Below are 184418 nucleotides of genomic sequence, written 5' to 3'. Positions count from 1 at the left end.
ATCGAGAACTCCGGCGGCTACGGCGTCGAGTACCAGCTCTACGACGGCCTGCTGCGCCCCCGGCAGAAGCAGACCGAGGGCCCGGACGGCACCCGCATGGTCGCCGACTCCTTCTACGACGGCACCGGCAAGATCGCCCGGACCAACACCACCTACAACGCGGCCGGTCCGCCCTCGGACGAGCTGCTGCTCGTGAACAACGGCGAGGTCGACGCCCAGACCCTCTACGAGTACGACGGGCTCGGCCGGATGACGGACGAGATCTTCGCCGTCGCGGGCGTCGAGCAGTGGCGCACCACCACCGAGTACGACGGCGACCGCGTCCACGTCGACCCGCCCGAGGGCGGCACCCCGGTGACGACCATCAGCGACGCCGCCGGGCAGACCACCGAACTGCGCTACTACCACGGCGCCTCACCCGTCACCGGCGGCCAGAGCGGCCCCGGCACCGGCTACGACGCCACGACCTTCGCCTACACCCCCGGCGGTGAGCTGGCGAAGGTCACCGACGCCGAGAACAACGTCTGGACGTACACCTACGACCAGATGGGGCGCAAGGTGAAGGCCGTCGACCCCGACTCGGGGACGACCACCTACGCCTACGACGCGGCGGACCGCCCGGTGTCCACCACCGACGCCCGGGGCGAGACGGTCTCCACGGTCTACGACGACCTCGGCCGCCCCACGTTCACCTGGGAGGGCGAGCCCGGCACCGGAACCAAGCTGACCGAGACCCGCTACGACAAGGCGGGCTGGCTCGGCAAGGCGTACGCCTCACTGCGCTACGTGAACGGCGGCAGCGCGTACTACGCCACCGTCACCCAGTCCATGGACGCCTTCTACCAGCCGCTGAAGACGGCCTACTCCGTTCCCGCGTCCGAGGGCGCCCTCGCGGGCGTGTACCAGTTCACGACGACGTACAACCGCGACGGCACCGTCCAGGGCCAGACCATGCCCGCCGCCGGCGGACTGGGCGCCGAGAGCCTCGTCTACGGCTACGACGAACTGCAACGGCCCACGACGATGACCGGTGACGACAGCTACGTCACCGACACCGTCTACTCCGACACCAGCCTGCTGCGGCAGCTCGAACTCTCCACGGGCAGCGGCCCGCGGATGTGGCAGACCTTCCACTACGAGAAGGGCACCGACCGGCTCACCCGCTCCGAGGTGGACCTGTCCAGCGAGCCGAGCGCGCTCAAGGCCGCCGACTACGCCTACGACCAGATCGGCAACGTCCTGTCCATCTCGGACACCGCACGGGCGGCAGCGGGCTCGGGCGCGGACGTGCAGTGCTTCGCCTACGACACCCGGGCCCGCCTCGCCGAGGCGTGGACCCCGGCGGCGACGGGACCGGAGGCGTCCGGCTCCGGCACCGAGGGCGGCAGGCTCGGCGGCGCGCTGCCGCAGGCGTGCGACGCGGCCCCCGGGAGCGCGGCGCTCGGCGGCCCGGCCCCGTACTGGAAGTCCTACACCGTCGACGCGATCGGCAACCGCACCAAGGAGGTCGTCCACGACATCGGGGGCGACGCGTCGAAGGACGTCGCCCGCACCTACACCTACGGCGAGGGGACGGCCGGGCCGCACGCGGTGACCAAGGTCGTGGAGGAGACCCCCACCGGCGACCGCATGTCCACCTACGCCTACGACGCGTCCGGCAACACCACGCGGCGCGTCATCGGCGGCGACACCCAGACCCTGGAGTGGAACGCCGAGGGCAGCCTGTCGGAGACCACCGAGGCCGACGGCAGGAAGGCGACCTACCTCTACGACACCGCGGGCAACCGCGTGGTGCGCCGCGACGCCACCGCCACGACGGTCTACCTGCCCGGCATGGAACTGCGCCTGGCCGAGGGCTCGACCGAGGTGGAGGCCACCCGGTACTACGCGTTCGCCGAGCAGGCGGTCGCCGTCCGCACCGGCGACGGTGAGCTGGCGTTCCTCGCCTCCGACCACCACGACACCGGTGAGCTGGCCGTCAACGCCACCACCGGCGCCGTCTCCCAGCGCCGCTTCGACCCGTTCGGGCTCGACCGCGGGGAGGCCAGCGGCCAGTGGCCGGGCGAGAAGGGCTTCGTCGGCGGGACGATCGACGCCCAGACGGGCCTCACCCATCTCGGCGCCCGTGAGTACGATCCGGCGCTCGGCCGGTTCATCTCCGTCGACCCGGTGATCGACTTCACCCAGCCCCAGCAGGTCAACGGCTACGCCTACGCCAACAACAGCCCGGTCACCCTCTCCGACCCGTCGGGGCTGTTCGTCTGGGACTGGATCAAGTCCATCGTCAAGTTCGTCAAGAAGGTCTTCGAGAAGGCCCGGAACTGGATCAAGAACACCTCCCAGGAGGTGCGGGAGGCACAGCGCGAGAAGAACCGCGCCGAGCGCCAGTACAACGCGGCCAAGCAGCGCACGAAGCAGGCCGCGGCCGAACTGGTGGAGATCGCCAAGGACGTCCTCGGCATCAACGCGGCGATGGACTGCTTCTCCAGCGGCGACCTGGGCGCGTGCGGCGAGACCGCGCTGAACATCGCCGGCTCCTTCGTCGGTGGCCTGGCGGGCAAGATCCTCGCCAAGTACGGCGCCCCCTGGAACTGGGCCAAGGGCGCCAAGCTCGCCAAGCGCGTCTGGGGGCTCCTGGACGACCTCGTCGGCGGCGCGCGGGACATGTGGAAGCACGCCAAGACCCTCGACAAGGCGGAGAAGAAACTCGCCGCGGCGAAGGAGAAGGCGACGAAGAAGGACAAGGGCGGCGGCGACGGGGAAGCGGAGACGTGCCCCACCCCGCACAGCTTCCTGCCGGGCACAACCGTCCTCCTGGCGGACGGCGGGAGCAGACCGATCGAGGAGGTCGAACTCGGCGACGAGGTCACGGTCACCGATCCCGAGACCGGCGAGACCACGACCCGCGAGGTCGTCGGCACCATCGTCACCGAGGACGACAAGCACTTCGTCGACCTGACGATCACCACCGAGGACGGCGCCAAGGCCCTCGTCTCGACCACCACCCACCCGTTCTGGGCCGAGTCGGAACGCGCCTGGACGGACGCGGGCGACCTCAGGCCCGGCATGCGGCTGCGCACCCCGTCCGGCGAGAGCGCCGAGGTCAGCGGCGTCCGCTACTTCGAGAAGCGCCAGCGCACCCACGACCTGACCATCCGGGGCATCCACACGTACTACGTGCACGCCCAGGACACCCCGCTGCTGGTGCACAACTGCAACGGGAAGGTGAAGTCGGCGGACTGGCACCACATCTTCAACCGGCACTCCGCGAGCAGCCGTCACCCCGGTAAGAGCACGTTCAACACGGACAACACCGGCCAGATCCGGAACCGGGTGGAAACGGCCCTCCAGCGCGGCGGCCGCAGTTCCAACGGTGAGAAGGGAGGACACCTGCACGAGCACGACTTCGGCCGTACGGTCGGTTACGATCGGAACGGAAAGCCGTTGACCGGCGTGCGCGTCGTGGTGCGGAACAAGAAGGTCATCACCGCGTTCCCCATCAAGATGCCCTGACCGCTCAACCCACCGCCGTAGACGTGTGCGTGGCGCCCCGGGAAGGCCGGGGTGCCACGCACACGTCATAGGGGAGCACGTGATCGAGCTGAGTTACACCCTGTCGGACCGGACCGTCGTCCTGCGGGAACAGCGCAGGCTCGACCTGGCGCGGGCCGATTTCGGAGACCTCTGCTACAAGTGCTTCGGGGGCGACCTCGTGTTCCGCGCCGACGGCGCCGATTTCAGCATCGTCACCGGCGGCGGCGTGCAGATCCTCGATTTCGCCGTGGAGTTCTTCGCCGCCGCCCGGAAAGCCGCCAAGGGAAAGACCGCGCGCGTGCTGTTCGCCGGAATGGCCGACGAAATCCATCTGCGACCGGCCCCCGAAGCGGTGGAGATCGCGCCGAACTACACCGACGAGACGGTGTTCGTTCCGGCGCGCGAACTGGTGTCCGCCGCGCGCGGTTTCCTCACCGATGTCGTCACCGGTCTGACGGCCGCTCATCCGGAACTGCGGCGGAACGACGAACTCACCCGGTACCGGGCCCGCGTCGGGCTCTGACCGGCGCGGGCCCCGCCGCGGGGGTCAGGGGGTGGCGGTCGCGGCCGCGGCGGCCTGTTCCTCGGCGCGGGCGCGGAGGCGGTCGGCCGCGTGGGCGGCCACGTCGCGGCCCGCGGCCCGCGCCGTGGTCTCCTCGGGCGTCACGTCCGTGCCGTCCAGGTACCCGGAGACGGTGAAGTAGGCGTAGCGGCCGAGCGCGTTGGCCGAGGCGCGGCACGCTGAGTACGTGCAGAAGTCCGGGGTGCCGCCGCCGGTGAGCGGCGTGACGTGCGGCTCCGCGGCGTCCTTCGCCCCGGCCGCCGCCGTCGGGGAGCCGAGGACCGCGACGCCGACGGTGACGGCGATCCCGTCGCGGGTGAACGTCGCGCGGTGCAGTTCCGTGCAGCCGCCCGCCGTCAGCACGGCCCCGAGCGCCTCCGTCGCGGCCGAGGCGCAGTCCGTGGTGGAGGCCGTGGCCGTGCGGGTCAGCGTGCCGCCGTCCGTCGTGACGGAATCCAGCGGGAACAGCGTCCCCGCGCTGCGCGGCGCGGTGTCCTTCGCCGGGTCGGAGATGAACTCGTGCGGGTTCGGCGGCGGCGGCGCCTCGGTGAAGTCCGGCTCCGCCCGCGACGGCCCCGAGGGCAGCTCCTCGGGGCTGGGCAGGGACGTCGGGTCCGCGGACGGGCTGCCGCCCTGCGAGGCGACCAGCACCGCGACGACGGCGGCCACCCCGACCGCCGACAACGCGCCGCCGATGATCAGCAGCCAGCGCCGCCGCCGCGCCCGGGAGGCCGCCGCGGCGTCCGCGAGCGCGTTCCAGTCCGGCGACGGCGAACCGCCCGGGCCCCAGCCGGGCCCCCCTTGCCCAAAGCTCATGGCCCCGCATCCTAGTGCCGGGGCACCGGGCGGGGACCGGCGCGGATATCCGTTTGGCCCTGGGCGCGGGGCGGGCCACAATCCGGACCCATGGGTCACGTCGAAGCCGCGCATCTGGAGTACTACCTGCCCGACGGGCGGCTGCTGCTCGCCGACGCCTCGTTCCGGGTGGGCGAGGGCGAGTCGGCGGCCCTGGTCGGCGCCAACGGCGCGGGCAAGACGACGCTGCTGCGCATCCTGTCCGGCGAGCTGGCACCGCACGGCGGCACCGTGCAGATCAGCGGCGGCCTCGGGGTGATGCCGCAGTTCGTCGGCTCGGTGCGGGACGAGCGCACCGTGCGCGACCTGCTCGTCTCCGTCGCCACCCCCCGCATCCGCCAGGCCGCGCTGGCCGTGGACGCCGCCGAGGAGGCGCTCGTCGAGCGGGACGACGAGAAGAGCCAGCTCGACTACGCGCAGGCCCTCAGCGACTGGGCCGAGGCCCGCGGCTACGAGGCCGAGACGCAGTGGGACGTGTGCACCACCGCGGCCCTCGGCCTCCCCTTCGAGACGGCGCAGTGGCGCCAGGTGCGCACCCTCTCCGGCGGCGAGCAGAAGCGGCTCGTCCTGGAGGCGCTGCTGCGCGGCCCCGAGCAGGTCCTGCTGCTGGACGAGCCGGACAACTACCTCGACGTCCCCGGCAAGCGCTGGCTGGAGGAGCGGCTGCTGGAGACGGCCAAGACGGTGCTGTTCGTCTCCCACGACCGGGAACTCCTGGCCCGCTCCGCGCGCAGGATCATCAGTGTGGAGCCCGGCCCGGCCGGCTCCGACGTGTGGGTGCACGGCGGCGGGTTCGCCACCTACCACGAGGCGCGCCGCGAGCGGTTCGCCCGCTTCGAGGAGCTGCGGCGCCGCTGGGACGAGAAGCACGCCCAGCTCAAGCAGCTCGTGAACACGCTGAAGAACAAGGCCGCCTTCAACGACGGCCTGGCCTCCCGCTACCAGGCGGCCCGGACCCGGCTGCGCAAGTTCGAGGAGGCCGGTCCGCCGCAGGAGCCGCCGCGGGAGCAGCGCATCACCATGCGGCTGCGCGGCGGCCGCACCGGCGTGCGTGCGGTGACCTGCGAGAACCTGGAGCTGACCGGGCTCATGGAGCCGTTCTCGCTGGAGGTCTTCTACGGGGAGCGGGTGGCCGTGCTCGGTTCCAACGGCTCCGGCAAGTCGCACTTCCTGCGGCTCCTGGCGGGTGACACCGAGCAGCCCGTCGCGCACACCGGCACCTGGAAGCTGGGCGCCCGCGTGGTGCCGGGGCACTTCGCCCAGACGCACGCGCACCCGGAGCTGGCCGGGCGCCCGCTGCGGGAGATCCTGGGGCGCGAGCACGCGCTGGACCGGGGCGCGGCCATGGCGGCCCTGCGCCGCTACGAGCTGGACCGCGCCGCCGAGCAGCCCTTCGACCGGCTGTCGGGCGGGCAGCAGGCACGGTTGCAGATCCTGCTGCTGGAGCTGGCCGGGGCGACGGCCCTGCTGCTGGACGAGCCCACGGACAACCTGGACCTGGAGAGCGCCGAGGCGCTCCAGGCGGGCCTGGAGGCGTACGAGGGGACGGTCCTGGCCGTCACCCACGACCGCTGGTTCGCCCGCGTCTTCGACCGCTACCTGCTCTTCGGCGCCGACGGCCGGGTCCGCGAGACCCCGGAGCCGGTCTGGTCCGAGTCCCGCGCCGGGTCCGCCGCGCGGCGGTGACCCGCGCTTTTGACCCTTTCGGGGGGTGGCCGGTATTCTGCGAGATCGTTGTGTATCGGCTTGCCTCATTCTCACGTGAGGGGGGCCTTACACCGGCCCACCGGTCGATGACCAGCATCTGCACGCGGCCCGCGTCACCGTCGTGCGGTCCAAGGCTGTCGTGATCTGTCTGGTGGCCCTGTCAGGACTCACCCAGAAGAAGCGAAGGCATACGACCGTGCGTACGTACAGCCCCAAGCCCGGCGACATCAAGCGCCAGTGGCACGTCATCGACGCGCAGGACGTTGTCCTGGGCCGTCTGGCCTCCCAGGCCGCAACCCTTCTCAGGGGCAAGCACAAGCCGGTGTACGCGCCGCACGTTGACACCGGTGACTTCGTCATCATCGTCAACGCGGAGAAGGTGCACCTCTCCGGCAACAAGCGGACCCAGAAGCTGGCCTACCGCCACTCCGGCTACCCGGGCGGTCTGCGCTCGGTGCGCTACGAGGAGCTGCTGGAGAAGAACCCGGAGAAGGCCGTCGAGAAGGCCATCAAGGGCATGCTCCCCAAGAACACGCTGGGCCGGCAGATGCTGTCGAAGCTGAAGGTCTACGCGGGCGCCCAGCACCCGCACGGCGCCCAGCAGCCCGTGCCGTTCGAGATCACCCAGATCAGCCAGTAAGTCCGGCCACTACCGGAACGAAAGAGAACCGAGGAGCATCGTGGCCGAGACCACCGCTGAGTCCCCCGTCACCGACGCCAACGACGTCCCCGAGGACGTCGAGCAGTACAGCACCGAGACGCCCGAGGGCGTCGAGGAGTACAGCACCGAGTCGATGGCCTCCCGCTTCGGCGACCCGCAGCCGGGCGCCGGGACGGGCCGCCGCAAGAACGCCATCGCCCGCGTCCGCATCGTGCCGGGCAGCGGCAAGTGGAAGATCAACGGTCGCACCCTTGAGGGCTACTTCCCCAACAAGGTGCACCAGCAGGAAGTCAACGAGCCGTTCAAGGTCCTGGAGCTGGACGACCGGTACGACGTCGTCGCCCGCATCAGCGGCGGCGGCATCTCCGGCCAGGCCGGTGCCCTGCGCCTGGGCGTGGCCCGTGCGCTGAACGAGGCGGACGTGGACAACAACCGCGGCCCGCTCAAGAAGGCCGGCTTCCTGACCCGTGACGCTCGCGCCGTCGAGCGCAAGAAGGCCGGTCTGAAGAAGGCCCGCAAGGGTACGCAGTACAGCAAGCGCTGACGCTCGCTGCCTGCATCTGGACGCCCCGGCGGCACTCCGTGTGCCGCCGGGGCGTTCCCCTTTCGCACCCGGACGCGGCGGCGGCCGCTCTGCTCGCGCCGCGTCCGTCCGGTCCCTCACGCACGATCCTGCCGGTGCGGCGGCAGGCAGGCATTCTCGAAAGGAACCACCGTGGGACGACTCTTCGGAACGGACGGCGTGCGCGGCGTCGCCAACGCTGACCTGACGGCCGAGCTGGCGATGGGCCTGTCCGTCGCGGCGGCGCACGTGCTCGGCGAGGCCGGCACGTTCGAGGGCCACCGTCCGGTGGCGGTGGTCGGACGCGATCCCCGCGCGTCCGGGGAGTTCCTGGAGGCCGCGGTGGTGGCCGGACTGGCCAGCGCCGGAGTGGACGTGCTGCGGGTCGGCGTGCTGCCGACGCCTGCGGTGGCGTACCTGACCGGCTCGCTCGGCGCGGACCTGGGCGTCATGCTCTCGGCCAGCCACAACCCCATGCCCGACAACGGGATCAAGTTCTTCGCCCGCGGCGGCCACAAGCTCCCCGACGAGCAGGAGGACCGCATCGAGGCCCTCTACCGCGAGCACTCCTCGGGCGAGCCGTGGCAGCGGCCGACGGGCGCGGGCGTGGGCCGCGTCCGCAGCTACGACGAGGGGTTCGACGGCTACGTGGCCCACCTGATCGGGGTGCTGCCCAACCGGCTGGACGGGCTCCGGGTCGTGGTCGACGGGGCGCACGGCGCCGCCGCCCGCGTCTCGCCCGAGGCGTTCGCCCGCGCGGGTGCCGACGTCGTCACGATCGGCGCCGAACCGGACGGGCTCAACATCAACGACGCCTGCGGCTCGACGCACCTGGACGGGCTGCGCGCCGCCGTCGTGGAGCACGGCGCGGACCTGGGCGTGGCCCACGACGGGGACGCCGACCGCTGCCTGGCCGTGGACGCGTCCGGGCGCGAGGTCGACGGCGACCAGATCCTCGCCGTGCTGGCCATCGCCATGAAGGAGTCCGGCACGCTGCGCGGTGACACCGTCGTGGCGACCGTCATGTCGAACCTCGGCTTCAAGCTGGCCATGGAGCGGGAGGGCATCTCGCTGCTCCGGGCCGCCGTCGGTGACCGCTACGTGCTGGAGGAGCTCAAGCGCGGCGGGTTCTCGCTCGGCGGCGAGCAGTCGGGCCACGTCATCGCGCTGGACCACGCCACGACCGGTGACGGCACGCTGACCGGTCTGCTGCTGGCCGCCCGGCTCGCCGCCACGGGCAAGTCCCTGGCGGAGCTGGCCGCCGTGATGGAGCGGCTGCCGCAGGTGCTCATCAACGTTCCGGACGTGGACAAGTCCCGGGTGGCGACCTCGGCCGAGCTGCGCGGCGCGGTCGCGGACGCCGAACGGGAGCTGGGCGAGACGGGCCGGGTCCTGCTGCGCCCCTCCGGCACCGAGCCGCTGGTGCGGGTCATGGTGGAGGCCGCCGACATCGAGCAGGCCCGCGCCGTGGCCGGGCGGCTGGCCGACGCCGTCAAGAGCGCCCTCGGCTGACGCCGGACGGGGGCGGGCGGCCGGGCGGCGCGCGGGCGGGCGGGCGGGCGGGCGGGCGGTCAGAGCTTGCGCAGGGACAGCCGCCGCACCGTGTGGTCCGCCCCCTTGCGCAGCACCAGGCTCGCCCGTCCCCGCGTCGGCACGATGTTCTCCCGCAGGTTCGGGCAGTTGATCGTGCGCCAGGTGGTGCGCGCGTAGTCCAGCGCCTCGTCCTCCGAGACCTGCGTGTACCTGCGGAAGTAGGAGAACGGGTTCTGGAAGGCGGTCTGCCGCAGTTTGCGGAAGCGGTCCAGGTACCAGCGCTCGATGTCCTCGGTGCGGGCGTCGACGTAGACGGAGAAGTCGAAGTAGTCCGCGACGGCCACCCGGGTGCGGCCGTCCTTGCCGGGCAGCGCGGGCTGGAGCACGTTCAGGCCCTCGACGATCAGGATGTCGGGGCGCCGCACGGTGAGCCGTTCACCGGGCACGATGTCGTAGATCAGGTGCGAGTAGACGGGCGCGGTGACCTCCTCGCGGCCCGCCTTCACGTCCGCGACGAAACGGGTGAGCGCCCGCCGGTCGTAGGACTCGGGGAAGCCCTTGCGCGTCATCAGGCCGCGCCGCTCCAGTTCGGCGTTGGGCAGCAGGAACCCGTCCGTCGTCACCAGCTCGACGCGCGGGTGCTCGGGCCAGCGGGCCAGCAGGGCCTTGAGCAGCCGCGCGGTGGTGGACTTGCCCACCGCGACGCTGCCCGCCACCCCGATGACGAACGGCGTGCCCGGCTGGGCGCCCTCGCCGAGGAACGTGTTGAGCGCGCCGCGCAGCCCGTGCGTCGCGCCCACGTGCAGGTTGAGCAGCCGGGACAGCGGCAGGTAGATGTCGCGGACCTCGTCCAGGTCGACGACGTCGCCGAGGCCGCGCAGCTCCTCCACCTCCCCGGCGGTCAGCGGCAGCGGCGTCCGCTCGCGCAGCGCGCTCCACTCGGCGCGGCTGAGGTCCACGTACGGGGTGCCGTCATGGCGGCTCCGCCCCGGCGGCGCGGGGGGCGACGGTGCGGCCGGTGACGGTGCGGGCGGGCCGGGGGAGGCAGTCACGCGCCCATTGTGCGCCCCGGGCGTGCGCCAGCTCCTCCCCGGCCGCGTGGGAGGGGGGAGGTCTGCGTCACACGGGACGGGAGCCGGGTCCCCGTGCGGCGGCGGGGCAGCGCGTAGGCTGCCGCCCATGTGCGGCATCGTGGGATACGTGGGAGGGCAGTCGGCCCTCGAAGTGGTCATCGCCGGGCTGCGGCGCCTGGAGTACCGGGGATACGACTCCGCCGGGGTCGCCGTCCTGGCCGACGGCGGCCTGGCCTCCGCACGCAGGGCCGGGAAACTGGCCAACCTCGCCAAACTGCTGGAGGAGCGGCCGCTGCCCAGCGGCGCCACCGGCATCGGGCACACCCGGTGGGCCACCCACGGCGGCCCCACGGACGCCAACGCCCACCCGCACCTGGACAACGCGGGCCGCGTCGCCGTCGTGCACAACGGCATCATCGAGAACTTCGCCGCCCTGCGCGCCGAACTCGCCGAGCGCGGCCACGAGCTGACCTCCGAGACGGACACCGAGGTCGTCGCGCACCTGCTGGCCGAGTCCTTCTCCTCCTGCGGCGACCTGGCCGACGCCATGCGGCAGGTGTGCCGCCGTCTGGAGGGCGCCTTCACGCTCGTCGCCGTGCACGCGGACGAACCGGACACCGTCGTCGGCGCCCGCCGCAACTCGCCGCTGGTCGTCGGCGTCGGCGACGACGAGGCGTTCCTCGCCTCCGACGTCGCCGCGTTCATCGAGCACACCCGCGAGGCGATCGAGCTGGGCCAGGACCAGGTCGTCGCCCTCACCCGGGACGGCGTCACCGTCACCGACTTCGACGGCGCCCCCGCCGAGGTGCGCCCCTACCACGTGGACTGGGACGCCTCGGCCGCCGAGAAGGGCGGCTACGACTACTTCATGCTCAAGGAGATCGCCGAGCAGCCCAAGGCCGTCGCCGACACCCTCCTGGGCCGCATCGACGGCTCGGGCACCCTGCACCTGGACGAGGTGCGCATCCCGGCGCACGTCCTGCGGGAGGTCGACAAGGTCGTCATCGTCGCCTGCGGCACGGCCTACCACGCCGGGATGATCGCCAAGTACGCGATCGAGCACTGGACCCGGGTGCCCTGCGAGACGGAGCTGGCCAGCGAGTTCCGCTACCGCGACCCGATCCTGGACCAGCGCACGCTCGTCGTCGCCATCTCGCAGTCCGGCGAGACGATGGACACCCTGATGGCGGTGCGGCACGCCCGCGAGCAGGGCGCGAAGGTGCTGGCCATCTGCAACACCAACGGCTCCACGATCCCGCGCGAGTCGGACGCCGTCCTCTACACCCACGCGGGCCCCGAGGTCGCCGTCGCCTCGACGAAGGCGTTCCTCACCCAGCTCGTCGCCTGCTACCTCGTCGCCCTCTACCTCGCCCAGGTGCGCGGCACCAAGTGGGGCGACGAGATCGACTCCGTCGTCCGCCAGCTCTCCCGCATCGGCGCCGAGGTCGAGCAGGTGCTCGGCACGATGGAGCCGGTGCGCGAGCTGGCCCGCTCGCTGGCGGAGCAGGACACCGTCCTCTTCCTCGGCCGGCACGTCGGCTTCCCCGTCGCGCTGGAGGGCGCGCTCAAGCTCAAGGAACTGGCGTACATGCACGCCGAGGGGTTCGCGGCCGGGGAGCTGAAGCACGGCCCGATCGCGCTCATCGAGGACGGCGTGCCCGTGGTCGTCGTCGTGCCCTCGCCGCGCGGCCGGTCGGTGCTGCACGACAAGATCGTCTCCAACATCCAGGAGATCCGCGCCCGGGGCGCCCGCACGATCGTCATCGCCGAGGAGGGGGACGAGGCGGTGGCGCCCTACGCCGACCACCTCATCCGGGTGCCCGCCACGCCGACGCTGCTGCAACCGCTCGTCACCACCGTCCCGTTGCAGGTGTTCGCCTGCGAGCTGGCCACCGCGCGCGGCAACGAGGTCGACCAGCCGCGCAACCTGGCGAAGTCCGTGACGGTGGAGTGATCCGGGGGTGAGAGCGTGATCGTGGGGGTGGGCATCGACGTCGCCGGGATCGACCGCTTCGCGCGGTCCCTGGAGCGCACCCCGGCCCTGGCCGACCGGCTGTTCCTGCCCGTCGAGCGGTACCTGCCCAGCGGCGAACAGCGCGGGGCGGCCTCGCTGGCCGCCCGGTTCGCGGCGAAGGAGGCGCTGGCGAAGGCGCTGGGCGCGCCGGGCGGGCTGCTCTGGACGGACGCGGAGGTGCGCACCGCCGGGAGCGGCCGGCCGTCGCTGGTGGTGCGCGGGACGGTCGCCGCCCGCGCGGAGGAACTGGGCGTGCGGCACTGGCACGTCTCGCTCAGCCACGACGCGGGCGTCGCCTCGGCCGTCGTCATCGCCGAGGGCTGACGCCGCGCCGCGCGGACGGGCGCCGCGCGGGGCCGGGCCGGGCGCGGAGCTTCGCTGGGCCGGGGCCGGGTGCGGGCGGGGGCCTACGCTGGGTCGCATGCGCACCGCTCACCGTGTGGAAACCGTACGCGCCGCCGAACACGCCCTGATGGCCCGGCTGCCCGAGGGCACCCTGATGCGGCGGGCCTCCGCCGGGCTCGCCGCGTCCGCCGCCACGCTGCTGGGCCGGGTCTACGGCACCCGCGTCGCGCTGCTCGCGGGCAGCGGCGGCAACGGCGGCGACGCCCTGTTCGCGGGGGCCCGGCTGGCCCGGCGCGGCGCCAAGGTCACCGCCGTCCTGCTGGACCCGGACCGGGCGCACCCCGGCGGGCTCGCCGCCCTCCGCGCGGCGCGCGCCGACGTGGTGAGCGCCGCCCAGGGCCCGGCCCGCGCCGCCCTGGCCCGTGCCGACCTGGTGCTCGACGGCGTCACCGGCATCGGCGGCAGGGGCGGCCTGCGCGCCGACGCCGCCCGGCTCGTGGCGGAGCTGTCCGCGCCCGTGCTCGCGGTGGACCTGCCCAGCGGGGTGGACGCCGACACCGGCGAGGTGCGCGGCGACGCCGTGCGGGCGCTGGCCACCGTCACCTTCGGCGCGCTCAAGCCCGGCCTGCTCGTGGCGCCCGCCCAGGTGTACGCGGGCGCGGTGCGGCTCGTGGACATCGGGCTGGGCCCGTACCTGCCCGGGGAACCCGACCTGGAGGCGCTCCAGCACGCGGACGCCGCCGCCCTGCTGCCGCGCCCCGGGGCGAGCAGCGACAAGTACCGGCGCGGCGTGCTCGGCATCGCCGCCGGATCGGCCCGCTACCCCGGGGCGGCCGTGCTCGCCGTCTCCGGCGCGCTGCGCGGCGGCGCCGGAGCCGTGCGGTACGCCGGGACGGCCGCCTCCGAGGTGATCGCACGGCACCCGGAGACCCTGGTGACCAGTGGTTCCCCCGCCGAGGCGGGCCGGGTGCAGGCGTGGGCCGTCGGACCCGGGCTCGGCGACGGCGCCGACGCGCGGCGGGCGGTCGGCGAGGCGCTGGACGCCGACGTCCCGGTGCTGGTCGACGCGGACGGACTGCGGCACGCCGACCCGGCGCGGGTCCGGGCCCGCCGGGCCGCCACGGTGCTCACCCCGCACGCCGGTGAGGCCGCGGCGCTGCTGGACACCCCGCGGGAGGCCGTCGAGGCCGCGCGGCTGGACTCCGTCCGCGCGCTGGCCCGCCGGTACGGGGCGACCGTCCTGCTCAAGGGCTCGGCCACCCTCGTCGCCGACGCGGAGGGGCCGGTGCGGGTCAACCCGACCGGCACCGGGCGGCTGGCGACCGCCGGTTCCGGGGACGTGCTGTCCGGGCTGATCGGCTCGCTGCTGGCCGCCGGGCTGTCCGGACGCGACGCGGCCGCCGTCGGCGCCTACCTGCACGGCGTCGCGGGCCGCCTCGCCCCCACCCCGCCCGCCGCCTCCGACGTCGCGGCGGCCCTGCCCGCCGCCTGGCGCGAACTGGACGCCGCCCCGCACGGACCGGTGTGACGCCGCCCCCGCGCGGACCGGTGCGCCGGCGCGAGCGCCCCCGGCGCGGGCGGCCGGGGCCGCGGGGCGCCTGAGACACTGGTGCGGTGAACACCGCACCAGCCGCAGCCCGTCCGCCCCGCGCCCGCGCCGAGATCGACCTCGCCGCCGTGCGCGACAACGTGCGGGCGCTGCGCGCGCGGGCGGCGGGCGCGGAGCTGATGGCCGTGGTCAAGTCCGACGGCTACGGGCACGGCGCGCTGCCCTGCGCCCGCGCGGCCCGGCAGGCGGGCGCAGCCTGGCTGGGCACCGCCACCCCCGAGGAGGCGCTCGCGCTGCGCGCGGCGGGTGACACCGGGCCCGTCCTGGCCTGGCTGTGGACGCCCGGCGGCCCCTGGGAGCGGGCGATCGCGGCCAACATCGACGTCTCGGCGAGCGCGCGGTGGGCGCTCACGGAGATCACCGCCGCCGCCCGCGCCACCGGCCGCACCGCGCGGGTGCACCTGAAGGCCGACACCGGGCTCGGCCGCAACGGCTGCCAGCCCGCCGACTGGCCGGACCTGCTGGCCGCCGCCCGCGCCGCCGAGGCCGAGGGCACCGTCCGGGTGACCGGGATCTGGTCGCACTTCGCCTGCGCCGACGAGCCGGGCCACCCCTCGATCGCCGCGCAGCTCGCCGCCTACCGGGAGGCCCTGGACGCCGCCGAACGGGCCGGGCTGCGCCCGGAGGTGCGGCACCTGGCGAACTCCCCGGCCACCCTCACGCTGCCGGAGTCCCACTACGACCTGGTGCGCACCGGCGTCTCCGTCTACGGCCTCTCGCCCTCGCCGGAACTGGGCACCCCCCAGGACTTCGGGCTGCGCCCGGCGATGACGCTCAGCGCCGACCTGGCCTCCGTCAAGCGGGTGCCGGGCGGCCACGGCGTGTCCTACGGCCACGCCTACACCACGCCCGGGGACACGACGCTCGCCCTCGTCCCCGTCGGCTACGCGGACGGCGTGCCCCGGCACGCCTCCGGCAGCGGCCCCGTGCTGGTGGCGGGCAAGTGGCGGACGATCGCGGGACGGGTGGCGATGGACCAGTTCGTCGTGGACCTCGGCGGCGACGCGGCACGGGCGGGCGACGAGGCCGTCCTGTTCGGCCCCGGCGACCGGGGCGAGCCGACGGCCGAGGACTGGGCCCGCGCCGTGGGCACCATCGGCTACGAGATCGTCACCCGCGTCGGCGCCCGGGTGCCCCGGGTCCACGTCGGCGAGGTGACCGACGGCGGGGGCCAGGGCGGCGGCGAGGGCGTGGGCGAGGCGGGCGCCGGGCGCGGCGCGCGTCCGGCGCAGGGCGGGCGGACGTGAGCGACACCGGATGGGCCCGCCGGGCCGGGCTCGCGGGCGCGGCGCTGGGCGCGCTCGCCGCGGGCGTGGCCGTGGAGCGGCTGACGGTGCACCGGGCGGTGCGGCGCCGGGCCCGGCTCTCCCTGGACGCCGCCGGCCCCTACGGCACCCTGCGCGGCACGCCGGGCACCGCCACCGCCGACGACGGCACGCGGCTGCACTACGAGACCGACGAGCCCGTCCGGGAGCCGGGCCCGCGGACGCCGCCGACCGTGGTGTTCAGCCACGGCTACTGCCTGAACCAGGACGCCTGGCACTTCCAGCGGGCCGCCCTGCGCGAGCTGGGCACGGTGCGCGCCGTCTACTGGGACCAGCGCGGACACGGCCGCTCCGCCCGGGGCCCCGGCGCTCCGGGAGGGCCCGGCGCCCCGCCCGCGACGGTGCCCGAGCGCTCCCGGCTCACCGTCGAACAGCTCGGCCGCGACCTGCGGGCCGTCCTGGACGCCGCCGTCCCCGAGGGCCCGGTGATCCTCGTCGGTCACTCCATGGGCGGAATGACGATGATGGCGCTGGCCGCCCAGTACCCCGATTGGGTGGAGAAGCGGGTCACCGGCGCTGCCTTCGTCGCCACGTCGGCGGGCGCCCTGAGCGAGGTGACGTACGGGCTCCCGGCCGCCGGGGTGCGGGCGCTGCGCCGCGTCGTCCCCGGGGTGCTCGGGGTGCTCACCGCGCACAGCACCCTCGTGGAACGGGGCCGGGCCGCGGGCGCCGACCTGCTGGCCGGGCTGGTGCGCCACTACTCCTTCGGCGCGCCCCGGAGCGTGGACCCGGCCGTGGCGCGGTTCGCCGAACGGCTGCTGGAGGGCACCCCCATCGACGTCGTCGCCGAGTTCTACCCGGCCTTCCACGCCCACGAGCAGACGGCCGCCCTGGCCGCCTTCGGCGCCGCCGCCACCGTCGTGCTCGCCGGGGAGCGGGACCTGCTCACCCCGCGCCACCACAGCGAGGCCATCGCCGCCGAGCTGCCGGGCGCCCGGCTGGACGTCCTGCCCGAGACCGGGCACCTGCTCATGCTGGAGCGGCCCGAAGCGCTCGACGCCCGCCTGCGGGAGCTGCTGGAGCCCTGACGGGGCACCGCCCGGAGACGCGGGGCAGGCGCGGTTAGGCTCGGCCGTATGCACGCCGTCACGACACACGACCCCATCACCGTCGGCACCCCGGAGGCGATGCGGGAGCTGGGCCGCCGGCTCGCCGCCCTGCTGCGCCCCGGCGACCTCGTCCTCCTCACCGGCGAGCTGGGCGCGGGCAAGACGACGCTGACCCGGGGGCTGGGCGAGGGGCTCGGGGTGCGCGGGGCGGTCACCTCGCCCACCTTCGTCATCGCCCGGGTGCACCCGTCGCTGGCGGACGGCCCGCCGCTGGTGCACGTGGACGCCTACCGGCTCGGCGGCGGTCTGGACGAGATGGAGGACCTCGACCTGGACGTCTCCCTGCCCGAGTCCGTGGTCGTCGTCGAGTGGGGCGAGGGAAAGGTCGAGGAACTGGCCGACGACCGGCTCCACGTGGTGATCGCCCGCGCCCTCGGCGCCCTGGGGGAGGCGGCGGAGGCCGGGGCGCCCGGGGCGCGGGACGCCGGGGAGGCCCACGACGTGCGGACGGTGACGCTGACCGGCGTGGGCACCCGCTGGCGCGGCGCGGACCTCGCGTCGCTCGCCGGTCCGGCCGCAGGGTAGCGGCGCCGCCCGCCCCGCACCGGGCGCCGCCGGTCGTCCCGACGGGCTGTCGGCAAAATCTTGCGCGGCGCGGGCGCGGCGTGGTCCCATGGACTTCCAGGACGGTTAGGCACGCCTAACCAGACGTTCTCAGGAGACGCCATGCCGGAGCAGAAGCGCGCACCGAGGTCCGTCCCCGACGCGTCCGGAGCGGGCGGCGCGCCGCCCGCCTTCGGGGAGCTGCTGGCGTCCTGCGCGGCGGCCGAGGCCATCTCCCGGCCCCCGGCGGAGGACGCCCGGGGCGCCGCCGCCTCCCGTGCCGCCGTACGCCCCGAAGCGGGGCTGGAGACCTCCGACGCCGCCTGACGCGCGGCACCCCCTGACCGCGCGGCCCGTCCTGACTCGTGCCGTCCGTCAGGCCGTCACACCGTCACGGGACGACGACGACCGCCGTGTCGAGCGTGGCGAACTCCCACAGCGCCGCGCCGTCCGCGCGGTCCTCGCGGATACCGCCCGTCTTCGCCCCCGGCTGGATCGTGGGCCTGCTCGTGTCGTCACTCGCCGCGCTGAAACCGATGACGGTGTCCTGGAACGTGGCGAACCGCACCACGTGCTGCACGGGCACCCCGTCCGTCCCCGTGATCTCGGGATCGCGCCCGGTCACCCGGTACGTGCCGGGCACCGGACTCACCGATCCCGGCTCCACCCGGTACGTGCGCGTCACCCGCCCCGCGTCGTCCACCAGCCACACCCGGCGGTCCGCCAGCGCGTACACCACCCGGCGGCCCTCGCCCGACCGCGGCGGGAGTGCCTCCGCGGCCTCCCGCGCGGCCTTCTCGCGCGCCGCCGCGTCCGGCGTGGCGGAGGCGACGGGCCGCCCGGCCCCGGAGGCGTCGGCGGCCTTCTCCTGCGCGCCCGACGCCTGGAACGCCAGGAAGCCCACCACGGCCAGCGCCACGACGGTCAGCCCGGTCACGAACGTCCCCGCACTGCTGCGTGCCACCGGTTCACCCCTTCGAGCTGCTGGCTGGTCGTCAGCCAGACGGTAGCAGGACGCCCGGCGCCGTCCGGGCCGGGCCGGGGAGGGCAGCGCGGGCCGGGGCAGTGCGGCGGGCGCCGTAGGCTTGCCCCGTGCTCTTGCTCGCTCTCGACACCGCGACCCCCGCCGTCACCGTCGCCCTGCACAACGGCGCGCGGGTGCTCGCCGCCCGCGACCAGGTCGACGCCCGCCGCCACGGCGAGCTGCTGCTGCCCGCCGTCGACGGGACGCTGGCCGACGCGGGCCGCACCCTGCACGACGTCACCCACCTCGTCGTCGGCGTCGGCCCGGGCCCCTACACCGGGCTGCGCGTCGGGCTGGCGACGGCCGCCGCCTTCTCGGCGGCGCTGGGCATCCCGGTGCACGGCCTGTGCACGCTGGACGGCATCGCGTACGCGGCGGGCCTCGCGGGCGTGAAGGGACCGTTCACCGCCGCCACGGACGCCCGGCGCAAGGAGGTCTACTGGGCCCGCTACGCCGACGCCCGCACCCGTACGGGAGAGCCCGCCGTGGACCGGCCCGCCGACATCGCCGCGCAGGTGGCCGGAGTGCCCGCCGTCGGCGCGGGCGCCGCCCTCTACGCCGACACCTTCACCGGCCTGCTGCCCGGCGCCCCTCAGCACGCCTCGGCGGCGGCGCTCGCGGCGCTGGCCGCCGCCCGGCTGGCGGACGGCGAGCCCTTCCTGCCGCCGCTGCCGCTCTACCTGCGCCGCCCCGACGCCAAGGTGCCCGCCGGGTACAAGGCCGTCACCCCGCCGCCGGAACCGCGGCCCGAGCCCCGGGCCGGCGGGCGGTGAGCACGGCACCGGGCACGGCCCTGCGCGCAATGCGCTGGTGGGACATCGAGCCGGTGCTCGCGCTCGAACAGGAGCTGTTCCCCGAGGACGCCTGGTCGGCGGGGATGTTCTGGTCGGAGCTGGCCCACGCACGCGGCCTGCGCGCCACCCGCCACTACACCGTCGCCACCGCGCCGGACGGTGGCGTCGCCGGGTACGCGGGGCTGGCCGCCGCCGCAGACGGCACCGGCGACGTGCAGACCATCGCCGTGGCCCCCGCCCACCAGGGCACCGGCCTCGGCGCGCGCCTCCTGCGCGACCTGCTCACCGCCGCCACCGCCTTCGAGTGCCACCAGGTGCTGCTGGAGGTGCGGGTGGACAACCCGCGCGCCCAGCGGCTCTACGAGCGGTACGGCTTCGCCCCGGTGGGCGTCCGGCGCGGCTACTACCAGCCCGGAGGCATCGACGCGCTGGTGATGCGCCGCGAGCACACCGGCACCCCGGCCGACCCCGCGGACGGCCCCTTCGGCCTCACGGGCACCCCCGCCGACCCCGCCGGAGCACCGGCACACCCCGCCCGCCCCGAACCCGGAAAGACCGCCCATGGCTGACGAGCCGCTTGTCCTCGGCATCGAGACCTCCTGCGACGAGACCGGCGTCGGTGTCGTGCGCGGCCACACCCTCCTCGCCGACGCCGTCGCCTCCAGCGTGGACGACCACGCCCGCTACGGCGGCGTCGTCCCGGAGATCGCCAGCCGGGCGCACCTGGAGGCGATGGTTCCCACGATCGAGCGGGCGCTGCGGGAGGCCGGTGTCGCCGCCACCGACCTCGACGGCATCGCGGTCACCGCGGGCCCCGGGCTGGCCGGTGCGCTGCTGGTGGGCGTCTCGGCGGCCAAGGCGTACGCGTACGCGCTCGGGAAGCCGCTCTACGGCGTCAACCACCTGGCGTCCCACATCTGCGTCGACCAGCTCGAACACGGCGCGCTGCCCGAGCCGACGATGGCCCTGCTGGTCAGCGGCGGCCACTCCTCGCTCCTGCTGGCGCCGGACATCACCACCGACGTCCGCCCGCTGGGCTCCACCATCGACGACGCGGCCGGGGAGGCGTTCGACAAGGTGGCCCGCGTCCTGGGCCTCGGCTTCCCCGGCGGCCCGGTCGTCGACCGCCGCGCCCGCGAGGGCGACCGTGACGCCATCGCCTTCCCGCGCGGCCTCACCGGGCCGCGCGACGCTCCCTACGACTTCTCCTTCTCCGGGCTGAAGACCGCCGTCGCCCGCTGGATCGAGGCCCGGCGGCGGGCGGGCGAGGAGGTGCCGGTCGACGACGTCGCGGCGTCCTTCCAGGAGGCCGTCGCCGACGTGCTCACCCGCAAGGCGGTGCGCGCCTGCCGGGACGAGGGCGTCGACCACCTGATGATCGGCGGCGGGGTGGCCGCCAACTCCCGGCTGCGCGCACTGGCCGCGGATCGCTGCGCGGCCGCGGGCATCACCCTGCGCGTGCCCCGCCCGAAGCTGTGCACCGACAACGGGGCGATGGTGGCGGCCCTCGGCGCCGAGATGGTCGCCCGCGGCCGTCCGGCCTCCGGCTGGGACCTGCCCGCCGACTCCTCCCTCCCGGTCACCGAGCCCCACATCCCCGGCGCCGCGCCGGAGCACGGTGAGGGCGAAGGCCACGGAGACGCGCACGGACCCGGCCACGGGCACCACCACGACCACGTGCACGAGCTGAGCCGGAAGAACCTCTACGACGCGTGAGGACCGCATGACGACCGCCCTGATGTGGGAGGCCCGCGCCGCCGAGGGGCGCGGACCCGAGCTGCTGGCCTGGGCCCGCGCCCAGCCCCTCACGCCGTCCCCCGCGCGCCGCGACACCTACACGGCGCCCGGTGACCGCGTCCTGGTGATCACGCACTGGGAGGCCGCCGACGGGGGAGCGCCGCCGCCGGAGCTGCCCGACCCGCCCCCCGGCCTGATCGCCCGCCCCGTGCACCGCTGGCACTTCACCCAGGTCCAGGGGCCGTAGGGGAGCCACGGCTGGTCCGGCCCCGTTCGCACGGGGCCGGTCCGTGCCCGTCCGGTGCTGGCCCGCCTCGGGCAGCTCGCGCAGGGGCAGCTTCAGGCACCGATGGGATGGTGCGGCAGGTCCGGGAACGTGGCCCAGGTGCACACACCGGTGGCGGAAAGTTGTGCGGCGGCGAAGGCTGGAGCGTTTCCCGGAGCGGGGCAGGCGCTCGTCTCCGCGACAGGGATCGTGCCCCAGCTCGACACGGTGCAGCTCGACTCCGCCCACGGGCCGGGATTCACTCATGCCCCAGCCCAGCTCGACAAGTACCGTGCGCAACTGGACTGGATGGAAGCGGCGTCCCTCAGCTCCGTCTCGTCCCGGGACTCCGTACACGCCCTCGCCAAGCCTGACGGGAGATGGCGGTAGCCGGACAGGAGCAGACCTACCTCACCGACACCCGGGAAGCCCTGCGCACACTCTTCGGGGACATCAAGGCGGGCAAGGCCGACCACCTGCTGCAGGGGCCCACCCCGCGCGCCGGGGCCGTGCGGCCCGGTTCGTCACTCCCGGTCCCAGGCGACGTGGAACAGGGAGCCCTCCGGGTCGCGCAGGTCGGCGATGCGCCCGGCCGGCGTCTCGTACGGCCCCGCGAGGACCGAGCCGCCCGCCGCCCGTGCGCGCTCCGCCGCGTCGTCCACCTCCCCGGCCGTCTGCACGCCGAAGTACACGTGCCACTGCGGCCGTACCAGCGGGTCGGGCGCCTCCTCGACGGCGCCGCCCTCCAGGTCGGCCACCCGCTGTCCGTCCACCCGGAGCACCACGTGGTCCGACTCGAACCGCACGTCCACGCGGTCGGGGTCGTGGGCGTCCCAGTCGAAGACGGAGCCGTAGAACATGGCGGCGGCGAACGCGTCGCCCGTGCGCAGCTCGATCCGGGCCGGGGCGCCCGACTGCTTCACGGCGCCCCAGCCCGGCGAGGCCCGGCCCTGCCAGACGCCGAACCGGGCGTCCTGCTGGTCGGCCGCCCACGCCACCCGGCCCGTGCCGAACTGCATGGGCCCCACCGCGACCGTCCCGCCGCGCTCCCGGATGCGGTCGGCCATCCGGTTGGCGTCCTCCACGCCGAAGTAGACGCTCCAGCTCGCGACGAAGCTCCTGGTCCCGGGGGTCATGCCGAGCCCGGCCACCGGCTCGCCGTCCGCCGTGGCGACGCAGTAGCCCTCCTCGGCCCGGAAACCCGGCCGGTACTCCCAGCCCAGCACCCGCGTGTAGAAGCGCTGGGCGGAGTCCAGGTCGTGCGTCATGAGGCTCACCCAGCACGGCGCCCCGTGGACGGCACCGGTCAGCTCGGGCACGCCGCTCACCTCGCTCTCGTCGGCGGTTGTCGCTCCTACCCTCCGGTGCCCGCCACACGGCCCGCCACACGGACGCGTACGGCTGAATATCCGCGTCCGGCTCAGACCGGGTGGCCCAGCAGCATCGTGGGGGCCCCGGCCACCCGGGTGAGGAAGACGGTCACGGCGTGCGGCCCGGACGGCTTCAGCTTGCGCCGCAGCTCCTCCGGCTCCACGGCCGAGCCGCGCTTCTTGACGGTCACCGTGCCCACCCCGCGTTCGCGCAGCAGGGCGCGCAGCCGCTTGACGTGGAAGGGCAGCACGTCGGTGATCTCGTAGGCGCGGGCGTACGGCGTCGGGCGGAGTTCCCCGGAGGTGACGTAGGCGATGGTGGGGTCGATAAGGTGCCCGTCCACCCGTTCGGCGACCTCGGCGACGAGGTGGGCGCGGATGACGGCGCCGTCCGGCTCGTACAGGTACCGGCGGACGGGGCCGGCCGGGGGATCGGGCAGCCCGGTGCCGGTCAGCGAGGCCCCGCCGGGCAGCAGCGTGGCCCGTACACCGGGCGGGCCGCCGAACCAGAACACCGCCTCCTTCACCTCCCCGGCCACCGAGATCCACTCCGCCTCCGCCTCGGGGGGCACGGTCTCGTGCGGCACCCCGGGGGCCAGCTTGAGCGCGGCGTGCGGGGCGCGGCGGGCGGCGTCCAGGGCCCAGGACAGCGGGGGCGAGAACGCCTCGGGGTCGAAGACCCGCCCGCGTCCGCCGCGCCGCGCCGGGTCGACGAAGACGGCGTCGCAGCCGCCGGTGTCCACCTCGGTGACGTCGGCGCAGCGCACCTCGATCCGGTCGGCCAGGCCCAGGGCGGCGGCGTTGGCGGTGATGACGGCGCAGGTCAGCGGGGAGCGGTCCACGGCGAGTACGTGCACCCCGGCGCGGGCCAGGGCGATGGCGTCGCCGCCGACGCCGCAGCACAGGTCGGCCAGCCGCCGTACCCCGCGCCCGGCCAGCCGTGCGGCCCGGTAGGCGGCGACGGCGGTCCGGGTGGCCTGCTCGACGCCGTCGGGCGTGAAGTACATGCGTGCCGCGTCCCGGGCGCCGAACTTGGCCACCGCCCGCTGCCGCAGCCGGGCCTGGCCCAGCGCAGCGGAGACCAGTGCGGGGTCGTGGCCGCGGCGCAGCCGGGTGGCGACGGCCAGTTCGTCGGCGGCGTCGTAGTCGCCCAGTCCGGCCAGCAGTCGCTGCCCCTCCTCGGTCAGGAGGGCGCGGAAGGCGGCGAGCCGGGTGTCGTCGGTCGGCGTGTCGGGTGATGCGGATGCGGCCACACGGCCCATTTTCCCCCGTGGCGCGCGATGCCGCGGACCTCCGGCCGGGTCCCGCTGGCACCATCCGCCACTATGACGATCAGCCGACAAGTCACACAAAACTACTGGAAGGACGGTCAGACCACGGCACCGGACGGGCGGGACGCGCCGGGGACGTCCCACCGGTCCTGGCACCACGTCCGGCGGGCCGTCGGCGCCTCCGCCGTCGTCCTGCTCGCCGTCTCCTGCGCCGCCACCGCCGGGCTGCCCGGCGGCACGGACGGCAGGGCGCGCCTGGACCAGCCGCTGGCCGCCGCCGGCGCCGCGGTACCGCTCGGCACCGCCCCGCACGCCGAGGCCGGAGCCGCCGCCGCCTCGCTGACCGGCTACGCCGAACGCCTGCGCCGCGCCGAACTGCGCCGCGTCGCCGCCGCGAAGCGCTGGGGCCTGGCCGAGGTGCCGCTGCGCCCGCCCGCCCCGCCCGACCGCAGACCGGAGCTGGCCAGCGACTCCGGGCACCTCACCGGCGACGGCCTGCCGCCCGTCATCACCCGGGTGCCGACGACGGACCGGGTCGTCTTCCTCACCGTCGACGACGGCTACGAGAAGGACCCGGCCTTCCCGCGCATGCTGCGCGAGCTGGACCTGCCCTACAGCGCTTTCATCGCCGACTACGTCGCCAGCGACGACTACGGCTACTTCCGCCGCATGCACCGCGACGGCGCGGCCGTCCACAACCACACCCTGAACCACAAGGAGCTGCCCCGGCTCTCCTACGAACACCAGCGCCGGGAGATCTGCGGCATGCAGGAGGTGCTGGAGCGCGAGATCGGGCAGGCCACGCCCCTGTTCCGGCCGCCCTACGGCGCCTACGACCGCGACACGCTGCGCGCGGCGGCCGCCTGCGGCATCCGCGCCGTGCCGCTGTGGGCCGAGGAGGCGTGGGCGCTGCGGTTCGACTGGGGCCGCGCGGACCGCAGGTTCCACCCCGGCGACATCATCCTGACCCACTTCCGGGGCCCGGAGGAGTGGGGCGGGACGATGACGGACATGCTGCGCCGGACCCTGCGCACGGTCACCGAGCAGGGCTTCGCCCTGGCCCGTCTGGAGGACTACCTCTGACCGGCGGCCGCCGCCTCCCGCACCCCGGCCGGGGCGCGCGGCCGGGCGGCGGACCCGCCCCGCGCGCCCCGGAGCGGCGCCGCGCCGCGCGTCGTTGGCACTCCGCTTGACCGAGTGCTAAGCGGGGCATAGGCTCAGCGCTGGCACTCTCCACCGGTGAGTGCCAAGGCGCGACGGGACGGTCCGGCACCCGCGACGACGGATCGACCAGGTCGCCACCTCAGACATAAGACCCCGTGAGATCTCCGAAGGGGGAGGTCGGATCGTGACGACCGCCAGCTCCAAGGTTGCCATCAAGCCGCTCGAGGACCGCATTGTGGTCCAGCCGCTCGACGCCGAACAGACCACGGCCTCGGGCCTGGTCATTCCGGACACCGCGAAGGAGAAGCCCCAGGAGGGCACCGTCCTCGCCGTGGGCCCGGGCCGCTTCGAGGACGGCAACCGCCTGCCGCTCGACGTCAAGGTCGGTGACGTCGTCCTGTACAGCAAGTACGGCGGCACCGAAGTGAAGTACAACAACGAGGAGTACCTCGTCCTCTCGGCCCGCGACGTGCTCGCGATCATCGAGAAGTAAGGCACAAGGCACACCCACGTGTTGTGATCCGCGCCCTGGTCCCCGTCACAGACAGCCGGGGCCGGGGCGCGGTTCGTTTTTGACAGCCCTGAGAGGACCTCTTACGCCATGGCGAAGATCCTGAAGTTCGACGAGGACGCCCGTCGCGCCCTGGAGCGCGGCGTCAACAAGCTGGCCGACACGGTCAAGGTGACGATCGGCCCCAAGGGCCGCAACGTCGTCATCGACAAGAAGTTCGGCGCACCGACCATCACCAACGACGGCGTGACCATCGCCCGCGAGGTCGAGGTCGAGGACCCGTACGAGAACCTCGGCGCCCAGCTCGTCAAGGAGGTGGCGACCAAGACCAACGACATCGCGGGTGACGGCACCACCACCGCGACCGTGCTGGCCCAGGCGCTCGTCCGCGAGGGCCTGCGCAACGTCGCCGCCGGCGCCTCCCCGGCCGCCCTGAAGAAGGGCATCGACGCCGCCGTCCGGGCCGTGTCGGACGACCTCATCGCGTCCGCCAGCCCCATCGACTCCAAGGCCGACATCGCCTCCGTCGCCGGGCTGTCCGCCCAGGACAAGCAGGTCGGCGAGCTGATCGCCGAGGCCATGGACAAGGTCGGCAAGGACGGCGTCATCACCGTCGAGGAGTCGCAGACCTTCGGTCTGGAGCTGGACTTCACCGAGGGCATGGCCTTCGACAAGGGCTACCTGTCGCCCTACATGGTCACCGACCAGGAGCGCATGGAGGCCGTCCTCGACGACCCCTACATCCTCATCACGCAGGGCAAGATCTCGGCCATCGCCGACCTGCTGCCGCTGCTGGAGAAGATCATGCAGGCCGGCGGCTCCCGCCCGCTGCTGATCATCGCCGAGGACGTCGAGGGCGAGGCCCTGTCCACGCTGGTCGTCAACAAGATCCGCGGCACCTTCAACGCCGTCGCCGTCAAGGCCCCCGGCTTCGGTGACCGCCGCAAGGCGATGCTCGGCGACATGGCCGCCCTCACCGGCGGCACCGTCGTCGCCGAGGAGGTCGGCCTCAAGCTCGACCAGGTCGGTCTGGACGTGCTGGGCAGCGCCCGCCGCGTCACCGTCACCAAGGACGACACCACCATCGTCGACGGTGGCGGCAAGGGCGAGGACGTGCAGGCCCGGGTCGGCCAGATCAAGGCCGAGATCGAGTCCACGGACTCGGACTGGGACCGCGAGAAGCTCCAGGAGCGCCTGGCCAAGCTGGCCGGCGGCGTGTGCGTCATCCGTGTCGGCGCGGCCACCGAGGTCGAGCTGAAGGAGAAGAAGCACCGTCTGGAGGACGCCATCTCCGCGACCCGCGCCGCGGTCGAGGAGGGCATCGTCTCCGGTGGCGGCTCCGCGCTCGTCCACTCCGCGAAGGTCCTGGCCGACAGCCTCGGCAAGACCGACGACGAGGCCACCGGTGTCGCCGTCGTGCGCCGCGCCGTCGTCGAGCCGCTGCGCTGGATCGCGGAGAACGCGGGCCTGGAGGGCTACGTCATCACCTCCAAGGTCGCCGAGCTGGAGAAGGGCCACGGCTTCAACGCCGCGACCGGCGAGTACGGCGACCTGGTGAAGGCCGGCGTCATCGACCCGGTCAAGGTCACCCGCTCCGCGCTGGAGAACGCCGCGTCCATCGCCTCGCTGCTCCTGACGACCGAGACCCTGGTCGTCGAGAAGCCCGCCGAGGAGGACGACTCCGCCGGCGGGCACAGCCACGGTCACTCGCACTGAGGCAGCCGGTCCGCCCGAGGCAGCCGGTCCGCGCGGCCGAGGCGGCCGAGGCGGCCGAGTCGAGGCCCGTCACCCCCCGGGGGTGGCGGGCCTCGCCCGTGCCCGGGCCGCCCGCCGCGACCGGTCAGCCCGGCCCGGCGCGGCGCGCCGGGTCACCGCGGGCCGTAGCGGCGCCCCGATCCGGAGGACACCCGGCCCATCACACCGCGCGGCACCAGCTTGCTGGCGCCCAGCAACGCCTTGTAGCGCGGGTCGGGAATCGACACCGTCCGGCCCCGGGCCAGGTCCTTGAGCGCGGCGTCCACCACCTTGTCGGCGTCCAGCCACATCCACCCGGGGATGCCGTCCACCGCCATGCCCGCCCGCTCGTGGAACTCGGTGCGGACGAACCCCGGGCACAGCGCCAGCAGCCGCACCCCCGACCCGGCGAGGTCCTGCGCGGCGCCCTGCGTGAACTGCACGACCCACGCCTTGGACGCCCCGTAGGTGCCGCGCGGCAGGAAGGCGGCCACCGACGCCACGTTCACCACGCCGCCGCGTCCCCGCTCGCGCATCCCGAGCACCGCCGCCGACGTCAGCCGCAGCACCGCTTCGCAGTGCACCCGCAGCATGCGCAGCTCGTCCTCCATCGGGACCTCCAGGTAGCGGCCCTTCAGGCCGAACCCGGCGTTGTTCACCAGCAGGTCGACGGGGTGGGTGCGGTCCGTGAGCCGCTCGCGGACCGCCGTCAGGCCCTCCTCGGTGGCGAGGTCGGCGGTGAGCACCGACGCCTCGATGCCGTGCCGGTCGTGCAGCTCGGTGGCGTGCTCGCTCAGCCGGTCGGCGTCGCGGGCCACCAGCACCAGATTGTGCCCGTCCCGGGCCAGCCGCCGGGCGAACGCGGCGCCGATCCCGGCCGTCGCCCCCGTGATGAGTGCAGTCGTCATAGCCGAACCGTAACGGGGCCGGGCCCGGCCACCCGGCGCGCCCCCGAAGCCGCACGCCCCCTCGTACGCCCTGTCCGCGCGGGCGGGGCGGAGGGCGCCGGAGGGGGCGTGCGGGCGCGTACGGGGACGGGCGTGTGGGGCCGGGCGTGCGGGGCCGGGCGTCAGGCCGGGTACCGGCTCGCGATCTCCCGTTCCTCGGGCGGCAGCACGTCGCCGGCCGCGAGCAGCCGGGGCAGCAGCTCCCGCTCCGTGGTCAGCGCGCGGAACATCAGCGACACGCTCACGTCGTGGGCCGGACGGCGGACGATCTCCACGGCGTCCCCGGCGCGGATCTCGCCCGGTTCGATCACCCGCAGGTACGCGCCGGGCCTCGCCTCCCGGGTGAACCGGCGCACCCAGCCCCGCTGCTCCAGATGCCCGGCGAACGTGCGGCACGGGACGCGCACCGTGCACACCTCCAGCACGACGGTGTCCCCGATCCGCCAGCGCTCGCCGATCAGCGCGTCGTTCACCGCCACCCCGGACGTCGTCAGGTTCTCCCCGAACGAGCCGTGCGGCAGCGGGCGGCCCAGCTCGCGCTCCCAGCCGTCCAGGTCCTCGCGGGCGAAGGCGTAGACGGCCTGGCTGTCGCCGCCGTGGTGCCGCATGTCGCCGATGGCGTCCCCGGCCAGGCCGCTGCCGCCCACCCCCTTGGGACCCGGCGCGGCGACGGCCACCGGCCCGTCGGCCGGCTGCTTGCCGATGCCCGTCATGCCGTGCGGGGCGCCGGTGTGCTCGGAGTGGCGGAGGGAGGCGACGTTCACGGAGATCACACGCATGTCGGCAGACTAGGCGGTGCACCGTCAAAGGTTCGAGTGGGTATTTCTCGCCGCGGCCAAGGGCGACTTATGGTTGGGGCATGCTCGAAGCCCGCCATCTGAGGGTGCTGCGCGCCGTCGCGGCGACGGGGTCCTACTCGGCCGCCGCCCGCGAACTGGGCTGCACCCAGCCCGCCGTCAGCCAGCAGATGCGCTCACTGGAACAGGCCGCGGGGACACCGCTGCTCGTCCGTACCGGGCGGGAGACGCGGCTGACCGAGGCGGGCGAGGTGCTGGCCCGCCACGGGGCCGCCGTCCTCGCCTCGCTGACCGCCGCGGAGGAGGAGGTGGCCGCCATCGCCGGACTGCGGGCGGGACGCGTGCGCCTCGTGTCGTTCCCCAGTGGCAGCTCCGCGCTGGTGCCCGCCGCCGTCGCCGCCCTGCGCGCCGACCACCCCGGCACCCGGGTCTCCCTGGTCGAGGCCGAGCCCCCGCGCTCGGTGGAGCTGCTGCGCGCCGGTGACTGCGACATCGCGCTGGCCTTCCGCTATCCGGCGGCCGGTGCCGCGGGTGCCTCCGAGTGGGACGACCTGGTGGTGCGGCCGCTGCTGACCGACCGGCTCGTCGGGCTGGTGCCCGAGGGCCACCGGTTCGCGTCCGTGCCCGAGGTCGGCATCGCGGAGCTGGCCGGGGAGCCGTGGATCGCGGGCTGTCCGCGCTGCCGCCGCCACCTGGAGGTGGTCTGCGAGGCGGCGGGCTTCACGCCCCGCATCGACTTCGCCACCGACGACTATCCGGCGGTCGTCGGCCTGGTCGGAGCGGGGCTCGGGGTGGCGGTGCTGCCGGAGCTGGCCGTCGCCTCGGTGCGTCCGCGGGGGGCCCGGACGGTGCGGGTGGCCCCGGCGGTGACCCGCGAGGTGGTGGCCCTGACGCTGCCGGACCTGGCCCGCGTCCCGGCCGTCGCCGGGACGCTCGACCGCCTGGCGTCCGCCGCGGCGGACGCGCCGGGGGCGGTCGCGGCCCCGGCCGGCGGCTGAGGCGCGGGCGCCGGGGCCCCGCACGCGGACGGCCGCGGTCCCACGGCGGTGCGGACGCTGGGCAGATACGTTTCTGCGGACTCCGGCGCGCCGCGTGCGTCAGCCCCGTGCCGCCGTGTCCCGCGTCGCCGTCTCCCCCGTCGCGGGGCCGTGCGCCGCCGGTCCGGGGCGGCGGGACGGCGACGCGCCGTTCGTCCTGGCGCTGTGCGCCGTCACCAGGCGGCTGCGGGCGCGTCCCATCAGCTCCTCGCGTTCGTCCTCGGTGAGCCCTCCCCACACGCCGTACGGCTCCCGCACGGACAGGGCGTGCGCCGCGCACTGGGCGCGCACCGGGCAGCGCATGCAGACCTCCTTCGCGGACGCCTCCCGCGCGCTGCGGGCCGCTCCCCGTTCGCCTTCCGGGTGGAAGAACAGCGAACTGTCGACACCACGGCAGGCTGCCAGGAGCTGCCAGTCCCACAGGTCGGCGTTGGGGCCCGGAAGGCGGGAGAAATCTGCCATTGCTCGTCCTCTCGGAGCGTTGCTGCGGCTGCTGGGACGGGTCGGTGACCGCGTGCGAGGAGGTGTTCGAGTACCCCGGCGGGGGCCGGGGATGCACCTCACCCCGCAGCCGCGCCGGATGCGGCGCCGCCGACCTCCGCCGTAGTGGTGTGAGTAGCTGTAAATATGACTCTTTGCGAATTTAGCCACGGAAGCCACAAAGAGGAAGCAAAAGCGCCCAAATAGGGCACAGTGGTACCGGACGCACCGCGCGGCGGGGTGCGTCCGTTCGGGCGCTCCTTCGCGTACCCGTCCCGTCACGCAGAGTGCCGAATGCGGGTGATGTCGCCCGTAACTCTTTTGGGTGACCGTCGTTGAGAGTGCGGAGGCGGTTGGCGAAGAACATCCGGAGCCCCGGTCGGGCGGCCCCGAGGCGATCAACCGCACAGGTGACGATTCGTAACAGCCTGGAGGCTCAAGGTGATGCGCATCAGCAGCGGAGGGCGGCCATGACTTCCGTCCTCGTTTGCGACGACTCCCCGCTCGCCCGGGAGGCGCTGCGCCGAGCGGTGGCGACCGTGCCCGGCGTCGAGCGGGTGACCACGGCGGCCAACGGCGAGGAAGTCCTCCGCCGCTGGGGCGCCGACCGGTCCGACCTCGTCCTGATGGACGTCAGGATGCCGGGCCTCGGCGGTGTGGAGACCGTGCGCCGACTGCTGTCGGCTGATCCCGGGGCCCGCATCATCATGCTCACCGTGGCGGAGGATCTCGACGGCGTGGCGCTCGCCGTCGCCGCCGGTGCCCGCGGCTACCTGCACAAGGACGCCTCCCGCGCCGAACTGCGGGCGACGGTCACCCAGGCGCTGGCGGACCCGACGTGGCGGCTCGCGCCCCGGCGGCTCCGGTCGGCCGAGATGGGCGCGGCGCCCACGCTCACCGCCCGGGAGATCCAGGTGCTCGAAGGCATGAGCCACGGCCGCTCCAACGCCGAGATCGGCCGCGAGCTGTTCCTCTCGGAGGACACCGTCAAGACCCACGCCAGGCGGCTGTTCAAGAAACTCGGCGCCTCGGACCGGGCGCACGCGGTGGCCCTCGGCTTCCGCTGGGGCCTGGTGCGCTGACCCACCGGGGGCGGGCCCGGCGCCGGAGGGCGCCGCTCCCGTCCCCGGCACCGGTGCGTCCGCACCCCGCGCGCAGCGCCCTGTGGCGCCGGGCCCGCAGGCCGTCGTGCCGCGCCCCGGTCCCGCGCCCGGGGCCGTGCCGCGCCGTGCCGTGCGGGCCTTCCGGCGCCCGCGCGGACCGGGGCTCCGCACAAATTCGTGCGATGCCGCATGCTTGGTGTGTGACTCCTTCCCGGCCGGCGCCGGGCACAGCCGGTCGGGCGCCGGGCTGGACGGTGTGAAGCAACCCGAGAGGGGGAGGGCAAGCGGGATGGCCACGAGCGCACTCCGACATAACGCTTCAGGACACAACCCGGCACGCGGTGCGGCGGATGCCACGGCCTCGGTGCACCATGGACCGATGCCCGAAGAGACCGCACCCGCCGGCAGTGTCGGTCCACCACACCCGGCGGGCCCCGGGAACACGGCCCCGGCCGCCTCCGCGATCGGCGCCGTCGTGCGACGGGCCGTGGAAGGGGACGAGCGCGCCACGCACGACCTCCTCGCCCACGTCCACCCGCTCGCCCTGCGCTACTGCCGCACCCGGCTCAGCAGGCTGCCGGGCGACGCCCGGCACTTCGTGGACGACCTGGCCCAGGAGGTGTGCCTGGCCGTCCTGTGCGCCCTGCCGCGCTACCGGGACACGGGCAAGCCCTTCGACGCCTTCGTCGTCGCCATCGCGCAGCACAAGGTGGCCGACCTCCAGCGCGCGGCGATGCGCCACCCCGGCTCCACCGCCGTCCCCTCGGACGAGATGCCCGAGCAGGCGGACGACTCCCTCGGGCCCGAGGAGCGCGCCCTGCTCAGCAGCGACACCGAGTGGGCGAAGAAGCTGCTGGCCAACCTGCCGGACCACCAGCGCGAGCTGATCCTGCTGCGCGTCGCGGTCGGGCTGTCGGCGGAGGAGACGGGACAGGTGCTCGGCATGTCGCCGGGCGCCGTGCGGGTGGCGCAGCACCGGGCCCTGTCCCGGCTGCGCGCGCTGGCCGGGCAGTAGGTTCTGCGGGCACGGGGTACTCCGTTTGGCCGTTAGCATGGGGAAACGTGCCGAGGCAAGACCATTGGGGAAGGTGTCATGACTGACCACGTCGACGGAGTGCCCGACAAATTCGCGCGGCTCGGGCTGACCTACGACGACGTCCTGCTGCTGCCCGGCGAGTCCGACATGGCGCCGCAGGACATCGACACCTCCTCCCTCGTCTCGCGCAACGTGCGGGTGAACATCCCGCTGCTCTCGGCCGCCATGGACAAGGTCACCGAGGCCCGCATGGCCATCGCCATGGCGCGGCAGGGCGGCGTGGGCGTCCTGCACCGCAACCTGTCCATCGAGGAGCAGGCCGCGCAGGTGGACCGGGTCAAGCGCTCCGAGTCCGGCATGGTCACCGACCCCATCACCATCCGCCCCGACGCCACCCTGCGCGAGGCCGACGAGCTGTGCGGCCGGTTCCGCATCAGCGGCGTGCCGGTGACGGACGCGGCGGGCAAGCTGCTGGGCATCGTCACCAACCGCGACATGGCCTTCGAGCTGGACCGCTCCCGGCAGGTCCGCGACGTCATGACGCCCATGCCGCTGGTCACCGGCACGGTGGGCATCGCGCGGGCGGACGCCATGGAGCTGCTGCGCCGCCACAAGATCGAGAAGCTGCCGCTCGTGGACGGCGACGGGCGCATCAAGGGGCTCATCACCGTCAAGGACTTCGTCAAGGCGGAGAAGTACCCGAACGCGGCCAAGGACGCCGACGGGCGGCTGCTCGTCGGCGCCGCCGTGGGCGTCGCGGGCGACGCCTACGAGCGGGCCCAGGCGCTCATCGAGGCCGGCGTGGACTTCGTGGTCGTGGACACCGCGCACGGCCACTCCCGCCTCGTCGGGGACATGACCGCCAAGATCAAGTCCAACCACGCCTCGGTGGACGTCATCGGCGGCAACGTCGCCACCCGCGAGGGGGCGCAGGCGCTGGTGGACGCGGGCGTGGACGGCATCAAGGTCGGGGTCGGCCCCGGCTCGATCTGCACCACCCGCGTCGTCGCCGGGATCGGCGTCCCGCAGGTCACCGCCATCTACGACGCCGCGCTGGCCGCCCGCGAGGCGGGCATCCCCGTCATCGGCGACGGCGGCCTCCAGTACAGCGGCGACATCGCCAAGGCCATCGTGGCGGGCGCCGACACCGTCATGCTGGGCAGCCTGCTGGCGGGCTGCGAGGAGTCGCCGGGCGAGCTGCTGTTCATCAACGGCAAGCAGTTCAAGTCCTACCGGGGCATGGGCTCGCTGGGCGCGATGCAGTCGCGCGGCGACCGCCGTTCCTTCTCCAAGGACCGCTACTTCCAGGAGGAGGTCAGCGGCGACGACAAGCTGATCCCCGAGGGCGTCGAGGGCCAGGTCCCCTACCGGGGCCCGCTGTCGGCCGTCGTGCACCAGCTCGTCGGCGGGCTGCGCCAGTCGATGTTCTACGTCGGCGGACGCACCGTGCCCGAGATGAAGGAGCGCGGCCGGTTCGTGCGCATCACCGCCGCCGGGCTCAAGGAGAGCCACCCGCACGACATCCAGCTGACCGTCGAGGCGCCGAACTACTCCTCCCGCCGCTGACCCCAGCCGTCCCCGGAGGGGTGCCGGGCCCGCGCACCCCTTCGGGGATACTGGTGTCCGCAACCGCATGGAAGGGCACGAGCCAAGTGACTGAGATCGAGATCGGCCGCGGCAAGCGCGGGCGCCGGGCGTACGCCTTCGACGACATCGCCGTGGTGCCGAGCCGACGCACGCGCGACCCGAAGGAGGTCTCGATCGCCTGGCAGATCGACGCCTACCGCTTCGAGTTGCCGTTCCTGACGGCGCCCATGGACTCCGTCGTCTCGCCGCGCACCGCCATCCGCATCGGCGAGATGGGCGGCCTCGGCGTGCTCAACCTCGAAGGGCTGTGGACCCGCCACGAGGACCCGGAGCCGCTGCTCGCCGAGATCACCGAGCTGGACGAGGCGGACGCGAACCGCCGTCTCCAGGAGATCTACGCGGAGCCGGTCAAGGAGGAGCTGATCGGCCGCCGCATCAAGGAGGTGCGCGACGCGGGCGTCGTCACCGCCGCCGCGCTCTCCCCGCAGCGCACCGTCGAGTTCTCCAAGGCCGTGGTGGACGCGGGCGTGGACATCTTCGTCATCCGCGGCACCACCGTCTCCGCCGAGCACGTCTCCTCGGCCGCCGAGCCGCTGAACCTCAAGCAGTTCATCTACGAGCTGGACGTGCCCGTCATCGTCGGCGGCTGCGCCACCTACACGGCCGCGCTGCACCTCATGCGCACCGGCGCGGCGGGCGTCCTCGTCGGCTTCGGCGGCGGCGCGGCCCACACCACCCGCAACGTGCTGGGCATCCAGGTCCCGATGGCCACCGCCGTCGCCGACGTGGCCGCGGCCCGCCGCGACTACCTGGACGAGTCCGGCGGCCGGTACGTGCACGTCATCGCGGACGGCGGCGTCGGCTGGTCCGGGGACCTGCCCAAGGCCGTCGCCTGCGGCGCGGACGCCGTCATGATGGGCTCCCCGCTGGCCCGCGCGAGCGACGCGCCCGGCCGCGGCCACCACTGGGGCATGGAGGCCGTCCACGAGGACGTGCCGCGCGGCAAGAAGGTGGACCTGGGCACCGTCGGCACCACCGAGGAGGTCCTCACCGGCCCCTCGCACCGCCCGGACGGCTCGATGAACTTCTTCGGCGCCCTGCGCCGCGCGATGGCCACCACCGGCTACTCCGACCTCAAGGAGTTCCAGCGCGTGGAGGTCACGGTCTCGCGCAGCCGCTGACCCCCGCGCCGCGCGCCGCACGGCGGTGGCGCGCACGGCGGTGGCGCAGGACGGCCGCGCATGACGGAGGGCCGGACCCCGGCGGGGTCCGGCCCTCCGTCGTTCCCGGAGCGGCCCGGGGGTCAGCCCGGGTCAGCCGAGGGCCAGCAGCGTCTGCCAGCTCTGCGAACCCACCAGGTAGCGGGTGCCGTGGCCGGTCGTGCGGCCCGGGTAGACGTACAGCTCGCCCGCCTGGGTGACGCCCCAGAAGTCGGGGACGCCGTCGCCCGTCACGTCCGGGGTGCCGCGCAGCATCGGCATGTTGGCGCGGGACCAGCCCTGCGCGCCGTACGTCTCGTCCCGCCCGGTGCCGGACGCGGCGCCCGTCGCCAGCGAGGCCAGGTCCACGCCTCCGTCGCCGCCCGGCTCGCCGTGCCGCAGCTTGAGCTGGCTGCCGTCGCGGAAGAGCAGGTCGGCGGTGCCGTCCCCGCTGACGTCGGCGAAGGTGACCAGGTCGCGGGAGGCCCACGCCGTCGTGGTGGCGAGCTTCTCGGCGGCGGTGAAGGCGCCGCCGGTGTAGCCGGAGAAGGCCCACAGCTCGTCGCCCGCGAGCGCGACGGCGTCGGGGTGCCCGTCGCCGGTGACGTCACCGGCCGTCAGGAGCTGCGTGAGCTCCGCCGGGTCCGGGGCGTCCGGGGGCAGCAGCACGGGGACGCGGCGGCCGACGTCGAAGCTGCCGTAGCCGTCGCCCGGGTGCAGGTAGAGCCGGCCGTCGGGCATGCGGGCGAGCAGGTCGGTGATGCCGTCGCCGGGGTACCAGTCGGTGGTGTGGCTGATCAGTGCCGGAACGCCCGCGTCGTCGGTCCAGTAGCCGTCGTCCAGCTCCCGCCCGCCGTCGTGCGCGCCCGGCGCGTGGACGTGGACGTCGCCGCCCTCGCCCGCCGGATAGCTGCGCAGGTGCCCGGCGGCGTCGATCGCCAGCAGGTCCAGGTAGCCGTCGCCGTTGACGTCGCCCGGGGCGTCGAGCCCGGTGCGCGGGGTGACGTAGAACAGGTACCGCGTCGCCCGGGAGATGTTGCCGACCGCGTCCCGCGAGCGCACGTACAGCCGGTTGGGCCCGGCGAACTCCGGCGAGAGCCGCACGGTCGCACTGTTGGCCGAGGCCGTCGCGGTGCGGTCGTAACTGTCCTCGTTGAGGCTGTACTCGTAGGCGGTGACGCTGCCGCTCTCCGTGCCGAAGGTGACGGAGCCGGACGAGCCGAAGCGCACCTCGGACCACACCGAGCCGTCCTCACCGGGCGGCGGGAAGTCCGGCGACTCCACGGTGGGCGACGGCGGCGCCACGTGGTCCACCGTGAACCGGCAGGGCTGGTTTCCGGTGGGCGCGTACGCGGAGTACGCCAGTTCGGTGTCCCGGGAGCGGACGTCCCAGGCGTAGGTCTGGCCGTGCGTGAACCTCTCCCAGGGCAGGGACATGTGCGCGTAGCCGTTGCTGTCGACCGTGCGGTGGTAGTCGTACAGCTTGTTCGCCGGGTCGGAGACGGCCCAGACGCGGAAGTGCAGGTACTGCAGGTTGTCGTCCGGGTCGCTGCCGCGCGCCCGGAACGTCAGGTCCGACTTGCCGACGGCGCCGTAAGGGGCGTTCACGTCGCAGTCCGGGCCGGGCGTCATCGTCTGCCGCGTCGGCTGGTTGGGCCTGCGGTTGAAGGTGATCTCGACGTAGGGGGAGTTCTCGCCGTTCGCCCGGAACTTCTTCCAGGAGTGCGTGTCGGACTCGTTCGCGGCGCGCAGGCCCAGCGACATGGTCGACCAGCCGTTCGTGGCGGCCTGCTGCGCGGTCGGCTTGATGTCCAGGGCGACCCAGCGGTCCGGGCAGGAACCGGACTTGTAGCCGTGCCCGTTCGTCGCGTCCTTGAGCACGCGGTGCCAGGACGGCTGGTTCTTCCAGGTGTGGCGGCTGGTGACCGGATCGGTCAGCCACAGGTTGTACCGGCGCGACGAACAGCCCCAGGAGTACGTCTGGAGCACGCGGAAGCGCGCGTCCTTGATGCTCGCGCCGCGCAGGTTGCCGTGCAGCCCGGATTCCAGGTCGAAGGTGAACACCGAGCGGGACAGGCCGCCGGTCTGCGCCTCGTAGCCGACGCGCGCCTCGTTGGTGCCGTCGTTGTAGTTCCGGCCGTTGAAGAAGCTGGAGGTGGGATACTTGTCGTACAGAAGCGTCCAGCCCTCCTTGCGGCCCTTGAACGACGGGTCGACGAAGACCGGGTAGACCGTGTCCTCACCGCCCAGCAGCTCCGCGTCCGGGGTGATGCCGAGGACGCCCTCCTCCAGCCGGGCCGTCAGCACCGCGTCGTGCGCCCCGGGCCTCGGACCGGCCAGGCCCGGCAGGTTCAGCGTCTCGCTCACCGTCTCGACGACGTCCGGCTCCTCGCCGATCGTCTGGCCGCGCGTGCCTGCCGAGTCCCAGGCGTACGCGGTCGGTGAGGCCGCCATCTCCTGCCCCTGCGCGTCGAGCGCCCGCACGGTGTGCGAGGCGGAGTCCAGGGCGAACGTCAGGCTGGGGGAGGTGAGCCGGTACCGCAGGTCGTCCAGCAGCGGGTCCTGTGCGGCCTGCGCGTCGTGGACGATCAGCACGTGCGAGTAACCGCTGTCGCGGGCGGTCAGCAGCAGGTCGATGCCGGGGCGGATGCCCTCGTACAGGGCGCGCGGTCCGCTGACCACCGGCTCGGGCAGCGGCCCCGGCCAGCTCACGGTCAGCTCGTGCCCGCCCGTCGTCAGACGGACGAGGCGGTTCCAGACCGTCGCGTCACCGTCGGCCGTCCGCAGTTGCGTGCTGGTCCCGGTGCCGCCGCTGAACAGCAGCGGATCGTTGACGGCCTTCGGCGCGTAACCGCCGTCCACCGCGCGCAGGTCGGTGTCGACCGGCCGCCAGCCGTCCGGCGTCTTCGCGCGGATCGTGTCGCTGTGGATGCGGGTGCGCAGGAGGCCGTCGGGCTGGGCCCACGTCGTCGCGCTGGCCGTCCGCTCGGCCTCCACCTCGACGTCCTCACCCGTCGCACGGGCCCGCTCCAGCGCCTCGGCCGCACTCAGCGGCTGCTCGGCGCGGGCCGCCCCCTCCGCGCGGGCCGGGCCGCCGGGACGCGCGCCGTCGCCGTCGCGGTCGCCGAGCTGCGTCACGCCGAGCGGCACGGCCACGGCCAGCACCAGCACCCCGGCCAGCCCCGCGAGCGCCCGCCGCGACCGGAACCGGGGGCGGAGCCGCGACCGGAGCCCGGGTCTGCCGACACGCTCGGGCGGCGGCCCGTCGCCGCGCCGGGGCGGCGGTCCGCCGCCGTCCGGACGCGCGGTCGTCCGCGGGCCTCCGGAGCCCTCCGCGTGGCCGGAATTCCCCGTGTGGCCGGAATTCTCCGGGCGTTCCGCGCTTTCCACGGCGGCCATGTGCTCCTACTCCCCCCGGGGCCGCCCCGTGCCGCGACTCGCCCTCGGTAATGCCGGTGACCGGAAATACCCCGCACGCCGTGTCCGCGCGCAGTGATTGCGAGCAGAGCATGACCCATCTCCACGTTTTCGTCACTCGCCCTTCGCCCGGCGGGAAAGCGGCCGACGCCGGGCGGTGCGGTCATGGACGAAGGCGCCGGACCCGCCCGTCCGGGCACCGGAGCACCCCGGGAACGGGACATAACGCCGCAGGTGAGGGCGTACGGACAGCGGAACCGGGGGCTTTGGTCCACTCCTGCGGCGGTTGGCGGCTTACCGCCTCCTCATCGCCATATCACGCCTCTTCCAGCGAAACGTGGGTGCAATTCGACGCACCGGGCCATTCGGCGGGGAAAGCGCTGTGGGCCATCTCACAACGTGCTGCGATATGTGGACTCCACGTGACGGTGCGCGCATAGTTCTCGCGGTTCTTTGTCTTTTCTGTGTGGGCTGCCTGGCTGTCTGCGCGGCTTTTTGTGGGGGGTCGGCTGTGTCCACGCACGCGACGCGGGATTGGTTCCGCCGTTCGGGGCGGCGGACGCGCCCCGCCACGCACCGGTACCGGAGCCGGCGGGGCCTGGGCACCGCGCTCGCCGCCCTGATGGTCGTCACCGCGCTGCCCGCCCAGGCCCTCGCCCTGCCACCCGGCGACGCCCGCAACGGCCCCGCCCTCACCGCCCTCCAGCAGGAGGCGGAAGCCGCGCTGGACGAGGCGAAGGCCGCCGAGTACGCCGAGTGGACCGGCGACCAGGCCCCGTCCGTCGAGTACCAGCCCAGCGCCGTCACCGTGCCCGAGGGCGGCACCGCCGCCGTCCCGCTGGACGCCGCGGGCGACGACCTCGTGCAGGCCGGCGACCTCCCCGTCAGCCTCGGCAAGGCGTCACCCACCGAGGACAACCCCGCGCCGCCGGAGCCGTCGGGCACCTGGAACGTCGAGGTGGAGGCCCGCGCGGCCGTCGAGGGCCTCGGCGTCGACGGCGCCCTCATCACCGTCACACCGCCGTCCACCACCGCCACCCCCGTCGACGTCGCCCTCGACTACTCCGCGTTCGAGGACCTGTACGGCACCGAGTGGGCCACCCGGCTGAAGCTCGAACAGCTCCCCGAGTGCTTCCTCACCACCCCCGAACTGCCCGAGTGCACCACCCCCGCCGAAGTGCCCTCCGCCAACGACGCGGGCTCCGACACCGTCCGCGCGACCGTCGACCCGGCCCGCGCGCAGGCGTCCGGCATGTCGACCCAGGCGGGCGGCGGCCCCATGGTGCTGGCCGCCACCGACGGCGGCGCGGGCGCGGGCGGCACGTACAAGGCCACCGACCTCTCCCCGACCGGCTCCTGGACAGCCGGAGGCTCCGGCGGCGGCTTCTCCTGGACCTACCCGCTGACCGTGCCCGCGCCCCCGGCCGGTCCCGCGCCCGAGATCGCCTTCTCCTACTCCTCGCAGGCCGTCGACGGCAAGACGTCCGTGGCCAACGGGCAGGCGTCCTGGATCGGCGACGGCTGGGACTGGAAGCCCGGCTTCATCGAACGCCGCTACCGCTCCTGCTCCGAGGACCTCGACGGCAGCCCCAACAACGACAACACCACCGACAAGAAGAAGTCGGACCTGTGCTGGTCCGGAAACCACGTGGTGATGTCGCTCGGCGGCGCCTCCACCGAACTCGTCCTGGACGACGGCCAGTGGGTGCCCGCCACCGACGACGGCACCAAGGTCGAGCTGAGGAAGGACACCGCCCTCGGCAACGGCGACAACGACGGCGAGCACTGGGTCGTCACCAGCCGCGACGGCACCCGGCACTGGTTCGGCAAGCACCGCGTCGGCGGCGGCCGGGCCGACACGAACTCGGTGTTCACCGCCCCCGTCTTCGGCAACCACGCGGGCGAACCCTGCCACGCGAGCACCTTCGCCGGCTCCTCCTGCACCCAGGCGTGGCGCTGGAACCTCGACTACGTCGAGGACGTCCACGGCAACGCCATGGTCGTCGACTGGGCGAAGGAGACCAACCGCTACGCCAAGAACGGCAAGTTCAAGGACCACGTCTCCTACGTGCGCGGCGGCTGGCCCAAGCGCGTCGACTACGGCCTGCGCGCCGGCGACCTGGACGGCGCGCCCGCCGGACGCGTCGTGTTCTCCGTCGCCGAGCGGTGCATCAAGGAAGGCGAGATCACCTGCTCCGACGCCTCCTTCGACTCCGACAACTACGGCGACAAACAGCCCTGGTGGGACACCCCCTCCACGCTCTACTGCCAGGCCGACGCGGAGAACTGCTACGTCTCCGCGCCCACCTTCTGGACCCGCAAGCGGCTCTCCGGCGTCACCACCTACGCCCAGCGCACCGAGGGGTCCACCGCGCTGTCCAAGGTGGACGTCTGGTCGCTGGAGCACTCGTTCCCCAAGCAGCGCACCGACACCCACCCGCCGCTGTGGCTGGAGTCCATCACCCGCACCGGCTACGGCCCCCGCGGCACGGCGACGACGCTGCCCCCGGTGACGTTCCTGGCGAACGTCGTCGACATGCCCAACCGCGTCGCCCGCTCCACCGCCGACCCCACCCCCGACTTCGACCGGCTGCGCGTGGAGACCATCCGCACCGAGACCGGCGGGGAGATCCAGGTCACCTACTCCAACCCCTGCCCCCTCGGCGCCTCCCCCGACCCGGACACCAACGGCACCCGCTGCTTCCCCGTGCACTGGTCCCCGGACCCGGAGCTGGAGGAGCCGGAAATCGAGTGGTTCAACAAGTACGTCGTCACCAAGGTCGTCGAACGCGACCGCGTCGCCCGGCAGCCCGACGTCCTCACCACCTACACCTACGAGGGCGACGCCGCCTGGGCCAAGGACCGCGACCCGTTCTCCAAGCCCGAGCTGCGCACCTACAGCCAGTGGCGCGGCTACGCGTCCGTCGTCACCCGCCAGGGACGCACCGAGAACACCGGCGACCACGACGCCACCGTCCAGACCCAGACCCGCACCCGGTACTTCCGCGGCATGTCGGGGGACGCCGGACGGGCGGCCGTCACCGTCAAGGACTCCACCGGCCAGACCCTCGCCGAGGACCTCTACCCCTACCAGGGCCGCACCGCCGAGACGCTTCTCTACGACGGCGCGGGCGGCGACGTCCTCGCCCGCGACGTCTCCTGGCCCTGGGCGGAGAAGACCGCGAGCCGGACCCTCGGCGACGGGCTGCCCGCCCTGGAAGCCTGGCGCAGCGGCGTCCGCCGCACCGACGCCGTCCAGAGCGTGACCGACGGCGAACGCACCGTCCGCACCGTCACCACCGTCGACGACACCTACGGGCTGCCCACGACCGTCCAGCGCGAGACGCTCACCCCCGACGGCAGCGGCGGCCACACCACCGGCGACCGCCAGTGCGTGACGCACTCCTACGTCCACAACCCGGCCAAGCACCTCATCGGCCTGCCCTCCCGGCAGCGCACGACGGTCGGCACCTGCGCCCAGGCGGCCACCGCGACCGGCGACGCCGTCGTCTCCGACACCCGCACCTCCTACGACGCGCTCGACGCCTTCGGCGTCGCACCGGCCCGCGGCCTGCCCCGCCAGGTCGACACCGTCGACGGCGACGGCTCCGGCTGGATCACCACCGCCCGCAGCACGTTCGACGCCCTCGGCCGCGTCACCTCCGCGACGGACGCGAAGGGCGCCAAGGTCACCACGACCTACGCCCCCACCGCCGGACCCGCCTTCTCCAGCACCACGACGAACCCGCTCGGGCACACCACCGTCACCGCCGTGGACCCCGGACGCGGCACCGCGCACAAGGTCACCGACCCCAACGGCCGCACGGTGACGTCCTCGTACGACGACCTCGGCCGGATCACCGCCGTGTGGACGGCCTCCCAGAACCCCGCCACCGACGACCCGGCCCACGCCTTCGCGTACCAGATCGCCGAGGACGCCCCGCCCACCGTCACCACCAGCACCCTGCGCGACAACGGCACCTACGCCGACACCGTCACCCTCTACGACGGCCTGCTGCGCACCCGCCAGACGCAGACGGAGGCCCTCGGCGGCGGCCGCGTCATCACCGACACCCGGTACAACTCCCAGGGCAAGCCCGCCGCCACCAACGACGGCTACCTGACGCGCGGCGAACCCGAGCGCTCCCTGTTCTTCCCCGAGACCGTCTTCCAGGTCCCGCAGTCCACCGAGACCGCCTACGACGGACTGGCCCGCCCGGTGCGGACCACCACGCTGTACGAGGGCGAGGCCGACCACTCCTCCGTCACCGCCTACGCGGGCGAGTGGACGCTCACCCGCACCGGCATGACCGGCGACGGCACCTCCACCCGCCGGGGCAGCGCCGCCGCCAGGACGTGGACCGACGTGCTCGGCCGCACCACACGCATCCAGCACTTCACCACCCCGAACCTCTCGGAGTGGACCGACACCCGCTACACCTACGACGCGCGCGGCCACCGCACGAAGGTCACCGACCCCGACGGCAACGAGTGGACGTACGCCTACGACGCCCGGGGCCGCCTCACCGAGTCCACGGACCCGGACATGGGCACGGCGTCCTTCACCTACGACGCGCGGGACCAGCAGGTCACCGCCACCGACGCCCAGGGCCGCACCCGGCACACCTCCTACGACGTGCTGGGCCGCAAGACCGCCCTGCGCGAGGACTCCGCCGACGGCACCCTCGTCGCCGCGTGGACCTACGACACCCTCCCCGGGGCCAAGGGCCTCCCCGTCGCCGCCACCCGCTACACCGACGGCGCGGCGTTCACGACGGAGACCACCGGCTACGACACCGAGTACCGGCCCACCGGCAGCCGCACCGTCATCCCCGACACCCCGCAGACGACCGGCCTCGCCGGCACCTACACCTACCGCCAGACCTACACCCCGACGGGCCTGCCCGAGACGACCGTCCTGCCCGCGACGCCGGGCGGCCTGTCCCAGGAGAAGGTGATCACCCGCTACAACGGCGAGGACGCACCCGTCTCCACCTCGGGCCACGACTGGTACACCGCCGAGACCACCTACAGCCCCTACGGCGAGGTGCTGCGCACCGTCTCCGGCGAAGCACCGCACCGCGTGTGGTCCACCGCCGAGTACGACCCGTACACCCGGCGCCTCGACCGCACCATCACCGACCGCGAGAAGGCCGCCCCGCACCGCGTCACGAACACGTACTACGGCTACGACATCGCCGGAAACGTCACCTGGATCACCGACGACGGACCCGGCACCGCCGACGACCGCCAGTGCTTCAGCTACGACACGCTCGGCCAGCTCCGCCACGCCTGGACCGCCTCCACCGGCGGCTGCCCCCGCCAGAGCACCGCCCGCGACTCCGGACCCGTCCCCTCGGACGTCACCGCGGGCCCGGACGGCGACGGCTACTGGCACACCTACGCGTACGACGCCATCGGCAACCGCACCCAGCTGACCGACCACGACCTGACCGACCCGGCGCTCGACGACACCTACACCTACAGCTACGGCACCACCGTCACCGGCAACGGCACCAGCGCCCCGGTCGACGTCCAGCCGCACACCCTCACCCGCGTCGACGCCGTCGAGAAGACGGCCACCGGCACGGTCGAGTCCCTCCAGACCTACGCCTACGACCTGGCCGGGAACACCACGGAGCGCATGATCGGAGGTGACACACAAAAGCTCACGTGGAACGCCGAGAACAAGCTCACCAGCGTCGACACCACCGGCGACGGCGTCGAGGACATCACCTACCTCTACGACGCCGACGGCAACCGCGTCGTGGAGCGCACCCCCACGGACGCGACCCTGTTCCTCGGTGACGCCCAGATCACCGTCAACGCGGCGGGGAACGCCACCGAGGCACGCCGCTACTACAGCCACGCCGGCGCCCCCACCACCGTCCGCTCCACCGGCGGCAGCGCGGACCGGGACGACCACACGCTGACCGTCCTGCTGGCCGACCACCACAACACGGCCAACACCGCCGTCACGCTCGACGCCGCCATGGCCGTCCAGCGCCGCAAGTTCGACCCGTTCGGCAACCCGCGCGGCGACGAACCCGCCGCCTGGCCCGGCCGCGACTCCTTCCTCGGCACCGGCATCGACGACCCCCTCACCGGCCTCACCCACATCGGCGCCCGCGAGTACGACGCCACCACGGGCCGCTTCATCTCGGTCGACCCGCTCATCGACATCACCGACCCCCAGCAGATGAACGGCTACGCCTACGCCAACAACAACCCGGTCACCCTCTCCGACCCCTCGGGCCTTGCCGTCCCGGAGTGCCTGCAAGGTCTCATCCAGTGCAGTGGCGGTGTACCCACAAGCTCCTCGGGAGGGAGCGGTGTCGGGTCCGCACTTGGCGGCGCTACTTCCGCGGGCGGAATGGGGGCAGTATCCGGCGGTAGGGCTTCATCCGGAGGCGCAAGCTATGCGGCTATTGGTACTCCGGTCACCCGGGGCACTGGCAGAGCCCGCATCAATCTTCAGGCCACTGTCAGGGTCAGCACATCCTGTCCCTGGGCAATGGGAACAAATACTTGCAATTCATCCGGAAATCCTGCTTATGAGAAGCAGTACGTTGGTGGCTCCTTCTATAACACCGATGTATCCAATAAGCCATGCTCGGGCTTCGCGATCTGCATCGCTGTTTATGCCTTGGCAGCGGTGGCTTCGGCTGTAATTTTTGCCCCTCCCTGCATTGCTGCCGCTCCGGCATGTGCCAGGATCGGTGAGGAAATAGTCGCGGAAGCTGTCGGCGAGGCCGTGCCCGGTATCGATATGCCTAGGCGCGGACAATCTGATCGTAAAGCACCTTCGGTCGACTGCAAGAACAGCTTCCCTGAGGGCGTTGGAGTCCTCATGTCTGACGGCTCTGTTAAAAGGATCGAGGACGTTGAACCGGGTGACGAAGTCATTGCCACCGATCCTGAGACGGGCCACACGGAAAGCAAAAAGGTCACTGCTTCCATATTCACATCGGAGGACAAGAGTTTCGTCGACCTGGCCGTACTGGTCGATGGCGAAAAGGAAGTAATCACCGCTACCACGCATCACCCATTCTGGTCTGAATCTGAGCGGTCGTGGAAGGACGCGGGTGACGTCGAGCCTGGGATGTCCCTCCGCACAGAGGCTGGGCACCCCGTAGAGGTCGTCTCTGCTCGGCAGTATGATGCCAACTACGAGACGTACAACCTGACGGTCCTGTACACGCACACGTACTATGTGCTGGCGGGCGAGACTCCGGTCCTCGTTCACAATGCAAATTGTCCATGGACCTCGGTGCGTAAGTACGACGGCGATGGCCACCCGGTGGACGGAACCCGCATACCGACGAACGATGCGCTCGATTCGGCAGAGAAGTGGCTTGGTTCTGGATACAAGGAGACTGTTCCGGGTAGCGGGCGGTACGTTTCGAGGGACGGTACACGTGTTGCAAGAATGGGTGAATCGGATATCACTGGACAGCATGGCGGTGGCCCGCACATGAACTTTGAGCGACTCGCCCCCAATCCGAAGAAGCCTGGAAAAATGATGGTCGTCGAGAATCGACACATCTATCTCGAGTAGGTCAATTCCAGTTGATTTGCTGCCCGAGGGAGTTAATACTCGCCTTCGGGCAGCAAAGTCGCTAGTCAGTAAGTTAGGAGCACTCGATGGAGCAAGTGATTGTCACCCCCGATTACCGGCCTGATGAAGGGCTGCGCTTCTCGTGGGATGAGGGATTTGAGATCATGGTCTCTGCGACTCGATCGGAAGTTCTCATTAAGGCCAACCGTGCGGGGCTCACTTCATTGGCGCGACACCTTCTTACGCTTGCGCAGGAAGGCGTAAGCAATGGGATGCATGTCCATCTTACTGCTGACCAAGAGATCGAATCCGAGATTGATCTGATCCTGGAGCGGATAGCAGACTGAGTCTCTTCGACTCACATCCTTTTCGACTGATCGCAGCCTGTGTTGATAGACGCACCGAAGGCCCCGAGAATTTGCATCTGCAGCCTCGGGGCCTTCGGTGTGTCTGATACGTCAACTTCCGCTCCGCCTTGACGGCAACGGTGACGGCAACGTCAGTGGACGGCCATTGGGGCAGACGGTTCGTCGGTGCATCTCTGTGGTGAGCTGAGCGCGTTGCCGAGGGCGTTGATGGCTTGGCGTTGGAGTCGGAGTCGGACGTGGGCGTAGACGCCGGCGGTGACGCCGATGTGGGCGTGCCCCAACAACTCCTTAATTACGACGAGGTCGACACCCTGCTCCAGGAGAAGGGTGGCGGTCGAGTGGCGGAGGTCGTGAAAGCGGATGCGCCGGAGCCCGGCCCGGTTGAGGAAGCTGCGGAAGCGGCGGGTGAGATTGGCAGGGTCGAGAGGCCGTCCTGTGGGCGTGGTGAAGACGAGGCTGTTGTCTCTCCAGTCCGGCCCTGCGGTCTCGCGCTCCTTGTCCTGCTGCTCCTGGTGCTTCTTGAGGGAGTGGATGCATTCGGTCGGGAGCGCGATACGGCGCTCGGACGCCCGGGTCTTGGTGGGCAGATGCGTGAGGCCGCCGGTGCGAGTGCGCTGGAGCGAGCGCCGGATGCTAGCCGTTCCGGTGGTGAGGTCGAGGTCTTCCCAGTGGAGGCCGAGGAGTTCGCCCTTGCGGAGTCCGGTGCGGAGGGCAAGTTCGTACAGCGCATGCAGCCGGTCGGCGCGGGCCGCGTCGAGGAACCGGCGGGCCTCGGCTGCGGTGAGTGGCCGGAAGCGCCTGGGCCGGGGTGCGGTGGTCTTGACGTTCCGGGCGACGTTGCGGGGCAGTTCGTCTTCGCGGACGGCGTGTTCTAGAGCGGACTTGAGGACCGAGTGCACGTACGTCACCGTCGAAGGGGACAACTGCTTCTGGCAGCAATCGCCGACCGCGCAGCATGCCTTCCGTTCGGCGTCCAGGCCCTGGGTGCAGCACTGGCAGGTGGTACGGAGCCGGTCGAGGAAGGTGCGGACCTCCTTGGCGGTGAGGCGCGCGACCTTCTTCGTACCGAGGCCGGGGATGAGGTGGAGGCGGACGCAGGCGGCGTAGCGGGTGTGGGTGTTCTCCCGAAGCCCGTGGATGGCGACGCTGCCCAGCCAGTAGGCCAGGTAGTCGCCGACGGTGCTGTCGGCGGTGGCGACAGGGAGACCGCGGTTGCTGTTGGCGATCTTCTCGACGAGTTTGTCGGCGGCTTCTCTCCGCGTGCTGCCGTAGACCCGGACGCGTTTGCGGCTGCCGTCGGCGGCGAGGACGTAGCCGGCGGCTTCCCAGCGGCCGTCCTTGCGCTGGTAGATGGTGCCTTCGCCGTTGGCGCGGGCCTTCTTGCGCTTGGGGGCGGTCATCGGGAGGCCTCTTCCAGGTGGCGCTGGACGTAGTCGTCCAGCGCGTGGGCGGGAATGCGGCGGGCGCGGCCGATGGTCAGTGAGGCCAGGCGGCGGGTGCGCAGCAGGTCGTACAGGGCGGAGCGGCCGATCTTGAGACGGGCCATCGCCTCGTGGACGGTGAGGAGTTCGTCATCACGCACTGGTTGTCACCTCCTGCTCGCGCGTCGGGCCGCCGCCGATGAGGGCGGCGAGGCGTTCGAGGTCGGGGGTGAGGCCGGTGCCGTCGTAGGCCCAGTGGGCGAGGACGAGGGTGGTCGGGGAGGGCGGAGGGGTGTGGCGGCGGTGCCAGGCGGCGCGGGCGGCCCGGAGGGCGCCGAGGGTGGTGGAGTAGGCGCGGGTCTTGGTGGAGAAGTGGCCGCGGAAGCCGAGCATGTGGGCCCACTTGCGCAGGTTCAGGTGCTTGAGGTCGTCGCGGTTGCCGAGGGCCCAGGCGGTGCGGATCATGCGGGCGGCGTGCTCGGGCACGGACTCGAACCAGAGGTCGGTGATCCTCTTCAGCCGGTGGTCGAGGGTGCCGGTCGCGGCTTCGGTGCCCTTGGTGGCGTACTTGGCGACGTATCCGGCTACCTTGCCCTCGGTGATCGTGGTCCCGCCCTGGAAGGCGGAGGACCGGATGATCCTGGTGTCGATCTGCTGGCCGAAGGTGAAGGAGTGGGCGCGGCCGTTGATCTCCGGTCCGTCGATGTGGGCGCGGGTGGCCGCGATCCGGATGGCGTCGGCGAGGAGTTCGGGCGTGGCCCAGGCGGGTGGCGGGGTGTAGCTGCCTGCGGGGCCGTCGAGGCGGATCACGGCGTGGAAGTGGATCAGTCCGCGCTGCTGGTACTCGGCGACCTTGGCGTACGAGACCCGGACGACCTTGGAGAGCAGGCGTTGCGGGACACCAGCTGCGGCGGCGATGGTGCGGCGCAGGTGGAGCATGAATCGGGCCCACAGGGCCGGGGCATGGGCGTTCCACAGCACCGCGCCGGTGTAGTCGTACCGCTCCGGGTCGAGCGCGGTGCCGAGGAGCGGGTCGCCCTTGGTGTGGGTGCGTCCGCAGCGGCAGCGGGCGGAGCCGCCCACGCGTCGCCCGTGGACGGGGCCGTATGAGGGTGCGGTGAGGGTGGCGAAGACGCGGGGGTGGGTGGCGACCTGTTCGGGGATGTTCTTGCCGCCGCGCAGGCCGGCGGCGATGAGGTGGTAGGTGTCCTGTCGGTAGAGCTCGGCGCAGGAGGGGCAGCGGGTGCTGCGGCGGTTGCCACAGCGCACCAGCAGGTGCCCGATGGGCAGTTCCTGGGACTTCAGTTCGCGCAGGATCTCGCCGGTGAAGGCGTCGATCTCGGTGCGCTGGCCTTCGAGCCGGATCGGTTGGGCGCAGCCGCCCAGGGAGGAGAGTTGCCGTACCAGGCCGAGCAGGTTCCGGTATCCGGTGAACGTGGGCAGCGCGGCCGCGGCCGGTTCGGGGCCGGGGATTGTGGTGGTCGGGGTGTGCGGTGGCATGCTGGCGGGACCTCTCTGCACTGCGGCACACGCGTGCGCCGTGGATGGATGGGAGGGAGGCCCCGGCAGGGGCGAGGGTTTGGCGACTACACGCCCTTGCCGGGGATCACTGCGAAGCGGGACCAGGAGACGGCGGTCACGCGGCCTTGTCCAGGTCGACGCGGTCGGGCAGCTCGCGGACCTTGAGCCCTTCGGCGCACATCAGGTCGTTGATCTGCCAGCAGGCTTCGGTGGGCAGGTAGACCGAGCGCAGCCGGACCGGGGTGCGCATGTCGCCGACGGAGGCGATGGACACGCCCTGGGGCATGGTGCGGTCGGCGGCGGTGATGTCCAGTTCCCGGCCGTCGGGGAAGAGGTGCAGGAAATCCTCGACGGTGTCGACGCGGTGGCAGATCCGGGCGGACAGATTGGTGCGTACGGCGGTGGTGAGCACGTCGGCGGAGGGCTTCTGGGCGAGCAGCCACAGCCGGACGCCGAACTTGGCGCCCTGGCTAGCGATGGCCAGCAGCTCGGCCTCGAAACGTTCGCGGGCCTTGCGGTCCGGGTGCCGGGTGTAGTTCGCCACCTCGTCGATCACCACGAGCAGCAGCGGCAGTTCGGGGCTGAACTCGGTGATGCGGTCGGTACGGCCGGACCAGAACAGCCGCTCCCGGCGCTGCATCTCCTCGCGGACCCAGCGCAGGATCTCGGTCGGCTCGTCGGGATGGACGGCGTCGGAGACCTTGTAGGCGGTACGCCACCAGGGCGCCACCGCCCCGAGGTTGGGGTCGATCACGATCAGACGCACATCCCGCATCAGCGAGGCGTAGGCGAGCAGGGTGTTGACGGTGATCGATTTGCCGGAGCGGGTGAGGCCGGCGACGAGGGCGTGGGCGGAGTAGGCGAGGTTGAGCACGATGGGGGTGCCGTCCTCGTCCCAGCCGAGCAGCACGTCATCGGTGGAGACAAACTGCCCCGGTCGGCAGACGGGGGATCCATCCGGGCCGAGGAGTGGTGAGCGGATCACCGCCTCCAGCGGCTCCCGCCGGAAGCCGCGCGCGACGATCACTCCGGGCTTGGGCTGACTGATCCGGATGCGCCGCATACCCCAGGCGTCGCACAGCCCCTCGCCGGCGTCCTGCCAGGCGCTCAGCCCCACTTGCGGCAGGGCATCGGCGGTGACGGTGACGCCGAAGGCGTCGGCACGGGTGTGCAGGCGTGGCACCAGCACGCGCGGCTTGGTCGGTTGTTCCTGCGGGCCGTACTGCTGGAGCACGGTCGGGGTGGCGTCCTTGACCGCCAGGCCCAGCATCGGCGCGAGCCGCTTCCAGCCCCACCGCAGCCGCCGCGCCTGCCTCAGACTGACCCGGGTCTCGGCATCGGCCCGGTACCAGCGGGTGAAGCAGTACCCGGCCCAGCCCAGCAGCCCGAGCACGCCGAGGCCGACCACGGCCAGGAGTACGAGCCCGAGGGGGTGGCCGGGCATCAGGCACCGGCCTTGGCAGTGACGGCGTCGGCGCGCAGGGAGATGCCGTGCCGGTCCTTGCCGTTGATCTCGTTCTCCCAGGCCGAGGCAACCAGGCCGGTGAAGGCGACGGGCAGGCCGACCTTCAGGCCCTTGCCGAGACCCGGCTCCGGGACCTTCACAGTGATCACTTCGGCGCGGCCGTTGAAGGCGAACATCACGTCCACCAGGTGCAGGTGAGCGCCGGTGACCCGGTCGATCGCGGGCTGCCGGCCTTCGCGATCCTTGAAGTGCGGCCGGGGCTCGGAGGCCAGGATCATCAGGGCCTGGGACTGGTCGATGGGCATGGTCTTCACGGCAAACCTCCAGGTAGAGGGGTGCGAGTCACCCGTATGGGTGATCGCGTGCCGCAACCATACATTCATTCCATCCATAGTCCATCCCTATTGAGTTCCATTCGTTTCTTGCGATGGTCCATCCATCAGGCGGCTACCCTGATCCCGTGAGGCCGCTGAGCTGGTGAAACACGACAGTCAGCAGGCGGCCCGCGGCGGGTGGAATCGGACCGGGACCAGGGATGGACATGGCTGCTGCTGACGAAGCGCGCTTGACGTTCGAACGCATCGCGGACGACCTGCGGCAGCAGATCCGGGACGGCGAACTGTGTCCGGGTCAGCTCCTGCCGACGCAGAGCCAGCTCATGCAGACCTACAAGGCATCGAGCCTGACCGTGCAGAAGGCGATCCGACTGCTCAGGAATGAAGGCTGGGTCATCGCCCGCCAGGGGCGCGGCACTTTCGTCACGCGCTCGGCCGACTTCGAGGACGCCTTCGAGAAGGTCGCCGGCGATCTCCAGCAGCAGATCTACTCCGGCGCTCTGGCGCCCGGCGCCAGGCTGCCCGCGCGCGAGGTCCTGGCGGAGCACTACGCGGTGCCGCTGAACGTGGTCACCAACGCCATTGCCCTGTTGGCGGGCAACTTCCTCCTGCGCTACCCCGGCGAACTGCCCGGCGACGAGGTCTACGTACGCGACTGGGACGACCACGGCTTCGCCACCCAGCTCATCCACGGCCGCCTGGTCCGCAAGATCAGAGACGGCTCACTGGCCAGGGGGGCCAGGGTCACCGTGGGCGAGGTGGTCGACGCGATCGGCGGCGACCCGGAATCCGCAGATCAGGCCCTGACCTTCCTCGCCCTGGAGGGCAGGATGAAGAAGGCCCACCAGCGCAACGGTTCGATGGCTTATATCGTCGTGGGGGGCGAGTTCGGCACAGAAGTGCCGGTCACGGTGCAGCCGGTGGATGAGCCGGGCGAACCGTCGACTGCCCCGCGGAACGAGTTCCCGGCGGTGGCCGGAGTGGCGGATCTGGCCTACAAGCTCGAACGCGCCCTGGAGCGGATCGAAAAACTCGAAGAACGCGTCGAACGCCTCGAAGGCCGCGACACGGACTGAGGCGGGCACGTGAACGGCGGCGTCCCCGAAGGCCGCACGCTGGATCTCGGGGACGCTTCTCGTTGTCCGGTCAGGGCTGGTACTCGTAGCCGATCGTGAACCGGGGAGGCAGGCACCACTCCCCGTACTCGATGATCCCTTCCGCGTCCGACCATCGGTGGGCGCCGGCCAGGATCGGGGAGCCGACCGGCAGCCCCAGTGCGCTCGCCTCACGGGCATCGGCGGGGCGGGCGTGCATGTCGTCGCGGGCGTGGGTGATCGTGCGCCCGGTGGCTTCCAGGACCCGGGCGGACAGTCCGTGATTGCGGCCCGGGGCGGTGTTCAGCAGGTCCGGTACGAGAGCGGCGAACGGGGCCGGGTACCAGGTCACCGCGAACACGGTCCGGGTCTTGCCCCGGCCCGCCAGCCACTCGCGCCGCACCATCTGGTCCCCGGCTTCCAGGTCGAAGATCTCCGCCACGTACAGCGGCGGGGTGATCAGCTCGGCAGCCGTCACCCGGCTCGTCTCACCCTCGGCCAGGAACGACTTCACCCGCTGGACCCGGGCCAGCCGGTCCCGCGCCGACAGCGTCCAGCGCGGGTCATCGGCGACGTAGGTGCCCCGGGGGGTAGTGCGGATGAAGTTCTCCACCTGGAGAGCCTGCAAGGCGCGGGAGACAGTGGCCGCTGCGGCCTGCCACTGCCCGGCGATCTCCCGGTTCGTCGGCAACTTGGCGCCCGGCTCAAGCTCTCCCGACAGGATGCGCTCCCTGAAGTGATCCGCGATCTTCGTGAACGTCTTGGAACTGGGCATAAGGCTTGCCCCTCCGTTGAGTTGACGTGATGTCAGTGAGAGCACACTAGTGCACTACGAACCGTAGCGGGAGTGCTTCGGCCACTCGAATACTGAACTAGAGCACCGACCTGTCAAGAGTTCGGCCATGTGACATTCGAGAGGTGGCGATGTGCAGTGACGGAGCCGACCAGGTACTCGACCCCGCCGGTCGAACTCCCCTTGCGCCTGGACCTGGACCCGACGCCCGTCGACGGCTGCGCGGGCTGTACCGAGCTGGCCAATGTGCGCGACCGGGCCCGCGAGGTCGGCGACATGACCACCGTCAGCGACTGCAACGTCTACATGCGGCGCCACCCGGAGGGCCACCAGTGAGCCCCCGCGCCGTCTACCGGCACATCGCACACACCATCCGCCACGAGCCCGAAGGCGGCATCACCTACGAGACGTTCTGTGTCACTGCCGGCTGCGGAGCTGAAGCCGGACCCCATGACGAGCAGGAAGCGGCGCAGGACTGGGCACTCCGTCACCCCGGACGCACCGGTCACGACCTCTTCAGACGCGTCTTCACCGACCACGCCAAGGTCACCCGAGCCGAGTAGAACCACCACCGTCAGCCGGAACAACACCCACACTCCACAGGCCATCGCACCAGACCAGCAGCCCAGTCGAGCGCTCAATCGACAGCCAGGGCGTACCGCCGAAGCGGGATGCGTCCAAACTTTCTCTACGTCTTCAAGGCGACCCGCTGACGCGGGTCGCGCGCGGCACGGCCGCCCACCCGGCCCGCTCTCGGCTCCGCCACCGCAGGCCGGCCAGCGACCAGGCCGCGCAGAAACGAGTAGCGGACCACTGGAAGCGCGAAGGAAGTCGGACGCGCCAGCACGGCGAACACCAGGCCGACGATGAGGCGACGGCGGGGAGTTGGCCGGGACGGCGGCCCGGCGGTGGGGCCGGTCGGTTCCGTGGGATTTACCCACCTCCCCGGGCCGGGGCCCGCGTCGGGCAAGGCCAGGGGGCCACTCGTTCAAATTCCGGGCAGGATCACGACCTGCCCGAGTTGCCGGGCCAGCGTACGACCCCCTGGCCATGCCCGACCCCAACCCGGGCAGGACACCGGCCAAAGCCCACTCCACCGCCCTCACGTGCGTAGCCGTCTGACGGCAACGCCGACGGCAACAGGAGTGCACAGCAAGGCACTTCCACGCACACCCACGGACTGACCGAATTCCGCTGACCTGCGAAAACGCAGATGACGGCGCCTCGGCCAGCACACGTACTATGTGCTGGCGGGGAGTACGCCAGTCCTCGTGCACAATTCCGAGCCCTGTGGAATCTCGGCGCGTAACGAGAAGGCTGGTGATATCGGTAATTACACCGATTCACAGAAGACCCGAGATCCAGCGTCGCAGTGGTATCACGAGGAACTGAGCAATAAGGAACTTCTGGACGGGATCAACAACCCTGGCGCAGGAGACGGAATTCTTGTCTCGCGTGATGGCAAGATTCTGGGAGGCCACCACCGCAAGGACGAACTCCTGGCGAGAATCAGGGACGGGCGCATCGACCCAGATACTCAAATCCGAATTGACGTCTACGACGGGGGGTAGTGCCTGATGTCACTGATCCATTCGACCGACCCTGACTTCCGCGTGTGTCAGATCAGCTTCGATACGCTACTCGCGATCCAGTTGGAGGCGGAAGAGCGAGGCTGGGCGACTCGGTGGTCCTCAGTTCACGCACTCCGCAGCCAGGTCAAGGAAGGAAGCGTCGTCCTTCAGTCGCTGATGCGTGAAGAGAGAGAGGGAGATGTGCGCGCCTACCGATGCCTTCTCCTGTTCTCGACCGTGGAGGACGGAGATGCTGGGGGAGTGGCCACGATCGATCTTGATCCGGCGAGATATGAATCGTTGGAGCGGCTTGATCGAGGCCCGGATGTCCGAAAGGCTCTGGCTCGAATGTTTTCCCTTGCAATAGGTGGCATTTCAATGGTCTCGAAGAAGTAGTGGCTCTCCTGGCCTGCGGGCAGATTCGCGGCAGCGGTGGTTGGAATGACGGCTTCTTGATGATTACTCAGGAGGCTGTCACTCGGAGAGTGAATTCGCGCTCTGCCGAGGTGTGCAGAATCGGGCTAGTTCACGCATCCACGAGATCAGCAATCGCAGAACAATGAACGAAGAAGGGTCTGCCGGAGATAGTTCCGGCAGACCCTTCTGGGTTGGTTGACGGCAACGCTGACGGCAACGTCAGCGGACGACCGCTGTCGAGGGCGGATCGTCGGGGTCGTCGTCGGTTGTGCTGAGAGCGTTGCCGAGGGCGTCGATGGCTTGGCGTTGGAGTCGGAGTCTCACGTGGGCGTAGACGCCGGCGGTGACGCCGATGTGGGCGTGGCCCAACAGCTCCTTGATCACGACGAGATCGACGCCCTGTTCCAGGAGGAGGGTGGTGGTCGAGTGGCGGAGGTCGTGGAAACGGATGCGTCGGAGTCCGGCCCGGTTGAGGAAGCTGCGGGTGAGGTTGGCGGGGTCGAGGGGCCTGCCGGTCGGCGTGGTGAAGACGAGGCGGCTGTTTCTCCAGTCCGGCCCTGCGGTCTCGCGCTCCGTGTCCTGCTGCTGTTTGTGCTCCTTGAGGACGTGGATGCATTCGGTCGGGAGGGCGATGCGGCGTTCGGACGCTCGGGTCTTGGTGGGCAAATGCGTGAGACCGCCGGTTCGGGTGCGCTGGAGCGAGCGCCGGATGCTGGCCGTTCCGGTGGTGAGGTCGAGGTCTTCCCAGTGGAGGCCGAGGAGTTCGCCCTTGCGGAGTCCGGTGCGGAGGGCGAGTTTGTACAGCGCGTGGAGCCGGTCGGCGCGGGCCGCGTCGAGGAACTGACGGGCCTCTACTGCGGTGAGCGGACGGAAGCGCCTGGGCTGGTATTTTCAGGGTGGGTCGATACGAGCTGAGTCGTTGCTTGCAGGCTTCGAGGTGGAACTAGAGTTTCGAATTGGAACTATGGTGAAACCAGTGGAGAGCTCAGGGTGCGTATACCGGGTGGAGGGAGGGCTGAAGGTGGCACGTGTTGGATTTTGGACTGACGATGAATACTGTCTGTATGTTAATGCCGTTGAGGGGTCAACGCTGTGGATGATCCTGGCCGATAGGTCAGATAGCGAGGATGAGGATGAATGGGTAGAATACGCCGCCATATTCTCTCCGCTTACCGCTAAATGGGCCAGGCTTGGCTATGTCAAGTTGATGCGTGGGGTCGATTGGCCGATAGATTTGCGAGGGGAGGTGGTTCCGGATGAGGAGATTGAAAGTGTTCTGGCTGATCCGTTGACTTGGAAGTATTCGGAGGATGGTCAAGAGCAGGTGTGCATAATTCTTGGCGATGTGAACATTGTAGATAGCCTGTGAATGAGTATGCGCCCTGCTTCGGTGCAGAGGATTTCGGCGTCTCCTCTGCCACAGCTGGGTGGAAGCCTGGGTCTCCTTGACGGCACGGCGGGAGGCCGTGGCGTTTGCCGGACGGTTGCGGCGGTGGGCTGGCGACTGCGATGAGACGGAGGGCGGTACGCGGTCGGCTGGAGCGCTGGACGCCTTCGTCGCGGTCGGGCCGCCGTCGTGCTGGCGTGAGTGTGTATCGATGTGCCCGTGTGCGGCCTTCTTCGGGCGCGGTGGCCGATCGGCTCAGGGGCAGGGGGTGCGGAAGGTTTTGCGGTAGGTGGTGGGGGATGTGCGCATCTGGCGGGTGAAGTGGTGGCGGTAGGTGGTGGGGGAGTCGAAGCCGACGGCGGAGGCGATCTCCTCGATCGTGGCCTCCGTGGTCTCCAGGAGGGGGAGGCTCGCGCGGACGCGGTGGGTGAGGAGCCAGCGGATCGGGGTGGTGCCGGTGGTGCGGGCGAAGGTGCGCAGGTAGGTGCGCTCCGACATGTGGGCCACTCCGGCGAGGGTGGCGACGGTGATGGGTTCGGCGAGGTGTTCCAGGGCCCAGTCCATGCTGCGGACCACGCCGCCGTCCTGCGGGGGTGTCAGGACGGCCGTCTCGATGTACTGGGCCTGGCCGCCGTCGCGGTGGGGCTGGGTGACGAGGCGGCGGGCGACGGTGTTGGCCAGTTCGGTGCCGTGGTCCTCGCGGAGCAGGTACAGGCACAGGTCCAGGCCGGCGGCGCTGCCCGCGCTGGTGAGGATGTCGCCCTCGTCGATGTAGAGCGGTGCCGGGTCCACCTGGACGTGGGGGAAGCGGGTCTGGAGGGCGTCGGCGTGCCGCCAGTGGGTCGTGGCGCGGCGGCCGTCGAGGAGGCCGGTGGCGGCGAGGGTGAAGGCGCCGGTGCAGGTGGAGACGAGCCGGGCGCCCCGGTGGTGTGCGCGGCGCAGGGCTTCGACGAGCCGGGGGGACGGCGGCCGGGCCGGGTCGGGGCAGCTCGGGACGATGACGGTCCCGGCGGAGGCCAGGGCGTCGAGGCCGTGCGGGGTCGTGAGCGCCGCGCCGCCGCCGAGGGGAAGGGGGCCGGGGGTCTCGACGCAGACGGTCAGCTCGTAGTGCGGTGCGATCAGGTCGTGCAGGTAGGTGCCGAATACCGCTCCGACGTTGCCGAGTTCGAAGGGAACGCTGCTGGGGGTGGCCAGGACGGAGACCGTGCGCCGGGGGGACATGGCGGAATCTTAGCGAAGGGTGGCATTAGCGCCACTGGTGTGCGGGTGCGGGGCCGCTGCATGCTCGGGGTGGCCGGTCGGCCGGGGCGGCCGGACGGGACGCGAGGAGGGGCTGTGCGGGCTTTGCTGCGGAGTGTGGCGCGGGTGCTGCGGGAGGTGGCGTACGGGATCGACGCCGCGAACGCCGTCCGGCACGGCGTGGAACCGTCGCGGCGCGGGGAGGACGCGTCGCAGCGGGAGGCCACGGCCCCGCCGGGCCGGGAGGCGCTGGGGGGAGAGGACGCGGTGCCGGAACGGGAGGCGCTGCGGGAACGGGACGCCCTGCGGGAGCTGGCCGAGTGGGTGGAGTCGGTGCACGGGGTTCGCACGGAGGACGAGGTCGCCTCGGCTCGGGCCCAGTGGGCCGCGCTGGCCGCCGGGCGGGAGCGGCGCCGGTGTGGGGCGGCGGAGACAGGCGGAACTCCGGACGCTGGCGGGGCGCCGGGCAGCGGGGTCCCGGGCGGCGGGACGGCGGATGGCGGCGGGATGCCGGACGCGGGCGGACCGGCGGCTCAGAGCCGGTAGGCCGTGCCCGTCGGGGTGGTGCCGCGGGTGTCGAGGAGGAGCTGCGCCTTGGCGGCGAGCCCCTGGAGGTCGTAGGTGCGGTGCGGCTGGAGGAGGACGGTGAGATCGGCCGCGGCGGCCGTGTCGTAGAGGCTGTCGGCGCGGGGGACGGGTCGTCCGGCGACGTGCCACTGCGGCACGTGCGGGTCGTGGTAGCTGAGCTGGGCGCCCAGTTCGAGGAGGCGGGTGGCGATCTCGCGGGCGGGGGACCCGGCCTCGTCGGCGAGGTCGGGTTTGTAGGTGACGCCGAGCAGCAGGACGCGGGCGCCGCGCGCTGACTTGCCGTGCTCGTTGAGCAGTGTCGTCGCGCGCTGGGTGACATAGCGGGGCATGCGGTCGTTGACCTCGCGCGCCAGTTCCACCAGGCGCAGCGGGTGGCCCTGGGTGCGGCTGCGGTAGGCCAGGTAGTTGGGGTCGATGGGGACGGCGTGGCCGCCGACGCCCGGCCCGGGGCGGAAGGGTTCGAAGCCGAACGGTTTGGTCTCGGCGCAGCGGATGACGTCCCACAGGTCGATGTCGAGGTCGTGGCAGAGGATGGCCATCTCGTTGGCCAGCGCGATGTTGACGTGCCGGTAGTTGGTCTCCAGCAGGTGCGTGGCCTCGGCCTCCCGCAGCCCGCGGGCGCGGACGACCTTGTCGGTGAGCCGGTTGTAGAACGCGGCGGCGGCCTCGGTGCAGGCGGGGGTGTGGCCGCCGATGACGCGCGGGACGGCGGCGAAGCGGAAGCCGCGGTTGCCGGGGTCGAGGCGGGCCGGGCAGCAGGCGAGGTGGAAGTCGCGGCCCGCGCGCAGGCCCGAGCCCTCTTCGAGGAGCGGCCGGACGCATTCCTCGGTGGTTCCCGGGTACACGGCCGACTCCACGATGACCGTCGTCCGGGGCCGCAGCCGTGTGGCGAGCGTGGTGGCGGCCTCCCGCACGGCGGTCAGGTCGAGTGCGCCGTCCTCGCCGAGCGGGGTGGGGGCGCAGATGAGGGCCGTGCGGACGCGGCCGAGCACGGCCGGGTCGCTGGCGGCCCGGAACCCGGCGGAGAGCATGCGGCGGATGTCGGCGGCGGCGAGCGTGCCGCCGCCCGGCTGGCGTCCGGCGGCGAGGTCGGCGACGGCGCGTGCGTCCGGGTCGTAGCCGATGGTCGAGATTCCGGCCGCCGTGGCGGCCTGTGCGGCGGGAAGGCCGAGGTGACCGAGACCGAGGACGGCGAGATCTGCGGGCATGCAGCGCACTTCCCTTCCCCACGTAAGACGATGGGTCGCCACGTCAGGTTAAGCGCATATATGACAGATATGGTGGATTGTGCGAGCTGTGGACAACGCGCGGGTCAGCGTCGGCACCTTGGGGGAGCATCGACGAGAAGGCCCCACGCGGGTGCGGCACCACGGGAGGCAGCGATGAGGACAGCGACACTGGGACCGGCCGAACGCACCGAGGCTCTCGCCCGGATGGCGGAACGGGAGCTGGACGTTCTCGTCGTGGGCGGCGGCGTCGTCGGCGCCGGGACGGTGCTGGACGCCGCGACGCGCGGCCTGAGCACCGGCATCGTCGAGGCACGGGACTGGTCGTCGGGCACCTCCAGCCGCTCCAGCAAGCTCATCCACGGCGGGCTGCGCTACCTGGAGATGCTCGACTTCGCCCTGGTGCGCGAGGCGCTGAAGGAACGCGGGCTGCTGCTGGGCCGTCTCGCACCGCACCTGGTCAAACCCGTGCCGTTCCTCTACCCGCTCCAGCACAGGGCGTGGGAGCGCTGGTACGCGGGCTCCGGCGTGGCGCTGTACGACGCGATGTCGGTCTCCTCCGGGCACGGGCGGGGACTGCCGCTGCACCGGCACCTGAGCCGCCGCAAGGCGCTGCGCGTCGCGCCGTGCCTGCGCAAGGACGCACTGGTGGGCGGCCTCCAGTACTACGACGCGCAGGTGGACGACGCCCGCTTCGTGACGGCGCTCGTGCGTACCGCCGCGTCCTACGGCGCCCACGCCGCCAACCGGGCCCGCGTCGTCGGCTTCCTGCGGGAGGGCGAACGGGTCGTGGGCGCGCGCGTCAGGGACGTGGAGGACGGCGGCGAGTACGAGGTGCGGGCCCGTCAGGTCATCAACGCCACCGGCGTGTGGACGGACGACACCCAGTCGCTCATCGCCGAACGCGGCCAGTTCCACGTCCGGGCGTCCAAGGGCATCCACCTCGTCGTCCCCCGGGACCGGGTGAACTCCTCGACGGGCCTGATCCTGCGCACGGAGAAGAGCGTGCTGTTCGTCATCCCCTGGGGGCGGCACTGGATCATCGGCACGACGGACACCGGCTGGAACCTGGACAAGGCCCACCCGGCCGCGTCCAGCGCCGACATCGACTACCTCCTGGAACACGTCAACACCGTGCTCTCCACGCCGCTCACCCGGGACGACGTCGAAGGGGTGTACGCGGGGCTGCGTCCGCTGCTGGCCGGGGAGTCGGACGCGACGAGCAAGCTCTCGCGGGAGCACACCGTGGCCCACCCGGTGCCGGGGCTCGTCGTCGTGGCGGGCGGCAAGTACACGACGTACCGGGTCATGGCCAAGGACGCCGTGGACGAGGCCGTGCGCGCGCTCGACCACCGTGTCGCGGAGTGCTGCACGGAGGAGGTGCCGCTCGCCGGGGCGGAGGGCTACCACGCGCTGTGGAACGCGCGGGCCCGCGTCGCCGCGCGCACCGGCCTGCACGTGGCCCGCGTCGAACACCTGCTGAACCGGCACGGAACGCTGACGGACGAGGTGCTGGACATCATCGCGGCCGACCCCCGGCTCGGTGAACCGCTGCCCGCCGCCGACGACTACCTCAAGGCCGAGATCGTCTACGCCTGTTCACACGAGGGCGCACGGCACCTGGACGACGTGCTGACCCGCAGGACGCGCATCGCCATCGAGACGTTCGACCGGGGCACGCGCAGCGCCCGCGAGTGCGCCGGACTGATGGCCGGGGTGCTCGGCTGGGACGCGGAGCAGACGGCGCGCGAGGTCGCGCACTACGAGAAGCGGGTCGAGGCCGAACGGGAGTCGCAGCTCCAGCCGGACGACCACACGGCGGACGCCGCGCGCCTGGGCGCACCCGAGATCGTCACAAGCTGACGCGTACCGCCTGCCGCCCCTCCGCGGATCGGGGCTGTGCCGCCCGGCCCCGGCCCATGGGTGACAATGGGGCGACTGCTGGGCGGGCTGATCGCGAGGGGAAGCATGGGCGAGAACGGCGACACGACGGCCAATGCCGATGCCGCCACCGACGGCGAGAAGGGTACGGGCAGGGATGACGCCGTGAGCCCCGGTCCGGCGCAGTCCGGCGGCGCGGCGGACGGCGCGGCCACCGGCCGCCCCACGCGGGGCGGTTCGGGGCGGCGCGGCCCGGCGGGGAGCGGTCCGGCGAAGGCCGGGTCCGCGAAGGGTGACGCGGCGGAGGGCGAGGGCGACGCGGGCGACGCGGCGAAGACCGCCTCCGCCGCTGGTGCTGACGCGGCGAAGGCTGACGCAGCGAAGGCTGACGCGGCGAAGGGCGACGTGAGCGACGGCGGGCGAGCGAAGGCCGACGGCCCTGACGCTGACGCCGCGAAGGGCGGCGAGCCCCGGGCCGAGGCGGCCCGGGCCGAGGCGCCCAAGGGCGACACCCCCAAGGCGGACACCCCCAAGAGCGGTGCGCCCCGGACCGCGTCCGGGAAGGGGCACGGCGAGGACGGCGCCGCCAGGGCCGGTGCCGCCGCGTCACCGGCCGCCGCCAAGGGGCGGGAGACGGGCCGGCTGCTCGCCGGGCGGTACCGGCTCGGCGCCATCCAGGGCCGTGGCGGCATGGGCACCGTGTGGCGGGCCCGTGACGAGATCCTGGGCCGCACGGTCGCGGTGAAGGAGCTGCGCTTCCCCTCGGACATCGACGAGGAGGAGAAGCGCCGCCTCATCACCCGCACCCTGCGCGAGGCCAAGGCGATCGCCCGCATCCGCAGCGGCAGCGCGGTCACCGTCTTCGACGTCGTGGAGGAGGACGACCGGCCCTGGATCGTGATGGAGCTGGTCGAGGGCCGCTCGCTCGCCGACGCCATCCGCGAGGACGGCCCCGTCTCGCCGCGCCGGGCCGCCGAGATCGGGCTCGCGATCCTCGGCGTGCTGCGGGCCGCGCACCGCGAGGGTATCGTCCACCGCGACGTCAAGCCGTCCAACGTGCTCATCGAGGAGGACACCGGCCGCGTCGTCCTCACCGACTTCGGGATCGCCAAGGTCGAGGGCGACCCGTCCGTCACCTCCACCGGCATGCTCGTCGGCGCACCCTCCTACATCTCGCCCGAACGCGCCCGCGGCCAGCTCCCCGGTCCGCCCGCCGACATGTGGTCGCTGGGCGGCCTGCTGTACGCGGCCGTCGAGGGCCACCCCCCGTACGACAAGGGGTCGGCGATCGCCACGCTGACCGCCGTCATGACCGATCCGCTGGAGCCGCCGCAGCGTGCGGGGGAGCTGGAGGAGGTCATCTACGGGCTGCTCGTGAAGGACCCGGTCAAGCGGCTGGACGACGCCGGCGCCCGGGTGCTCATGCAGGCCGTCCTCGACGCGCCGGACGAGAAGGACCTGGCACCGCGGGGGGCGGCGACGTTCGCCATGCCGCTCCCGGCGGGTGACGCGGAGAGGAAGCCGGGGGACGCCTCCTCCGTCCCGCCGCGGCAGACGTCGGCGACGGCGGCGGGCGCCGCCGGGGCCGCGTCCGGGCCGGGCCAGCGGCCCGCCGCGGCCTTCGGGTCCCTGTCCCTCGGCCGGCGCGGGGACGCGCGGGACGACGGCGGGGAGGGCGAGCCGCAGAACACCCGGCAGACGGGGTTCGTCATCGCCGCCGTGGTCGTGCTGCTCGTGGGCGTGCTCGGTGCCATCCTGGCGTTCGCGCTCAACGGCGACGACGTCTCGGGCGGCAGCGGCAAGGACGACAGCGCGTCCGCGTCCGGCGGCACCGGCGGGCAGCAGGACGGCGACGGCAAGGACGGGGACGGCAAGGACGGCGGCGCTCCGAACGGCGAGAGCGGCGACGGCGGTGCCGGAGCCGAGGGCACGGGCGGCGGTGACGCCGCGCAGGGCGGCGCCGGGGACGGGCAGGACGGCTCGGACGGCGCGGGCGGCGACGACGCGGGCGGCGACGGCGGCGGCGATGAGCAGCCGGACGGCGGCGTGCCCGCGGGCTACGAGACGGTCTCCGACGACCTCTTCCACTTCTCCGTCGCCCTCCCCGAGGGCTGGTCGCGCGTGGAGATACGCGGTCAGAAGTCCGGCGGCCTCTACGCGGCCGACCTCGGCTCGGTCCCGTCCGTGCAGGTGGACTATTCCGACAGTCCCAAGAGTGATGCCCTCCTCGCCTGGCAGAAGCTGGAGGACGCCGTCCGGGGCACCTTCACCGACTACCGGCAGCTCAGCATGAAGCCGGTGGAGTGGCGCGACTACCCCACCGTGGCCGACTGGCAGTTCGAGCACACCCGCGGCGGCGAGCGCATGCGCTCGCTCAACCGGGGCTTCCGGGTGGACGACGGGCGCGGTCACGCCATCGTCGTCACCTGCAAGGCCGCCGAGTGGGACGGTGAGGAGTGCACGACGCTGCGCGAGACGGTCTTCGAGACGTTCCAGCCCGTCGACTGACCGTCAGCCGCCGCTCCGCCCGCCGGTCCGTCGGCCCCTCCGCCGCCCCCTCCGTCGGCCGGGTGGCGGCCGCCCGGCGCCCCACCGGCGTGCGACCGGCGCACGGTGATGTGCGCGGGCGCACGCAAGGCGGGGTGCACCGAGGTACCCCACGGCGCCCTGTTGGCACGTATCGTGATAGGCCGCAGACCGTACGCATCCGCAATCCGGCCGGGGCAGAACGGTTCTGACGGTTCCGCACACTGTGGGGAGGGGTCGTGGACGAGTTCGCGGGACGGCTGCTGGCGGATCGGTACCGCCTGCCCCAGACGCCCTCCGAGGAGTACGAGCTGCGGGAGTCGGTCGCGTACGACACGGCGAGCGGCCAGGACGTCGTGGTGCGGCAGGTGCCGCTCCCGGAGGTCGTGGACGCCGAGGTGCTGGGCGGCTCCGGCCTCGCGGGCTGGGCGGCCGGCCGCGCCACCCGGGAGCCCGCCGATCCGGGCGTGCGCCGTGCGGTGGAGGCGGCGCTCGCCGCCGCGCGGATACCCGACCACCCGCGCCTGGACCAGGTCTTCGACGTCTTCGTGGAGGACGACGGGCTGTGGGTCGTCAGCGAACTGGTCGCCGGACGCCCGCTCGACGCCGTCCTGGCCGACCGGCCGCTCACGCCGCACCGGGCCGCCGAGATCGCCGCCGACCTGCTGGCCGCGCTCAGCGCCGTGCACACGTACGGCTGGACGCACCGCAACATCACCGCCCGGTCCGTGCTGATCTGCGACGACGGCCGCGCCCTGCTCACCGGTCTCGCCTCGGGCGCGGCCGAGGAGGCGCTGTGCGGTTACGACCCGCTGCCGGCCGACGGGCCGGTGGCGTCCGGCGAACCGATGGCGCCCGACGGCCCGGTGGCGCCCCCGGAAGCCGGTCCGGCGGAAGGCGGAGCCCCGGGCTCCGGGCCTTCCGCGGTGCCGCCCGGAGCCCTGGGCGCGGAGGAACGGCGCTCCCTGCCCGGGCCGCGCGCGGACGGCGCACCGGAGCACCGGGAGGCGCGTGCGGAGCGGGAACCGGCTCCCCGGCACGGCCCGTGGGGCGGCGACAAACCGGGCCCTGCGGCGCGGGCGCCGCAGCTCCCGCCGCCCCCGCCGGAATACGCCTACGCGGGCGGGCACCGCGCGGGCCCCGTCCACGAGCACGGCACCGATCCGGCCTACGCCCACCTGTTCCGCCCGGACCGGGACGACGCTCCCGGCTACGACGTGCACGAGCACGAGGCGCACGGGCACGACACCCCTGGCTACGACGCCCCCGGTTACGACGAGGGGGCCTACGGGTACGGCGCCGCGTCCCACGGGTACGATGACGAAGGCCAGCCCGGCGCCGTGCCCGACGTGTGGGGCGACCCGGAGCCGGTCCCGCCGCCGCACGCGGAAGCGGAAGCAGCAGTGGTATCGGAGCCGGAGCCGGAGTCGGGCGAACGCTACCGGGGCCCGGCCACGTCGCTGGCCGCGGAACGCGCGCGGCAGGCCCGGATGACGATCGTCGGCGCGGTCACGGAGCGCTGGGCGCCCGAACAGGCGGGGCCCGTCTACGAGAACTGGCGGCTCGCGCCGCCGGTGGGTCCGTCCGCCGACCTGTGGGCGATCGGGGCGCTGCTCTTCCGCGCGGTGCAGGGCCACGCCCCCTACCCGGAGGACAGCGCCGCCGAGCTGGTGCAGCTCGTGTGCGCGGAACCGCCCGCCTACGCGGAGGAGTGCGGGCCGCTGCGTCCCGTCATCGAGTCGCTGCTGCGGCAGGACCCGACCGAGCGCCCGGAGTTCGAGGAGCTGGCGGGCTGGCTGCGTTCGCTGATCCGCTCCGCGCCCGAGCCGGAGGCGGGCCGCCGGGTCGTCACCGCGGCGCCTCCGCTGACCGCCGGGCGTACCGATCCGCGACGGCTGCCCATCCTGCGGCGGCGCGGCGAGCTGGTGCGGCGCAGGCGGGCCGAGAAGCGTCCGGTTCCGGCCGACCGGACGCGCCACCGCAAGGCCCGGTCCAACCGCTCCGGCAGCCCGCGCCGGCTGGGCGCGATGCTGGTCGGGCTGGTGCTGGTGGGCCTGGTGACGGCCATCGTCGTGGCGGTGCTCGCCATGCCGCCCGCCGATCCGGCCGACCCCAACCGGCGGGGCTCCGTCGGGGAGGCGCCCGTCGACCCGGACCCGGCGGACTCGCGGGCCGACGGCGACGCCCCGACCGGCCAACCGGAGCAGGGGCAGGAACCGGACCAGGACCAGGAACCGGAGCAGGACGAGGAGCGGACCGGGAAGCCGGGCACCCAGACGCCGCAGTCGGGCGAGCCGGGCCCGGCGGCACCGGACGGCTACGAGACGCGCCGCGACCCGGCCGGTTTCCACATCGCGGTGCCCGAGGGCTGGGCGCGCGGTCAGGGCAGCGCCGGGCAGGTCCGCTTCAGCCAGGGCGGCCTCCAGCTGATCGTCGTCCCCGGGCGGGACGGGACCAGCCGGTACGGCGCCGACCCGCGCGAGTACCAGTTGGCCGGTGAGCCGGAGCTGGCCGACTACCGGGACGCCACCGGCTGGAAGACGGTCAGCGGGGTGCGCAGCATCACCGTCGGTGAGACAGCGATGGCGGAGGGCGAGTTCGTCTGGGAGTCCGGCGGTGAGCGGACGCTGATCCGCAACCGGGCGGTGCTGCTCGGGTCGAAGTACCACGTGGTGCTGGTCCGCGGTCCCGAGGACCGGCGCACGGAGATCGACGAGCACTTCTCGCAGGTCGTGGACACCTACCGCCCGACGGGCTGACCAGGCGAAGGAGCGGCGTCCGGAAGCGGAAGGGGAATTCGCGCCAGTGTCCGCTGGCACAATTATGTAAATATGGTTACCGGCGGGTACCGCAAGGCGGCGGTGCGGGCTTACGCTCCCCCCTATGACGGACTCCCAGCACAGGAACGCGGTCGCCGCCACGCCCGTCGGCGCCCGCCGCGCCGCCGACGTCGTCACCCCCGACCTGCTCGCCCGGCTGACCCGCGACGTGCCCGGCACCGGGCGCACGGCGTGCCACGCCCCGCTCACCGGGGAGCGGCTGGCCGAGCTGCCGGAGTCCGCGCCCGAGGACGTCACCGCCGCCTACGAGCGCGCCCGCGCCGCCCACCACGCGTGGGCCGCCCGCCCGGCACGGGAGCGGGCCGCCGTCCTGCTGCGGTTCCACGACCTCGTCCTGCGCCGCCAGGCCGAGGTCCTGGACCTCATCCAGCTGGAGACCGGCAAGGCACGCCTCCACGCGCACGAGGAGGTGCTCGCCGTCTGCCTCGCCGCCCGGCACTACGGCCGCAAGGCGCCCGGCTACCTCGCCCCCAAGCGCCGCCAGGGCGCCGTCCCCGGGCTCACCCGCACCCGCGAGCTGCGCCAGCCGCGCGGCGTCATCGGGATGATCTCGCCCTGGAACTACCCGTTCGAGCTGAGCGTGGGCGACGCGCTGCCCGCCTTCGCCGCGGGCAACGCCGTCCTGATGAAGCCCGACACCGAGACCGCGCTGACCGCCCTGTGGGCGCGTGACGTGCTCATCGAGGCAGGGCTGCCCGCCGACGTGTGGCAGATCGTCATCGGCGAGGGCCCGGTCATCGGCGCCTCCGTCGTCGACCACGGCGACTACCTCTCGTTCACCGGTTCCTCCGCCACCGGCCGCCAGGTCGCCCAGCGCGCCGCCGCCCGGCTGGTGGGCTGCTCGCTCGAACTCGGCGGCAAGAACCCGATGATCGTGCTCCCGGACGCCGACCTCGACAAGGCCGCCGCCGGAGCCGTCCGCGCCTGCTTCTCCTCCGCCGGGCAGCTGTGCATATCCATCGAGCGGCTGTACGTGCACGCCTCGGTGGCCGACGCCTTCCTGGAGCGCTTCGTCGCCCGCACGAGGGCCATGCGGCTGGGTGCCTCACTCGCCTACGGCGCCGACATGGGCTCGCTCGTCTCGGAGAACCAGCTCAGGATCGTCACGCGGCACGTGGAGGAGGCCGTCGCCAAGGGCGCCACCGTGCTCGCCGGCGGCCAGGCCCGCCCCGACATCGGGCCGCTGTTCTACGAACCGACCATCCTCGACGGCGTCGAGCCGCCCATGGCCGTCTGCACCGAGGAGACGTTCGGCCCCGTCGTCTCCGTCTACCGCTTCTTTGACCCGGACGAGGCGGTGACGATGGCCAACGCCACCCCGTACGGCCTCAACTCCAGCGTCTGGTCCGGCAGCGCCCGCACCGCGCGGGCCGTCGCCGCCCGCCTGCGCACCGGCACCGTCAACATCAACGAGGGGTACGCCTCCGCCTACGGGAGCGTGCAGGCGCCGATGGGCGGCATGGGGGAGTCCGGCATCGGACGGCGGCACGGCTCCGAGGGCATCCTCAAGTACACCGAGGCCCAGACGGTGGCCGAGCAGCGGCTGCTGCCCATGGCGCCGTCCTTCGGCATGAGCGACGAGCAGTACGCCGCCCTCATGTCCCGCTCCCTGAGGGCACTCAAGGCGTTCCGCTTCCGCTGACCGGCCGCCGAGGCGCTCCCCTTCCGCAACCGGAGGTCCCCGTGACACAGGACGAGTCCGTCCGCACCGCGCACGTTCCCGAGGGTTCGCCCGCCAACGACCACGCCTACGACTACGACGTCATCGTCGTCGGGTCCGGCTTCGGCGGGTCCGTCTCCGCGCTGCGGCTCACGGAGAAGGGCTACCGCGTCGGCGTGCTGGAGGCGGGCCGCCGCTTCACGCCCGACACGCTGCCGAAGACGTCCTGGGACGTGCGGAACTACCTGTGGGCGCCCGCGCTCGGCCTCTTCGGCATCCAGCGCATCCACCTGCTCAACAACGTCATGATCCTGGCAGGCGCCGGGGTGGGCGGCGGATCGCTCAACTACGCCAACACCCTCTACGTCCCGCCGCCCGCCTTCTTCCAGGACCGCCAGTGGGGGCACATCACCGACTGGCAGGACGAACTGAAGCCCTACTACGAGCAGGCCCGGCGCATGCTCGGCGTGCGGCTCAACCCGACGATGACGCCCTCCGACGTCCACCTCAAGGCCGCGGCCGAGAAGATGGGCGTCGGGGACACGTTCCACTTCGCCCCCGTCGGCGTCTTCTTCGGCGACGGCGAGGACGCCGACGGCCGCACCAAGGCGGCGCCCGGCGAGACCGTCCCCGACCCCTACTTCGGCGGGGCGGGCCCCGACCGCAAGGCGTGCACCGAATGCGGCTCGTGCATGACCGGCTGCCGCCACGGCGCGAAGAACACCCTCAACGAGAACTACCTCTACCTCGCGGAGAAGGCCGGGGCGACGGTCCACCCGCTGACGTCCGTGACCGCCGTGACGGAGGACGGCCGCGGCGGCTTCGAGGTCACCGTCCGGCCCACCGGCCGCCGCCGCGGGCGCACCCGCGTCCTGCGCGCCCGGCGCGTCGTCATCGCGGCCGGGACCTACGGCACCCAGACCCTGCTGCACCGCATGCGCGACGAGGGCCTGCTGCCCCGCCTCTCCACCCGCCTCGGCGAGCTGACGCGCACCAACTCCGAGGCACTGGTCGGCGCGCAGACCGTCAGTGGCCGCTACCGCAAGAAGTGGGGCAAGGACGCGACGCTCGACTTCACCCGCGGCGTCGCCATCACCTCGTCCATCCACCCCAACGAGTACACCCACATCGAACCGGTGCGGTACGGCAGGAAGTCCAACGCCATGGGCTTCCTGACGACGCTCCAGGCGCGGCACGGCTCGAAACTGCCGAGGCTGCTCGCCCACGCGCTGACCTGCCTGCGCCACCCGGTGCAGTTCGCGCACTCGCTGTCCAACTACCGCTGGTCGGAACGCGTCATCATCGGCCTCGTCATGCAGACGGCGGACAACTCGCTGACCACCTACCGCAAGGACAAGGGACTCGGCAAGGGCCTGCTGACGGCCCGGCAGGGCCACGGCGCCCCCAACCCGGTGCACATACCCGAGGGCGCGGAGGCCGCCCGGCTCCTGGCGGACGAGATCAAGGGCTTCCCCGGCTCCAACGTCGGCGAGGTCATGGGCACGCCACTGACCGCGCACTTCCTCGGCGGCTGCCCGATCGGCGCCGACGCGGAACAGGGCGTCATCGACCCCTACCACCGCCTCTACGGCCACCCCGGCATCACGGTGGTCGACGGCTCCGCCGTCTCCGCGAACCTCGGCGTCAACCCGTCCCTGACGATCACCGCCCAGGCGGAACGGGCCATGTCGCTGTGGCCGAACAACGGCGAGGCCGATCCCCGCCCCGAGCAGGGCGCCCCCTACGTCCGGCTCCCCGCCGTCCCGCCCCGCGAACCGGCGGTGCCCGAGGACGCCTTCGCCGCCCTGCGCCTGCCGGTGCTGCCCGTCCCCACGGTGCCGCCGAAGGGGTCCTGACGGCCCTCCGCCCGCCGACGGCCCGCACCGACCACGCGGAAGGGCCCGGCTCCGTCCGGAGCCGGGCCCTTCCGCACCGGTCACCGCCTCACGCGGTCACCGCGCCCGAGGCGTTCAGGCGGTGGCGTCGGCGCCGTTGCGACGACGCACGACGAACATGGCACCCGCGCCGAGCGCCACGGCCGCGGCACCGGCCAGCGCGAACATCGGCAGGTTCGAGTCCGAACCGGTCTGCGCCAGCTCGCCCTCGATCTTGCCGCCGATCTTGTCCTTCTCCGGCTTCTCGGCCGGGATCGGGGACTTGCCACCGGTCTGCGGCTTGCTGCCGTCGGTGTCGGTACCCGGCGCGACGATCTGGATCACCGCGGTGGTGGCACCGTCGGCGACGCAGTTGAGGTCGCTGTCGAGGTACGCACCGGCGCCGATGGTCAGGCCGGCGCCGACGGGCGCGTTCTTCTTGGCGTTGATGCGCAGCGGAACGTCGGCCGCGTCCCCGCTGCCGAGAACACCGGCGGCCACGTAACCGACGGAGTAGCCCTCGCCGTCCGTGACCGTCTCCCACTTGCCGGTCTCGGAGTTCTTCACCTGGAGCTGGACCTGGTCGGCGGCGAAGGCGTTCTCCGCCTCCGCGTCGTTCGGCCCGACACCCGCGTACAGCACGACGTCGGTCAGGTCGGTGTCCGACGGGTTCTTCACGCGCAGCGTGAAGTCGTGCCAGCCGCTGCCCGCGACGATCTTGCCGGGCAGGCCGACGATCGAGGGGACGAGCTTGGACTCGTAGTCCGCGTCGTCGTCCAGGCACCAGCCGGGCTCGGTCGGCTCCTCGGTGGGCTCGTCCGTGGGCTCCTCGGTGGGCTCCTCGGTGGGCTCGTCCGTCGGCTCCTCCGTGGGCTCGCCAGTGGGCTCCTCGGTCGGCTCCTCGGTGGGCTCGTCCGTGGGCTCCTCGGTGGGCTCCTCGGTCGGCTCCTCCGTGGGCTCCTCGGTCGGGTCCTCCGTGGCCTCGTCCGTCGCCTCGTCGCCCGGCTGCTCCGTCGTGGCGGTGGACGCCTCCGGTGCGGGGCTCTCCGTCGCGTAGGCGGCCGGGGCCGCGAGCAGCGCGGCGGGGGCGATGACAGCCGTGGCGGCGGCAGCCGCAACTGCACGGCGAATACGCATGAATGACCTCTTCGTGGTCGTCGTTCGCAAAAACAAGCGTCAGTGGTGCCGGCGCGCAGCCCGTGCCGCGCTGGCTCGGCACGGCGACAGTAAGCCCGGAATAAACGGCCTGTCAGCACGTGTTCTCCAGGGAAAACCGCCCTCCGCAACGCCACGCACGGGGCAAAACGGACGCACGCCCCCAGTTGCCCACGGCCACCGGATTTCTCTGTGTGCTATCTCACAGCGTCACTGAGCGTGGGCGTTGTCCGACCGTTACCGTCACCGGTGCAACCTTTCCCGCGCCGCGTTCGTCCCCCGCCGGTCGGCCGGGTATCCGCGCCACACGGCCGCCACGCACGCCCGCGAGGCCGGGGCGCGTGGCTCCGCGCACCGCGGCGGCAGGGCGGAGGACGGCACCCGGAACGTACCCGGCCCCGCCCTGCCCGGCCCGCGCCGCACGGCCCCGGGCCGGGGCGGACGCATGGCCGGGCGGGCGGGGGATACCTGAAGTGCGGCGGACGTGAACGAGCAGTGGGAGGTCGAGCCGGTGGGCGGTGTGCGGCGGGAGGTGCTGGCGCAGGGGCGGATCGCGCGGGCGGGTCAGTGGGTGGGCCGGGCGGTCGGCTCGGACTCCTCCGAGCGGCACACCGTGCTGCTCATCGGGAAGAGCGCGCTGGCGGCCTGCGCGGCCTGGGTGCTGGCCTACAACGTGCTGGGCGCCCGGTCCCCGGCGTTCGCGCCGTTTTCGGCGGTGCTGATGATGCAGGTCACCGTCTACCAGTCGGTGTGGCAGTCGCTGCGGTACGTCGCCGCGGTGACGGTCGGCGTGGCGGTGCAGGGGGCGCTCGGCTTCCTCGCCGGGCCGGACCTGCTGACGTTCGCGCTGGTCGCCGTCGTCGCGCTGGCCATCGGCAGGTGGCGGGCCCTGGGCACGCAGGGGACGCAGGTGGCGACGGCGGCGTTCTTCGCCTTCTCCACCTACGTCGCCGCCGTCGGCACGGAGCAGCGACTGCGGGAACTGGGCCAGATCGTCGTGCTGGTCCTCATCGGCTGCGGGGTCGGGGTGCTGGTGAACCTCCTCGTCCTGCCGCCGATGCGCTACCGCAGCGCCGAGCACGGGGTGCGCACGCTCGCGCAGAACATCGACGCGCTGCTCGGCGACATGGCCCCCGCGCTGTACGAGGGGGCACTGGACCGCGAGCGCACCGGGCACTGGCGCGGCCGGGCGCAGCGGCTCCAGTCGCTGGTGAACCAGGCCCGCAGCGCGGTGGCCGTCGCCGAGGAGAGCGTGTACTACAATCCGCGCCGCCTGCTGCCCGGCCACGGGGGCCACACCACCTTCGAGGGGTACGAGGCCGTGGTGGACGCGCTGGGCCGGACGGCGCGGCAGCTCGGCTCCGTCAGCCGCAGCCTGGAGTACTGGCCGGAGGAGGACGGGACGGGCGAGGAGCGCGCGTTCCTGCGGGACTACGGCGCGTTCCTCGACGCGGCGGGCCGCATCGCGCACCTGCTGGGCGAGGTGGACGAGACCCGGCTCCCGGAACAGGCGCGTCACCTGTGCGAACGGGCCGATGAGGCGCTGGAGGTGCGGAAGCGGCTCGCGGGGCACACCTCCCTGCCGCTGGGGGACCCCTCGCTGCCGTACGGGACGCTGCTCGTGGACGCCGCCCGCCTGATGGACGACCTCCAGCACACCGCCGACGTCCTCCAGCGGTACGTGGAGCGGGCGGCCCGGGCGGCCGGCGACGGAGGCGCCCAGCGTCGCTAGGGTCGTCCGCATGAGGAGAACCGGGGTCGTGGCGGTGCCGTTGCTGGGGCTGCTCGTCGCGTGCGGCGGCGGGCAGGCGGACGGCAGGGCGGGGCCACGCCCCTCCCCGGAGCCCACCGCGCCCGCCGCCGCGGCGGCGGAGGCCGCGGTCGGGCGGGAGGAGCTGGAGGCGGCGGCGTTCGAAGCGGGGACGCGGGTCGGCGGGTTCGCCGTCAGCGCGTTCGCGCTGGACGGGCCGAGCTACGACGAGCTGGAGTACCGGGCGGACCGGGCCGTGTGCCAGCCGCTGGTGAGCCTCGCGCCGGGCGCCACTGAAACGGACCCGGGGGCGACCGTGAACCGCCGGGTGGAACTGGGCGACGGCGTCATGGCGCCGAAGGTGGACGTGCAGCTCCGGTCGTACCCGGAGGGCGGCGCGGAAGCGGTGCTCGCGGCCCTGCGGACGGCGGGCACCGCGTGCGGGGACGGGTTCACCGAGGACCGGACGCTGGCCCGCGCGCCCGTCCTGGCCGTGACCGGGGCGGCGGCGCCGGACGCGGGCGACGAGTCGGTCGCCTTCCGGCTGGAGGTGCGGGACGTCAAGGACCCGGACACCGTCTTCACCGAGTACCTGACCGTCGTGCGCGTCGGGACGGTGACGGCCGCGTTCCGCCTCGAACCGCTTGACGAGGAGGACCACGGGCGGGTGCCGGACGTCGTGGTGGCGGAGCAGCTCGGCCGCCTCACCGGCTAGCCGCCGCGTCCGCGCCGCGCGTTCGCCGCCGCGACCGGCCCCCGGCGTCCCGGGGGCCGACCGCGCGATGCCCTGCCGTGAAGGCAGAGAGGTGTGACCGGGCTGCTGTCCCCTGCTGTCCGGCCACCGCTCCGGGCGTGGTCCCACGACGCGCCGCCCTCACCGGTCTCGGCCGGGCGGGCGCCTCACGCACCGGAACATTCCTACCAACGACGCCCGCGTCCGCCGGTCACGCACCGTACGGGTGACGTGCCCCCCGGGACAGTTCCAGCAGGGTCATGGCCAGCGTCGTGCCGTGTCCGCCCAGCTCGGCGCGGAAGCGGGCCAGGACCTCCATCTCGCGGGACAGGTGCACCCGCCGCCCGCCGGCCGTGATACGGGCCTCCTGGATGCGGGCCGAGACGGCCATGCGCGAGCGGACGAGCGCGATGATCCGCTCGTCGAGGCCGTCGATCTCGGCACGCAACGCGGCGATCAGCGCGTCGGCGTCCGCGGGCGCGGCGGCGTCCGCGGGTGCGGCCTGCGGCGGCGCGGCATCCGCGGAGGCGGCGGTGCGTGCGGTGGCGGCAGCGCGTGCGGTGGTCCCGTCGGCGGGGGTGCCGGGGCGGTCGTGCGGGGTGAGCGTGGTCACGGGGGCTCCTCGGGTTCGCGGGCCCCGGTCCGCCGCCAGGCCCGGCGGGCGGCGGAAACGAACAGGCGCCCCGGACCTGATGGCCCGGGGCGCCTGGTGAAGTCGGTGTCGTCCGCTCAAGCAGCGCGACGGTCGACCTGACGGCAGCCGGACGGGCCGGTGCCATAGGTAAACCAGAACGCGGTGTGCGTGGACATGCGCCCAGTATGCCACCGGCCCCCGCGCGCAAGCCCACGGCGTCGGGCCGGAAGGCGGGGGCCGGGGGCGGCGGCCGGGCCGCGGGCGGGGCGTCCCGGCGCCGGTAGGATGGAGGGACTCCTCCCGCTCCACCGCCGAAAGGCCCTCTCGTGGCTGCAACGCCCACCCCCGCCGACGTCGTCCTCGTCGTCGACTTCGGCGCCCAGTACGCCCAGCTCATCGCCCGCCGGGTGCGCGAGGCACGGGTCTACAGCGAGGTCGTCCCCTCCACCATGCCGGTGGCGGAGATGCTCGCGAAGAACCCGGCGGCGATCATCCTCTCCGGCGGCCCCTCGTCCGTGTACGAGGAGGGCGCCCCGCGGCTGGACCGGGCGCTGTTCGAGGCGGGCGTGCCCGTCTTCGGCATGTGCTACGGCTTCCAGCTCATGGCCGAGGTGCTCGGCGGCCGCGTGGACAACACCGGCGCCCGCGAGTACGGGCGGACGGACCTCACGGTCACCCGTTCCGGCTCCACGCTGTTCGAGGGCACCCCGGACGAGCAGAGCGTGTGGATGTCGCACGGCGACGCCTGCTCGGCGGCGCCCGAGGGCTTCACGGTGACGGCCGCCACGGGCGTCGTCCCGGTGGCCGCTTTCGAGAACGACGAGCGGAGGCTGTACGGCGTCCAGTACCACCCGGAGGTCATGCACACCACGCACGGGCAGCAGGTGCTGGAGCACTTCCTGTACCGGGGCGCGGGCCTCGCGCCGACGTGGACGGCGGGCAGCATCGTGGAGGAGCAGGTCGCCGCGATCCGCGCACAGGTCGGGGACAAGCGGGCGATCTGCGGCCTGTCCGGCGGCGTGGACTCGGCGGTGGCCGCCGCCCTCGTCCAGCGGGCCGTCGGCGAGCAGCTCACCTGCGTCTACGTCGACCACGGCCTGATGCGCAAGGGCGAGACGGAGCAGGTGGAGAAGGACTTCGTCGCCGCGACGGGCGTGCAGCTGAAGGTCGTGGACGCCGAGAAGCGGTTCCTGGACGCGCTGGCCGGGGTCAGCGACCCGGAGCAGAAGCGCAAGATCATCGGCCGGGAGTTCATCCGCGTCTTCGAGCAGGCCCAGGCCGAGCTGGTCGCGGAGGCCGGCGCGGAGGGCGCGGAGGTCGCGTTCCTGGTGCAGGGCACGCTCTACCCGGACGTCGTGGAGTCCGGCGGTGGCACCGGCACCGCGAACATCAAGTCGCACCACAACGTGGGCGGGCTCCCGGAGGACCTGGAGTTCGAGCTGGTCGAGCCGCTGCGCCAGCTGTTCAAGGACGAGGTCCGCATGGTGGGCCAGGAACTGGGCCTGCCCGAGGAGATCGTCCAGCGCCAGCCGTTCCCCGGCCCCGGGCTCGGCATCCGCATCGTCGGCGAGGTGACGAAGGAGCGGCTGGACCTGCTGCGCGAGGCCGACGCCATCGCCCGCGAGGAGCTGACGGCCGCGGGCCTGGACCGCGACATCTGGCAGTGCCCGGTGGTGCTGCTGGCGGACGTCCGCTCCGTCGGCGTGCAGGGCGACGGCCGCACCTACGGCCACCCCGTCGTGCTGCGCCCGGTGTCGTCCGAGGACGCCATGACGGCGGACTGGACGCGGCTCCCGTACGACGTGCTGGCGCGCGTCTCCACCCGCATCACCAACGAGGTGGCCGACGTGAACCGCGTCGTGCTGGACGTCACCAGCAAGCCCCCGGGCACGATCGAGTGGGAGTGACGCCGCGCACGCCCGCCCCGTAGCCGCCGGACGTCAAACGCCGCCGCCACCGCCCACCCGTGTGAGCGGTGGCGCGGTGTTCTCCGGACGCTACTGTGGACGCACGGCCGAGAATCCCGTCCATGGGAGGAACCATGACCGCCGAGCCCACCACCTCGTGGCCCGTGCCGCCGCCTGACGGTTACACCGTGGACGACCTGCTGACGTTGCCCGACCTCCCGCCGCACACCGAGCTGATCGACGGGAGCCTGGTCTTCGTGAGCCCGCAGCGCAGTTTTCACACGCTGGCGATGTACCTCCTGGAGAGCGGGCTGCGGAGTACCGTGCCGGAGACGTTGCGCGTGCGGCGGGAGATGACGGTTGTCATCGACAGGCGGCAGGGTCCGGAACCGGATCTCTGCGTCGTGCGCGCGGCGGCGGTCGCCACCGGGGAGGAGACCTTCTACCGCGCGCAGGACACCGTCCTGGCCGTCGAGGTGGTGTCGCCCGACTCCGAGCGGCGGGACCGCGACCGCAAGCCGCAGCTGTACGCCCAGGCGGGCGTGCGGCACTTCTGGCTGGTGGAGCGGGCGCGGGACGGCGGACGGCCGGTGGTGTACGTGTACGAGCTGGAACCGGCCACCGCGACGTACGTGCCCACCGGAATCCACCACGACCGGCTGAAGCTCACCGTGCCCTTCGACATCGACATCGACCTGACCGCCATCGACCGCCTGTAGCCGTCACCGGCGTGCGCCTTCGCGCGCGCCGTACTGCCGCTCGCGCCGCACCGCCGCTCAGGCCGTGCCGATCGCCTGCGGGTAGCGGAAGCCGCCGTCCGGGTCGCAGCGGCGCTTGACCTCGGTCAGCCGCCGGTAGTTGGCGCCGTAGTAGGCGGTGGGCCAGTCCGCGAGGCCGGGGTCGGGGAAGTTGACGTAGGCGGCCGTGGTGCCCAGGCGCAGGACGTCACGGCGGGTGGCGGGTGGCGGGTGGCGGGTGGCGGGCGGCACGGTGGACACGGGCGGCTCCCTGGGACGGCTCGTCCGGCACCGCGTCGTGTCGGCACCGAGCGCAGTCCTGCACCGCCGCCCGTCGCCCACCGGGCATGGTCAGCCGTACGGGCGGCGGCCGCGTGCCGCCGCCCGGCTCAGGCGGTGTGCCCTACGGATGTCATGGACCCATGACAACGCGTCATTCTGCGCGAGCAGTTGTCCGGCGGTGCGCTCGACGAACACGCGGCAGTCGGGACGTCCTCCGCAAGACGGCGTGGGCGGAGCTGGACGTCTGAGCGCCCGGCGGGCGGAGGCGGCGTCAGACCAGGCGGCGGGCGGTGGCCCAGCGGGTGAGTTCGTGGCGGTTGGAGAGTTGCAGCTTGCGCAGGACCGCCGAGACGTGGGACTCCACCGTCTTGACGGAGATGAACAGCTGCTTGGCGATCTCCTTGTAGGCGTAGCCGCGCGCGATGAGCCGCAGCACCTCGCGTTCGCGCTGGGTGAGGCGGTCCATGTCCTCGTCCACCGGCGGGGCGTCGGAGGAGGCGAAGGCGTCCAGCACGAACCCGGCCAGCCGGGGCGAGAAGACCGCGTCGCCGTCCGCGACGCGGAAGACGGCGTTCACCAGGTCCGTGCCGGTGATCGTCTTGGTGACGTAGCCGCGGGCGCCGCCGCGGATGACCCCGATGACGTCCTCGGCGGCGTCGGAGACCGACAGCGCGAGGAAGCGCACCGGGCTGGTGGCCGCGCCCATCAAGGAGGCGCAGCGGCGCAGCACCTCCACACCGCCGCCGCCGGGCAGGTGCACGTCGAGCAGGACGACGTCGGGGCGCGTCGCGGTGATGACGGTGACGGCCTGGTCCACGTCACCGGCCTCGCCGACGACCTCCACACCCGTCGTCGCGGTCTCGCCGATCTCCGCCTGGACGCCCGCCCGGAACATGCGGTGGTCGTCCACCAGCACCACCCGTACCCGGCGCTCCGGCTCCTCGCTCGTGCCGCCGCTCATCACGCTTCCGCCCTCTCCGTCTCCAGCTCCACCTCGGTGCCCTCACCGGGCGCGGTACGGATGCGGGCCGTACCCCCGTTGCGCTCCATGCGGCCGATGATGGACTCACGCACGCCCATCCGGTCGGCGGGCACCGCGTCCAGGTCGAAGCCGGGGCCCCGGTCGCGTACGGAGACGAAGACCGTACGGCCCTCCACCTCCGCGAAGACCTGTACCGCGCCGCCCCCGCCACCGTACTTGGCGGCGTTGACCATCGCCTCGCGGGCGGCCTGGAGCAGGGCGGCCAGCCGGTCGTCGCAGGGGCAGTCGCCCACGCACACCACCTCCACCGGCACGCCGTGCGCGTCCTCGACCTCGGCGGCCGTCGCCTTGACGGCCGCCGCGAACGTCTCGGGCTTCTCGTCGTCCTCGGCCGCGCCCGCGCCCCGGTAGAGCCAGGCGCGCAGCTCCCGCTCCTGCGCGCGGGCGAGCCGCGCCACCTCGCGGGCGTTGTCGGCGTTGCGCTGGATCAGGGTCAGGGTGTGCAGCACCGAGTCGTGGACGTGGGCGGCGACCTCGGCCCGCTCCTGGGCCCGGATGCGCATCAGCCGCTCCTCGGACAGGTCCTGCGTCATGCGGACGAGGTAGGGGCCCGCCAGCAGCGCGATACCCACGAGCACCGCGAGCGACGCCTGGAGCACCGCACCGAGCTGCCGCCCGGAGCCCTGGATGACGACGAACCCCGTCACCCCGACGCCGACCAGCAGCACGCCCGCCGCGCTGCGCGCCAGCGGCAGCAGCCGGTGCCGTCTGCCGACCCTGCTCCAGTGCGCGCGCCGGGCGTTGTCCGCCTGCCGCCACACGACGGCCACGCCGACGCCCATGAGCAGCAGCGGCCACACGTAGGCGTTGGCGTAGCCGAACTGGAGGTTGTCGCCCGGCACGACGAGCGCGGTGACCAGGACGATGACGGCCAGGAGGTACCCCTTGCCCGGACGGCCACCCGGCCACCGCGCCCCGTCCCGGCGGCCCTCCGCCCGGACGGGCGGGGCCTCCACGCCGCCCGCCCCCAGCGGAACCACGAACCAGAACACCGCGTACAGCAGGGCGCCCAGGCCGCTGGTGAAGAACAGGACGACGAAGACGACCCGCACCCACAGGACGGGCAGCGCCAGGTGCCCGGCCAGGCCCCGCGCCACGCCGCCCAGCCACCGGCCCTCGGAGCTGCGGTACAGCTTGCGCAGGGACGGGGCGGCCTCGACGGGCGCGGACGCGGGCGGGGCGGTGGTCATGCTGCGATCGTCACACGCCGTGCCCGGGACCGGCATCAGGGTTGACCCCGACAGCGACCCGGAAGGCGAAGTTCAGGGTCGCCTCGGGGACCGACCCGGATGCCGGACGGGCCGCCGTCCGGTCAGGATGGGGGCATGACGAACGAGGAGCCCGCGGACGCCGGTCCGCACGGCGCGCGGGACGGCGGCGTCCGCACGGCGGACGGCGGCGCCCCGCGGGCGTCCGCCGATCCGGGGCCGCGGCACGCGGACGACGGCGGTCCGCGCGCCGCGCCGGCCGTGGGGCGGCTGGAGCGCCACCGGCGGCACAAGGTCGTCGCCGGGGTCTGCGGCGGCCTCGGCCGCCACTACGACGTGGACCCGGTGATCTTCCGCGTGCCCGTGGCGGTGCTGTCCGTCGTCGGCGGCCTCGGGCTGCTGCTCTACGGCTTCGCCTGGCTGCTGCTGCCGCCGGAGGGCGAGGAGGAGAACGAGGCCAGGCGGCTGCTGTCCGGCCGCGTCGAGGGGTCCTCGCTCGCGGCGGTGCTGTGCGCGCTGGCGGGCAGCGGGCTCCTGCTCGCCGCCCTCGGCAACGGCGGGCGCAGCGTCACCTTCTCGCTGATGGTGCTCGGCGCGGTGGGGGCGGGCGTCCACTGGTCCCAGCGCCGGCACGCCGCCGAGGCGCGGGAGTCCTCCGAACCCGCGCCGCACGCCCCGCCGGAGGCGCAGGCGCCACCCGTGCCGAGCACGCCGTCCTGGTGGCGGGAGCCGGTGTCCCGGGACACCGGGTACCTGTGGGGCCCGGCCGACGCCCCCCGCTTCGCCGCCCACCCCGCCGCACCGGCCGCGCAGGGCCCGCCGCCGCCCGCGCCGGTCGAGCAGGAGGCCGTGCCCGCGTGCCAGGGCAGGCGCCTCGGCTGGATCGTCCTGCCCACTGCCCTGGTCGCCGGGTGGCTGGGGACGGCGGCGGCCTGGAGCACCGGCTCGCTGTCCACCGCCCTCGTCACCGGGCTGAGCTGCGCACTCGCCGTGCTGGGGCTCGGGCTCGGCATCAGCGCCTTCGCGGGGCGGACCGGCGGCGGCACCATCGTGGCCGCCCTCCTCACCGCGGGCCTGCTGACCGGGGCGGCCGTGCTGCCACAGGACATCTCGACCTCCTGGACGGACCGGGCCTGGGCACCCGACGCGCCCGCCGACGTCCGGCCCGTCTACGAACTGGGCAACGGGGTGGCCCTGCTCGACCTGACGGGCGTGAACCTCGCCGAGGGGCAGACCCTGCGCAGCGGGGTGCGGGCCGGGGCCGCCGAGGTGCGGATCATCGTGCCGGAGAACACCACCGTCGCCCTGGAGCTGGACCTCAAGGCAGGCGGCTACCGGCTGCCGCCGGTGACGCCGAACCCCGAGGGAACCGGCCAGCAGGGCGGCGGCTTCCGCGTGGACGAACGGTTCACCCTCGCCCCGCGCGGCGACGCGGAACCCGGCGGCAGGCTGGAACTGCGCGTCGAACTGACGGTGGGCGAGACGGTCGTGGAACAGGCCGTCGTCGAACCCGCCGGGCCGCGGGCCGCCGGCGCGGAACAGGCAGCCCGGTGACCGGCCGCCGCCGGTTCGAACCGGCCCGGCTGGTGCTCGGCCTGACGCTGCTGGGGCTCGCCGCGCTGCACCTGCTGCGCGCGCACGGGCCGCTGGCCGACGCGTCCGCGCCGCTGCTGGGGCTGCTGCTGCCGGGCGCGCTCGCGCTGGCCGCGCTCACCGCCGTCGTCACGCACCTGGTACGCCGCCGCCCCCGCCACCGCCCCCTCGACCGCTGACGCCCCGCTGCGGGGTGGTGTTCAGGCTTCGGATTCCGCCGGTTCGTCGTCGGCGGTGAACGCCGCCGTCCACAGGGGGAGCAGCCAGTGCGTCGCCAGCAGGGCGGCGAGGGTGCTGCCGACGCCCCACACCGGTACGCCGCCGGCCTGGTGCCAGACGTACAGGCCGGGCAGCGCCAGTGCGATCAGCAGGAGCTGCGTCCGGTGCGCCGCCGTGTGCACGCGTCCGCGTTCCGCGAGCTGCCGCTCGTCCAGGGCCCGGGACCGCAGTTCCAGCAGTCCCCGCGTGGCGAGGTTGAGCATGCCGGTGCACAGGCACCACAGCAGCGTCAGGCCCGCTATGGCCGCGACCCACCACAGTGAGGAGGAGCGGAACAGCGCGAGGTGGGCGGCCCCCAGGGCCACGGTCAGCGCGACGTGGACGAGGACGGTGGCCCGGCGCCGGGGCCGGGTGGCGCACCACTCCCGGGCGCGCGCGTCGTTCATCCTGCTGAGCATCCGGCGGTCGTAGGGGGTCAGCTGCGTGGTCATGTCGTCCTCCTGTACACCTCGTCCGTGAGCGGCGTGAAGGCCTCCAGCGAGAAGAGCGCCTCGACGGGCAGCCCGAAGTACGCGGCGATGCGCAACGCGAGGTCGAGGCTCGGGTTGTACTGGCCGCGCTCGATGTAGCCGATCGTCTGGTAGTGCGCTCCGACGGCCTCGGCGAGTGTCTGGCGGGACACCTTCCGCTCCGCCCGCACCACCGACAGTCTGTTGTGCACCTGCTCGCTCATGTATAAGAACTACTACATTCTCGCGCACTCTGGCAACGGGCGGGTGCGGGTGCGGGCTCAGGCCGGGCGGGTGGCGGCCGCGAAGGGGAGGACGGTGAGGGGGTCGAGGCGGACGGGGGAGCCCGGGCGGGGCGCGTGGATCATGTGCCCGCCGCCGACGTAGAGGCCGACGTGGCTCAGCTCCTCGGTGAAGAACACGAGGTCGCCGAGGGCCAGTGCCTCGCGGGGGACGCGCCGTCCGGCGTCCGCCTGGGTGTACGTGGTGCGGGGGAGCGCTATGCCCGCGGCCCGCCAGGCGGCCTGCGTGAGCCCCGAGCAGTCGAACGCGTCGGGGCCCGTCGCGCCCCAGGCGTAGGGCCTGCCGAGCGCGGAACGGGCGTAGGCGACGGCCTGTGCCGCCCGCGCGCCCGGTACGTCGTCCCGGTCCTGGCCGGTGCCGTCCGGCCGGGGGAGGCGGGCGAGGAGGGCGCGGGCCTCGGTGAGCCTGCCGTGCGTGGTCCGCTGGTACGCCGCCGCCCACTGTTCGGCGGCGCGCAGCGCGTCGTCGGCCCGTGCCCCGGCCCGCGCCGCTCGCGCACCGGTCCGGGTGCGCAGCCGGACGCCCTGCCGGAGCAGCACGCCCAGCTGCCCGGGTATCAGCGGTGACCGGGCACCGGACCGACCGGAGGACGCGGACGCCGAGCGGCCGAGCCCGTTGCGGGCGGCCGGGGCGGCCGGGCCCGCCGGGGCGGTGGCGGGGGACGGGGCCGGAGGGCCGGGCGGGGGGCTGCCGGGGCCTGGGTGTGCTGCCATGGGCCGTGACGTTAGGGCGGGCCCCGCCCCTGCCCGCCCCTCTTGACCGCCACTGACCGCATCCGACCGTTCCGGGCCATGCCGGAACCGGTAGGGGTGGGATCGCAACCCGTCGTGCCCGGTTTCCGTCCGGAACCGACGACGTCGCGGAACCCGGCCACCGGAGGGCGCCGGGCGTCTCGCTACGCTCCGGTCATGGACGTCCTCATCAACCTCTTCGTCGCGCTGCACGTCATCGGTATCGCCGCGCTGCTCGGCGGCTTCCTCTACCAGATGAAGGCCATGGGCACGGGCACCGCGCGCATGCTGCCGGGCATGCTGCACGGCGCCCTGACCATGCTCGTCACCGGCCTGGCGCTCGTCGGGCTGAACCAGGCGGACGGCAACACCGTCAACAACGTCAAGATCGGCATCAAGCTCACCGTCCTGGTGGCCATCCTCGTCCTCGTCTACGTCAAGCGGGACGACGAGGCCGTGTCCCCGCCCGTCCTGGGCGCGGTCGGCGGGCTGACCGTGCTGAACATCGGCCTCGCCACGCTGTGGACGTGACGGCCGGATTCAGGGGCGCTGCTCGCGGCGGCGCAGCTCCCGGCGGTTCGGGTAGCGGATCTTCACGTCCCCCAGCGCCGCCGAGCCGGTGATCTCCAGGACGGGCGTGCCCGGTGCCGACGCGTCGGTCGCCTTGTTGCGCACGGAGCCGACGTAGGCGCGCACGCCGTGCGCCCGCACCGTCCAGCCCGGCGGGACGACGACCGTCACGTCGCCCATGCCCGCCTTGACGACGAGGTGCACCTCGGGCACCCGGCACTCTGCCTGGCTGAAGTCGATCCGGATGTCGCCCATGCGGGACGTGGCGGTGATCCGGCGCGGCACCTGCCAGTGGCCGGTCTGTGTGACGTCGCCCGCACCCGCCTTCAGCACCATCGGGGTGTCCGCCTGCGGACCGGGCGCCGGCAGGGCGCCGGTGGGCAGGTCGGAGACGAGGGGTTCCAGTTCCCCGTACGTCTTCGCGGCGAAGGCGCGCTCCAGCCGTTCCTCCAGCTCCTCCAGGTCGAGGCGCCCGTCGCCCGCCGCCTCGCGCAGCACCTCCGCCACCGCCTCCCGGTCCGCGTGCGAGGCGCGCAGCGCGGGGTCGCGGTCGGGGCGGGGCACGGGCGGGCGGTAACCGTCGGTCATGGACGCCAGTCTAGGAGCAGGCGTCCGGTCCGGACCCGTCAGTGGCAGACCCTAGACTCGGTAGGCGATGAGCAGCCTCTTCGACGACAGCTTCCTGGCCCGCCTCGACCCTCCGGGGGACGAGGAGCCGCCGCCCCCGCCCGAGGGCGCCTTCGGCCTGCCCGAGCAGCCGGGAGGCCCCGTCGAGGAGGTTCCGGACGGCCTGTTCACCGGCTCCTACGCGGGCGGCGGGCCCGAGGCGTACTACCGCGACGGCGCCCCGCGGCCCGTCATCGACCCGGAGGCGCTGCTCACCGGGCTGAACGAGCAGCAGCAGGCCGCAGTCGTGCACAGCGGCTCCCCGCTGCTGATCGTCGCGGGCGCCGGCTCGGGCAAGACGCGCGTCCTCACCCACCGCATCGCGTACCTGCTGGGCGCCCGCAAGGCGCACCCCGGCTCCGTCCTCGCCATCACCTTCACCAACAAGGCGGCGGGCGAGATGAAGGAACGGGTGGCGGAGCTGGTCGGGCCGCGCGCCCAGTCCATGTGGGTGTCCACCTTCCACAGCGCGTGCGTGCGCATCCTGCGCCGGGAGAGCAAGCGGCTCGGCTTCACCTCGTCGTTCTCGATCTACGACTCCGCCGACTCCAAGCGGCTGATGGCGCTCGTGTGCCGGGATCTTGACCTCGACCCGAAGCGGTTCCCGCCGAAGTCGTTCAGCGCGAAGGTCTCCAACCTCAAGAACGAGCTGATCGACGAGGAGGACTTCGCCGGGCGGGCCACCGACGGCTTCGAGAAGACGCTCGCCGAGGCGTACGCGCTCTACCAGGCGCGGCTGCGCGAGGCGAACGCGCTCGACTTCGACGACATCATCATGACCACCGTGCACCTGCTCCAGGCGTTCCCGGACGTCTCCGAGCACTACCGCAGGCGCTTCCGGCACGTCCTCGTCGACGAGTACCAGGACACCAACCACGCCCAGTACACGCTGGTCAAGGAGCTGGTCGGCGGCGGGACGGCCGCGGCGGCCGGGGACGACAGGGCCGAAGCAGCCGGCGGGCCCGAAGCAGCCGGCGGGTCCGGTGACGGCGGGGACGGGCGGCCGGAGCGGGCCGAGCTGTGCGTCGTGGGCGACGCCGACCAGTCCATCTACGCCTTCCGCGGCGCCACCATCCGCAACATCCTCCAGTTCGAGGAGGACTACCCGGACGCCACCACGATCCTGCTGGAGCAGAACTACCGCTCCACGCAGACGATCCTCAGCGCCGCGAACGCCGTCATCGAGCGCAACGAGAACCGCCGTCCGAAGAACCTGTGGACGCGGGAGGGCACGGGCTCGCGCATCACCGGCTACGTCGCCGACACCGAGCACGACGAGGCGCAGTTCGTCGCCGAGGAGATCGACCGGCTGACGGACGCGGGCGACGCCACCCCGGGTGACGTCGCCGTCTTCTACCGCACCAACGCGCAGTCCCGGGTGTTCGAGGAGGTCTTCATCCGGGTCGGGCTGCCGTACAAGGTCGTCGGCGGCGTGCGCTTCTACGAGCGCCGGGAGGTCCGCGACGTCCTCGCCTACCTGCGGGTGCTCGCCAACCCCGAGGACTCCGTCCCGCTGCGCCGCATCCTCAACGTGCCCAAGCGCGGTATCGGCGACCGCGCGGAGGCGATGATCGAGGCGCTCGCCGCCCGGGAGCGGATCGGCTTCCCGCAGGCGCTGCGCCGCGTGGACGAGGCGTACGGAATGGCGGCGCGCTCGGCCAACGCCGTCAAGCGGTTCAACACGCTGCTGGAGGACCTGCGCACGGTCGCGGAGTCCGGCGCGGGCCCGGCGACGGTGCTGGAGGCGGTGCTGGAGCGCACCGGCTACCTCGCCGAACTACAGGCGTCCACCGACCCGCAGGACGAGACGCGGGTGGAGAACCTCCAGGAACTCGCCGCCGTCGCCCTGGAGTTCGAACAGGCCAGGGACGAGGACGATCCCGGCACGCTCGCCGACTTCCTGGAGCAGGTGGCCCTCGTCGCCGACTCCGACCAGATCCCCGACGACGGTGAGGGCGAGGAGGGCACCGGCGTCGTCACGCTGATGACGCTCCACACGGCCAAGGGCCTGGAGTTCCCCGTCGTCTTCCTGACCGGCATGGAGGACGGAGTCTTCCCGCACATGCGGGCGCTGGGGCAGACGAAGGAGCTGGAGGAGGAGCGCAGGCTCGCCTACGTCGGCATCACCCGTGCCCGGCAGCGGCTGTACGTCAGCCGCTCCACGATGCGCAGCGCCTGGGGGCAGCCCTCGTACAACCCGGCCTCCCGCTTCCTGGAGGAGATCCCCGCGGAGTACCTGGACTGGCGCCGCCTCGGTGGCGCTCCCGGTGGCGGCTCCTCCCGGACGTCAGCCGCGGGGACGGCGGCCTCGGGGCTGTCGGCGGGCACGGCACGGCGCGGGGCGTCCGGGTTCGCCACCCGGCGCGTGCAGGACCGGCCGGTCGTCTCGCTCACGGCGGGGGACCGGGTGACGCACGACAGCTTCGGCCTCGGCACCGTCGTCTCGGTGCAGGGCAGCGGGGACCGGGCGGAGGCCACGATCGACTTCGGCGACGAGAAGCCCAAGCGGCTGCTGCTGCGGTACGCGCCCGTCGAGAAGCTGTGAGCCCGCGAGCCGCGCACGCCGGGTGAGCCGCGGGCCCGGGGTGCGCGGCGGGCCCTGCGCCGGGTGTGAGCCCTCCGGCGGCCGGGGTTACGTGGGGTCGAGGCCGTGCGAGCGGAACCAGGCCACCGGGTCCACGGCGGCACCGCCGGCGGGCCGCACCTCGAAGTGCAGGTGCGGTCCGGTGGAGTTGCCCGAACTGCCCGCGTAGCCGATGACGTCGCCCGCCTTGACCTGACCCGAGCGGATCTTGGAACTGCTCAGGTGGCAGTACCACGTCTCGGTGCCGTCCGCCGCGGTGACGACCACCATGTTCCCGTAGGCGAGGTCCCAGCGGGTGCTGACGGTGCCGTCGGTGGCGGCCTTGACCGGCGTGCCGTAGCTGACGGGGAAGTCGATGCCGGTGTGCACGGACATCCAGTTGACGCCCGCCTGGCCGTAGTAGGCGCTCAGCCCGTGCTGGTCCACCGGGAGGGCGAACTTCGGGCGCAGCGCCTCCTTGCGGGCGGCCTCCTTGGCCTTGCGCTTGCGCTCGGCCTCCTGGCGGGCCTTGAGGTCGATGCGCTCCTGGGTGCGGCTGGCCCGGTCGCCGAAGTCGCGCACCTCGGCGGACAGGCTCCGCAACTGGGTGTCCAGTTTGGTGTTGGCGACGGTCTCGGGTGCCGCGTCCGGCTCCGCGGCGGCCTGCGTGGGCTTGTCCTCCGAGCTTTCGGCGGCTCCGCCGACGGAGGCGGCGGCGATCCCGGCCACCCCCATGACGGCGACGGACGGCACGGCGACCGTCAGCAGGGCGGAGCGCTTGGGCTTCGCGGCGCGGCGGCGACCGCCGCGGGGGGAGGGCAGGGTGGCGGCGGACGGGGCGGTGCCCAGCTCCACCGGCTCGGACAGCTCCACGGATGCGAAGGCTGCCACGCCCTCGGGGGAACCCGGCGCTTCGTCCCACTCAGCCGCCTCGGCGGAACCGGCGGGCTCGTGGGCGTCCTTCGGTTCCGGCGACTCGTACCGGTCCGCGGGTTCGTACGCCTCCGCGGGTTCGTACGCCTCCGCCGGTTCTCCGGCCCACTGCGCCGGTTCCCCGGCCTGTTCCGCCGGTTCGGACGGTTCCGCCTGCCGGGCTCCGTCCCACTCCGGTTCCGCCGCGCCGGCGTGCGGGTGCGCGGTGTCCGCGTACAGCTCGGTCCCGTAGGCGGGGGTGTCCCAGTGCGGGGTGTTCTCGCCGGTCCAGCCGTAGTCGGGCTGGGCCGGGATGCCGGCGGCGAGGTGGCCGGTTCCGGTGGCGGCCCCGGCGGTTCCGTACCCGGCGTCGCCGTATCCGCTTCCGTACCCGGTTCCGTGCTCCTCCGCGTACCCGGTTCCGTAGGGGGCCGCCGCGAAGCCGCCGGTGTCGTAGGCGGGGGCGGCGGTGTCGTACGGGAGGCCGCCGGTGTCGTAGCCGTCGTAGGGCTGCTCGTGCCCCGGTCCGCCGGGCCCGTTCCCGTCCGCGTACCCGGGGGCAGTGTGGGCGGCGGGGCTGTCGGCGGGCGCCTCGTAGGCGGCCGTGGCGTATCCGTGAACCGGGTACGCCTGCCTCCCGTCCTGCGCGGTGTGCCCCGGCTGGGCCGCCAGGTCGCCGAACAGCGGGTCGTCGGCGTACCCCGTGGCCGTGGTGGCGTAGCCGTAGGTGGCGGCCTGCCCGTAGGGGTCCTCATAGCCGGAATAGCCGGGGACCCCGGTGCCGTTCGGGACGGTATGGCCCGACGGGGGACGGTCGTTCACCACCGACTTCTCTTTCGCCTCGGAGACAGGGGCTGCCAGAGCAGTGTCGGCGACTGTACCCGGCGGTATGCGACGCCGACAATCTTCCACAGGTTTTGACGCCGTGAAGTCCGGGCAGCAGACCGCTCTTTTGGTCTACTACGGGCGGGTAGGTCACGTCCCGTTCGACTGACGCGTTCGGCTACTCAGGCCACTTCGACGGCTGGGGCGCCGACGGGTTCCGCATCGTCCGCGCCGACGAGTTCGCGCCGGATCTGCGCGATCACGGCGCTGTGCACGGGCATCGCCAGGTGTCCGACCCCGCGGACGCGCACGCTGCGCCGCCGCAGGTCGGGGTGGTCGAGCCGGGCCGTCTCCACCGGGGCCATGACCTGGTCGTCCTCGCTCCAGAAGCTGACGAAGCGGGTCCGGCAGCCGGGCGCCGGACCGGCCAGCTCGGTGAGCAGGCCGGAGCCGGGGCGCATCTGGCGCACGAGGGGGTGCACGGACAGCGCGGGGACGGCGCGGGTTCCCGCGTGGGGCGTACCGAGGCTGACCAGGGTGTGCACGTGCGCGTCCCCGCCGAGCCGCTGCACGTAGTACCGGGCGATGAGGCCGCCGAGGCTGTGCCCGACCACGTCCACCGCGGGCTGCCCGGTGCGCTCGCACACGTCCGCCACGTGCTCGCCGAGTGCGGCGGCGGCGCTGCGGACGTCCCAGGTCAGCGGCGAGTAGTTGACGCAGGTGACGCGGTGCCACCCGTGCCGGGTGAGCGAGCGCCGCAGCAGGGTGAACACCGAGCGGTTGTCGACGAACCCGTGCACGAGGACGACCGGGCGCGGCCCGGGGAGGTCAACCGGCGGATGCGGCGCCGGGCGCTCGGCGAGCAGGCCGGTGGAGTACAGGGCGAGCCGCCCCGTCAGCACGGCGGCCTCCAGCGCGGTGGTGCGCACGGTGCCGAGCAGGCGCGGTATCCGCGGTAGCGGCGTCGTCATCGTGGCTCACCCCCGTCAGCCGCGGCGGCCCGCCGTGCGGAGTGACGCACGGGGTGCGGCGGCAGTCGTCCCGGCCGTGTGCCCGGGTTGCTCGTGTGCCGCCGGGCCCCGCGGTGTCCGGGGCGTCGGCGTCCTCGGAGCCCTCGGACGCCGTCGGTGCGGCTTGTGGTACTGGAGTTGTTGTCCCATGGTGTGATTTCCCCCTCTCCGCGCACCACGAAACGAAGGGGTGCGCGATGCTGGGGCGATAACGTTCGTTCACACCGGGGCCTCTCGGCGGGCCCGGAGCCGCAGTCAACGACGATGGAGGCAGTGATGGGTGTGTCGGGTCCGATCCGCGTGGTGGTCGCCAAGCCGGGGCTCGACGGCCACGACCGGGGCGCGAAGGTGATCGCCCGGGCCCTGCGGGACGCGGGCATGGAGGTCGTCTACACCGGGCTGCACCAGACGCCGGAGCAGATCGTGGACACCGCGATCCAGGAGGACGCGGACGCGATCGGGCTCTCCGTCCTCTCCGGCGCGCACAACACGCTGTTCGGCAAGGTGCTGGAGCTGCTGCGGGAGCGGGACGCCGAGGACATCAAGGTGTTCGGCGGCGGCATCATCCCCGAGGACGACATCGCCCCGCTCAAGGAGCAGGGGGTCGCCGCGATCTTCACCCCCGGCGCGACGACCACCGAGATCGTGGAGTGGGTCCGCGCCCACATCCGTCCCGTCGCCGCCTGACCGCGCCCGCCCCCGCCCCGCCCTGAGGAGGGCGCCCCGCCTGCGCGGCGCGCCCTCCCGGCCGCGTCAGCGCGTCCCGTCGGCGGCGGGGCCGGGACCGTCCCCGGCGGAGGACGGGCGGAGCTCCTCCCGCATCACCGCGCGCAGGCGCAGGGTCGCCGCCAGCCGCCCGAACGCCTCCGCCCAGTAGCCGCCCGCCCCCCGGGCGCCGGGCTCCGGCTCCTCGGCCCGCGCGGTGAGCGGCGCGAGCCGGTCGGCCTGGGCCGGGTCCAGGCAGCGTTCCGCGAGGCCCATCACCCCGCTGAAGCTCCACGGGTAGCTTCCCGCGTCCCGGGCGATCTCCAGCGCGTCGATCACTGAGCGCCCCAGCTCCGGCGTCCACGGCACCGCGCAGGTGCCGAGCAGCCGGAACGCCTCCGACAGGCCGTGGGCCGCGACGAAACCGGCCGTCCACCGCGCCCGCTCGGCGGGCGGCAGCACGGTCAGCAGCCGGGCCGGATCACCCGCCCCCTCCGGCACCGGGTCCGCCGGAGCACCGATCAGGGCCCGCGCCCACACCGCGTCGCGCTGCCGCACCGCCGCCCGCGCCCACGCCGCGTGCAGGTCGTCCCGCCAGCCGTCCGCGACCGGCAGGGCGACGATCGCGGACGGCTCCCGCCCGCCCAGATGGGCCGGCCAGTCGGCCAGCGGTGCCGCCTCGACCACCTGGGTCAGCCACCAGGAGCGCTCGCCGCGCCCCGGCGGCGGCTTCGGCGTGACGCCGTCCCGCTGGAGGGCCGCGTCGCACGCGTGCGGGGCCTCGACGGCCAGGTGCGGCGTGGTGCGGCTGCCCGTGCGGTCCAGGCTGACGGCCGCCCTGGCCCGCGCCGACATCCGGGCCGCCAGGGCCGAGGCGGGCAGCGCGGACAGCAGCTCGGCGGCCGTGGCCCGCACGTTGCGGCTGCGGTCGCCGAGCGCCTGCTCCAGGAACTCCTCGTCGGCCGCCGACAGGTCTTCGCGGAGCGCGTCGAGGAACATCAGCCGGTCCTCGGCGCGCTCGGTGTCCCACGTGCCCGACAGCAGGGCGAGCCCGGCCGCCGGGTCACGGCGGCGCAGCGCGCCCAGCGCCGCAGTCCGCTCGGCGAACAGCCCCTCCTCCCACACCGCCCGCACCGCCGCCGCGTCCGCCGGTCCGGCGGGCGCACCCGTGCGGCTGCGCAGCGCGAACCGCCACTCCGGGTTGAGCCGGGCCAGCCACAGGGCGCGGGGACCGGCGAATGCGAGGGCGTCGGCCCGCAGATCGGTACGGGCGCGGGCCGCGTCCAGCAGCGCGGGCAGCCGGTCGGCCGGGGCGCGGTAGCCGTGCGCGTTCGCGGCGGCGAGCCACTGCGGCAGCAGCTCGGCGAGATCGGGCGCGCCGCCCCGGCGCCCGGCGCCGCCGCCCGCCTCGCCGCGTCCGGCCAGCAGCAGCGCCAGCCGCCGCGCCGCCGGGGGCGGCAGCGGGGGCCTTCGGTCCTCGGGGGCCGGTGCGGGGCGGGGGCCGGCCGGTGCCGGACGCAGCCCGGCCCGGCGCCGGACGGTCTCCACCGCGGCGAGGTCCAGCAGCCCGGCCGGGGAGCCGCCCGGGGGCGTGCGGCGCCCGGAGCCGAGCAGGGCGGCGGTCACCAGCCGTGGCCAGACGTCCCCCGGCGGCGCGGCGTCCCCGGCCCCGTCCCCCGGCGGCGCGTCGTCCGGCTGCGCGCGCTCCAGCCGTGCGTCGTCCGGCGGTGCGTGGCCCGGCGGCGCGGCGTCCGGGCGTCCGTCTCCCTCCCGTCCGCTCCCCGGTCGTGCGTCCTGCTGCCGTGCGTCCTGCCGTCGTCGGTGCGGCCGTGCCGTCACAGGGCCATCGCCTCCCCCTCGTACCAGACCGTGTGCGGGGTGAACCCCCGGTGCCCGCACGTACCGAACACGGTGACCGGGCCACCGCCCGAGACGGCCGCGAGCCGCCACCGGGCCGACCGTCCCGCGCCGCAGAGCGGCAGCGCGGCGTCCCCCCGGTCGTCGGCGAGCCGCCACGGGCCGCCGTCCTCCCCGGGCAGCGGGACGACGCCGCTGAGCACCACCGGCCACGACTCCAGCCACGGGTCCGCGCGCAGACCCTCCCCGTAGGCCGCCAGCGCCTGCGCGACCCCCACGCCCCGGGGTACGGCGCCGGGCAGCGGCTCGCCCCACCGCTCCCCGAGCGCGGCCCGCAGCGGCAGGGCCGAGGGGTGGTGGGCCAGCTCGGCGTCCAGCACCCGGCCGACCGGGAGCATCAGCTCCGGGGCGCGTCCGGCCGCGCCGAAGGACAGCAGCAGCGCGGGACGGCCGGTGGCCGCACCGCGCAGCCAGAAGCGGCGGACGGCGAGGCGGCCCTCCTCCGTGTCGGAGCGGCCGAGCACCAGCCAGTGGTCCCGCAGCACCGCTTCCCGGTCGGCCAGCAGGGCCGCCGCCTCCGTGGTGAAACCCAGGTGTGCGCGCACCGTGGCGGCCAGCGGCGCGGGCAGCTCGTCCAGGCCGAGCACCGCGCGGTTCAGCAGGTGCAGCAGGGCGCACTCCGCGAGCAGCCGGGCGGGCCAGCCCGCGCCGGACGCGGGTATGCCCGCCAGTTCGCGGATGCGGGCGGCGAGGCCGGGGGCCTGGGCGTCCACCATGCGGGCCGCCATCTCGTCCCAGGCCGCGTACCCCGCCGCGTCGGCCCCGGCGACGCCGTCGTGCAGCAGGTCCGTCAGCCGCTGCTCCAGCTCCCCGGCCCCGGCCGCGACGCGCTGGGCCCGGCGTTCGGCGCGGCGGCGGGCCGCCTGCGGGTCGGCGGGCGCGGCGCGCCCCCGCGCGCCCGCTCCCGCGCCGTCCGCCGCGCGGGAGCGGCGCCGGGCCAGCCAGTCCGCCGCCCACTGCGGCACCTCGCCCCGGCCCACGGCGCCCGGGGCGTCCTCCGACGCCCACAGCAGGAGCAGGCCGAGCGCGTGCTTGCAGGGGAACTTGCGGCTGGGGCAGGTGCACGTCGAGGCCGGGCCCGACAGGTCCACCGCCGTCCGGTAGGGCGTGCTGCCGCTGCCCCGGCACAGGCCCCACACGGCGTCGTCCCCCGTGCCCGCCTCCGACCACGGGCCGGGCACGGCGAGCCTGCCACCCGCCTTCCGTGACGCCGCGTCGGGCGCGAGCGCCAGCACCTGTTCCGCACTCCAGCGGACCTGCTGTCCCGTCATGGCAAGGACCGTACGAGCCGCCACTGACAGACGTGCCGTCAGCTCACCGCCGCACACCGCCCGTCGGGCAACGCCGCAGGTGGGCGTGGGTGTCAGTGCCCGGGTGCACAGTGTTGCCCAGGTTGCCCAGCAGGAGACACCGCACCGAGGGGGACGTGTGACCGCCACCGACACCGACACCGGGACCGACACCGGAAAAGGCACCGGAGCCGACACCGGAACCGCAGTCCTCAGGCCGCACGCCGAGGACGCCTTCGCGCAGGAACTCGCGGCGCTCGCCGCCGCCGACGACCGTCCGCGCCCCGAGCGCTGGCGGCTGTCGCCGTGGGCCGTCGCCACCTACCTGCTCGGCGGCACGCTGCCGGACGGCACGGTCGTCACGCCCAAGTACGTCGGGCCCCGGCGGATCGTGGAGGTCGCCGTCACCACCCTCGCCACCGACCGCGCCCTGCTCCTGCTCGGAGTGCCGGGCACCGCGAAGACGTGGGTGTCCGAGCACCTGGCCGCGGCGGTCAGCGGGGACTCGACGCTGCTCGTCCAGGGCACGGCCGGCACCGCCGAGGAGGCGATCCGGTACGGGTGGAACTACGCGCGGCTGCTGGCCGAGGGCCCCAGCAGGCAGGCGCTGGTGCCCAGTCCGGTGATGCGGGCGATGGCCGAGGGGATGACGGCACGCGTGGAGGAGCTGACCCGCATCCCGGCGGACGTCCAGGACACCCTCATCACCATCCTCTCCGAGAAGACGCTGCCGATCCCCGAGCTGGGGCAGGAGGTGCAGGCCGTCCGCGGCTTCAACCTGATCGCCACGGCCAACGACCGCGACCGGGGCGTCAACGACCTCTCCAGCGCGCTGCGCCGCCGCTTCAACACCGTCGTCCTGCCGCTGCCCGCCACGGCCGAGGCCGAGGTGGACATCGTGGCCCGCCGGGTGGAACAGCTCGGCCGCTCGCTCGGCCTGCCCGCCGCTCCCGACGGGAGCGCGGAGATACGCCGCGTGGTGACGGTCTTCCGCGAACTGCGCGAGGGCGTCACCGCCGACGGCCGCACCAAGGTCAAGTCGCCCTCGGGCACGCTGTCCACGGCCGAGGCGATCTCCGTGGTGACCGGCGGCCTGGCGCTGTCCGCGCACTTCGGGGACGGCGTGCTGCGCGCGGACGACGTCGCGGCGGGGATACTCGGCGCCGTCGTGCGGGACCCGGCCGCCGACCGCGTCGTGTGGCAGGAGTACCTGGAGGCCGTCGTGCGCGAGCGCGAGGGCTGGAAGGACTTCTACCGCGCCTGCCGGGAGGCGGGCGCGTGACCGCGTCCGCCGCGCCCACCGGGCCGCTGCTGCTGGGCGTGCGCCACCACGGCCCCGGCTCGGCCCGCGCGGTGCGCGCCGCGCTGGACGCGCACGAACCGGCCGCCGTCCTGATCGAGGGGCCGCCGGAGGCCGACGCGGTCGCCCGCCTGGCCGCGGAACCGGGCATGCGGCCGCCCGTCGCGCTGCTGGCCCACGCCGTCGAGGAACCGGGCACCGCCGCGTTCTGGCCGCTGGCCGACTTCTCCCCGGAGTGGGTCGCGCTCCGCTGGGCGCTGGAGCACGGCGCCGAGGTGCGGTTCATCGACCTCCCCGCCGCGCACACCCTCGCCCTGCGCGACCGGGCCGGAGCGGGGGAGCAGCCGGACGGCCGGGCGGCGGACGGCCCGGAGCCGGACGCGGCGGCGCCGGGCGGGGGAGCCCCGGAAGAGGAGGCGTCCGGCCGGGAGGACGGGGAGGACGGGCACGCGGCCGTGCGGCTCGACCCGCTCGCCGTCCTCGCCAGGACGGCCGGGTACGACGACGCCGAACGCTGGTGGGAGGACGTCGTCGAGCACCGCGGTGTCCACGGCGCCGGGCCCTCCGGCTCCCCGGACCCCGCCGCGCGCCCCGGCGCGCCCGACCCGCGCGCCGCGTTCGCCGCCGTCGCCGAGGCCATGGCCGCCCTGCGCGCGACGCACGGAACGGGCGGCGACCGGCGGGACGAGGTGCGCGAGGCGCACATGCGGCTGCGGCTGCGCGAGGCCCGCCGCGCCCACGGGGACGGCCGGGTGGCCGTCGTGTGCGGCGCCTGGCACGTCCCGGCGCTCGCCGAGGCGCGGCCCGTCACCGCCGACCGGCGGCTGCTCACCGGCCTGCCCAAGGTGCGCACCGAGATCACCTGGGTGCCCTGGACGCACCGGCGGCTCACCCGGGCCAGCGGCTACGGCGCCGGGATCGCCTCCCCCGGCTGGTACGCGCACCTGTTCTCCGCGCCCGACCGGCCGGTGGTGCGGTGGCTGACGAAGGTGGCGGGCCTGCTGCGCGACGAGGACATCGGCGTCTCCCCGGGCCACGTCATCGAGGCCGCCCGGCTCGCCGAGGCGCTGGCCGCCATGCGCGGCAGGCCGCTGGCCGGGCTGGGCGAGACGACGGACGCGGTCCGCGCCGTGCTCTGCGACGGGTCGCCGGTGCCGCTCGCCCTCGTCGAGGACCGCCTCGTCGTCGGGGACGTCCTCGGCGAGGTCCCCGACGACGCCCCCGCCGTGCCGCTCCAGCGGGACGTCACCCGGCTCCAGCGCTCCCTGCGGCTGCGCCCCGAGGCGCACGAACGGGAGATCGAACTGGACCTGCGCGAGGACAACGCCGCCGCCCGCAGCCGCCTGCTGCACCGGCTGCGGCTCCTCGGCGTCGAGTGGGGCGTGCCCGCCGCCGGGCGCGGCGGCACCGGCACCTTCAAGGAGGGCTGGCGGCTGTGCTGGGAGCCGGAGCTGTCCGTGCGGGTCGCCGAAGCCGGGATGTGGGGCACCACCGTGGAGACGGCGGCCACCGCACGGGCCGAGGCCCTGGCCGTGGGAGCCACCGCCCTGCCGGAGGTCACCGCGCTCGCCGAGCAGTGCCTGCTCGCCGGGCTCGGCGCCGCCCTGCCCACCGTCATGCGGGTCCTGGCGGACCGCGCCGCGCTGGACACCGACGTCGGCCGGCTCGCGCAGGCCCTGCCCGCCCTCGTGCGCGCCGCCCGCTACGGGGACGTGCGCGGCACCGACGCCGGGGCGCTGCGCGGGGTCGCCGAAGGGCTCGCCGAACGGGTCTGCGTCGGGCTGCCGCCCGCCTGCACGGGCCTGGACGCCGACGGGGCCGCCGCGCTGCACGGGCACCTGGACGCCGCCCACCGCGCCATCACCCTGCTCGACGGCGAGGGGCTGCGCGGACGCTGGCGCGCCGTGCTGCGCGCCCTGGCCGGGCGGGAGCGGGTCGCCGGGCTGCTGCGCGGCCGTGCCGCCCGGCTGCTGCTGGACGACGGGGCGCTCCCGCCGGGCGAAGCCGACCGGCTCATGGGCCTCGCCCTGTCGCCCGGCACCCTCCCGGCCGACGCCGCCGCCTGGCTGGAGGGCTTCCTCGCCGGGGGCGGGCTGCTCCTCGTCCACGACGAACGGCTCCGCGCCCTGGTGGACGGATGGCTCACCGGCGTCCCCGAGCGGGAGTTCACCGACGTCCTGCCGCTCCTGCGCCGGACGTTCGCCGCGTACGAGTCCGGGGTGCGCCGCACGCTGGGCGAGCTGGTCCGCCGCGGCGGGCCGCAAGGCCGCGGCGGGGCCGCGGAGCCGTCCGACGCGGCGCTGCCCGTGCCGCACGGCTTCGGCCCCGGCCTGGACCGCGAGCGCGCCGACGCGGTACTGCCCACGCTCCGGCTGCTCCTTGGCCCCGGCGCGCCAGCCGTCCACCACGACACCGCGGGAGTGACCCGATGACCGGAACGGAACCGGCGGCCGACGAGCGGCTGCGGCGCTGGCGGCTCGTCCTGGGCGGGGGTGACGGCGCGGACGGCACGGGCCGCGCCCTCACCGGCCGGGACGCCGCGATGGACCGCACCCTCGACGCCGTCTACGGCGCCCCCGGAGCACCCGGCGCCCGGGGCGCCGCGGGCGCCCGGGAGGGGCAGCGCGGCGCCGGGCTCGGCGGCTCGGCCCCGCAGGTCGCCCGCTGGCTCGGCGACATCCGCACCTACTTCCCCGGGCCCGTGGTGCGGGTCGTGCAGCGGGACGCCATCGAACGGCTCGGGCTCGCCGCGATGCTGGTGGAGCCGGAGATGCTGGAGGCCGTCGAACCCGACGTCCACCTCGTGGGCACCCTGCTCTCCCTCAGCCGCGCCCTGCCCGAGACGAGCCGGGAGACGGCCCGCACGGTGGTGCGCACGGTCGTGCGGGACCTGGAGAGCCGTCTGGCCGCCCGCACCCGCGCCACCGTCGGCGGCGCGCTGGACCGTTCCGCCCGCGTGAGCCGTCCGCGCCACCGCGACATCGACTGGAACCGCACCATCCGGGCGAACCTGAAGAACTACCTGCCCGAGCACGGCACGGTCGTGCCCGAGCGGCTCGTCGGCTACGGCCGGGCCGCGCGGGCGGTGACGAAGGACGTCATCCTGGCCATCGACCAGTCCGGCTCCATGGCGGCCTCCGTGGTCTACGCGTCGGTCTTCGGCGCGGTGCTCGCCTCGATGCGCGCCCTGGACACCCGCCTGGTCGTCTTCGACACCGCCGTGGTGGACCTGACGGACGCGCTGGACGACCCGGTGGACGTCCTCTTCGGCACCCAGCTCGGCGGCGGCACGGACATCAACCGGGCGCTGGCCTACTGCCAGAGCCGCATCACCCGGCCCACCGAGACGATCCTCGTCCTCATCAGCGACCTCTACGAGGGCGGCATACGCGAGGAGATGCTGCGCCGCGTCGCCGCGATGCGGCAGGCGGGCGTGCAGTGCGTGGTCCTGCTCGCGCTCTCCGACGAGGGCGCGCCCGCCTACGACCGCGAGCACACGGCGGCCCTGGCCCGGCTCGGCGTCCCCGCGTTCGCCTGCACGCCCGACCTCTTCCCCGAGGTCATGGCCGCGGCCGTCGAGCGGCGTCCGCTCCCGGTGCCCGGGTGAGGGCGGGGCGCGGCGGGCCGGGACTGCGCCATGTGACGGGACTCACCGCGCCGGTGTGACGTGCGATTTATGCAGCGCGAACCCGCAGGGCTACCCTGCAAGGCGGACATGCCGCGTACCGCCCCACGCGGCCACGCGGCACGCCCACGCTGACAACGAACCGCGATAACTGATTAAGGGACGGACGCGCGTGGACCTGTTCGAGTACCAGGCGAGGGACCTCTTCGCCAAGCATGACGTACCGGTGCTGGCCGGTGAAGTCATCGACACACCCGAGGCGGCGCGCGAGGTGACCGAGCGGCTGGGCGGTCGCGCGGTCGTCAAGGCGCAGGTGAAGACCGGTGGCCGCGGCAAGGCCGGCGGTGTGAAGCTCGCCTCCGACCCGTCGGACGCGGTGGAGAAGGCCGGCCAGATCCTCGGCATGGACATCAAGGGCCACACGGTCCACAAGGTCATGCTGGCCCAGACGGCGGACATCGCGGAGGAGTACTACGTCTCCTTCCTGCTGGACCGCACCAACCGCACCTTCCTCGCCATGGCCTCCGTCGAGGGCGGCGTGGACATCGAGGAGGTCGCCGCCACCAAGCCCGAGGCGCTGGCGAGGATCCCGGTCGACGCGATCGACGGCGTCACCGAGGCCAAGGCCCGCGAGATCGCCGAGGCCGCCAGGTTCCCGGCCGAGACCATCGACCAGATCGCCGCGGCCCTCCAGAAGCTGTGGGACGTCTTCATCAAGGAGGACGCCCTCCTGGTCGAGGTCAACCCGCTGGTCAAGACGGGCGACGGCACCATCATCGCCCTGGACGGCAAGGTGTCGCTGGACGCCAACGCCGAGTTCCGCCAGCCGGAGCACGCCGCCCTGGAGGACAAGGCAGCGGCTGACCCGCTCGAAGCCGCCGCCAAGGCCAAGGGCCTGAACTACGTGAAGCTCGAAGGCCAGGTCGGCATCATCGGCAACGGCGCCGGGCTCGTCATGAGCACCCTGGACGTCGTCGCCTACGCCGGTGAGAAGCACTCCGGCGTCAAGCCCGCCAACTTCCTCGACATCGGCGGCGGCGCCTCCGCCGAGGTCATGGCGAACGGCCTGGAGATCATCCTCGGCGACCCGGACGTCCGTTCCGTGTTCGTCAACGTCTTCGGCGGCATCACCGCCTGCGACGCCGTCGCCAACGGCATCGTGCAGGCCCTGGAGCTGCTCAAGTCCAAGGGCGAGGACGTCAGCAAGCCGCTGGTCGTGCGTCTGGACGGCAACAACGCCGAGCTGGGCCGCAAGATCCTCACGGACGCCAACCACCCGCTCGTCGAGCAGGTCGACACCATGGACGGTGCCGCCGACCGCGCCGCCGAGCTGGCCGCGAAGTAACCGGGCCCCAGGACTCTAAGGACACGAGGACAACCGAACCATGGCTATCTTCCTCACCAAGGAAAGCAAGGTCATCGTCCAGGGGATGACCGGCTCCGAGGGCCAGAAGCACACCAAGCGCATGCTGGCCTCCGGCACCAACATCGTCGGCGGTGTCAACCCGCGCAAGGCGGGCACCACCGTGGACTTCGACGGGACCGAGGTCCCCGTCTACGGCTCCGTCAAGGAGGCCGTCGAGGCCACCGGCGCCGACGTCACCGTCATCTTCGTGCCGGAGAAGTTCACCAAGGACGCGGTCATCGAGGCGATCGACGCCGAGATCCCGCTCGCCGTGGTGATCACCGAGGGCATCGCGGTGCACGACACCGCCGCCTTCTGGGCCCACGCCGGCAAGAAGGGCAACAAGACCCGCATCATCGGCCCGAACTGCCCCGGTCTCATCACCCCGGGCCAGTCCAACGCGGGCATCATCCCGGCCGACATCACCAAGCCGGGCCGCATCGGCCTGGTGTCGAAGTCCGGCACGCTGACGTACCAGATGATGTACGAGCTGCGGGACATCGGCTTCTCGACCTGCGTCGGCATCGGCGGTGACCCGATCATCGGCACCACCCACATCGACGCGCTCAAGGCGTTCGAGGCCGACCCCGAGACGGACCTCATCGTCATGATCGGCGAGATCGGCGGCGACGCCGAGGAGCGCGCGGCCGACTTCGTCAAGGCGAACGTCACCAAGCCGGTCGTCGGCTACGTCGCGGGCTTCACCGCGCCCGAGGGCAAGACGATGGGCCACGCCGGCGCCATCGTCTCCGGCTCCTCCGGTACGGCCCAGGCGAAGAAGGAGGCCCTGGAGGCCGCCGGTGTGAAGGTCGGCAAGACCCCGTCGGAGACCGCGCGGCTCGCCCGCGAGATCCTCGGCGGCTGACCTCGTCCACGCCCCGGCCCTGGCCCGTTCCCTCCTCGGGGAGCGGGCCAGGGCCGTTCTCACCGTGCCCCGGGCCCGGCCGCCCGCGCCCCGGGCGGCGGGCGCCGTCGTGGCCGTCCGCCGCCCGCGCCGCCGCGTCACTCGGCGAACTGGCGTACGGCCGTGGGCAGGTTCGTCGGCAGCAGGTCACCGCTCTCGCCGGTGGCGACCGCGAAGGCGGTGACGGCGGCCAGGAGCGCGGTCGCCCCGTACGCGGCCCCCGTCCAGCCCCGGGTGAGCCGCTCGCTGCCCACCCGCACCTCCCGGGCCGCCGGCGTGCGGACCGGCTGGGCGACGGCCAGCCGGTGCAGCAGCGCGCCGATGACGGTGCCGCGCTCGTCCCGTGGTGCCGCCGCCACCTCCGGCAGGCGCTCGGCCAGGCACCGCCGCGCCCGGCGTACCCGCCCGGCGGCGGCCCGGGTGCTGGCCTCCGTCTCGGCGGCGGTCCGCGCGACGCTGACGCCCAGGCCGTCGTGGAGCAGCAGCGTGCGGCGGTAGGCGGGCGGCAGCGCGAGCAGGGCGGCGAGCACTTCGGCGTCCTCGGGCAGGCCCGGATACGCCTCGGGCCCGCGGTGGCCCGGCCACAGCCGGTGCCAGGGGGCCAGGGCGTACTCGTGGGCGGCGGCCCGCACCCAGCTTCCCGGGTCCCGGTCGAGCGCCACCTCCGGCCACCGCTCCCACGCGGCGTGGAAGGCCCGGTTCACCGCCCACCCGGCCACCCGGCGGTGCCCCGTGAGCAGGAACGCCTGCCGGGTGAGCGACCGGGCGTGCCCGGCGTACAGGGCGTCGAACGCGGCTTCGGGCGTCCCCTCCGCGGCGGGGGTCACCGCCCGCGCCGCGAACGCCTCCGCCGCCCCGCCGGGCAGGGCCCGGCCCGGAGGCCCGCCGCCGGAGTCCGGCCGGAGCGCGGGGGCGGGGGCGGCCTGCGGTAGGGGTTCGCCGGACGGCGCGGGGATGCCGCCCCGGCCCGCCCCGGCGTCCCCGTCCGCCCCGTCACCCGGCCCGGCGCCGGACGCTTGCCCGGCGCCGGTTCCGGGCTCCGAGCCGGTCCCGGGCTCGGCGGGCTCGTCCGGCGCCGCGGGGGTCCTTGCCGCCCCGGGCGCAGCGGCCTCCGTCACCCCGCCTGACGCCGGGCCGGCGGGAGCCGGTCCCTCCGCGGCGCTCCCGGGGTCCGCCGCGGCGAGTGCCGCCGCCGCGGTCTGCGTGGCCGACGCGGCCTCGGCCACCACGGCCTGACGCGGAGTCCGCTTCCGGCGGCGTGCGCGTTTCCCGTGCCGTCCGCGCTGACGGTCCGTCTGCGGAGGCGTGGACGGGCGCTGTCCGGTCATGTCCGCCCCGCACCGCGGCGGCGGCCGGACAGCGTCCCGCTGTCCCATGTGAAAAGGTGCATATCGGTATATTGAGCGACACCACGAGCGGGCGCGCGCTACCGGGGCAAAACGGGTGTTGTTGGGAGCATGGCCGCGTGAGTCGACTGAGGCATCGCACCGCGCGCCGACGGGTCCCCAGGCCGGTCGCCACCTGGCTCGTCGAAGGGGCCTTCGCCGCCGTCCTCGGACTGGCGGCGATCGCCATGCTCGCCCTCCTGCTGTGGATCACCTCGCCCTACCCGGACAGCGGACCGGGCGGCGCACTCCGGACGGCCGCCGGGCTGTGGCTCCTCGCGCACGGCGCCGACCTGGTGCGCACGGACACCCCCGGCGGCGTGCCCGCGCCCGTCGGCGTCACGCCGCTGCTGCTCACCGCCGTGCCCGTCTTCCTCCTGCACCGGCTGACCAGGACCGAGGGCGGCCTTTCCCGGCCGGCCGTCGGCTGGCTGTGCGCCGGGTACACCCTGACCGGCGCGGCGGCGACGGGGTACGCGACGGGCGGACCGCTGCGGGTCGACCCCCTCAGCGCGGCGCTGCACCTGCCCGTCCTCGCCTTCGCCACCCTGGCCGTCGGAAGCTGGGTCGCCCGGGGACGCCCCGCCCTCCTCCCGCCCCGCCGCCCGGGGACGCGCTCGGCGCACGCGCCGCGCCCCGGTGCCGCGCTGCGGTCCGCCGCCGTGGCGACGGCGGCGCTGTGCGGCGCCGGGGCGCTGCTCGTGGCGGGCGCGCTGCTCTGGCACGCTGGCGCGGTCCGGGAGACCTTCCCCCAGCTCACCGACGCGTGGTCCGGGCGGCTCGCGGTGGCCCTGCTGTGCCTGGCCCTGGCCCCCAACGTGGCCGTGTGGGCGGCGGCGTACGGGCTCGGCCCCGGTTTCGCGCTGGGCACGGACGGGGTGACCGGCCCGCTCGCCGCCGTCGCGGGGCTGGGCGGCGGGGCGGACGGCGGGGACGGCGTGGCGCGGGAGCTGCCGCCGTTCCCGCTGCTGGCGGCCCTCCCGGACCCGGGGCCCGGCGGCCCGCTCGCCCTCCTGCTGGCCGGTGCCGTGCCGCTGGCCGCCGGGGTGGCCGCGGGCTGGTGCACCGCCCGCTCGGGCGTGCCGGTGCCCGGCACCGCGCACGGCGCGGCGACGTGGCGGGGCACACTCGCCACCGCGTTCCTCGGCGCGGCGGGCTGCGGTCTGGCCATGGCGGCGCTGGCCGCCTGCGCGGGCGGACCGCTGGGCACGGGCGCGCTGGCGCAGTTCGGGCCCGTCTGGTGGCAGACGGGGGCCGCCGCGCTCGCCGGTACGGCGCTGCCCGCCCTCCCGGCCGCCCTCGTCGTCCGGCTGTGGCGGCTGCGCGATCCGCACCCGCTGCTCGCGCTCGCCCTGGCCCGGCGCCGGTTCACCGTGTGGTGCCGCACCCTGCGCCCCGAACGGCACCAGCCCGCGGTGCGGCGTCCGGGGGACGGGTGGATTCCGGACCACGAGTGGTACGCGACCGGCGCGCGGCTCGCCCGCTGGACGGCGATCAAGGAGTCGTCCGGCGGCCTCGTGCCCGACTTCGAACCGGCCTGGCCCGCGCCGGGCGGTCCGCCGCCCGCCGTACGAACCGGTCCGGAGCCGGAACCGGAGGAGCGGGCCCCCGGGCGGGGCCGGGGCGGACCGGGCTCCGGCAGGCCGCGCCGGACGCTCGGCGCCGTCCGCCGCGGCGCCGTGCAAGGGCGCCACCGCCGCCCGTCCGGCTGACCGGCGGACGGCCGCCCCGGTCCCGCTCGGTCCTGCCCTGCCGGGCCCGGTCCTGCCCGAGCCTGCCTAGTCCTGCTCGCCGAGGATGGGGCGGAGCTGTTCGGGGAGGTGGCGGTCGCAGGAGTCGCGGGTCGCGGTGGTGGGCGCGTCCGCCACGCAGGTGTAGTACTCCTTGTAGATGAGCTGGAAGGTGAACGTCGCCGCCACGACGAGCACGGCCAGGGAACCGGCGACCAGCCCGGCGATCGACGCCGAGGTCGTCGGACCGCGTCCGGCGCCGGGAGCGGCGGGGCCGGACGCGCCCGTCAGCTCGGCCGCCGTGGTGCGCTTGTCGCCCTCCGGGCGGTCGGCCCCGGGCGCGCCGCGCAGCGCGTCGATGGCCCAGTACACGGCCAGGGCGCCCAGCAGCAGGGCGAGCGGCGTGATGTTGAAGACGGCGAAGAGGAAGCCCCACATGCCGGAGAGCAGCGCGTAGCGGGCCCGGCGCTGCGCCGGATCGCGCGGGTCCCACCGGATGCCGCCCCGGCCACCGCCCGGACGCCCGCCGTCACCGCCCGCGGACCCCTGGTCCTGGCCGCTGCCGAAGCCGCCGCCCTGGCGCCCCGGCTGGCGGCTGCTCCACTGGCTGCCCCACGTGCCGCGGGCCCGGTCGTCCCCCTCGCCGGAGCCGCCGGACCCGCCGGAGCCGCCCGCGTCACCGGAGCCCCCGGTGCCGCCCTCCGCGCCGTCCGGGCCGCGGCCGTCGGGCGCGTGGCGGGGCCGCCAGGGCTGGTCGGGGCTGCCCTCGGGCGGGGGCGCGAAGGGGTTGTCGTCCTGGCCGTCGCGCCCGGACTGGCCGGAGCGAGCAGACTGGCCGAAGGCGCGGCGTCGGTCCGTCATGTGGTGTGCGTCTTCCCCTTCGTCCGTCCGTGGCGCTGCCGCCCCCTCGGGTGCGGGCCCACGGAACCGTAGTGCCCGACGCTACCCGTTGGCCGGGCACCCGTCCCGTGGGGGGCCGTCGGGTGTGCCGGTATCGTTGCTGACGGTCGGCGGCTTCGTAGGGTTCCCCGGTTCCACCCGCCTTCGTCGTTCGTCCGATCACACCAACGCCCTGACCCGTGAGAAAGAGCTCGTCGTGGCTGCTGCTGTGTCCCCTGCCCGGCTCGTCGTGCTCGTATCCGGTTCCGGTACGAACCTCCAGGCCCTCCTCGACGCCGTGGAGCGTTCCGGGCCCGAGGCGTACGGGGCGCGGATCGTCGCGGTGGGCGCCGACCGGGACGGCATCGCGGGCCTGGAACGGGCCGGGCGGGCCGGGCTTCCCACCTTCGTCTGCCGGGTCGCCGACCACCCGACGCGCTCGGAGTGGGACGCGGCGCTGGCCCGTGCCACGGCCGCGTACGAGCCCGACCTCGTCGTCTCGGCGGGGTTCATGCGCATCGTGGGCAAGGAGTTCCTCGCCCGGTTCGGCGGCCGGTTCGTCAACACCCACCCGGCCCTGCTCCCCAGTTTCCCCGGCGCCCACGGAGTGCGCGACGCGCTCGCGTACGGCGTGAAGGTGACCGGGTGCACCGTCCACTTCGTCGACGACGGCGTCGACACCGGCCCGATCATCGCCCAGGGCGTGGTCGAGGTGCGGGACGAGGACGACGAATCCGCCCTGCACGAGCGGATCAAGGAAGTCGAGCGACGCCTGCTCGTCGACGTCGTGGGGCGCCTGTCCCGTGACGGCTACAGCATCGAGGGACGAAAGGTACGGATTCCGGCATGACCGCCGAAGGTACGAAGCGGCCGATCCGCCGCGCGCTGGTCAGCGTCTACGACAAGACGGGTCTGGAGGAGCTGGCGCAGGGGCTGCACGCGGCCGGTGTCCAGCTCGTCTCCACCGGCTCGACGGCCGCGAAGATCGCCGCGACCGGGATCCCGGTGACCAAGGTCGAGGAGCTGACCGGCTTCCCCGAGTGCCTGGACGGCCGGGTGAAGACGCTGCACCCCCGCGTCCACGCGGGCATCCTCGCCGACCAGCGGCTGCCCGGGCACCGCCACCAGCTCGCCGAACTGGGCGTCGAGCCCTTCGAGCTGGTGGTGGTGAACCTCTACCCGTTCCGGGAGACCGTCGCCTCCGGCGCCTCGCCGGACCAGTGCGTCGAGCAGATCGACATCGGCGGCCCGTCCATGGTGCGCGCCGCCGCGAAGAACCACCCGTCCGTCGCCGTGGTGGTCAACCCGGCCCGGTACGGGGACGTCCTCACCGCCGTCACCGGCGGCGGCTTCGACCTGGCCGGACGCAAGCGGCTCGCCGCCGAGGCGTTCGCCCACACCGCCGCCTACGACGTCGCGGTGGCCGGCTGGTTCGCGGGCGACTACACGGCGGACGACGCGGCGGACGGCGACGCGGCCGGGGAGGGCACGTCCCAGAAGGGCGCGTCCGCCTTCCCCGCCTTCCTGGGCGCCGCCTACGAGCGGCAGCACGTCCTGCGCTACGGCGAGAACCCGCACCAGCCCGCCGCGCTCTACACCGACGGGCAGCCGGGCCTCGCCGCTGCCGAGCAGCTCCACGGCAAGGAGATGTCGTACAACAACTACGTCGACACCGAGGCCGCCCGCCGCGCCGCGCACGACCACGACGAGCCGTGCGTGGCCGTCATCAAGCACGCCAACCCGTGCGGCATCGCGGTCGGCGCGGACGTCGCCGAGGCACACCGCAAGGCACACGCCTGCGACCCGCTGTCCGCCTACGGCGGCGTCATCGCCGTGAACCGCCCGGTGTCGGTGGCGATGGCCGAGCAGGTCGCCGACATCTTCACCGAGGTCGTCGTCGCCCCCGCCTACGAGGAGGGCGCCGTGGAGGTGCTGACGCGGAAGAAGAACATCCGGGTCCTGCGCTGCCCCGGCGCCCCGCGGGCCGGGCTGGAGCTGCGGCCCATCGAGGGCGGCGCCCTGCTCCAGGCCAAGGACCGGCTCCAGGCCGCCGGTGACGACCCCGCGGGCTGGACGCTGGCCGCCGGAGAAGCCCTGGCGCCGGAGGAACTGGCCGGCCTGGCGTTCGCGTGGCGGGCCTGCCGCGCGGTGAAGTCCAACGCGATCCTGCTGGCCAAGGACGGTGCCACGGTCGGCGTCGGCATGGGCCAGGTCAACCGGGTCGACTCCGCCAGGCTCGCCGTCGAGCGGGCCGGGGCGGAGCGCGCGGCCGGTTCCTACGCCGCCTCCGACGCGTTCTTCCCGTTCCCCGACGGCCTGGAGGTGCTGACGGCGGCGGGTGTGCGCGCGGTCGTCCAGCCGGGCGGCTCGGTGCGGGACGACGCGGTGATCGAGGCGGCCAGGGCCGCGGGCGTCACGATGTACCTCACCGGCACCCGGCACTTCTTCCACTGACGGTCCGGGGGCCGCGGAGCACGGGTGCTCCGCGGCCCCGCACGCCGGGCGGGCCGGGTAAGGCGGCGGCGTGGCGGTCGCGCGGCCTCACCCGTGGGGCTGCGCGCGCTTGAACCAGCGGCCCGCCTCGCCCTGGGCGAGGAAGACGATGCCGGTGACGCCGAGCGCCATCCACAGCACGCCGATCGGCAGCGCGATGAGGCCGAACAGGGTGAGGAAGGACGCCCACACGATGGAGCCGGTGCGCACGCCCGGCCCTCCGGAGCGGAACCGCGCCCCGAGCACGATGCCGAGGACGGCGTGCACGAGGAAGATCAGGCCGAGCACGACGAACACCGACGGGGCGACGTCGAAGCCGCCGCCCATGCCCTCCTCGAAGCCGTCGGCGAACTCCTCGCCGGCGCCGATGGCGGCGATGAGGATGAACAGGGACACCAGCCCCTGGAGTCCGCCCGCGACGAACATGAGGATGCGCAGGACGTTGAGCTTGCCCGGCAGCGTGGTCGGGACGGGCGGGCCGTAGGGGTCGCCGTAGCCGCCGTAGGGGGGCGGCGCCTGCGGGTACGCGCCCTGCTGCTGCGGGTAGGACGGGTACCCCGCGGGCGGCCCCGGGGCGCCGCCGGGCGGCGGTGCGGTGTACGGGTTCTGCGGACCGTCCGCGGGCTTGCGGAACGGGTCGTCCTGGCTGGGGTGGCTCATGGTCTCCTCTTGGGTTCGTCTGGTCAGAACTGCGGGCGGTTGAACCACTCGCCGGCCGCGTGCAGGGAGCAGAAGACGATCGTCACCACGGCCGTCGCCGTCCACAGCAGGGGCAGGACCGGGTTGCCGCCCTCGTCCGCGCTGCCGATCGCCGCGAACAGCGCCAGCACGGCGATGAGGGTGTTGAGCGACGCCGCGATGATCGCGGTGACGCGGGTGCCGGTGCGGCCCTTGCCGAACATGCACGCCGGCACGATGTGCAGCACGCCGATGCCGGCGCACACGAGGAAGACGACGAGCATCGCGCCCGCCACGACGTCGCCGAAGCCGCCCGCCACGGGGACGTCCTCGGTCGCGCCCTCGGCCACCAGGCCGCCGATGAGCGCGAACAGGCCCAGCAGCGTCCACAGCGAACCGGCGACGATGAGCAGGACCCGGGCGGTGATCACCACGCCCGGCATGCCCTGCGGCATCTGCGGCAGGCCCGGCACGGGGTAGGGGGCCTGGGGGTAGCCGTAGCCGGGCTGCCCGCCCTGGTACCCGCCCTGGTAGGGGTAGCCGTAGGGCTGCGGCGGCGGCGCGGACTGCGGGAGGCCCGGCGGCTGCGCCGGGGGCACCCCCGGCGGCGGGCCGTGGGGATGGTGCTGGCTCGGGTGACTCACGCGGACTTCCTCGAAAGCGGTGGGGACGGGCTGTGCCGCCCCGCCTCGAACCGGGCACGCCCCCGGAAGCCGGGCGGGAAGAGAAGACCCCCCGTGCCGAACCCCCGTGGCCGCTCCCGTCGGCCGCGGCACGTGGTTCATCATCTTGTCCTGCCGCGAAGGCTGTCCAGCCGGGGCCGGGAAACCGTGTCGAACCCGGAACAATGCCGGGCCCGCACCGTCCCGTGGGGGCCTGCGGCGACGGGCGGCGGCAGTGCGGCGGCTGTGCGGCGGTGGACGGATTGGAGCGCGGGCCGCCGCATCCGCGAGGATGGGGCCATGAGCGCGCAGATTCTCGACGGCAAGGCCACCGCGGCCGCGATCAAGTCCGAACTCACCGCCCGGGTCGAGGCCCTGGCCGCCCGGGGGATCAGGCCCGGACTCGCCACCGTGCTGGTGGGCGACGACCCGGCCAGTCACAAGTACGTGGCGGGCAAGCACCGCGACTGTGCCCAGGTGGGCATCGCCTCCCTCCAGCGCGAACTCCCCGCGAGCGCCACCCAGGAGGAGATCGAGGCCGTCGTGCGGGAGCTGAACGAGGACCCGCAGTGCACCGGCTACATCGTGCAGCTCCCGCTGCCGGCGGGCATCGACACCAACCGGGTGCTGGAGCTGATGGACCCGGACAAGGACGCCGACGGGCTGCACCCGGCCAACCTCGGACGGCTCGTGCTCGGCGTGCCCGCACCGCTGCCCTGCACCCCCAACGGGATCATCGAGCTGCTGCGCCGGCACGGCGTGGAGATCGCGGGCGCCGAGGTGGTCGTCGTCGGCCGGGGCATCACGGTGGGCCGCTCGCTGCCGCTGCTGCTGAGCCGCCGCTCGGAGAACGCCACCGTCACCCAGTGCCACACCGGCACCCGGGACCTCGCCGCGCACCTGCGCCGCGCCGACATCGTGGTGGCCGCGGCCGGGGTGCCGCACCTGATCAAGCCGGAGGACGTCCGGGCGGGCGCGGCCGTGCTCGACGTGGGTGTCAGCCGGGACGAGAGCGGCAAGATCGTCGGGGACGTCCACCCGGGGGTGGCCGGGACGGCGGCCTGGGTGGCGCCGAACCCCGGCGGGGTCGGCCCGATGACGCGGGCGATGCTGCTGGCGAACGTCGTGGACGCCGCCGAGCGGAACGCGGGCTGAGCCGTGGACGCAGATCCGACCCCCGGGGGCGGCGGCGCCCCGGAGCAGGGCCGCACCCGGCGTTTCCCGGCGTTCACCCGTGACACCGCCCGCCCGGAGGGCGGCGGCCGGGCGGCGCCGGGCGACGCCCCGGCCCCGGCCCGGCAGTGGCCGCTGCTCACGGTGCTGCTCGGCACCGTGGCGGGCCTGCTCGTCATGCTGGGCGAGGCGCGGATCGGGCTGCTCGTCGTGGGGGCTTCGCTGCTGGCCGGTGCGGTGCTGCGGCGGACGGTGACGTCGGTGGGGATGCTGGCGGTGCGCTCCCGGTTCACGGACATGCTCACTTACGGGCTGCTCGGCGGGCTGGTCGTCGTGCTGGCGCTCATGGCGCAGCCGAAGCCGTGGCTGGAGCTGCCGTTCCTGGAGGACGTGATCCGCTTCGCCGTCCGCTGACCGGCGCGGCGCGCCCCCGGGGCCGGGTGAGCGCGCCGCGGGCCGCCGTTTGGGCGGCGCGCGGCGCCGCCCGGCGCGCGGGCAGGGCCGTGCCCAGGGGCACGGGTTGCCAGGAGCGGCGCCCGGTCGAGTATCTTGATGGCGAGATAACTCAGCACCGGAGCGCGCGAGAGGGACGTACCGTACTCATGGCCAAGATCAAGGTAGCCAACCCCGTCGTCGAACTCGACGGCGACGAGATGACCCGCATCATCTGGCAGTTCATCAAGGACAAGCTGATCCTGCCGTACCTCGACGTCGACCTGAAGTACTACGACCTCGGCGTCGAGCACCGGGACGCCACGGACGACCAGGTCACCGTGGACGCGGCCAACGCGATCAAGCAGTACGGCGTCGGCGTCAAGTGCGCCACCATCACCCCGGACGAGGCGCGGGTCGAGGAGTTCGGCCTGAAGAAGATGTGGCGCTCGCCGAACGGCACCATCCGCAACATCCTGGGCGGCGTCGTCTTCCGCGAGCCCATCATCATGAGCAACGTGCCGCGGCTCGTCCCCGGCTGGACCAAGCCGATCATCATCGGCCGTCACGCCTTCGGCGACCAGTACCGCGCCACCGACCTGAAGGTCCCCGGCGAGGGCACCCTCACCATGACCTTCACCCCGAAGGACGGCACCGAGCCGATCGAGCTGGAGGTCTTCGAGTTCCCCGGCTCGGGCGTGGCGATGTCCATGTACAACCTGGACGCGTCCATCCGCGACTTCGCCCGCGCGTCGTTCCGCTACGGCCTGGCCCGGAACTACCCGGTGTACATGTCGACGAAGAACACGATCCTGAAGGCGTACGACGGCCGGTTCAAGGACCTGTTCCAGGAGGTCTTCGACGCCGAGTTCAAGGACGAGTTCGAGAAGGCGGGCCTCACCTACGAGCACCGGCTGATCGACGACATGGTCGCCGCCGCCATGAAGTGGGAGGGCGGCTACGTCTGGGCCTGCAAGAACTACGACGGTGACGTGCAGTCCGACACCGTCGCGCAGGGCTTCGGCTCGCTAGGCCTGATGACCTCCGTGCTGATGTCCCCCGACGGCAAGACGGTGGAGGCGGAGGCCGCGCACGGCACCGTCACCCGCCACTACCGCCAGCACCAGCAGGGCAAGGCGACCTCGACGAACCCGATCGCGTCGATCTTCGCCTGGACGCGTGGTCTGGCCCACCGCGGCAAGCTCGACGGCACCCCCGAGGTGACGAAGTTCGCCGAGACGCTGGAGCAGGTCTGCATCGAGACCGTCGAGGGCGGCCAGATGACCAAGGACCTCGCGCTGCTCGTCGGCGACGACACCCCGTGGCTGTCCACCGAGGAGTTCCTCGCCGCGCTGGACGAGAACCTGCGGAAGAAGATGTCCGCCTGACCCGTCCGGAAAACGGCAGGCCAGTGCGCCCGGTGGTCCCGCTCTCCCCCGGGGAGGGCGGGACCACCGCCGTACCCGCAGGGGAACGCGGCGGTGGGACACTGGGGCGGCGTCCGGCGCGGCGCGCGGGTCCGCTCCGCGGGAACGCGCGGGCGACTCCGCGCGCGGAAAGCGGAAGCAGACGACAGCACGACCGGGGACGGGGGAGGGCCATGCCGCGCTGGAAGGCGCTACCGCAGGAGCTGGAGCCGGAGGTGCGCGCGCTCGCGGCCGGGCTGCGCCGTGCGGTGGACGGCGGCGGGACGGGCCTGGCCGCCCTCGCGGAGCGCACCGGTTACAGCAGGACGTCCTGGGAGCGCTACCTCGACGGTGAGCTGCTGCCGCCGCAGGGCGCCGTCTCCGCGCTCGCGGAGGCCACCGGGAGCGACGTCCGGTACCTGGCGACGCTGTGGGAGTCGGCCGAACGGGCGTGGAGCCGGGCCGGGATACGGCACGACCAGACGATGGAGGCCATCCGCAACTCCCAGGCCAGGCAGGTGGTGCGGGCGGCGAAGGAGAAGCGGACGCAAGCGCGGAACCGCCCCCGGGGCGCGGCGGGCACCGCGGCCGCCCTGCCCCCGGCCCCTCACCCCGCGCCGGTCCGCCCCGCCGCGCCGGGGCCCGGGCGGGTTCCGGGCGGGGACGCGGACGGCGCGGCCGGGGACGGCGCCGACGGCACCGTCACGCTGCGCCGCCGCCCGCCCGCCGCCGCGCCCACCGCTCCCGCGTCCGCCGCCCGTCCTGTGGCGCCGCGCCGACCCGCGCCCCGGGCCGGCGGGCCCCGTCCCGCTGTCCGTCCCTCGCGCGCCCGGCGCCTGGCGATGCTGACGGCCGGCGGCGTCGGCGCGCTCGTCGTCCTCGCGGCGGCCTACCTCTTCGTCGACCTGCCCGGCGGGGGCCGGGAGGCCGCCGCCGGGCCCACGTCCGGACCGACCGCGACGGCGGCGCCGAAGCTGCCCGCCGGGGTCACGTGCACCGGCGCGGACTGCACGGGCAAGGACCCCGAGCGGGCGGGGTGCAGCGGACAGCACGCCGAGACGGTGAAGGACGCCATGCTCGGCGCCGCCTACGTCGAGGTCCGCTACAGCGAGGTGTGCGCCGCGGCCTGGGCGCGGGTCGCGGGCGCGCAGCCGGGCGACACCGTCCGCATCACGGCGGACGGGAACGCGTCCGCCGCCGAGGACGTCGCGGCGGACAGCACCGGGGGCTACACCATGATGGTCGCCGCCGAACGGCCCGGCAGCGCGCGGATCTGCCTGGAACGCGCGGGCGAGCCGCAGGGCTGCACACTGCCGTAGAACGCGCCGGTAACTGGCCGGAACTCGCGGGCATAACGCCGCCCGTACGGGGAATACGCCCGTCACCCCCCACGGGTCGCGCACCCCGCGCACCGGCGGCCGCCCGCACAGGGCGGCCGCCCAGCGTGTGGAGCGGCAGGCCGGCGCGGTAGCCTGACGCCGGATCTCTTGACGTAGAGAGAGTTACGGCAGCCCGAGATCCAGCCGCCATCGTCAGGTTCAACGGAGACCCCATGACCCGCACTCCCGTCAATGTCACCGTCACCGGCGCCGCCGGACAGATCGGCTACGCGCTGCTCTTCCGCATCGCCTCCGGGCACCTGCTGGGCCCGGACGTCCCCGTCAAGCTGCGCCTGCTGGAGATCACCCCGGCTCTCGGCGCCGCCGAGGGCACCGCCATGGAGCTGGACGACTGCGCCTTCCCGCTGCTGCGGGGCATCGACATCAGCGACGACCCGGACGTCGCCTTCGACGGGGCCAACGTGGCGCTGCTCGTCGGCGCCCGCCCCCGCACGAAGGGCATGGAGCGCGGCGACCTGCTGGAGGCCAACGGCGGCATCTTCAAGCCGCAGGGCAAGGCCATCAACGACCACGCCGCCGACGACGTCAAGGTTCTCGTGGTCGGCAACCCGGCCAACACCAACGCGCTCATCGCCCAGGCCGCGGCCCCCGACGTACCGGCCGAGCGGTTCACCGCGATGACCCGCCTCGACCACAACCGCGCGCTCACCCAGCTCGCCAAGAAGACCGGCAGCCAGGTCTCCGACATCCGCAGGCTCACGATCTGGGGCAACCACTCGGCCACCCAGTACCCGGACGTCTTCCACGCGGAGGTCGCGGGGAAGAACGCGGCCGAGACGGTGAACGACGAGCAGTGGCTCGCCGACACCTTCATCCCGACCGTCGCCAAGCGCGGCGCGGCGATCATCGAGGCGCGCGGCGCCTCCTCGGCGGCCTCCGCCGCGAACGCCGCGATCGACCACGTGCACACCTGGGTCAACGGCACCCCCGACGGCGACTGGACGTCCATGGGCGTTCCCTCGGACGGCTCCTACGGCGTTCCCGAGGGCCTCATCTCCTCCTTCCCGGTCACCTGCTCGGGCGGGAGCTACGAGATCGTGCAGGGCCTGGAGATCAACGAGTTCTCCCGCGCCCGCATCGACGCCTCCGTGCAGGAACTCGCCGAGGAGCGCGACGCCGTGCGCGGTCTCGGCCTGCTCTGACCGGCCTGCTCCGGCCGGATCGCGGCTGAAAGGGCACGTGGAAGGGGCACGGCCCGCGCCTTCCGGGGCGCGGGCCGTGCCCCTTCCACGTGCCCGGCGCCTCAGCCGCCCAGCTTCTCCTGGATCTCGTTCACGTCCACCGACTCCTCGGCCGAGGGCGTCTCCTGCGGCACCGGCTCGTCGTACTCGGTGAACGTCATCGTCGTGGTGCTGCCGTCCCCCTGCTGCTCGATGCGCACCGGGTAGGGCTCGCCCGTGGCGGCGACGTGCATGGTCGTCGTCGCGCCGGCGTCCTCCGTCTCGATGGAGACGACGTCCTGGCCCTCGGCCTCGCCCTCCTCGGGGTCCTTCCACTCGGCGCCGTTCTCCGCGCTGGTGTTCTCCTGCATGGCCTTGAGGTCGCAGGCCGAGGCCGTGCCGCCGAGGATCGGATGGCTCGCGGGGCCGCTGAGGTAGCGTCCGTCGACGGTCTCGAAGATCTCCGTGCCCGCCCCGCCCGCCTGGCTCTCCCAGTACGCGCGGTCCATCCTCATCCACACCTGGTCGCCGCGCTTGACCAGTTCGGCGGTGCCCTCGCCCTGGCTGAAGGTCCCGGCGCAGTTGCCGTCCTGGTCCATGACCAGGTCGATGCGCACCTTCCCGGTCTGCTCCTCGATGTCCGCCGTCCAGTGCACGGACTTCGCCGTGCCGAGGGCCTTCTGCGCCCGGTCGGCCACCTCCTTGCCCGACAGCTCGGTGAGCCCGTCCCCGCCACCGCCGCCGCACGCCGTGAGTCCCGCTCCCGCGAGCAGCGCCGCGCCCGCCACCGCCGCCAGCCTTCCGTACCGCTTCCGCACTGCCGCTCTCCGTCCCGTCGGTGTGACCCCCGCAACACCTGCACCGTACGGGCCCGGGGGTCACCCGGGCGACGGGGTGAGGTATTCCACTTATCCCGTCTTCACGGCATGGGATCGAAGGAACGGGGCAGGGCTGGCCGGTGCCAGTGTGACTGGGCTAGTGCAAAACGGTCAGAAAGCAAGGAAATGCAGCAAGACAACGTGTCCGGCCTCGCGACGATCCATGTGGACGGCGCCTGGCGCCGCTCCCTGGGCGGCGCCACCCGCGACGTCCTGGACCCCGCCGACGCCACCGTCCTCGCCGTCGTCGCCGAAGGCGGCGCCGAGGACGCGGACGCGGCCGTCGCCGCCGCCCGCCGGGCGTTCGACGCCGGGCCCTGGCCGCGCACGCCCGTCGCCGAGCGGGCCGCGCTGCTGCGCCGCACCGCCGACCTGCTCCAGCGCGACCGGGAGGAGATCGCCCGGACGGAGTCCCGCGACACGGGGAAGACCCTCGAAGAGGGCCGGGCCGACGTGGACGACGTCACCAGCGCGTTCCGCTACTTCGCCGACCTGGTGGTGAACGAGTCCGGGGGCCGCGTCGTGGACGCGGGCACCCCCGACGTGCACAGCGTCGTCGTCCACGAGCCGGTCGGCGTCTGCGCCATGATCACGCCCTGGAACTACCCGCTGCTCCAGGCCAGCTGGAAGATCGCCCCCGCGCTCGCCGCCGGGAACACCTTCGTCGTGAAGCCGAGCGAGGTCACGCCGCTGTCCACCGTCCACCTGGCGCGGCTGCTGGCGGAGGCCGGACTGCCGCCCGGAGCGGGCAACGTCGTCACCGGCGCGGGCGACCCGGTGGGCGCCCGGCTCGCCGCGCACCCGGACGTGGACCTGGTCTCCTTCACCGGCGGACTGGCCAGCGGCGTCAAGGTCGCCCAGGCCGCCGCGCCGGGCGTGAAGAAGGTCGCCCTGGAACTGGGCGGCAAGAACCCGAACGTCGTCTTCGCCGACGCCTGCGCCACGGACGCGGGCTTCGACACCGCCGTGGACCAGGCGCTCAACGCCGCGTTCATCCACAGCGGCCAGGTGTGCTCGGCCGGGGCGCGGCTCGTCATCGAGGAGTCCGTGCGCGACCGCTTCGTCGCCGAACTCGCCCGGCGCGCCGCCCGCGTCCGGCTCGGCCGGGGCACCGAACCCGGCGTCGAGTGCGGGCCGCTCGTCTCCCGGGAGCAGCTGGAGAAGACGGAGGCCCACGTGGCCGCCGCCCTGGCCGACGGGGCGACGCTGCGCTGCGGCGGGGCCCGGCCCGAGCCGTCCGGCGTCCGCCCCGAGGGCGGCTTCTTCTACCTGCCCACCGTGCTGGACCACTGCCACGGCGACATGCGCGTCGTGCGGGAGGAGACCTTCGGCCCGATCCTCACCGTGGAGACCTTCCACACCGAGGACGAGGCCGTCGCGCTCGCCAACGACACCGAGTACGGGCTGGCCGGGGGCGTCTTCTCGGCCGACACCGCGCGGGCCCGCCGCGTCGCGGCGCGGCTGCGCCACGGCACCGTCTGGATCAACGACTACCACCCCTACCTGCCGCAGGCGGAGTGGGGCGGCTACGGCAAGTCCGGCACCGGGCGCGAGCTGGGCCCCGCGGGACTGGCCGAGTACCGCGAGACCAAGCACATCTACGAGAACCTGCGTCCCGCACCCGTGCGCTGGTTCGCGGGCTGACCGCGCACCGGCGGCCCGGGGGCGCGCCCCCGGCCCCCCGCCCGCCGGGCGGCACCCCCGGACGGGTCATCCACCGCATCCCAGGAGCACTTCCGCACCATGACCACGTACGACTACGTCATCGTCGGCGGCGGCACCGCCGGCTCCGTCATCGCCTCCCGGCTGACCGAGGACCCCGCGGTGAGCGTCGCCCTCATCGAGGGCGGCCCCTCCGACCTGGACCGGCCCGAGGTGCTGACCCTGCGCCGCTGGCTCGGCCTGCTCGGCGGCGAGCTGGACTACGACTACCCCACCACCACGCAGCCATGCGGCAACAGCCACATCCGGCACAGCCGGGCCAAGGTGCTGGGCGGCTGCTCCTCGCACAACACGCTCATCTCCTTCAAGCCGCTGCCCTCGGACTGGGACGAGTGGGAGCAGGCCGGGGCGACCGGCTGGAACGCCCGCGCCATGGACCCGTACTTCGGCAGGCTGCGCAACAACGTGGTGCCGGTGCACGAGAAGGACCGCAACGCCATCGCCCGCGACTGGGTGGACGCCGCCGTGACGGCCACCGGCGTGCCCCGGGTCGAGGGATTCAACAAGGCGCCCTTCCACGAGGGCGCCGGTTTCTTCGACCTCGCCTACCACCCCGAGGACAACAAGCGCTCCTCCGCCTCCGTCGCCTACCTGCACCCGCACCTGACGGCCGGTGACCGTCCGAACCTCGAACTGCTGCTGAACACCTGGGCGTTCCGCCTGGAGCTGGACGGGGACCGGGCCACGGGCGTGCACGTCCGGGCGCAGGACGGCACCGAGACGCTGCTGACCGCCCGCCGGGAGGTCGTCGTCTGCGCGGGCGCCGTGGACACCCCGCGGCTGCTGCTGCACTCCGGCATCGGCCCGGCCGGTGACCTCGGGCGGCTCGGCATACCCGTCACCCACGACCTGCCGGGCGTGGGGGAGAACCTGCTCGACCACCCGGAGTCGGTGATCGTGTGGGAGACCGAGGGGCCGATCCCGGACAACTCCGCGATGGACTCCGACGCGGGCCTGTTCGTGCGCCGCGACCCGCAGTCGGCCGGACCCGACCTGATGTTCCACTTCTACCAGATCCCGTTCACCGACAACCCCGAGCGCCTGGGCTACGTCCGGCCCCCGCACGGGGTGTCGATGACGCCGAACATCCCCAAGCCGCGCAGCCGCGGCCGTCTCTACCTGACCAGCGCCGACCCGGACGACAAGCCCGCGCTGGACTTCCGCTACTTCACCGACGAGGAGGGCTACGACGGCCGCACCCTCGTGGACGGCATCAAGCTGGCCCGCCGGATCGCCGCGACCGAACCGTTCGCGTCCTGGCTGCGCCGCGAGGTGTGCCCCGGCCCCGAGGTCACCTCCGACGAGGAACTGAGCGCCTACGCGCGGCAGGTCGCGCACACCGTCTACCACCCGGCGGGCACCTGCCGCATGGGCGCGGCCGACGACGCCCTCGCCGTCGTGGACCCCGAACTGCGGGTGCGGGGCCTGCGCGGCCTGCGCGTCGCCGACGCCTCCGTCTTCCCGACCATCCCCGCCGTCAACCCGATGATCGGCGTGCTCATGGTGGGGGAGAAGGCCGCCGACCTCCTCGCCGCGGAGCCGCGCACGGACGGCGGGCGCACGCGCCGGCCCGACGGCAAGGACGCCCAGAAGTCCCCCACCACACCGGGAGGTGCGGCCTGATGTCCGCGACGCAGAACCCCGAGGGCGCCCGCAACGCCCGCACGGCGGCCCCCGCGAAGACCGCCGAGCCCGCGGCCACCGCCGAGCCCGCGACGACCGCCGGTCCCGCGACGGCCGGGGCGGGCCCCGCCACCGAGCCGGTCTTCGCCGTGCGCGGCCTGTGGAAGGTCTTCGGCCCCAAGGCCGAGCGCGTCCCCGGCGACGCCGCACTCGCCGGTCTCGGAGCCGCGGAGCTGGCCGCCCGCACCCGCTGCACCGCGGCCGTGCGCGACGTCTCCTTCGACGTGCGGCGCGGCGAGGTCTTCGTCGTCATGGGCCTGTCCGGCTCCGGCAAGTCCACCCTGGTGCGCTGCCTGACCCGGCTCATCGAACCCACCAGCGGCACCCTCCTCATGGACGGCGAGGACGTCCTGGCCATGGACCGGGCCCGGCTGCGCGAGCTGCGCCGGCACCGCGCCGCCATGGTGTTCCAGCACTTCGGGCTGCTCCCGCACCGCAGTGTGCGCGACAACATCGCCTACGGCCTGGAGATTCAGGGCGTCCGGCGGGCCCAACGACGCGAGCGCGCCGAGGAGATGCTGGTGAAGGTCGGCCTCGACGGGCTCGGCGACCGGCGTCCCGGCCAGCTCTCCGGCGGACAGCAGCAGCGCGTCGGACTGGCCCGCGCCCTCGCGGGCGACCCGGAGGTGCTGCTGTTCGACGAACCGTTCAGCGCCCTCGACCCGCTCATCCGCCGCGACATGCAGGACGAGGTCGTCCGGCTGCACCGCGACGAGGGCCGCACGATGGTCTTCATCACCCACGACCTCTCCGAGGCGCTGCGCCTGGGCGACCGCATCGCCCTCATGCGCGACGGCGGGATCGTGCAGCTCGGCACGCCCGAGGACATCGTCGCCTCCCCCGCCGACGACTACGTCCGGGACTTCGTCCGCGACGTGCCCCGCGAGCAGGTCATCACCGTGCGCCGGGCCATGCGCCCGGCGGAGGGCGACGAGGCGGAGACCGGACCGGCGCTCGCCCCGCGCGCCCGCGTCGCGGAGGCCGTCCAGGCCGTCGCCCGCACCGGCCAGCACGTCCGCGTCGTGGCGGACGGGCGCACCCTCGGCGTCGTGGACCACGCGCGGCTGCTGGCGGTCATCGCCGGAACCGACCGCGACGGACCGCAGGGGCCCATGCCCGAAGCCCCGGGGCCCGAGGGCCGCGAGGCGGTGACCGCGTGAGCGCCGCCACCGCCGGACACCCCGTCAGCAAGGGCGGCGCCACCCCGGTGCGGCGGGTGCCGCGCGCCCGCGCCGCCGCCCGGCACCCGGTGCTGTGGCTGGTCGCGGCCGCGCTGCTGACCGTCGTCGTCAGCGCGCTGGTGACCGGCTCCGGCGCCTGGCCCGCCGCCCTCACCGTGGACGTGCGCGCGCCGCTGGACGCCCTGAACGCCTGGCTGGTCGACAACCGCGAGTCGCACTGGGTCTTCCTCTACTTCCTGCTGCACGTCAGCAACACCGCCGAACTGTCGGTGGACGCGCTGATCGGCCTGTTCGAAGCGCTCGGCTGGATCGGCACCGCCGTGCTCGGCACCGCCGTCGCCTGGGCCGCGGGCGGCGCCGGAGCGCAGCGCCGCGCGCTGCGGACGGCCGCCACCGCCGCCGGGGTCTTCGCCGCGTGCGGACTGCTGGGCATGTGGGAGCCGACCATGGAGACGCTGGCCCTCATGACGGTGGCGGTGACCGTCTCCGCGCTGCTCGGCACGCTGCTGGGGCTGGCCGCCGGACTCTCCGACCGCTGCGACCGCGCCCTGCGGCCCGTCTTCGACCTCATGCAGGTCATGCCCGCGTTCGCCTACCTGCTGCCGTTCGTGCTGCTGTTCGGCATCGGCGTGCCCTCCGCGCTCGTGGCGACCGTCATCTACGCCGCGCCCCCGATGGCCCGGCTCACCTCGCTCGGGCTGCGCGGCGCCGACCCGGCCGCCCTGGAGGCCGCCGCCTCGCTCGGCGCGGGCCGGTTCCAGCGCCTGTGGACGGCCCGGCTGCCGCTGGCCCGCCGCGACATGCTGCTCGGCCTGAACCAGACGATCATGATGTGCCTGTCCATGGTCGTGCTGGCCTCCGTCGTCGGCTCCGGTGGCCTGGGCGACCGGATCTACCAGGCGCTCGGCCGGGTCGACGTCGGCCAGGCGCTCGCCGCGGGCATCGCCATCGTCCTCCTGGCCGTCCTGCTGGACCGCACCACCGCCGCCGCGGGCGCCCGCCTGGAGGAGTCCGGCTCCCGCGGCGGCGGACCGGACGGGCTCCGCGGCCGCCACGTCTGGCCCGCGCTCGCCGCGCTCACCGCCCTCCTCGCGGCCGTCGGCCCCTACCTGGGCGAGCGGGAGTGGCCGCGGGCGTGGACGGTGGACATCGCACCGGCCGTCAACGACGCGACCGCCTGGATCGAGAGCAGCGTCGGCTCGGGCCTCCCGCTGGTCGGCGGCACCCTCACCTGGTCCGAGCTGGTCACGACCTGGGTGCTCAACCCGCTGCGCGACGGCCTGCACGCGACCCCCTGGTGGGCGCTGCTGCTGCTCGCCGCCGCCCTCGGCTGGGCCGCCGGACGGCTGCGCGCCGCCGTCACCGCGACCGCCGCGCTGGCCGCCATCGGCGTGCTCGGCCTGTGGAGCCGCTCGCTGGACACGCTCTCGCAGGTCCTGCTGGGGCTGCTGCTGACCCTGCTGCTGGGCTTCGCCACCGGTGTGCTGGCCGCCCGCGTCGAGCGCCTGGAGCGGCTGCTGCGGCCGGTGCTGGACACCATGCAGACGATGCCGCAGTTCGTGTACCTGATCCCGGTCATCGCCCTGTTCGGCGTCAGCCGGACGGCGGGCGTCGCCGCGGCCGTCGTCTTCGTCCTCCCCGCCGTCGTGCGCATCACCGTGCAGGGCATCCGGCAGGTGGACCCGGCCGCCGTCGAGGCGGCCCGGTCGCTGGGCGCCACGGGCGCGCAGCAGCTGAGGCAGGTCCAGCTCCCGCTGGCCCGGCGGTCGCTGCTGGTCGCCGTCAACCAGGGCGTCGTCCTGGTGCTGTCCATGGTCGTCATCGCGGGCATGGTCGGCGGCGGAGCGCTCGGCATCGACGTCATCACCGGGCTCGCCAAGGGCGACCTCGCGCTCGGGCTGCCGGCCGGCGCGGCCATCGTCTGCCTCGGCGTCCTGCTCGACCGCATCACCCAGCCGGGCCGCGCCCGCACCTGACCGCGGACGGCCCCCCCCGGCACGTCCCGTACCCGCCCGACCCCCGTGAGAACCCCGTACAACCCCCATCCGTACCCCGCAAGGAAGCAGACGCACCTCATGCACAGCAAGCCCGTACGCACCTCCGTCCTCGCCGCCGCCGGCGTCCTCGGCCTGGCCCTCAGCGCCTGCGCGGCCGAGACCGGCACCGACAGCGGCTCCGGGGGCGGTGCCGACGAGGTCACCTTCGCGGTGCCCTCCTGGGTCGGCGCCCAGGCCAACGCCGCCGTCGCCGGGAAGATCCTGGAGGACGAACTCGGCGTCGAGGCCGAGCTGAAGCAGATGGACGAGCCCGTCGCGTTCGACGCCCTGCACAGCGGCAAGGCCGACGCCATCCTGGAGGACTGGGGCGGCGTCCCGAAGAAGGAGGAGCTGTACGTCGAGGACAAGGGCACCGTCGTCAAGGGCGGTGACCTCGGCGTCACCGGGCACATCGGCTGGTTCGTGCCGAAGTACTTCGCCGACGAGCACCCCGAGGTGCTCGACTACAAGAACCTGAACGACTTCGCCGACGAGTTCCGCACCTCCGAGTCCGGCGGCAAGGGCCAGTTCATCGGCGCGGCGCCCTCCTACACCTCCTACGATCAGCACCTGATCGATAACCTGGACCTCGACTACCAGATCCTGCCCACCGGCAGCGAGGCCGCGCAGCTCACCGAGATCGAGCGGCTGTACGAGGCGAAGGAGCCGTTCCTCACCTACTGGTGGGACCCGCAGTGGATGAACGCCGAGATCGACATGGTGGAGGTCCGGCTGCCCGAGTACACCGAGGGCTGCAACGAGCCCGCCGAGCAGACCGCGTGCGGCTACGACACGCTGCCCCTCCAGAAGTACTTCAACGCCGACTTCGCCGAGAACGGCGGCGACGCGGCGGAGTTCCTGAAGAACTTCCAGTGGTCCACCGAGGACCAGAACGAGGTCGCCCGCCTCATCAAGGGCGAGGGCCTGAGTGCCGACGAGGCGGCCGCCCGGTGGATCGAGGGCAACGAGGACGTCTGGAAGCAGTGGCTGCCCGCCTCCTGAGCGCCTGACCGGCTGACCGCCTGACCGGCCGACAGTCCGGCCGCCGTCCCCCGGGCCGCCCCCGCGGCCGGGGGGACGGCGGCCCGGGCGGGCGGAGCCGCAGGGCTCCCGCCGCGCGCCTGACGCGCCGACACGCCGCCGGGCGCGGTGAAGTTCACCCGAGTGCGGACCCCGCGCACCCGGGGGGCGTGCGAAGCGGTACGTTCAGCCCGTGCGCAGAATTCTTCATACTGTCGGGCGTTCCGTCGCCCGGACAGCCGTCGCCGGGGCGCTGGTCCTGCCGCTGTTCGCCGGCGCCGCAGCTCCCGTGGCGGCCGAGGAGCCCGCGCCGCCCGCCGCGGCCTCCACGGTCGGCGGCGAACGGCTCGGCAGACCCGGCACGCAGGTGGCACCCCTGGCCGGGGCGGAGGCGCCCGCGCTGCCCCGGAAACTGACCGCCCGCGCCTGGATGGTGGCCGACGCGGAGACCGGCGAGGTGCTGGCCGCGCACAACGCGCACTGGCCGCTGGCGCCCGCCTCCACCCTCAAGATGCTCTTCGCGGACACCCTGCTGCCGAAGTTCGACAGCGACCTGAGCTACACGGTGCTCCCCGAGGACCTCGCACCGATGGGCGTCAACAGCAGCGCGGTCGGGGTGAAGGAGAACCACGCCTACACCGTCCACGACCTGTGGAACGGCGTCTTCCTGGCCTCCGGCAACGACGCGGTGCACGCGCTGGCCGCCCTCAACGGCGGGCTGGCGAAGACCGTGCGGGAGATGAACGAGCACGCGGCGGCGCTGGGCGCGCGGGACACCCACGTCGTCAGCCCGGACGGGTACGACGCGCCGGGCCAGCGCTCGTCCGCCTACGACCTGACGCTGATCGCCCGCTCCGGCCTCGGCAAGCCCGCCTTCCGGACGTACGCCGCCACCGCGACCGCGCGCTTCCCCGGCGGCGGCGAGGGCGCGGACCGCGAGCACTACCAGATCCAGACCACCAACCGGCTCCTGCTCGGCAGCCACGGACTGACCCCCTACGAGGGCCTGGCCGGGATCAAGAACGGCTACACCAGCGAGGCCGGGTACACCTTCACCGGCGTCGCGCAGCGCGGCGGGCGCAGCCTGCTGGTGACCGTCATGCACCCGGCCGCGGAGAAGGGCGGCAACGGGGTCTACGAGGAGAGCGCGCAGCTCCTGGACTGGGGTTTCGCGGCGGCCGGGAAGGTCGAGCCCGTCGGTGAGCTGGTCCCGCCCGAGGGGGCCGGGACGACGCGCCGGGTGGCGCGGCCCGGCAAGGACGAGCGGGCCCCCGAGGGGCTGGCCGGCGGCGGGGTGCAGGCGGCGGGCGACGGGTTCGCCGTGGACGCGCCGCGGGGCTCGGACGGCGTCGGCGTCGCGCTGGGCGTCGTCGGCGGCACCCTCGTCATACTCGGCGGCACCGCCTACGCCGTGCGGCGCCGCTGGCCGCGCCACGTGGACGCGCCGTAGCGGCGCCCGGCCCGCCGGGGGTCACAGGAAGCGGCGGATCGGGGCGACGAGCAGCTCACCGGCGCGCTGGAGCGGCGGCCGGGTACGCCAGCGGCGCGGGCAGACCGGCTCGGAGCGGGTCACGTCCTCGTCGAAGTGGGCGTCGAGCCGGGCGGTGAACGCCTCGTCCAGCACGGCGAGCATCACCTCCTCGTCGTGGTCCAGCGAGCGGCGGTTGATGTTCGTGGAACCGACCAGCGAGGCGATGCCGTCCACCGTGATGATCTTCGCGTGCATCATCGTCGGCTGGTACTGCCATATCCGCACGCCGCAGGCCAGCAGCTCCTCGTAGTGGTTCTGCCCGGCGAGCTGGCACACCCGCTTGTCGGTGTAGCGGCCCGGCAGCAGGATCTCGACGTCCACCCCGCGCCGCGCCGCCGCGCACAGCAGCCCGATGAAGTAGGCGTCCGGGGCGAAGTAGGCCGTGGCCAGCCGCAGCCGCTTCTCGGCCGTCTCGATGATGACGCGCAGCAGCGTCTGCATGTCCTGCCAGCCGATGCTGGCCGAACCGCGCACGACCTGCACGACGCAGTCGCCCGCCGGCGGCTGCTCGGTGAACCGGTCCCGCCCGTCGAACAGCTCGGCGCAGCACTCGGCCCAGTTCTGCGCGAAGGCGGCGGCGAGGCCGTCCACGGCGGGCCCGCGCAGCTCGACGTGCGTGTCCCGCCACTCGTGCCGGTCGCGCGCGTCGCCGCACCACTCCTCGGCGATGCCGACGCCGCCGGTGAACGCCACCTGCTCGTCCACCAGGAGGACCTTGCGGTGGCAGCGGTGGTTCTGCTTGAAGGGGGATATCCACAGCGGCTTGCGGAACCAGGAGACCTGCACCCCGGCCTCGTCCATCTCGCGCAGCAGGTCCTTCTCGATGGGCCGGCTGCCGAACGCGTCCAGCAGCAGCCGCACCCGCACCCCCGCGCGGGCCCGCTCGGACAGCGCCTCCGCGAACTCGCGGGCGATCTCGCCGCGCCAGTACACGAACGTCATCATGTCCACGGTGTGCCGGGCCGCGCGGACGGCGGACAGCATCGCCGGGAAGATCTCGTCGCCGTTGCGCAGCGGGACCAGCGCGTTGCCCTCGGTGGCGGGTGCGCCGATCAGCCGCTCCAGGCGGCGGCGCAGCGCCTCGGCCGGCGGCAGGTGCCGCGCTTCCTCACCCTCCGCGGTCCGCAGAGCTCCGTCCGTCACGTCCTTGCCTCCTCCGCCGTCCGGCTCCGGCTGGCGGCGGGCCGCCACGTCAGCCGACCGAGGAGCGTACACCCGAAAGCCGTACGGCTATGGCCAGGGTGTCGTCCCGGTGCAGGACGACGGTGTGCATGTCGTGCGCGAGGGCGCCGGGAATCTCCGTCACCGGCAGGTCGCGGTGGCGGCGGGCGCTCTCGACGAGCCGGGCCTCGCCCTCGCGCGGGTCCCGGCGGCTCTCGGTGAGCCCGTCGGTGTACAGCAGGAGCAGGTCGCCCGGGTCCATGCGGTCGTGCAGCAGCCGCTCGCTGCCGGGCAGCGGGAAACCGATGCCCCGGCCGCGGACCTCCAGGTACTCCGCCCCGCCGTCGGCGCGCAGCAGCAGGGCGGGCGGGTGGCTGCCGTTGGCCAGCCGCAGCTCCCCGGTGCGCGGGTTGAGGCGGGCGAGCAGGACGGTGGCCATCAGCTCGCGGTCCAGCGGCATGAGGATCTCGTCGGTGCGGGCGACGATCGAACCCAGCGGATGCCCCTCCAGGGCCAGCGTGCGCACCGCGTGGGTGACGTTCAGCGCGCTGCGCGTGCTGCGGACGCCGTGCCCGAGCGCGTCCACGACGGTGATGTGGACCGTGCCGTCGGGCAGGAAGAACCAGTCGTAGAGGTCACCGCCGGTGGGGGCGTCGGTGTCGGCCGGGGCGTAGTGGACGGCCAGCTCCAGGCCCTCGCTGCGGATCGGCGGCGGACGCAGCGCGTCCTCCAGCTCGCGCAGGATGCGCCCGTGCGCCCGGCGCAGCCGCTCGTCCCGCTCCTCCAGCTGGACGTAGAGGGCGAGGACGCCGCTGTTCGTCTCGGCCAGCTCGTGCTTGAGCCGTCTGTGCTCGGCGTCCAGCGTGTCGGCCCGCGCCAGGGCCACGCGCAGCTCCTCGGCCAGCTCCTCCGACTCGGCCCCGTCCGCGGCGGACTCCGCCTGGCTGGAGCGCGGCTCGGCGGGGCGCGGGACGAGCCCCGCCGGGTCGGGCCGGGCCGGGACCGTCAGCCGCCACACGGCGCGCCCCGGCGCCTCCTCGTGCGCGGGCAGCGGCAGCCCGCTGGTGGCCAGCGGTCCCGGGGCGTCGGGCGAGCGGACGGTGAGCACCAGCTCGCCGCCGGGCCGGTGCACCGGCTCCAGGGAGACCGTCCGCCCGGCGCGGAACTCCGCGTCCGCCAGCAGGGACACCGTCAGGGCGAGCCTCGCCCGCGTCTCGACGTTCAGCCCGCAGCCGCGGGCCAGGCGGCGCACGGCACGGCGCAGCGGGGCGGCGCTGTGGAAGGTGGCAAGGGTCACGGCAACCTCTGCGGGGGCCGGGCGGTGAGCACGGTGGCGTCGTCGCGGGTGATGCGGTGGCGGTGGACGAGGGCGGTGGCCAGCAGCGGCGGCGGCAGGCGCAGCACGAACAGCCCGGGGGAGCGGGCCCAGCGGGCGTCCACGCCGTCGCTGTGCAGCACGCACGTCGTCCCCGGCGGCAGCGGCACCACGTGCGTGCTCAGCGGCGGCAGGCTCAGCCCGACGACGCCCGCCCGCCCGGTCAGCCTGCGGTGCACCTCGTGGGCGGAGACGGTCAGCGCCCGGACGTTGCCCACCCCGCAGTACTCGGCCACCGAGCGTCCGGCCGTCAGCCGCAGCAGCCCCACGGCGGCGCCGCGGCTGTGCCGCAGGGCGCGGTGCACGATGGTGAGCACGTCCGGCAGCGGTTGCCCCGGATCGCGGTGGAAGGCGCGCACGGCGGTCTGCGCGGCCTCCGACGCCTGCGGCCCGTGGCCGAGCCCGTCCACGACGATGGCCGTCCGCACGGAGCCCGTGTCGGCGACCGCGCAGGCGTCACCGGAGTGCTGCTCCCCGACGGCGGGCAGGCACACGACGCCCACCTCCTGCCGCGCGGCCTGATCCTCGCCGGGCAGGGTGATCCGCGCGCAGGCCAGGGTGCCCGTACCGGCCTGCGTGCGCAGGGTGAAGGACGTCGCGATGCGGTTCACGCCGCCGAGCCCGGCGCCGAGGCTGCCGGTGGTGCTGAAGCCGTCCGTCAGGCACCGGGCCGGTTCCGGCATGCCCGGGCCCCGGTCGGCCGCCATGATCTCCAGCCCGCCGCCCAGCGGCAGCGGCTGCACGTACAGCACGCCGTCCACGGCGTGCTTGTGCAGGTTGCTGGCCAGTTCGGAGGCGATGACGGCGGCCTGCTCGGGCAGCGCGCCCGGCAGGTCGCACCGGCGCGCCAGCTTGCGGGCCGTCGCGGCGGCCAGCGCGACGGCCGATTCGTGGTCGATCCGGACACTCGTGGTGTGCGGCCCGGCTGGGTGAGGGTTCACCGGCTGGTCCAGCGGGTGACGGTGACCGTCGTCCCCCGGCCCGGCTCGCTGCGCACGTCGAAGTCGTCCATGAGGCGGCGTGCGCCGCCCAGACCGTGCCCGAGCCCGGCGCCGGTGGTGAACCCGTCCCGGAGCGCGGCGTCCAGGTCGGGGATGCCCGGCCCCTCGTCCCTGATGGTCACCCGCAGGCCCCGGCCGCCGGTGCGCACCGGGTAGTCGATGACCATGACACCGCCACCGCCGTGGATGTAGGCGTTGCGGGCCAGCTCGCTCACGGCCGTCACGACGCGCGTCTGGTCCACGATGCCGAAGCCGATCACCCGCGTGGCCTCGCGCACGGCGTGCCGGACGGTGAGGAGGTCCTCCTCGGTACGCACCTGGAGCTGCGCCGGCGCGGCCGGGGTCATGGGCGGCGCCTGCACCGCCGCCGACCCCGCCGTGGTGCTGAGCGCCCCGTCAATGCTGCTTGCCATGCCTCGCCCCTTCCGGGGGCTGCGGACTGCGGTGCCACCCCAGCGCACTCAGGCCCTGCTCCGCGTTGAGCGCGGTCTCCACACCCGTGAGCTGGATGCCCAGCTCGGTCAGGGTGATGGCGACCGGAGGCCGCATCCCGGCGACGATGACCCGGGCGCCCACCAGGCGCGCCGAGGCCGTCAGCTCCATCAGGGTGCGGGCCACGAAGGAGTCGATGATCTCCAGACGGGAGATGTCGATGAGCACACCGCTCGCCCGGTCGCTGGCGATGCGCTGCGTCAGCTCGTCGGTGAACGCGACGGCGGTGCGGTCGTCCAGTTCGTTGAGCAGCCCGGTGATCAGGACGTCCCCGAGTCGCAGGATGGGGACGCCCGGCGTGGGGGGGCCGCTGCTCTGCCCGCTCACCGTGCCACCGTGTTGCTCGCGCGGACAGTGTGCTCGGTCTGCTGCATGGCGGCGGCGAGGGCGTCGGCGAGCGTCGCCCGGGTGAGGATCGTGGACAGGTCGATGCCGAGCTGGGCGATCGTCTGGGCGATGCTGGGCCGGACGCCGCTGATGATGCAGTCCGCACCCATCAGCCGCACCGCGCTCACCGTCTGCATCAGGTGCTGGGCGACCGCGGTGTCCACCATGGCGACGCCGGTGATGTCGATGATGGCCACCTGCGCCTCGTTGTCCTTGATGGACTGGAGCAGGTTCTCCATGACGACCTGGGTGCGGGAGGTGTCCAGGGTGCCGATCAGCGGGACGGCGAGCACGTGGCGCCAGATCTGCACGACCGGCGTGGACTGCTCCAGCAGCTCCCGGCTCTGCCGCTGGATGATCTCCTCGCGGCCCTCGACGTAGGCGGCGAAGGAGAGCGCCCCCGCAGCGTCGAGGAGCCGGTTGACCATCAGGGCGACGGCGAACAGCTCCGCCGCGTCCTGCGTGCTCTGCCGCACCGTCTCCAGCAGCGCGTCCTTGAGGGCGAGGACGGCCAGCGACGTGTCGGTGGGGCTGGCCCCGCCCATCGCCCGGCGCAGCGACAGTTCCGTCACGGCCTGGTGCAGGTTCCGGTCCGAGCTGATCACGCGCTCCACCGGCGCCCCGGTCTCCAGCCCGGCGAGGAGCGCGGCCACCAGGGCGTCGGCCTCCTCGCGCAGCTCCCCCTCGGGGAGGACGGTGCCGATGCCCGCCTGGTCCATCTGGAGCTGCACCCAGCGGTCGGCGACGTCGTCGGCGCGGTCCCGCAGCGCTTCGGTCACCCGCTCCCGTACAGCGGCTTCACTGGGACTGGCACTCACTCGTCAACCCTTCGTCGCGGCGGCGATCGGGAGATCGGGAGATCGCCCTCGACTGCTGTGGCCGTGCCCGCCCCGCGGGCGTGGGCACAGCTCGCACCATACTAACGAGGCGTACGCGGTGGCTGGAAAGGCCCGGAGGGCCCGCGGGACGGGCAAGTGTGGTGTGCGCCACGTGACTTCCCGCGCGCGCCGGTGATCCCGGCCACCACGGCGTCAGGCGGCGGCCGTCCCGGCCGCGGCCCCGGAGGCGTCCGCCGCTGGGGCGTCCGGGGCCGCGGGCCCCTCGTCCTCCTCCTCGCCGGCGTCCTCGGTGGCCGTCCACGCGGCGCAGAACAGCAGCAGCCTGGCCATGAGGTTGATCCAGATCATCAGGGCGACCGGCACCCCGAAGGCGCCGTACATGTTCTTGCCCGCCACGCCCTTCAGGTAGCCGCCGATCAGCAGCTTGAGCAGCTCGAAACCGGCCGCGCCCAGGAACGCGGCCACCACCAGGGCCCGGCGCGGGGGGTCCGTGCCCGGGACGCGGGTGAGCAGGTAGCCGAGCAGGAGGACGTCGACGCCGACGGCCGCCAGGACCGGCACCGCCTGGAGCAGCCACCCGGCCGGGCCGCCCTCGATCCCCAGCCGCCCGGCCGCCCAGTCCACCGCGCCGACGGCGAACGCCGAACCGGCCAGCGAGACGGCGACCACGCAGCCCAGTCCGGCGAGCATCGCCAGGTCCTTGACCTTGAGCAGGACGAACCCCTCCTCGTCCTGCGGCAGCAGCCACACCTCGCGCAGGCACTCCCGCAGCGTCTGCACCCAGCGCAGGCCGGTGAACAGCAGCACGCCCACGGCGATGAGGCCGACCGTGCCCGCGTTGTCCACGAAGGACTGGAGGCCGATCTGGTCCGAGATCCCGGGCACCTGGTCGGAGAGCCAGCCCTGGGCGGACGCCACCTGGTCCTCGCCGAGCAGCGCGGCGGCGACGGCCGCGCTCAGGGCGATCATCGGGAACAGCGAGAGAAAGCTCACGAAGGTGATCGCGGCCGAGAGCCGGGCCCAGTGCGTCGCCTCCAGCCGTTCGTACGCGTGCCACAGGTGCGTCCGCGTGAGCCGCAGGATGAGGGGTCCGACGGCCGGCAGCCGGGTCAGCCAGTCCATGAGCCCCGTTCTACCCGCTGGGCCGCCGCGCAAGGGGGGTCATCGGCGCGGCGGCGTCCCGGCGCCTCGGCGCGGCGGCCCCGACGGGCGGCGGCCCCGGCGCGCTAGGACGCCGGGGCCGCCGGGCGTGACATGCCCGCCTGCTGGGGAACCGATGGCAGGGGTGGTCGCCCGGTGAAGCGGAACTCGCGCCTGAGCCGCCACACCCGGTCCTCGGTGCCCTGCTCGTACAGGGCGAAGCCCGTCGTCAGCCACGCCGCCTCGAACCCGGCCAGCTCCTCCTGGGCGAGGTCCATGGCCGCCTCGTCGATGCCGTGGGCGATCGTGACGTGCGGGTGGTAGGGGAAGTTCAGCTCCCTGGCGAGCGGCCCGTCGGGTGAGCGCACCCGCTCCTGGAGGCCCGCGCAGGACGCCGCGCCCTCGGCGACCCGCACGTAGACGACGGGCGACAGCGGGCGGAAGGTGTCGGTGCCGGACAGCCGCATCGGGAAGGCGTGCCCGGCGGCCGCGACGGCCCCCAGGTGCCTCTTCACCGCCGGCATCGCCGCCGCGTCCACCTCGGTGGGCGGCAGCAGGGTGACGTGCGTGGGGATGCCGTGCGCGGCGCTGTCCCCGAAACCGGCCCGGCGCTGCTGGAGCAGGCTGCCGTACGGCTCCGGGACCGCGATCGATACGCCGACCGTGACGGTCCCCACGTCGTCTCCCTCCGGGTGCTGGCCGCTGGTGCGCGGCGGGTCCGGGCGGTTCGCCCGCCTGGTTCCTTCTCGTCCGTTCAGGTCCGGTTTCAGTGCTTCGCGGGCAGGAAGCCCACCTTGTCATAGGCGCGGGCCAGCGTCTCGCCGGCGACCGTGCGGGCCTTCTCCGCGCCCTTGGCCAGGAGGGAGTCCAGCGTCTCGGGATCGCCCAGGTACTCCTCGGTGCGCGCCCGGAACGGCGTCACCCAGTCGGTGACGACCTCGGCGAGGTCCGTCTTGAGGGCGCCGTACCCCTTGCCCGCGTACCGCTGCTCCAGCTCGGTGACCGTCGCGCCGGTGAGCGTCGCGTAGATGGTCAGGAGGTTGCTGACGCCGGGCTTGCCCACCGGGTCGTAGGCGATCTCGGACCCGGTGTCGGTGACCGCGCTCCTGATCTTCTTCGCCGTCGCCTTCGGCTCGTCCAGCAGCGAGACGGTGCCCTTGGGCGAGGAGGCCGACTTGCTCATCTTGGCCGCCGGGTCCTGGAGGTCGTAGATCTTCGCCGTCTCCTTGAGGATGTGCGGCGCGGGCACGGTGAACGTCGGCCCGTAGCGGGCGTTGAAACGCTCGGCGACGTTCCGGGTCAGCTCGATGTGCTGGCGCTGGTCCTCACCGACGGGCACCTCGTCGGCCTGGTACAGCAGGATGTCGGCGATCTGCAGGACGGGGTAGGTGAACAGGCCGACCGTCGTGCCCTCGGTGCCCTGCCTGGCGGACTTGTCCTTGAACTGCGTCATGCGGGACGCCTCGCCGAACCCGGTGAGGCAGTTCATCACCCAGGCGAGCTGGGCGTGCTCGGGGACGTGGCTCTGCACGAACAGCGTGCAGCGTTCCGGGTCGAGCCCGGCGGCCAGCAGCTGGGCGGCGGCGAGCCGGGTGGCGGCGCGCAGGGCGGCCGGCTCCTGCGGGACCGTGATCGCGTGCAGGTCGACGACCATGTAGAAGGCGTCGTGGCTCTCCTGGAGCGCCACCCACTGGCGCACCGCGCCGAGGTAGTTGCCGAGGTGGAACGAACCGGCGGTGGGCTGGATGCCGGACAGCACGCGGGGACGATCGTTAGCCATGGGGGCCATTCTCGCAGAGCGCCCGCCGTCCGCGTTCCCGTGACGTCACGGCCGTGCGACGGCTTCGGCACGGGCACGGACCAGTGCCGCGACCGGCGCGAAATCCGGCGCCACGGGCGGGTCTTCCGCGGAAATCCGCTGCGCATACCGGACAGGCGGCGCAAGGAGGCGGTAGAAAGAGGCAGGCCCACGAGGCCACCCAGCGTTGACCGGACGAACGGAGCGAGCGATGCCCACCTCCACCGAGCTGATCGCCACCGCCGACGCACACAGCGCCCACAACTACCACCCCCTGCCCGTCGTCCTCTCCTCCGCGGAGGGCGCCTGGATGACGGACGTCGAGGGCCGCCGGTACCTCGACCTGCTCGCCGGGTACTCGGCGCTCAACTTCGGGCACGGCCACCCGCGGCTGACCGCCGCCGCCCGCGCCCAGCTCGACCGGCTGACCCTCACCTCGCGCGCCTTCCACCACGACCGGTTCGCCGACTTCTGCGTCCGGCTCGCCCGGCTGTGCGGCATGGAGGCCGTCCTGCCGATGAACACCGGCGCCGAGGCCGTGGAGACGGCCGTCAAGACGGCCCGCAAGTGGGGCTACCGGGTCAAGGGCGTGCCCGACGGCCGGGCGCGGATCGTCGTCGCCGACGGCAACTTCCACGGCCGCACCACGACCATCGTCAGCTTCTCCACGGACGAGGAGGCCCGCGCCGACTACGGCCCCTACACGCCCGGCTTCACGATCGTGCCCTACGGTGACCTCGCGGCGCTGGCGGAGGCGGTCGACGAGGACACCGTCGCCGTCCTGCTGGAGCCCGTGCAGGGCGAGGCTGGCGTGCTCGTGCCGCCGCCCGGCTACCTGGCCGGGGTGCGCGAGCTGACCCGGGCGCGGAACGTGCTGTTCATCGCGGACGAGATCCAGAGCGGCCTCGGCCGCACCGGGCGCACCTTCGCCTGCGAGCACGAGGGCGTCGTGCCGGACGTGTACGTGCTCGGCAAGGCGCTGGGCGGCGGCATCGTGCCCGTCTCCGCGGTGGTCTCCTCCCGCGCGGTGCTCGGCGTCTTCCGGCCGGGCGAACACGGTTCGACGTTCGGCGGCAACCCGCTGGCCTGTGCCGTCGCGCTGGAGGTCGTCGCCATGCTGGAGGAGGGCGACCACCAGCGCCGGGCCGCCGAACTGGGCGACCACCTGCACGCCGAGCTGGCCCTGCTGGCGGGCACCGGGCGGGTGACGGGAGTGCGAGGCCGGGGCCTGTGGGCCGGGGTGGACGTCGATCCGGCGCTGGGGACCGGGCGGGAGATCTCCGAACGGCTGATGGCCGAGGGCGTGCTGGTCAAGGACACGCACGGCTCCACGATCCGGATCGCGCCGCCGCTGGTCATCAGCAAGGAGGACCTGGACTGGGGCCTGGACCGGCTGCGGGACGTCCTGGCTGCCTGACGCGGCCCCGCCCGCTCCCGCCCCGCCCGGCCGCCCGTCAGGGCGCGGCGGGCAGGGCGCGGCACAGGGCGTCCAGGGCGTCGGCGAAGGCGTGCTCGGGCGGCGCGCCGTACCCGACGACGAGCGCGTCGGCCGGGGCCGCCTCCGGCGCCGCCGGGTGCCGGAACCGGGCGAGGCCGTCCACCGCGAGGCCCTGCCAGGCGGCGCCGCGCACGGCGTCCGGCTCGGTCCCGGGCGGCAGTTCCAGCACGGCGTGCAGCCCGGCGGCGATCCCGGTGACGCGGACGTGCGGGTGGCGCTCGGCGAGGGCCGCGACGAGCGCGTCCCGGCGGCGCCGGTACCGCAGCCGCATGGCCCGCACGTGCCGGTCGTACGCCCCCGAGACGAGGAAGTCCGCGAGCGTGAGCTGGTCCAGCGTGCTCGACGTCCGTTCGGCCTTCACCGCGAGCACCGGCTCGACCAGGTCCTGCGGCAGCACCATCCAGCCCAGCCGCAGCCCCGGCGACAGGCTCTTGCTCGCGGTGCCGAGGTAGACGACCCGCTCCGGGTCCAGGCCCTGCACGGCGCCGACCGGCTGCCGGTCGTAGCGGAACTCGCCGTCGTAGTCGTCCTCCAGGACGAGCCCCCCGGTGGTGCGGGCCCAGTCCACGACGGCCGCCCGGCGGTCCGGGTGCAGTGCGGCGCCGGTCGGGTACTGGTGCGCGGGGGTGAGCAGCACCGCCCGCGCCCCGGACTCCGGCAGGCGGGCCACGTCGGCACCGTGCCCGTCCACCGGCAGCGGCACCGTGGGCACCCGGGCCCGCTCCAGGATCTCCCGGTGCATCCACAGCCCGTACGACTCGACCGCCATCGGACAGCGCAGCAGCCGGGCCAGCAGCTCCAGGGCCTCCACGAACCCCTGGCAGACGACGACGCGCTCCGGCGCCACCCGCACGCCCCGCGCCCGCGCCAGGTACCCCGCCAGCGCCTCCCGCAGCTCCGGACGGCCCTGCGCGTCCCCGAAGCCGAGGGCCGCGCTCGGGGCCGCGGTCAGCGCCCGCCGGGCGGAGGCCAGCCAGGCGGCGCGGGGGAAGGCGGAGACGTCGGGTCGGCCGGTGCGCAGGTCGTGGTGGCGCCGCGGGGCCGCCGGGGCGCGCCGCTGCGGCACCCGCGCGGGAGCCCGTCGCCGCACCGGTTCCGACCGGGCGGCCACCCGGGTGCCCGAGCCCTGCCGCGCGGTGAGCCACCCCTCGGCCACCAGCTCCCCATACGCCTCCGCCACGGTGTTCCTGGCCACCCCGAGGTCCGCCGCCAGCGCCCGGGACGACGGCAGCCGCGTCCCCGGCGCCAGCCGCCCGCCGCGGACGGCGTCCCGCAGCTCACGGATGAGCGCGGCCCGCACTCCGCCGCGGGCGTCCAGCTCCAGATGCAGATCCCAGCCACCGGTCACGGCCTTGACCCTACGCACCCGCCGGGGGCGGAAGCGGCCCACGGTCGGGAGACCGGCCCAGGTGGAGCCGAGCGGGGCGTTCTCGTGCGCGGGGCCGGGTCAGGGCGAGGCGGTCACGTGCGGTCGGCGGTGCGGTCCAGAACCAGGGCGGTGTAGTACGGGGCGTCCTCCCACGGGTGGGAGGTGCCCACGGGCTGGTAGCCCCAGGCGGCGTACGCGGCCTGGGCCGGGGCGGCCTCCGGCTCCGGCCGCACGGTGAGGGTGACCCGCTCGGCGGCCAGGCCGTCCAGCAGCGCGTCGTGGAGGCCCCGTGCGATGCCCTGGCGGCGCCACGGCCGGCGGACGGCAAGCTCCAGGACCACCCAGGTCCGGACGCCGGTCTCCCGGGTGAAGTCCTCGTCCAGGTGGCGGTCGACGTTGCTCCACCATCCGGTGTCGGCGGGCAGGTAGTAGCCGTAGGAGAAGCCGACGACGTCCTCGCCGTCGCGGGCGAGGACGAGGCGCATCCCGTGCCGCTGGACGTGGTGGGCGTAGTGCTCGGTGAACTGGGCGACGTCGCCGGGCCCCTCGCTGTACGGGGGGTCGGCGTAGACCTCCTCGTAGGCCGGGAGGAAGTGGCCGAGCGCCGCGGCGGCGGCGTCCGGTCCGTCGTGGCGCTCATACGTCACCGGGGGCATCACGCGGCCTCCTTCTTCCGGGCGTACGCGGCCAGCTCGTCGGCCGCGGCCCGCGCGGAGTCCTTGGCAGTCTGACCGGCCGAGCGGTCACCGCGCCGGTGGTCTCGGCCTTGAAGTCCGGCGTCCACGTCAGCGTGCAGTCGGTCAGGCATGGGCGAGCTGCCAGGACCGCGCGCGGTCATCCAGCTCGGCCGCGACCGCGACGCCTCGGCGCTCGAAGACGGTGAGCTGTCGGCGGATGGAGCCGACCTGCTTGACCGCGCGGTCGGAGTACACCCCGCCGAACCGGACCAGGGCCTTGTCCCAGGACGCGCACGCTTCCTCCAGGTGGCCTTGGGCCGCCTGCTCCTTGCCCAGGGAAGCCAGGGACAGGGCCGTGATGCGGGAGAGGCCGCCTTGGTCGGCGCTGCCGTAACTGCGGCCGGCGGAGGCGTACTGCTTGGCCGCGTTGGGGTGGTCCTTGAGCGCGCGGAAGACCTTCGCGGAGTGGGAGGCCACGGCTGCCCTGGGGGCGCCGGACAGGGTGAGCCAGTACGGCCGGACGTCGTCCTCGCCCCGGATGGCGAGGTCTTGTGCGCGGCGGACCTCTGCGACGGCCTCCGGGCCGCGGCCGGCGACGGCGAGGGCACGAGCCCGGCAGACGACGAACATGGACAGCATGCCGGGCTCGGCGCGGTTGGCGGCCAGCGACAGGGCGGCGTCCGCGAGGTCCAGCGTGTGCTCCGGGCGTGCGATGTCCATACCGTTGTGGGCCATGATCCGCAGGACCCACGCCTCGTGGAGGGGGTTGTCGGCCTCCCGGGTCAGGCCGAGGCTCTGGAGGTAGTAGCGCTGGGCCAGTCCGTGTTCCCCGGCGTCGTAAGCCTTCCACCCGGCGAGGAACGCGAACGCGGCGGCGGCCGTGAGCGCGTCGCCCCGTACGGACTCCTTGGCGAACCGGGCCCGGGTGAGGTCGGCGACGTCGGTGCGGAGGTACTGGACGACGGCGGAGCGGCCGTGCAGCCCGCCCTGGCGCTCGTCGCTCGCGGTGAACGCCTTGAGCATTGAGCGGACGGCTTCGATGTCGCCTTCGCCGACCATGCGACCGGATCCGCCTGTTGCCCTGGTCTGTGCTTCGGCTGCCTGGGCGAAGCCGAGCGGCAGGGCCGCGGCGGCGACGCTGTAGGCCGCTCCCGTAAGGATCTTGCGACGATTGATGTCGGCCTCCCCGATTCGCCGTACGGTGTCCACTGGATCGGGTCCGATGCCCAGCCCAAGCCGGGCGTCGGGCCCGTCGCCATGTCCGGGCACCTGCCAGCCGAAGGCGGCCGGGGTGATGTGCCGCCCGAGGCGGCGGGACAGGGCTTCGGCAATGTATGCGCACGTTGCAGAGGTCGGCGGTCTGCCGGCGACCCAGTGGGAGACGGCGGACTGGTTCGTCCGCAGGGTTCCGCCGGCCTCGGCCGCGATGTGGCGGACGTCAACGGCGAACTGGTCGTACGTCAGGCCCGCTTCCTCTACGGCGAGCCGGAGCCGGTCGTTGCGCGCGCGAGGCGTCGTCACGGATTGTCCACCCTCCCAAGCAGCGCGTTAATACCGGTAATGCAGATGAGCGTTGACCGGTGCTGCCCATACCACCGTAATGCCGGTTCGATGACGTAGGTCACATCGATTCGCATAAATGCCGCTTGGGGGCATGCATGGAACAGCGCGCGGCGGGGTCGGTCACGTCGTTGACGACTTCCGGCGAGAGGGCGAAGGCGGGTGGGCACTGGCTTCTGTCGGCGGCCCCGTCCACCGAGCAGAGCTACGGCCGGTGGACGACCATGGGCGCGGCGTGGCTGCGGCCCGGTGCCCTGTTCGGGGCGGTCCTCGTCCCGGCCGACGTGGTGCATGGCGCGGTCGGGCTGGACGACCCGGTGACGTGCGCGGCCCCGCTCGCGGAAGCGTTGGAGGGCGGCCCCGTCTTCTTCACCCGGGTCGGCTTCCGTGACGGCGGCTGTTACACCGCGCTCGTGCCCGCGTCCGCCGCGCAGACGTGGCGCGTGGCGGGGGCGACGGTGCATCACCACCGGGCCCTCCTCCTCGTCCCGGCCCCGCATGTGATCGAGCCTCAAGAGGAGGACTGCCCGTGGTGGGTGGTGCCGCTGGACGGCCCTGGGCTGCTGTGCCCGCCGGACCGGCTGGGGGACCTGGTGGCTCTCGGGCGGGACGCCACCCGCAAGCCCACCGGCGAGGAGGGCGGCGGCGATGCGTGAGGCCCTGTCTGGCTCCTCCCCGGCAGCGGCCGGTGGTGCTGGCCCCCGGTTCACGAGGAACGGTGCGCGCGTGATGGCCGAGACCCTGGCCGGTGGGAGGCCCGCGTTCACGGAGTGCCTGCCTCGCCGCGCGGAGTCCGCCAAGACCGCGCGCGGCCTGGTCGACCGTGCGCTGCACCTGTGGGGCCTGGAGGCCCTCACCGACTCCGCGCAGCTCGTCGTGACCGAGCTGGTGGCCAACGCCGTGAACCACGGTCGGCGGGAGACGATCCGGGTGTCCGCCTCGCGGCTGGACCAGGCCGTCGTCCAGGTGTCCGTGGCGGACCTGTCCCGGAAGGTGCCGGCGCTGAGCCTTCGCCCTGTCGCGGACCTGGCGGAGTCCGGCCGCGGCCTGCTCCTCGTCAACGCCCTGTGCCCCCGGTGGGGCGTCGAGCCCCTGCGGTGGGGGAAGCGCGTGTGGGCCGACCTCGACGCCGACGCGGAGGGCTGCGGTGCCTGAGCGGTGGGGGCACGCCTCCAGCACCTCGTCGACCGGACGGTGCCTCCGGGCGAGGACGCCGCGTAGCCGCCCGCCGCCGGACCGGCGCGGTCACCTTCCCCAGGGGCCGCGCCTTCGCGTTCCGGGTGCGGCCGTGTCGGGTGCGAAGGTGCGCCCGGCGAGGCCGGGTCCGGCGGCGGCCCGCGGGCACAGCGGACCAAGCCCGGTGGGGGTGGAAGTGGCCCACGGTCGGGAGGCCGAAGTGGACCAGGCGGGCGGGCCGTTGCCGTCCTAGGGTCGAAGCCATGACGACACAGCACAAGCACGGACCCCGTATGGACTTCTTCGCGCACGCCCCGGCCGTCTACAAGGCCATGGTCGCCCTCGACGCCGCCGCCTCGGACGGCGTGGACCCCACGCTGGCGGAACTGGTCAAGATCAGGGCCTCGCAGCTCAACCACTGCGCGTTCTGCCTGGACATGCACATCCGCGAGGCCCGTGCCAAGGGCGAGTCGGAGGAGCGCGTCTACCTGCTGAGCGCCTGGGAGGAGGCCGGGACGGTCTACACCGACAAGGAGCGGGCGGCGCTCGCGCTGACGGAGGCCGTCACCGTCCTGACCGACGGCTTCGTGCCGGACGAGGTGTACGAGCGGGCCGCCGCGCACTTCACGGAACCGGAGCTGGCACAGCTCATCGCCATGATCTTCACCATCAACGTGTGGAACCGCATCGCCGTCACCACCCGCAAGACGCCGACGCTGGGCCGGTAGGGCCCCGGCCCCGGCCCCGGCCGGGCCGGGCGCACCCCGCCCGGCCCGGGCGCGTCCGGCTCACGCCTGGCGGCTGGCCAGCTCCACGACGGTGATGTCCGGTTCGGCGCCCACCCGCACCGGCGGCCCCCAGGCCCCGGCGCCCCGGCTCACGTACAGCTGGGTGTCGCCGTAGCGCTCCAGCCCGGCGAGCGTGGGGTTGGCCAGCGCCGCCAGGTAGGTGCCCGGCCACATCTGGCCGCCGTGGGTGTGGCCGGAGAGCTGGAGGTCCACGCCGTGCTCCACGGCGTCGTGGATCATCACCGGCTGGTGGGCCAGCAGGACGGAGGCGCGGCCCGGGTCGCGGTCGCCGAGCGCGGCGGCGTAGTCGGGCCCCTCCTCGTAGTCCTCGCCGGCGATGTCGTTGACGCCGGCCAGGTCGAAGCCGGCCAGTTCGGTGCGCTCGTTCTCCAGCGGACGCACGCCCAGCTCGCGGACGAAGTCCACCCACTGGCCGGCGCCGGAGAAGTACTCGTGGTTGCCGGTGACGAAGTACGAGCCGTCCCGCGCCGACAGACCGGCCAGTGGTTCAGCCGCCTCGCCCAGGTGGGTGACGGAGCCGTCCACGAGGTCCCCGACGATGGCGACGGCGTCGGGGTTCGCCCGGTTGATGATGTCCACGATCCGCTGGGTGTGGGACCGGCCCAGTATGGGACCTATGTGGATGTCGCTGACGACGGCGATCCGGTAGCCGTGCGCGGCGCGCGGCAGCTTGGCGAGCGGCACGGTGACGCGCTTCAGCCGCGGCCCGATGCCCAGGACGCTGTACGTGCCGTAGCCGACGGTTCCCGCCGCGACGGCCCCGGCCGTGACGGCGGCCGCCCGGGCGACGAACAGCCGCCGCGACGGACCGCCGGGCCGCTCCGCCGGTTCCGGCCGGTGCTCCGGTTCCGCCCCCGGTTCCGCCCCCGGTCCGGCCCCCGGCCGTGCCGGGTGCGCCGCGTCACCCCCGGAGGCCTGCCCGCCGCCGTCCGGGACCGCCACCAGCTCCGGCTCCGGCTCGCGGTCCCGGGCCTGCTCCTGCTCCCGCTCCGGCGCCCGCCGCGGCACCGTCCTCGCGGCCGCGCGGCGTTCCAGCAGCCGCCGGGCGAGCGGGCGCACCGGCTCCAGCGCGAGGAGCGCCAGCAGCAGGTACACCAGCACCGCGAACCACATGAACCCCGGCCACGCGAGCACCCGGTGCACCGCGAACGGCACCGCGTCGGAGCGGCCGAGCGCCTGCGCCGCGACGGCGGTGACCGGCAGCAGCACGGCCAGCGCCGTACCGGTTCTGCGGTAGGCCCCGCCCGGCGCGGAGACGTCCTTGACCAGCCGCTTCCACAGGTACCAGTGGGCGGTGCCCAGCACCACCAGCACCACCAGCAAGAAGACGAACCTCATCGTGTGCTCCCCCTACCCTCGGTCCTCGCCGCTCCGTGCCCCCGCAGGGCCCGCAGCCCGCGCGCACCGATCACACCGATGGCCGTGCCCAGCACGAACGAGGTGACGGCGAGTGCGAGGTGCACCCAGAAGTAGCCGGTCGGGTCCCCCGCGTCGTCGAACGCGAGCCCGCTGCCGTTCTTCCACAGGTTCCGCACGAACGTGATCCACACGAACCACGACCACGCCCCGAAGGCCAGCAGGAACCAGGACACGGGGCGCGAGAGCTTCATGAAAGTCAAGGATCGGTCAAGCGCCCGCGGGAGTCCAAACCGGGGTACCCGGAACGGGACCGCCGGCCCCGCGCGGGGTGCCCCCCGTCCGGGGCCGCCGGCCGTCCCGGGCGGCGACGTGCGCGTGGGGCGGCTCCCCGGTGTCGCCGGGGAACCGCCCCACGCGTGGGCGTTCGGGGGCCAGGTCAGCCGATGAGGCCGAAACCGCCGGTGGCGATGAAGATGATGCCGAGGATGGTGTCGATCGCGCCCAGCACGATGCCCGCCTTCGCCAGCCCGGACGGCGAGGAGCGGTGCGCGAGGAAACCGAGGATCAGCGCGATCGGTCCCAGCACGATCGGGAAGACGAAGAGGCCGATGATTCCGAGGACGAGGCTCGCGATCGCCATACCGTTGTTCGTGGACTGCGTCGTCCTGGTGCCCGCCATGTCGCACTCTCCTTCAGCCATAAGGTTCCGATAAAGCGTCAGGCCAAGCGGATGCCCCCGAACCGCCCGACCATGCACGCCGATCGGGTGAGGGACGGGCCGGGCCCGGCCTGCGCCCGCGTGCTGCCGAAACCCGCTGGTCCGAACCTGGCGCGGGCGGCACACTGCGCGGATGACCGCACTGAACGCCAGCCGGATCGCCCACACCGGCCACCCCGTCGCCGCCCCCCTCGCGGACGCGTCCGTGGAACGCCTGCTGGAGCGGGCGGTGCCCCGCGGCGCGGGACGCGTGCTGGACCTCGGCTGCGGGCAGGGTGTCTGGCTCCACCGGGCGCTGGCCGCGCACCCGGAGGTCCGCGGCGTGGGCGTGGACCTCGACGCCGACGCCCTGTCGGCCGCCCGCGCGGACGCCGAGCGGCTCGGCGTCGCCGGCCGGCTCACGCTGCACCACGGCCCCGCGCGGGACCACGGCGACCCCGAGCCGTTCGACGTCGTGCTGTGCGTCGGGGCCACGCACGCGTTCGGCGGGCTCCTCCCCACGCTCGCCGCCGTCCGTCCGCGCCTGGCGCCCGGCGGCGTGGCGGTCGTGGGCGACGGGTTCTGGGAGCGGCCGCCGGGCCCGGCCGCCCTCGACGCGCTGGGCGCCACCGAGGACGAGTTCGCGGACCTGGCCACCACGGTCGGCCGCGTCACCGGGGACGGCTGGGCGCCGGTGTACGGGCACACCAGCTCGCCCGCGGAGTGGGACGCCTACGAGTGGTCCTGGACGGGTTCCCTGACCCGCTGGGCGCTGGAGAACCCCGGCCACCCGCACAGCGCGGAGGCGCTGCGGCGCGCCACCGCGCACCGCGACGGCTGGCTGGCGGGCTACCGGGGCACGCTCGGCTTCGTCACGCTCGTCCTGCGCCCGGTGCCGTCCTGACGCCCGGCGGGCACCGGGCGGGCACCGGGGTGCCGGGGCGGCGCGGCGCGGCCGGGGAACGGCGCGGGCCCCGCACGCCGGGCGGCGTGCGGGGCCCGCGGAGCGCGTGGCGGCCCGGCTCAGTAGCGCCGGGTGATCAGCGCGCGCTTGACCTCCTGGATGGCCTTGGTGACCTCGATGCCGCGCGGACAGGCGTCCGTGCAGTTGAACGTCGTGCGGCAGCGCCACACGCCGTCGCGGTCGTTCAGGATCTCCAGCCGCTGCTCGCCCGCGTCGTCGCGCGAGTCGAAGATGAAGCGGTGCGCGTTGACGATCGCCGCCGGGCCGAAGTACTGCCCGTCGTTCCAGTAGACCGGGCACGAGGACGTGCACGCGGCGCACAGGATGCACTTGGTGGTGTCGTCGAACCGCTCGCGGTCCTCGGCCGACTGCCGCCGCTCGCGCGTCGGCTCGTTGCCCTGCGCCACCAGGAAGGGCATCACGTCCCGGTACGCCTGGAAGAACGGCTCCATGTCGACCACCAGGTCCTTGAGGACGGTGAGGCCCTTGATGGCCTCCACGGTGATCGGCTTCTCCGGGTTGATGTCCTTGATCAGCGTCTTGCACGCCAGCCGGTTGCGCCCGTTGATCCGCATGGCGTCCGAACCGCAGATGCCGTGCGCGCAGGAGCGGCGGAACGTCAGCGTCCCGTCCAGCTCCCACTTGATCTTGTGGAGGGCGTCCAGGACGCGCTCCTTGGGGTCGATCTCGATCGTGAAGTCCTCCCAGGTGGCGTCGGTGGCCACCTCGGGATTGAACCGGCGGATGCGGAACGTCGCCGTGATGTTCGGCGCGACCGCCGGGGACGACGCGTCGCTCTTCTCCAGGGTCGTGGTGCTCATCAGTACTTACGCTCCATCGGCTGGTAGCGGGTCGTCACGACCGGCTTGTAGTCCAGCCGGATCGACTCGGCGCCGTCGGCGCCGACCTCGCGGTACGCCATCGTGTGGCGCATGAAGTTGACGTCGTCGCGGTTGGGGTAGTCCTCGCGGTAGTGCCCGCCGCGGGACTCCTTGCGGGCGAGCGCGGAGACCGCGGTGACCTCGGCCAGCTCCAGCAGGTTGCCCAGCTCGACGGCCTCCAGCAGGTCGGTGTTGAACCGCTTGCCCTTGTCCTGGACGGTGATGTTCAGGTAGCGCTTGCGCAGCGAGCCGATCTCCTCGACGGCCTCCTTGAGCGTCTGCTCCGTGCGGAACACCATGACGTTCTTGTCCATGGTGTCCTGGAGCGCCTTGCGGATCTCGGTGACCCGCTCGCTGCCGCTGGAGCTGCGCAGCCGCTCGATCTGCTCGACCACCAGCGACTCCGGGGCCTCCGGCAGCTCGACGTGGTCGGCCGTGGCGGCGTACTCGGCGGCGGCGATGCCCGCGCGGCGGCCGAACACGTTGATGTCCAGCAGCGAGTTGGTGCCGAGCCGGTTCGCGCCGTGCACGGACACGCAGGCCACCTCGCCCGCGGCGTACAGGCCGGGCACGACGGTGGTGTTGTCGGCCAGCACCTCGCCCTGGACGTTCGTCGGGATGCCGCCCATGGCGTAGTGCGCGGTCGGCTGGATCGGGATCGGGTCCGTGTAGGGCTCGATGCCCAGGTACGTCCGCGCGAACTCGGTGATGTCCGGCAGCTTGGCGTCCAGCTGCTCCGGCGGCAGGTGCGTGAGGTCGAGGAAGACGTGGTCGCCCTCCGGGCCGCAGCCCCGGCCCTCGCGGATCTCGGTGTAGATCGAGCGCGAGACGACGTCGCGGGAGGCGAGGTCCTTCATGACGGGCGCGTACTTCTCCATGAAGCGCTCGCCGTCCTTGTTGCGCAGGATGCCGCCCTCGCCGCGCGCGCCCTCGGTGAGCAGGATGCCCATACGCCAGATGCCGGTCGGGTGGAACTGGAAGAACTCCATGTCCTCCAGCGGCAGGCCGCGCCGGAACGCGGCGGCCTGGCCGTCACCGGTCAGCGTGTGCGCGTTGGAGGAGACCTTGAAGAACTTGCCGTTGCCGCCGGAGGCGAAGATGACGGCCTTGGCCTGGAAGACGTGGATCTCGCCGGTGGCCAGGTCGTAGGCGACGACCCCCGCGGTGCGCCTGACGCCGTCGACCTCGCTGAGCAGCAGGTCCAGGACGTAGAACTCGTTGTAGAACTCCACGCCCTCCTTGACGCAGTTCTGGTACAGCGTCTGGAGGATCATGTGGCCGGTGCGGTCGGCGGCGTAGCAGGACCGGCGCACCGGCGCCTCGCCGTGGTTGCGGCTGTGGCCGCCGAAGCGGCGCTGGTCGATGGTGCCGTCCGGGGTGCGGTTGAACGGCAGGCCCATCTTCTCCAGGTCGAGGACGGCGTCGATGGCCTCCTTCGCCAGGATCTCGGCGGCGTCCTGGTCGACCAGGTAGTCACCGCCCTTGACCGTGTCGAAGGTGTGCCACTCCCAGTTGTCCTCCTCCACGTTCGCCAGGGCCGCGGCCATGCCGCCCTGGGCGGCGCCGGTGTGCGAACGGGTCGGGTACAGCTTGGTGAGGACGGCGGTGCGGCAGCGCTTCGTCGACTCGATGGCCGCCCGCATGCCCGCGCCGCCGGCGCCGACGATGACGGTGTCGTACTTGTGGATCTTCATGAGCTCGGTACCTCAGCCCTCAGCGGATGTTCGGGTCGAAGGTGAAGATCACCAGCGTGCCCAGGAGGACGGTGAACACCGTCGCGGTGTACAGCAGCCACTTCAGCCAGAACCGGGTCTTGGCCCGTTCGGCGTAGTCGTTGATGATCGTGCGCAGGCCGTTCGCCCCGTGCAGCATGGCGAGCCACAGCATGAGCAGGTCCCACGTCATCCAGAACGGGGACGCCCAGCGCCCGGCGACGAAGGCGAAGCCGATCTTGGTGACGCCGCCGTCCAGGACGAGCTGGATCAGCAGGTGGCCGATGACCAGGGCGACCAGCACGATGCCGGACACCCGCATGAAGACCCAGCCATACAGCTCGAAGTTGCCGGTGGTCACCTTCGGCGTGCGCCCGGTGCGGGCGCGCGGCGGCTCGATGACGGGGGCCGGGTTCTCCACGGAGGGCGTGTTGGAGTCGGAGTCAAGGGTGACGGACATCGCGCATCAGCTCCCGAACTGCTCGTAGATCGCGTGCGAGAGGATCGGCCAGAAGGCGCCGGCCATCAGCACGGCCCAGATCCCCACGACCGTCCACAGCATGTGCTTCTGGTAGCGGGCGCCCTTGGACCAGAAGTCCACGGCGACGACCCGCAGGCCGTTGAGTGCGTGGAACAGGACGGCGGCGACGAGGCCGTACTCCATCAGGGCCACGAGGGGCGTCTTGTACACCGCGATGGTCTCGTCGTAGGCCTCGGGGGAGACCCGCACGAGAGCGGTGTCGAGGACATGCACGAACAGGAAGAAGAAGATGAGGACGCCGGTGACTCGGTGAGCCACCCAGGACCACATGCCTTCCCGGCCGCGGTACAGCGTTCCAGCCGGCACGGAAATACCCTCCGGGAGCGGGGAAAGGGCCTGCCGGCTTCAGTGTCGGTCGGCCCGGCCGGGTACGGTCCACCGGCCGCCGCCATGGTAGCGACGCCGTGTCGGTCCGCCCGCGTGGGGGGCATAGATGTGATCAATCAGGCACGGACGGACTACGGCGGGTCAGTCCGGAACCGGCCACCAGGGCGCGCAGCCGGGCCAGTGCCAGACGGCGCAGTTCCTCGGCGGCGACGGCCCGCTCCTCCTCCGGGCGGTGCGCCAGCCGGAATCGGATCGCCTCCAGTACCGCGTCCAGCCGTTCGGCGGGCGGCAGGGCGTCCAGGCAGATGACGAAGGCGTACCCGAAGCGGCTCTCGTACGCGGCGTGCGCCGCCCGCAGTGCCGTGTGCGCGGCCAGCGCCCCCGGCCCCTCGGTGAGCGGATGGTGTGCGGACTCGGCCGCCAGCGCCTCGGAGACGTCGGTGTCCGTCAGGTCGTAGCCCGCCTCCTCGGCCGCCGCCAACAGCGTGTCAGCGTCCGGGTACGGACGGTGCCCGGCCAGGAGCCGCGCCCAGCGCTCACTGCCGCAGCAGGTGAGCAGGGCGGCCGCGGCGTCCTCGGCCGGAGCGTCGTTGAGCCGGCCGAGTGGCGTGCGCGGACCGCGCTGGGCGGACAGGCGCATGAACTCCTCGGAACGAAAAAGGCGGGCCGGGCGGTCGGACCCCCGGCCCCTCCACCGTAACGGGAGGGGACGGACATCCCCCGACGGATACGTGTTTGTCACCCGTAAGGGACGCTCGCGGGCCGCCCGGGGTTGCCCCGGCACCGCGACGGGCCGCCCGGGCCGGACGCGGGGCCCGCTTCCCGGGCCGGCGCGGAGGAGGGTTCAGGAGGGCGCGGACGGGGCGCGACGGCCCCGCCGCGCCCCGTCCGCGCCCTCCGGTCCGACAGGAGAGCGGCGCCGGGTGCGCTTACAGTGCCAGCATGGCCGGAAAGCGAGCGGTACAGCGCGGCGGGCGGCACGCCGGGCGGCGGTCCGACGCCCGGCGGCGCGCCCGGCGGCACGCGGTCCTGGGCGGCGCGGCCCTGGCGTTCTGCGCGGCGACGGTGGTCACCGCGACCCAGCTCACCGGGGGCGGCGACCCGGACACCGGCGGGCCGTCCGGCGTCACGGCCGGGGAGCAGCCGCCCGCGGCCTCCGCGCAGGAGGGTCCGCGCAGCCCCTCGCCCTCGCCCCGGGCCCGGCCCGCGCCCGAGCCGCGGGTGATACCCGCGGTACGCGCGTGGGAACCCGGGCGCGGCCCCGGCTGGGAACCGGGCGAGGACTCCCGCGTCGTCGCCGACCCGGCGGGCCCCCTCGCCGACGAGGCCCGGCGGCTCGCCGGGGAACTGGGCATCGACGCCTCCGGCGGCCCGGCCCGCGCCGGTGACGTGGAGCTGGCCGTCGATCCTGGCGCGGACGGCGGGCGCGAGGCGTACACGCTCACCACCGGCGACGGCCGGGTGCGCATCACCGGCAGCGCGGAGGCGGGCGTCTTCTACGGCACCCGCACCCTCCTCCAGACGGTGCGCGACCGGGGCTACGTCTCCGAGGGCGAGGTACGCGACCGGCCCGACCGTCCGCAGCGCGGCCTGCTCATCGACACGGCCCGCAAGCACTTCCCGGCCGACTGGATCGAGGACCGCGTCCGCGAGATGGCGGACCTCAAGCTCAACCAGCTCCACCTGCACTTCGCCGACGACCAGGGCTTCCGCATCGAGAGCGACTCCCACCCCGAGATCGTCTCCGAGCAGCACCTGACAAAGGACGAGGTGCGCGGCATCATCGACCTCGCCCGCTCCCTGCACGTGACCGTCGTCCCGGAGATCGACTCGCCCGGCCACCTCGGTGCCGTCCTCAAGGCCCATCCGGACCTCCAGCTCCGCGACGCCGGCGGCGACCCGGTGCGCGGTGCCATCGACATCACCGACCCGCGCGCCGCCGGCCTCGTGGACGAGCTCCTGGACGAGTTCGCCCCCCTCTTCCCCGGCCGCTACTTCCACCTCGGCGGCGACGAGTACGCGCCGCTGCTGCGCGCGGACCCGGCCGCCTCCTTCCCCGCCCTCCAGCGCGCGGCAGTCCGGGCCCACGGCCCGCAGGCACGCATCGAGGACCTGGCGACCGCCTGGCTCAACGACCGGGCCGCCACCGTCACCGGGCACGGCAAGACGCCGCAGGTGTGGAACGACGGCATGCACGCGGACGGTGCCGTGGAACCCAGCGGGAACCGGCAGGTCACCTACTGGACGGGACGGGAGATCGGAGCCCGCGAACCGGTGTCGTACCTGGAGGAGGGCTGGGACCTGCTCAACCTCAACAGCCGGTACCTCTACTACGTCCTCGGGGAGCCGAACGAGTTCACCTACCCGACGGGCGAGGCCATCTACGAGGAGTGGACCCCCGACGTGCTGCGCGGCAGCGAACCCGTCCCCGCGCGGTACGCGAACGCCGACCGCATACCCGGCGGCCGGTTCGCCGTCTGGTGCGACCTGTCCGGCGCGCAGAGCACCGCCGAGGTGGCCGAGGGCATCCGGCTCCCGCTCGCGGCGACCGCCCAGAAGCTGTGGGACCCGGCCGAACCGGAGCTGAGCTGGTCCCGGTTCACCGAGCTGGCCGACCGCGTGGACTGACCGGCGGGACGGGGCGGCGCCGGGCGGGGCGGTTCCGCCCCGGCCGTGCCGTGCGCCGGACCGGCCTCGCTGCGGGACGTGAGCGCCCACAGGCCCAGGGCGACGCCGACGACCAGCGCGACGACGCCGAAGTACAGCCAGTTCGGACGCGGCTCCCCGGCGTCCGGCAGCGGCGTCGGCGGCTCGTCGTCGTCCTGCGTCATGTGCGGCGCCTCCTGCGGTGCACGGGTCTTCGGGGCCGGGGAGGGAAGAGGTGCGTGGCGGCTGTCCCCGGTGCGCGCTCCTCGGCGGGCACGCCCCGGGGTCCGGGCCGCGCCGGTCAGGGCGCGGTGGCGGGACGGCGGCCATGGAGGAGGAGGTAGAGGGTGTGGAGCGATTCCGGCGGACCGGCCTCGAAACGGTTGACGGCCTTGCCGACGGGGTTCCAGACGCGGGCGTCGGGCATCCGGATGCCGACCGGCTGGGCGAACAGGCGCTGGTGCTGGGAGCTGAGGTCGACCCACTGCGCGCCCGTGCGGCGCACCAGGACCTCGCCCGCGTAGGCGCCCAGGTCGAATAACGTGCCGCGCACCCGGTCCGGGGCCGGACTGCCGCGGCGGAGCCCGTCGATGATGTGGTCGACGACCTTGAGGCTGTCGACGGTGTAGTCCAGCGGGACGCGGCCCCGGTCGGTGAGGCGGGTGACGAAGGCGGCCACGTGGGGCCGCATGTGGCGTGCGGTGGGTCTGCTGTCGGCCGTCTGCGTGCGCATGGTGCTCTCCGTTCACGGGTGAGGGGTGTGAGGGAGCGGTGTGGACGGACGGCCGTGACGGCCGCCCGTCTACGGAGCGACGACCGGGCGCGGAACTTCACGCCCTTCGGGTGTGATCTGGGTCACTCTGCGGAGTGCGGGGCCGCGGCGGGGGGCGCCTGCGGCGCCCGCCGTTCCGCGGCGGGCGGTCCGTCCGGGCGGGCCGCCGGCTCCGAGCCGTTCCGGGGCCGGTCCGCGGCGGGCTGCCCGCCGCCCCGGCCCGGTCCGCCCGGTGCGCCCGGTCCGCCCGGTCCGCCGGGGGTGCCGGGGGTGCCGGACGGGGGACGCTGGGCGGCGGGCGGGGAATGGGGGGCGGCGGGCGGTGAGGGCTGCCCGGCGTGGGGCGGGGGCTGCGCGGCGGTGGGGGAGGGGTGCGCCGCGGCGGGCGGCGCGGCGGCGCCGCAGTGGGCGGCGACCGCTTCGGGTCCGCCCGCCGCCCGGAGCAGCGGTGCGAACGCGGGGGTGTGCACGAGGTCCGCACGCTGGTGCGCGGGCTGCTGGAGGTAGGTCCGGCACAGGTCCGCCACCGCCCCGGAGCCGGCCGGAGCGGGGCCGGCGGACGCCGGGGCGCGGCCGGGGCTGTCCGCCGGGGCCGGGGAGGCGGGGGAGCCGGAGGGCGCCGGGCCGGTCGGTGCGGCCGGTGCCGGGACGCCGGGAGCGGGCCGGGTGGTAACCCCCGGCGCGGCGGACGGCGGTGCGGTGGCGGACGGCTGCCCGGGCGCGGCGGCCCGGGGGACGAAGGGCAGGCCGCCGGTGGCCGCCGCCGCGCCGCCGCCCAGCAGGGCGACCGCGGCGAGCCCGAACCCGGCCGTGCGGCCCCACCGCCGCCGGCGTCCCGGCCGCGCGGGAGCGGCGGCCCCCGGAGCCGCGGGGGCGGCCGCGCCGGGCGTGCCCGCCGCCGCGCGGGCGGCGCGGAAGGCGGCCACGGCGGCCTCCTCCCCGGCCGTCTCCTCCGGGGTGGCGGGCGCCGTCGCGGCCTCCAGCGCGGCGGGGAGGCGGGGGTGGCCGGGCGCGTCCGGGCCGTCGTCGTCACGCATCGGCCGCGTCACCTCCGTACCGGCGGGCCAGCGTCTTCAGTCCGCGGGAGAGGGCCATCGCCACCGCTCCGGGCCGTTTGCCGAGGATGTCGGCCGCGCTCCTGGCGTCGAGCCCGAGGACCACTCGCAGTATGACGGCTTCGGCCTGCGGCTTCGGCAGGGTGCCGATCACGTCGAGGGCCGCGCGGGTGGAGAGCCGGGTGCCGACGATCTCCGCCGCGTCCCGGGCGGCCTCGCCCGCGGGTATCCGCGGTTCGGGTAACTGCTGGGGCGGCGCGGCGATCTCCGTGACCCGCCGTCCGCGGTGCCGGAGCAGGTCGCGCGCCCGGTTGCGGGTGACGGCCAGGGCGAAGCGGCGGAAGGCGGCACCGTCCCCGTCGAACCGCAGGAGGTCGCGGGAGAGGTGGAGCCAGGTCTCGGCCACCACGTCCTCCGCGTCCTGGCCGACGATCACGCGGGCGTAGCGCAGGAGGTCCGGATTCACCTGGCGGTAGACGGCCCGGAACGCTTCCTCGTCTCCCCGCTGAGCGCGCAGGACGAGGGAGGTGAGCACCCCCGAACGGGTGTTCGCTGCCTCTGCCACGCGTCGATCCTCGCACGTGCCGCCGTCTACGGAACTGGCTTACCACGGAGTTGGTGGGGGCGGGGTAGACCTGGGCCGGAACGCGAGGACGGCCGAGGTCGCCACCCCCCACAGGAGAGACCCCGGCCGTCTTCGTTCACGGACTGCGCAGGCAGGTCCGTACTCCACTCAGCGCCGGGGGGCCTCGATGTGTTACTCCGGATGCCAGGAGGTTGGGCGCGTGCAAGTACAGCTGCAAGTACAGATGCAATTTCACCTACTCACCGGTCCGGCATGGACGAGGGTGCGCCGGAGGGCTTAGCGTGCTGCTTCGCGTCGACATTGGTCGAAGCTTGAACATCCTTGAAGCGATGGCACGCCCGGCCAGGGGTGTGGCCGGGACCGACACTCTCAACACGACGCAGTGGGGCAGGACAGCGTGCAGGGGGACGACGCGGAGCTGACCGCCGCGGTTTACGCGGCACAGGAGGGTGACGAGTGCGCCTTCCGCTTGGTGTACCGCGCCGTGCAGCCTCGGCTGCTCGGCTACGTCAGGACGCTCGTCCCCGAGGCGGACGCCGAGGACGTCGCCTCCGAGGCGTGGCTCCAGATAGCCCGGGACCTGAACCGGTTCGAGGGCGACGCCGACAAGTTCCGCGGCTGGACGGCCCGGATCGCCCGGAACCGGGCCCTGGACCACATCCGGGCCCGTGGCAGGCGTCCCGCCACGGGTGCGGACGAGAGCGAGCTGACCGGCATGCCGGACGGCGCCGACACGGCCGACGAGGCCCTGGAGTCGCTGGGAACGGGGCGCACGATGGCGCTCATCTCCCAGCTCCCGCGTGATCAGGCGGAGGCCGTCGTGCTGCGCGTGGTCGTCGGCCTCGACGCCAAGAGCGCCGCGCAGGTGCTCGGCAAGCGGGCGGGTGCCGTCCGTACCGCCTCCCACCGGGGACTGCGTAAGCTGGCGGAGCTGCTCGACGGGGCTGATGAGGTCGATGGGGTGGATGGAACCATTCCACATCAACCGGTGAACCAATCCCGCAGTGTGACGGAAAGGGCGGCGCGAACGCTGAGGGAAACGTGATGGCCGACGACGACCGGTACAGATGGCTGGACGAGGAGGCTGCGGAGCGGCTGCTGCGCGGGCAGCGGCCCGACACCCCCGGAGCGCGGGAAGCCGGACGCCTCGCCGACGCGCTCGGCGCGCTGGCGCCGTCCGCGCACGCCCCGGACGGGCGGCTGGCGGGTGAGGACGCCGCGCTGGCGGCCTTCCGCGCGGCCCGGAGCAGTCCCCCGGAACCGTACGCCGAAAGACTGGACGACCCGCACCCCGGTGCGGGTCGCCGCGTGTTGCGCATGTCCGGCCGTCCGCTGAGAGCCGGACTCGCGGTCGCCCTCGCGGGCTGCGCGCTCGGCGGGGTCGCGGTGGCCGCCACCACCGGGGCCCTCTCCAAGCCGTTCGGCACGGGCGGCGACCGGCAGCCCCTGCCGGGCACCACCGCGCCCCTCGTCCCGGCGGACGGGGGAGAGGCCGCCGGGACGCGGGCGAGCGGCGGCGTGCCCGGGTCCCCGGGCACCGGCGACGGAAGCACCGGAGACGGAAGCACCGACGGCACCGGCCGTACCGACGGCCGCGGCTCCGGTGAGAGCGGCGTCGGTGAGGGCGGCGGCCGGGAGGCCGCGGGTGTCGGCCGGAGCGAGGACGTCCGGCCGCGGCCGGACGCCTGGAACGAGCCCGGCCGGTTCCCGCCGCTCCCGCCGCCGCTGAAGGAGGCGGACCGGCCCGTGGTGGTGGCGCTCTGCCAGAAGCACGCGGACCGGAACATCGCGTCGGCCGAGCGTGTGGAGCTGGTTTCCGCCGCGGGTGGCGCCGCGAAGGTGGAACGATTCTGCAAGGAGCACGGCAACCCGGAACCGCCCGCGGTCCCCGGCCCCGTCCTGCCCAGCACCCCGGGAGACCCGGACGACGGGCTGGAAGGCGGCGACGGGCTGGAAGGTGGCGACGAGCTGGAAGGCGGTGACGGGCTGGAAGGCGGTGACGAGCTGGAAGGCGGTGACGAGCTGGAAGGTGGCGACGGGCTGGAAGGCGGGGACGGGCTGGAAGGCGGGGACGAGCTGGAGGGCGGTGACGAGCTGGACGGTGGAGAGTCACCCGCGCCGGCCCCGACGCCGTCGCCCGAGCCGGAGCCGTCCGCCGAGCCGACTCCCGGGCCCTCCGCCACCCCGGTCGTCACACCCGCCCCAAGTGCCTCACCGGCCACCTCCGCCTCGCCGGAGTAACGTTTTTCGCCACCGTGACGCAGTAGAGAGTGAGCCGACTGGTCATCGGCGAGCGCGCCACCCGAGGTTCCCCCCGTACCGACGGGTCCGCGCATCGGCGCGGGCGGGATATGTTCCCCCGATCCCGCCCGCGCCCCATCTCCCCCCTCTTCCGGGAAGTGCCCACCGGGCCGCTCCCGGGGCTGCCACACTCCGGGCATGCAGGGGAACACACCGCGTCAGAGCACCTCGTCCGCGCTCCTCATCCTGGCGGCCGCCTTCCTGGCGGTCGCCGGCTGCACGTCCGGCGGCGGTGGGGGCGGGGACGGCTCCGGGAAGCCGGAGCCCGGTGCCCCGGCGCCGTCCGCGTCGGCCACGCCCGTCCCCGTCGGACAGCCGATTCGCTTCCACCCCGTCGAGCAGGTCGTCACCGGGCCGTGCCCCACGGGGACCGGGCAGTGGGTGGCGGACACCACCGGTGACGCGAACAAGTGCTACGGACTCCTGGACGCCGCCGCGATGACGGTGACCGAGACACTGCGGGCCGAGGCCGCCTACGACAAGCAGATGGGGACATGGCTCGTGCGCGTCGAGCTGTCCGCCGCCGACGCCGACCGGTTCGCCGACCTCACCGCCCGCGTCGTCGGCGAGGCACCGCCGCGCAACCAGGTCGCCGTCGTGCTCCAGGAGCCCGACGGCGACCGGCTGCTGTCCGCGCCCGCGGTCTACGAGACGCTCACCGGCGGGACGGTGCAGATCATCGGCTCCTTCGGCCAGGAGGGCGCCCGCGACCTGGCCCGCCGCCTGGGCGGCGGCTGAGCCCGCCGCCCGCCCGCCGAGACGTCCCGGAACCGGGCGGTCCGGTGGCCTGGGGGTGAACGGCGCGGGCCGCGCCGCCCGCCGTCCGGCGCGGTGGGTGGCCGGGCCGCCACGAACAGGTGAACCTGACCTGTCATCCGGGTGAATTCGGGGCTCCAGTCGACCGGTTGGCCAAGCGTCGAGCCGCTGTTAACCGTCTGTTGCCCTGCTGTTGACCCGAGCTGCGGAAACGCTTCCTAGCGTCGGCGACGTGCCATCAGCAACCCCTTCCGAGTCCGCCGAACGCCCCCTGCGTCTCGCGGTGCTCGCCGACTCCGACACCCGGTGGAAGTGGGGCGCGCTCACCGCGCAGCGCCTCGCCCCCGGCGCCGTCATCGACGGGCTCCTCCTGCGCGGCCGGGCCACGCCGACCGCCCGCCAGTTGCAGGACACCGGTGTGCGCGGGGCGCAGGTCCGGGAGGTGTCCGCCGACGGCTTCCTGGCCGCCGCCGGCGTCGAGGGCGCCTACGACGTCGTCGTGCTCTCCTGCGTCGGGGGCACGGTGCAGGCCATGCTGCACGGCCTGGCCCACCGCTGGCAGGGGCACGCCCGCCGCCCGGTCGTGGTCACCGGCTACGTCGGAGTCGTCTACGAGAAGCTGGCAGACGGACTGCTCCTGCGACACGGCGCCGACCTCGTGCTCGCCAACTCGGCCTACGACGCGGACCGCTTCCGCACCGTCTACGCGGGCGTCGGGGCCGACACCGACAGCGTCGTCGAGTGCGCCCTGCCGTTCCTGGGCGGCGCCCCCTACGCCCCCTCGGACGAGCGCCCGTACACGGTCACCTTCGCCGTGCAGCCCTCCGTGCCCGAGACCCGCAAGGACCGGCTCTACCTCCTCCAGCGGGCCGCCGCGCACGCCCGTTTCCACCCGGAGCGGGAGGTGCTGATCAAGCTGCGCAGCAAGCCGGGGGAGCACACCACGCACGTCGAGGAGCTGCCGTACCAGCGGCTGGCCGACCGGCTGCCCGGCGGCCTGCCCGCCAACTGCCGCCTGGTGTACGGGCACATGGGCCAGGTGCTCGACCGCACCGACCTGCTGGTCACCGTCAGCTCGACGGCCGCCCTGGAGTCCCTGCACCGCAACATCCCGACCGCGATCCTCACCGACCTCGGCGTCCGCGAGCCGCTGGGCAACCACCACTTCGTCGGCTCCGGCTGCCTGACCTCCTGGGACCGGCTGGACGCCGGCGAGGTGCCCCGGGCCGACCGGGAGTGGACGGCCCGGCAGGGCGTCGCCGCCGACGGCCCCTACGAGGCCGCCTTCGACGCGGCCCGCAAGCGCATCGCCGGACTGCTGTACGACGACCTCCCGCCGCTCACCCCGTTCTACACGGCCACCACCGCGCCCGGTTACCTGCCCGGCATCCTCGCCCGGCACGGCCTGGCGCCGGACGGTTCGCCGAGCCCGTCGGCCGCCGAGGGTCCCGGGAGCGGGGTCGGCGGGGCCGCCCGGCGCGTCGTGCGCCGCGCCGCCCGGGGCGCGTACCGCCAGGGCGTCCAGCGCGTCGCGCCCGTGATCCGCCGGATGGGCCAGCTGTGACCGCCCCGGACGCCGCCCCCGGCGCCGCCCCCGCACCCCCCGTGAGCCAAGGAGCCACCGTGCCACCCACCGTCCTCGCCGTCATCCCCGCCCGGGGCGGCTCCAAGGGCGTTCCGGCCAAGAACCTCGCGCCCGTCGGCGGCGTCCCGCTGGTCGCCCGCGCGGTCCGCGCGTGCCTGGCCGCGGACCACGTCACCGACGTGGTCGTCTCCACCGACGACCCGGCCATCGCCGCCGCCGCCCGCGAGGCGGGCGCGCAGACGGTGGAGCGTCCCGCCGGAATCGCCGGGGACACCGCCACCAGCGAGGCCGCCGTCCTGCACGCCCTGGACGCCTTCGAGGAGCGCCAGGGCCGGGCCGTGGACGTCGTCCTCCTGGTGCAGTGCACCAGCCCCTTCATCGACCGCGAGGACGTCACCCGGGTCGCCGCCGCCGTCCTGCGCGGCGGCGCCGACAGCGCGCTGACCGTCGCGCCCTTCCACGGCTTCCTGTGGCGCGACGCCCCGCAGGGCGGCACCGGCGTCAACCACGACACGGCGTACCGCCCGCGCCGCCAGGACCGGCCGGAGGACCTGCTGGAGACGGGCGCCGCCTACGCCATGCGCGCCGCCGGGTTCCGCGAGGCCGGGCACCGGTTCTTCGGCCGCACCGACGTCGTGCGCACCGACGCCGCCCGCGTCCTGGAGGTCGACGACCCGCACGACCTCGCGCGGGCCCGGGCGCTGGCCCCGCTGCTCGACACCGGCCGGCCGGGCACCCTGCCCACCCGGGACGACGTCGACGCGCTCGTACTGGACTTCGACGGCACCCAGACCGACGACCGGGTGTACGTCGACTCCGACGGACGGGAGACCGTCGCCGTGCACCGCGGCGACGGCCTGGGCATCGCCGCGCTGCGCCGCGCCGGGCTGCCGGTCCTGATCCTGTCCACGGAGGTGAACACGGTCGTCGCCGCGCGGGCCCGGAAGCTGAAGCTCCCCGTGCTGCACGGCATCGACCGCAAGGACCTCGCACTCAAGCAGTGGTGCGAGGAGGAGGGCATCGCGCCCGAGCGCGTGCTCTACGTCGGCAACGACGTCAACGACCTGCCGTGCTTCGGCCTCGTCGGCTGGCCGGTCGCGGTGGCGAGCGCCCACGCCGTCGTCCGCGGCGCGGCCCGTGCCGTCACCACCACCCCCGGAGGCGCCGGGGCGATCCGCGAGATCGCCTCGTGGCTGCTCGGCCCCTCCCTCTAGCAACGCCGCCGGCAACCGCCGGCACCGCAGGCAATCCGCACCCGAAGAAGGACTTCCCTCCCATGAGCAACCCCCGCCTCCGCACCCTCGGTTCCAAGACCGCGGGCCCCGGCCACCCGGTCTACGTCACCGGCGAGATCGGCATCAACCACAACGGTGAGCTGGAGAACGCCTTCAAGCTGATCGACGCCGCCGCCGAGGCGGGCTGCGACGCGGTCAAGTTCCAGAAGCGCACCCCGGAGATCTGCACCCCGCGCGACCAGTGGGACATCGAGCGCGACACCCCCTGGGGCCGGATGACGTACATCGACTACCGGCACCGCGTCGAGTTCGGCGAGGACGAGTACCGCCAGATCGACGCGTACTGCAAGGAGAAGGGCCTCGCCTGGTTCGCGTCCCCGTGGGACACCGAGGCCGTGGCCTTCCTGGAGAAGTTCGACCTCCCCGCCCACAAGGTCGCCTCCGCCTCCCTGACGGACGACGAGCTGCTGCGCGCCCTGCGGGCGACCGGCCGCACGGTGATCCTGTCCACCGGCATGTCCACGCCGAAGCAGATCCGGCACGCCGTCGAGGTGCTGGGCAGCGAGAACATCCTCCTGTGCCACGCCACCAGCACCTACCCGGCCAAGGCCGAGGAGCTGAACCTGCGGATGATCCACACCCTGCAGGCCGAGTACCCCAACGTGCCGATCGGCTACTCCGGCCACGAGACGGGCCTGCAGACCACGCTCGCCGCCGTCGCGCTCGGCGCCGTCTTCGTGGAGCGCCACATCACCCTGGACCGCGCGATGTGGGGCTCGGACCAGGCGGCCTCCGTCGAGCCGGGCGGCCTGGCCCGCCTGGTGCGCGACATCCGCACCATCGAGGCGTCCCTCGGTGACGGCATCAAGAAGGTGTACGACAGCGAGCTGGCCCCGATGAAGAAGCTGCGCCGCGTCAAGGGCGTCGTCGCCGAGGCCGCCGAGACGGACGCGACCGCCGAGGGCGCGGCCCGCGAGCCCGCGCAGGTCTGAGGTGACCGAGCCCGCCGCCGCCTCCGTCCCCGGGCCCGCGCGCGCCTTCGCGCGCCGGTCCGGGGGCGGGGGCACCCTGGCCTTCGTCGAGAGCCCGGTCCAGCTCCTCAACGTGCTGGAGTGGGCGCACGCGACGGCCCCCGCCCCGGGGGAGCTGACCGTCCACGTGCTGCCGCCCCACGACCCCATGACACGCGGCCAGCTCCGCCGCATGGCCCAGCTCGCCCGGGACGAGGGGCACGCCGTCGAGTGGGTGGAGGCCCGCGGCGGCGCGAGCGCGCCGCTGAAGACGGCCGGGGGCCTGGCCCGGCCGCTGCGGGCCGCGCGGCGGCTGGTCATCGGAGACCCGTTCTCCCGGTACGTGCACCTGCTGCTCTCGCTGGCCGGGGACGGTGCCGACGTCACCGTGGTGGACGACGGCACGGCCACCATGGAGTTCACCGCCCAGCTCGCGGGCGGCGCCAAGCGCCTCACACGCTGGCACCGCACGGGCGCCACCGGGGCGCGGGGGCTGCTGTTCGCGCCGGTCTCGGCGCGGGCCCGCCGCCGTCTGACGCCGGGAGCGCGCCGTGCGGTGGAGGTGTTCACCTCCATGCCGGTGGAGGCGCCGGAGCACGTCACCGTCACCGAGAACGCCTTCGCCTGGACGCGGCAGCGGTTCGGGCCGCCCACGCTGACCGGGGGCACCGACCTGGTCGGCACCTCCCTCGCGGAGACGGGCGTCGTGGACACCGACCGCTACCTGGCCGCCGTCGTCGCGCTGGCCCGCGCGCACGGGGCCACCCGGTACTTCGCACACCGCAGGGAACGGACCGAGAAGCTGCACCGGGTCGCCGTGGAGGCCGGGCTGGAGATCGTCCGCCCCGACCTGCCGCTGGAACTGGTCGCCCGGCGGGGCCCGATCGGGGGGACGATCCTGAGCTTCCCCTCCACCGTCGTGCACACCCTGCCGCTGGCCCTGGCCGGGACGCCGGTGCGGGTGGCCGTGTGCGACGTGGACCCGGCGTGGCTCACCGCGCAGGCGTCCCCGCGCGCCCAGGGCTTCCTGTCCGACGTGACGGGCAGCGCCCGGGACGTGCACCGCCTGCCGTCCGTGCCCTGACGGCGGGCGGCGGAAGGCCGCGGAAGGGGAAAGCCGGGCGGAACGGGTCAGGCGGGGACGGTACGCCGGGAGTGCGAAACCCCTGGGCATACCCAACTCGCCCTGGACGTATGCGCGTCCGGAGCGACATACTTTTCCCCTGTGTGGCTCAACTTTCTGTGATCGCCGTCCGGCGGGCGGTGCCGGGGGCATACGCTCGGTCGGGTGAACCAACTGCTGTCGCCCCAGTCCGCCCAGCGGAGCGAGCGCGGGACGTCCCTGGACGGGACCCTGCCGGACGCCCTCCGCGGGGAGCTCGTCGCGTTCCGCCGGGACCTGCACATGCACCCCGAACTGGGGCACCAGGAGTTCCGCACCACCGCGGCGATCAAGGACCGCCTCACCCGGGCGGGGCTGCGTCCGCGCGTTCTGGACGGCGGCACCGGGCTGATCTGCGACGTCCACCCCCGGCTCGCCGACGCGGCGGAAGGCGGCCGGCCCCTGCTCGCCCTGCGGGCCGACATCGACGGCCTGCCCATCCCGGACACCAAGACGGTCCCCTACCGCTCGACCGTCCCCGACCGCGCCCACGCCTGCGGCCACGACGTGCACACCACCGTCGTCCTGGGCGCCGGGCTCGTCCTCGCCGCGCTGGCCCGGCGCGACCGGCTGCCGCAGTCGGTGCGGCTGCTGTTCCAGCCCGCCGAGGAGGTGCTGCCCGGCGGCGCGACGGACGCCATCGACAGCGGCGCCCTGGACGGCGTCGGCCGGATCATCGCCGTGCACTGCGACCCGCGCGTGGACGCCGGGCGGATCGGCCTGCGCCCCGGCGCGATCACCTCCGCCTGCGACCGGCTGGAGGTGGCGCTGTCCGGGCCCGGCGGCCACACGGCCCGCCCGCACCTGACGACCGATCTGGTGACGGCCGCCGCCCGCGTCGTCACCGACGTCCCCGCCGTGCTGGCCCGCCGGGTGGACACCCGGGCCGGGCTCGCCGTGACCTGGGGACGCGTCGCCTCCGGGCACGCCCCCAACGTCATCCCGCAGCACGCCGAGCTGTCGGGGACCGTGCGCTGCCTGGACCTGCCCGCCTGGCGCGCGGCCCCGGACCTGCTGCACGCGGTGATCGACGAGATCGCGGCGCTGCACCACGCCAAGTCCGAGATCGACTACATCCGCGGGGTGCCGCCGGTGGTCAACGAGACCAGCACCACCGAGCTGCTGCGCAACGCGATGGCCGCCCGGTTCGGCGCGCAGTCGGTGGAGAGCACCGAGCAGTCGCTCGGCGGCGAGGACTTCTCCTGGTACCTGGAGCACGTGCCCGGCGCCATGGCGCGGCTCGGGGTGCGCACGCCGAACGACCCCACGCCGCGCGACCTCCACCAGGGCGACTTCGACGCGGACGAGCGAGCCATCACGGTCGGCGTCGAGCTGTTCACGGCCGCCGCGCTGCTGGACGCCGCCCGCGGCTGAAACGGAGCCCGGCCGGTGGGGCGGGGCGGGAGCGGGCCGGTTCCGCCCCGCCCTTCACCGGTACGGGCGTGGCTGAAACCGAGCGTTAACACCGAATCGATAACGGACGTCAGCCGGGGCTTTACCTGGCATCTACGCGCGTTACTCTGAGCCGGAGAGCCAGCGCCGGAAGAGGCGCTTCCTGAGAGTCGAAGGAGACCTCCTCTTGCGTCGCGTCACCCAGCTTGCCGCCGCGGTCAGCACCGCCGCGGCTCTCGCACTCACCACCGCCGCCTGTGGCGGCACGTCCACCGAGTCCGGCGGCGAGGACAAGGGCGCGGCCATCGCCTACGACGTCGGCGGCCGCGGTGACCAGTCCTTCAACGACGCCGCCTACGCCGGCCTGGCCCGTGCCGAGGAGGAGTTCGGCTGGAAGGGCCAGGACGTCGAGCCGTCCGACGGCGAGTCCGAGGACGACAAGACCAGCCGCCTCAACGAGCTGGCCCGCCAGGGCTACAACCCGGTCATCGGCGTCGGCTTCGCCTACGCCCCCGCGGTCGAGGCGGCCGCGGCGAAGAACCCGGACGTCACGTTCGGCCTCATCGACGACGAGACCGTCACGGGCGACAACATCGTCAACATGGTCTTCAGCGAGGAGCAGGGCTCCTACCTCGCCGGTGTCGCCGCCGCCAAGGCGACGGAGTCGAAGACCGTCGGCTTCGTCGGCGGCGTCGAGGTGCCGCTGATCAAGAAGTTCGAGGCCGGTTTCGTCCAGGGCGTCAAGGACACGGACCCCTCGATCGACATCAAGCGCCAGTACCTCACGCAGCCGCCGGACATGAACGGCTTCTCCAAGCCCGACCTGGGCAAGGAGGCCGCGCGCGGCCAGCTCGACGCCGGTGCGGACGTGCTCTACCACGCCGCCGGTCTGGCCGGCCAGGGCGTCATCGAGGCCGTCGCGGCCCGTGACGCGTGGGTGATCGGTGTGGACTCCGACCAGTACGAGCAGAAGACGCTGGCCGAGTACAAGGACAACATCCTCACCTCGATGACCAAGGACGTCCCTGACGCGGTCTACGCGCTCATCAAGTCGGTGGAGGAGGGTGACCCGCAGAGCGGCGTCATCCGCTACGACCTGGAGTCCGACGGCGTGGAGCTGTCCGACTCCAACCCGGCCTACACGGAGATGACGGAGCTGACCGAGGCCGTCGCCCAGGCCAAGGAGGACATCATCTCCGGCACGATCAAGGTCGACACGGCCCCGGCCTCCTGACCTGACGCCCGGCCGCCGGCGGCCGCCGCGGTGCCGCGACACAGCGGCGCGGCGGCCCCGGCGCCAGGCGGCGGACGCGGCCCGGCCGGTGGGCGGAACCCCGCCCACCGGCCGGGCCGGTTCGCAACGACGCCGCTTTCCGGGCGGGACTCTACGCGCGTAGTCACCCCGTGGCGCGATAGCGTCGCCCTCGCCCACCCCCTTCGAGCCGCTCCTTAGCCCCGAGGAGAGTGCACCATCAACGCGTCCAGCAGTCCGCCCGCCGTCGAGCTGGCCGGCATCACCAAACGCTTCCCCGGCGTCGTCGCCAACCACGACATCCACCTGTCCGTGCGCAAGGGCACGGTGCACGCGATCGTCGGCGAGAACGGCGCGGGCAAGTCGACCCTGATGAAGATCCTCTACGGCATGCAGAAACCGGACGAGGGCACCATCGCCGTCGACGGCGAGCAGGTCACCCTGCACAGCCCCGCCGACGCCATCGGCCGCGGCATCGGCATGGTCCACCAGCACTTCATGCTCGCCGACAACCTCACGGTTCTGGAGAACACCGTCCTGGGCAGTGAGGGCCTGCACGGCATCGGCGGGAAGGCCCGCGACCGCATCCAGGAGATCTCCGACGCCTACGGGCTCGGCGTCCGCCCCGACGCCCTCGTCGAGGACCTCGGCGTCGCCGACCGGCAGCGCGTGGAGATCCTCAAGGTCCTCTACCGGGGCGCGCGCACGCTGATCCTGGACGAGCCGACGGCCGTGCTCGTCCCGCAGGAGGTCGACGCCCTCTTCGCCAACCTGCGCGAGCTGAAGGCCGAGGGCCTGACCGTCATCTTCATCTCGCACAAGCTCGGCGAGGTGCTCTCCGTCGCGGACGAGATCACCGTCATCCGGCGCGGTACCACCGTCGCCTCCGTGCAGCCGCGCGAGGTGACCACCAAGCAGCTCGCGGAACTGATGGTCGGCAGCGAACTGCCGTCCCCCGAGACGCGGGAGTCCACCGTCCGGGACACCCCGGTGCTCACCGTCGAGGGGCTGACGCTCCACGAGGACGACGTCGAGCACGGGCACCGCACGGTGCTCGACGGCATCAGCTTCACCATCCGCGAGGGCGAGGTCCTCGGCCTCGCGGGCGTGGAGGGCAACGGGCAGACGGAGCTGATCGACGCGCTCATCGGCACCCGGCACGCCGACGCGGGCACCATCAGCCTCGGCGGCGAGCCGATCACCGACTGGGCCACCCGCAGGCGCCGCGAGGGCGGCATCGGCTACATCCCCGAGGACCGGCACCGGCACGGGCTGCTGCTCGACGCCCCGCTGTGGGAGAACCGCATCCTCGGCCACGTGACCGAGAAGCCCAACAGCAAGGGCTTCTGGCTCGACCCGAAGGCCGCCCGCACCGACACCGGGCGGATCGTCGAGGAGTACGACGTCCGCACCCCCGGCATCGAGGTCACCGCCGGCTCGCTGTCCGGCGGCAACCAGCAGAAGCTGATCGTCGGCCGGGAGATGAGCCACCACCCGCGCTTCCTGATCGCCGCCCACCCCACCCGGGGTGTGGACGTCGGCGCGCAGGCGCAGATCTGGGACCAGATCCGCGCGGCCCGCCACGAGGGCCTGGCCGTGCTGCTGATCTCCGCCGACCTGGACGAGCTGATCGGCCTGTCCGACACCCTGCGCGTCATGTACCGCGGCCGCCTGGTCGCCGACGCCGACCCCGGGGCGATCACCCCGGAGGAGCTGGGCACCGCCATGACCGGCGCGGCGTCCGGCCATCTGGAGCACGAGGAGCACGAGGAGAACGGCGCATGAGTGACGGTGGTGGCGGCATGCCGGCCGGTGCGAAAACCGCCCGCAACCGCAAGCCCGTCGACAGGGACAGGGTCGTCATGGCCCTCGGCGGACCCGTGCTCGCGCTCGGCGTCGCCGTCCTGCTGACCTCGGCGGTCCTGCTGGCCTCCGGCCGCAACCCGGTCGAGCCGTACGTCCTGATGATCGAGTACGCGGCCAACGCCGACATCCAGGTGCTCATCCTCAACCAGGCGACGACGTACTACATCGCGGCGCTCGCGGTGGCCGTCGGCTTCCGGATGAACCTGTTCAACATCGGCGTGGACGGCCAGTACCGGCTGGCGGCGATGATCGCCGCCGTCGCGGGTGCGGCCGTCACACTGCCCGCGCCCCTGCACGTCCTGTTCATCATGGTCGTCGCCGCGCTGACCGGCGCGTTCTGGGCGGGCATCGCCGGTCTGCTGAAGACGACGCGCGGCGTCAGCGAGGTCGTCTCCACGATCATGCTCAACGCCATCGCGACGAGCGTCATCGCCTACCTCGTGCTGCCCGGGCAGTTCGGCGAGCAGCGCGGCAACAACCTGACCACCGGGCAGATCCCCGAGTCCGGCTGGTTCCCGAACTTCGACATGGGCCCCGGCGGCGAGATCCACGGCTTCGTCGTCGTCGCCGTGCTGCTCGGTGTCGCGTACTGGATGGTGCTGAACCGCACCCGCTTCGGCTTCGACCTGCGTGCCACCGGCGCCAGCCAGAGCGCGGCGGCGGCCAGCGGCGTCAACGCCAAGCGGATGGTCTTCACCTCGATGGTCATCTCCGGGGGCGTCGCGGGCCTGGCGGGCATGCCGGTACTGCTCGGCAGCTCGCACACCTACAGCCTCGTCTTCCCCGCGGGCATCGGCTTCACCGGCATCACCATCGCGCTCCTGGGCCGCAACCACCCGGTGGGCATCGCGCTGGGCGCCCTGCTGATCGCCTTCCTGGACAAGGCGTCGGCGACGCTCGACTACAGCGGTTACGAGAAGGAGATCGCCACGATCATGCAGGGCCTGATCGTGATCGCCGTCGTGGTCAGCTACGAGGCGGTGCGGCGCTACGGGCTGCGCCGCCAGCAGCAGAAGGTCGGCGAGGAACTCGCCGCCGCGGCCGCCGCGGACGACGGCCCCGGCGCCCACCACGAGAACGCCAGCAAGGGGGCCTCCGCATGAGCACCGTCACCATCAGGAAGCCGGTCTCACCGCGCCAGCCGGCCGGGCGCCGCAAGCTGACCCTCGCCCAGTGGATGCTCGTCATCGCCGCGGGCCTGGCGCTGTTCTCCGCCGTCCGGCTGATCACCGACGCCGACGGCCTCACCTCGACCGGGCAGGTCTCCGCCGCGCTGCGGCTGGCCGTGCCGATCGGGCTCGCCGGGCTCGGCGGCGTCTGGGCCGAGCGGGCCGGCGTCATCAACATCGGCCTGGAGGGCATGCTCATCCTCGGCACCTGGTTCGGGGCCTGGGCGGGCGTGCAGTGGGGCCCGTGGACGGGCGTCGTGATGGGCATCGTCGGCGGCATGCTCGGCGGGCTCATCCACGCCATCGCCACCGTCACCTTCGGCGTGAACCACATCGTCTCCGGCGTGGCCATCAACATCCTGGCCGTCGGCGTCACCCGCTACCTGTCGGGGTTCACGTTCGAGAACATGGCGGGCGGCACCGAGAAGCAGTCGCCGCCCATCGACCCGATCACGACGATCACCGTGCCGGGGCTCTCGGACTGGATGCGTGACCTCAACGACAAGCACTGGTTCTTCGTCTCCGACCTCGCCGGGTTCGTCGGCGGCGTCGTCACCAACCTCTCCCTGCTCACCGTCGTCGCCCTGGCCCTGGTGCCGCTGAGCTGGTGGGTGCTGTGGCGCACCGGCTTCGGACTGCGGCTGCGCTCCTGCGGCGAGAACCCGGTCGCCGCCGAGTCGCTCGGCGTCAACGTCTACAAGTACAAGTACCTCGCGGTGATGATCTCCGGCGGCTTCGCCGGGCTCGGCGGCGTCTTCCTCGCCGAGGTCGCCTCGAACATCTACCAGGAGGGCCAGACCGGCGAGCGCGGCTACATCGGCCTCGCCGCGATGATCTTCGGCAACTGGATGCCCGGCGGCATGGCCATGGGCGCGGGCCTGTTCGGCTACGCCGACAGCCTCAACCTGCGCGGCGGCGGCGCCAACGTGCACGCGCTGCTGCTGTTCCTGGCCGTCCTGCTGGCCGTGGCGCTCGCCTGGGCGCTCTACCGCGCGAAGTACGTCACCGCCCTGGTGTCGGCCGTGACGGGCCTGGGCCTGCTCGGCTTCTACCTGGCCGTCGACGAGGTGCCCAGCCAGTTCGTGTCGGCGGCGCCCTACGTGGTGACGCTGCTGGTGCTGGCGCTGTCCGCGCAACGGCTGCGGATGCCCAAGGCGAACGGGCAGGCGTACCGCAGGGGTGAGGGCAAGTGACGCGCACACCGCCCGCCGGGAGCGCCGCCGGCGAGGGCCCGTCCGGCGGGGTGCCGCCCGGCTGGGAGGCGCTGCGGCGCCGGGCCCGGGACGCGATGTCCCGGGCCTACGCCCCCTACTCCGGCTTCCCCGTGGGCGCCGCCGCCCGGGTGGACGACGGCCGGGTGGTCAGCGGCTGCAACGTCGAGAACGCGGCCTACGGCGTGGCCCTGTGCGCCGAGTGCGGGCTCATCTCGTCGCTCGTCGCCTCCGGGGGCGGCCGGCTCACCCACTTCACCTGCTGCGACCGCAACGGCGACGTGCTGATGCCCTGCGGCCGCTGCCGGCAGCTGCTGTGGGAGCACGGCGGCCCGGAGCTGGCCGTGGACACCGCCTCCGGCATCCGCCCGCTGGCCGAGCTGCTGCCGGACGCCTTCGGCCCCGCCGACCTGGACCGCTGATCCCGCCCGGCGCCGCGCCCCCGGCGGGCCCGCACGCCCCGCCCCCGACGTTCCGCACGCCCCGCACCCCGTGAGGAGTCCCGTATGGACGCCATCTCCGTCATCCGTACCAAGCGCGACGGCGCAGCGCTCAGCGCCGAGCAGATCGACTGGGTCATCGACGCCTACACCCGGGGCTCGGTCGCCGACGAGCAGATGTCGGCGCTGGCCATGGCGATCCTGCTCAACGGCATGGACCGGGCGGAGACCGCCCGCTGGACGGCGGCGATGATCGCCAGCGGCGAGCGCATGGACTTCTCCTCGCTGCCGCGTCCCACCGCGGACAAGCACTCCACCGGCGGCGTGGGCGACAAGATCACCCTGCCGCTCGCCCCGCTGGTCGCCGCCTGCGGCGCGGCGGTGCCGCAGCTCTCCGGGCGCGGCCTCGGACACACGGGCGGCACGCTGGACAAGCTGGAGTCCGTGCCCGGCTGGCGCGCGCTGCTGTCCAACGCCGAGATGCTGGACGTCCTGCGCGACGTCGGCGCCGTCGTCTGCGCGGCGGGGGACGGGCTGGCCCCGGCCGACAAGAAGCTGTACGCGCTGCGCGACGTGACGGGCACGGTGGAGGCCATCCCGCTGATCGCCAGCTCGATCATGTCCAAGAAGATCGCCGAGGGCACCGGCTCGCTCGTGCTGGACGTCAAGGTCGGCTCGGGTGCCTTCATGAAGAACGCGGCGGACGCGGAGGAGCTGGCCCGCACGATGGTGGGCCTGGGCACGGACCACGGCGTGCGGACGGTGGCGCTGCTCACCGACATGTCCACGCCGCTCGGGCTGACCGCGGGCAACGCGCTGGAGGTGCGGGAGTCGGTGGAGGTGCTGGCGGGCGGCGGACCGGCGGACGTGGTCGAGCTGACCCTCGCGCTGGCCCGCGAGATGCTGGACGCCGCCGGGCTGCCCGACGCGGACCCGGCGAAGGCGCTGGCCGACGGCTCCGCGATGGACTGCTGGCGGCGCATGATCGCGGCCCAGGGCGGCGACCCCGGTGCCGCGCTGCCCACCGCCCGTGAGCGGCACACCGTCACCGCGCCCGAGTCGGGCGTGCTCAGCCGCCTGGACGCGTACGCCGTCGGAGTGGCCGCGTGGCGGCTGGGCGCGGGCCGCGCCCGCAAGGAGGACCCGGTGCAGGCCGGGGCGGGCGTCGAGCTGCACGCGAAGCCGGGCGACCGGGTGCGGGCGGGCGAGCCGCTGATGACGCTGCACACGGACACCCCCGGCGCGTTCGGCTACGCGCTGGAGGCGCTGGCGGACGCGGTCGAGGTCGGCGAGGCGTACACCCCCGCGCCGATCGTCCTGGGCCGCATCGCCTGACGGCGGGCGGCGGGCGCCCTGCCGGCGGGCCGGACGGCCCGCCGGGCGGGGATGATCCGTGGGGTTATATCCGTTTTGCCTCTTCTGTGCCCGGTTACGCGAGAGGGTACGCGCACAGAGGAGGTACCGAAGTGATCACCCCAGAGCAGATACCCACGGTGCTGGACCACCCGGTCTACGACGCCGAGGGCGGCAAGATCGGCGAGGCGAAGCACGTCTTCTTCGACGACGCCACCGGCGAGCCGGAGTGGGTCAGCGTGAAGACCGGCATGTTCGGCTCCCACGAGTCGTTCGTGCCCATCCACGACGCCTTCGTGATCGAGGACCACATCGAGGTTCCCTACCGCAAGGACACGGTCAAGGAGGCGCCGCACGTCGACGTCGACTCCGGCGGTCACCTGTCCGAGGAGGAGGAGCACCGGCTGTACGAGTACTACGGCATCTCCTGGGGGACGGTCTGGCCCGAAGCGGGCGAACCCGGCGCGGGCGGCCGGGCCGACGCCGCCGGTACGGCCCCCGCCGCGTCCCCCGGCACCCGGGGGGACGACGGGGCGATGACCCGTTCCGAGGAGCGGATGCGCGTCGGCACCGAGCGCCACGAGACCGGCCGCGCGCGGCTGCGCAAGTACGTGGTGACGGAGGAGCAGCAGCAGACCGTCCCGGTGCGCCACGAGGAGGTCCGCGTGGAGCGCGAGCCGATCACCGACGCCAACCGGGACGAGGCCCTGGGCGGCGCGGAGATCGCCGAGAGTGAGCACGAGGTGGTGCTGCACGAGGAGCGGCCGGTGGTGGAGACGAGGACCGAGCCGGTGGAGCGGGTCCGCCTCACCACGGACGAGGTCACCGCGCAGGAGACCGTGACCGGCAGGGTCCGCAAGGAGCGGATCGAGGCCGACGCGGAGGAGGAGGACGACGACCCCGGCCGTCGGCGGCGGTAGCGCGCGGGGCGGCTCCACCCGCGCCGGGCGGCCGCGCACCGGCCCGCCCGGCGCCGGGCCCCTCCCGCGCGGCCCCGGCCCCGTGGGCACGACCCGCGGGGCCGGGGCCGCGCCGTCAGGCCGGGGAGGCGCGGTGTGCGGCCAGGGCGCGGCGGGTGGCGTGGAGGGTGATCCCGGCGGCGGTCACCAGGGCGGCCAGCGCGAAGGCGACCGTCGCGCTCCACCCCGCCGCGTGGAACGCCAGCGCTCCCGCCGTGCCGCCCAGCGAACTGCCCACGTAGTACGCCATCTGGTAGAGCGCCGACGCCTGCGCGCGCCCGGACGTGACCGTCCGGCTCACCGAGGCCGACGCCGTGGCGTGCCCGGCGAAGAAGCCCGCCGTGACCAGCACCAGGCCCGCCAGGACGGCCCCGAGGTGCTCGGCCAGCGTCAGCAGCAGGCCCGCCGCCGTCGTGCCGGTCGCCAGGTAGAGCGCGCCGCGCCGCCCCAGCCGCCCGACGAGCCGTCCGGCCGCCGCCGAGGACGCGGTGCCCACCAGGTAGATGACGAAGACCGAGCCCACCAGGCCCTGTGAGAGCCCGAACGGCTCGGCCACCAGCCGGTACCCCACCACCGTGTAGACGGCGCCGAAGACGGTCATGAACAGCAGCCCGATCGCGTACAGCCGCCGCAGCAGCGGGTCGGCGAGGTGGCCGCGCACGGTGCGGGCCAGGGCGCGCGGTGCGAGCGGCGCCGGGGTGAAGTGGCGGGCCTTCGGGACGAGCGCGGCGAACGCCACCGCGCACAGCAGCGAGACGGCGCCGACGGCCAGCAGCGCGGCCCGCCAGCCGTACCCCTCGGCGACCCAGCCGGTGAGGATGCGTCCGCTCATGCCGCCCACGCTGTTGCCCGCGACGAACAGGCCGATCGCGCCGACGAGCGCCCTGCGGGGCACCTCCTCGGAGAGGTAGGCCATCGCGGCGGCCGGGACCCCGGCGATGGCCGCGCCCTGGACGGCCCGCAGGGCGACGAGCCAGCCCAGGTCGGGGGCGAGCGGCAGGAGCAGTCCGACGCCCACCGCGAGCGCCACGGACACCGTCATCACCCGCCGCCGTCCGAACCGTTCCGAGAGCATGCTCAGCGGCAGCACGCACACCGCCAGCGCGATCGTCGCCGCCGACACCGTCCAGCTCGCCGCGTCCGGCGTGACCGCGAAGTCGGCGGACAGCGCGGGCAGGAGCGCCTGGGTGGAGAACAGGAGGGCGAAGGTGGCGAGCCCGAGTGCGAACAGCGCCACGCTGGTGCGGCGGGAAGCCCGGGCGGGGGGGGCGGGGGACGACGGACGGGAGGCACCCGGAGCGACGGGTGCCCCGGTATCGACGGAAGGCATACCGCGAACCTACGGCCGCGCCATTCATGCGTCCAATGCACAAATCTGCCAGAATCGATGCACCCATGCATCAGCAGAGGTGAGGACGGGTCGTGTCACCGGCGGGCAACGAAAAAGACATACAGGTAACACCGGTCACCCCGCGTACGGCGGACATCGACGCCGACTCCTGGGCGGCCCTGCTCACCCCCCGGCTCGCGCAGTTCACCGCCGTCGCCCGGCACGAGCACGTCACCCGGGCCGCGCGGAACCTGGCCGTGCCGCAGTCCACGCTCAGCCGGGCGATGGCCCGCCTGGAGGAGGACCTCGGGGTGGCGCTCCTGGCCCGGCGCGGCCGCAGCGTCTCCCTCACCCCGGCCGGACGGACGTTCCTCGCCTCCGTCGAGAAGGCGCTCGCCTCGGTCGAGCAGGCGGCCGAGGCGGTGCGCGCCGACGCCGACCCGGCCACCGGGAAGGTCGCGTTCGGCTTCCTGCACACCCTCGGCTCCGAAACCGTGCCCGCCCTCATCCGCGCCTTCCGCGCCGACCACCCGAGGGTGCGGTTCTCCCTCGTGCAGAACTACGGCGAGGCCATGCTGGACCGGCTGCGCGAGGGCACGCTCGACCTGTGCCTGACCTCGCCGGTTCCCGACGCCCCCGATCTCGTCGCCCGCCGCCTGGACGAGCAGCGGCTGCGCCTGGTCGTGCCCGACGACCACCGCCTGGCCCGCCGCAGGCGCGTCCGCCTGGCCGAGGCGGCCGACGAGGCGTTCATCACCCTGGAACCGGGCTACGGCATGCGCCGCATCTTCGACACCCTGTGCGCCGAGGCCGGTTTCACCCCGCGCGTCGCGTTCGAGGGCGAGGAGGCCGAGACGCTGCGCGGCCTGGTCGCCGCGGGCCTGGGCGTCGCCCTGCTGCCGCCGCCGACGGTGTCCCGGCCCGGCGTCGTGGAACTGTCCGTGACCGCGCCTCGTGCCGTCCGGGAGATCGGGGTGGCCTGGCTCGACGGCCACCCGGACACCCCGCCGGTGGCCGCCTTCAAGCGCTTCCTGCTCAGCCGCCGCGGCCGCCTCCTGGCCTGAGAAGGGCCCCCGGCGGACTGGCGGGAGCCGGGCGAGGGGTCCCGGCCCGGTCCGGGGCCCCGGCTCACGGCTGCCCGTAGCCGGAGGCGAGCGGCATGCGCAGGCCGAGCGGCAGCGGCGCCGCGAGCGCGTCGCGCACCGGGCGGGAGAAGTCCCGGCCGCACAGGGTGCCCAGGACGAAGTCGGCGGTGAGCGCGCTGACCTCGGTGCGGTAGCGGCGCAGGGCGTGCCCGTCGGTGTGCACCTCGAAGCGGCACACCCGGACGCCCTGTTTCCTGGCCCGCTCGCCGAACCGGTAGGAGCGTTCGGGGGCGCAGCGCTCGTCGTCCGTGCCGTGCACCAGGAGGACCCGGGCGTCCGCGAGCTGCGCCACGGGCTCCTCGTCCCCCGGCGGCAGCCAGGGGGCCAGCGCCACCACCGAGGCGACGGCCGGGTGCGCGGCCGCCCGCAGCGCCGCGCGGGCGCCGAGCCCGGTCCCGGCCAGACACACCGGCACGTCCCCGTAGCGGCGGACCACCTCGTCCAGCGCCCAGGCGGTGTCGGCCAGCGGGTGTGCGGCCTGGCCGTTCCAGCCCCGGTAGCGGTAGTGCACGACGTGCGCCGTCAGCGTCTCCCGGCACCGGTCGGCCTCCCGCACGACGTGCCGGGCGAGCACGAGCGCCCCGGCGGCGGCCAGCGGCGAGGCCCGGCGCAGTGACTGCGGCGTGCCGCCGGGCAGCAGGAGGAGCACGCCCTCGACCGGACCCCGGGCGCCGAGCGGCCGTCCCAACCGAGCATCCCGTGCGGGCACCACGTGCTGAGCCATGGCGACACGATGACAGAAAACCCGGTGTACGGCCGGGGCGCGTCCGTCACCGTTGGATATCGAAGCGCGGCCTGTCGCGCATCTACGCGCGTAGGTACTAGAGTGCGCAGATGACAAGCGACACGCTCACCACGCAGCCGGACGAGGAGCAGATCCGCCGGGCCCCCAAGGTGCTGCTGCACGACCACCTCGACGGCGGCCTGCGCCCGGCCACGGTCGTGGAGCTGGCCCGGGAGGCGGGCTACGACCGGCTGCCGGAGACGGAGCCGCAGGCCCTCGGGCGCTGGTTCCACGAGGCCGCCGACTCGGGCTCGCTGGAGCGCTACCTGGAGACGTTCGCCCACACGGTCGCGGTGATGCAGACCCGCGAGGCGCTGGTGCGCGTCGCCGCCGAGTGCGCGGAGGACCTGGCCGCCGACGGCGTCGTCTACGCCGAGGTGCGCTACGCCCCCGAACAGCACCTGGAGGGCGGGCTGGGCCTGGAGGAGGTCGTCCGCGCGGTCAACGAGGGCTTCCGCGAGGGCGAGCGCCGGGCGCTGGCCGCGGGGTACCGCATCCGCGTCGCCGCCCTGCTGACCGCGATGCGGCACGCCGCCCGCGCGCTGGAGATCGCCGAGATCGCCAACCGCTTCCGGGACGCCGGTGTCGCCGGGTTCGACATCGCGGGCGCCGAGGCCGGGTACCCGCCCACCCGCCACCTGGACGCCTTCGAGTACCTCAAGCGGGAGAACAACCACTTCACCATCCACGCGGGGGAGTCCTTCGGGCTGCCGTCCATCTGGCAGGCGCTCCAGTGGTGCGGCGCGGACCGGCTCGGCCACGGGGTGCGCATCATCGACGACATCGAGGTCGCCGACGACGGCTCGGTGGAGCTGGGCCGCCTGGCCGCCTACGTCCGGGACAAGCGCGTCCCGCTGGAGCTGTGCCCCACCTCCAACCTCCAGACCGGCGCCGCCGCCTCCTACGCCGAGCACCCGATCGGGCTGCTGCGCAAGCTCCGGTTCCGCGCCACCGTGAACACGGACAACCGGCTGATGAGCGACACGAGCATGAGCCGCGAGTTCGGGCACCTGGTGCGGACGTTCCACTACACGCTGGACGACATGCAGTGGTTCACGGTCAATGCCATGAAGTCCGCGTTCATCCCTTTCGATGAACGTCTGGCCATGATCAACGACGTGATCAAGCCCGGCTACGCCGAGTTGAAGTCGGCCTGGCTGTTCCGCCAGACCACCGTCGACCACGCCGTGACCAGCGACCCTTCCGCCTACCAGGGCTGACGGCAGCCGGAGCGCACTCCCGCGCGCGGACGTCCCCGGCGGCGTCCGCGCGCGCCGCGGACCGGCGTTGCGGTGTTTGCCGCCGCGGCGGAACGCTCACTAGGTTCTGCTGACCATGAGCAAGGGAACCAGGAAGACTCTCGGCGTCGCCGCACTCGGTGCCGCCCTCGCCGCCTCCGCCGCGGGCACCGCGTCGGCGGTGGGCCCGGCCGACACGATGGCGGACCTCGCCACGAACGGCGGCAACATGAGCGTCGAGGACGCCGTCATGGACCTCCCCCAGAACGCCCTGAAGGCGACGGACGAGGCGGACCGGGCCGCGGTCACCCAGGACCAGAACGCGGTCACCGCCCTGATCGGCGGCCTGCCGGTCGTCGGGGCGCTCGCCCAGAACGGGCTGCCGACGGACGCCCTGACCGGCGGCGGGCTCCCGACGGACGGGCTGACCGGCGGCAAGCTGCCGACGGACTCCCTGAGCGGCCTGCCCGTCGGCAGCCTGTCGAACGCGGTGCCGCTCGGCGGCCTGCCGCTCTGACACCCGCCGCCCGGTGCCAGGCGGGCCGAACCCCCGGTCCGCCCGGCCGCCGCGCGGGCGGCGCGCCGCTCACCAGGCCGCGCGCTGGTCCTCCTGCGGCAGCAGGATCCACAGCGCCGCGTACAGCACGAACTGCGGGCCCGGCAGCAGGCACGACACCAGGAAGGCGACGCGCATCGTGGTCGCGGAGACACCGAACCGGCGCGCCAGCCCCGCGCACACCCCGGCGATCATCCGTCCGTTCCGCGGGCGGGATATGCCCGTCATGACGGCCATGGTCTTGCTCCTTCGCGGTGGATTCAGGCTGACGTCTTCCACCGTAAGGAGTCTTCCGTCCGTTTACGTCCCTCTACGGGGCGATCCCGACCCTGGGGGAACTCGGGGTGCGTCCCCGAGGGGGCTCCGTCGCGCCCGCCGCGCCCGCCCGGTGGGCCGCGTCCGCCCGGCGGAAGAGTTCGCGCACGAACGGTGAGAGCACCACGTGGGCGAGGGCGGCGCCCGCGGTGTTCAGCAGCAGCGCGTCCACGTTCCCGGTCTGCCCCGGCACGGACGTGCGCACCACCTCGACCGCCAGCGAGACCAGCGCCACCGCGCCCACCGTGCGGGCGAAGGAGAACAGCCGTGGCCCGAGCGTGCCGGACGCCAGGGGCAGCAGCGCGCCCAGCGGGGCGAGCAGGAGCAGGTCACCGCTGAGCTGGGCCAGGGCCTCCTGGGCGCCCGCGGCCCACTCGGCGCGCAGCGTGGCCAGCGGCGTCACGTTCACCGGGTCCACCCACGGCACCGAGCGGGGCCGCAGGGTGAGCCAGCCGGCGACGAGCAGGTAACCGGCGAGCAGGACGCGGCCCGCTGTCCGGACGCGGGCGGCGGTGCGGCCGTCGGGACGGTGGCGAGGCACGGAAGGCACGGGAGGGACGACGCCGGGTCAGGCCGGTGCGGTTCCCCGCCCGGCCGTCACAGCGGGACGCCGGCCGTCTCCGCGTCCTCGGCCGCCGTCCGCAGCTCGCCGCCGCAGGCGTAGCCGCGCACCTCGCCACCGGTCCCGCCGTCCGTCCCGTCTGGGCCGTCCGTACCGTCCGCGCCGTCCCGGGCCGCCGCGTCCGGGGGGCCGCCGAGCGCGATCCGGCCCGAGGCGTCGGCGAGCGGGGTGTCCGCGAAGGTGCACACGAGCTGGGCCAGCGCGAAGGACGGCAGGGCGGACGGCGGGCGGCTCAGCCGCAGCGTGCCCGCGCCGTCGTCCGGCGCCGGTCCGTCCAGCCGCAGGTCGCCGGGGACGGCCGTGGTGAAGCCCGCCGCCAGCTCGCCCTCGTCCGGGGTCCGCCGCAGCTCGTCCAGGAGCGCGCGGGCGAGACCGAGCCGGTCCGCGGCGCCGGGCAGCTCCACCACCCGCCGGACATCCACGACCCGGCCGCTGCACACCAGGGAGACCCGCACCCGCTCCCGCTCCGCCCCGGTCCCGTCGTCCGGCTCCAGCGGGCCGCACGCCACCCGGGACGGCGCGGGCCCGGCGTCCACCGGCACCGGCGTGGCCCGGATGCCGCAACCGGCCAGCGCCACCACCGCCAGCGCACCGCACAGGACCCCGCGCACCACCGCCCTCACCGGCCGCCCCCCTCGTCACCGCGTCCGCCCGGCGCCGCGCCGCCCGCGCCGTGCCCGGCGGCGCGCGCGGAGCCGCCGGACGGCACCTCGCACGCGTCCGCCTCGTCCTCCTCGCCGCCCGCCGGGCCGCCGGTGCCCATCGGCAGCCGCAGCGTGAACACCGCGCCGCCGCCGGAGGCGTTGCGCGCGGTGATCCCGCCGCCGTGGATCTGCGCGTTCTCCTGGGCGATGGACAGCCCGAGCCCGCTGCCCTCCGAACGCGGCCGGGAGGCGCTCGCCTTGTAGAAGCGGTCGAACACGTGCGGCAGCACCTCGGCCGGGATGCCCGGGCCCCGGTCGGCGACCTCGATCGCCAGTTCGCCGTCGCCGTCACCGTCGCCGTCCGGGGGGACCGTGCGCACCGACACCCGCACCGGGGAACCCCCGTGCTTCAGCGCGTTGCCGATGAGGTTGGCCAGGATGACGTCGAGCCGCCGCGGGTCCAGGCGGGCCCTGATGCCCAGGTCGGCGTCCAGTTCCACCGCGTCCAGCCAGGCGCGGGCGTCCATGCAGGCCATGACCTGCTCGGCCACGTCCACGTCGTCCAGCACCAGCCGGGCCGTCCCCGCGTCGAAGCGGGTGACCTCCATCAGGTTCTCCACCAGGTCGCCCAGGCGCCGGGTCTCGCTGACGACCAGTCCCACGGCGGGCGCGATCATCGGGTCCAGGTTCTCCTGCTCGTCCTCCAGCACCTCGGTGACCGCCGAGATGGCGGTGAGCGGCGTGCGCAGCTCGTGCGACATGTCGGCGACGAAGCGGCGGCTGGACTGCTCGCGGGCGCTCAGGTCCGCCACGCGCTGCTCCAGCGCCGCCGCCGCGGCGTTGAACGTGCGGGACAGCTCGGCCAGCTCGTCCGTCCCCGAGACCGCGAGCCGGGTGCCGAGCTGGCCCTCGCCGAGCCGCCGGGCGGCGTCGCCGAGCCGCTGCACCGGGCGCAGCACCGTGGAGGCCGCCGCCTGCGCGAGCAGCACCGAGCCGAGCAGGGCCAGCGCACTGGCGATGGCCAGCGACCAGGCCAGCGAGTTGAGGTCGTCCTGCTCCGGCTCCAGCGACTTCATGAGGTACCCGGTGGGGCCGTCCCCGATGACGGTGGCGCCGCCGACCAGGTAGGGGGTGTCGTCCTGGGCGACGCGCTGCCAGTACAGGTGGTACCGGGCGGAGTCCGGCCCGTCGTCGGGACGGGCCCGGTTCACCGCGTCCTGGAGCTTGCCCGGCACGTCGTCCAGGGTGAAGCCCTCCTCGGAGGTCACCGCGCAGTGCGAGCCGTCGGCCTGCCGGTCGATGAGCAGCACCTCGTAGTTCTGCGTCGTGCTGGCCATCGTCTCGGCGGCGTCCCGCAGCTGTTCGCAGCGGGGGTCGGGCGGCAGCGTGCCCGCGTGGTCGCCGAGCATCTTGTGGAAGTCGTCGAGCGCGGCGTTCTGCGCCCGGGTCAGGACGGCGTCCCGGTTGAGCCAGTAGGCGATGCCGCTGACCGCGACGGCCGCCGACAGCGCCGCCACCGCGAAGACCACGACCAGCCGCAGCCGGAGGCTGGGCAGCAGCCCGGCGAGCCAGTCGCGCACCCGGCCGGGGCGCCGCCTCACTGCGGCGCGTCCAGCCGGTAGCCGACGCCGCGCACGGTACGGATCAGGGTCGGCGAGGACGGCACGTCCTCCACCTTCGCCCGCAGCCGCTGCACGCAGGCGTCCACCAGCCGGGAGTCGCCCAGGTAGTCGTGCTCCCACACCAGGCGCAGGAGCTGCTGCCGGGACAGCGCCTGGCCGGGGCGGCGGCTCAGCTCCAGCAGCAGCCGCAGCTCGGTCGGGGTGAGCTGGAGGTCGGCGCCGTTCTTCGTCACCGTCATCGCGGCGCGGTCGATCGTCACGTTGCCGAAGGTCGCCGAGTCGTTCGCCTCCCGCTCACCGCGCCGCATCACCGCGCGGATGCGGGCGTCCAGGACGCGGCCCTGCACCGGCTTGACCACGTAGTCGTCGGCGCCCGACTCCAGCCCCACGACGACGTCGATGTCGTCGCTGCGCGCGGTGAGCAGGATGATCGGGAGCTGGTCGGTGCGGCGGATGCGGCGGCACACCTCGAACCCGTCGATGCCGGGCAGCATCACGTCCAGCACGATGAGGTCGGGCCGCTGCTCGCGCAGCAGCTGCAAACCGTCCTCCCCGGACGCGGCGGTCACCACGCGGTGGCCCTGGCGGGTCAGACCCATCTCCAGGGCGGTTCGTACCGCGTCGTCGTCCTCGATCAGCAGCAGGAAAGGCACGCGCGTCATTCTGGCGCATCCGGCACCGGGACTTCGACCCGCCGGGTGCCGCACGCGACGTGCGGAGGCTGTGGAGCCTGTGACACCGCTGTGACAATCGGGGGACCCGGTCATGAAACTGGCCCGGCAGTGTGTTGGTCACACGGCAAGCGACCGGCTGGCTGCACGAAGGGGGCGCGACATGACGGCACTGCGTGAACTGCACGGACGCAACGACTCGTCCGGGGCGAACGGCAGCGCAGTCCTTCACACGCGCCGGACAGGCCCTTCGGTTCCCGCCGGCCGCGCCACGGAGGGTTCCGGTGCCGCGGGCGGGCGGGGGTGCGTCCGCGGCACCGGACGCCAGCGCCCGGCCCACCTCGCCGCCGTACCGGCGGACGGGGCGGCCGCGGCGCGGCCCGCGGGGGAGCGGGAGCGGCACGCGGGGGAACCGGACCCGGCCGAACTGGAGTTCTCGGCCTATGTCCGGGAGCGCCGCGCCTCCCTCTACGCCACGGCCTACCACCTGACGGGCGACCGCTTCGAGGCGGAGGACCTGCTCCAGAGCGCGCTGTTCTCCACCTACCGGGCCTGGCACCGGATCAGCGACAAGGCGGCCGTCGGCGGCTACCTGCGCCGCACGATGACGAACCTGCACATCAGCGCCTGGCGCCGCCGCAAGCTCAACGAGTACCCCACCGAGGAGCTGCCGGAGACGCCGTCCACGGGCGACCACGACGCGATGCGCGGCACCGAGCTGCGGGCCGTGCTGTGGCAGGCCCTGGCCCGGCTGCCGCAGGCGCAGCGCACGATGCTCGTTCTGCGCTATTACGAGGGCCGCACCGACCCGGAGATCGCCGCCATCCTCGGCATCAGCGTCGGCACGGTCAAGAGCAGCATCTGGCGCTCGCTGCGCCGGCTGCGCGACGACGAGGTGCTGGCCGCCGGCCGGGACCGCGAGGAGTGCTTCGGCGAACTGGTCGCCTGACCGGTCCGTCCGCAGCACGGGGGAACGGGGGAACGGGGGAAACGGAGCCCGGGCGACAGGGGGCCCGGAGACGGGGGAACGGGGGAGCGGGGGAACTGCGGGTGCGGTCGGCCGGGGGGTCTGACCGCACCCGCTTCCGCGTGCCCGCGCGGCCAGGGGGTGCACGCCCGCGGCCAGGGGCGCGCGGTCAGCCGGTGGCGCGGGAGCGTCCGGCGCGCACCCGGCGGTGGCTCCAGACGAGCAGGGCGAGCAGGACCAGGCCGGACAGCACCAGGCTCGCCCCCGTGCTCCAGCCCGCGAACGGAAGGCGCGGCACCAGGGCCCACACGACGCCCGCGGCGATCAGCGCCAGCCCCGCGAGGACGGAACCGGCGATCCGCCAGGGCGAGGACACGCTCTCCTCGCCGGCGCGCATGGCCCGCTCCCGCACCGGTTTCTCGAACCGGGAGACCGCCGGTACCGCGCGGCCCATCAGGACCACCCCGGCGAACACCAGCAGCAGACCGGGGCCCGGCAGCACCAGCAGGGCCGCACCGGTCAGGAACAGCGCGGCCCCGACGCCCACCAGGGCCACCCGTTTGACGTGTCCCACGCGCCTCGTCCCGTCGTCGTCCGTCCTCGCGCCACCACGGTACGCACCGGGCGGGGGACCGCCGGGGAGGGCGGGGCCGGGCGGGGCGGGGGCCGTGACGTCTCAGGCCGCCGTGCTGATGGCGGCCGCGGCGCGTACCCGGCGGTGGCTCCAGACGAGCAGGGTGAACAGGATGACGCCGGACACGATCAGGCTCGCCCCCGTCGTCCAGCCGGCGAAGGGCAGGGCGGGGAGCAGGCCCCAGGCCAGGCCGGACCCGATCAGCGCCAGCCCGGTCAGGACCGAACCGGCTATGCGCCACGGTGAGGCGACGCTGTCGGCCGCGGCCTTCATCGCCCGGGCCCGGACGGGCTCCACGTGCCGGGCGAGCGAGGGGACCGCGCGGCTCAGCAGCACCATCCCGGAGAGGACGAGCAGCAGCCCGGGGCCCGGCAGCACCAGCAAGGCGATACCGACCAGCAGCAGCGTTCCCCCGACGGTGGCCAGCACCACCCGCTTCGCGTGTCCCACGTTCCCCGTCCTCCGCTCAATCCGGTGTGTGTACCCGCCCACGGTAAGGGCGGTCCGCCGAGGCCGCGGCCCCCTGGCCCCGCCCGGAGGCTCCGCGGGCCGTGGCGTTGGTCACGGCGGCCCGGCGTGCGACGTCCGGCGTGCGACGTCCGTCTGGTGGGACGCGCGCGGGCCCCGGATGGTTCACCGCCGCGTCACACGCGTACCGGGACGCGGGCGGCGGCGATGCGGGCGAGCGCCTCCGGCCTGCGGCAGGCGTGCGCACCGAGCGCCACCTGCGCCGCGACGATGCCCGGCTCCGCGCGCATCAGACGCCAGCCCCGGGTCAGCAGCACGGGCAGCGACTTGCGGCCCTCGCGCACGTCCCGCAGGAGGCGGCGGCGGAACGTCGTGGCGGGGCTGCCGCGCAGGCACAGCGCGTCCGCCAGCAGCCCCAGCTCCCGGCAGCGGTCCGCGATCTCGGCGGCGAAGACGCCCTCGGCGACGAACAGGGGCGCCCCGGCCGTCTCCAGTACGGCGGTGCCGGTGCGGGCGCTGGCGGAGAGGTCGTACACGGGCGTCGTCGTCCGGCCCGCCGCGCACAGCTCGCGCACCGCGCCGAGGGCGGCGTCGGCGTCCCACGAGGCGGGGGAGTCCCAGTCGGCACCGCCGCCGGGGAGCCGGGGCAGCGCGGGGTCGTCGCCCTCCTTGTAGAAGTCGTCGAGCCGCAGCACCGGCAGTCCGGTGGCTTCGGCGAGCGAGGACTTGCCGGAGCCGGAGGGTCCGGTCAGCAGGATCACACGAGCGGTGGCCGTCACGAGACGCCATTGTCCCGCATTCAGTCGTCCGGGTGACCCTCCGGGGGACGGAAGATGAACGGGACCGGCTCCTCCACTACGCTCCGAGCCTGCCCCCTCACGCATCCGGACCATGGAACAGGTGGCTCATGGCCTCGAACCCCCGTCACGCCCGGCCCCGCCCCCGGCGGCTGCTCCGGGCCGGCCTGACCCTGTCGGCGGCCGCCGCGGCCGCGCTCGGCGCGGCGGGTTCCGCCCAGGCCGACGCCCCCGCGCCCTCGGCGAGCGGGCTGGACGCCACCGCCGGCATGGTCGGCGACATCGCGGGGCACGCCCTGCGGCCCGCCGTGAAGCCCGTCACGGATCTGCGCCTCTACCCGCTGGCCGGCACCGGCACGGACCCGCTCGACAACGCCGTCGGCACCCAGGTCGCCGACTTCCGCCCGGTGAGCACGGCGGACGCCGCCGCCCCCGTCACCGAGGGCGGCGCCTCCCTCGACAGCCTCCTGGCGCCCGTCGGCCGTCTCCTGCCCCGCTGAACGCACGGCCCGCCCCCGCGCGCCGGTGCGAGCGGGGGCGGGCCGGGGCCGCGCCAGGACGGGGTCAGTAGGCGGAACCGGCGCTGCCGAGCGCTCCGGTGGGGTGCCAGACCGTCTTCGTCTCCAGGAGGGCGAGCATCCGGCCGGTGCCGGGGTCCGCCGTCCAGGTGACCGGGCGGGGGCGCAGGACGCGTTTGACGTTGTCCGCCGCCGCGATCTCCAGCTCCCTGGCCAGCTCCGGCTCGGCCCCGGCCAGGTCGATGGCGTTGACGTCGCTGTGGGCGGCGAGCGGGGCGCCCAGTTCGGCCGGACGTCCGGTGAGGACGTTGACCACGCCGCCGGGCACGTCCGAGGTGGCCAGCACCTCGGCGAGGGAGAGCGCCGGGAGCGGGGACGCCTCGCTCGCGACGACCACGACCGTGTTGCCGGTGACGATCGCCGGGGCCACCACGGACACCAGGCCGAGGAGCGTGCTGTCCCGCGGGGCGAGGACGGCGACCACGCCCGTCGGCTCGGGGGTGGAGAGGTTGAAGTACGGCCCGGCCACCGGGTTCGCGCCGCCGGCGACCTGGGCGATCTTGTCGGACCAGCCCGCGTACCAGACCCAGCGGTCGACGGCGGCGTCCACCTCGGCCGCGGCCCGGGCCCGGGACAGCCCCGCGCCCGCCGCCACCTCGGCGGTGAACTGCTCGCGGCGCCCCTCCAGCATCTCGGCGACGCGGTACAGGACCTGGCCCCGGTTGTAGGCGGTGGCGGCGGACCAGCCGCCGAACGCCTTGCGGGCGGCCGAGACGGCGTCCCGGGCGTCCTTGCGGGAGGCCAGCGGTGCGTTGGCCAGCCAGTTGCCGCGTGCGTCGGTCACCTCGTACACCCGTCCGCTCTCGGAGCGGGGGAACTTGCCCCCGACGTAGAGCTTGTACGTCTTGAGGACGGCCAGCCGTTCAGGTCGCGCGGGACGTTCGGACCGCTCGGGTCGCTCAGACATCGAGGTACGCCTCCAGACCGTGACGGCCGCCCTCGCGGCCGAAACCCGACTCCTGGTAGCCGCCGAACGGCGAGGTCGGGTCGAACTTGTTGAACGTGTTGGCCCACACGACGCCCGCGCGGAGCCTGGCGGCCATGGCCAGGATGCGCGAGCCCTTCTCCGTCCAGACGCCCGCCGACAGCCCGTAGGGGGTGTTGTTGGCCTTCGCCACGGCCTCGTCCGGGGTGCGGAACGTCAGCACGGACAGCACCGGGCCGAAGATCTCGTCGCGGGCGACGGTGTGGGCCTGGGTGACACCGGTGAACAGCGTGGGGGCGAACCAGAAACCGGCCTCGGGCAGCTCGCACGCCGGGGACCAGCGCTCGGCGCCCTCCGCCTCACCGGTGTCGGCCAGCGCGGTGATCCGGGCGAGCTGCTCGGCGGAGTTGATCGCGCCGATGTCGGTGTTCTTGTCCAGCGGGTCGCCGACGCGCAGGGTGCCCAGGCGGCGCTTGAGCGCGTCCAGCACCTCGTCGTGCACCGACTCCTGGACCAGCAGGCGGGAGCCCGCGCAGCACACCTGGCCCTGGTTGAAGAAGATGCCGGTCACGATGCCCTCGACGGCCTGGTCGACCGGCGCGTCGTCGAAGACGATGTTCGCGCCCTTGCCGCCCAGCTCCAGGGTGAGCTTCTTGGAGGTGCCCGCCACGGTGCGGGCGATCTCCTTGCCGACGGCCGTGGAGCCGGTGAACGCGACCTTGTCCACGCCCTCGTGGGCGACCAGCGCCGCCCCCGCGCTCCCGTCGCCGGTGAGGATGTTGACGACGCCCCGGGGCAGGCCCGCCTGGCGGCAGACGTCCGCGAAGAACAGCGCGGACAGCGGCGTCGTCTCGGCGGGCTTGAGCACGACCGTGTTGCCGGTGGCCAGCGCCGGGGCGATCTTCCAGGCCAGCATCAGCAGCGGGAAGTTCCACGGGATGACCTGCCCGGCCACGCCCAGCGGCCGCGGGTCGGGCCCGAAGCCCGCGTGGGCCAGCTTGTCGGCCCAGCCCGCGTAGTAGAAGAAGTGCGCGGCGACCAGCGGCAGGTCGGCGTCGCGCGTCTCGCGGATCGGCTTGCCGTTGTCCAGCGTCTCCAGCACGGCCAGCTCGCGGCTGCGCTCCTGGAGGATGCGGGCGATCCGGAACAGGTACTTCCCGCGCTCCGCGCCGGGCAGCGCCGACCAGGCGGGGAACGCCCGGCGGGCGGCGGCCACGGCCGCGTCGACGTCCTCGGCGCCGGCCCGGGCGACCTCGGAGAGCACCTCCTCGGTGGCCGGGGCGATCGTCTTGAACACCGTGCCGTCGGCGGCCTCGCGGAACTCGCCGTCGATGAACAGCCCGTACGACGGCGCGATGTCCACGACCGCGCGGGACTCGGGGGCGGGTGCGTACGCGAAGAGTGACATGGTTGGCCTCAGTCCACCGTTACGTAGTCGGGACCGGAGTAGCGCCCGGTGCGGAGCTTGTGGCGCTGCATCAGCAGGTCGTTGAGCAGGCTGGACGCGCCGAAGCGGAACCAGTGGTTCGACAGCCAGTCGTCGCCGAGGGTCTCGTTGACCATGACCAGGTACTTGATCGCGTCCTTGCTCGTCCGGATGCCCCCGGCGGGCTTGACCCCGATCTGGACGCCGGTCGCCGCCCGGAAGTCGCGCACGGACTCCATGAGCAGCAGCGTGTTCGCCGGGGTGGCGTTGACGGCCACCTTGCCCGTGGACGTCTTGACGAAGTCGGCCCCCGCGAGCATGCCCAGCCAGGAGGCACGGCGGATGTTGTCGTACGTGGACAGCTCGCCCGTCTCGAAGATGACCTTCAGGCGCGCCGTGCCACTGGCCTCCTTCACGGCCCGGATCTCCTCGAAGACCTTCAGGTAGCGCCCGGCCAGGAACGCGCCGCGGTCGATCACCATGTCGATCTCGTCCGCCCCGGCCGCGACCGCGTCCCGGGTGTCGGCGAGCTTGACGGGCAGGGCGGCACGGCCCGCCGGGAACGCGGTGG

General features: G+C 74.0%; 163 protein-coding genes and 2 pseudogenes (1 of these 165 only partly in view). 92 read left to right on the top strand and 73 right to left on the bottom strand.

The features are described from left to right. Nucleotides 1-3513 (top strand): RHS repeat-associated core domain-containing protein (locus V1J52_RS07560; RefSeq protein WP_330138814.1); only part of this gene is annotated, 3513 nt, incomplete at its 5' end. A 79-nt stretch (nt 3514-3592) separates the two neighbouring features. Beyond that, a complete protein-coding gene (locus tag V1J52_RS07555; protein WP_330138813.1) occupies nt 3593-4057 on the top strand; it encodes a hypothetical protein in 465 nt (154 codons plus the stop codon). Between the two features lie 24 nt (nt 4058-4081). Here V1J52_RS07555 and V1J52_RS07550 read toward each other — a convergent pair whose 3' ends face one another. Then, on the bottom strand, nt 4082-4912 hold the full coding sequence (locus tag V1J52_RS07550; protein WP_330138812.1) for a hypothetical protein: 831 nt from the start codon (nt 4910-4912) through the stop codon (nt 4082-4084). Between the two features lie 90 nt (nt 4913-5002). On the opposite strand from V1J52_RS07550, the gene V1J52_RS07545 reads away from it, so the two are divergent. The 4 genes from V1J52_RS07545 to glmM all read left to right on the top strand — a co-directional run bounded on the left by V1J52_RS07545 (nt 5003) and on the right by glmM (nt 9393). After that, entirely contained in the window at nt 5003-6637 is a 1635-nt protein-coding gene (locus tag V1J52_RS07545) for an ABC-F family ATP-binding cassette domain-containing protein (protein WP_330138811.1), read from the top strand. A gap of 217 nt (nt 6638-6854) precedes the next feature. Continuing rightward, on the top strand, nt 6855-7298 hold the full coding sequence (gene rplM / locus V1J52_RS07540; protein WP_330138810.1) for a 50S ribosomal protein L13: 444 nt from the start codon (nt 6855-6857) through the stop codon (nt 7296-7298). A 40-nt stretch (nt 7299-7338) separates the two neighbouring features. Further along, on the top strand, nt 7339-7863 hold the full coding sequence (gene rpsI / locus V1J52_RS07535) for a 30S ribosomal protein S9 (protein ID WP_330138809.1): 525 nt from the start codon (nt 7339-7341) through the stop codon (nt 7861-7863). Nucleotides 7864-8034: 171 nt separating this feature from the next. Then, on the top strand, nt 8035-9393 hold the full coding sequence (glmM, locus tag V1J52_RS07530; protein WP_330138808.1) for a phosphoglucosamine mutase: 1359 nt from the start codon (nt 8035-8037) through the stop codon (nt 9391-9393). Nucleotides 9394-9452: 59 nt separating this feature from the next. Here the strand turns inward: glmM and coaA are convergent, their stop codons facing one another. Beyond that, nucleotides 9453-10373 (bottom strand): type I pantothenate kinase, encoded by a 921-nt coding sequence (gene coaA / locus V1J52_RS07525; protein ID WP_330138870.1) that lies wholly within the window; start codon nt 10371-10373, stop codon nt 9453-9455. 220 nt (nt 10374-10593) lie between these two features. Between coaA and glmS the strand changes: the two genes are divergently transcribed. From glmS to V1J52_RS07490, 7 genes are all read left to right on the top strand, one after another. Beyond that, nucleotides 10594-12441, top strand: a complete 1848-nt coding sequence (gene glmS, locus V1J52_RS07520) for a glutamine--fructose-6-phosphate transaminase (isomerizing) (RefSeq protein ID WP_330138807.1) — start codon at nt 10594-10596, stop codon at nt 12439-12441. A 15-nt stretch (nt 12442-12456) separates the two neighbouring features. Next, the gene (locus V1J52_RS07515; protein WP_330138806.1) at nt 12457-12825 is read left to right on the top strand and encodes a holo-ACP synthase; all 369 of its coding nucleotides are present in this window, start codon (nt 12457-12459) and stop codon (nt 12823-12825) included. 97 nt (nt 12826-12922) lie between these two features. Next, nucleotides 12923-14374 (top strand): NAD(P)H-hydrate dehydratase, encoded by a 1452-nt coding sequence (locus V1J52_RS07510; RefSeq protein WP_330138805.1) that lies wholly within the window; start codon nt 12923-12925, stop codon nt 14372-14374. Nucleotides 14375-14460: 86 nt separating this feature from the next. Further along, nucleotides 14461-15702 (top strand): alanine racemase, encoded by a 1242-nt coding sequence (gene alr / locus V1J52_RS07505; protein WP_330138804.1) that lies wholly within the window; start codon nt 14461-14463, stop codon nt 15700-15702. Then, nucleotides 15699-16808 carry an alpha/beta fold hydrolase gene (locus V1J52_RS07500; RefSeq protein WP_330138803.1) on the top strand — a complete coding sequence of 370 codons (1110 nt, stop codon included), beginning with the start codon at nt 15699-15701 and terminating at the stop codon, nt 16806-16808. The genes alr and V1J52_RS07500 overlap by 4 nt, the downstream gene beginning before the upstream one ends. Nucleotides 16809-16856: 48 nt before the next feature. Next, nucleotides 16857-17414 carry a tRNA (adenosine(37)-N6)-threonylcarbamoyltransferase complex ATPase subunit type 1 TsaE gene (gene tsaE, locus V1J52_RS07495; RefSeq protein WP_330138802.1) on the top strand — a complete coding sequence of 186 codons (558 nt, stop codon included), beginning with the start codon at nt 16857-16859 and terminating at the stop codon, nt 17412-17414. A gap of 141 nt (nt 17415-17555) precedes the next feature. Beyond that, nucleotides 17556-17759 (top strand): hypothetical protein, encoded by a 204-nt coding sequence (locus V1J52_RS07490; protein ID WP_330138801.1) that lies wholly within the window; start codon nt 17556-17558, stop codon nt 17757-17759. 64 nt (nt 17760-17823) lie between these two features. On the opposite strand, the gene V1J52_RS07485 is transcribed toward V1J52_RS07490, so the two are convergent. Next, complete coding sequence (locus tag V1J52_RS07485) at nt 17824-18396, bottom strand: hypothetical protein (RefSeq protein WP_330138800.1); 573 nt, start codon at nt 18394-18396, stop codon at nt 17824-17826. Nucleotides 18397-18524: 128 nt separating this feature from the next. Between V1J52_RS07485 and tsaB the strand changes: the two genes are divergently transcribed. From tsaB to V1J52_RS07465, 4 genes are read left to right on the top strand one after another with little or no spacing between them, the layout of a single operon-like run. Beyond that, nucleotides 18525-19229 carry a tRNA (adenosine(37)-N6)-threonylcarbamoyltransferase complex dimerization subunit type 1 TsaB gene (gene tsaB / locus V1J52_RS07480; RefSeq protein WP_330138799.1) on the top strand — a complete coding sequence of 235 codons (705 nt, stop codon included), beginning with the start codon at nt 18525-18527 and terminating at the stop codon, nt 19227-19229. A 29-nt stretch (nt 19230-19258) separates the two neighbouring features. Then, a complete protein-coding gene (rimI, locus tag V1J52_RS07475; protein ID WP_330138798.1) occupies nt 19259-19819 on the top strand; it encodes a ribosomal protein S18-alanine N-acetyltransferase in 561 nt (186 codons plus the stop codon). Next, nucleotides 19812-20966 carry a tRNA (adenosine(37)-N6)-threonylcarbamoyltransferase complex transferase subunit TsaD gene (gene tsaD, locus V1J52_RS07470; protein ID WP_330138797.1) on the top strand — a complete coding sequence of 385 codons (1155 nt, stop codon included), beginning with the start codon at nt 19812-19814 and terminating at the stop codon, nt 20964-20966. Before rimI ends, tsaD begins: the two co-directional genes overlap by 8 nt. Nucleotides 20967-20973: 7 nt before the next feature. Next, on the top strand, nt 20974-21234 hold the full coding sequence (locus V1J52_RS07465; RefSeq protein WP_330138796.1) for a hypothetical protein: 261 nt from the start codon (nt 20974-20976) through the stop codon (nt 21232-21234). Nucleotides 21235-21776: 542 nt separating this feature from the next. Here the strand turns inward: V1J52_RS07465 and V1J52_RS07460 are convergent. After that, nucleotides 21777-22571 carry a VOC family protein gene (locus V1J52_RS07460; protein ID WP_330138795.1) on the bottom strand — a complete coding sequence of 265 codons (795 nt, stop codon included), beginning with the start codon at nt 22569-22571 and terminating at the stop codon, nt 21777-21779. Between the two features lie 101 nt (nt 22572-22672). Next, entirely contained in the window at nt 22673-23884 is a 1212-nt protein-coding gene (locus V1J52_RS07455) for a class I SAM-dependent methyltransferase (protein WP_330138794.1), read from the bottom strand. A gap of 63 nt (nt 23885-23947) precedes the next feature. On the opposite strand from V1J52_RS07455, the gene V1J52_RS07450 reads away from it, so the two are divergent. From V1J52_RS07450 to groL, 3 genes are all read left to right on the top strand, one after another. Then, nucleotides 23948-24976, top strand: a complete 1029-nt coding sequence (locus tag V1J52_RS07450; RefSeq protein ID WP_330138793.1) for a polysaccharide deacetylase family protein — start codon at nt 23948-23950, stop codon at nt 24974-24976. A 265-nt stretch (nt 24977-25241) separates the two neighbouring features. Beyond that, entirely contained in the window at nt 25242-25550 is a 309-nt protein-coding gene (groES, locus tag V1J52_RS07445; protein WP_191209702.1) for a co-chaperone GroES, read from the top strand. A 108-nt stretch (nt 25551-25658) separates the two neighbouring features. Continuing rightward, entirely contained in the window at nt 25659-27284 is a 1626-nt protein-coding gene (gene groL / locus V1J52_RS07440; protein ID WP_330138792.1) for a chaperonin GroEL, read from the top strand. A 152-nt stretch (nt 27285-27436) separates the two neighbouring features. Here groL and V1J52_RS07435 read toward each other — a convergent pair whose 3' ends face one another. Continuing rightward, nucleotides 27437-28210 (bottom strand): SDR family NAD(P)-dependent oxidoreductase, encoded by a 774-nt coding sequence (locus tag V1J52_RS07435; protein WP_330138791.1) that lies wholly within the window; start codon nt 28208-28210, stop codon nt 27437-27439. A 161-nt stretch (nt 28211-28371) separates the two neighbouring features. Further along, complete coding sequence (locus tag V1J52_RS07430; RefSeq protein WP_330138790.1) at nt 28372-29028, bottom strand: MOSC domain-containing protein; 657 nt, start codon at nt 29026-29028, stop codon at nt 28372-28374. An 80-nt stretch (nt 29029-29108) separates the two neighbouring features. Between V1J52_RS07430 and V1J52_RS07425 the strand changes: the two genes are divergently transcribed. Then, a complete protein-coding gene (locus V1J52_RS07425) occupies nt 29109-30044 on the top strand; it encodes a LysR family transcriptional regulator (RefSeq protein WP_330138789.1) in 936 nt (311 codons plus the stop codon). Nucleotides 30045-30143: 99 nt separating this feature from the next. Here V1J52_RS07425 and V1J52_RS07420 read toward each other — a convergent pair whose 3' ends face one another. Further along, a complete protein-coding gene (locus V1J52_RS07420; protein WP_330138788.1) occupies nt 30144-30545 on the bottom strand; it encodes a WhiB family transcriptional regulator in 402 nt (133 codons plus the stop codon). Between the two features lie 488 nt (nt 30546-31033). Here V1J52_RS07420 and V1J52_RS07415 point away from each other — a divergent pair, with 488 nt between their 5' ends. From V1J52_RS07415 to V1J52_RS07400, 4 genes are all read left to right on the top strand, one after another. After that, complete coding sequence (locus tag V1J52_RS07415; protein WP_028426699.1) at nt 31034-31645, top strand: response regulator transcription factor; 612 nt, start codon at nt 31034-31036, stop codon at nt 31643-31645. 400 nt (nt 31646-32045) lie between these two features. Continuing rightward, nucleotides 32046-32681 (top strand): sigma-70 family RNA polymerase sigma factor, encoded by a 636-nt coding sequence (locus V1J52_RS07410; protein ID WP_330138787.1) that lies wholly within the window; start codon nt 32046-32048, stop codon nt 32679-32681. A 78-nt stretch (nt 32682-32759) separates the two neighbouring features. Then, a complete protein-coding gene (gene guaB / locus V1J52_RS07405; RefSeq protein WP_330138786.1) occupies nt 32760-34268 on the top strand; it encodes an IMP dehydrogenase in 1509 nt (502 codons plus the stop codon). Between the two features lie 86 nt (nt 34269-34354). Beyond that, a complete protein-coding gene (locus tag V1J52_RS07400) occupies nt 34355-35470 on the top strand; it encodes a GuaB3 family IMP dehydrogenase-related protein (RefSeq protein ID WP_330138785.1) in 1116 nt (371 codons plus the stop codon). Between the two features lie 132 nt (nt 35471-35602). Here the strand turns inward: V1J52_RS07400 and V1J52_RS07395 are convergent, their stop codons facing one another. Beyond that, nucleotides 35603-38887, bottom strand: a complete 3285-nt coding sequence (locus V1J52_RS07395; protein WP_330138784.1) for an FG-GAP-like repeat-containing protein — start codon at nt 38885-38887, stop codon at nt 35603-35605. A gap of 529 nt (nt 38888-39416) precedes the next feature. Here V1J52_RS07395 and V1J52_RS07390 point away from each other — a divergent pair. Both V1J52_RS07390 and V1J52_RS07385 read left to right on the top strand, forming a co-directional pair. Beyond that, complete coding sequence (locus V1J52_RS07390; protein WP_330138783.1) at nt 39417-46463, top strand: polymorphic toxin-type HINT domain-containing protein; 7047 nt, start codon at nt 39417-39419, stop codon at nt 46461-46463. A gap of 86 nt (nt 46464-46549) precedes the next feature. Then, nucleotides 46550-46810: an Imm32 family immunity protein gene (locus V1J52_RS07385; protein ID WP_330138782.1), complete on the top strand. Its 261-nt coding sequence runs from the start codon at nt 46550-46552 to the stop codon at nt 46808-46810. A 152-nt stretch (nt 46811-46962) separates the two neighbouring features. Here V1J52_RS07385 and V1J52_RS07380 read toward each other — a convergent pair whose 3' ends face one another. The 5 genes from V1J52_RS07380 to V1J52_RS07360 form a co-directional block, all read right to left on the bottom strand. Continuing rightward, nucleotides 46963-48231: a tyrosine-type recombinase/integrase gene (locus V1J52_RS07380; protein ID WP_330138781.1), complete on the bottom strand. Its 1269-nt coding sequence runs from the start codon at nt 48229-48231 to the stop codon at nt 46963-46965. After that, nucleotides 48228-48413: a helix-turn-helix domain-containing protein gene (locus V1J52_RS07375; RefSeq protein ID WP_330138780.1), complete on the bottom strand. Its 186-nt coding sequence runs from the start codon at nt 48411-48413 to the stop codon at nt 48228-48230. The genes V1J52_RS07380 and V1J52_RS07375 overlap by 4 nt, the downstream gene beginning before the upstream one ends. Next, nucleotides 48406-49752, bottom strand: a complete 1347-nt coding sequence (locus tag V1J52_RS07370; protein ID WP_330138779.1) for a replication initiator — start codon at nt 49750-49752, stop codon at nt 48406-48408. The genes V1J52_RS07375 and V1J52_RS07370 overlap by 8 nt, the downstream gene beginning before the upstream one ends. 136 nt (nt 49753-49888) lie before the next feature. Next, the gene (locus V1J52_RS07365; RefSeq protein ID WP_330138778.1) at nt 49889-51217 is read right to left on the bottom strand and encodes an FtsK/SpoIIIE domain-containing protein; all 1329 of its coding nucleotides are present in this window, start codon (nt 51215-51217) and stop codon (nt 49889-49891) included. Beyond that, complete coding sequence (locus V1J52_RS07360) at nt 51217-51543, bottom strand: SCO3933 family regulatory protein (protein ID WP_330138869.1); 327 nt, start codon at nt 51541-51543, stop codon at nt 51217-51219. Before V1J52_RS07360 ends, V1J52_RS07365 begins: the two co-directional genes overlap by 1 nt. A 236-nt stretch (nt 51544-51779) precedes the next feature. On the opposite strand from V1J52_RS07360, the gene V1J52_RS07355 reads away from it, so the two are divergent. After that, a complete protein-coding gene (locus V1J52_RS07355) occupies nt 51780-52649 on the top strand; it encodes a GntR family transcriptional regulator (protein WP_330138777.1) in 870 nt (289 codons plus the stop codon). A gap of 70 nt (nt 52650-52719) precedes the next feature. Here V1J52_RS07355 and V1J52_RS07350 read toward each other — a convergent pair whose 3' ends face one another. After that, nucleotides 52720-53442 carry a GntR family transcriptional regulator gene (locus tag V1J52_RS07350; protein ID WP_330138776.1) on the bottom strand — a complete coding sequence of 241 codons (723 nt, stop codon included), beginning with the start codon at nt 53440-53442 and terminating at the stop codon, nt 52720-52722. A 156-nt stretch (nt 53443-53598) separates the two neighbouring features. Here V1J52_RS07350 and V1J52_RS07345 point away from each other — a divergent pair, with 156 nt between their 5' ends. The 3 genes from V1J52_RS07345 (at nt 53599) to V1J52_RS07340 (ending at nt 55031) form a co-directional block, all read left to right on the top strand. Continuing rightward, the gene (locus V1J52_RS07345; RefSeq protein WP_330138775.1) at nt 53599-53796 is read left to right on the top strand and encodes a hypothetical protein; all 198 of its coding nucleotides are present in this window, start codon (nt 53599-53601) and stop codon (nt 53794-53796) included. After that, nucleotides 53793-54023 carry a DUF7848 domain-containing protein gene (locus V1J52_RS26105; protein WP_443075734.1) on the top strand — a complete coding sequence of 77 codons (231 nt, stop codon included), beginning with the start codon at nt 53793-53795 and terminating at the stop codon, nt 54021-54023. The genes V1J52_RS07345 and V1J52_RS26105 overlap by 4 nt, the downstream gene beginning before the upstream one ends. 708 nt (nt 54024-54731) lie before the next feature. Continuing rightward, entirely contained in the window at nt 54732-55031 is a 300-nt protein-coding gene (locus V1J52_RS07340; RefSeq protein WP_330138774.1) for a hypothetical protein, read from the top strand. A 636-nt stretch (nt 55032-55667) separates the two neighbouring features. Here V1J52_RS07340 and V1J52_RS07335 read toward each other — a convergent pair. Further along, nucleotides 55668-56333: pseudogene (locus tag V1J52_RS07335) on the bottom strand (site-specific integrase); the annotation flags it as partial. Nucleotides 56334-56469: 136 nt separating this feature from the next. Between V1J52_RS07335 and V1J52_RS07330 the strand changes: the two are divergent. Continuing rightward, nucleotides 56470-56817, top strand: a complete 348-nt coding sequence (locus V1J52_RS07330) for a hypothetical protein (protein WP_330138773.1) — start codon at nt 56470-56472, stop codon at nt 56815-56817. Nucleotides 56818-57090: 273 nt separating this feature from the next. On the opposite strand, the gene V1J52_RS07325 is transcribed toward V1J52_RS07330, so the two are convergent. Continuing rightward, the gene (locus V1J52_RS07325; RefSeq protein ID WP_330138772.1) at nt 57091-58056 is read right to left on the bottom strand and encodes a GlxA family transcriptional regulator; all 966 of its coding nucleotides are present in this window, start codon (nt 58054-58056) and stop codon (nt 57091-57093) included. Between the two features lie 114 nt (nt 58057-58170). On the opposite strand from V1J52_RS07325, the gene V1J52_RS07320 reads away from it, so the two are divergent. Further along, nucleotides 58171-58620 carry a hypothetical protein gene (locus V1J52_RS07320; protein ID WP_330138771.1) on the top strand — a complete coding sequence of 150 codons (450 nt, stop codon included), beginning with the start codon at nt 58171-58173 and terminating at the stop codon, nt 58618-58620. On the opposite strand, the gene V1J52_RS07315 is transcribed toward V1J52_RS07320, so the two are convergent. Then, a complete protein-coding gene (locus tag V1J52_RS07315; protein ID WP_330138770.1) occupies nt 58608-59870 on the bottom strand; it encodes a nucleotide sugar dehydrogenase in 1263 nt (420 codons plus the stop codon). The genes V1J52_RS07320 and V1J52_RS07315 overlap by 13 nt on opposite strands. A 174-nt stretch (nt 59871-60044) precedes the next feature. Between V1J52_RS07315 and V1J52_RS07310 the strand changes: the two genes are divergently transcribed. From V1J52_RS07310 to V1J52_RS07290, 5 genes are all read left to right on the top strand, one after another. After that, the gene (locus V1J52_RS07310) at nt 60045-61751 is read left to right on the top strand and encodes a glycerol-3-phosphate dehydrogenase/oxidase (protein ID WP_330138769.1); all 1707 of its coding nucleotides are present in this window, start codon (nt 60045-60047) and stop codon (nt 61749-61751) included. A gap of 105 nt (nt 61752-61856) precedes the next feature. After that, on the top strand, nt 61857-64277 hold the full coding sequence (locus tag V1J52_RS07305) for a serine/threonine-protein kinase (protein WP_330138768.1): 2421 nt from the start codon (nt 61857-61859) through the stop codon (nt 64275-64277). A 257-nt stretch (nt 64278-64534) separates the two neighbouring features. Further along, nucleotides 64535-67054 carry a serine/threonine kinase C-terminal domain-containing protein gene (locus V1J52_RS07300; RefSeq protein WP_330138767.1) on the top strand — a complete coding sequence of 840 codons (2520 nt, stop codon included), beginning with the start codon at nt 64535-64537 and terminating at the stop codon, nt 67052-67054. Nucleotides 67055-67178: 124 nt separating this feature from the next. Further along, a complete protein-coding gene (locus V1J52_RS07295; protein WP_330138766.1) occupies nt 67179-68777 on the top strand; it encodes a succinic semialdehyde dehydrogenase in 1599 nt (532 codons plus the stop codon). Between the two features lie 41 nt (nt 68778-68818). Continuing rightward, complete coding sequence (locus tag V1J52_RS07290; RefSeq protein ID WP_443075733.1) at nt 68819-70651, top strand: GMC family oxidoreductase N-terminal domain-containing protein; 1833 nt, start codon at nt 68819-68821, stop codon at nt 70649-70651. Nucleotides 70652-70765: 114 nt separating this feature from the next. On the opposite strand, the gene V1J52_RS07285 is transcribed toward V1J52_RS07290, so the two are convergent. Next, nucleotides 70766-71806: an LAETG motif-containing sortase-dependent surface protein gene (locus V1J52_RS07285; protein ID WP_330138765.1), complete on the bottom strand. Its 1041-nt coding sequence runs from the start codon at nt 71804-71806 to the stop codon at nt 70766-70768. 502 nt (nt 71807-72308) lie between these two features. Here V1J52_RS07285 and V1J52_RS07280 point away from each other — a divergent pair. Together V1J52_RS07280 and V1J52_RS07275 are read left to right on the top strand one after the other, a co-directional pair. Then, nucleotides 72309-73556, top strand: coding sequence for an aromatic acid exporter family protein (locus V1J52_RS07280; protein WP_330138764.1), 1248 nt, complete (start codon nt 72309-72311; stop codon nt 73554-73556). A gap of 10 nt (nt 73557-73566) precedes the next feature. Next, entirely contained in the window at nt 73567-74289 is a 723-nt protein-coding gene (locus tag V1J52_RS07275) for a hypothetical protein (protein ID WP_330138763.1), read from the top strand. A 229-nt stretch (nt 74290-74518) separates the two neighbouring features. On the opposite strand, the gene V1J52_RS07270 is transcribed toward V1J52_RS07275, so the two are convergent. Beyond that, nucleotides 74519-74920, bottom strand: a complete 402-nt coding sequence (locus V1J52_RS07270) for a chorismate mutase (protein ID WP_330138762.1) — start codon at nt 74918-74920, stop codon at nt 74519-74521. 347 nt (nt 74921-75267) lie between these two features. On the opposite strand from V1J52_RS07270, the gene guaA reads away from it, so the two are divergent. Together guaA and V1J52_RS07260 are read left to right on the top strand one after the other, a co-directional pair. Then, the gene (guaA, locus tag V1J52_RS07265; RefSeq protein WP_330138761.1) at nt 75268-76848 is read left to right on the top strand and encodes a glutamine-hydrolyzing GMP synthase; all 1581 of its coding nucleotides are present in this window, start codon (nt 75268-75270) and stop codon (nt 76846-76848) included. A gap of 122 nt (nt 76849-76970) precedes the next feature. Further along, nucleotides 76971-77567 (top strand): Uma2 family endonuclease, encoded by a 597-nt coding sequence (locus tag V1J52_RS07260; protein WP_330138760.1) that lies wholly within the window; start codon nt 76971-76973, stop codon nt 77565-77567. A gap of 57 nt (nt 77568-77624) precedes the next feature. Here V1J52_RS07260 and V1J52_RS07255 read toward each other — a convergent pair whose 3' ends face one another. The 3 genes from V1J52_RS07255 to V1J52_RS07245 form a co-directional block, all read right to left on the bottom strand. Continuing rightward, entirely contained in the window at nt 77625-77846 is a 222-nt protein-coding gene (locus tag V1J52_RS07255) for a BBE domain-containing protein (protein ID WP_330138759.1), read from the bottom strand. Between the two features lie 292 nt (nt 77847-78138). Then, nucleotides 78139-78828: a LuxR C-terminal-related transcriptional regulator gene (locus V1J52_RS07250; protein WP_330138758.1), complete on the bottom strand. Its 690-nt coding sequence runs from the start codon at nt 78826-78828 to the stop codon at nt 78139-78141. Then, entirely contained in the window at nt 78828-80099 is a 1272-nt protein-coding gene (locus V1J52_RS07245; protein ID WP_330138757.1) for a PspC domain-containing protein, read from the bottom strand. Before V1J52_RS07245 ends, V1J52_RS07250 begins: the two co-directional genes overlap by 1 nt. Nucleotides 80100-80234: 135 nt before the next feature. Between V1J52_RS07245 and V1J52_RS07240 the strand changes: the two genes are divergently transcribed. After that, nucleotides 80235-81671, top strand: a complete 1437-nt coding sequence (locus V1J52_RS07240) for a PspC domain-containing protein (protein ID WP_330138756.1) — start codon at nt 80235-80237, stop codon at nt 81669-81671. Beyond that, complete coding sequence (locus V1J52_RS07235) at nt 81668-81889, top strand: hypothetical protein (RefSeq protein WP_330138755.1); 222 nt, start codon at nt 81668-81670, stop codon at nt 81887-81889. Before V1J52_RS07240 ends, V1J52_RS07235 begins: the two co-directional genes overlap by 4 nt. A gap of 21 nt (nt 81890-81910) precedes the next feature. On the opposite strand, the gene V1J52_RS07230 is transcribed toward V1J52_RS07235, so the two are convergent. The 3 genes and pseudogenes from V1J52_RS07230 to V1J52_RS07220 form a co-directional block, all read right to left on the bottom strand. Beyond that, nucleotides 81911-82420 carry a hypothetical protein gene (locus V1J52_RS07230; protein WP_330138754.1) on the bottom strand — a complete coding sequence of 170 codons (510 nt, stop codon included), beginning with the start codon at nt 82418-82420 and terminating at the stop codon, nt 81911-81913. Continuing rightward, nucleotides 82417-82662, bottom strand: coding sequence for a helix-turn-helix transcriptional regulator (locus tag V1J52_RS07225; RefSeq protein ID WP_330138753.1), 246 nt, complete (start codon nt 82660-82662; stop codon nt 82417-82419). The genes V1J52_RS07230 and V1J52_RS07225 overlap by 4 nt, the downstream gene beginning before the upstream one ends. A 57-nt stretch (nt 82663-82719) precedes the next feature. Continuing rightward, a pseudogene (locus tag V1J52_RS07220) lies at nt 82720-83073 on the bottom strand (C40 family peptidase); the annotation flags it as partial. A 576-nt stretch (nt 83074-83649) separates the two neighbouring features. Here V1J52_RS07220 and V1J52_RS07215 point away from each other — a divergent pair. Beyond that, nucleotides 83650-84003 (top strand): hypothetical protein, encoded by a 354-nt coding sequence (locus tag V1J52_RS07215; protein WP_330138752.1) that lies wholly within the window; start codon nt 83650-83652, stop codon nt 84001-84003. Nucleotides 84004-84012: 9 nt separating this feature from the next. On the opposite strand, the gene V1J52_RS07210 is transcribed toward V1J52_RS07215, so the two are convergent. After that, entirely contained in the window at nt 84013-84630 is a 618-nt protein-coding gene (locus tag V1J52_RS07210; protein WP_330138751.1) for a DUF1707 SHOCT-like domain-containing protein, read from the bottom strand. 67 nt (nt 84631-84697) lie between these two features. On the opposite strand from V1J52_RS07210, the gene pcrA reads away from it, so the two are divergent. Next, a complete protein-coding gene (gene pcrA / locus V1J52_RS07205) occupies nt 84698-87253 on the top strand; it encodes a DNA helicase PcrA (protein ID WP_330138750.1) in 2556 nt (851 codons plus the stop codon). Between the two features lie 87 nt (nt 87254-87340). On the opposite strand, the gene V1J52_RS07200 is transcribed toward pcrA, so the two are convergent. After that, the gene (locus tag V1J52_RS07200; protein ID WP_330138749.1) at nt 87341-89005 is read right to left on the bottom strand and encodes a peptidoglycan DD-metalloendopeptidase family protein; all 1665 of its coding nucleotides are present in this window, start codon (nt 89003-89005) and stop codon (nt 87341-87343) included. A gap of 185 nt (nt 89006-89190) precedes the next feature. Then, nucleotides 89191-89979 (bottom strand): esterase/lipase family protein, encoded by a 789-nt coding sequence (locus V1J52_RS07195; protein ID WP_330138748.1) that lies wholly within the window; start codon nt 89977-89979, stop codon nt 89191-89193. 315 nt (nt 89980-90294) lie between these two features. Between V1J52_RS07195 and icmB the strand changes: the two genes are divergently transcribed. Continuing rightward, complete coding sequence (icmB, locus tag V1J52_RS07190) at nt 90295-90705, top strand: coenzyme B12-dependent isobutyryl CoA mutase small subunit (RefSeq protein WP_330138747.1); 411 nt, start codon at nt 90295-90297, stop codon at nt 90703-90705. A 66-nt stretch (nt 90706-90771) separates the two neighbouring features. Here icmB and V1J52_RS07185 read toward each other — a convergent pair whose 3' ends face one another. Both V1J52_RS07185 and V1J52_RS07180 read right to left on the bottom strand, forming a co-directional pair. Then, complete coding sequence (locus tag V1J52_RS07185) at nt 90772-92349, bottom strand: DUF5691 domain-containing protein (RefSeq protein WP_443075745.1); 1578 nt, start codon at nt 92347-92349, stop codon at nt 90772-90774. Between the two features lie 209 nt (nt 92350-92558). Continuing rightward, nucleotides 92559-93911, bottom strand: coding sequence for an SWIM zinc finger family protein (locus V1J52_RS07180; RefSeq protein WP_330138746.1), 1353 nt, complete (start codon nt 93909-93911; stop codon nt 92559-92561). 157 nt (nt 93912-94068) lie between these two features. Between V1J52_RS07180 and V1J52_RS07175 the strand changes: the two genes are divergently transcribed. The 5 genes from V1J52_RS07175 to sucD all read left to right on the top strand — a co-directional run bounded on the left by V1J52_RS07175 (nt 94069) and on the right by sucD (nt 101124). Beyond that, on the top strand, nt 94069-95211 hold the full coding sequence (locus V1J52_RS07175; protein WP_330138745.1) for an ATP-binding protein: 1143 nt from the start codon (nt 94069-94071) through the stop codon (nt 95209-95211). Next, complete coding sequence (locus tag V1J52_RS07170; RefSeq protein WP_330138744.1) at nt 95208-97661, top strand: DUF5682 family protein; 2454 nt, start codon at nt 95208-95210, stop codon at nt 97659-97661. The genes V1J52_RS07175 and V1J52_RS07170 overlap by 4 nt, the downstream gene beginning before the upstream one ends. Continuing rightward, nucleotides 97658-98836 (top strand): VWA domain-containing protein, encoded by a 1179-nt coding sequence (locus V1J52_RS07165; RefSeq protein ID WP_330138743.1) that lies wholly within the window; start codon nt 97658-97660, stop codon nt 98834-98836. Before V1J52_RS07170 ends, V1J52_RS07165 begins: the two co-directional genes overlap by 4 nt. A gap of 190 nt (nt 98837-99026) precedes the next feature. Beyond that, nucleotides 99027-100199: an ADP-forming succinate--CoA ligase subunit beta gene (gene sucC / locus V1J52_RS07160; RefSeq protein WP_330138742.1), complete on the top strand. Its 1173-nt coding sequence runs from the start codon at nt 99027-99029 to the stop codon at nt 100197-100199. Nucleotides 100200-100239: 40 nt separating this feature from the next. Then, the gene (gene sucD / locus V1J52_RS07155; RefSeq protein WP_330138741.1) at nt 100240-101124 is read left to right on the top strand and encodes a succinate--CoA ligase subunit alpha; all 885 of its coding nucleotides are present in this window, start codon (nt 100240-100242) and stop codon (nt 101122-101124) included. A 137-nt stretch (nt 101125-101261) separates the two neighbouring features. On the opposite strand, the gene V1J52_RS07150 is transcribed toward sucD, so the two are convergent. Beyond that, the gene (locus tag V1J52_RS07150; RefSeq protein ID WP_330138740.1) at nt 101262-102281 is read right to left on the bottom strand and encodes a sigma factor-like helix-turn-helix DNA-binding protein; all 1020 of its coding nucleotides are present in this window, start codon (nt 102279-102281) and stop codon (nt 101262-101264) included. Nucleotides 102282-102628: 347 nt separating this feature from the next. Between V1J52_RS07150 and V1J52_RS07145 the strand changes: the two genes are divergently transcribed. Beyond that, nucleotides 102629-104260 carry a cell division protein PerM gene (locus V1J52_RS07145; RefSeq protein WP_330138739.1) on the top strand — a complete coding sequence of 544 codons (1632 nt, stop codon included), beginning with the start codon at nt 102629-102631 and terminating at the stop codon, nt 104258-104260. A gap of 66 nt (nt 104261-104326) precedes the next feature. On the opposite strand, the gene V1J52_RS07140 is transcribed toward V1J52_RS07145, so the two are convergent. Next, nucleotides 104327-105139: a hypothetical protein gene (locus tag V1J52_RS07140; RefSeq protein WP_330138738.1), complete on the bottom strand. Its 813-nt coding sequence runs from the start codon at nt 105137-105139 to the stop codon at nt 104327-104329. A gap of 247 nt (nt 105140-105386) precedes the next feature. On the opposite strand from V1J52_RS07140, the gene purN reads away from it, so the two are divergent. Next, nucleotides 105387-106007: a phosphoribosylglycinamide formyltransferase gene (purN, locus tag V1J52_RS07135; RefSeq protein ID WP_330138866.1), complete on the top strand. Its 621-nt coding sequence runs from the start codon at nt 105387-105389 to the stop codon at nt 106005-106007. Continuing rightward, complete coding sequence (gene purH, locus V1J52_RS07130; protein ID WP_330138737.1) at nt 106004-107611, top strand: bifunctional phosphoribosylaminoimidazolecarboxamide formyltransferase/IMP cyclohydrolase; 1608 nt, start codon at nt 106004-106006, stop codon at nt 107609-107611. The genes purN and purH overlap by 4 nt, the downstream gene beginning before the upstream one ends. An 87-nt stretch (nt 107612-107698) precedes the next feature. Here the strand turns inward: purH and V1J52_RS07125 are convergent, their stop codons facing one another. Both V1J52_RS07125 and V1J52_RS07120 read right to left on the bottom strand, forming a co-directional pair. Beyond that, nucleotides 107699-108310: a hypothetical protein gene (locus V1J52_RS07125; protein ID WP_330138736.1), complete on the bottom strand. Its 612-nt coding sequence runs from the start codon at nt 108308-108310 to the stop codon at nt 107699-107701. A 23-nt stretch (nt 108311-108333) separates the two neighbouring features. Beyond that, nucleotides 108334-108972 (bottom strand): hypothetical protein, encoded by a 639-nt coding sequence (locus V1J52_RS07120; RefSeq protein WP_330138735.1) that lies wholly within the window; start codon nt 108970-108972, stop codon nt 108334-108336. 318 nt (nt 108973-109290) lie between these two features. On the opposite strand from V1J52_RS07120, the gene V1J52_RS07115 reads away from it, so the two are divergent. From V1J52_RS07115 to V1J52_RS07095, 5 genes are all read left to right on the top strand, one after another. Beyond that, nucleotides 109291-110145: a bifunctional methylenetetrahydrofolate dehydrogenase/methenyltetrahydrofolate cyclohydrolase gene (locus tag V1J52_RS07115; RefSeq protein WP_330138734.1), complete on the top strand. Its 855-nt coding sequence runs from the start codon at nt 109291-109293 to the stop codon at nt 110143-110145. A gap of 3 nt (nt 110146-110148) precedes the next feature. Next, nucleotides 110149-110577 carry a DUF3017 domain-containing protein gene (locus V1J52_RS07110; RefSeq protein ID WP_330138733.1) on the top strand — a complete coding sequence of 143 codons (429 nt, stop codon included), beginning with the start codon at nt 110149-110151 and terminating at the stop codon, nt 110575-110577. A gap of 188 nt (nt 110578-110765) precedes the next feature. Continuing rightward, on the top strand, nt 110766-111983 hold the full coding sequence (locus tag V1J52_RS07105) for an NADP-dependent isocitrate dehydrogenase (RefSeq protein ID WP_330138732.1): 1218 nt from the start codon (nt 110766-110768) through the stop codon (nt 111981-111983). Nucleotides 111984-112195: 212 nt separating this feature from the next. Continuing rightward, entirely contained in the window at nt 112196-113320 is a 1125-nt protein-coding gene (locus V1J52_RS07100) for a DUF2690 domain-containing protein (protein WP_330138731.1), read from the top strand. A gap of 233 nt (nt 113321-113553) precedes the next feature. Further along, nucleotides 113554-114543: a malate dehydrogenase gene (locus tag V1J52_RS07095; RefSeq protein ID WP_330138730.1), complete on the top strand. Its 990-nt coding sequence runs from the start codon at nt 113554-113556 to the stop codon at nt 114541-114543. A gap of 101 nt (nt 114544-114644) precedes the next feature. Here the strand turns inward: V1J52_RS07095 and V1J52_RS07090 are convergent, their stop codons facing one another. Further along, entirely contained in the window at nt 114645-115379 is a 735-nt protein-coding gene (locus V1J52_RS07090; protein WP_330138729.1) for a hypothetical protein, read from the bottom strand. Nucleotides 115380-115580: 201 nt separating this feature from the next. Here V1J52_RS07090 and V1J52_RS07085 point away from each other — a divergent pair, with 201 nt between their 5' ends. The 6 genes from V1J52_RS07085 to V1J52_RS07060 all read left to right on the top strand — a co-directional run bounded on the left by V1J52_RS07085 (nt 115581) and on the right by V1J52_RS07060 (nt 124531). Further along, nucleotides 115581-117083, top strand: a complete 1503-nt coding sequence (locus V1J52_RS07085) for an aldehyde dehydrogenase family protein (RefSeq protein ID WP_330138865.1) — start codon at nt 115581-115583, stop codon at nt 117081-117083. Between the two features lie 99 nt (nt 117084-117182). Continuing rightward, nucleotides 117183-118784: a GMC family oxidoreductase gene (locus tag V1J52_RS07080; RefSeq protein WP_330138728.1), complete on the top strand. Its 1602-nt coding sequence runs from the start codon at nt 117183-117185 to the stop codon at nt 118782-118784. After that, entirely contained in the window at nt 118784-120004 is a 1221-nt protein-coding gene (locus tag V1J52_RS07075) for a quaternary amine ABC transporter ATP-binding protein (RefSeq protein WP_330138727.1), read from the top strand. Before V1J52_RS07080 ends, V1J52_RS07075 begins: the two co-directional genes overlap by 1 nt. Further along, nucleotides 120001-122001 (top strand): ABC transporter permease, encoded by a 2001-nt coding sequence (locus tag V1J52_RS07070; protein ID WP_443075732.1) that lies wholly within the window; start codon nt 120001-120003, stop codon nt 121999-122001. The genes V1J52_RS07075 and V1J52_RS07070 overlap by 4 nt, the downstream gene beginning before the upstream one ends. Nucleotides 122002-122100: 99 nt before the next feature. Beyond that, a complete protein-coding gene (locus V1J52_RS07065; RefSeq protein ID WP_330138726.1) occupies nt 122101-123063 on the top strand; it encodes an ABC transporter substrate-binding protein in 963 nt (320 codons plus the stop codon). Nucleotides 123064-123283: 220 nt separating this feature from the next. Further along, nucleotides 123284-124531, top strand: a complete 1248-nt coding sequence (locus V1J52_RS07060; protein WP_443075744.1) for a D-alanyl-D-alanine carboxypeptidase family protein — start codon at nt 123284-123286, stop codon at nt 124529-124531. Between the two features lie 21 nt (nt 124532-124552). On the opposite strand, the gene V1J52_RS07055 is transcribed toward V1J52_RS07060, so the two are convergent. From V1J52_RS07055 to trpS, 9 genes are all read right to left on the bottom strand, one after another. Continuing rightward, entirely contained in the window at nt 124553-125740 is a 1188-nt protein-coding gene (locus V1J52_RS07055) for a phospholipase D-like domain-containing protein (protein WP_330138863.1), read from the bottom strand. A 64-nt stretch (nt 125741-125804) separates the two neighbouring features. Next, nucleotides 125805-127070: a PP2C family protein-serine/threonine phosphatase gene (locus tag V1J52_RS07050; RefSeq protein WP_330138724.1), complete on the bottom strand. Its 1266-nt coding sequence runs from the start codon at nt 127068-127070 to the stop codon at nt 125805-125807. Then, nucleotides 127067-128089, bottom strand: coding sequence for a SpoIIE family protein phosphatase (locus tag V1J52_RS07045; RefSeq protein ID WP_330138723.1), 1023 nt, complete (start codon nt 128087-128089; stop codon nt 127067-127069). The genes V1J52_RS07050 and V1J52_RS07045 overlap by 4 nt, the downstream gene beginning before the upstream one ends. Continuing rightward, nucleotides 128086-128496 (bottom strand): anti-sigma regulatory factor, encoded by a 411-nt coding sequence (locus V1J52_RS07040; protein WP_330138862.1) that lies wholly within the window; start codon nt 128494-128496, stop codon nt 128086-128088. Before V1J52_RS07040 ends, V1J52_RS07045 begins: the two co-directional genes overlap by 4 nt. A gap of 49 nt (nt 128497-128545) precedes the next feature. After that, nucleotides 128546-128968, bottom strand: coding sequence for an STAS domain-containing protein (locus V1J52_RS07035; protein WP_330138722.1), 423 nt, complete (start codon nt 128966-128968; stop codon nt 128546-128548). After that, entirely contained in the window at nt 128965-129846 is an 882-nt protein-coding gene (locus V1J52_RS07030) for an STAS domain-containing protein (protein ID WP_330138721.1), read from the bottom strand. Before V1J52_RS07030 ends, V1J52_RS07035 begins: the two co-directional genes overlap by 4 nt. Nucleotides 129847-130059: 213 nt before the next feature. Continuing rightward, on the bottom strand, nt 130060-130989 hold the full coding sequence (locus tag V1J52_RS07025; protein WP_330138720.1) for a YihY/virulence factor BrkB family protein: 930 nt from the start codon (nt 130987-130989) through the stop codon (nt 130060-130062). Nucleotides 130990-131093: 104 nt separating this feature from the next. Next, entirely contained in the window at nt 131094-131684 is a 591-nt protein-coding gene (locus tag V1J52_RS07020; protein WP_330138719.1) for a 2'-5' RNA ligase family protein, read from the bottom strand. Between the two features lie 89 nt (nt 131685-131773). Next, the gene (gene trpS, locus V1J52_RS07015; RefSeq protein ID WP_330138718.1) at nt 131774-132787 is read right to left on the bottom strand and encodes a tryptophan--tRNA ligase; all 1014 of its coding nucleotides are present in this window, start codon (nt 132785-132787) and stop codon (nt 131774-131776) included. Between the two features lie 229 nt (nt 132788-133016). Between trpS and rocD the strand changes: the two genes are divergently transcribed. After that, nucleotides 133017-134222 carry an ornithine--oxo-acid transaminase gene (rocD, locus tag V1J52_RS07010; protein WP_330138717.1) on the top strand — a complete coding sequence of 402 codons (1206 nt, stop codon included), beginning with the start codon at nt 133017-133019 and terminating at the stop codon, nt 134220-134222. 37 nt (nt 134223-134259) lie between these two features. Here rocD and pdxR read toward each other — a convergent pair whose 3' ends face one another. The 4 genes from pdxR to V1J52_RS06990 form a co-directional block, all read right to left on the bottom strand. Next, nucleotides 134260-135651: a MocR-like pyridoxine biosynthesis transcription factor PdxR gene (gene pdxR, locus V1J52_RS07005; RefSeq protein ID WP_330138716.1), complete on the bottom strand. Its 1392-nt coding sequence runs from the start codon at nt 135649-135651 to the stop codon at nt 134260-134262. A gap of 113 nt (nt 135652-135764) precedes the next feature. Next, nucleotides 135765-136328, bottom strand: coding sequence for a GNAT family N-acetyltransferase (locus tag V1J52_RS07000; RefSeq protein ID WP_330138715.1), 564 nt, complete (start codon nt 136326-136328; stop codon nt 135765-135767). Next, nucleotides 136328-136480: a hypothetical protein gene (locus tag V1J52_RS06995; protein WP_330138714.1), complete on the bottom strand. Its 153-nt coding sequence runs from the start codon at nt 136478-136480 to the stop codon at nt 136328-136330. The genes V1J52_RS07000 and V1J52_RS06995 overlap by 1 nt, the downstream gene beginning before the upstream one ends. Further along, nucleotides 136473-137870: an NsdA family TPR-like regulatory protein gene (locus V1J52_RS06990; protein WP_330138713.1), complete on the bottom strand. Its 1398-nt coding sequence runs from the start codon at nt 137868-137870 to the stop codon at nt 136473-136475. Before V1J52_RS06990 ends, V1J52_RS06995 begins: the two co-directional genes overlap by 8 nt. Nucleotides 137871-138040: 170 nt before the next feature. On the opposite strand from V1J52_RS06990, the gene V1J52_RS06985 reads away from it, so the two are divergent. From V1J52_RS06985 to V1J52_RS06975, 3 genes are all read left to right on the top strand, one after another. Continuing rightward, nucleotides 138041-138565 (top strand): hypothetical protein, encoded by a 525-nt coding sequence (locus V1J52_RS06985; RefSeq protein ID WP_330138712.1) that lies wholly within the window; start codon nt 138041-138043, stop codon nt 138563-138565. Between the two features lie 73 nt (nt 138566-138638). Further along, nucleotides 138639-139064 carry an ATP-binding protein gene (locus V1J52_RS06980; RefSeq protein ID WP_330138711.1) on the top strand — a complete coding sequence of 142 codons (426 nt, stop codon included), beginning with the start codon at nt 138639-138641 and terminating at the stop codon, nt 139062-139064. Nucleotides 139065-139348: 284 nt separating this feature from the next. Continuing rightward, the gene (locus V1J52_RS06975; protein WP_330138710.1) at nt 139349-139813 is read left to right on the top strand and encodes a carboxymuconolactone decarboxylase family protein; all 465 of its coding nucleotides are present in this window, start codon (nt 139349-139351) and stop codon (nt 139811-139813) included. 60 nt (nt 139814-139873) lie between these two features. Here the strand turns inward: V1J52_RS06975 and V1J52_RS06970 are convergent, their stop codons facing one another. The 3 genes from V1J52_RS06970 to V1J52_RS06960 all read right to left on the bottom strand — a co-directional run bounded on the left by V1J52_RS06970 (nt 139874) and on the right by V1J52_RS06960 (nt 141932). Further along, nucleotides 139874-141232: a metallophosphoesterase gene (locus tag V1J52_RS06970; RefSeq protein WP_330138709.1), complete on the bottom strand. Its 1359-nt coding sequence runs from the start codon at nt 141230-141232 to the stop codon at nt 139874-139876. Beyond that, on the bottom strand, nt 141229-141504 hold the full coding sequence (locus V1J52_RS06965; RefSeq protein ID WP_330138708.1) for an SCO4848 family membrane protein: 276 nt from the start codon (nt 141502-141504) through the stop codon (nt 141229-141231). Before V1J52_RS06965 ends, V1J52_RS06970 begins: the two co-directional genes overlap by 4 nt. Nucleotides 141505-141689: 185 nt before the next feature. Next, the gene (locus tag V1J52_RS06960) at nt 141690-141932 is read right to left on the bottom strand and encodes a DUF4190 domain-containing protein (protein WP_330138707.1); all 243 of its coding nucleotides are present in this window, start codon (nt 141930-141932) and stop codon (nt 141690-141692) included. A 172-nt stretch (nt 141933-142104) separates the two neighbouring features. On the opposite strand from V1J52_RS06960, the gene V1J52_RS06955 reads away from it, so the two are divergent. Continuing rightward, nucleotides 142105-142854 (top strand): SAM-dependent methyltransferase, encoded by a 750-nt coding sequence (locus V1J52_RS06955; protein ID WP_330138706.1) that lies wholly within the window; start codon nt 142105-142107, stop codon nt 142852-142854. 119 nt (nt 142855-142973) lie between these two features. Here V1J52_RS06955 and V1J52_RS06950 read toward each other — a convergent pair whose 3' ends face one another. From V1J52_RS06950 to V1J52_RS06930, 5 genes are all read right to left on the bottom strand, one after another. Continuing rightward, nucleotides 142974-143735, bottom strand: coding sequence for a succinate dehydrogenase iron-sulfur subunit (locus V1J52_RS06950; RefSeq protein ID WP_330138705.1), 762 nt, complete (start codon nt 143733-143735; stop codon nt 142974-142976). Beyond that, nucleotides 143735-145489, bottom strand: a complete 1755-nt coding sequence (gene sdhA / locus V1J52_RS06945; protein WP_330138704.1) for a succinate dehydrogenase flavoprotein subunit — start codon at nt 145487-145489, stop codon at nt 143735-143737. The genes V1J52_RS06950 and sdhA overlap by 1 nt, the downstream gene beginning before the upstream one ends. Before the next feature lie 19 nt (nt 145490-145508). Continuing rightward, entirely contained in the window at nt 145509-145967 is a 459-nt protein-coding gene (locus V1J52_RS06940; protein WP_330138703.1) for a succinate dehydrogenase hydrophobic membrane anchor subunit, read from the bottom strand. A 6-nt stretch (nt 145968-145973) separates the two neighbouring features. After that, nucleotides 145974-146354 (bottom strand): succinate dehydrogenase, cytochrome b556 subunit, encoded by a 381-nt coding sequence (gene sdhC / locus V1J52_RS06935; RefSeq protein ID WP_330138702.1) that lies wholly within the window; start codon nt 146352-146354, stop codon nt 145974-145976. Between the two features lie 133 nt (nt 146355-146487). After that, the gene (locus tag V1J52_RS06930; RefSeq protein WP_330138701.1) at nt 146488-147015 is read right to left on the bottom strand and encodes a 2-oxo-4-hydroxy-4-carboxy-5-ureidoimidazoline decarboxylase; all 528 of its coding nucleotides are present in this window, start codon (nt 147013-147015) and stop codon (nt 146488-146490) included. A gap of 302 nt (nt 147016-147317) precedes the next feature. On the opposite strand from V1J52_RS06930, the gene V1J52_RS06925 reads away from it, so the two are divergent. After that, nucleotides 147318-149003, top strand: a complete 1686-nt coding sequence (locus V1J52_RS06925) for a beta-N-acetylhexosaminidase (RefSeq protein ID WP_330138700.1) — start codon at nt 147318-147320, stop codon at nt 149001-149003. 319 nt (nt 149004-149322) lie between these two features. Here the strand turns inward: V1J52_RS06925 and V1J52_RS06920 are convergent, their stop codons facing one another. From V1J52_RS06920 to V1J52_RS06910, 3 genes are all read right to left on the bottom strand, one after another. Next, nucleotides 149323-149754 carry a hypothetical protein gene (locus V1J52_RS06920; RefSeq protein WP_330138699.1) on the bottom strand — a complete coding sequence of 144 codons (432 nt, stop codon included), beginning with the start codon at nt 149752-149754 and terminating at the stop codon, nt 149323-149325. 122 nt (nt 149755-149876) lie between these two features. Next, on the bottom strand, nt 149877-150830 hold the full coding sequence (locus V1J52_RS06915; protein ID WP_330138698.1) for a hypothetical protein: 954 nt from the start codon (nt 150828-150830) through the stop codon (nt 149877-149879). Further along, nucleotides 150823-151413, bottom strand: coding sequence for an RNA polymerase sigma factor (locus tag V1J52_RS06910; RefSeq protein WP_330138697.1), 591 nt, complete (start codon nt 151411-151413; stop codon nt 150823-150825). The genes V1J52_RS06915 and V1J52_RS06910 overlap by 8 nt, the downstream gene beginning before the upstream one ends. Before the next feature lie 418 nt (nt 151414-151831). On the opposite strand from V1J52_RS06910, the gene V1J52_RS06905 reads away from it, so the two are divergent. The 15 genes from V1J52_RS06905 to V1J52_RS06835 all read left to right on the top strand — a co-directional run bounded on the left by V1J52_RS06905 (nt 151832) and on the right by V1J52_RS06835 (nt 169086). Next, nucleotides 151832-152479: an RNA polymerase sigma factor gene (locus V1J52_RS06905; RefSeq protein WP_330138861.1), complete on the top strand. Its 648-nt coding sequence runs from the start codon at nt 151832-151834 to the stop codon at nt 152477-152479. Next, nucleotides 152479-153675 carry a hypothetical protein gene (locus V1J52_RS06900; protein ID WP_330138696.1) on the top strand — a complete coding sequence of 399 codons (1197 nt, stop codon included), beginning with the start codon at nt 152479-152481 and terminating at the stop codon, nt 153673-153675. The genes V1J52_RS06905 and V1J52_RS06900 overlap by 1 nt, the downstream gene beginning before the upstream one ends. Nucleotides 153676-153873: 198 nt before the next feature. After that, nucleotides 153874-154473, top strand: coding sequence for a SecDF P1 head subdomain-containing protein (locus V1J52_RS06895; RefSeq protein WP_330138695.1), 600 nt, complete (start codon nt 153874-153876; stop codon nt 154471-154473). Nucleotides 154474-154723: 250 nt separating this feature from the next. Further along, nucleotides 154724-156055 (top strand): DUF6716 putative glycosyltransferase, encoded by a 1332-nt coding sequence (locus V1J52_RS06890; RefSeq protein ID WP_330138694.1) that lies wholly within the window; start codon nt 154724-154726, stop codon nt 156053-156055. Between the two features lie 59 nt (nt 156056-156114). Continuing rightward, nucleotides 156115-157290 (top strand): cytidylyltransferase domain-containing protein, encoded by a 1176-nt coding sequence (locus tag V1J52_RS06885; RefSeq protein WP_330138693.1) that lies wholly within the window; start codon nt 156115-156117, stop codon nt 157288-157290. A 62-nt stretch (nt 157291-157352) separates the two neighbouring features. Continuing rightward, a complete protein-coding gene (locus V1J52_RS06880; RefSeq protein WP_330138692.1) occupies nt 157353-158303 on the top strand; it encodes an N-acetylneuraminate synthase family protein in 951 nt (316 codons plus the stop codon). Between the two features lies 1 nt (nt 158304). Further along, entirely contained in the window at nt 158305-159405 is a 1101-nt protein-coding gene (locus tag V1J52_RS06875; protein WP_443075730.1) for a hypothetical protein, read from the top strand. A 204-nt stretch (nt 159406-159609) separates the two neighbouring features. Beyond that, nucleotides 159610-160857 carry a M20 family metallopeptidase gene (locus V1J52_RS06870; protein ID WP_330138691.1) on the top strand — a complete coding sequence of 416 codons (1248 nt, stop codon included), beginning with the start codon at nt 159610-159612 and terminating at the stop codon, nt 160855-160857. 205 nt (nt 160858-161062) lie between these two features. Beyond that, nucleotides 161063-162109 (top strand): BMP family lipoprotein, encoded by a 1047-nt coding sequence (locus tag V1J52_RS06865; RefSeq protein ID WP_330138690.1) that lies wholly within the window; start codon nt 161063-161065, stop codon nt 162107-162109. 237 nt (nt 162110-162346) lie between these two features. Further along, a complete protein-coding gene (locus V1J52_RS06860; protein ID WP_330138859.1) occupies nt 162347-163912 on the top strand; it encodes an ABC transporter ATP-binding protein in 1566 nt (521 codons plus the stop codon). Further along, nucleotides 163909-165096: an ABC transporter permease gene (locus V1J52_RS06855; RefSeq protein WP_443075729.1), complete on the top strand. Its 1188-nt coding sequence runs from the start codon at nt 163909-163911 to the stop codon at nt 165094-165096. The genes V1J52_RS06860 and V1J52_RS06855 overlap by 4 nt, the downstream gene beginning before the upstream one ends. Beyond that, the gene (locus V1J52_RS06850; protein WP_330138689.1) at nt 165093-166355 is read left to right on the top strand and encodes an ABC transporter permease; all 1263 of its coding nucleotides are present in this window, start codon (nt 165093-165095) and stop codon (nt 166353-166355) included. Before V1J52_RS06855 ends, V1J52_RS06850 begins: the two co-directional genes overlap by 4 nt. 50 nt (nt 166356-166405) lie before the next feature. Then, entirely contained in the window at nt 166406-166795 is a 390-nt protein-coding gene (locus V1J52_RS06845) for a cytidine deaminase (RefSeq protein WP_330138857.1), read from the top strand. 84 nt (nt 166796-166879) lie between these two features. Continuing rightward, nucleotides 166880-168148 carry a thymidine phosphorylase gene (locus tag V1J52_RS06840; RefSeq protein WP_330138688.1) on the top strand — a complete coding sequence of 423 codons (1269 nt, stop codon included), beginning with the start codon at nt 166880-166882 and terminating at the stop codon, nt 168146-168148. A gap of 131 nt (nt 168149-168279) precedes the next feature. Further along, nucleotides 168280-169086: a DUF2382 domain-containing protein gene (locus V1J52_RS06835; RefSeq protein ID WP_330138687.1), complete on the top strand. Its 807-nt coding sequence runs from the start codon at nt 168280-168282 to the stop codon at nt 169084-169086. 115 nt (nt 169087-169201) lie between these two features. Here the strand turns inward: V1J52_RS06835 and V1J52_RS06830 are convergent, their stop codons facing one another. Next, nucleotides 169202-170455, bottom strand: a complete 1254-nt coding sequence (locus V1J52_RS06830; protein WP_330138686.1) for an MFS transporter — start codon at nt 170453-170455, stop codon at nt 169202-169204. 119 nt (nt 170456-170574) lie between these two features. On the opposite strand from V1J52_RS06830, the gene V1J52_RS06825 reads away from it, so the two are divergent. Further along, entirely contained in the window at nt 170575-171519 is a 945-nt protein-coding gene (locus V1J52_RS06825) for a LysR family transcriptional regulator (RefSeq protein WP_330138856.1), read from the top strand. Between the two features lie 64 nt (nt 171520-171583). Here V1J52_RS06825 and V1J52_RS06820 read toward each other — a convergent pair whose 3' ends face one another. Next, nucleotides 171584-172324, bottom strand: a complete 741-nt coding sequence (locus tag V1J52_RS06820) for a prolyl oligopeptidase family serine peptidase (protein WP_330138685.1) — start codon at nt 172322-172324, stop codon at nt 171584-171586. A gap of 110 nt (nt 172325-172434) precedes the next feature. On the opposite strand from V1J52_RS06820, the gene V1J52_RS06815 reads away from it, so the two are divergent. Together V1J52_RS06815 and V1J52_RS06810 are read left to right on the top strand one after the other, a co-directional pair. Further along, on the top strand, nt 172435-173604 hold the full coding sequence (locus V1J52_RS06815) for an adenosine deaminase (protein WP_330138684.1): 1170 nt from the start codon (nt 172435-172437) through the stop codon (nt 173602-173604). Between the two features lie 115 nt (nt 173605-173719). Continuing rightward, nucleotides 173720-174139 carry a hypothetical protein gene (locus V1J52_RS06810; protein ID WP_330138683.1) on the top strand — a complete coding sequence of 140 codons (420 nt, stop codon included), beginning with the start codon at nt 173720-173722 and terminating at the stop codon, nt 174137-174139. A 69-nt stretch (nt 174140-174208) separates the two neighbouring features. Here the strand turns inward: V1J52_RS06810 and V1J52_RS06805 are convergent, their stop codons facing one another. From V1J52_RS06805 to V1J52_RS06785, 5 genes are all read right to left on the bottom strand, one after another. Then, nucleotides 174209-174406 carry a PspC domain-containing protein gene (locus tag V1J52_RS06805; protein ID WP_330138855.1) on the bottom strand — a complete coding sequence of 66 codons (198 nt, stop codon included), beginning with the start codon at nt 174404-174406 and terminating at the stop codon, nt 174209-174211. An 82-nt stretch (nt 174407-174488) separates the two neighbouring features. Further along, nucleotides 174489-175034, bottom strand: coding sequence for a VanZ family protein (locus V1J52_RS06800; RefSeq protein WP_330138682.1), 546 nt, complete (start codon nt 175032-175034; stop codon nt 174489-174491). Nucleotides 175035-175090: 56 nt separating this feature from the next. Then, a complete protein-coding gene (locus V1J52_RS06795) occupies nt 175091-175738 on the bottom strand; it encodes a GerMN domain-containing protein (RefSeq protein ID WP_330138681.1) in 648 nt (215 codons plus the stop codon). Next, nucleotides 175735-177459: a sensor histidine kinase gene (locus V1J52_RS06790; RefSeq protein ID WP_443075743.1), complete on the bottom strand. Its 1725-nt coding sequence runs from the start codon at nt 177457-177459 to the stop codon at nt 175735-175737. The genes V1J52_RS06795 and V1J52_RS06790 overlap by 4 nt, the downstream gene beginning before the upstream one ends. After that, complete coding sequence (locus V1J52_RS06785) at nt 177357-178034, bottom strand: response regulator (RefSeq protein WP_330138679.1); 678 nt, start codon at nt 178032-178034, stop codon at nt 177357-177359. The genes V1J52_RS06790 and V1J52_RS06785 overlap by 103 nt, the downstream gene beginning before the upstream one ends. A 181-nt stretch (nt 178035-178215) precedes the next feature. Between V1J52_RS06785 and V1J52_RS06780 the strand changes: the two genes are divergently transcribed. Next, nucleotides 178216-179001 carry a SigE family RNA polymerase sigma factor gene (locus V1J52_RS06780; RefSeq protein ID WP_330138678.1) on the top strand — a complete coding sequence of 262 codons (786 nt, stop codon included), beginning with the start codon at nt 178216-178218 and terminating at the stop codon, nt 178999-179001. 187 nt (nt 179002-179188) lie between these two features. On the opposite strand, the gene V1J52_RS06775 is transcribed toward V1J52_RS06780, so the two are convergent. The 3 genes from V1J52_RS06775 to V1J52_RS06765 form a co-directional block, all read right to left on the bottom strand. Continuing rightward, complete coding sequence (locus V1J52_RS06775) at nt 179189-179593, bottom strand: PGPGW domain-containing protein (protein ID WP_330138677.1); 405 nt, start codon at nt 179591-179593, stop codon at nt 179189-179191. Nucleotides 179594-179695: 102 nt separating this feature from the next. Next, nucleotides 179696-180103, bottom strand: coding sequence for a PGPGW domain-containing protein (locus V1J52_RS06770; protein WP_330138676.1), 408 nt, complete (start codon nt 180101-180103; stop codon nt 179696-179698). A gap of 194 nt (nt 180104-180297) precedes the next feature. Further along, a complete protein-coding gene (locus V1J52_RS06765) occupies nt 180298-180900 on the bottom strand; it encodes a uridine kinase family protein (RefSeq protein WP_330138675.1) in 603 nt (200 codons plus the stop codon). Nucleotides 180901-181028: 128 nt separating this feature from the next. On the opposite strand from V1J52_RS06765, the gene V1J52_RS06760 reads away from it, so the two are divergent. Next, complete coding sequence (locus V1J52_RS06760; RefSeq protein WP_330138674.1) at nt 181029-181418, top strand: hypothetical protein; 390 nt, start codon at nt 181029-181031, stop codon at nt 181416-181418. Nucleotides 181419-181482: 64 nt separating this feature from the next. On the opposite strand, the gene V1J52_RS06755 is transcribed toward V1J52_RS06760, so the two are convergent. The 3 genes in view from V1J52_RS06755 to deoC are tightly spaced (at most 8 nt apart) and all read right to left on the bottom strand, a layout consistent with a single transcriptional unit that may run on beyond the window. Continuing rightward, nucleotides 181483-182403, bottom strand: a complete 921-nt coding sequence (locus tag V1J52_RS06755; protein WP_330138673.1) for an aldehyde dehydrogenase family protein — start codon at nt 182401-182403, stop codon at nt 181483-181485. Then, nucleotides 182396-183829, bottom strand: a complete 1434-nt coding sequence (locus tag V1J52_RS06750; RefSeq protein WP_330138672.1) for an aldehyde dehydrogenase family protein — start codon at nt 183827-183829, stop codon at nt 182396-182398. The genes V1J52_RS06755 and V1J52_RS06750 overlap by 8 nt, the downstream gene beginning before the upstream one ends. Before the next feature lie 8 nt (nt 183830-183837). Next, on the bottom strand, nt 183838-184418 hold the 3' portion of the coding sequence (deoC, locus tag V1J52_RS06745) for a deoxyribose-phosphate aldolase (RefSeq protein ID WP_330138854.1). Its footprint extends 379 nt past the window's final position; the window shows 581 of its 960 coding nt (coding positions 380-960); the start codon falls outside the window, past its right edge; the stop codon is at nt 183838-183840.

Source organism: Streptomyces solitudinis (assembly GCF_036323765.1).
Taxonomy (GTDB): Bacteria; Actinomycetota; Actinomycetes; order Streptomycetales; family Streptomycetaceae; genus Streptomyces.
Note: the sequence above shows the minus strand (reverse complement) of the source record. Positions and strands in the feature narration are given on the sequence as shown.

Coding starts and splice junctions, on each gene's coding strand:
- guaB (WP_330138786.1), top strand. CDS start 32,760: ATGACTGACCACGTCGACGGAGTGCCCGACAAATTCGCGCGGCTCGGG.
- V1J52_RS06815 (WP_330138684.1), top strand. CDS start 172,435: ATGACAAGCGACACGCTCACCACGCAGCCGGACGAGGAGCAGATCCGC.
- V1J52_RS07465 (WP_330138796.1), top strand. CDS start 20,974: ATGACGACCGCCCTGATGTGGGAGGCCCGCGCCGCCGAGGGGCGCGGA.
- tsaD (WP_330138797.1), top strand. CDS start 19,812: ATGGCTGACGAGCCGCTTGTCCTCGGCATCGAGACCTCCTGCGACGAG.
- V1J52_RS07550 (WP_330138812.1), bottom strand. CDS start 4,912: ATGAGCTTTGGGCAAGGGGGGCCCGGCTGGGGCCCGGGCGGTTCGCCG.
- V1J52_RS06805 (WP_330138855.1), bottom strand. CDS start 174,406: ATGACGGGCATATCCCGCCCGCGGAACGGACGGATGATCGCCGGGGTG.
- V1J52_RS07115 (WP_330138734.1), top strand. CDS start 109,291: ATGAGCGCGCAGATTCTCGACGGCAAGGCCACCGCGGCCGCGATCAAG.
- V1J52_RS07140 (WP_330138738.1), bottom strand. CDS start 105,139: ATGACGGACCGACGCCGCGCCTTCGGCCAGTCTGCTCGCTCCGGCCAG.
- tsaE (WP_330138802.1), top strand. CDS start 16,857: ATGCACGCCGTCACGACACACGACCCCATCACCGTCGGCACCCCGGAG.
- V1J52_RS06920 (WP_330138699.1), bottom strand. CDS start 149,754: ATGCGCACGCAGACGGCCGACAGCAGACCCACCGCACGCCACATGCGG.
- V1J52_RS06960 (WP_330138707.1), bottom strand. CDS start 141,932: ATGGCGGGCACCAGGACGACGCAGTCCACGAACAACGGTATGGCGATC.
- trpS (WP_330138718.1), bottom strand. CDS start 132,787: ATGGCTAACGATCGTCCCCGCGTGCTGTCCGGCATCCAGCCCACCGCC.
- V1J52_RS07075 (WP_330138727.1), top strand. CDS start 118,784: ATGTCCGCGACGCAGAACCCCGAGGGCGCCCGCAACGCCCGCACGGCG.
- sdhA (WP_330138704.1), bottom strand. CDS start 145,489: ATGAAGATCCACAAGTACGACACCGTCATCGTCGGCGCCGGCGGCGCG.
- V1J52_RS07430 (WP_330138790.1), bottom strand. CDS start 29,028: ATGCGTGTGATCTCCGTGAACGTCGCCTCCCTCCGCCACTCCGAGCAC.
- V1J52_RS06755 (WP_330138673.1), bottom strand. CDS start 182,403: ATGTCTGAGCGACCCGAGCGGTCCGAACGTCCCGCGCGACCTGAACGG.
- V1J52_RS07100 (WP_330138731.1), top strand. CDS start 112,196: ATGCCGCGCTGGAAGGCGCTACCGCAGGAGCTGGAGCCGGAGGTGCGC.
- V1J52_RS06975 (WP_330138710.1), top strand. CDS start 139,349: ATGACGACACAGCACAAGCACGGACCCCGTATGGACTTCTTCGCGCAC.
- V1J52_RS07250 (WP_330138758.1), bottom strand. CDS start 78,828: ATGAGCGGCGGCACGAGCGAGGAGCCGGAGCGCCGGGTACGGGTGGTG.
- V1J52_RS07420 (WP_330138788.1), bottom strand. CDS start 30,545: ATGGCAGATTTCTCCCGCCTTCCGGGCCCCAACGCCGACCTGTGGGAC.
- rimI (WP_330138798.1), top strand. CDS start 19,259: ATGCGCTGGTGGGACATCGAGCCGGTGCTCGCGCTCGAACAGGAGCTG.
- V1J52_RS07125 (WP_330138736.1), bottom strand. CDS start 108,310: ATGAGCCACCCCAGCCAGGACGACCCGTTCCGCAAGCCCGCGGACGGT.
- V1J52_RS07230 (WP_330138754.1), bottom strand. CDS start 82,420: ATGACCACGCAGCTGACCCCCTACGACCGCCGGATGCTCAGCAGGATG.
- V1J52_RS07000 (WP_330138715.1), bottom strand. CDS start 136,328: ATGCCCCCGGTGACGTATGAGCGCCACGACGGACCGGACGCCGCCGCC.
- V1J52_RS07425 (WP_330138789.1), top strand. CDS start 29,109: ATGCTCGAAGCCCGCCATCTGAGGGTGCTGCGCGCCGTCGCGGCGACG.
- V1J52_RS07225 (WP_330138753.1), bottom strand. CDS start 82,662: ATGAGCGAGCAGGTGCACAACAGACTGTCGGTGGTGCGGGCGGAGCGG.
- V1J52_RS06830 (WP_330138686.1), bottom strand. CDS start 170,455: ATGCCTTCCGTCGATACCGGGGCACCCGTCGCTCCGGGTGCCTCCCGT.
- V1J52_RS06970 (WP_330138709.1), bottom strand. CDS start 141,232: ATGAGGTTCGTCTTCTTGCTGGTGGTGCTGGTGGTGCTGGGCACCGCC.
- V1J52_RS07545 (WP_330138811.1), top strand. CDS start 5,003: ATGGGTCACGTCGAAGCCGCGCATCTGGAGTACTACCTGCCCGACGGG.
- V1J52_RS07195 (WP_330138748.1), bottom strand. CDS start 89,979: ATGACGACGCCGCTACCGCGGATACCGCGCCTGCTCGGCACCGTGCGC.
- V1J52_RS07095 (WP_330138730.1), top strand. CDS start 113,554: ATGACCCGCACTCCCGTCAATGTCACCGTCACCGGCGCCGCCGGACAG.
- V1J52_RS07165 (WP_330138743.1), top strand. CDS start 97,658: ATGACCGGAACGGAACCGGCGGCCGACGAGCGGCTGCGGCGCTGGCGG.
- V1J52_RS07210 (WP_330138751.1), bottom strand. CDS start 84,630: ATGACCGACGGTTACCGCCCGCCCGTGCCCCGCCCCGACCGCGACCCC.
- V1J52_RS07180 (WP_330138746.1), bottom strand. CDS start 93,911: ATGACGGGACAGCAGGTCCGCTGGAGTGCGGAACAGGTGCTGGCGCTC.
- V1J52_RS06915 (WP_330138698.1), bottom strand. CDS start 150,830: ATGCGTGACGACGACGGCCCGGACGCGCCCGGCCACCCCCGCCTCCCC.
- V1J52_RS07410 (WP_330138787.1), top strand. CDS start 32,046: ATGCCCGAAGAGACCGCACCCGCCGGCAGTGTCGGTCCACCACACCCG.
- V1J52_RS07310 (WP_330138769.1), top strand. CDS start 60,045: ATGAGGACAGCGACACTGGGACCGGCCGAACGCACCGAGGCTCTCGCC.
- V1J52_RS06820 (WP_330138685.1), bottom strand. CDS start 172,324: ATGGCTCAGCACGTGGTGCCCGCACGGGATGCTCGGTTGGGACGGCCG.
- V1J52_RS06760 (WP_330138674.1), top strand. CDS start 181,029: ATGGCCTCGAACCCCCGTCACGCCCGGCCCCGCCCCCGGCGGCTGCTC.
- V1J52_RS06930 (WP_330138701.1), bottom strand. CDS start 147,015: ATGCGCCTGTCCGCCCAGCGCGGTCCGCGCACGCCACTCGGCCGGCTC.
- purH (WP_330138737.1), top strand. CDS start 106,004: ATGACCGCCGAAGGTACGAAGCGGCCGATCCGCCGCGCGCTGGTCAGC.
- V1J52_RS07080 (WP_330138728.1), top strand. CDS start 117,183: ATGACCACGTACGACTACGTCATCGTCGGCGGCGGCACCGCCGGCTCC.
- V1J52_RS06940 (WP_330138703.1), bottom strand. CDS start 145,967: ATGTCCGTCACCCTTGACTCCGACTCCAACACGCCCTCCGTGGAGAAC.
- rocD (WP_330138717.1), top strand. CDS start 133,017: ATGCCCACCTCCACCGAGCTGATCGCCACCGCCGACGCACACAGCGCC.
- V1J52_RS07360 (WP_330138869.1), bottom strand. CDS start 51,543: ATGCCCATCGACCAGTCCCAGGCCCTGATGATCCTGGCCTCCGAGCCC.
- V1J52_RS07490 (WP_330138801.1), top strand. CDS start 17,556: ATGCCGGAGCAGAAGCGCGCACCGAGGTCCGTCCCCGACGCGTCCGGA.
- V1J52_RS07215 (WP_330138752.1), top strand. CDS start 83,650: ATGGACGTCCTCATCAACCTCTTCGTCGCGCTGCACGTCATCGGTATC.
- V1J52_RS07355 (WP_330138777.1), top strand. CDS start 51,780: ATGGCTGCTGCTGACGAAGCGCGCTTGACGTTCGAACGCATCGCGGAC.
- V1J52_RS06780 (WP_330138678.1), top strand. CDS start 178,216: ATGACGGCACTGCGTGAACTGCACGGACGCAACGACTCGTCCGGGGCG.
- V1J52_RS07105 (WP_330138732.1), top strand. CDS start 110,766: ATGGCCAAGATCAAGGTAGCCAACCCCGTCGTCGAACTCGACGGCGAC.
- V1J52_RS07285 (WP_330138765.1), bottom strand. CDS start 71,806: ATGCGTATTCGCCGTGCAGTTGCGGCTGCCGCCGCCACGGCTGTCATC.
- V1J52_RS07350 (WP_330138776.1), bottom strand. CDS start 53,442: ATGCCCAGTTCCAAGACGTTCACGAAGATCGCGGATCACTTCAGGGAG.
- V1J52_RS07065 (WP_330138726.1), top strand. CDS start 122,101: ATGCACAGCAAGCCCGTACGCACCTCCGTCCTCGCCGCCGCCGGCGTC.
- V1J52_RS06895 (WP_330138695.1), top strand. CDS start 153,874: ATGCAGGGGAACACACCGCGTCAGAGCACCTCGTCCGCGCTCCTCATC.
- sucD (WP_330138741.1), top strand. CDS start 100,240: ATGGCTATCTTCCTCACCAAGGAAAGCAAGGTCATCGTCCAGGGGATG.
- V1J52_RS07370 (WP_330138779.1), bottom strand. CDS start 49,752: ATGCCACCGCACACCCCGACCACCACAATCCCCGGCCCCGAACCGGCC.
- V1J52_RS07395 (WP_330138784.1), bottom strand. CDS start 38,887: ATGGCCGCCGTGGAAAGCGCGGAACGCCCGGAGAATTCCGGCCACACG.
- V1J52_RS07275 (WP_330138763.1), top strand. CDS start 73,567: ATGAGGAGAACCGGGGTCGTGGCGGTGCCGTTGCTGGGGCTGCTCGTC.
- V1J52_RS07305 (WP_330138768.1), top strand. CDS start 61,857: ATGGGCGAGAACGGCGACACGACGGCCAATGCCGATGCCGCCACCGAC.
- V1J52_RS06950 (WP_330138705.1), bottom strand. CDS start 143,735: ATGAGCACCACGACCCTGGAGAAGAGCGACGCGTCGTCCCCGGCGGTC.
- V1J52_RS06850 (WP_330138689.1), top strand. CDS start 165,093: ATGAGCACCGTCACCATCAGGAAGCCGGTCTCACCGCGCCAGCCGGCC.
- icmB (WP_330138747.1), top strand. CDS start 90,295: ATGGGTGTGTCGGGTCCGATCCGCGTGGTGGTCGCCAAGCCGGGGCTC.
- groL (WP_330138792.1), top strand. CDS start 25,659: ATGGCGAAGATCCTGAAGTTCGACGAGGACGCCCGTCGCGCCCTGGAG.
- V1J52_RS07315 (WP_330138770.1), bottom strand. CDS start 59,870: ATGCCCGCAGATCTCGCCGTCCTCGGTCTCGGTCACCTCGGCCTTCCC.
- V1J52_RS07385 (WP_330138782.1), top strand. CDS start 46,550: ATGGAGCAAGTGATTGTCACCCCCGATTACCGGCCTGATGAAGGGCTG.
- V1J52_RS06880 (WP_330138692.1), top strand. CDS start 157,353: ATGAGCAACCCCCGCCTCCGCACCCTCGGTTCCAAGACCGCGGGCCCC.
- V1J52_RS07295 (WP_330138766.1), top strand. CDS start 67,179: ATGACGGACTCCCAGCACAGGAACGCGGTCGCCGCCACGCCCGTCGGC.
- V1J52_RS06810 (WP_330138683.1), top strand. CDS start 173,720: ATGAGCAAGGGAACCAGGAAGACTCTCGGCGTCGCCGCACTCGGTGCC.
- V1J52_RS06855 (WP_443075729.1), top strand. CDS start 163,909: ATGAGTGACGGTGGTGGCGGCATGCCGGCCGGTGCGAAAACCGCCCGC.
- V1J52_RS07455 (WP_330138794.1), bottom strand. CDS start 23,884: ATGGGCCGTGTGGCCGCATCCGCATCACCCGACACGCCGACCGACGAC.
- V1J52_RS06750 (WP_330138672.1), bottom strand. CDS start 183,829: ATGTCACTCTTCGCGTACGCACCCGCCCCCGAGTCCCGCGCGGTCGTG.
- V1J52_RS07240 (WP_330138756.1), top strand. CDS start 80,235: ATGACGAACGAGGAGCCCGCGGACGCCGGTCCGCACGGCGCGCGGGAC.
- V1J52_RS06955 (WP_330138706.1), top strand. CDS start 142,105: ATGACCGCACTGAACGCCAGCCGGATCGCCCACACCGGCCACCCCGTC.
- V1J52_RS06900 (WP_330138696.1), top strand. CDS start 152,479: ATGGCCGACGACGACCGGTACAGATGGCTGGACGAGGAGGCTGCGGAG.
- V1J52_RS07325 (WP_330138772.1), bottom strand. CDS start 58,056: ATGTCCCCCCGGCGCACGGTCTCCGTCCTGGCCACCCCCAGCAGCGTT.
- V1J52_RS07025 (WP_330138720.1), bottom strand. CDS start 130,989: ATGGACTGGCTGACCCGGCTGCCGGCCGTCGGACCCCTCATCCTGCGG.
- V1J52_RS06995 (WP_330138714.1), bottom strand. CDS start 136,480: ATGCCTGACCGACTGCACGCTGACGTGGACGCCGGACTTCAAGGCCGA.
- V1J52_RS07380 (WP_330138781.1), bottom strand. CDS start 48,231: ATGACCGCCCCCAAGCGCAAGAAGGCCCGCGCCAACGGCGAAGGCACC.
- V1J52_RS07435 (WP_330138791.1), bottom strand. CDS start 28,210: ATGACGACTGCACTCATCACGGGGGCGACGGCCGGGATCGGCGCCGCG.
- V1J52_RS07260 (WP_330138760.1), top strand. CDS start 76,971: ATGGGAGGAACCATGACCGCCGAGCCCACCACCTCGTGGCCCGTGCCG.
- V1J52_RS06965 (WP_330138708.1), bottom strand. CDS start 141,504: ATGAAGCTCTCGCGCCCCGTGTCCTGGTTCCTGCTGGCCTTCGGGGCG.
- pcrA (WP_330138750.1), top strand. CDS start 84,698: ATGAGCAGCCTCTTCGACGACAGCTTCCTGGCCCGCCTCGACCCTCCG.
- V1J52_RS06840 (WP_330138688.1), top strand. CDS start 166,880: ATGGACGCCATCTCCGTCATCCGTACCAAGCGCGACGGCGCAGCGCTC.
- V1J52_RS07450 (WP_330138793.1), top strand. CDS start 23,948: ATGACGATCAGCCGACAAGTCACACAAAACTACTGGAAGGACGGTCAG.
- V1J52_RS07245 (WP_330138757.1), bottom strand. CDS start 80,099: ATGACCACCGCCCCGCCCGCGTCCGCGCCCGTCGAGGCCGCCCCGTCC.
- V1J52_RS07040 (WP_330138862.1), bottom strand. CDS start 128,496: ATGACCCCGGCCGCGCCGGCGCAGCTCCAGGTGCGTACCGAGGAGGAC.
- V1J52_RS07510 (WP_330138805.1), top strand. CDS start 12,923: ATGCGCACCGCTCACCGTGTGGAAACCGTACGCGCCGCCGAACACGCC.
- V1J52_RS07365 (WP_330138778.1), bottom strand. CDS start 51,217: ATGCCCGGCCACCCCCTCGGGCTCGTACTCCTGGCCGTGGTCGGCCTC.
- V1J52_RS06925 (WP_330138700.1), top strand. CDS start 147,318: ATGGCCGGAAAGCGAGCGGTACAGCGCGGCGGGCGGCACGCCGGGCGG.
- glmS (WP_330138807.1), top strand. CDS start 10,594: ATGTGCGGCATCGTGGGATACGTGGGAGGGCAGTCGGCCCTCGAAGTG.
- V1J52_RS06980 (WP_330138711.1), top strand. CDS start 138,639: ATGGCCGAGACCCTGGCCGGTGGGAGGCCCGCGTTCACGGAGTGCCTG.
- V1J52_RS07415 (WP_028426699.1), top strand. CDS start 31,034: ATGACTTCCGTCCTCGTTTGCGACGACTCCCCGCTCGCCCGGGAGGCG.